Annotated in this window: 213 protein-coding genes, 8 tRNA genes, 3 pseudogenes and 1 riboswitch (2 of these 225 cut by a window edge); of the genes and pseudogenes, 127 read left to right on the forward strand and 97 right to left on the reverse strand. The window is 66.4% G+C overall.

The features are described 5' to 3' along the window. The 4 genes in view from ACW18B_RS09355 to ACW18B_RS09370 are tightly spaced (at most 54 nt apart) and all read right to left on the reverse strand, a layout consistent with a single transcriptional unit that may run on beyond the window. Positions 1-640, reverse strand: partial view of a Uma2 family endonuclease gene (locus tag ACW18B_RS09355; protein WP_492051314.1) — the 5' portion only. It extends 50 nt beyond the left edge of the window; the window shows 640 of its 690 coding nt (coding positions 1-640); the start codon lies at positions 638-640; its stop codon lies beyond the left edge, outside the window. A gap of 54 nt (positions 641-694) precedes the next feature. Further along, entirely contained in the window at positions 695-1270 is a 576-nt protein-coding gene (locus ACW18B_RS09360; RefSeq protein ID WP_492051315.1) for a Uma2 family endonuclease, read from the reverse strand. A gap of 31 nt (positions 1271-1301) precedes the next feature. Beyond that, the gene (gene scpA / locus ACW18B_RS09365) at positions 1302-3455 is read right to left on the reverse strand and encodes a methylmalonyl-CoA mutase (RefSeq protein ID WP_492051317.1); all 2154 of its coding nucleotides are present in this window, start codon (positions 3453-3455) and stop codon (positions 1302-1304) included. A gap of 3 nt (positions 3456-3458) precedes the next feature. Then, positions 3459-4910 carry a methylmalonyl-CoA mutase subunit beta gene (locus tag ACW18B_RS09370; RefSeq protein WP_492051664.1) on the reverse strand — a complete coding sequence of 484 codons (1452 nt, stop codon included), beginning with the start codon at positions 4908-4910 and terminating at the stop codon, positions 3459-3461. Between the two features lie 169 nt (positions 4911-5079). Between ACW18B_RS09370 and ACW18B_RS09375 the strand changes: the two genes are divergently transcribed. The 5 genes from ACW18B_RS09375 to ACW18B_RS09395 all read left to right on the forward strand — a co-directional run bounded on the left by ACW18B_RS09375 (position 5080) and on the right by ACW18B_RS09395 (position 12102). Further along, positions 5080-6087, forward strand: coding sequence for an NAD(P)H-dependent flavin oxidoreductase (locus tag ACW18B_RS09375; RefSeq protein ID WP_492051319.1), 1008 nt, complete (start codon positions 5080-5082; stop codon positions 6085-6087). Positions 6088-6190: 103 nt separating this feature from the next. Further along, entirely contained in the window at positions 6191-6928 is a 738-nt protein-coding gene (locus ACW18B_RS09380; RefSeq protein WP_492051321.1) for a DUF2793 domain-containing protein, read from the forward strand. Between the two features lie 163 nt (positions 6929-7091). Then, positions 7092-7201, forward strand: a riboswitch (yybP-ykoY riboswitch). Positions 7202-7290: 89 nt separating this feature from the next. Continuing rightward, positions 7291-7866: a TMEM165/GDT1 family protein gene (locus tag ACW18B_RS09385; protein ID WP_492051322.1), complete on the forward strand. Its 576-nt coding sequence runs from the start codon at positions 7291-7293 to the stop codon at positions 7864-7866. A 166-nt stretch (positions 7867-8032) separates the two neighbouring features. After that, the gene (locus ACW18B_RS09390; protein ID WP_492051324.1) at positions 8033-11632 is read left to right on the forward strand and encodes a hydantoinase B/oxoprolinase family protein; all 3600 of its coding nucleotides are present in this window, start codon (positions 8033-8035) and stop codon (positions 11630-11632) included. Further along, positions 11629-12102, forward strand: a complete 474-nt coding sequence (locus ACW18B_RS09395; RefSeq protein WP_492051325.1) for a low molecular weight protein-tyrosine-phosphatase — start codon at positions 11629-11631, stop codon at positions 12100-12102. The genes ACW18B_RS09390 and ACW18B_RS09395 overlap by 4 nt, the downstream gene beginning before the upstream one ends. Before the next feature lie 269 nt (positions 12103-12371). Here ACW18B_RS09395 and modB read toward each other — a convergent pair whose 3' ends face one another. Beyond that, positions 12372-13034, reverse strand: coding sequence for a molybdate ABC transporter permease subunit (gene modB, locus ACW18B_RS09400; RefSeq protein WP_492051666.1), 663 nt, complete (start codon positions 13032-13034; stop codon positions 12372-12374). Between the two features lie 2 nt (positions 13035-13036). After that, positions 13037-13786 carry a molybdate ABC transporter substrate-binding protein gene (modA, locus tag ACW18B_RS09405; RefSeq protein WP_492051327.1) on the reverse strand — a complete coding sequence of 250 codons (750 nt, stop codon included), beginning with the start codon at positions 13784-13786 and terminating at the stop codon, positions 13037-13039. An 86-nt stretch (positions 13787-13872) separates the two neighbouring features. On the opposite strand from modA, the gene ACW18B_RS09410 reads away from it, so the two are divergent. After that, positions 13873-14667 carry a TOBE domain-containing protein gene (locus tag ACW18B_RS09410; RefSeq protein ID WP_492051328.1) on the forward strand — a complete coding sequence of 265 codons (795 nt, stop codon included), beginning with the start codon at positions 13873-13875 and terminating at the stop codon, positions 14665-14667. A 144-nt stretch (positions 14668-14811) separates the two neighbouring features. Here the strand turns inward: ACW18B_RS09410 and ACW18B_RS09415 are convergent, their stop codons facing one another. Beyond that, entirely contained in the window at positions 14812-16518 is a 1707-nt protein-coding gene (locus ACW18B_RS09415; protein WP_492051329.1) for a methyltransferase domain-containing protein, read from the reverse strand. 478 nt (positions 16519-16996) lie between these two features. Here ACW18B_RS09415 and ACW18B_RS09420 point away from each other — a divergent pair, with 478 nt between their 5' ends. Both ACW18B_RS09420 and ACW18B_RS09425 read left to right on the forward strand, forming a co-directional pair. Then, a complete protein-coding gene (locus tag ACW18B_RS09420; protein ID WP_492051331.1) occupies positions 16997-17665 on the forward strand; it encodes an integrase arm-type DNA-binding domain-containing protein in 669 nt (222 codons plus the stop codon). 103 nt (positions 17666-17768) lie between these two features. Beyond that, positions 17769-18338: a sigma-70 family RNA polymerase sigma factor gene (locus ACW18B_RS09425; RefSeq protein ID WP_492051332.1), complete on the forward strand. Its 570-nt coding sequence runs from the start codon at positions 17769-17771 to the stop codon at positions 18336-18338. A gap of 249 nt (positions 18339-18587) precedes the next feature. Here the strand turns inward: ACW18B_RS09425 and ACW18B_RS09430 are convergent, their stop codons facing one another. From ACW18B_RS09430 to ACW18B_RS09440, 3 genes are all read right to left on the reverse strand, one after another. Continuing rightward, positions 18588-19040 carry a GNAT family N-acetyltransferase gene (locus ACW18B_RS09430; RefSeq protein ID WP_492051333.1) on the reverse strand — a complete coding sequence of 151 codons (453 nt, stop codon included), beginning with the start codon at positions 19038-19040 and terminating at the stop codon, positions 18588-18590. Between the two features lie 159 nt (positions 19041-19199). Beyond that, on the reverse strand, positions 19200-20291 hold the full coding sequence (locus ACW18B_RS09435) for an ATP-binding protein (RefSeq protein ID WP_492051334.1): 1092 nt from the start codon (positions 20289-20291) through the stop codon (positions 19200-19202). Further along, entirely contained in the window at positions 20288-20977 is a 690-nt protein-coding gene (locus ACW18B_RS09440) for a response regulator transcription factor (RefSeq protein WP_492051335.1), read from the reverse strand. The genes ACW18B_RS09435 and ACW18B_RS09440 overlap by 4 nt, the downstream gene beginning before the upstream one ends. Positions 20978-21168: 191 nt before the next feature. Between ACW18B_RS09440 and ACW18B_RS09445 the strand changes: the two genes are divergently transcribed. The 3 genes from ACW18B_RS09445 to ACW18B_RS09455 are packed head-to-tail and all read left to right on the forward strand — an operon-like array spanning position 21169 to position 26834. Further along, the gene (locus tag ACW18B_RS09445) at positions 21169-22281 is read left to right on the forward strand and encodes an efflux RND transporter periplasmic adaptor subunit (RefSeq protein ID WP_492051336.1); all 1113 of its coding nucleotides are present in this window, start codon (positions 21169-21171) and stop codon (positions 22279-22281) included. Positions 22282-22296: 15 nt separating this feature from the next. Then, positions 22297-25434 carry a multidrug efflux RND transporter permease subunit gene (locus tag ACW18B_RS09450; protein ID WP_492051338.1) on the forward strand — a complete coding sequence of 1046 codons (3138 nt, stop codon included), beginning with the start codon at positions 22297-22299 and terminating at the stop codon, positions 25432-25434. Positions 25435-25436: 2 nt separating this feature from the next. Next, complete coding sequence (locus ACW18B_RS09455; protein WP_492051340.1) at positions 25437-26834, forward strand: efflux transporter outer membrane subunit; 1398 nt, start codon at positions 25437-25439, stop codon at positions 26832-26834. Positions 26835-27129: 295 nt separating this feature from the next. Here ACW18B_RS09455 and ACW18B_RS09460 read toward each other — a convergent pair. Further along, positions 27130-27204 (reverse strand) — tRNA-Thr (locus tag ACW18B_RS09460). 47 nt (positions 27205-27251) lie between these two features. Between ACW18B_RS09460 and ACW18B_RS09465 the strand changes: the two genes are divergently transcribed. From ACW18B_RS09465 to ACW18B_RS09475, 3 genes are all read left to right on the forward strand, one after another. Then, complete coding sequence (locus ACW18B_RS09465) at positions 27252-27743, forward strand: hypothetical protein (protein ID WP_492051341.1); 492 nt, start codon at positions 27252-27254, stop codon at positions 27741-27743. Positions 27744-27843: 100 nt separating this feature from the next. Next, entirely contained in the window at positions 27844-29133 is a 1290-nt protein-coding gene (gene murA / locus ACW18B_RS09470) for a UDP-N-acetylglucosamine 1-carboxyvinyltransferase (RefSeq protein ID WP_492051343.1), read from the forward strand. A gap of 1 nt (position 29134) precedes the next feature. After that, a complete protein-coding gene (locus ACW18B_RS09475; protein ID WP_492051345.1) occupies positions 29135-29572 on the forward strand; it encodes a DUF2948 family protein in 438 nt (145 codons plus the stop codon). A 173-nt stretch (positions 29573-29745) separates the two neighbouring features. Here ACW18B_RS09475 and ACW18B_RS09480 read toward each other — a convergent pair whose 3' ends face one another. Next, on the reverse strand, positions 29746-31068 hold the full coding sequence (locus tag ACW18B_RS09480; RefSeq protein WP_492051347.1) for a dicarboxylate/amino acid:cation symporter: 1323 nt from the start codon (positions 31066-31068) through the stop codon (positions 29746-29748). Between the two features lie 379 nt (positions 31069-31447). On the opposite strand from ACW18B_RS09480, the gene ACW18B_RS09485 reads away from it, so the two are divergent. The 14 genes from ACW18B_RS09485 to ACW18B_RS09550 all read left to right on the forward strand — a co-directional run bounded on the left by ACW18B_RS09485 (position 31448) and on the right by ACW18B_RS09550 (position 40840). Further along, complete coding sequence (locus ACW18B_RS09485; RefSeq protein ID WP_492051349.1) at positions 31448-31639, forward strand: hypothetical protein; 192 nt, start codon at positions 31448-31450, stop codon at positions 31637-31639. Positions 31640-31838: 199 nt separating this feature from the next. After that, positions 31839-33311 carry an NCS1 family nucleobase:cation symporter-1 gene (locus ACW18B_RS09490; protein WP_492051351.1) on the forward strand — a complete coding sequence of 491 codons (1473 nt, stop codon included), beginning with the start codon at positions 31839-31841 and terminating at the stop codon, positions 33309-33311. Positions 33312-33393: 82 nt separating this feature from the next. After that, the gene (hisD, locus tag ACW18B_RS09495) at positions 33394-34680 is read left to right on the forward strand and encodes a histidinol dehydrogenase (protein WP_492051668.1); all 1287 of its coding nucleotides are present in this window, start codon (positions 33394-33396) and stop codon (positions 34678-34680) included. Between the two features lie 21 nt (positions 34681-34701). Further along, positions 34702-35193, forward strand: coding sequence for a UPF0262 family protein (locus ACW18B_RS09500; protein WP_492051353.1), 492 nt, complete (start codon positions 34702-34704; stop codon positions 35191-35193). Between the two features lie 5 nt (positions 35194-35198). Beyond that, positions 35199-35654 (forward strand): arsenate-mycothiol transferase ArsC, encoded by a 456-nt coding sequence (locus ACW18B_RS09505; protein WP_492051354.1) that lies wholly within the window; start codon positions 35199-35201, stop codon positions 35652-35654. Between the two features lie 97 nt (positions 35655-35751). After that, positions 35752-35970: a translation initiation factor IF-1 gene (gene infA, locus ACW18B_RS09510; protein WP_008261544.1), complete on the forward strand. Its 219-nt coding sequence runs from the start codon at positions 35752-35754 to the stop codon at positions 35968-35970. Positions 35971-35975: 5 nt separating this feature from the next. Further along, positions 35976-36572 carry a Maf family nucleotide pyrophosphatase gene (locus ACW18B_RS09515; RefSeq protein ID WP_492051355.1) on the forward strand — a complete coding sequence of 199 codons (597 nt, stop codon included), beginning with the start codon at positions 35976-35978 and terminating at the stop codon, positions 36570-36572. After that, a complete protein-coding gene (locus ACW18B_RS09520) occupies positions 36569-37612 on the forward strand; it encodes a ribonuclease E/G (protein WP_492051356.1) in 1044 nt (347 codons plus the stop codon). The genes ACW18B_RS09515 and ACW18B_RS09520 overlap by 4 nt, the downstream gene beginning before the upstream one ends. Further along, positions 37609-37788: a DNA gyrase inhibitor YacG gene (locus tag ACW18B_RS09525; protein ID WP_492051358.1), complete on the forward strand. Its 180-nt coding sequence runs from the start codon at positions 37609-37611 to the stop codon at positions 37786-37788. The genes ACW18B_RS09520 and ACW18B_RS09525 overlap by 4 nt, the downstream gene beginning before the upstream one ends. Positions 37789-37879: 91 nt before the next feature. Then, positions 37880-37955 (forward strand) — tRNA-Phe (locus ACW18B_RS09530). A 601-nt stretch (positions 37956-38556) separates the two neighbouring features. Further along, entirely contained in the window at positions 38557-39453 is an 897-nt protein-coding gene (locus ACW18B_RS09535) for a MotA/TolQ/ExbB proton channel family protein (protein WP_492051359.1), read from the forward strand. Positions 39454-39458: 5 nt separating this feature from the next. Continuing rightward, positions 39459-39893: a biopolymer transporter ExbD gene (locus ACW18B_RS09540; protein WP_492051361.1), complete on the forward strand. Its 435-nt coding sequence runs from the start codon at positions 39459-39461 to the stop codon at positions 39891-39893. A gap of 9 nt (positions 39894-39902) precedes the next feature. After that, positions 39903-40634, forward strand: coding sequence for an energy transducer TonB (locus ACW18B_RS09545; RefSeq protein ID WP_492051363.1), 732 nt, complete (start codon positions 39903-39905; stop codon positions 40632-40634). Positions 40635-40763: 129 nt separating this feature from the next. After that, positions 40764-40840, forward strand: a tRNA-His gene (locus ACW18B_RS09550). 73 nt (positions 40841-40913) lie between these two features. On the opposite strand, the gene ACW18B_RS09555 is transcribed toward ACW18B_RS09550, so the two are convergent. The 3 genes from ACW18B_RS09555 to ACW18B_RS09565 form a co-directional block, all read right to left on the reverse strand. After that, positions 40914-42152: an acetyl-CoA C-acetyltransferase gene (locus ACW18B_RS09555; protein ID WP_492051365.1), complete on the reverse strand. Its 1239-nt coding sequence runs from the start codon at positions 42150-42152 to the stop codon at positions 40914-40916. A 168-nt stretch (positions 42153-42320) separates the two neighbouring features. Further along, a complete protein-coding gene (locus tag ACW18B_RS09560) occupies positions 42321-44492 on the reverse strand; it encodes an amylo-alpha-1,6-glucosidase (protein WP_492051366.1) in 2172 nt (723 codons plus the stop codon). 8 nt (positions 44493-44500) lie between these two features. Next, complete coding sequence (locus ACW18B_RS09565) at positions 44501-45562, reverse strand: glycosyltransferase family 4 protein (protein WP_492051368.1); 1062 nt, start codon at positions 45560-45562, stop codon at positions 44501-44503. A 184-nt stretch (positions 45563-45746) separates the two neighbouring features. Between ACW18B_RS09565 and ACW18B_RS09570 the strand changes: the two genes are divergently transcribed. After that, complete coding sequence (locus ACW18B_RS09570; RefSeq protein ID WP_492051369.1) at positions 45747-47762, forward strand: TonB-dependent receptor; 2016 nt, start codon at positions 45747-45749, stop codon at positions 47760-47762. Between the two features lie 29 nt (positions 47763-47791). Here ACW18B_RS09570 and ACW18B_RS09575 read toward each other — a convergent pair whose 3' ends face one another. Continuing rightward, entirely contained in the window at positions 47792-48199 is a 408-nt protein-coding gene (locus ACW18B_RS09575; protein ID WP_492051370.1) for a helix-turn-helix domain-containing protein, read from the reverse strand. Positions 48200-48405: 206 nt separating this feature from the next. Between ACW18B_RS09575 and ACW18B_RS09580 the strand changes: the two genes are divergently transcribed. Next, positions 48406-49440 (forward strand): NAD(P)/FAD-dependent oxidoreductase, encoded by a 1035-nt coding sequence (locus ACW18B_RS09580; RefSeq protein ID WP_492051372.1) that lies wholly within the window; start codon positions 48406-48408, stop codon positions 49438-49440. Between the two features lie 19 nt (positions 49441-49459). Further along, positions 49460-50623 carry an acyl-CoA dehydrogenase family protein gene (locus ACW18B_RS09585; protein WP_492051373.1) on the forward strand — a complete coding sequence of 388 codons (1164 nt, stop codon included), beginning with the start codon at positions 49460-49462 and terminating at the stop codon, positions 50621-50623. A 68-nt stretch (positions 50624-50691) separates the two neighbouring features. Here the strand turns inward: ACW18B_RS09585 and ACW18B_RS09590 are convergent, their stop codons facing one another. Next, entirely contained in the window at positions 50692-51402 is a 711-nt protein-coding gene (locus tag ACW18B_RS09590; protein ID WP_492051375.1) for an energy transducer TonB family protein, read from the reverse strand. 204 nt (positions 51403-51606) lie between these two features. Between ACW18B_RS09590 and ACW18B_RS09595 the strand changes: the two genes are divergently transcribed. After that, positions 51607-52467: a transglycosylase SLT domain-containing protein gene (locus tag ACW18B_RS09595; protein WP_492051377.1), complete on the forward strand. Its 861-nt coding sequence runs from the start codon at positions 51607-51609 to the stop codon at positions 52465-52467. A gap of 84 nt (positions 52468-52551) precedes the next feature. Here ACW18B_RS09595 and ACW18B_RS09600 read toward each other — a convergent pair whose 3' ends face one another. Beyond that, entirely contained in the window at positions 52552-53745 is a 1194-nt protein-coding gene (locus tag ACW18B_RS09600; RefSeq protein ID WP_492051379.1) for a CaiB/BaiF CoA transferase family protein, read from the reverse strand. A gap of 92 nt (positions 53746-53837) precedes the next feature. After that, positions 53838-55637, reverse strand: a complete 1800-nt coding sequence (locus ACW18B_RS09605) for an ATP-binding protein (RefSeq protein WP_492051381.1) — start codon at positions 55635-55637, stop codon at positions 53838-53840. 160 nt (positions 55638-55797) lie between these two features. Here ACW18B_RS09605 and spbR point away from each other — a divergent pair, with 160 nt between their 5' ends. Together spbR and ACW18B_RS09615 are read left to right on the forward strand one after the other, a co-directional pair. Next, a complete protein-coding gene (gene spbR / locus ACW18B_RS09610) occupies positions 55798-56931 on the forward strand; it encodes a pole-localized protein SpbR (protein ID WP_492051382.1) in 1134 nt (377 codons plus the stop codon). 75 nt (positions 56932-57006) lie between these two features. Then, complete coding sequence (locus ACW18B_RS09615) at positions 57007-57771, forward strand: NUDIX hydrolase (RefSeq protein ID WP_492051384.1); 765 nt, start codon at positions 57007-57009, stop codon at positions 57769-57771. Positions 57772-57797: 26 nt separating this feature from the next. Here the strand turns inward: ACW18B_RS09615 and ACW18B_RS09620 are convergent, their stop codons facing one another. The 4 genes from ACW18B_RS09620 to ACW18B_RS09635 form a co-directional block, all read right to left on the reverse strand. Further along, entirely contained in the window at positions 57798-58364 is a 567-nt protein-coding gene (locus ACW18B_RS09620; RefSeq protein ID WP_492051386.1) for an ABC-type transport auxiliary lipoprotein family protein, read from the reverse strand. A gap of 65 nt (positions 58365-58429) precedes the next feature. Then, entirely contained in the window at positions 58430-59368 is a 939-nt protein-coding gene (locus tag ACW18B_RS09625) for an MlaD family protein (RefSeq protein WP_492051387.1), read from the reverse strand. After that, a complete protein-coding gene (locus ACW18B_RS09630) occupies positions 59368-60225 on the reverse strand; it encodes an ABC transporter ATP-binding protein (RefSeq protein WP_492051389.1) in 858 nt (285 codons plus the stop codon). The genes ACW18B_RS09625 and ACW18B_RS09630 overlap by 1 nt, the downstream gene beginning before the upstream one ends. After that, positions 60222-61337 (reverse strand): ABC transporter permease, encoded by a 1116-nt coding sequence (locus tag ACW18B_RS09635; protein WP_492051390.1) that lies wholly within the window; start codon positions 61335-61337, stop codon positions 60222-60224. The genes ACW18B_RS09630 and ACW18B_RS09635 overlap by 4 nt, the downstream gene beginning before the upstream one ends. A 272-nt stretch (positions 61338-61609) precedes the next feature. Between ACW18B_RS09635 and ACW18B_RS09640 the strand changes: the two genes are divergently transcribed. Beyond that, entirely contained in the window at positions 61610-63148 is a 1539-nt protein-coding gene (locus ACW18B_RS09640) for a methyl-accepting chemotaxis protein (protein WP_492051391.1), read from the forward strand. Between the two features lies 1 nt (position 63149). Here the strand turns inward: ACW18B_RS09640 and ACW18B_RS09645 are convergent, their stop codons facing one another. Then, positions 63150-64208 carry a LacI family DNA-binding transcriptional regulator gene (locus tag ACW18B_RS09645; RefSeq protein WP_492051393.1) on the reverse strand — a complete coding sequence of 353 codons (1059 nt, stop codon included), beginning with the start codon at positions 64206-64208 and terminating at the stop codon, positions 63150-63152. Positions 64209-64410: 202 nt separating this feature from the next. Here ACW18B_RS09645 and ACW18B_RS09650 point away from each other — a divergent pair, with 202 nt between their 5' ends. From ACW18B_RS09650 to ACW18B_RS09660, 3 genes are all read left to right on the forward strand, one after another. Further along, positions 64411-65667 (forward strand): MFS transporter, encoded by a 1257-nt coding sequence (locus ACW18B_RS09650; protein ID WP_492051395.1) that lies wholly within the window; start codon positions 64411-64413, stop codon positions 65665-65667. A 22-nt stretch (positions 65668-65689) separates the two neighbouring features. Next, positions 65690-66496 carry a TrmH family RNA methyltransferase gene (locus tag ACW18B_RS09655; RefSeq protein ID WP_492051396.1) on the forward strand — a complete coding sequence of 269 codons (807 nt, stop codon included), beginning with the start codon at positions 65690-65692 and terminating at the stop codon, positions 66494-66496. Between the two features lie 79 nt (positions 66497-66575). Then, positions 66576-67547: an alpha/beta hydrolase gene (locus ACW18B_RS09660; RefSeq protein WP_492051398.1), complete on the forward strand. Its 972-nt coding sequence runs from the start codon at positions 66576-66578 to the stop codon at positions 67545-67547. Here ACW18B_RS09660 and ACW18B_RS09665 read toward each other — a convergent pair. Further along, positions 67535-68245: a helix-turn-helix transcriptional regulator gene (locus ACW18B_RS09665; protein WP_492051399.1), complete on the reverse strand. Its 711-nt coding sequence runs from the start codon at positions 68243-68245 to the stop codon at positions 67535-67537. The genes ACW18B_RS09660 and ACW18B_RS09665 overlap by 13 nt on opposite strands. Positions 68246-68337: 92 nt before the next feature. Here ACW18B_RS09665 and ACW18B_RS09670 point away from each other — a divergent pair, with 92 nt between their 5' ends. Then, the gene (locus tag ACW18B_RS09670; protein ID WP_492051401.1) at positions 68338-69063 is read left to right on the forward strand and encodes a glutathione S-transferase family protein; all 726 of its coding nucleotides are present in this window, start codon (positions 68338-68340) and stop codon (positions 69061-69063) included. Between the two features lie 98 nt (positions 69064-69161). On the opposite strand, the gene ACW18B_RS09675 is transcribed toward ACW18B_RS09670, so the two are convergent. From ACW18B_RS09675 to ACW18B_RS09695, 5 genes are all read right to left on the reverse strand, one after another. Further along, entirely contained in the window at positions 69162-70103 is a 942-nt protein-coding gene (locus ACW18B_RS09675) for a formylglycine-generating enzyme family protein (protein ID WP_492051402.1), read from the reverse strand. Between the two features lie 96 nt (positions 70104-70199). Further along, positions 70200-71108, reverse strand: coding sequence for a polysaccharide deacetylase family protein (locus ACW18B_RS09680; RefSeq protein WP_492051404.1), 909 nt, complete (start codon positions 71106-71108; stop codon positions 70200-70202). Beyond that, positions 71105-72349: an SGNH/GDSL hydrolase family protein gene (locus tag ACW18B_RS09685; protein ID WP_492051406.1), complete on the reverse strand. Its 1245-nt coding sequence runs from the start codon at positions 72347-72349 to the stop codon at positions 71105-71107. The genes ACW18B_RS09680 and ACW18B_RS09685 overlap by 4 nt, the downstream gene beginning before the upstream one ends. Next, a complete protein-coding gene (locus ACW18B_RS09690; protein ID WP_492051408.1) occupies positions 72346-73986 on the reverse strand; it encodes a glycoside hydrolase family 43 protein in 1641 nt (546 codons plus the stop codon). The genes ACW18B_RS09685 and ACW18B_RS09690 overlap by 4 nt, the downstream gene beginning before the upstream one ends. A gap of 5 nt (positions 73987-73991) precedes the next feature. Beyond that, positions 73992-75275 carry an MFS transporter gene (locus tag ACW18B_RS09695; RefSeq protein ID WP_492051410.1) on the reverse strand — a complete coding sequence of 428 codons (1284 nt, stop codon included), beginning with the start codon at positions 75273-75275 and terminating at the stop codon, positions 73992-73994. A gap of 213 nt (positions 75276-75488) precedes the next feature. On the opposite strand from ACW18B_RS09695, the gene ACW18B_RS09700 reads away from it, so the two are divergent. Both ACW18B_RS09700 and ACW18B_RS09705 read left to right on the forward strand, forming a co-directional pair. Beyond that, complete coding sequence (locus ACW18B_RS09700; protein ID WP_492051412.1) at positions 75489-75683, forward strand: DUF3008 family protein; 195 nt, start codon at positions 75489-75491, stop codon at positions 75681-75683. A gap of 125 nt (positions 75684-75808) precedes the next feature. After that, positions 75809-76297, forward strand: a complete 489-nt coding sequence (locus ACW18B_RS09705; RefSeq protein WP_492051414.1) for a pyridoxamine 5'-phosphate oxidase family protein — start codon at positions 75809-75811, stop codon at positions 76295-76297. 41 nt (positions 76298-76338) lie between these two features. On the opposite strand, the gene ACW18B_RS09710 is transcribed toward ACW18B_RS09705, so the two are convergent. From ACW18B_RS09710 to ACW18B_RS09720, 3 genes are all read right to left on the reverse strand, one after another. Then, positions 76339-77202, reverse strand: coding sequence for a dienelactone hydrolase family protein (locus ACW18B_RS09710; protein ID WP_492051416.1), 864 nt, complete (start codon positions 77200-77202; stop codon positions 76339-76341). Positions 77203-77334: 132 nt separating this feature from the next. Further along, positions 77335-77409, reverse strand: a tRNA-Val gene (locus ACW18B_RS09715). Positions 77410-77458: 49 nt separating this feature from the next. Then, complete coding sequence (locus ACW18B_RS09720; RefSeq protein WP_492051418.1) at positions 77459-78172, reverse strand: HAD-IA family hydrolase; 714 nt, start codon at positions 78170-78172, stop codon at positions 77459-77461. 68 nt (positions 78173-78240) lie between these two features. Here ACW18B_RS09720 and glmU point away from each other — a divergent pair, with 68 nt between their 5' ends. From glmU to ACW18B_RS09770, 10 genes are all read left to right on the forward strand, one after another. Beyond that, positions 78241-79608, forward strand: coding sequence for a bifunctional UDP-N-acetylglucosamine diphosphorylase/glucosamine-1-phosphate N-acetyltransferase GlmU (gene glmU, locus ACW18B_RS09725; RefSeq protein ID WP_492051419.1), 1368 nt, complete (start codon positions 78241-78243; stop codon positions 79606-79608). Beyond that, complete coding sequence (gene rpiA, locus ACW18B_RS09730; protein ID WP_492051420.1) at positions 79605-80285, forward strand: ribose-5-phosphate isomerase RpiA; 681 nt, start codon at positions 79605-79607, stop codon at positions 80283-80285. The genes glmU and rpiA overlap by 4 nt, the downstream gene beginning before the upstream one ends. A gap of 47 nt (positions 80286-80332) precedes the next feature. Next, positions 80333-81730, forward strand: coding sequence for a glutathione-disulfide reductase (gene gor, locus ACW18B_RS09735; RefSeq protein WP_492051422.1), 1398 nt, complete (start codon positions 80333-80335; stop codon positions 81728-81730). After that, positions 81727-82926 carry an O-antigen ligase family protein gene (locus ACW18B_RS09740; RefSeq protein WP_492051423.1) on the forward strand — a complete coding sequence of 400 codons (1200 nt, stop codon included), beginning with the start codon at positions 81727-81729 and terminating at the stop codon, positions 82924-82926. The genes gor and ACW18B_RS09740 overlap by 4 nt, the downstream gene beginning before the upstream one ends. Before the next feature lie 129 nt (positions 82927-83055). Next, positions 83056-84435: a class II 3-deoxy-7-phosphoheptulonate synthase gene (locus ACW18B_RS09745; RefSeq protein WP_492051424.1), complete on the forward strand. Its 1380-nt coding sequence runs from the start codon at positions 83056-83058 to the stop codon at positions 84433-84435. 67 nt (positions 84436-84502) lie between these two features. Then, positions 84503-85423, forward strand: coding sequence for an aspartyl protease family protein (locus tag ACW18B_RS09750; RefSeq protein ID WP_492051425.1), 921 nt, complete (start codon positions 84503-84505; stop codon positions 85421-85423). 360 nt (positions 85424-85783) lie between these two features. Further along, entirely contained in the window at positions 85784-86596 is an 813-nt protein-coding gene (locus ACW18B_RS09755; protein ID WP_492051427.1) for an aspartyl protease family protein, read from the forward strand. A gap of 72 nt (positions 86597-86668) precedes the next feature. Further along, positions 86669-88459, forward strand: a complete 1791-nt coding sequence (locus tag ACW18B_RS09760) for a long-chain-acyl-CoA synthetase (protein ID WP_492051429.1) — start codon at positions 86669-86671, stop codon at positions 88457-88459. A gap of 65 nt (positions 88460-88524) precedes the next feature. Next, a complete protein-coding gene (locus tag ACW18B_RS09765; protein WP_492051431.1) occupies positions 88525-89148 on the forward strand; it encodes a hypothetical protein in 624 nt (207 codons plus the stop codon). Positions 89149-89158: 10 nt separating this feature from the next. Beyond that, positions 89159-89458 carry a winged helix-turn-helix domain-containing protein gene (locus ACW18B_RS09770; protein WP_492051432.1) on the forward strand — a complete coding sequence of 100 codons (300 nt, stop codon included), beginning with the start codon at positions 89159-89161 and terminating at the stop codon, positions 89456-89458. Between the two features lie 27 nt (positions 89459-89485). On the opposite strand, the gene ACW18B_RS09775 is transcribed toward ACW18B_RS09770, so the two are convergent. Then, on the reverse strand, positions 89486-90391 hold the full coding sequence (locus ACW18B_RS09775; protein ID WP_492051434.1) for a M23 family metallopeptidase: 906 nt from the start codon (positions 90389-90391) through the stop codon (positions 89486-89488). 4 nt (positions 90392-90395) lie between these two features. Beyond that, on the reverse strand, positions 90396-91067 hold the full coding sequence (locus ACW18B_RS09780) for a hypothetical protein (protein WP_492051436.1): 672 nt from the start codon (positions 91065-91067) through the stop codon (positions 90396-90398). A gap of 183 nt (positions 91068-91250) precedes the next feature. On the opposite strand from ACW18B_RS09780, the gene panD reads away from it, so the two are divergent. Both panD and ACW18B_RS09790 read left to right on the forward strand, forming a co-directional pair. After that, positions 91251-91607 (forward strand): aspartate 1-decarboxylase, encoded by a 357-nt coding sequence (gene panD, locus ACW18B_RS09785; protein WP_492051438.1) that lies wholly within the window; start codon positions 91251-91253, stop codon positions 91605-91607. Then, entirely contained in the window at positions 91608-92072 is a 465-nt protein-coding gene (locus ACW18B_RS09790) for a hypothetical protein (RefSeq protein ID WP_492051440.1), read from the forward strand. 60 nt (positions 92073-92132) lie between these two features. Here the strand turns inward: ACW18B_RS09790 and ACW18B_RS09795 are convergent, their stop codons facing one another. After that, positions 92133-92879: an SIMPL domain-containing protein gene (locus ACW18B_RS09795; protein WP_492051442.1), complete on the reverse strand. Its 747-nt coding sequence runs from the start codon at positions 92877-92879 to the stop codon at positions 92133-92135. A 145-nt stretch (positions 92880-93024) separates the two neighbouring features. Here ACW18B_RS09795 and ACW18B_RS09800 point away from each other — a divergent pair. Continuing rightward, positions 93025-93100 (forward strand) — tRNA-Ile (locus ACW18B_RS09800). Positions 93101-93540: 440 nt separating this feature from the next. Here ACW18B_RS09800 and ACW18B_RS09805 read toward each other — a convergent pair. From ACW18B_RS09805 to ACW18B_RS09820, 4 genes are all read right to left on the reverse strand, one after another. After that, on the reverse strand, positions 93541-93909 hold the full coding sequence (locus ACW18B_RS09805; protein ID WP_492051444.1) for a MazG-like family protein: 369 nt from the start codon (positions 93907-93909) through the stop codon (positions 93541-93543). Position 93910: 1 nt separating this feature from the next. Continuing rightward, positions 93911-94522: a TetR/AcrR family transcriptional regulator gene (locus ACW18B_RS09810; protein ID WP_492051446.1), complete on the reverse strand. Its 612-nt coding sequence runs from the start codon at positions 94520-94522 to the stop codon at positions 93911-93913. Between the two features lie 63 nt (positions 94523-94585). After that, the gene (locus ACW18B_RS09815; protein ID WP_492051448.1) at positions 94586-95608 is read right to left on the reverse strand and encodes a glutathione S-transferase N-terminal domain-containing protein; all 1023 of its coding nucleotides are present in this window, start codon (positions 95606-95608) and stop codon (positions 94586-94588) included. A gap of 18 nt (positions 95609-95626) precedes the next feature. Beyond that, complete coding sequence (locus ACW18B_RS09820; protein WP_492051450.1) at positions 95627-96721, reverse strand: ribonuclease Z; 1095 nt, start codon at positions 96719-96721, stop codon at positions 95627-95629. Positions 96722-96828: 107 nt separating this feature from the next. Here ACW18B_RS09820 and ACW18B_RS09825 point away from each other — a divergent pair, with 107 nt between their 5' ends. From ACW18B_RS09825 to ACW18B_RS09835, 3 genes and pseudogenes are all read left to right on the forward strand, one after another. Continuing rightward, positions 96829-97734, forward strand: coding sequence for a haloalkane dehalogenase (locus ACW18B_RS09825; protein ID WP_492051452.1), 906 nt, complete (start codon positions 96829-96831; stop codon positions 97732-97734). Between the two features lie 11 nt (positions 97735-97745). Continuing rightward, on the forward strand, positions 97746-98156 hold the full coding sequence (locus tag ACW18B_RS09830) for a DUF1330 domain-containing protein (protein WP_492051454.1): 411 nt from the start codon (positions 97746-97748) through the stop codon (positions 98154-98156). Positions 98157-98848: 692 nt separating this feature from the next. After that, a pseudogene (locus ACW18B_RS09835) lies at positions 98849-98959 on the forward strand (hypothetical protein); the annotation flags it as partial. A 19-nt stretch (positions 98960-98978) separates the two neighbouring features. On the opposite strand, the gene ACW18B_RS09840 reads toward ACW18B_RS09835, so the two are convergent. Together ACW18B_RS09840 and ACW18B_RS09845 are read right to left on the reverse strand one after the other, a co-directional pair. Further along, a complete protein-coding gene (locus ACW18B_RS09840; protein WP_492051455.1) occupies positions 98979-100637 on the reverse strand; it encodes a sulfatase-like hydrolase/transferase in 1659 nt (552 codons plus the stop codon). A gap of 93 nt (positions 100638-100730) precedes the next feature. Beyond that, positions 100731-101387 carry a 2-hydroxychromene-2-carboxylate isomerase gene (locus ACW18B_RS09845; protein ID WP_492051457.1) on the reverse strand — a complete coding sequence of 219 codons (657 nt, stop codon included), beginning with the start codon at positions 101385-101387 and terminating at the stop codon, positions 100731-100733. Between the two features lie 307 nt (positions 101388-101694). Here ACW18B_RS09845 and ACW18B_RS09850 point away from each other — a divergent pair, with 307 nt between their 5' ends. Both ACW18B_RS09850 and ACW18B_RS09855 read left to right on the forward strand, forming a co-directional pair. Further along, positions 101695-102024 (forward strand): hypothetical protein, encoded by a 330-nt coding sequence (locus ACW18B_RS09850; RefSeq protein ID WP_492051459.1) that lies wholly within the window; start codon positions 101695-101697, stop codon positions 102022-102024. Positions 102025-102074: 50 nt separating this feature from the next. Beyond that, positions 102075-104459, forward strand: coding sequence for an arylsulfatase (locus ACW18B_RS09855; protein ID WP_492051461.1), 2385 nt, complete (start codon positions 102075-102077; stop codon positions 104457-104459). On the opposite strand, the gene ACW18B_RS09860 is transcribed toward ACW18B_RS09855, so the two are convergent. Further along, the gene (locus ACW18B_RS09860) at positions 104449-105579 is read right to left on the reverse strand and encodes a hypothetical protein (protein WP_492051463.1); all 1131 of its coding nucleotides are present in this window, start codon (positions 105577-105579) and stop codon (positions 104449-104451) included. The genes ACW18B_RS09855 and ACW18B_RS09860 overlap by 11 nt on opposite strands. 183 nt (positions 105580-105762) lie before the next feature. Between ACW18B_RS09860 and ACW18B_RS09865 the strand changes: the two genes are divergently transcribed. The 9 genes from ACW18B_RS09865 (at position 105763) to ACW18B_RS09905 (ending at position 116327) form a co-directional block, all read left to right on the forward strand. Further along, entirely contained in the window at positions 105763-108096 is a 2334-nt protein-coding gene (locus tag ACW18B_RS09865; RefSeq protein ID WP_492051465.1) for a methyl-accepting chemotaxis protein, read from the forward strand. A gap of 187 nt (positions 108097-108283) precedes the next feature. Further along, complete coding sequence (locus tag ACW18B_RS09870; RefSeq protein WP_492051466.1) at positions 108284-108574, forward strand: hypothetical protein; 291 nt, start codon at positions 108284-108286, stop codon at positions 108572-108574. Between the two features lie 1029 nt (positions 108575-109603). Beyond that, positions 109604-110113: a GAF domain-containing protein gene (locus ACW18B_RS09875; protein ID WP_492051468.1), complete on the forward strand. Its 510-nt coding sequence runs from the start codon at positions 109604-109606 to the stop codon at positions 110111-110113. Positions 110114-110205: 92 nt separating this feature from the next. Further along, positions 110206-111351, forward strand: coding sequence for a GNAT family N-acetyltransferase (locus ACW18B_RS09880; protein WP_492051470.1), 1146 nt, complete (start codon positions 110206-110208; stop codon positions 111349-111351). Beyond that, a complete protein-coding gene (locus ACW18B_RS09885; RefSeq protein WP_492051471.1) occupies positions 111351-112271 on the forward strand; it encodes a glycosyltransferase in 921 nt (306 codons plus the stop codon). The genes ACW18B_RS09880 and ACW18B_RS09885 overlap by 1 nt, the downstream gene beginning before the upstream one ends. Further along, positions 112268-113191: a hypothetical protein gene (locus ACW18B_RS09890; protein WP_492051473.1), complete on the forward strand. Its 924-nt coding sequence runs from the start codon at positions 112268-112270 to the stop codon at positions 113189-113191. Before ACW18B_RS09885 ends, ACW18B_RS09890 begins: the two co-directional genes overlap by 4 nt. Before the next feature lie 38 nt (positions 113192-113229). Next, complete coding sequence (locus ACW18B_RS09895) at positions 113230-113754, forward strand: flavin reductase family protein (RefSeq protein ID WP_492051475.1); 525 nt, start codon at positions 113230-113232, stop codon at positions 113752-113754. Positions 113755-113828: 74 nt separating this feature from the next. Beyond that, positions 113829-115325, forward strand: a complete 1497-nt coding sequence (locus ACW18B_RS09900) for a CoA-acylating methylmalonate-semialdehyde dehydrogenase (protein WP_492051477.1) — start codon at positions 113829-113831, stop codon at positions 115323-115325. A 24-nt stretch (positions 115326-115349) separates the two neighbouring features. Next, positions 115350-116327 (forward strand): M15 family metallopeptidase, encoded by a 978-nt coding sequence (locus tag ACW18B_RS09905; RefSeq protein ID WP_492051479.1) that lies wholly within the window; start codon positions 115350-115352, stop codon positions 116325-116327. Here ACW18B_RS09905 and ACW18B_RS09910 read toward each other — a convergent pair whose 3' ends face one another. Then, on the reverse strand, positions 116328-117056 hold the full coding sequence (locus ACW18B_RS09910) for an endonuclease III domain-containing protein (protein ID WP_492051481.1): 729 nt from the start codon (positions 117054-117056) through the stop codon (positions 116328-116330). A gap of 66 nt (positions 117057-117122) precedes the next feature. Continuing rightward, positions 117123-117695, reverse strand: a complete 573-nt coding sequence (locus ACW18B_RS09915; RefSeq protein WP_492051483.1) for an NUDIX hydrolase — start codon at positions 117693-117695, stop codon at positions 117123-117125. Between the two features lie 329 nt (positions 117696-118024). Here ACW18B_RS09915 and ACW18B_RS09920 point away from each other — a divergent pair, with 329 nt between their 5' ends. The 3 genes from ACW18B_RS09920 (at position 118025) to upp (ending at position 121458) form a co-directional block, all read left to right on the forward strand. Beyond that, positions 118025-118489, forward strand: coding sequence for a (2Fe-2S)-binding protein (locus tag ACW18B_RS09920; protein ID WP_492051484.1), 465 nt, complete (start codon positions 118025-118027; stop codon positions 118487-118489). A 2-nt stretch (positions 118490-118491) separates the two neighbouring features. Further along, a complete protein-coding gene (locus tag ACW18B_RS09925; RefSeq protein WP_492051486.1) occupies positions 118492-120666 on the forward strand; it encodes a xanthine dehydrogenase family protein molybdopterin-binding subunit in 2175 nt (724 codons plus the stop codon). Positions 120667-120828: 162 nt separating this feature from the next. Next, on the forward strand, positions 120829-121458 hold the full coding sequence (upp, locus tag ACW18B_RS09930) for a uracil phosphoribosyltransferase (protein ID WP_492051488.1): 630 nt from the start codon (positions 120829-120831) through the stop codon (positions 121456-121458). A 29-nt stretch (positions 121459-121487) separates the two neighbouring features. Here the strand turns inward: upp and ACW18B_RS09935 are convergent, their stop codons facing one another. The 5 genes from ACW18B_RS09935 to ACW18B_RS09955 all read right to left on the reverse strand — a co-directional run bounded on the left by ACW18B_RS09935 (position 121488) and on the right by ACW18B_RS09955 (position 125743). Beyond that, the gene (locus tag ACW18B_RS09935; protein ID WP_492051490.1) at positions 121488-122126 is read right to left on the reverse strand and encodes a hypothetical protein; all 639 of its coding nucleotides are present in this window, start codon (positions 122124-122126) and stop codon (positions 121488-121490) included. Positions 122127-122255: 129 nt separating this feature from the next. Beyond that, positions 122256-122723 (reverse strand): GNAT family N-acetyltransferase, encoded by a 468-nt coding sequence (locus tag ACW18B_RS09940; RefSeq protein ID WP_492051491.1) that lies wholly within the window; start codon positions 122721-122723, stop codon positions 122256-122258. 238 nt (positions 122724-122961) lie between these two features. Beyond that, the gene (locus tag ACW18B_RS09945; RefSeq protein ID WP_492051493.1) at positions 122962-124458 is read right to left on the reverse strand and encodes a phosphomannomutase/phosphoglucomutase; all 1497 of its coding nucleotides are present in this window, start codon (positions 124456-124458) and stop codon (positions 122962-122964) included. A gap of 98 nt (positions 124459-124556) precedes the next feature. Next, positions 124557-125513 carry a KpsF/GutQ family sugar-phosphate isomerase gene (locus tag ACW18B_RS09950; protein ID WP_492051495.1) on the reverse strand — a complete coding sequence of 319 codons (957 nt, stop codon included), beginning with the start codon at positions 125511-125513 and terminating at the stop codon, positions 124557-124559. Further along, positions 125510-125743 carry a hypothetical protein gene (locus ACW18B_RS09955; RefSeq protein WP_492051496.1) on the reverse strand — a complete coding sequence of 78 codons (234 nt, stop codon included), beginning with the start codon at positions 125741-125743 and terminating at the stop codon, positions 125510-125512. Before ACW18B_RS09955 ends, ACW18B_RS09950 begins: the two co-directional genes overlap by 4 nt. A gap of 98 nt (positions 125744-125841) precedes the next feature. Between ACW18B_RS09955 and gpmA the strand changes: the two genes are divergently transcribed. Further along, positions 125842-126555 (forward strand): 2,3-diphosphoglycerate-dependent phosphoglycerate mutase, encoded by a 714-nt coding sequence (gene gpmA, locus ACW18B_RS09960; protein ID WP_492051498.1) that lies wholly within the window; start codon positions 125842-125844, stop codon positions 126553-126555. A gap of 82 nt (positions 126556-126637) precedes the next feature. Further along, positions 126638-127897, forward strand: coding sequence for a pentapeptide repeat-containing protein (locus ACW18B_RS09965; protein ID WP_492051500.1), 1260 nt, complete (start codon positions 126638-126640; stop codon positions 127895-127897). Positions 127898-128019: 122 nt separating this feature from the next. On the opposite strand, the gene ACW18B_RS09970 is transcribed toward ACW18B_RS09965, so the two are convergent. Beyond that, the gene (locus ACW18B_RS09970; protein ID WP_492051502.1) at positions 128020-128475 is read right to left on the reverse strand and encodes an Hsp20 family protein; all 456 of its coding nucleotides are present in this window, start codon (positions 128473-128475) and stop codon (positions 128020-128022) included. Positions 128476-128706: 231 nt separating this feature from the next. Between ACW18B_RS09970 and ACW18B_RS09975 the strand changes: the two genes are divergently transcribed. The 5 genes from ACW18B_RS09975 to ACW18B_RS09995 all read left to right on the forward strand — a co-directional run bounded on the left by ACW18B_RS09975 (position 128707) and on the right by ACW18B_RS09995 (position 132528). Further along, the gene (locus ACW18B_RS09975; RefSeq protein ID WP_492051504.1) at positions 128707-129546 is read left to right on the forward strand and encodes a class I SAM-dependent methyltransferase; all 840 of its coding nucleotides are present in this window, start codon (positions 128707-128709) and stop codon (positions 129544-129546) included. Between the two features lie 54 nt (positions 129547-129600). Next, positions 129601-130488: a class I SAM-dependent methyltransferase gene (locus ACW18B_RS09980; RefSeq protein WP_492051506.1), complete on the forward strand. Its 888-nt coding sequence runs from the start codon at positions 129601-129603 to the stop codon at positions 130486-130488. Continuing rightward, a complete protein-coding gene (locus tag ACW18B_RS09985) occupies positions 130485-131141 on the forward strand; it encodes a hypothetical protein (RefSeq protein WP_492051508.1) in 657 nt (218 codons plus the stop codon). Before ACW18B_RS09980 ends, ACW18B_RS09985 begins: the two co-directional genes overlap by 4 nt. 92 nt (positions 131142-131233) lie before the next feature. Further along, positions 131234-131542, forward strand: a complete 309-nt coding sequence (locus ACW18B_RS09990; protein WP_492051510.1) for an SCP2 sterol-binding domain-containing protein — start codon at positions 131234-131236, stop codon at positions 131540-131542. Between the two features lie 5 nt (positions 131543-131547). Further along, on the forward strand, positions 131548-132528 hold the full coding sequence (locus tag ACW18B_RS09995) for an alpha/beta fold hydrolase (RefSeq protein WP_492051512.1): 981 nt from the start codon (positions 131548-131550) through the stop codon (positions 132526-132528). Here ACW18B_RS09995 and hisN read toward each other — a convergent pair. Both hisN and ACW18B_RS10005 read right to left on the reverse strand, forming a co-directional pair. Further along, complete coding sequence (gene hisN, locus ACW18B_RS10000; RefSeq protein WP_492051514.1) at positions 132503-133339, reverse strand: histidinol-phosphatase; 837 nt, start codon at positions 133337-133339, stop codon at positions 132503-132505. The two genes, ACW18B_RS09995 and hisN, sit on opposite strands and share 26 nt — an antisense overlap. A 66-nt stretch (positions 133340-133405) precedes the next feature. Beyond that, entirely contained in the window at positions 133406-133798 is a 393-nt protein-coding gene (locus ACW18B_RS10005; RefSeq protein ID WP_492051516.1) for a helix-turn-helix domain-containing protein, read from the reverse strand. Between the two features lie 117 nt (positions 133799-133915). Between ACW18B_RS10005 and ACW18B_RS10010 the strand changes: the two genes are divergently transcribed. Continuing rightward, on the forward strand, positions 133916-134848 hold the full coding sequence (locus tag ACW18B_RS10010; protein WP_492051518.1) for a lysophospholipid acyltransferase family protein: 933 nt from the start codon (positions 133916-133918) through the stop codon (positions 134846-134848). On the opposite strand, the gene ACW18B_RS10015 is transcribed toward ACW18B_RS10010, so the two are convergent. The 5 genes from ACW18B_RS10015 to gcrA all read right to left on the reverse strand — a co-directional run bounded on the left by ACW18B_RS10015 (position 134845) and on the right by gcrA (position 138724). Next, positions 134845-135360 (reverse strand): response regulator, encoded by a 516-nt coding sequence (locus tag ACW18B_RS10015; protein ID WP_492051520.1) that lies wholly within the window; start codon positions 135358-135360, stop codon positions 134845-134847. The genes ACW18B_RS10010 and ACW18B_RS10015 overlap by 4 nt on opposite strands. A 94-nt stretch (positions 135361-135454) precedes the next feature. Then, entirely contained in the window at positions 135455-136246 is a 792-nt protein-coding gene (locus ACW18B_RS10020) for a M23 family metallopeptidase (protein WP_492051521.1), read from the reverse strand. Positions 136247-136293: 47 nt separating this feature from the next. Then, positions 136294-136515 carry a DUF2093 domain-containing protein gene (locus tag ACW18B_RS10025; protein ID WP_492051522.1) on the reverse strand — a complete coding sequence of 74 codons (222 nt, stop codon included), beginning with the start codon at positions 136513-136515 and terminating at the stop codon, positions 136294-136296. Positions 136516-136542: 27 nt separating this feature from the next. Further along, on the reverse strand, positions 136543-138060 hold the full coding sequence (gene xseA / locus ACW18B_RS10030) for an exodeoxyribonuclease VII large subunit (protein ID WP_492051524.1): 1518 nt from the start codon (positions 138058-138060) through the stop codon (positions 136543-136545). 127 nt (positions 138061-138187) lie between these two features. After that, positions 138188-138724, reverse strand: coding sequence for a cell cycle sigma 70 cofactor GcrA (gcrA, locus tag ACW18B_RS10035; protein WP_492051526.1), 537 nt, complete (start codon positions 138722-138724; stop codon positions 138188-138190). A 237-nt stretch (positions 138725-138961) separates the two neighbouring features. On the opposite strand from gcrA, the gene ACW18B_RS10040 reads away from it, so the two are divergent. The 5 genes from ACW18B_RS10040 to ACW18B_RS10060 all read left to right on the forward strand — a co-directional run bounded on the left by ACW18B_RS10040 (position 138962) and on the right by ACW18B_RS10060 (position 143776). Further along, entirely contained in the window at positions 138962-139783 is an 822-nt protein-coding gene (locus tag ACW18B_RS10040; RefSeq protein ID WP_492051528.1) for an ABC transporter permease, read from the forward strand. A 137-nt stretch (positions 139784-139920) separates the two neighbouring features. Further along, positions 139921-141141 carry an aspartate aminotransferase family protein gene (locus ACW18B_RS10045; protein WP_492051529.1) on the forward strand — a complete coding sequence of 407 codons (1221 nt, stop codon included), beginning with the start codon at positions 139921-139923 and terminating at the stop codon, positions 141139-141141. 119 nt (positions 141142-141260) lie between these two features. Next, positions 141261-142196 (forward strand): ornithine carbamoyltransferase, encoded by a 936-nt coding sequence (argF, locus tag ACW18B_RS10050; RefSeq protein ID WP_492051530.1) that lies wholly within the window; start codon positions 141261-141263, stop codon positions 142194-142196. Positions 142197-142201: 5 nt separating this feature from the next. Beyond that, positions 142202-142441 carry a DUF2164 domain-containing protein gene (locus ACW18B_RS10055; RefSeq protein ID WP_492051532.1) on the forward strand — a complete coding sequence of 80 codons (240 nt, stop codon included), beginning with the start codon at positions 142202-142204 and terminating at the stop codon, positions 142439-142441. A gap of 426 nt (positions 142442-142867) precedes the next feature. After that, on the forward strand, positions 142868-143776 hold the full coding sequence (locus ACW18B_RS10060) for an Hsp33 family molecular chaperone (RefSeq protein WP_492051534.1): 909 nt from the start codon (positions 142868-142870) through the stop codon (positions 143774-143776). 41 nt (positions 143777-143817) lie between these two features. On the opposite strand, the gene ACW18B_RS10065 is transcribed toward ACW18B_RS10060, so the two are convergent. The 3 genes from ACW18B_RS10065 to metZ all read right to left on the reverse strand — a co-directional run bounded on the left by ACW18B_RS10065 (position 143818) and on the right by metZ (position 146066). Continuing rightward, a complete protein-coding gene (locus ACW18B_RS10065) occupies positions 143818-144312 on the reverse strand; it encodes a hypothetical protein (protein WP_492051535.1) in 495 nt (164 codons plus the stop codon). 124 nt (positions 144313-144436) lie between these two features. Next, positions 144437-144901: a Co2+/Mg2+ efflux protein ApaG gene (gene apaG / locus ACW18B_RS10070; RefSeq protein ID WP_492051536.1), complete on the reverse strand. Its 465-nt coding sequence runs from the start codon at positions 144899-144901 to the stop codon at positions 144437-144439. Further along, positions 144882-146066, reverse strand: a complete 1185-nt coding sequence (gene metZ, locus ACW18B_RS10075; protein ID WP_492051669.1) for an O-succinylhomoserine sulfhydrylase — start codon at positions 146064-146066, stop codon at positions 144882-144884. Before metZ ends, apaG begins: the two co-directional genes overlap by 20 nt. 159 nt (positions 146067-146225) lie before the next feature. Here metZ and ACW18B_RS10080 point away from each other — a divergent pair, with 159 nt between their 5' ends. The 6 genes from ACW18B_RS10080 (at position 146226) to ACW18B_RS10105 (ending at position 150667) form a co-directional block, all read left to right on the forward strand. Further along, positions 146226-147254: a 2'-deoxycytidine 5'-triphosphate deaminase gene (locus ACW18B_RS10080; protein ID WP_492051538.1), complete on the forward strand. Its 1029-nt coding sequence runs from the start codon at positions 146226-146228 to the stop codon at positions 147252-147254. Between the two features lie 204 nt (positions 147255-147458). Next, complete coding sequence (locus tag ACW18B_RS10085; RefSeq protein ID WP_492051540.1) at positions 147459-147758, forward strand: hypothetical protein; 300 nt, start codon at positions 147459-147461, stop codon at positions 147756-147758. A 96-nt stretch (positions 147759-147854) separates the two neighbouring features. Then, positions 147855-148439, forward strand: coding sequence for a hypothetical protein (locus ACW18B_RS10090; RefSeq protein ID WP_492051541.1), 585 nt, complete (start codon positions 147855-147857; stop codon positions 148437-148439). Further along, positions 148436-148630 carry a helix-turn-helix transcriptional regulator gene (locus tag ACW18B_RS10095; protein ID WP_062147181.1) on the forward strand — a complete coding sequence of 65 codons (195 nt, stop codon included), beginning with the start codon at positions 148436-148438 and terminating at the stop codon, positions 148628-148630. The genes ACW18B_RS10090 and ACW18B_RS10095 overlap by 4 nt, the downstream gene beginning before the upstream one ends. A gap of 65 nt (positions 148631-148695) precedes the next feature. Further along, positions 148696-149601: an alpha/beta fold hydrolase gene (locus tag ACW18B_RS10100; RefSeq protein WP_492051543.1), complete on the forward strand. Its 906-nt coding sequence runs from the start codon at positions 148696-148698 to the stop codon at positions 149599-149601. Between the two features lie 175 nt (positions 149602-149776). After that, on the forward strand, positions 149777-150667 hold the full coding sequence (locus ACW18B_RS10105) for a TraB/GumN family protein (RefSeq protein ID WP_492051545.1): 891 nt from the start codon (positions 149777-149779) through the stop codon (positions 150665-150667). 19 nt (positions 150668-150686) lie between these two features. On the opposite strand, the gene ACW18B_RS10110 is transcribed toward ACW18B_RS10105, so the two are convergent. Next, positions 150687-151292: an HD domain-containing protein gene (locus ACW18B_RS10110; RefSeq protein WP_492051547.1), complete on the reverse strand. Its 606-nt coding sequence runs from the start codon at positions 151290-151292 to the stop codon at positions 150687-150689. A gap of 138 nt (positions 151293-151430) precedes the next feature. On the opposite strand from ACW18B_RS10110, the gene ACW18B_RS10115 reads away from it, so the two are divergent. The 4 genes and pseudogenes from ACW18B_RS10115 (at position 151431) to ACW18B_RS10130 (ending at position 154472) form a co-directional block, all read left to right on the forward strand. After that, positions 151431-152417 (forward strand): UDP-glucuronic acid decarboxylase family protein, encoded by a 987-nt coding sequence (locus tag ACW18B_RS10115; protein WP_492051549.1) that lies wholly within the window; start codon positions 151431-151433, stop codon positions 152415-152417. A gap of 72 nt (positions 152418-152489) precedes the next feature. Then, positions 152490-152564, forward strand: a tRNA-Gly gene (locus tag ACW18B_RS10120). Positions 152565-152586: 22 nt separating this feature from the next. Further along, complete coding sequence (locus ACW18B_RS10125) at positions 152587-153645, forward strand: tetratricopeptide repeat protein (protein WP_492051550.1); 1059 nt, start codon at positions 152587-152589, stop codon at positions 153643-153645. A 72-nt stretch (positions 153646-153717) separates the two neighbouring features. Next, positions 153718-154472, forward strand: a pseudogene (locus ACW18B_RS10130) (IS5 family transposase). A 9-nt stretch (positions 154473-154481) separates the two neighbouring features. Here the strand turns inward: ACW18B_RS10130 and ACW18B_RS10135 are convergent. From ACW18B_RS10135 to pcaF, 4 genes are all read right to left on the reverse strand, one after another. Then, positions 154482-155858 (reverse strand): FAD-containing oxidoreductase, encoded by a 1377-nt coding sequence (locus ACW18B_RS10135; protein ID WP_492051552.1) that lies wholly within the window; start codon positions 155856-155858, stop codon positions 154482-154484. A 169-nt stretch (positions 155859-156027) separates the two neighbouring features. Next, positions 156028-157815 carry an ATP-binding protein gene (locus ACW18B_RS10140; protein ID WP_492051554.1) on the reverse strand — a complete coding sequence of 596 codons (1788 nt, stop codon included), beginning with the start codon at positions 157813-157815 and terminating at the stop codon, positions 156028-156030. Positions 157816-158017: 202 nt separating this feature from the next. Further along, positions 158018-159889, reverse strand: coding sequence for a glycoside hydrolase family 9 protein (locus tag ACW18B_RS10145; RefSeq protein ID WP_492051556.1), 1872 nt, complete (start codon positions 159887-159889; stop codon positions 158018-158020). A 97-nt stretch (positions 159890-159986) separates the two neighbouring features. Next, positions 159987-161189 (reverse strand): 3-oxoadipyl-CoA thiolase, encoded by a 1203-nt coding sequence (pcaF, locus tag ACW18B_RS10150; RefSeq protein ID WP_492051557.1) that lies wholly within the window; start codon positions 161187-161189, stop codon positions 159987-159989. 133 nt (positions 161190-161322) lie between these two features. On the opposite strand from pcaF, the gene ACW18B_RS10155 reads away from it, so the two are divergent. Further along, positions 161323-162882 (forward strand): DUF885 domain-containing protein, encoded by a 1560-nt coding sequence (locus tag ACW18B_RS10155; RefSeq protein ID WP_492051559.1) that lies wholly within the window; start codon positions 161323-161325, stop codon positions 162880-162882. Between the two features lie 262 nt (positions 162883-163144). Here ACW18B_RS10155 and ACW18B_RS10160 read toward each other — a convergent pair whose 3' ends face one another. The 5 genes from ACW18B_RS10160 to ACW18B_RS10180 all read right to left on the reverse strand — a co-directional run bounded on the left by ACW18B_RS10160 (position 163145) and on the right by ACW18B_RS10180 (position 168331). Further along, the gene (locus tag ACW18B_RS10160) at positions 163145-163411 is read right to left on the reverse strand and encodes an EF-hand domain-containing protein (RefSeq protein WP_492051561.1); all 267 of its coding nucleotides are present in this window, start codon (positions 163409-163411) and stop codon (positions 163145-163147) included. Positions 163412-164163: 752 nt separating this feature from the next. Then, on the reverse strand, positions 164164-165102 hold the full coding sequence (locus ACW18B_RS10165) for a prephenate/arogenate dehydrogenase family protein (RefSeq protein ID WP_492051563.1): 939 nt from the start codon (positions 165100-165102) through the stop codon (positions 164164-164166). Positions 165103-165252: 150 nt separating this feature from the next. After that, positions 165253-166371, reverse strand: coding sequence for a histidinol-phosphate transaminase (gene hisC / locus ACW18B_RS10170; protein WP_492051565.1), 1119 nt, complete (start codon positions 166369-166371; stop codon positions 165253-165255). Between the two features lie 30 nt (positions 166372-166401). Continuing rightward, positions 166402-167202 carry a chorismate mutase gene (locus ACW18B_RS10175; protein WP_492051567.1) on the reverse strand — a complete coding sequence of 267 codons (801 nt, stop codon included), beginning with the start codon at positions 167200-167202 and terminating at the stop codon, positions 166402-166404. 115 nt (positions 167203-167317) lie between these two features. After that, entirely contained in the window at positions 167318-168331 is a 1014-nt protein-coding gene (locus ACW18B_RS10180; RefSeq protein WP_492051569.1) for a DUF2125 domain-containing protein, read from the reverse strand. A gap of 28 nt (positions 168332-168359) precedes the next feature. On the opposite strand from ACW18B_RS10180, the gene ACW18B_RS10185 reads away from it, so the two are divergent. Next, on the forward strand, positions 168360-168908 hold the full coding sequence (locus ACW18B_RS10185) for a gamma-glutamylcyclotransferase (RefSeq protein ID WP_492051571.1): 549 nt from the start codon (positions 168360-168362) through the stop codon (positions 168906-168908). 125 nt (positions 168909-169033) lie between these two features. On the opposite strand, the gene ACW18B_RS10190 is transcribed toward ACW18B_RS10185, so the two are convergent. The 5 genes from ACW18B_RS10190 to ftsE form a co-directional block, all read right to left on the reverse strand. Continuing rightward, positions 169034-169456, reverse strand: coding sequence for a hypothetical protein (locus ACW18B_RS10190; RefSeq protein WP_492051572.1), 423 nt, complete (start codon positions 169454-169456; stop codon positions 169034-169036). Positions 169457-169584: 128 nt separating this feature from the next. Further along, positions 169585-170295 (reverse strand): lysophospholipid acyltransferase family protein, encoded by a 711-nt coding sequence (locus tag ACW18B_RS10195; RefSeq protein WP_492051574.1) that lies wholly within the window; start codon positions 170293-170295, stop codon positions 169585-169587. Beyond that, a complete protein-coding gene (locus ACW18B_RS10200; RefSeq protein ID WP_492051576.1) occupies positions 170292-170912 on the reverse strand; it encodes a YdcF family protein in 621 nt (206 codons plus the stop codon). Before ACW18B_RS10200 ends, ACW18B_RS10195 begins: the two co-directional genes overlap by 4 nt. Further along, on the reverse strand, positions 170909-171802 hold the full coding sequence (locus ACW18B_RS10205; RefSeq protein WP_492051577.1) for a cell division protein FtsX: 894 nt from the start codon (positions 171800-171802) through the stop codon (positions 170909-170911). Before ACW18B_RS10205 ends, ACW18B_RS10200 begins: the two co-directional genes overlap by 4 nt. Continuing rightward, positions 171799-172506, reverse strand: coding sequence for a cell division ATP-binding protein FtsE (gene ftsE, locus ACW18B_RS10210; protein ID WP_492051671.1), 708 nt, complete (start codon positions 172504-172506; stop codon positions 171799-171801). The genes ACW18B_RS10205 and ftsE overlap by 4 nt, the downstream gene beginning before the upstream one ends. Before the next feature lie 83 nt (positions 172507-172589). On the opposite strand from ftsE, the gene ACW18B_RS10215 reads away from it, so the two are divergent. After that, the gene (locus ACW18B_RS10215; protein WP_492051578.1) at positions 172590-173528 is read left to right on the forward strand and encodes an MJ0042-type zinc finger domain-containing protein; all 939 of its coding nucleotides are present in this window, start codon (positions 172590-172592) and stop codon (positions 173526-173528) included. After that, positions 173476-174051, forward strand: a complete 576-nt coding sequence (locus tag ACW18B_RS10220) for a phosphoribosyltransferase (RefSeq protein WP_492051580.1) — start codon at positions 173476-173478, stop codon at positions 174049-174051. Before ACW18B_RS10215 ends, ACW18B_RS10220 begins: the two co-directional genes overlap by 53 nt. 8 nt (positions 174052-174059) lie before the next feature. On the opposite strand, the gene ACW18B_RS10225 is transcribed toward ACW18B_RS10220, so the two are convergent. The 4 genes from ACW18B_RS10225 to argH form a co-directional block, all read right to left on the reverse strand. Next, the gene (locus ACW18B_RS10225; protein ID WP_492051581.1) at positions 174060-175664 is read right to left on the reverse strand and encodes a methyl-accepting chemotaxis protein; all 1605 of its coding nucleotides are present in this window, start codon (positions 175662-175664) and stop codon (positions 174060-174062) included. Positions 175665-175796: 132 nt separating this feature from the next. Beyond that, positions 175797-177065, reverse strand: a complete 1269-nt coding sequence (lysA, locus tag ACW18B_RS10230) for a diaminopimelate decarboxylase (protein ID WP_492051583.1) — start codon at positions 177063-177065, stop codon at positions 175797-175799. A gap of 8 nt (positions 177066-177073) precedes the next feature. Beyond that, the gene (locus ACW18B_RS10235; protein ID WP_492051585.1) at positions 177074-177391 is read right to left on the reverse strand and encodes a hypothetical protein; all 318 of its coding nucleotides are present in this window, start codon (positions 177389-177391) and stop codon (positions 177074-177076) included. Beyond that, positions 177388-178812 carry an argininosuccinate lyase gene (gene argH / locus ACW18B_RS10240; protein WP_492051586.1) on the reverse strand — a complete coding sequence of 475 codons (1425 nt, stop codon included), beginning with the start codon at positions 178810-178812 and terminating at the stop codon, positions 177388-177390. The genes ACW18B_RS10235 and argH overlap by 4 nt, the downstream gene beginning before the upstream one ends. Between argH and ACW18B_RS10245 the strand changes: the two genes are divergently transcribed. After that, positions 178813-179445, forward strand: coding sequence for a TlpA family protein disulfide reductase (locus ACW18B_RS10245; protein ID WP_492051588.1), 633 nt, complete (start codon positions 178813-178815; stop codon positions 179443-179445). Positions 179446-179448: 3 nt separating this feature from the next. Further along, positions 179449-180186: a GNAT family N-acetyltransferase gene (locus ACW18B_RS10250; RefSeq protein WP_492051590.1), complete on the forward strand. Its 738-nt coding sequence runs from the start codon at positions 179449-179451 to the stop codon at positions 180184-180186. Between the two features lie 98 nt (positions 180187-180284). Here the strand turns inward: ACW18B_RS10250 and gluQRS are convergent, their stop codons facing one another. Further along, positions 180285-181127, reverse strand: coding sequence for a tRNA glutamyl-Q(34) synthetase GluQRS (gene gluQRS, locus ACW18B_RS10255; protein WP_492051592.1), 843 nt, complete (start codon positions 181125-181127; stop codon positions 180285-180287). 3 nt (positions 181128-181130) lie between these two features. After that, a complete protein-coding gene (locus tag ACW18B_RS10260; RefSeq protein ID WP_492051594.1) occupies positions 181131-181751 on the reverse strand; it encodes a TetR/AcrR family transcriptional regulator in 621 nt (206 codons plus the stop codon). A 481-nt stretch (positions 181752-182232) separates the two neighbouring features. On the opposite strand from ACW18B_RS10260, the gene greA reads away from it, so the two are divergent. The 3 genes from greA to ACW18B_RS10275 all read left to right on the forward strand — a co-directional run bounded on the left by greA (position 182233) and on the right by ACW18B_RS10275 (position 184134). After that, a complete protein-coding gene (gene greA / locus ACW18B_RS10265) occupies positions 182233-182712 on the forward strand; it encodes a transcription elongation factor GreA (protein WP_492046945.1) in 480 nt (159 codons plus the stop codon). 47 nt (positions 182713-182759) lie between these two features. Beyond that, on the forward strand, positions 182760-183407 hold the full coding sequence (locus tag ACW18B_RS10270) for a DNA-3-methyladenine glycosylase family protein (RefSeq protein WP_492046946.1): 648 nt from the start codon (positions 182760-182762) through the stop codon (positions 183405-183407). Positions 183408-183570: 163 nt separating this feature from the next. Further along, positions 183571-184134: an HNH endonuclease gene (locus ACW18B_RS10275; protein WP_492051673.1), complete on the forward strand. Its 564-nt coding sequence runs from the start codon at positions 183571-183573 to the stop codon at positions 184132-184134. Positions 184135-184155: 21 nt separating this feature from the next. Here the strand turns inward: ACW18B_RS10275 and ACW18B_RS10280 are convergent, their stop codons facing one another. Then, on the reverse strand, positions 184156-184464 hold the full coding sequence (locus ACW18B_RS10280; RefSeq protein WP_492046947.1) for a hypothetical protein: 309 nt from the start codon (positions 184462-184464) through the stop codon (positions 184156-184158). 101 nt (positions 184465-184565) lie between these two features. On the opposite strand from ACW18B_RS10280, the gene ACW18B_RS10285 reads away from it, so the two are divergent. Both ACW18B_RS10285 and ACW18B_RS10290 read left to right on the forward strand, forming a co-directional pair. Further along, positions 184566-184793 carry a hypothetical protein gene (locus ACW18B_RS10285; RefSeq protein ID WP_492046948.1) on the forward strand — a complete coding sequence of 76 codons (228 nt, stop codon included), beginning with the start codon at positions 184566-184568 and terminating at the stop codon, positions 184791-184793. Continuing rightward, positions 184794-184991, forward strand: a complete 198-nt coding sequence (locus ACW18B_RS10290; RefSeq protein ID WP_492046949.1) for a hypothetical protein — start codon at positions 184794-184796, stop codon at positions 184989-184991. It begins immediately after the preceding gene. 185 nt (positions 184992-185176) lie between these two features. Here the strand turns inward: ACW18B_RS10290 and ACW18B_RS10295 are convergent, their stop codons facing one another. From ACW18B_RS10295 to ACW18B_RS10315, 5 genes are all read right to left on the reverse strand, one after another. Beyond that, positions 185177-185695 carry a VanZ family protein gene (locus ACW18B_RS10295; RefSeq protein ID WP_492046950.1) on the reverse strand — a complete coding sequence of 173 codons (519 nt, stop codon included), beginning with the start codon at positions 185693-185695 and terminating at the stop codon, positions 185177-185179. Positions 185696-185807: 112 nt separating this feature from the next. Continuing rightward, positions 185808-187571: a M1 family metallopeptidase gene (locus ACW18B_RS10300; protein WP_492051674.1), complete on the reverse strand. Its 1764-nt coding sequence runs from the start codon at positions 187569-187571 to the stop codon at positions 185808-185810. 103 nt (positions 187572-187674) lie between these two features. Beyond that, entirely contained in the window at positions 187675-188235 is a 561-nt protein-coding gene (locus ACW18B_RS10305) for a demethoxyubiquinone hydroxylase family protein (protein WP_492046951.1), read from the reverse strand. After that, positions 188232-188861 carry a disulfide bond formation protein B gene (locus tag ACW18B_RS10310; protein WP_492046952.1) on the reverse strand — a complete coding sequence of 210 codons (630 nt, stop codon included), beginning with the start codon at positions 188859-188861 and terminating at the stop codon, positions 188232-188234. Before ACW18B_RS10310 ends, ACW18B_RS10305 begins: the two co-directional genes overlap by 4 nt. Beyond that, entirely contained in the window at positions 188858-189463 is a 606-nt protein-coding gene (locus ACW18B_RS10315) for a YqaA family protein (RefSeq protein WP_492046953.1), read from the reverse strand. The genes ACW18B_RS10310 and ACW18B_RS10315 overlap by 4 nt, the downstream gene beginning before the upstream one ends. A gap of 198 nt (positions 189464-189661) precedes the next feature. Between ACW18B_RS10315 and ACW18B_RS10320 the strand changes: the two genes are divergently transcribed. Both ACW18B_RS10320 and ACW18B_RS10325 read left to right on the forward strand, forming a co-directional pair. Then, positions 189662-189916, forward strand: a complete 255-nt coding sequence (locus ACW18B_RS10320; protein WP_492046954.1) for a DUF3297 family protein — start codon at positions 189662-189664, stop codon at positions 189914-189916. 5 nt (positions 189917-189921) lie between these two features. Then, positions 189922-190350, forward strand: coding sequence for a hypothetical protein (locus ACW18B_RS10325; protein WP_492046955.1), 429 nt, complete (start codon positions 189922-189924; stop codon positions 190348-190350). On the opposite strand, the gene ACW18B_RS10330 is transcribed toward ACW18B_RS10325, so the two are convergent. Continuing rightward, entirely contained in the window at positions 190347-190529 is a 183-nt protein-coding gene (locus ACW18B_RS10330) for a DUF3606 domain-containing protein (protein ID WP_419255069.1), read from the reverse strand. The genes ACW18B_RS10325 and ACW18B_RS10330 overlap by 4 nt on opposite strands. Positions 190530-190673: 144 nt before the next feature. Between ACW18B_RS10330 and ACW18B_RS10335 the strand changes: the two genes are divergently transcribed. The 3 genes from ACW18B_RS10335 (at position 190674) to ACW18B_RS10345 (ending at position 192556) form a co-directional block, all read left to right on the forward strand. Next, complete coding sequence (locus tag ACW18B_RS10335) at positions 190674-190916, forward strand: hypothetical protein (RefSeq protein ID WP_492051676.1); 243 nt, start codon at positions 190674-190676, stop codon at positions 190914-190916. Positions 190917-191001: 85 nt separating this feature from the next. Then, complete coding sequence (locus tag ACW18B_RS10340; RefSeq protein WP_492046956.1) at positions 191002-191811, forward strand: hypothetical protein; 810 nt, start codon at positions 191002-191004, stop codon at positions 191809-191811. A gap of 238 nt (positions 191812-192049) precedes the next feature. Next, entirely contained in the window at positions 192050-192556 is a 507-nt protein-coding gene (locus tag ACW18B_RS10345; RefSeq protein ID WP_492046957.1) for a MarR family winged helix-turn-helix transcriptional regulator, read from the forward strand. Here ACW18B_RS10345 and ACW18B_RS10350 read toward each other — a convergent pair. Then, positions 192543-193547 carry a P1 family peptidase gene (locus tag ACW18B_RS10350; protein WP_492046958.1) on the reverse strand — a complete coding sequence of 335 codons (1005 nt, stop codon included), beginning with the start codon at positions 193545-193547 and terminating at the stop codon, positions 192543-192545. The two genes, ACW18B_RS10345 and ACW18B_RS10350, sit on opposite strands and share 14 nt — an antisense overlap. A gap of 103 nt (positions 193548-193650) precedes the next feature. Here ACW18B_RS10350 and ACW18B_RS10355 point away from each other — a divergent pair. After that, positions 193651-193735, forward strand: a tRNA-Leu gene (locus ACW18B_RS10355). A 33-nt stretch (positions 193736-193768) separates the two neighbouring features. Here ACW18B_RS10355 and msrB read toward each other — a convergent pair. Beyond that, a complete protein-coding gene (gene msrB, locus ACW18B_RS10360; protein WP_492046959.1) occupies positions 193769-194251 on the reverse strand; it encodes a peptide-methionine (R)-S-oxide reductase MsrB in 483 nt (160 codons plus the stop codon). Positions 194252-194341: 90 nt separating this feature from the next. On the opposite strand from msrB, the gene ACW18B_RS10365 reads away from it, so the two are divergent. Next, positions 194342-194929 carry a type 1 glutamine amidotransferase family protein gene (locus tag ACW18B_RS10365; protein WP_492046960.1) on the forward strand — a complete coding sequence of 196 codons (588 nt, stop codon included), beginning with the start codon at positions 194342-194344 and terminating at the stop codon, positions 194927-194929. A 93-nt stretch (positions 194930-195022) separates the two neighbouring features. Then, the gene (locus ACW18B_RS10370) at positions 195023-196042 is read left to right on the forward strand and encodes an N-acetylmuramoyl-L-alanine amidase (RefSeq protein WP_492046961.1); all 1020 of its coding nucleotides are present in this window, start codon (positions 195023-195025) and stop codon (positions 196040-196042) included. Here the strand turns inward: ACW18B_RS10370 and ACW18B_RS10375 are convergent. Continuing rightward, positions 196035-196532: a GlcG/HbpS family heme-binding protein gene (locus ACW18B_RS10375; protein ID WP_492046962.1), complete on the reverse strand. Its 498-nt coding sequence runs from the start codon at positions 196530-196532 to the stop codon at positions 196035-196037. The genes ACW18B_RS10370 and ACW18B_RS10375 overlap by 8 nt on opposite strands. Positions 196533-196555: 23 nt before the next feature. After that, positions 196556-200407 carry a LamG-like jellyroll fold domain-containing protein gene (locus tag ACW18B_RS10380; RefSeq protein WP_492046963.1) on the reverse strand — a complete coding sequence of 1284 codons (3852 nt, stop codon included), beginning with the start codon at positions 200405-200407 and terminating at the stop codon, positions 196556-196558. A gap of 99 nt (positions 200408-200506) precedes the next feature. On the opposite strand from ACW18B_RS10380, the gene ACW18B_RS10385 reads away from it, so the two are divergent. Together ACW18B_RS10385 and ACW18B_RS10390 are read left to right on the forward strand one after the other, a co-directional pair. Further along, complete coding sequence (locus ACW18B_RS10385; RefSeq protein WP_492046964.1) at positions 200507-202501, forward strand: acetyl-CoA carboxylase biotin carboxylase subunit; 1995 nt, start codon at positions 200507-200509, stop codon at positions 202499-202501. Positions 202502-202601: 100 nt separating this feature from the next. Further along, positions 202602-203006, forward strand: coding sequence for a DUF805 domain-containing protein (locus tag ACW18B_RS10390; protein ID WP_492046965.1), 405 nt, complete (start codon positions 202602-202604; stop codon positions 203004-203006). Positions 203007-203036: 30 nt separating this feature from the next. Here the strand turns inward: ACW18B_RS10390 and lipB are convergent, their stop codons facing one another. Beyond that, positions 203037-203762, reverse strand: a complete 726-nt coding sequence (gene lipB / locus ACW18B_RS10395; protein ID WP_492046966.1) for a lipoyl(octanoyl) transferase LipB — start codon at positions 203760-203762, stop codon at positions 203037-203039. 70 nt (positions 203763-203832) lie between these two features. Here lipB and ACW18B_RS10400 point away from each other — a divergent pair, with 70 nt between their 5' ends. From ACW18B_RS10400 to ACW18B_RS10425, 6 genes are all read left to right on the forward strand, one after another. Continuing rightward, positions 203833-204084 (forward strand): FliM/FliN family flagellar motor switch protein, encoded by a 252-nt coding sequence (locus ACW18B_RS10400; RefSeq protein ID WP_492046967.1) that lies wholly within the window; start codon positions 203833-203835, stop codon positions 204082-204084. Between the two features lie 40 nt (positions 204085-204124). Further along, positions 204125-204520 carry a hypothetical protein gene (locus ACW18B_RS10405; protein WP_492046968.1) on the forward strand — a complete coding sequence of 132 codons (396 nt, stop codon included), beginning with the start codon at positions 204125-204127 and terminating at the stop codon, positions 204518-204520. 90 nt (positions 204521-204610) lie between these two features. Continuing rightward, a tRNA-Leu gene (locus ACW18B_RS10410) sits at positions 204611-204697 on the forward strand. Positions 204698-204854: 157 nt separating this feature from the next. Continuing rightward, positions 204855-206309 (forward strand): magnesium transporter, encoded by a 1455-nt coding sequence (gene mgtE / locus ACW18B_RS10415; protein ID WP_492046969.1) that lies wholly within the window; start codon positions 204855-204857, stop codon positions 206307-206309. Between the two features lie 102 nt (positions 206310-206411). Beyond that, entirely contained in the window at positions 206412-207692 is a 1281-nt protein-coding gene (gene spmX / locus ACW18B_RS10420; RefSeq protein WP_492046970.1) for a lysozyme-family localization factor SpmX, read from the forward strand. Between the two features lie 79 nt (positions 207693-207771). Then, the gene (locus ACW18B_RS10425; protein ID WP_492046972.1) at positions 207772-208926 is read left to right on the forward strand and encodes an isovaleryl-CoA dehydrogenase; all 1155 of its coding nucleotides are present in this window, start codon (positions 207772-207774) and stop codon (positions 208924-208926) included. A gap of 115 nt (positions 208927-209041) precedes the next feature. On the opposite strand, the pseudogene ACW18B_RS10430 reads toward ACW18B_RS10425, so the two are convergent. Beyond that, a pseudogene (locus ACW18B_RS10430) lies at positions 209042-209127 on the reverse strand (hypothetical protein). 402 nt (positions 209128-209529) lie between these two features. Between ACW18B_RS10430 and ACW18B_RS10435 the strand changes: the two are divergent. After that, positions 209530-210306 carry a methyltransferase domain-containing protein gene (locus tag ACW18B_RS10435; RefSeq protein WP_492046973.1) on the forward strand — a complete coding sequence of 259 codons (777 nt, stop codon included), beginning with the start codon at positions 209530-209532 and terminating at the stop codon, positions 210304-210306. On the opposite strand, the gene ACW18B_RS10440 is transcribed toward ACW18B_RS10435, so the two are convergent. Then, a complete protein-coding gene (locus ACW18B_RS10440) occupies positions 210272-212062 on the reverse strand; it encodes a patatin-like phospholipase family protein (RefSeq protein WP_492046974.1) in 1791 nt (596 codons plus the stop codon). The two genes, ACW18B_RS10435 and ACW18B_RS10440, sit on opposite strands and share 35 nt — an antisense overlap. Positions 212063-212233: 171 nt before the next feature. Here ACW18B_RS10440 and ACW18B_RS10445 point away from each other — a divergent pair, with 171 nt between their 5' ends. The 5 genes from ACW18B_RS10445 to ACW18B_RS10465 are packed head-to-tail and all read left to right on the forward strand — an operon-like array spanning position 212234 to position 218517. Continuing rightward, a complete protein-coding gene (locus tag ACW18B_RS10445; RefSeq protein WP_492046975.1) occupies positions 212234-213826 on the forward strand; it encodes a carboxyl transferase domain-containing protein in 1593 nt (530 codons plus the stop codon). A gap of 2 nt (positions 213827-213828) precedes the next feature. Further along, a complete protein-coding gene (locus ACW18B_RS10450; RefSeq protein WP_492046976.1) occupies positions 213829-214371 on the forward strand; it encodes a GNAT family N-acetyltransferase in 543 nt (180 codons plus the stop codon). After that, complete coding sequence (locus ACW18B_RS10455; protein WP_492046978.1) at positions 214368-215207, forward strand: enoyl-CoA hydratase-related protein; 840 nt, start codon at positions 214368-214370, stop codon at positions 215205-215207. The genes ACW18B_RS10450 and ACW18B_RS10455 overlap by 4 nt, the downstream gene beginning before the upstream one ends. A 37-nt stretch (positions 215208-215244) precedes the next feature. Continuing rightward, complete coding sequence (locus ACW18B_RS10460) at positions 215245-216546, forward strand: DUF3667 domain-containing protein (protein ID WP_492046979.1); 1302 nt, start codon at positions 215245-215247, stop codon at positions 216544-216546. Positions 216547-216555: 9 nt separating this feature from the next. Next, positions 216556-218517, forward strand: a complete 1962-nt coding sequence (locus tag ACW18B_RS10465; protein ID WP_492046981.1) for an acetyl/propionyl/methylcrotonyl-CoA carboxylase subunit alpha — start codon at positions 216556-216558, stop codon at positions 218515-218517. 19 nt (positions 218518-218536) lie between these two features. Here ACW18B_RS10465 and ACW18B_RS10470 read toward each other — a convergent pair whose 3' ends face one another. Next, a protein-coding gene (locus ACW18B_RS10470; RefSeq protein ID WP_492046982.1) for a cation:proton antiporter crosses the window boundary here: on the reverse strand, positions 218537-219522 show its 3' portion. It continues 214 nt past the right edge of the window; only the last 986 of its 1200 coding nucleotides appear in the window; its start codon lies beyond the right edge, outside the window — the gene reads right to left on this strand; the stop codon is at positions 218537-218539.

Here is a 219522-nt window from a genome sequence, read left to right on the forward strand (position 1 = left end):
CCAGCGGCCTGAATTCGCCGTCCCGATTGACTTGCCGGATCTCGCCGTAGCCCTCCGGCCCCGGTTTGCGATGGACAAGGATCCGCCGGCCAGAGGCGTCGACCACCCAATAGTCGCTCACGCCATAACGCGCATAGAGGGACGCCTTGAGCCCGAGGTCGTAAAGCAGCGAGCTGTCGGCCACCTCGATCAGCAGCAGGACATCGGGGCCCCGCACCGCGTCCACGCGCGTGTCCGTTGAATGGATGAAGATGTCCGGTATGGGGCTAGCGCCTTTTGCGAGCGACAGCGTTCCTTCAACGTGGATGGCGATGTCGTCGGACAGATGGCGGTGCAGAAGCCTTATGAGGATGCGCTTGGCTTCCATGTGCGGAGCGTTTTGCGGCGACATGTCGAGCAGCGCTCCGTCGATCAGCTCCACACGCTCATCGGGATGGAGCGCGCCAAGCTCAACCATAAGGAAGACGTCTTCAAGCGTGAAACGGACCGGTTCGTCAGTGGTCCGATCGACGAAACGGCCATCGATCAGCCCCAGGTCATCATCGGGCGGCAGCAGACCGCCCGCCTGCAGGATGAGGATCTCATCCGGCGTGAAGCGGTGATGGGGCGTCGGCTGCTGGAAGCGGACGGGCGCGTTCATGAGCTGAGGATAGCATAATCACGCGCAACCGCATCGGGGCGCGACGCCCCCTGGCTAACGGATCTTCGGCAGTTCGCCCAGACACAGCGTCAGATGCGGAAAGACCAGCGGGGTGACGGTCTCACGCGCCGCGTGGTGGGTGACGTCGCGATAGACGCCGCTGGCCAGGCTGCGATGGACGATGAGCGTGTCGGCATTGACGTCCACCACCCAATAGTCGCGCACCCCGTGCTGGGCGTAGAGTTCCGCCTTGAAGACCAGGTCGTAGCGAACGGTGGATTGCGCGACCTCGATCACCAGGCCGACATTGGTCCCGGTCACGGAGGCGATCGGCAGGCCGGCATCGTAGAGATAGAGATCAGGATCAGGCGCGTAGGTGGGCGAAAGCCGCAGCGTCGAGTCGATGATCACCTGCACAGCGTCGCCAGCCGTCACCATGAAGTGCTTGGCGATCTGCATCTTCGCCCAGGTATGCGGCGCGCCTTCGGAAGCCATCTCGACCAGGGCTCCATCCACCAGTTCGACGCGGGCGCTCTCATCGAGAATGCCGGCGTCCTGCATGCGCAAAACATCGTCCAGCGTGAAGCGATGCTGCTGCACGGTCTCCAGCGCTCGGGCCAGGGCGTTCATGCGCCCAAGATAGCACGGATTGGCGAGGGGGCTAAGCCGCCGCCCCTTGGGTGTAGCCCAGCTGGACGTTCAGTTTTTCCAGCACCTCGATGGCCGCCTCGGCGATCACCGTGCCGGGCGGGAAGATGCTGGCGGCGCCGGCGTCGAGCAGGGCCTGGAAGTCCTGAGGCGGGATCACCCCGCCGACGACCATGATGATGTCCTCGCCGCCCTGCTTGGCCAGTTCGGCCTTCAGTTCCGGCGCCAGGGTCAGGTGACCGGCCGCCAGGGACGAGGCGCCCACCACGTGCACCCCGGCCTTGATCGCCGCCTCGGCGGCTTCGGCCGGCGTCTGGAACAGCGGGCCGATCTCGACCTTGAAGCCCAGGTCGCTGAAGGCGCTGGAGATCACCTTCTGGCCGCGATCATGGCCGTCCTGGCCCATCTTGGCGACCATGATGCGCGGCGGTCCGCCATGGGCCTCCTTGAACGCGGCGACCATGGCGCGGGCGCGGGCGGCCTTGGGGTCGGCCCCGGATTCCTTGCCATAGACGCCTTCGATGGTCTGGATCACCGCGCGGTGGCGACCAAAGACGTTCTCCATCGCCAGGCTGATCTCGCCGACCGTGGCCTTGGCCCGGGCGGCGTCGACGGCCAGGGCCAGCAGGTTGCCGTCGCCGCGCGCGCCGTCTTCCAGCGCCTGCAGCGCCGCCGCCGTGGCGGCCGGATCGCGCTCGGCCTTCAGGCGGGCCAATTTCTCCAGCTGCTGGGTGCGGACCGAACTGTTGTCGACCTTCAGCATTGGAATGACGTCCTCGACGTCGGGCTTGTAGCGATTGACGCCCACCACGCTCTGGCGATTGGCGTCGATGCGGGCCTGGGTCTTGGCGGCGGCCTCTTCGATGCGCAGCTTGGGGATGCCGCGCTCGATGGCCTTGGCCATGCCGCCGGCGGCCTCAACCTCTTCGATATGGGCCAGGGCCTTCTGGGCCAGATCATAGGTCAGGCGCTCGACATAGTAGCTTCCGCCCCAGGGGTCGGCGACGCGGGTCGTGCCGCTCTCCATCTGCAGGAAGAGCTGGGTGTTGCGGGCGATACGGGCCGAGAAGTCGGTCGGCAGGGCCAGGGCTTCATCCAGGGCGTTGGTGTGCAGGCTCTGGGTCTGGCCGTTCACGGCCGCCATGGCTTCGACGCAGGTGCGCGAGACGTTGTTGAACACGTCCTGCGCCGCCAGCGACCAGCCAGAGGTCTGGCTGTGGGTGCGCAGGGAGAGCGAGCGATCGTCCTTGGGCTCGAACTCCCGCTTCATCAGCCGCGCCCAGAGCAGGCGGGCGGCGCGCATTTTCGCGACTTCCATGAAGTAGTTCATGCCGATCGCCCAGAAGAACGACAGGCGCGGCGCGAAGACATCGATGCTCATGCCCGCCGCGACGCCGGCCCGGGCATATTCGATGCCGTCGGCCAGGGTATAGGCCAGCTCCAGGTCGGCCGTCGCCCCGGCCTCCTGCATGTGATAGCCGCTGATCGAGATCGAGTTGAACTTCGGCATGTTGGTCGAAGTGTATGAAAAGATGTCGGAAATGATCCGCATCGAGGGCGCGGGCGGATAGATGTAGGTGTTGCGCACCATGAATTCTTTGAGGATGTCGTTCTGGATCGTGCCCGACAGCTTGTCGGGGGAAACGCCCTGTTCCTCGGCGGCGACAATATAGAGCGCCAGGATCGGCAGCACCGCGCCGTTCATGGTCATCGACACGCTCATCTTGTCCAGCGGGATACCCGAGAAGAGGGTGCGCATGTCCAGGATCGAGTCGATGGCGACGCCCGCCATGCCGACATCGCCCTTCACCCGCTCGTGGTCGCTGTCATAGCCCCGGTGGGTGGCCAGGTCGAAGGCCACCGACAGGCCCATCTGGCCGGCCGCCAGGTTTCGCCGGTAGAAGGCGTTGGAGTCCTCGGCGGTGGAGAAGCCGGCATACTGCCGCACGGTCCAAGGATTGGTGACGTACATGGTCGGGTAGGGGCCGCGCACATAGGGCGCGACGCCCGGATAGCCGCCGGTGAAGTCCAGGCCCTCGACATCGTCGGCGGTGAAGGCCGGAGCGACATCGACGCCTTCGGGCGTGTGCCAGGCCTCGCCATCCGGCGCGGCGGCTGTGGCGACTTCGGTGAAGTCGAGGGTGGTGAAGTCCGGGAACTTGGTCATGGCTCAGGCTCCCTCAAAGGCGGCGGCGAAACGGATGGCGGGCAGGGACGGGCAATGGCTGTCGGGTCCCGGCAGGCGCGGGTCTGGGCCCTCCACAGCGAAGGCCGACGGATCGACTCGCTCGACCTCGGCGGCTTTGTCGTCGGCGTTGGGGAAGACGGTCACGCCCAGGATCTTGCGGCTTTTGTCGGCGAAGGCGGCCTCTTGCGCAGCGCGGCTGATGGCCACCGCGCCGGCGATCTGGCTCAACTCCAACGCCTTGATCACGCCCCCAGCGGCCTCAATGGCCTGGAAGGCCTTCCAGGCCGCGTGAGCGATCTGGTCGGTCAGGCTATCCAGATACCAGGACCCGCCGGCCGGATCGGCGACGCGGCCCAGATGGCTCTCTTCCATCAGCACCAGCTGGGTGTTGCGGGCCTGGCGGCGGGCGAAGGTGGTCGGCAGGCCGATGGCGTCGGTAAAGGCGCCCAGCACCACGACGTCCGCGCTGCCGACGGCCCCGGCGAACCCGGCCGAGGTCAGGCGCAGCAGATTGGTCCAGGCGTCCTTTGTGGTCAGCATCCGGCCCGAGGAGCGGGCCTCGATGCTGGCCGCAACGCTGACCCCGCAGGCCTGGGTCAGTCGCGCCCACAGGGCCCGCGCGGCGCGGACCTTGGCGACGCCGGTGAAATATTCGCCGTCCAGGCTGACGCCCAGCACGATGCGCCCGAACGCCTCGTCCATCGACAGGCCCGAGCGCACCAGGGCCTTGGCATAGGCCAGGGCGCTGGCCGTCATCAGCGCCAGTTCGTCGACATTCGAACCGCCGGCCTCGTGCGCGGCGCGGCCGGTGGCCAAAAACAGGCTGGCTTTGGCGTAAGTGGTCGCCAGGCGGGCGCCCACCGTGGCAGCGTTGAAGACGTGGCTCTCGATCGGGCCCGGGCTGACGCCGGTCTGGGCGAAGACGGTCAGGGGATCCATGTGAAAGGCCATCGGCGCATTGGGCGCGGCCTTGGCCAGGGCGCCCAGCCAGTCGGCGGCCTTGGGCCCCAGATAGCCGGCGTCCAGGGCGACCGGGGCCAGGTCGATCAGCACCTTGTCCAGCGCCCTGGCCATATCATCGGCCGAGCCGATCGCCACGCCCGTCACGCCCGCCGGATCGACCGCCAGCAGCACCGAGGCCGCGCCGTTCTCCAGGTCGACCAGAATATCGCTCGCCGCGCGGCTCGGATCAGGATGGGCGGCGCGCATGCGCAGGTCCCAGGGGCGGTCGGCGTCGCGCGGGCGCAGGTCGCGGGCGACGGCGACGCCGTCCGCGGCGGTGTAGAGCGGCTGGATCGTCAGGCCGTCGGGCGTCGTGACGGTCAGCGCCTCGTCGAAGCTCTGGCCTTTCAGGGTCTTCTCGACCAGCGCCGACCAACGGGCCCGAACCGTCGCATCGTCCTGGACCGGAAAATCATCGGCCAAAGGCGTCAGGGCCTGGGTCAAGGCGTCTCTCTCCTGCGGTGCAGCATTTTTGGTTTTCGACGGTGATGCGCCCCTGCCGTTAGGGCCGTCAAGCCTTGCGCCGGATGCGAACGCGCGTTTAAGCTAACGCCGTTTACATGCGCGGCGCTGAACGCCGCCCTGAGGGAGCCGTCTTTCCATGGCCTTGCCGCCGATCCTGCGTGACCGTCTTCGCCTGCCGGTCATCGCTTCTCCGCTCTTCATCATCAGCAATCCCGACCTGGTGATCGCCCAGTGCAAGGCGGGTATTGTCGGCTCGTTCCCGTCGCTGAACGCCCGCCCCATCTCGCAACTGGACGAGTGGCTGCACCGCATCACCGAGGAACTGGCCGCCTACGACCGCGCAAACCCCGACGCGCCGTCGGCCCCGTTCGCCGTCAACCAGATCGTCCACCGGACCAACAACCGGCTCGAGGAAGACGTCGAGCTGTGCGTGAAACACAAGGCGCCGATCGTAATCACCTCGCTGGGTGCGCGCGAAGACCTCAACGCCGCGATCCATTCCTATGGCGGCATCACGATGCATGACGTCATCAACGACAAGCACGCCCACAAGGCGATCGAGAAGGGGGCCGACGGCCTGATCCCGGTCGCGGCCGGCGCGGGCGGCCATGCCGGCACGCTGTCGCCCTTCGCCCTGATCCAGGAAATCCGCCAGTGGTTCGACGGGCCGGTGGCCCTGTCGGGTTCGATCGCCTCGGGCCGCTCGATCCTGGCCGCCCAGGCCATGGGCGCCGATCTGGCCTATATCGGCTCGGCCTTTATCGCCACGACCGAAGCCAATGCGGCCCAGGCCTACAAGGAGATGATCGTCGACAGCCATGCCGACGACATCCTCTATTCCAACCTGTTCACCGGCGTGCACGGCAACTATCTGCGGCCCTCGGTGGTCAAGGCCGGCATGGACCCCGAGAACCTGCCGGTCAGCGACCCGTCGGCGATGAATTTCGGGTCGGGCGGCAACCAGGAAGCCAAGGCCTGGCGCGACATCTGGGGCTGCGGCCAGGGCATCGGCGCCATCGATGCGGTGCTCAGCGCCGGCGAACTCGTCGCCAAGCTCTCGCAAGAGTACGAGCAAGCCAAGGCCGAACTGGCCGCCAAGACGGCGCTGACTTCGGGCCACCATCTGGCCTTCGCGGCCGAGTAGCGACACGCTGGAGCGGGGACGGGACGGGGATCGACCACGGTCGGTCCCCGGCTCTGACAGCCGGGCGATCCTAGGACGAGTTCAACGTCCTTGAGGTTCCCCGATGTTCGACGAAACCACCCCGCGCCTGGGCTTGCCCTATGTGGTCGCCGCCCAGGCCCAGAAGCACATCCCCATCAATGAAAGCCTCGCCCGGCTGGACGGTCTGGTCCAACTGGCGGTCGAGAGCCGTGCGGTGGCCGCACAGCCCGCTAGTCCGGTCGCCGGCGGCGTCTGGATCCTGCCCGCCGGCGCGACCGGCGCGGTCTGGGCCGGGCAGGCGGCCGGAACCCTGATGCGGTTCGAGGCTGGCGTCTGGGAGGCCCTGGTCCCGGCCGAGGGCGTCCTGGCCTGGGTCAAGGACGAGAACCAGATGGTCGCCCATGACGGCCTCGTCTGGACGCTCCTGTCGACCACCTTCAAGAGCCTCACCGCCGCCGCCTCGCCGGGCTTGGCCAATACCCGGCTCGAGATCCGCGAGGAGGAAACCACGCTGGCGGGCGCGACCACCTCGACGGCGATCGTCATCCCGGCGCGGTCCATCGTGCTGGCGGTCTCGACCCGGACGACTGTCGCGGTGACGGGGGCCACGTCCTACAATTGCGGTGTGGCGGGCGACGCCAGCAAGTTCGGCGGTTCGCTGGGCGCGGCTAGGAACAGCAGCAACATCGGGGTGATCGGACCGACGGCTTACTACGCCGATACGCCGGTGCTGCTGACCTCGGCGGGTGGCAGCTTCACCGGCGGCAAGGTCCGGGTGGCGATCCACCTGCTGCGGTTTGATGCGCCGGCGGGGGTTTAGCTTTTTCCTCCCCCGTGAAACGGGGGAGGGGGACCACGAAGTGGTGGAGGGGGCGTTCCGGAGCCGCGAGGCCCCCTCCGTCACGTCGCGTATCCGCGCCGCGACACCTCCCCCGTTTCACGGGGGAGGAGGAATTGACCCAGACATCCCAAGCCGCTAAACGCACCCCACCTTTGGGGAGTAGCCGCCCGCACCGATCAGCGGGCCCCGCCGTCAACACACTTGGATCTCCGGATCCATGGCGCGGGGAGGGAAGCTATCATACGCTTCCATGGCGAGACCAATGGCGCCGATATCCTCCCGGGCTGGGTGGGACGTCGACGCTATTGGCATGCGCCCGGCCCGGAAGGTTATCAGCACTGATGGAAGCTCTCCTCGTTTCGGCCCTGGTCGTCGCCATCGCCGAGATCGGCGACAAGACCCAGCTTTTGGCCATTATCCTGGCCACGCGGTTCAAGAAGCCCGTGCCGATCATCCTGGGCATTCTGGTCGCCACTCTGGCCAATCACGCCCTGGCGGCGACGGCCGGCTACTGGGTGTCTGATTTCTTGAGCGGCAAGTGGTTCCAGTGGGCCATCGCCCTCTCGTTCATCGCCATGGCCGCCTGGGCGCTGATCCCCGACAAGGCCGATGACGAGGAGGGTTCGGGCGCAGGCCGTTATGGCGTGTTCCTGACCACCACCATCGCTTTCTTCCTGGTGGAGATGGGCGACAAGACCCAGATCGCCACGGTGGCCCTGGGCGCCAAGTTCCACAGCATCTTCTGGGTCGCCGCCGGCACCACCCTGGGCATGATGCTGGCCAACATCCCGGCGGTCTATCTGGGCGAGGCGGCGACCAAGGTCGTGCCGCTGAAATATGTCCGTATCGGCGCTGCGGTGATATTCTTGGGGCTGGGCGTCTGGGCGGCGGTCGAGGCGTCCGGCCTGTTGAAATAGTCGTCAAAAACCTTGTCATCCCGGCCGCAGCGAAGCCGAGAGCCGGGACCCAGGGGGCATCGCTTTGCGCCGGCCCCTGGGTCCCGGAGAGCCTCTGCGAGGCTTCCGGGATGACAAGGTTTTTCGAGGCGCTATGACAGGAACACGCAAGGAGCCGCGCCCTTTCATGACTTCCGACGATCCGAACCTGCGCGGCTGGGAATTCTGGATCGATCGCGGCGGCACCTTCACAGATATCGTCGCGCGGCGTCCCGATGGCGCACTGCTGACCCACAAGCTGCTGTCGGAAAATCCCGAGCACTATGCCGATGCCGCCGTGGCCGGCTTACGCGCCCTGCTGCCGGCAGGCGCGAGCATCGACGCGGTCAAGATGGGCACCACGGTGGCCACCAACGCCCTGCTGGAGCGCAAGGGCGAGCCGACCGTGCTGGCGATCACCGCCGGTCATGCCGACGCCTTGCGCATCGGCTATCAGGCCCGGCCCAGGCTGTTCGACCGCCATATCGTCAAGCCCGAAGCCCTCTATGACCGCGTTGTCGAGATCGACGAGCGGGTCAGTGTCGAGGGGCAGGTGCTGCGTCCTCTGGATGAAGTCGCCGCGCGGGCGGGGCTGCAGGCCGCCTTCGACGCCGGCTTCCGGGCCGTGGCGATCGTGCTGCTGCACGGCTTTCGCTTTACCGATCACGAGGCCCGCGTCGCCGCCATCGCCCGCGAGATCGGCTTCTCCCAGGTCTCGGTCAGCCACGAGGTCAGCCCGCTGATGAAGCTGGTCGGACGCGGCGACACCACGGTGGTCGACGCCTATCTGTCGCCGATCCTGCGCCGCTATGTCGACCGGGTGGCCGGCGAGTTGGGCGACGATACTCGGCTGCTGTTCATGCAGTCCAATGGCGGCCTGACCGATGCGCGGGCCTTCCGGGGCAAGGACGCCATCCTCTCCGGGCCGGCCGGGGGCGTCGTGGGCATGGCGCGGACGGCGGCCCAGGCCGGGTTCGAGCGCGTGATCGGCTTCGACATGGGCGGCACCTCCACCGATGTCTGCCACTATGCCGGCGAGTACGAGCGGGCCTTCGAGACCGTGGTGGCGGGCGTGCGGATGCGCGCGCCGATGATGAACATCCACACCGTCGCCGCTGGCGGCGGCTCGATCTGCAGCTTCGACGGCGCGCGCCTGCGGGTGGGACCGGCCTCGGCCGGCGCTGTGCCCGGGCCCGCCGCCTATCGGCGGGGCGGCCCGCTGACGGTCACCGACTGCAATGTCATGCTGGGCAAGTTGAGGCCGGAATTCTTCCCCGCGGTGTTTGGCCCTGGCGCGGACCTGCCCCTCGATACCGAGGCGGTGGTTCACGGCTTCGACACCCTGGCCGCCGAAATCCTGGCGGCGACCGGCGAGGCCATGAGCTCCGAAGCGATCGCCGAGGGCTTCCTCACCATCGCCGTCGAGAACATGGCCAAGGCCGTGCGGCAGATCTCAATCCAGCGCGGCTATGACGTCACCCGCTATGTGCTGGCCTGTTTCGGCGGCGCGGGCGGACAGCACGCCTGCCTGGTGGCCGACGCTTTGGGCATGACCAAGGTGATGATCCACCCCTTCGCCGGGGTGCTCAGCGCCTACGGCATGGGTCTGGCGGATCTGCGGCTGATCCGTGAGGCGACGGTCGAGCGGCCGCTGACGGAGGCGGCCGCGGATCTCGTCCACCAGGCCACGGCCCTGTCCGTCGAAGCTGAGCGCGCCCTCCGCGCTCAGGCCGTGCCGGTCGCCTCGGTCGAGACCGTGGCGACCCTGCGCGTGAAATATGCCGGGACGGATACGCCGCTGGTCGTGCCCCTGGCCGACGAGGGCGGCGTGCGCGCGACGTTCGAGGCGATGCACCAGCGGCGCTTTGGCTTCACCTCACCCAGCACGGCCCTGGTGGTCGAGACGCTGTCGGTGGAGGCCATCGGCCATGCGGACGCCGGCGCGGCGCCGGATCTGGGCGCCGGTGCGTCGGGCGAGCCGGAGGCGCTGAGCACGGTCGAGGTTCGCATGGCCGGGCAGGCCAGAGCGACGCTGGTGTTTGACCGCGAGGCCCTGGCTGTCGGCGCCGAAGTCAAAGGTCCCGCTATCATTCGCGAGGCCACGGGGACAACGGTGGTCGAGCCCGGTTGGCGCGCCGCCGTCGATCCTCACCTGAACCTGATCCTCGACCGCATCGAGGCCCTGCCGGCCCGCCGCGCCATCGGCACAAAGGCCGATCCGGTGATGCTGGAGGTGTTCAATAACCTGTTCATGGCCGTGGCCGAGGAGATGGGCTTCGCGCTGCAGAACACCGCCTATTCGGTCAACATCAAGGAGCGGCTGGACTTCTCCTGCGCCCTGTTCGATCGCGACGGAAACCTGATCGCCAACGCCCCGCACATGCCGGTGCATCTGGGCTCGATGGGCGACAGCGTGCGGGCGATCCGCGAGGCGCGGCAGAGCGATGGACGCGGCATGAAGCCGGGCGACGTCTATATGCTCAACGCGCCCTACAAGGGCGGCACCCACCTGCCGGACGTCACCGTGGTCATGCCGGTGTTCGACGCGGCGGGAGCCCTGCTCTTCTACGTCGCCGCGCGCGGGCACCAGGGCGACATCGGCGGGATCACGCCCGGCTCGATGCCGCCCAATAGCCGCACGGTCGAGGAGGAGGGGGTTCTGATCGAGAATTTCCTGCTCGTTGAGGGCGGGCGGTTCCTGGAGGCCGAGACCCGCACCCTGCTGGCCTCGGGTAAATGGCCGGCCCGCAATCCCGACCAGAACATCGGCGACCTCAAGGCCCAGATCGCCGCCTGCGCGCGCGGGACCGAAAGCCTGACAGGTTTGGTCGCCGAGTTCGGCCAGGACGTGGTCGAGGCCTATATGGCCCATGTGCAGGACAATGCCGAAGAGGCCGTCCGCCGCGTGCTGGCGACGCTGAGCGACGGCGCCTTCGCCTATGAACTGGACGACGGCAGCGTGGTGAAGGTGGCGATCACCGTTGATCGTGAGGCCCGCACCGCCCGCGTCGACTTCACGGGCTCCAGCGATCAGGTCCCGACCAATTTCAACGCTCCGGCCTCGATCTGCCGGGCGGCGGCGCTGTATGTGTTCCGCACCCTGGTCGACGACGAGATCCCGATGAATGACGGTTGCCTGCGACCCGTGCAGTTGGTCATTCCCGAGGGCTCGATGCTGCGGCCGCGCTATCCGGCGGCGGTGGTGGCGGGCAATGTCGAGACCAGCCAGGTCGTGGTCGACGCCCTTTACGGCGCGCTCGGCGTCATGGCCGGCGCGCAGGGTACGATGAACAACTTCACCTTCGGGGACGAGCGGCGGCAATATTACGAGACCATCTGCGGCGGCTCGGGCGCGGGCCCCGATTTTGACGGAACCGACGCCGTCCAGACCCACATGACCAACAGTCGCCTGACCGATCCAGAGGTGCTGGAGACTCGCTATCCGGTGCTGGTTGAGGCCTTCTCGATCCGGCGCGGTTCGGGCGGTGCAGGCCTGCATCACGGCGGCGACGGCGTGGTGCGCAAGATCCGCTTCCGCGAACCCATGACGGCCACCCTGCTGTCCAATCGCCGCCGTGTGCCGCCGTTTGGGCTTGAGGGCGGCATGACGGGCGCTCTGGGCAAGGCGCGGGTGGAGCGGGCGGACGGGACGGTCCAGCGCCTGGCGGCCACCGATCTGGTCGAGGTCGGGGCCGGCGACGCCATCATCATCGAAACGCCCGGCGGCGGGGGTTGGGGCCAAGCGTGAGTCGGTTTTCAGTTCTGTTCGTCTGCCTGGGCAACATCTGTCGCTCGCCCCTGGCCGAGGCCGCCTTTCGCGCAGAGGCGCAGCGCATAGGGCTGGAGGTCGAGATCGACTCCGCCGGCACCGGCGGCTGGCACAAGGGCCATCCGCCCGACCGCCGCGCCATCGCCGTGGCGCGCCAGCACGGCGTCGATATCAGCGGCCTGCGGGCCCGGAAGGTCACGGCCGAGGACTTCCGCCGCTTCACCCACATCCTGGCCCTGGACCACGACAATCTGAAGAGCCTGCGCGGCCTGCGGCCCGTGAACGGCGCGGCCGAACTGGGTCTGTTGCTCGACCATGCCGAGGGTCTGGAAGGTCAGGCCGTCGCCGATCCGTACTATGGCAATGCGGCGGGCTTTGAGGTGACCTGGCGCCAGGTCGAGGCGGCGGCCCGGGGGCTGGCGGTAAGCTTGGCGGCGCTCTCGAAATAGGCAAAGGCTAGCCATCTCCGCGCTGACGCGCGCCTGCCCACAGGGAGCAGGATGTATCGCCAATGGGTTTGCTTCCAGAAGATTTGTCATCCCGGACAAGCCTGGCGAAGCCGGGCGCCGATCCGGGACCGACCCGGAACGCGGCGCTCAGGCGTCGGTCCCGGATCTTCGCGCTGCGCGCTCGTCAGGGATGACAGCCGTTTTGATCCTATACGATAGCCTCTGCCCCGGGGGAAAGACGATCGCGCAGCGATCCGTAGGAGGCGTGACTAGGATCCCCTGGTCGCCCGCTTCTCCAACAACAGCAGCGTCAGCGCCACCAGGAACCCGAAGACCAGCAGCAGGGCGGACAGGCGGTGCGCTTCGTTCCAGCGCAGTTGCTCGACCAACTGGAAGATCTCGACCGACAGCACCTGGGTCTGGCCCGGAATGCCGCCGCCCAGCATCATCACCACGCCAAATTCACCGACCGTATGGGCGAAGGCCAGGATGGCGGCGACGGCGTAGCCTGGCAGGGCCAGGGGCAGCGCTACGCGCAGAAAGCTTTCCCACCGCGAAGCGCCCAGGGTGGCGGCGGCCTCCAGCGGTTCGTCGCCCAGGGCGATGAAGGCGTTGCGCAGAGGCTGAACGGCGAAGGGCAGGGAATAGATCAGAGAGCCGATCACCAGGCCCTGGAAGGTGAAGGCCAGGGTGCGGACGCCGAACGCCTGTAGCGGCGCCATCAGCACGCTGTGGGGGCCAAGGGCGATCAGCAGATAGAAGCCCAGCACCGTCGGCGGCAGCACGATCGGCAGGGCCACGATCGCCCCCACCACCGGCTTCCAGCGCGAGGGACTGCGGGCCAGCCACCAGGCCAGGGGGGTGGCGAGCAGCAGCAGCAGGATCGTGGTGATCCCGGCCAGCTTAAGGGTCAGCCACAGCACCGACAGCATGGTCAAGGCGCCGCGTAGCCGTAGTCCCGGATGACGGCCTTGGCCTCCGGGCTTTTCAGGAAGGTCATAAAGGCCCTGGCGGCGGGGTTTGCGGCGCCGGACTTCAGCAGCACGGCCTGCTGGTCGATCGGGGTGTGATCCGTGGCGGGAACCACCCAGCGCGAGCCGCCGGGTTCGTGGATCACCTGCGACAGGGCCACGAAGCCCAGCTCGGCCGCACCAGTCTGCACATACTGATAGGCCTGGGTGATCGACGCGCCGGTGACGATCCTGGCCTTGAGGCCGTCATAGAGGTTTCGCTTGCTCAACGTCTCAACGGCGGCCTGGCCATAGGGCGCGGAGCGGGGATCGGCGATCGCCAGCTTCTCAAACCCGCCCTTGGCCAAAACCGCGCCCTTGGCGTCGACCAGGCCGGGCGTCCTGCTCCACAGCACAAGCCGGCCCGTGGCGTAGGTGAAGCGCGCGCCCGCCACCGCCAAACCTTCGGCCTCCGCCTTTTCAGGGCGCTCGGCGTCGGCCGACAGGAACACCTCGAACGGCGCGCCGTTGGCGATCTGGGTGTAGAACTGGCCCGAGGCGCCGAAGCTGAGGATCGCCTTGTGGCCGGTCCGGGCCTCGAAGCGTGCGGCGATCACCTTGGCCGGTTCGGTGAAGTTGGCGGCGACCGCCACCCGGGTCTCGCCCGCCAGGGCCGGGCCGACTCCGAGCCACCACAAAGCGATGGCGGTGATCAGGGCGCGGCGAGCGAACATGCGAGACCTTCCGACTTGGAGTCGATGATGAACCAGCGTTATGTAGCAAGACTACATAACGCTGTCCCGTCTGATCCGGAGCGCCCATGTCCCTAGACGGCGAACTCAGCGCCTCTCTCGTTCTGCGCCGGGGCGCCCTGGCCCGGGTCGGGCTGGAGCGCATCGCCCTTCTGGAAGCGGTGGGCGAGCAGGGCTCGATCACCGCCGCCGCCAAGGCCCTGGGGCTCAGCTACAAGGGCGCTTGGGACGCTGTTCAGGCGCTGAACAATCTGTTCGACGGGCCGCTGATCGCCGCCAGCGCCGGCGGCAAGGCGGGCGGCGTCGCAACGGTCACCCCCCGCGGTCATGCGGTGATCAAGGCTTTCAGGGCGGTCGAGCGCGAGATCGGCGCCGCCCTTTCGCGGCTCGAGGCGGGACTGGCTCTGGCTCCGGAACAGGGGCTGGGCGATCTCTTCTGGAGTCTGGGCCTGCGGACCAGCGCTCGCAACGCCCTGCGCGGCACGGTGGCGCGGATCGGGGAGGGGGCTGTGACAGTCGAGATCGCGCTATCCTTGGGCGACGGCGTCGAGATTGTCTCGATCATCACCCGACATAGCGCCGAGGCGCTGAACCTGACGGTGGGCAAGCCGGCCATCGCCCTGATCAAGTCCAGCTTCGTCAGCCTGGCGGGCGATTTCGCCTCTACGCCAAATCGGCTGCGCGCTGTCGTCGCCGAGCGCGAGGATGGCGAGGCGACCAGCGAGATCGGCCTCACCCTGAGCGCCGGCAAGACCCTGGTCGCCACCTTGACCCGGAAGGAGGCCGACGCCCTGAGGCTATCAATCGGTCAGAGCATCACCGCGGTCATCGAACCGTCCGACGTCATCCTGGCTGTCGAATAGCGGCCCTCGGGATGCAGGGCGACCTGGCTCCAGAGCCTAACGCTAAAGCATCGTGCGGAAAAGTGGGCGCCGGTTTTCCGCAAGAACGATGCGAAAACAAAAATCTAGAGCAAGGCGCGTGAGTCCGATTTCACGCGCCTTGCCTTAGGCCGGCGCCAGCGCCGCGATGCGAGCCTTGCGCTGCGCTTCCAGCTCCGGACGTTGCGCCATCAGGTCTCGGTAATAGGCCTGGCGCAAAGGGATCTGATGCGCGTGCATGCGGCTGGACTTTACATAGTCGAGACCGCGCTCGCGGCGGGCTCGCACCTGGTCGTGATCCCCGGCCAGATCGAGCAGGGCCTTTTTCCATTCGTCGGGGGTGTTGGCGAACACCCCGATGTCGAGATGTTCGGGCGCGTCGGCATAGACGACGGGGGAACAGATCGGCACGACGCCGGCCGCGCAGCACTCGATGAACTTGAGATCCGATTTCAGCCGGTTGAAGGGCGTATCGGCCAAGGGCAGCAAGGCCACATCACAACCGGCCAGGGCCTCCATATAGGCCGCGTGGGGCAGCGTCGGATGGAACACCTTCTTCACGTGCCCGGGCAGGGCCTTGTAGAAGGCTTCGTCGTGAACCACCACGAACTCGATGGTCTTGGCCAGCGACTTGGCGGCCGAGATGATCGCCTCTGACAGCCCGGCCCAGTCCTTGCCGCGATTGAGCGCGCCGAAAAACACCTTGAGACGCTTACCGGACTTCGGCGTGGCCGGTTCGATCCAAGGCAGTTCGGCGATGGCGTTGGGAAAGACCGCCACATTGGGGTTCCACTGACGGATCATGGCCGCCAGAGGCTCGGTGCTGACCGTCACCGCATGTACGCCACGATAGGCATTGAAGTTGGACTTGACGAACTGCGGCCAGTGATGCGGATCATCATCAATGTCCGAGGTGATCGTCCATCCGCGGTCGATCAGGCTGTCGACCAGGGTATTCATCGGCCCGCCATTGAGGAACTGGCGATGCAACATGAAGACGCCGGGCGGCCAGGCGCGGGGCATCGAGACGGATCCCTCGCCCCAGGAGACGCGGGCGCCTGGCATGCTGGCGAGCGCGGTCAGCGGGTGATCGACCCGCGCCTCGGTGACGCCGGCGATCTTCTTCATGCCCAAGCCGACCACCGTGGTGGCCTCAGGCGCCGGGCCGTTGATCGCCTTGATGATCCACTGGAACGCCGACAGGTCGCGCCGCAGATTTTCGGGGGATACGCCCAGGGTTTCGGCGATGGGCCCAAAGGCCTTGATGGCGGCGTCTGTCTTGTCGGGCCACAGGACACGCGGCGTTGCGTCCAGGACGGTCCAGCCGGCCTTTTGGAACATGTCGATGGCCGACGCGCGTGTGAAGAATCGCAGGTGGGTCCGGTCCAGCAAGCCCTGGTCGGCATAGGTCCACTGCCCCTGCACCTGCTGCACGAGCAAGGACCAGTGCGAGACATTGGGAATACAGGTCACGCAAACCCCGCCGGGGCTGGTGCGCGCGCGCAGATCCGACAGTACGGTCCAAGGCTCGCGCAGATGTTCCAGGACGTCGCCGAAGATCAGGGCGTCGAAGGTCTCATCGGCCCTGGCGGCATCCAGCGCGGCCCTGACCGTGTCCTGCTCGATATCCCCGACGATGACCTGGTCCATGACCTTGGCTGCGTCGCGCGCCGCGTCCTCGAACAATTCCAGGCCGAAATAGCGGGCGTCCGGATTGCGGGCCAGATAGGCCTCGGCGAACCGGCCCGTTCCACAACCGGCCTCCAGCACCCGCTTACGATCCAGCGGAATGGCCCTGAGAAGCTCGGGATTGACGTTGCTGTAGTAGGCCATGGTTCCGGTCGATCGTGTTGGGGTCTCTGAAACCAGGCGAAAATACCGGCGGCGCTGAAAGAAGCTAGGGCCGGCGTCGAAATCCCCCAAGCTCTAGCAAACTCAGCCGGTCGCGACACTGATAAGGGCGACGGGCGCGTCCGAGATCGAGACCTCAAGGCGGCCAGTCGTCTTACTAAAATCGATGGGATGGGCGTAGGTCGGTCCCAAACCCCTTTAAGGGTTTGGGACCGATGGTGCCACGACAGGGACTCGAACCCTGGATCTCAGCCTTAACAATAAGCCATTTATACTTTGACAATTTTGTACTATGTTTCATATTCATTGATTTTATTGAAAAATTAGATTTGGAATTCTTCCCATACGTTCCTGCATGTTTCCATAAATTCTTTGTCGTCGCTTATTCCGCGCTTACGCGTCGCGACCCAGCCTTCTCTGGTAGGCTTCTCCGCGGCGGGCCTTTTTCTCAGGAAAGGGCATGAAAATGCGTGATCGTACGAAATTGACCCTTCGCTTTGTCAAGGGGCTTGTGCCGCAAAAGAAGGACCATTTCGCCTGGGACAGCGAGGTCGTCGGCTTCGGCATCAAGGTCAGCGTGGGCGGCCATAAGAGCTACGTCCTGCAGTATCGGCACGAAGGGCGCAGTCGCCGATACACGATCGGCCCGCACGGATCGCCGTGGACGCCTGACACCGCCAGGACCGAAGCCAAAAAGCTTCTCGGCGCGGTAGCGAGTAGTGTTGATGTACAGAGCGAGAAGACCGAGCGTCGATCCGGTCTGACCGTCGCGGAGTTGTGCGACCTGTACGTTTCCGTGGGTTTGGCGACGAAGAAGCCGACCTCCGTCGAAGCGGCGCGCTCCGCCTTCGACAATCACGTCAAGCCGCTCCTGGGTAATCGGAAGGCGGAAGGCATTACCCGGGCGGACATCGAGAAACTGCTGATTGATGTGTCCAAGGGCATGACGGCCAAACGCGCGAACGGACGAAGAAAGCGGGGCCTGTCGCGCGTTCGGGGCGGTCAAGGCGTGGCCAACAGTGTCGTTCGCAAACTTGGATCCGCGTTTGACGTCCGAGAAAGCTGCGCTGTGATCCCACGTGACGATGGAGGTCGCCCGGCGGCATCCAAGCTCATGGCCTGGCCTTGACGACACGCCCTCTCAGCGACGTGGCGCGTTACGGCAAGCTCGACGGCAACCAAAAGCCTCCAGCGTTGTTCTAAGCTTGAGTGTTTTTCCCAGGGGGGACGTCATGGACGATCACGACAAGAAGACCTTCGAACGCGACCTGATCGCCCTGATCCCGCACTTGCGCGCCTTCGCCCGCTCGCTGTGCGGCGACGCGACCGCCGCCGACGACCTGGCGCAGGACGCCGTAGCCAAGGCCTGGGCCAGCCGCGGCAGCTTCACGATGGGCACCAACATGAAGGCCTGGACCTTTATGATCCTGCGAAACCAGTTCTATTCCGAGAAGCGCCGCAGCTGGCGCGCGGTAGGTCTGGACCAGGAGACCGCCGAGCGGACCCTGGTGGCCAACACCAATTTCGACAGCAGCATTGCCCTGGACGACCTGCGCCAGGCGATGATGATGCTCCCCGAAAACCAGCGGGAAGCGCTGATCTTGATCGGAGCCGGAGGCTTCAGCTACGAAGAGGCGGCGGAGGTGATCGGCGTCGCCGTCGGCACGGTCAAGAGCCGCGTCAGCCGCGCCCGCTCCGACCTCGTCCGCATCTTCGAGACCGGCGACTACGACCGCGACGGACTGCCGGTGCACGAGGCCATGGGGTCGATGCTGAAGGCCCTAGAGCGCCTGGCGGCTTAAAGGGGCAATCACGCGCATCCCCACCGCCACTCGGACAAAGAAAGCCGACAGCACGGTCCGACACCTTGGCATTGAGGCCGATGGCGCGCTGGCGATGTGTGAACAGATCGACCTTTAGCCTATCAGCCCAACAGCTGTTGAGGCGGCCCGATAGTGGGGCGCGCCTTCGGCCGAAGGTCGCGTTCCTGGAGTCGCGCCAAGGTCAGCTCCTGGCGCTTCCACGCCACCACATTGGCTCCTCGTGCCGATTCACATCACTTTTTCGAGCCGGAACATTCCCGCGTCTTCGGCGTCGGGTTCGTCATGAGGGTCATGCGGATCGGGATGCCGCATGTTGTAAAACTCGACAATCTTGAAGCCGCACCGGTTCACGTAGAAGTGGATATTCCGCCGTTCGAAGTATGGCGTGCGGGTCTCCCATAGGCGCGTCTTGGGGTAGCGCCGCTCGATGGCTTGCCAGGCCTGTTGCCCTATCCCGCGCGAGTGCTCGCGCGCGAGGACGAACAGGAAATCGAGGCTGTTGCGACCTGTCACCTCATCAATGGCCACGATCGCTCCGCCAACCAACCTTCCATCGGCGAGAATATCCAGGGCCACCGCGCCAGGCGCGTCGAGAGACCGCGCGATGTCGTCGTCAGACGGAATAGGATCGCCAATTTCGCCGAACGCGTCGACAGCGGCCGATGAGAAGGTCGCCTGCAAATCCGCCTTGAAGCGCCCCCGTTCGGCGCCGGTGAGGGCGTGAAGCGTGACGCAGGCCTTGGGCTGTTCGTCGATGCGGACCTCTTCATCAGGATGGTGACCAGCGTCAGTGCGATCAGGTTGTTGGCGGGGGGCCGAGGCAAAGGGGGCGTGGCTTTTCTACATCGCGTCGCCGGATGAACCCTGGGACGTGAGCGAGAGCGGAACCAGCAAGGGCAGGGCGATCTCGAAGATGGAGCCGATATTTGGCGCAGGCCTGCAACGCGCTTCGCCGCCATGGGCTTCGGCGATCGCCTTGACCACGGCCAAGCCCAGCCCCGAACCGAGCGTGTTGGTCGAAGCGCGTCGGAATCGGTCGAAGATCTTGGTGGCCAACTCGGGATCCACACCAGGCCCGACGTCCGTGACACGCAGCACCGCCACGTCGCCGTCGGTCGCGGCTTGGCAGACGAGCGGCCCGCGCGAGGCGTGTCGCCGGGCGTTGTCCAGGAGGGCCAGCAGCGCCTGGTGCAGCCGGGCCGGATCGGCCCGGACCATGGTGCTGGAAGTCGTCCATTCGGGCGCAAAGCCGGCGTCGCGGAGCGGCGCGTCCATGCTCAGGCGCACGGTATCGACCACCTGAGCCAGATCGAGGGGCGCATGCTCGATCATCAGGTGGCCGCTCTCGGCCAGGCTGACAACACGCAGGTCCTCGATTAGCTTGGCCAGGGCATCGACCTGAGTCATGAGGGCCGACAGCAGGCGGTCGTCCAGGCTGAAGACGCCGTCCATGGCCCCCTGAAGGCGGCCGCGCAGGACGGTGACCGGGGTTCGCAGCTCGTGGGCGATGGCCGCGTTCCAGAACCGCTCGTCGTCGGCCGCCAGTTGAAGCCGTTCGGCCATGGCGTTGAAATCGTCGGCCAGACTGACCAGCTCGGTTGGGGTATTGGCTTCGACGTTGGCGCGGGCGGACTGTTCGCCTGCGGAGATGCGACGCGCGGCGGCGGACACGGCGGTGATCGGCGCGACCAGGCGACGGCTGAGGCTGCGCGCCGCGCCGGCCGCCAGCACGACGCTGCAGGCGCCGAACACGACCATCGCCGCGTAATCGATCGGCAGGAAGGCGCCGTCTTGCTGCTGTTTCTGCGCGTCGGCGGTGACGAACAGGGCATAGACCACCACCCAGCCAATCACCGAGATGGCTAGGCCACCCAGTCCGACCAGGCTCATATAGAGCATGACCTTGCGCTGGAGACCCGTGGGCTTGCTCATCGGCTGGTCATCAGCTTGTAGCCGACGCCGCGCACGCCCTGCACAAGGCCGTCCGCACCTGCGTCCGCCAACTTCTTGCGCAGTTTGCTCAGGTGGCTGTCGATGGTCCGCTCCAGCACGTTGTCGCCGGTCAGGCAGGCGTCCAGCAGGTCAGCGCGCGTAAATACCCGCGAGGGCTGGCGGGCCATGAACGACAGTAGCCGGAACTCCGTCAGCGTCACGTCGAGCGGTCGCCTGAGGCCCGCGGCCGTTATCGTCACCGTGTAGTCCTGGGGATCGATCTCCAGCGGACCGACCCGCAGGATCTTGTCGTCGCCGCGACCGGCCGTACGCCGCAGGACCGCGTGGGTCCGCGCCACCACCTCGACCGGATTGAACGGCTTGATGACATAGTCGTCGGCGCCGGAGCGCAGGGCCTGGATCTTGTCGAGGTCCTGGTCTAGCGCCGTCACCATGATCACCGGCGTCGCGCCGCGCGAGCGCAGCTCCCGCAGCACCGACCAGCCGTCGAGGCGAGGCATGGTGACGTCAAGGATCACGACGTCGGGCTTGAGCGCCGCGTGCAGTTCCAGGGCCGTCACGCCGTCGGCGGCCCAGACCGTGCGGAAGGCCTCGCGTTTGAAATAGCCGTCGAGGATCTCGGCGATGTCGCGATCATCCTCGGCGATGAGAACCAGTTCGTTCATGTCGGCGAGCTTAGGCGGTTTTGGCCACGAGCCAACCGCCCGCCGCCGGCCTGAACGGCGCCTACACACAACCTCCATCGTGGCTCCATTTCCACACGCCGCCTCCACGCTATCGCGATCCCGCGTCCGCAGGAGCGTGTGAAGAGCCGCTGCTTCGCGTCTGGACCGGCGCGCGTGCAGTGGAGAGTCGAATGTCGTCGTCCCTACGGATCCTTGTTGCAGCTGGCGTCGCGGCCACGCTGTCGGCGTGCGGCGGTAAGGTCGGGGAGGCCGATCAGGTCGGATCACGACCCGAGGTCGCCGTCGCGCCGGTGGTCATGGGACCGGTGAGTCTGACCGACGACCTGCCGGGCCGGGTACTGGCGGTGCGCACCGCCGAGATCCGTCCGCAGGTGGGCGGCATCGTCCTGCGCCGTCTTTTCACCGAGGGCGGGGAGGTGAGGGCTGGCCAGCCGCTATTCCAGATCAACCCGGCGCCGTTCCGCGCCGACGCCGACAGCGCCCGGGCCGTCATGCAACGCGCCGAGGCGACCCGCGATCAGGCCCGGGTCCAGGCCGAGCGTCTGAAGCCACTGATCGATGTCGACGCCGTCAGCCGTCAGACCTACGACAACGCCGTGGCAGGGCTTCGCCAGGCCGAGGCCGATGTCGCCGCCGCCCGCGCGGCGCTTGCTCGCCGACGCCTTGACCTGGACTTCGCCACCATCCGCGCGCCGATCGCCGGCCGTATCGGGGCGGCGGCGATCACCGAGGGCGCGCTGGTCAGCGCCGGTGACGCCACGGCCCTGGCGGTCGTCCAACAGTTGGATCAGGTGCATGTCGATGTCCGACTGCCTGTTGAGCGCCAGCAAGCCCTGCAGGCGGCCGGCCCGGCGCGGGTCGAAATCCTGAACAGCGACGGCGCGCCGATGGGCTTGAGCGGACGCGTGCTGTTCTCTGAACTGCTGGTCGACTCCGGCACCGGCGATGTCCGGGTCCGGGTGCTGGTCGACAATCCCGCCAAGAGGCTGCTGCCGGGGCTGTTCGTGCGCGTGCGCCTGCCGCGGGGGCCCGAACGGATCATGGCGCGCGTCCCGCAACAGGCGGTCGCCTTCGCGGACGGGCGGGCGCAGGTCTTGGTGATCGACCCCAGCGGCGCCGCCGCGCTCCGCCCGGTCACCGTCGGTCCCGTTATCGATGGCCATTACGTGGTCACCAGCGGCCTCGCCCGAGGTCAGTCGGTCGTCGTCGAAGGTCGTGACCGCGTCATGCCCGGCCAGGCCGTGAAGGCCACGGCTTGGGCGCGCCCCGCCGCCGCGCGCTGATCAAGAGGATCTTCGATGCCCCAGTTCTTCATCCAGCGCCCGGTCTTTGCCTGGGTCCTGGCGCTCTTCATCATCCTGGCCGGCCTCTTGGCCCTGCCACGCCTGCCGATCGCCCGCTTTCCGTCTGTCGGGCCGCCCAGCGTCTCGATCATGGCCAGCTATCCGGGCGCGACCACCCAGACCCTGACCGACAGCGTCATCGCGCCGATCGAGCGCGAGCTCTCCAGCGTCAAGAACCTGCTCTATTTCGAGAGCTCGGCCGACACCTCCGGATCGGCGAGCATCACCGCCACCTTCCGCTCGGGGACGCGCACCGACATGGCGCAGGTGGACGTGCAGAACCGCCTAAAGGCGATCGAGCCGCGACTGCCTCAGGCCGTTCGCCAGGCGGGCGTGGACGTCGAGTCCTCTTCGGCCGGCTTCCTGCAGATCGTCGGCCTGGTGTCGGATAGCGGCGGGCACGACGAGGCCGAGCTGGGCGACGTCATGGCCCGCAACCTCGTCGAGGAGCTCAAGCGCGCGCCGGGCGTCGGCCGCGTGCAGAACTTCTCGGCCGAGCGCGCCATGCGCGTCTGGATCGATCCCCAGAAGCTGAGCGCCTTCAATGTCAGCATGGCCGAGGTCGCTGCGGCCATCGCCGTCCAGAACACGCCGATTGCGCCGGGCCGCCTGGGCGATCAGCCCGCGATCAAGGGCCAGATGGTCACCGTGCCCCTGACCGCCTCGGGCCAGCTCCAGAGCGCCGAGGAATTCGCCGCCGTCACACTGCGCGCCAATGCCGACGGATCGCGCCTGACGCTGGGCGATGTCGCCCGCGTCGAATTGGGTCAGCAGAGCTATTCGTCCAAGTCGCTGTTCAACGGCAAACCCGCCGCGCTGGCGGCGATCCAGCTGGCGCCCGGCGCCAACGCCGTGGCCACCGCCGACGGCGTGCGCAAGCGCCTGGCCGAGTTGCAGGCGAGCCTGCCGTCTGGCGTGAAGCCGATCGTCGCCTACGACACCGCGCCGTTCGTGAAGGTGTCGATTGAAAAGGTGCTGCACACCCTGGTCGAGGCCATGGTGCTGGTGTTCCTGGTGATGTTCGTCTTCCTACAGAACGTTCGCTACACGCTGATCCCGGCCATCGTCGCGCCGATCGCGCTTCTGGGCACGCTGGCGGTCATGCTGGTCGCCGGCTTCTCGATCAACGTCCTGACCATGTTCGGCATGGTGCTGGCGATCGGCATCATCGTCGACGACGCCATCGTCGTGGTCGAGAACGTCGAGCGGATCATGGCGACCGAGGGGCTCTCGCCCAAGGCCGCGACCCAGAAGGCGATGAAGGAGATCACCGGCGCGGTGATCGCCATAACCCTGGTGCTGGCGGCGGTGTTCATTCCGATGGCGTTCGCGACGGGCGTGGTCGGCGGCATCTATCGCCAGTTCAGCCTGGCCATGGCGGTGTCGATCCTGTTCTCGGCCCTGCTGGCCCTGTCGCTGACGCCGGCCCTGTGCGCGACCCTGCTCAAACCCGTCGACCCGGGGCGCCATCAGAAGGGCGGCGTCTTCGGCTGGTTCAATCGCCGCTTCGAGCGCTTCACCGAGGGCTATGCCGGCTGGGTCGGAAAGCTGGTGCGGCGCACGGGACGGACGATGGCGGTTTTCGCCGTCGTGCTCGCCCTGCTGGCGGTGCTGTTCGTGCGCCTGCCAAGCGCGTTCCTGCCCGACGAGGACCAGGGTAGCTTCATGACCATGGTCACCTTGCCGGCCGACGCGACGGTCGAGCGGACCCAGGCCGTGCTGGATGGCTTCGAGGCGCACTTGAAATCGCGCCCGGGCATCCTGGACAATACCTCGATCATCGGCTTCGGCTTCAGCGGTTCCGGCCAGAACGCGGCCATGGCCTTCACCAACCTGGTCGACTGGAAAGAACGAAAGGGCGCGACCGTCCAGCAGGAGCTGGAGGCCGCTAACGGCGCGATGGCCAAGGTCAAGGACGGGACCGTCATGGCCCTGAATCCGCCGGCCATGGAGGACCTGGACTCGACCTCGGGCTTCGCCATGCGCCTGCAAGACATCCGCAACCAAGGACCCGCCGCCCTGGCGGCCGCGCAGGCCAAGCTGCTGAAGCTGGCGGCCGCCAGCACCAAGGTGGTTGGCGTCTATGCCGACGGCCTGCCCGACGGCGCCAGCATCGATCTGAAGATCGATCGCCAGAAGGCCGAAGCGATGGGCGTCTCGTTCGAGGAGATCAACAACACCCTGAGCGCCGCCATGGGCTCGTCCTACGTCAACGACTTCCCCAACGAGGGGCGCCTGCAGCAGGTGATCGTCCAGGCCGACCCCAAGGCGCGGATGCAGATCGACGACGTGCTGGGGCTCTATGTCCGCGGCCGGGCGGGCGATATGGTCCGGCTGTCGACCTTCGTCACGCCGCAATGGGCCCAGGTCTCGCTGCAGATGGTCCGCTACAATGGCTATCCGGCGGTGCGGATCGCGGGCTCGGCCGCCCCGGGCGTGTCCAGCGGCGTGGCCATGGCCGAGATGGAGCGGCTGGCCGCTCAACTGCCGCCGGGGTTCTCGGTGGTCTGGACCGGCCAGTCGATGGAAGAACGCCAGAGCGGCGCCCAGGCGCCGATGCTGCTGGCGTTGTCGATGCTGGTCGTCTTCCTGGTCCTGGCCGCCCTCTATGAGAGTTGGTCGATCCCGCTGTCGGTCATGCTGGCCGTGCCCCTTGGCGTGATCGGCGCGGTGGCGGCGACCCTGCTGCGCGGCCTGCCCAACGACGTGTTCTTCAATGTGGGACTGATCACCATCATCGGCCTGTCGGCCAAGAACGCTATCCTGATCGTGGAGTTCGCCAAGATGCTGCGCGAACAGGGGCAGGGGCTGCTGGAGGCGACGGTCATGGCCGCGCGCCTTCGCCTGCGCCCGATCATCATGACGTCGCTGGCCTTCACCCTGGGCGTCGTGCCGCTGGTTGTCGCCCGGGGCGCCAGCGCGGCCACCCAGCACTCGATCGGCACGGGCGTCTTCGGAGGCATGATCGCCGCGACCTTCCTGGCGATCTTCTTCGTTCCGGTCTTCTTCGTCTTCGTCCTGACGGGCGTGGAGAAGCTGGTCGATCGCATCCGTCGCCCGCGCGGCGCCACGGCGTCGAGCCAGGAGGCTTGAGCATGACCCGACCCCCTCTGATCATCGCCCTGGCCCTGGGACTGACGGTTTCCGCCTGCGCTTCGTCGCCGACCTACGAGCCCGACTGGACCATCGTTCCCGAGCGCCACGATCACGCCCGGGCGACCGACCGCGCCAACGGCGCCGACCTGGCCTGGAAGACCGTGCTGCGCGATCCTCGCCTTCAGGCCTTGGTCGAGCAGGCGCTGGTCCAGAGCCGCGACCTGCGCTCGGCCCTGCTGGACGCCCAGGCCGCCCGTGCTCAGCTAGGCATGCAGAACGCCGATCGCTTCCCCCAGGTCCAGGCCGGCGTCGAGAACGCCCGCTCCCGGACGGCCGCAGCGGGGACCGTCGACCAGGCCGCCGGCGGCCTGTCCCTGACCGCGTTTGAGCTGGACCTGTTCGGACGTCTGCGCGCCCAGTCCAAGAGCGCCATGGACAGCTACCTGGCGGCGAAGGAGGGGGCGCGGGCGGCCCGCATCACCCTGATCGCCACCGTCGCCGAGGCCTATCTGGCCGAGCGCGCCGCCGCCGAACGCCTGGCGCTGGTCCAGACGACCCTGGCCGACTGGAATGCCCAGCTGCACCTGACCCGGCGGCTGAAGTTCGCGGGGCAGGCCAGCGCCCTGGATATCGCCCAGGCCGAGGCCCAGGTCCAAGGCGCTCAGGCCGACCTGGCGGCGGCCGAACGCGCCCTCGCCCTGGGGGTCAATGCGCTGACCCTGGCGGTGGGCGGGCCGCCGGCAGCGAACCTGCCCGCGCCGATGGCCCTGGCCGACGGACCGGTCGTGACGGCGCTGCCGGCGGGTCTGCCTTCGGATCTTCTGCAGCGCCGGCCCGATCTGCTTCAGGCCGAAAGGCGGCTGATGGCGGCTCAGGCCGACGTCCAGGCCGCGCGGGCCGCGTTTTTCCCGCGTCTCAGCCTGACGGGCGCCTTGGGTCTGGCCTCGCCCGATCTAGGCCAGCTGTTCAAGGGCGGGACCAGCATCTGGTCGTTCACGCCCCAGATCACCCAGCCCATCTTCCAGGGCGGACGCCTGAAGGGGCAATACGACCTGGCCAAGGTGCGAGGGGAGAGCGCCGTGGCGGCCTACGAGAAGGCCGTCCAGACGGCGTTTCGCGAGGTGAATGACGGCCTGGCGGGGCGTGAGACCTTCGGCCGCCAGGTCCAGGCCCAGGAAGCCGTCGTGGCGACGGCGCGGACGCGGGCAAGACTGTCGTCGCTACGCTTCAAAAGCGGCTTGGACAGCCGTCTGGAGCTGCTCGATGCACAACGAAGCCTCTATGCCGCCGACCAGGCATTGATCCTGCTTCGCCAGGAGCAGGCCGTCGAAGCAGCGAAGCTCTATCGCGCGCTGGGTGGCGGGATCGACATCCCGCCCGCAGCGGAATTGCATTAGCTGGACATGTGCGCATCTCCAGCGTGTGACTTTCTGTTCTGCAGCCACTCCAGCGCTGAATGTCCAGTTTCTGGAGGTGACCTTGCGGCAGCTTGTGGCGCTAAGCGGTCGTATCCACTTCCCAACTAATGGCGCGGGCGGGGTGAAAGTTACCTTGGCTATAAGGGCGTAGGCCCAAAGCGCGACGATACGGAAGAACGTCTCAAACGGACGTTTGCTTACTACGCTGCGATTATGTTCGCGACTTCGATGGGAATGGTCGGGACCCAAAGCGTTGAATTGCTTTGGGTCCCGATGGTGCCACGACTGGGACTCGAACCCAGGACCTCAGCCTTACCAAGGATGCGCTCTACCACTGAGCTACCGCGGCGAAGAGGAGGGGCGTATAGCGAGCCAAATCGCGAATGCAAAGCCTAAATGCGACTTGACCCACAGACTTCGTCGCCGCACCCCTCGTTCATGACCATCCGCGACGACCAATCCCTTCGTGAAGCCCGGCTCGCAGAGGCTCTGCGGACCAACCTGCGCAGGCGAAAGGCGGCGGCGCGGCCGTCCAGCGACGACAGCGGGCGGGCGATCGAGGCGGCGCGCGCCGCGCCGTGTCCCTACAGCCTCGTGCGCCGGCTTGAGGGCGTGGCCCATCGCGATGGGGCGCGAGTCGCTCTGGTCCTGGAAATCTCCGCGCCCTATGCGGCGCCGGACTCCGACGACGTCTGCTGCGCCGTGCGTCTGATCGGCGATGGCGGCCAGTTCGACACCGCGTACGGCAAGGCGGTTTTTGGCGTCGACGGGCTGCAGGCGATGAAGCGCGCCCTGGATCTGGCCCAGGTGGCGCTCGATCTGGCCGTCGCCACCCACGACCTGCGTTGGCCAGACGGGCGTTCCTACGACCTTTCGGCCGCCATTTGACCCGCAGCCCTTGCAAGCCCCCTTGCAACCGATAGAACCCGCCCCTCACATGTGAGCCGCGCGGCGACCAAGTCTCCGCTGCGCGATCGAGGGACGTGATTTGGATCGTATCGCCATCATCGGCGGCGCGCAGCTGAACGGAACCATTCCGATCAGCGGCGCCAAGAACTCGGCCATCAAGCTGATGGCGGCCAGCCTGCTCACCGAAGAGCCGCTGCGCCTGACCAATATGCCGCGCCTGGCCGACACCCGGTTTCTGGGCAAGCTGTTGTCGCGCCTGGGCGTCAGCGTCACCGAAAGCGACGGCCCCGACGGCCAGCAGACGATCCTGCATGCGACCGAGATCACCAGCGGCTTTGCGCCCTATGATCTGGTTCGCCAGATGCGCGCCTCGTTCAACGTTCTGGGCCCGCTGATCGCCCGCACCGGCCAGGCCAAGGTCTCGCTGCCCGGCGGCTGCACCATCGGCGCGCGGCCCGTGGACCTGCACCTGCAGGCCCTGGAGGCTCTGGGCGCCAAGATCGATCTGCATGAGGGCTATGTGTACGCCCAGGCCCCGCGCGGCCTGAAGGGTGCGGAGATCACCTTCCCGTTCGTGTCGGTGGGCGCGACCGAGCACGCCATGCTGGCCGCGGTCCTGGCTCACGGCGTCACGGTTCTGCACAACGCGGCCTGTGAGCCTGAACTGGTCGATCTGCAGGAATGCCTCAACGCCATGGGCGCCAAGGTCGAGGGGGCGGGGACGCCGACCGTGACCATCACCGGCGTCGCGCGTCTGCACGGCGCGACCCATGCGGTGATCCCCGACCGGATCGAGATGGGCACCTATGCCGTCGCCGCGGCCATGGCCGGCGGCGAGGTTCGCCTGACCAACACGCGTCCGCACCTGATCGATAGCCTGCTCGACAAGCTGGAAGAGGCGGGTTGCGGCGTCGAGCGCACCAGCGACGGCGTCATCATCCGGCGCCATGGCGCGCGGCTGAAGGCTGTCGATCTGGAGACCGCGCCCTATCCGGGTTTCGCCACCGACCTGCAGGCCCAGTTCATGGCCCTGATGACCGTGGCCGACGGCGAGAGCCACATCCGCGAGACCATCTTCGAGAACCGTTTCATGCACGCCCCGGAGCTGATGCGTCTGGGCGCCGACATTTCGGTGTCGGGCGGCGAGGCGCGTGTGCGGGGCGTGGCGCAGCTGGAAGGCGCCGAGGTGATGGCCACCGATCTGCGAGCGTCGGTCAGCCTGGTGATCGCCGGCCTTGTCGCGCGCGGCGAGACGATTGTGTCGCGCATCTACCATCTGGATCGCGGCTTCGAGCGTTTGGAAGAAAAGCTCACCGCCTGTGGGGCGCAGGTGCGCCGCATCAAGGACGAGGGCGAGGCGGAACTCTGACATGACCGGCGCCCCATCCGCCCTTCGCCTTCTGGCCCAGGACGCTGACGACCTGGCGGTGATCTCCGCCGCCCTGCAGGACGCCGTGGCCAAGATCGGCGACATCCATTGGGACGCCCATGGGCGGACCCTCACCCTGTCCTGCAATCGCTTCCGCTGGGAAGTGGCCGGCAAGAAAACCGGCGAGCGGGTGCGGTCGGCCCTGCAACTAGGTGACGTCACCGGCGTCCAGGCCCGCAATCTGCGGCGCGACGCCAAGGCCGCAATCGTCGAATTGCTGGCGATCAGCTTCGAGCCCGGCGAGGCGCCGGCCGGTACCGTGATGCTGACCTTCGCCGGCGGCGGCGATCTGCGGGTGAGCGTCGATTGCCTGGACGTGGTGCTGGCCGATGTCTCCGAGCCCTGGAGCACGCCCCGACGTCCGGGGCACCGGGATTAGGCGCTCGCCAGATTTTTGGCATGGCGCAAGGTGCTCATAGGCCGCGCAGGCGCGGTGATGACGATTCGTCCCACGCGCCAGGGTTCATTCGCCTCGCCGCCCCATCATCTGGCTGCGCTAAATGTCGACAGGACCTTGCAGGTCTTTGAAGGCAGACCTGCCTGCGGCGAGGCTTAGACCACAGCCTCGCTGCGGAACACCACCTCATCCAGCTCGCCCTCGCTCTTGGCCACCACCACGGCGACGGTGATGTCCCCCGTTACATTGGTCAGCGTCCGCATCATGTCCATGAGGCGGTCGAAGGGGAGCAGGAACCCGACCATCAGGGCGATCTGTTCTCCGGTGGCGCCGATGGCGCCCAGCACCGTGGCCAGCAGGAACAGCGACGCCGAGGGGATGCCGGCCGTCCCGATCGAGGCCAAAACCGCGGTGGCCGCGATCACCAGATAGTCGCCGCCGGACAGGGGGATGCCGAACGCCTGCGCCGCGAAGAGCGCGAGGACCCCAAGATAGAGCGAGGTGCCGTCCATGTTGATGGTCGCGCCCAGGGGGATGACCGAGGAGGCGACAGCCTTGCTGACCCCCAGATTGAAACGCGTGCACGACAGCGTGACCGGCATCGTCGCCGAGGAGGAGGAGGTGGAATAGGCCACCGCCTGGGCGTCCAGAACCCCGCGCCAGAACCGCGGCAGCGGTAGCCTCAGGATTCCGCCGATAGCGCCGAAATAGACCAGTACGATCTGCAGGAAGCAGCCGAGATAGACGCACAGCGCCAGCAGCGCCACGGAGGTGAAGGTCGAAAGCCCCTTCTCGCCGGTGACGGTGGCGATCAGGAAGAAGACGCCGAAAGGAGCCAGCTCCATGACCCATTGGGTGATCTTCGTCGTCACCTCGGCGCCCGCCTCGAGCACCGCGCCGATCGGCCTGGCCTTTTCCCCCATGACCAGCACGGCCGCCCCCAGCAGGATGGCGAAGAAGATCACCGCCAGGATGTCGCCTGAGGCCAGGGCCTGGAAGGGGTTGGAGGGTATGATCGCGATCAGGCGCTGCGCGATGGATGGCGCCTCGCTCTGCAGTTCACCAGGTGTCACCCCGGCGAAATCCACGTCCGCGCCGGGCTGCAGGACATAGCCAAGGACCATGCCGATGCTGACGGCGAACAGGGTGGTGAGCATATAGAGCGCCACCGACTTCAAGCCGACCGAGCCCAGCTTGGCCGGATCGCCCATCGCCATCACGCCCGACGCCAGACTGGTGAAGATCAACGGAACCACCAACATCCGGATGAGCTGGACGAAGGCTTCTCCCAGCGGGCTCAGCCAGGCCCCGGTGAAGGCGCCGGCCGCCTCGCCGCCGAGGCCATAGTGCAGGCCTAGCCCCACGACAGAACCGAGCAACAGGCCCAGCATCACCCGCTTCCACAGGGTTATGGCGTTCCACCGCGACCATACCCCCGGCTTGCCGCCGGTTTCGGGAAGTTCCTTGTCGTCGGTCATGTCCAACCCTTGTCTTCAAAGCCCGGACGTCGCGGCCGAAAGGCTAGGTCCACCGGGGCGGCCTTGACAAGCTAACCTGCGTCACAGCGTTCCGCGAGGCCCGGAGCGGTTCCGGGGCGAGAACGTGTTTGTTCACGTCGCCCTTGATCTGGCCGAGGTTTCCGAGCCGTGGGCCACGCCGCGCCGGCCCGAGCGCGTTGATTAGGCGCCCTGTTTCATTTTTGAGCATGTCGCAAAAGTGCTCAAAGGCCGGGCAGGCGTGGCGCCGAGGATTCGTCCCACGCGCTAGTGATCGCTGGCGAAGTCGCCTGAGGCGGGAATGGTGTTAGGTTAACGCCACGCGCCCGTCAGAGGCGCGAGCATCGTCAGGGAGGCCGTCATGGCCAGGAAATCCTATGCGGCTGGGGAAACCCAGTCGGCTTTTTTCAGTAAGTGCGACATCAACAAGCCTGATCCTGCCGTCTTGCGGCATGGCGGGCCCTGCCTTGACTGGGGACGCCTGACTTTGGTGGGGCTGTTCCTGGTGCTCGGCGCGGGCATGGCGACCTTGGCCTATGCGGGCCTGAGCTGATCCGAGACCCGATTGGGCGCCGTGCGGTGCTCGCCGCACGGCGCCCCGTGTCGGCTTGCGGACCTTCCGCAGTCTTCGCCTGTCGAACAGGCGCTAAAGAATTGTCACGATCGCTTCGACGTCCTTAAGGTTGGCCTTTCGCGCCGCAAGCGGGGGCAGGGCGCGCGCTGCGTTTTTCGCGCCCTCAGGACAGTACGGCATGGGCGCGCCCGCCAGCGATCTGTGGAACGAAGATCTCGCTCCGACGAGCACCGCGCAACGAACCTGGCGATGGTGGCATTTCGCGGCCTTATGGCTGGGCATGGTCATCGCCGTACCCGCCTACATGCTGGCGGGCGGTCTTATCGATCAGGGCCTGTCGGCGACGCAGGCGGTCTGGGCCGTCTTGCTGGGCAATCTCATTATTCTGGGGCCTATGCTGCTGATCGGGCACGCCGGCGCGCGCTATGGCGTGCCGTTCGCTGTGCTGGTCCGGGCTTCGTTTGGATGGAAAGGGGCGCGCTTGCCCGCCCTGGCCCGGGCCCTGGTGGCCTGTGGCTGGTACGGCATCCAGACCTGGATCGGCGGCGGCGCGCTCCTGACCCTGCTGGGCGTGCTGTTCGGCAGGAGCCTGGTCGGACCGCCCGTGCCCTTGCTGGGCATCGGGCTGGGGCAACTTCTGGCCTTCGCGGCCTTCTGGCTGATGCAGCTGCTGTTTGTCACCAAGGGGCTGGAGGCGGTGCGCAAGCTGGAAACCTGGACCGCGCCGGTCAAGGTTCTGGTGTGCGTGGCGCTGGTCTGGTGGGCGCTGTCCAAGGCCGGCGGACTGGGTCCGCTGATGCACGAACCGTCGGCCTATGATCCGGGCGGGGCCCGCGCAGGGCGGTTCTGGCTGGAGTTTGGGCCCATCGTCACCGCCATGACCGGCTATTGGGGCACCCTGGCCCTGAACATTCCCGACTTCACCCGGTTCGCTCGCACCCAGAAGGATCAGATCCTGGGCCAGGTCTTGGGTCTGCCTGGGCCCATGGCGCTGATGGCGACCATGAGCGTGATCACCACTTCGGCCACGGTGCTGATCTTTGGCAAGGCGATCTGGGATCCGGTGGCCCTGGCCGGCGACATCGGCGGGATCGCCGTTCTGGTCGGTCTGCTGGTGATCAGCCTCGACACCGTCTCGTGCAACATCGCCGCCAATCTGGTCGGGCCGGCCTATGATTTCGCCGCCCTGTGGCCCGAGAAGATCACCTATCGCACCGGCGGCTACATCACCGCCGGGATCGGCGCGCTGATCATGCCGTGGAAGCTGATGGAGAGCACCCAGGGCTATATCTTCGTCTGGCTCACCGGCTACGGCGCCCTGCTGGGGCCGATCGCGGGGATCATGATCAGCGACTACTGGCTGGTGCGACGCGCGCATCTGGCGGTCGATGATCTTTATCGCAAGGACGGCGTCTACACCTATGCCGGGGGCTGGAACCTGGCGGCGGTCGGCGCCCTGGCCTGTGGCGTCGCACCCAACCTGCCGGGCTTCCTGGCGGCCGCCGCGCCCCACCTGTTCGCGGGGATCGGCGAGCCGTGGCGCGGGATCTATGCCTATGCCTGGTTCGTCGGGACCGTGATCGCGGCGCTCAGCTATCTGGCGCTGACCGCTTTGGCCGACAGACGTCGCAAAGTGGCTTTGGCCAGCTAGATCTGTGCTGGCCGCGCGGGCGAAGAGGCGCGCGCGGCCAAAGCCTCTTGTGTCGTCGGCAAAAAACCGCATCTACACGCCCATGCGCCGCTTCGATTTTTCCGCCCCCGATTTCGCCGCCGCTTTCAAGGCGTTCCTCGATGAGCGTCGCGGCTCGCCCGACGATGTCGACGCCTCGGCGCGCGATGTGCTCGAGGCGGTCAGGACCGGCGGCCTGCAGGCCGTGCTGGACCTGACCCGCAAGTTCGACCGGGTCGACCTGACCGAACAGACCGTTCGGGTCACCGCCGAGGAGATTGAGGCCGGCGCGGCCGATACGCCCGCCGACGTGCGCGCCGCCATCGCCTTCGCCGCGAGGCGCATCCGCGCCTATCACGCCCGCCAGCGGCCGGCCGACCAGGCCTGGACCGACGAGGCCGGGGTTCAGCTGGGCTGGCGCTGGACGCCGATCGAGGCCGTGGGTGTCTATGTGCCCGGCGGCCGCGCGGCCTATCCCTCGACCGTGCTGATGAACGCCGTGCCCGCCCAGGTGGCCGGCGTCGACCGCATCGCCATGGTCACCCCGCCCGGCAAGCTGCAGCCCGCCGTGCTGGCCGCCGCCAAGGAGGCCGGCGTCACCGAGATCTGGCGCATCGGCGGGGCCCAGGCCGTCGCCGCCCTGGCCTATGGCGCCGGACCGATCCTGCCGGTCGACAAGATCGTCGGCCCGGGCAACGCCTATGTCACCGCCGCCAAGCGCCGCCTGTATGGCGTGGTCGGCATCGACGCCCTGGCCGGTCCCTCCGAGATCGTGGTGGTCGCCGACAACCAGAACAATCCTGACTGGATCGCCGCCGACCTGCTGAGCCAGGCCGAGCACGACCCGGCCGCCCAGTCGATCCTGATCACCGACGATCCGGCCTTCGCCGCCCTGGTCGAGGCCGCCGTCGTCGAACGCCTGAAGACCCTGGCCACCGGCGAGGACGCCGCCGCCTCATGGCGCGACCACGGCGCGGTGATCATCGCCCCGCTGGACGAAAGCCCGGCCCTGGTCGACGCCATCGCCCCCGAGCACGTCGAGTTCGCCCTGGACGAGCCCGAGCGTCTGTCGGATCGCGTGCGCCACGCCGGGGCGATCTTCCTGGGCCGTCTGACCCCGGAAGCGATCGGCGACTATGTGGCCGGCTCCAACCACGTGCTGCCTACCAGCCGCGCGGCGCGCTTCCAGTCGGGCCTGTCGATCTATGACTTCCTCAAGCGCACCTCGATCGTGAAGTGCGACGCGGCCGCGTTCGGGATCCTGGGTCCGCACACCGCCGCCCTGGCCACCGCCGAGGGCCTGCCGGCCCACGCCCTTTCGGCGTCGATTCGGTTGCCTTCCGCCGACTGACGCGCAACTCTCCGGCGACACATGACCGACGCCCTCGCCACCCAGCACCTGAAGTCGATCGTCATCGACGACGACAGCCTCGCCGCCGCCTCGCGCGACCAGGAGCAGGAGCGGCAGGTCGCCATCTTCGATCTGCTGGACAGCAACTATTTCGAGCCAGCGGACTCCACGGGCGGTCCGTATGATCTGAAGCTGTCGCTGATCGAGAACCGGCTGGCGTTTGATATCGCCGGGCCGGGCCCCGAAGATCAGAGATGGGAGCGCCGGCACCTGCTGTCCCTGTCGCCCTTCCGGGGGGTGATCAAGGACTACTTCATGATCTGCGACAGCTACTACTCGGCGATCCGCAATTCGACGCCGCAGCAGATCGAAGCCTTGGACATGGGCCGGCGCGGTCTGCACAACGAGGGCTCGTCCCTGCTGCGCGAGCGGCTTGAGGGCAAGGTCAAGACCGACCTGGACACCGCACGGCGGCTTTTCACCCTGATCTGCGCCCTGCACTGGCGAGGCTAGGGCGCGTGCCTGAGTTGCCGGACGCCGTCTTGTTCGCCTGCAACTATAACCGGGTGCGTTCGCCCATGGCCGAGGCGCTGTTCAAGCGCTTCTACGGCACCCGGGCCTTTACTGATTCGTGCGGGCTGCGCGGCGACCCGGACGGGGAGGGGATAGACCCCTTCGTGGTGGCGGTGATGGACGAGATCGGGGTGGACGTCTCGGGCCACAAACCCAAGAGCTTCGCCCAGCTGGAGGACGAGAGTTTCGACGTCGTCATCTCCCTGACACCCGAGGCCCAGCACCGCGCCGTCGAGCTGGCGCGGGACCGGGCGGTGGATATCGAGTACTGGCCGACCCACGACCCCACCCTTCAGGACGGCTCGCGCGAGGCCCGGGTGGAGGCCTATCGCGAGGTCCGGGACGCGCTCACTGAGGCCATCAAGAGACGTTTCGGCGCGCCATCGACGTTTGGGGGGTGAATGCGCTATAGAGGCGCCTCGCTGCGGCGGACCGCGTCTCGACCCACAGGTCGGGCGTGTCCGCGCGGCTATCTGTTTGCTCTAATTGAGAGGCCTGATGGCTAAGGAAGAACTTCTCGAGTTTCCCGGTACGGTCAGCGAACTGCTGCCCAACGCGACCTTTCGCGTGACGCTGGAAAACGATCACGAGATCATCGCCCACACCGCCGGCAAGATGCGCAAGAACCGCATCCGCGTGCTGGCCGGCGACAAGGTGCTGGTCGAGATGACGCCCTACGATCTGACCAAGGGCCGTATCACTTACCGGTTCAAGTAGGGCTGATGGCCTCTCCGATGGCCGTCCAGCCGTCGCTGGTTCTGGCCAGCGCGAGCCCCCGGCGCCTCGACCTGCTGGCGCAGGTCGGCGTCAAGCCCGACCGGATCGATCCCGCCGACATCGATGAAACCCCGCTGCGCGACGAGACCCCGCGTCGCCACGCCCTTCGCTTGGCCTCGGCCAAGGCGGCGGTCGTGGCCCAGAGGGCGCGCGGCGACTTCGTGCTGGCCGCCGATACGGTGGTCGCGGTCGGGCGTCGCATCCTTCCCAAGGCCGAGACCGAGGATCAGGCGATCAAGTGCCTGGCCCTGCTGTCGGGCCGCAATCACAAGGTTCTGACCGCGGTCGCCGTCGTGGCCCCCGACGGCCGGACGGCCTCGCGGCTGGTCGAGACCCGCGTCCAGGTCAAGGTTCTGTCCGACGCCGAGCGCGCGGCCTATCTGGCCGGTGGCGAATGGCGCGGCAAGGCGGGCGGCTACGCCGTCCAGGGCGTGGCGGGCGGTTTCATCATCGACCTGCATGGCTCCTATACCGGCGTCGTCGGCTTGCCGCTGTACGAGACGCTGAATCTGCTGCGCGGCCTGGGCTGGACCGGCCAATGAGTGAGCGCAGGGCCTATCTCTACAAGGGCGTGGGTGAGACCGTCGGCGTCGTCACCCTGGATGGCCATCCCGAACGGATCATCGCGACCTGGGATGGCGATGATCCGCTGGACGTCGAGGGCGTCCGCGGCGTCGCCCGCATCCGCAAGATCGAAAAGGCCTTCGCTTCGGCCTTTGTGCAACTGCCGGGCGGTCAGGACGTGCTGCTGCCCCTGCGCCCCGACATGCCCAAGCTGGTCGAGGGCGGTCTGGTCGAGATCGAGATCCGCACCCCGTCGCGCCGCGACAAGGCGGCCGTGGCCCGCTTCATCGGGGAAGGGGAGGGCGAGCCGCGCGTGCTCGAGCCCGCCTTCACTGTCGAACAACAGCTGCGCCTGCTGGTGAAGTCGGGATCACCGACCATGGGCGAGGCGGCGCTTGCCGCCGTCGAGGCCGCCGAGGCCGAGGCGCTCGAAACGGTCTTCGCCCTCCCGGGCGGCGGCGACATCAGCGTCGAGCCCACCCGGGCCCTGGTGGCGATCGATGTTGATCTGGGCGCGCGCGAAGGCCTCGACGCCAAACGCGCCGCCCGTCAGGCCAATATGGCCGCCCTGAGCCTCGCGGCGCGGGTCCTGCGTCTGAAGGGGCTGGGCGGCATCGTCGTCTTCGACCTGGTCGGGCGCGGTCATGACGGCCAGGCCATGGTCACCGCGGCGCGCAACGCCTTCGCGGCGGACAATCCGGCTGTGGCCATCGGCGCGATCAGCCGTTTCGGCACGCTGGAGATGACTATTCCTCGACGCGGTCGATCCATTCTGGATCGGCTGCTGGATGATGAGGGCCGGGCCCGGCCCGCCGCCGTCGCCCGCCGTCTGGCCCGCGCGCTGGAGCGCGAAGGCCGCGCCGACCCCGGCGGGCGGTTGCTGGCCCGCTGCGCGCCGGCCGTGGCCGAGGCCTTCGCCGTGCTCGACGCCGGCGTGGCCGATCGTCTGGGTCGTCGATTCTCTGTTGAGGGTATTCCGGATTGGGCGGTCGATCGCCTGGAGGTGTCCGTATCATGAGCAGCAAGTGCCCCATGTGCGGCAAGCCGGTAGATCCTGTCGCCCGACCCTTCTGTTCCAAGCGGTGCGCCGATCTGGATCTGCAGCGCTGGCTGTCAGGTCGATACGTCGTCGCGGCAACCGACGAGGACGACGAAAATCCCCTGTTGGAAGAGATCAACAGGAATGACGATTAGGGCGCTGGACATCCAAATCGGCCTCGCCTATAGACGCGGCTCCCCGCTGCAAGGCGGGCGCTGAAGCGGTTTTCGGACCGTTTAGCCAAAGGCCTGGATAGCTCAGCTGGTAGAGCAGCGGATTGAAAATCCGCGTGTCGGTGGTTCGAATCCGCCTCCAGGCACCACTTTTTCCTGTTCTTCAGGTCTTTTCATCCGATCAGCGTGACGTCTCGTCCTTCGGCTAGGCCGAGGTTTGGATAGGTCTCCGACGCGCGTTCACGGTGACGCTTATGTGTCGGTTTTGGTCGCCTTTAATGACTATCCTTGATCGCTCCGGCGCCTCCTGCTCACCAACCGATGTTTTGTTTTTATGCTGCAGTGCAGCATGATTGTTCCCGTTGATAGGGAAAAACGGCCCCTAATTCCTTATTTTCCTTTTGTGCGTTGCGGCAGCGAGGGCGATGTCGACTTTGTGACAGTGGTTTTATGCCCAGAAGAACCCCTTGACGGTACGAAAAGGGGTTGCCAAAGGACCCCTGCCGCAATTCTAACATTGCGGTAAGATCAAAGCGTCTTCGGAGGCTTTGGTCATACGCGCTTCGAAACGATCCTTCTGGAGGGCTTGGTCCTCGTGAGGGGCGTAACGGGTCGAGCGCAGCGAAGCGGGTCCGCCGGGTGGGAAGAGAAATCGACCTCCTTGGGGGACTATTCAGAGTTAGGGTAGACACGCTCTCGCGCGACGACCCTCGGTCCAAACGTGCTAGACCAATCAGGAACTGGCGACAGATGCTCGACATTAAACGGAAGACCCCCCTCATCGCTCTCGTTGGCGCCATGGCGCTGATGGTAAGCGCTCCCGCTTTCGCTCAGGACGCCGCGGCTCCCGCCCCGGCTGCTGCTGAAAGCGCTGCTGCTCCGGCTGACGCCGCTGCCGCCCCGGCCCCGGCTGCTGAGCCCGTGGACGCCGGTGTTGAAGCCACCGAAAAGATGAAGTCCCACTCGCTGACCCCGGTCGGCATGTTCCTCGCCGCCGGCGCGGTCGTTAAGGTCGTGATGATCGGCCTGATCCTCTCGTCCGTGTTCTCGTGGGTTCTGCTGCTCACCAAGCTGTTTGAGTTTGGCGCGCTGAACAAGCAATCGGACAAGTTCCTGGAAGCCTTCCGGGGCGCTCGCTCGATCGCTGACATCCTGCGCATCAGCTCGTCGGAAGAGTTCGAAGGCAACCCGCTGGCCGATATGGCCGCCGCGGCGTCGCAAGAAGTCGAGCTGTCGCGTCAAGCTGGTCTGGCCGTCACCGGCGAGCACCGTGACTCGACCATCAGCCGGGCGACCTACGCGATCAACGCGGTGCAAGCCTCGCTGGCCAAGCGTTTGGCCGGCGGCATGGTGTTCCTGGCCTCGGTCGGTTCGGCCGGTCCGTTTATCGGTCTGTTCGGCACCGTTTACGGGATCATGACCTCGTTCATCAACATCGCGAACACCAACACGACCAACCTGGCCGTCGTCGCTCCCGGTATCGCCGAAGCGCTGCTCGCCACCGGTATCGGTCTGTTCGCCGCTATCCCGGCCGTTATCTTCTACAACTACTTCCAGACCCGCATCTCCGGCTACGGCACGCGTTCGGAAGGCTTCGTTGCTGAACTGTTGAACGCCATCTCGCGTCAGCTCGACAAAGGGGCGTAAGATCAATGGCCGCCAAACTCTCAGGCGGTGGGGGCGACAGGTTTAACGTCGAACAGAACAGCGAGATCAATGTAACGCCCTTCGTGGACGTCATGCTGGTTCTCCTGATCATCTTCATGGTGGCGGCTCCGCTCGCCTCTGTGTCGGTCGAAGTGAACCTGCCGCCGGCGGTCGCGATTCCATCGACCAGCCCGCCAAAGCCGGTGTACATTTCGATTAAGGCTTCTGGTCAGGTCTTCATTGGCGACAACCCGACAACGGTTGACGAAATGGGACAGGATATCACGAGGTCGATTGGCAGACGCGATCCAACCAAGGAGCGCATCTACATCCGAGCCGATGAGAAGACACGATACGGAGCTTTCATGGAGGTTATGAACACCCTCCAGGATAACGGCTTCTACAGTGTTGCTCTGATTGGCAAGGACGCGAATAGCTAGGGGTGGTGCATGGCTGAACAACAAACGCCTGAGCATCGCCACTACGATCCGCTCACCTCCGATGGACCGCGGCGCAAGAAGGGTGTTGGTACTTTTGGTATCGCCCTGATCGTCGTGGCTGGTTTTCACGGACTTCTGTTTGCGTATCTGGCGAAGCAGAAATTCGAGTCGGTGCTGAGGGAGTATTCGGACGACGCAGTGGACGTGGAGCTTCCGCCCCCGCCGCCGCCGCCGCCGCCGCCTCCTCCGCCGCCGCCTCCGACCAATGAGCCTCCGCCTCCGCCGGCAGTGGTCCAGCCGCGTCCGCCTATCGCGCCGCCGCCGGACATCGCGCCGCCGCCGCCGCTGCCGATCCCGCCCGTTGAAAAGCGGATTGAATCGACGGCGCCGCCGGTGATCTCCCCCGTACCGCCGGTTCCTACGAACCCGCCGGCCCGGGCCTCGGTGATCACCCGTCCTGACTGGGCCCGCAAGCCCAATGGGGACGACATGGCCCGGTACTACCCGGACCGTGCGCAACGGATGGAAGTCAACGGCAGGGCGACGATCTCCTGCTCGGTGACGGCCAAAGGGACGCTGGAAGGCTGCTCTGTGGTCTCCGAGAACCCTGCCGACTACGGTTTTGGCGATGCGGCTCTGAAGCTGTCGCGCCTCTTCCGGATGAAGCCGAAAACCCTCGATGGCGCGCCCATCGATGGCGGCGCCATCACGATCCCGATCGTCTTCCAGGTTCCGCGTTAGGACCTGGATCGACCGGAAAAGTCAGGAACGCCCTGGAGTTTACGCTCCGGGGCGTTTTCCTGTGCAAAGGGCGTGTTTCGATGCTTGATCCGGCTCGCGCGTCCGACTAAAGACACTCCCTCGCGATGCGCCGCCTTAGCTCAGTTGGTTAGAGCGCCGGTTTGTGGAACCGGAGGTCCTCAGTTCAAGCCTGAGAGGCGGTACCATCGTTAGAGACTAAAAAGGGCCCGGCGAAAGCCGGGCCCTTTTCGTTGCGCCGCTGTCGCGATCCTGTCGAGATCAGAGCCGTTCAATGATGATCGCCGGCGCCATGCCGCCGGCCGCGCACATGGTCACCAACCCACGCCTCAGGTCGCGGCGTTCCAGTTCGTCGAGCAGGGTGCCGATCAGGATGGAGCCCGTCGCGCCGATGGGGTGGCCCAGGGCCATGGCGCCGCCGTTCACATTGACCTTGTCGCGGTCCAGTTTGAGGTCGCGGATGAACTTCTCGGCCACGACCGCGAAGGCCTCATTGATCTCCCAAAGGTCGATGTCGTCGACCGTCAGTCCGGCCTTGGCCAGCACCTTGCGCGCCGCCGGAACCGGTGCGTTGAGCATCAGGGTCGGGCTGTCGCCCATATTGGCCATGGCCACCACCCGCGCCCGCGGCTTCAGGCCATGGGCCGCCGCATAGGCGGGGGAGGCCAGCAGCACCGCCGCAGCGCCATCGACGACGCCAGAGGAGTTGCCGGCATGGTGCACGTGATTGATCTTCAGATCCGGATAGACCTGGTTGATCAGGCCACCCAGGGTCATGCCGCTGTCGTCGATCGGCACGCCGGCCATCATCTCGAACGAGGCCTTCAGTTGCGACAGGCTCTCCAGCGTCGTCTGGGGACGGGGGAACTCTTCGCGGTCCAGCGCCACCGACCCGTCGTCACGGAGCACCGGCACCAGAGCGCGGTCGAACCGGCCCTCGCGGATAGCCTGGTCGGCCCGCTGCTGGCTGACCACGGCCAGTTCGTCGAGGGCCTGGCGCGAGATGCCTTCCAGGGTGGCGATCGCGTCGGCGCAGACGCCCTGGTGGGTCTGGGGGTGACGCGCTCGAAGTCGTTCATTGCCGGAATCGAGCAGGCCAATCGACGTGCGATCGGCGGTGGCGGCGGTGTAGGACATCATCTCGGTCCCGCCCGCGATCACCAGGTCTTCCATGCCCGACATGATCGAGGCGGCGGCGAGGCTCACGGTGGTGATCCCCGAGCCACAGAAGCGGTCCAGGGTCATGCCGCTGGCCTTGACGTCATAGCCCGCGTCCAGGGCCGCCATGCGGCCCAGATCGCCGCCCTGCTTGCCGCGCTGGGTGCTGGTGCCCCAGATGATGTCGTCGACCTGGGCGGTATTGATCCCGTTGCGATCGGCCAGGGCGCGCAGCACCGTGGCGGCCAGATGCTGGGGATGGAAATCGGCAAGCGCGCCCTTGCCGACCTTGCCTATGCCGCGCGGCGTGCGGCAGGCGTCGATGATGAGAGCTTCGGGCATTGAGCGTCCTCCAGACGTGTTCAACCAAGCGCGTCGAGGCGACTGGCGAACGGATCAGACGTCCGGCGACGTTGGGTCAGTCCAGAACCATTTTTACCGCGCTTGATCGCGTCTCATTGCCGCGCCTGCCCTTAACCCGCGAGACGTTTTTCGCGCTGGGCCCCGGCTCTAGAGCGGCGCACGGGAGCGGCCGCCACGCGGCGCGGCGTTGGTGTCGATTCGGGCGCGGGTCTTCAAGCCTGAACGGGTCAGTCGGATGTCGATGATCTTGTCGCCTAGCACGATGCTGTCGATGTCCAGACGGTCAACGCCGATCGGCAGGCGCGGATCGGCAAGCTGGATGCGACCCTTCCAGCCATTGATCGTGACGCCCAGGCACGCCTGCAGCATCATGAACACGGAACCGGCGGCCCAGGCCTGAGGCAGGCATGCCACCGGATAGGCCACCGGCGGCTCGCCGACGGCCCGCGAAAAGCCGCAAAACAGTTCGGGCAGGCGCATCTGGAAATGGGTCGCCGTTTCGAACAGTCCCGCCAGCATCCGGACGACGCCGTGCCGTTCGCCATAGCGCGCCATGCCCAGGACGCAGAGGCCCGTGTCATGCGGCCAGATCGAGCCGTTGTGGTAGGACATCGGATTGAAGCGCGGCTCGCCGACGGCCAAGGTTCTGAGACCCCAGCCTGCGTTGAAGGAGGAGCCCAGCAGGGTCTCGGTGACGCGCTGGGCGCGCTCCGGGCTGGGCAGGCCTGAAAAGAGCAGGTGGCCGGGATTGCTGCCCTTGACGCGACAAGGCTTGCCCGCGCCGTCGATGGCCATGGCGTAGAAACCTTGATCCTCCATCCAGAAGCGATCCTCGACAGTCTGGCGCAAGGTCCTGGCGCGCTTGCGCCAGCGCAAGGCGCTGGCGGCGTCGCCGCGACGCTTGGCCAGGTCGGCCATGCCCTTGAACGCGGCATAGGCGTAACCCTGCACCTCAACGACGGCGATCGGCCCGGTCGGAAACTTGCCATCGGCATGAAAGACGCTGTCTTCGCTGTCCTTCCAGTTCTGGTTCGACAGACCGCTCGCCGCGCCCCGCGCATAGTCGATCAGCCCGTCCCCGTCGCTGTCGCCGAACTGCTCGATCCAGTCGATCGCCTTGGTCAGGTTGGGCCAGAGGGCGTCGACAAAGGCCATATCGCCCGTGCGTTCGGCATAGGCGCAAGCCAAGCCGACAAACAGCGGTGTGGTGTCGACGCCGCCGTAGTAGCGGCCAAATGGAAGTTCACCCAGGGCGGTCATCTCGCCGCGGCGGGTTTCGTGCATGATCTTGCCCGGCTCGCTGTCCTGGAAGGCCGAGACTTCGAAAGCCTGATACTTGGCCAGATAGGCCAAAACCCCGCGCGCCAGATCAGGCTGGATCCACAACACCTGCCAGGCGGTGATGATGGCGTCGCGGCCAAACGGCGTCGAAAACCACGGGATACCGGCATAGGGGTAGGGGCCGGTATCGAGCTCGGTGGTCAGCAGGGCGAGGTCGGCGCGGGACTTCTGCAGCCATTCATTGAACAGCCGGCCAGAGCTGTGCAGCCGCGCGCCGCGCCGTATGCGCTGGCGCATGCTGAGCTTGGCCCGCGCCGCCGCGCTTCGCCAGCGCTCGCGGGTGGGCGGATGGGCCAGGGTCGGGCCGATCTCGATATACAGCTCGAAACAATCGTCTGCGGCCAGCATGAACAGGAAATCAGCCCGCGACGGCGACAGGCGTCCAGGCGGTTCGGAGAAGCTGATGACGCCGCTGCGCTCGACTTCGTCCAGGCCGGTATAGCTGAAGACAACCGAGCGCCCTTCCGCCACGGGGGTCTTGCGCACGCCGCGGGCGCCGCGCTTGCTGCCTCGCACCTCGAACATGTCGTTGAAGTCGGCCTCGAACTCCAGACTGACCGGCAGGATAACCAGGTCGCGACTGTAGTTCTTGAAGGTCATGCGCTCGTAGCAGCGCTGGTCCCAAAGGAAACGTTTGCGCTCCAGATGGATGGTTCCGTGCGGTGCGGCGGCGGCCCCCAAAAGCGGAAGGTTCTGGTTGGTGGCGTGGCAATTGAAGAAGACGTTGTCCTGCGACACCGACGAGCTCAGATGCGACGGCGCCTCGCCGCCCAGGGTCAACCTGAAGCGCGAGAGAACCCGGGTGTCGTCGCGGAAGAAACCGTCGCCGACGCCGCCGATATCGCCAAAGGCGTCGGCGACAAGAAAGGTGTCGTAGTCCTTCAGCGCGTAGAGCGGAGAGGGCGGGCGAGGTTCACCCGGCTTCTCAGGATCCGCCAGAGCGGCAGGAACAGGCGCGGCGTTGTCCATCATTTGCATTGCAGGGATCAGGCGCTCCGCGCGAGGTCTAGATCTGCAGGGTTCGTCTCGATCATCTGCTGGTAGATGCTCAGATAGCGTTGGGCCATGGCGGTGGCGGAGAACTTCAGATCGAACCTGTCGCGGATTGCGCGGCGGTTGAGGCTGGGCAGGCGGCCGATGGCCTCTGCGGCTTCGTCCTCGCTATTGACGATGAAGCCCGTCAGACCGTCTTCGATGACCTCCCGCACCGAGCCGCGATCATAGGCGATGACAGGCGCGCCGGCCGCCATGGCCTCGATCATCACCAGGCCGAAGGGTTCGGGCCAATCGATCGGGAACAGCAGGGCGTCTGCCCCTCCCAGGAACCGGGCCTTGTCCTGGTCGCCGATCTCTCCCACGAACTCGACCAGAGGATCCGACAACAGGGGTTCGACCACCTCGTGGAAGTAGGCGATGTCGGCCTGGTCGACCTTGGCGGCGATTTTCAGGCGGCGGCCGACCTTGCGCGCGATGGCGATGGCCCGCTCGGGACCTTTTTCCGGCGAGATGCGACCCAGGAAGGCCAGATAACCTTCGCCTTCGGGACGATGCACCCGGCTGTCGGCGTGGATGCCATGCAGCACTGTGCCGACCCAGTTGGCGTAGGGCAGGGGGCGGCGCTGGGAATCCGAGATCGAGATCAGGCCAAACTCCGGATAGCGGCGATAAAGGCCGGCCAGGTCCTTCAGGTCCAACCGGCCGTGCAGGGTGGTCAGGGTCTTGTCGGCCATGTCGGAGAACAGGCCGAAATGCAGCATGTCGGTGTGGAAATGGAGGATGTCGAAATCGTCAGCCCGATCCCGCACTTCCAGCAGCAGGGTCATGTGCGCCGCCAGGTCGGACTTCAAAGGGGCGGGGTCCAGCCGAATGGCCTGGTCCCTGACCGCAACCAGCTTGGCCTTGGTCTGGGCTTCGGCGCTGGCGAAAAGGGTGACGTCATGGCCCAGTTCAACGAGGGCGTCAGTCAGATGAGCGACAACGCGTTCTGTGCCGCCATAGAGCTTGGGGGGGACAGCCTCATAGAGGGGTGAGACCTGAGCGATACGCATGACCGGTTTGTCCCAAATCGGGCCCGGAAATCGGGCCCCGGACTCAAACCGCGCTCACGGGGTCCCGGTTCCGCGTTCTGGGAGGCTTTAAGTCGCGCATCAGGTCGTAGGCTCCGCCGAACCTCTCTAGGGTCAGCGACGTTGCGACTCTTGAACCTGTAAATCGCCGCGAGACCTTGCCGTAATGCCGCCTGACGTTCCCCCCGCGCCCCCTGTTGCCGTCGCTCCGATCTTGGTGACGGCGGCCCGCCTTCCGCCTTTGCGGGGAGAGGCCGCCTTCTCGATCGTACGGCTGACCCAGGCCGATCTGGCCGGCGCAACGCGGGTCGACGAGGTGCTGAGCCGGACGCCGGGCGTCTCGCTGTTTCGCCGCACCTCCAGCCTGTCAGCCAATCCGACGACCCAGGGAATCAGCCTGCGGGCCATTGCGCCCTCGGGCGCCGGCCGGACCCTGGTTCTACTGGATGGCGCGCCGTTGAATGACCCCTTCGGCGGCTGGGTGATCTGGTCGCAGTTGGCGCCCGAAGCCCTGGACGGCGCGGACATCGTGCGCGGCGCGGGCGCGGGCCCCTATGGCGCGGGCGCGCTGACGGGGGTCATCGCCCTGCGAGAACGCGATGAGGGCGCCGCCGCTGACCTCTCGATCGGGACGTTCGCCACGACGCGCGCCTCGGCCGCAGGGGGAACCCAGATCGGTCGCGCGCGGCTTTTCGCCAGCGGGGTCTATGAGCGCGGCGATGGCTACACCCCGGTGCGCGGCGCGGCGCGAGGCGCGGCGGATCAGCCGATCGATCTGGATACGCGCGCGGCCAGCCTGCGTCTCGACGCGCCCCTCGGCGACGCTGATCTGTCCCTGCGCGTGGGCGGCTATCGCGACGCGCGGGGGTCTGGCCTGGAGGGGGCCCGGTCCCAGGCGACGGGATCCTCGATCAGCGCCACCCTGGCCCGCTCCCCGACGGAGACGGGCCTGGGCTGGCGGCTGCAGGCCTGGCGGCGCGAGAGCGATCTCTCCAACACGTCCGCCGCCGTCGCTGCTGATCGCCAGACGACGACCCCGGCCAATGAACAGTACGCTACGCCCGCAACCGGCAAGGGGGTCAATGCGGCCCTGCGCTGGGCCTCGCCGAGGTTTGAGGGCGAGGTCGGTGTCGACGCCCGTTTCGCTGACGGCGAGGTGCGCGAGCATTTCCGCTACATGGCCAACGCCTTCACCCGCGATCGTCGCGCCGGCGGGGAAACCTCTGTGGCGGGCGCCTATGTTGAAGGCGCCTGGACGTCTGACCCGTGGTTGCTGACCGGGGGCTTGAGGCTGGATCGCTGGACGTCGAGCGGCGGGTTGCGGCTGGAGCGCGATCTCGCTTCGGGGGCGGTGCTGCTGGAGGATCGGCCGGTCGATCGCGATGGCCAGGTGGTGACCGGCCGGTTTGGCGCGCGCCGCGATCTTGGCGCCGGCCGCGCCCTGAGACTGGCGACCTATAGCGGCTTTCGGCCGCCCACGCTGAACGAGCTGCATCGACCCTTTCGCGTGGGCAATGACATCACCGAGGCCAACGCCGCCCTGCGGCCCGAGCGGCTCTTCGGAATCGAGACGGGCCTGTCCAGCCAGGGCGCAGCCCATCTCGTCGAGGCCACGATCTTCTGGAACCGCATCGAGGATCCGATCGCCAATGTCACGATCGGCGTTGGACCGGGGACTTTTCCGCGCGCCGGCTTCGTGCCGGCCGGGGGCGTATTGCGCGAACGGCGCAATACCGGAAGGATCAACGCCCGTGGTCTGGAGGCGCGCGCGACCCGCAAGCTGGGATCGACGGTCGACCTGCAACTGGCGGTGTCGGGCACGGACGCCCGCGTCGACGGCGGGACGTCGGCGCCCCAACTGACGGGGAAGCGCCCTGCGCAGGCGCCGATCTGGAGCGCGACCGCCGGCGCGCGATGGCGGGTCTCCGATCGCCTGAGTCTCGACGCCAATCTGACCTGGGAGAGCAAGCGGTTCGAGGATGACCTCAACAGCCGGGTGCTGGAGGCGGGCGTGACGGTTGCAACCCGCGTCGATTGGCGTCTGAGACGGGGGCTGACCGCCTATCTCGCCGCCGATAACCTGTTCAACGCGGAGGTCGCCGTCTCAAGCACAGCCACCGGCGTGGTGGGTTTCGCCAGCCCTCGAACGGCGCGACTCGGGCTGCGCATGGCGTTCGACTAAGGCGCCAGGACCGGCGCGGCAGGATCGGGTCAGCTCGGCTCGTCGTCGACCATGGCCCGAACAAGGTCGACAACCCGCCGGCGGACGCGTCGGTCATCAATCCGGGGAAACAGAGCGGCCAGTTCCAGGCCTTCGGGGGTCGAGACAAATTCGGTCATGCGCTGGGCGAAACCATCTTCGTTGCCGCCATCGGTCTCATCGAGGCCTTCGAAGAAATAGGAGACCGGCGCCTGCAGAAGGCGCGCGGCGTCGTACAGCTTCGACGCGCTGATTCTGTTCGCGCCGCGCTCGTACTTCTGAATTTGCTGGAACGTGATGCCCAAGGCGTCGGCCACTTGCGTCTGGCTCAGCCCCATGACTTTCCGCCGAATTCTCAGGCGAGCGCCGACGTACAAATCAACAGGGTGAGTCGGGTCGATGGCGGGCTTGTCATTCATGCCTAATCATTCCTTCCGGCAACGCGGACCATGCCTCCTTAAGGGAGAGCGGCGAAGCTGGACAAGCCAAGATAGCCCAAACATGACGTTATAGTCACCTTCGCGACGCCATGCTGCGTTAATGGGCGGCATACTGAAAAGCCCTCGCCCGACTTCCGTTCCTTAAGGGGCTTGACCTTTGGGGGCTCGGGAGGTGTTTGCGCCGCATGGGAACTTTGTCAGGCGTGCGCATCGCGGTGGCCGGCGCCGGCGCCTTCGGCTCGGCGACCGCTCTGGCTCTGGCGCGCGCCGGCTTGTCGGTGACGGTCTTCGACCCCGCAGCGCCCGGGGACAACGCCTCTGGCGTTGCGGCCGGCATGCTGGCCCCGGCCAGTGAAGCCCTTTTCGACCCGATTTCAGCGCCCCATCTGCCCCTGCTGCGACGAGCGCGCGATCTCTGGCCGGCCTTTGTCGAGGGGCTGGCTATCGAGATCCTGAAGGATGGCGTTCGCATTGAGGGGGACGGGGGCTGGCTGGCCGAGATCGAGGCGCGGTGGCGCGCCCTGGGGCAGTCCGGGGGGCGCGATCCGGATGGGGCCATCGTCCTGGGCGAGGACTGGCGCCTGGACGCCCGCGACAGCCTGGCGCGACTGCGCAAGGCGGCGGTCGGACTGGGCGTGCGCTTCGAAACGGTCTCGGTCGAGGACTTCCGCCCTGGCGCCCTGACCCTGTCTGACGGCCGGAGCGAGCCATTCGACGATCTGGTGGTCGCCACGGGAGCTGGGGCGCGGGAAGGCGCGCTGGCGCCGGAAACGGCCGCCCTGACGCCGATCAAGGGCCAGATCCTGCGTCTGGATCGCGGCGAGGTCGCCGGACCCGTGGTGCGCGGCGCCGGCGTCTATCTCTGCCCGGGCGCCTCGCCGGCAGTGGGGGCGACGATGGAACCGGGCCGGGACGACCTGCGCCCGGAACCCGACAAGACGGCGCCCCTGTTGAAGGCGGCGACGGCCTTGCGGCCTGAACTGGCTGCGGCGGCGTCCAGGATCGAGGTCGGCGTGCGCGCCTCGACGGCCGATGGGCTGCCGCTGGTCGGCTGGAGCGCCCGGCCCGGCGTGATGCTGGCGGTCGGCGCGCGACGTAACGGCTGGCTATTGGCTCCGCTTGTGGCGGATATGGTTGCGGCTTATCTGACGGACAAGGACCCGGGCCCGGACGCGGCGCGCCTCGACGCGCGCCGCTTCGATCGAGAGCCCGAGGCATAACAGGCGCAGGGGAACACAGATGTCGGGATTTTGGCTGACCGAGGAACAGGAAGCGATCCGCGAGGGCGTGACCAAGCTTTGCGCGGGCTTCGACGATGACTACTGGCGCCGCACCGATGAGACGGGGATCTTCCCCGAAGAGTTTGTCGCCGCCATCGCCGAGGGCGGCTGGCTGGGTGTGGCCATGCCGGAGTCGGTCGGCGGCGCGGGCCTGGGTCTTACCGAAGCGGCTGTGATGATGCAGGCCGTGGCGCAGTCGGGCGCGGGCTTTTCCGGCGCCTCGGCCATCCACCTGAACATCTTTGGCCCGATGCCGATCGTGAAATTCGGCACCGACGCGCAGCGCGCCAGGCACCTGCCGCGCCTGATCTCGGGCGAGGACAAGATGTGTTTCGCGGTGACCGAGCCCAATTCGGGCCTGGACACCTCCAGCCTCGAGACCCGGGCCGAGAAGGTCGATGGCGGCTATCGGCTGAATGGCCGCAAGATCTGGACGACCGGCGCCCAGCGCGCCAACAAGATCCTGATCATCGCCCGGACCACGCCCAAGGATCAGTGCGCCAAGCCGACCCAGGGTCTGAGCCTGTTCTATACCGATCGCGAAAAGATCGAGGCCAAGCCGATCCCGAAGATGGGCCGCAAGGCCGTCGAATGTAACATGCTCTTCATCGAGGACCTGTTCGTGCCGGCCGACGATCTGGTCGGCGAGGAGGGCAAGGGCTTTGCCTATCTGCTGCACGGCCTGAACCCCGAACGGGTGCTGTTCGCTGTCGAGGCCATCGGTCTGGGCCGCGCGGCCCTGGCCAAGGCCACGACCTACGCCAAGGAACGCGTGGTGTTCGGCCGGCCGATCGGTCAGAACCAGGGCGTGGCCCACCCCCTGGCGCGGTCTTGGGCCGAGCTGGAGGCCGCCAACCTCCTGGCCTTCAAGGCGGCGGCCCTCTACGACCTGGGCCAGGATTGCGGGGCTGAAGCCAACGCCTCGAAATATCTGGGCGCCGAAGCTGGCTTTACTGCCTGCGAAAATGCGGTGCTGGCCCATGGCGGCATGGGCTACGCCAAGGAATACGACGTCGAGCGCTATTTCCGCGAGGCGATGATCGCCCGCATCGCGCCGATCAGCCGCGAGATGATCCTCAACTTCATCGCCGAACGCGTTCTGGGTCTGCCCAAGAGTTACTGAAGAAGGGCCGGGTCCCGTGGCGGGGCCCGGCCAGCGCTTCAAGTCCAGCCTGAGCGAAGGAGAGCCGACTACAGGCTAAAGCGGATCGGAATGCGCACCGTCGCGCCATCTATGGCCTGACCGTTTTCGGTTTGCGGACTCATGCGGAAGAAGCGCGACAGCTTCAGGGCGGCGTCGCCAAAGCCTTCGCCCAGCGGCGCCTCATCCACGATCATGCAGTTGCGCACCGAGCCATTGACCGCCACCGCGCAGCTTATCGTGGCGCTGCCGCTGATCCCCCGGCGCACCGCGCCATCGGGATAGTAGCGCGCCATGTCATCGCCCGAGGGTTTGCGCAGCCAGTTGGCGTGGGTGATCACCTTGGCTGTGGGCCGGGCCGGGGGACCGAAGAACGGCGGATCGGCGGTGAGGGTCTGGGCGGTGGGCAGCCCCGTCTGCGCGGGTGTTTCAGGCGGCGCGATCGGCAGGATCTCGGGGGGCGTGAAGGGTGTCGACACCGGCGGATGCAGCGGGATGGGGTTGGAGGGCGGCCGTTCCGACGCTTGTGGCGGCGGCGGCGGCGGAGGCGGCTCCACCCACGGGTTTTCGAGAGTGATTACAGGCTCATCGTGTGCGACGGCCAAGGGGGTGACGTAGGTCGTGTAGGCCAGATAGGCGATCAGCGCGACATGGATGGCCGCCGAGGCGCCGAGCGCCCCGGCAAGGACCCGCGAGAGTTTGCGGGGCGCGGCTTTCAGCCCTGGAAGGCCCAGGTTTTGGGGATTGAGCGCGATGGCCATGATGATCTCCCTTCTCACAATTACGTTTGTAAGTTCAGAGCATCACGAGCATTGCCGCTTGTAAATTGACAATCGTAATCTATCGACGATAATTTGTACGCCTGTAATTTCATCTGTGGGGGCGGGTGCGACATGTTGAGCCTGGGCAGCCCCGCGCGAGTGCGATTAAGACCTGGTTAACCATGATCGTTCAGGCATGTGGGCATGGCCGTTCAATCCATCCGCAGCGTCGTCGAGTCGGCGATCCAGCGCGCGTCCAACGCGACGGGGGTCGATTTCACGTTTCTGATGGGCACGGCCAAGCGTGAGAGCGGCTATAATCCGTCGGCCCAGGCGAGAACCTCTTCGGCCTCGGGCCTGTTCCAGTTCGTCGACCAGACGTGGCTGGGGACGCTGAAGAAGCACGGCGCCAAGTACGGCTACGCCCGCTATGCCGATCTGATCTCTCAAGGGGCTGACGGTCGCTTTCACGTCCAGGGCGATGAAGCGCGCAAGGCGGTTCTGGCCCTGAAGATGGATCCTCACGCGTCATCCCTGATGGCCGGCGAGCTGGCCTCCGATCATGCCTCCTATCTGCGGGGCAGGGTGGGGAGGGCCCCAACCTCAGGCGAACTCTACGCCGCCCACTTTCTGGGTCCGCAGGGCTCGGCGCGCCTGATCGAGGCCGCCAATAAAACGCCGGGCGCCAGCGCCGCCGCGATGTTTCCCGACGCCGCCCAGGCTAATCGCTCGATCTTCTATCGTGGCGGCCGTGCGGCCACCGTCGGTGAGGTCTATGCCAATCTCACCAAGACCGGCGGCGCCAGCCGGGCGATGGAGCCGTCCCGGGGCGCGGACGTTGATCAAGGCTTCATTCAGTACGCCAGCGGCCGTCGCCTGGAGCGCCTGCACCAACAGGAAGCCGTGGTCGAACTGATCCTGCGCGGCTCGCAGGACGCCGACAGCACGTTCGGTTCAAGGGGGGGCTCAGGCGCGGGTTCGGGTCAGCGCCTGGCCAGTTCCATGTTCTCCAGCGAAATGCTGCGCGTCCTGGCCGAGGCCAAGGACGGCAAGATCAACCGCTAAAGCACCGTGCCGGAAAGTGGACGCGGGTTTTCCGCAAAAACGATGCGAAAACAAAAACCTAGAGCAACGCGCGTAGGTCCGATTTCACCCGCCTTGCTCTGGGGCCGTCAGGGTCGCAATGCGATCCTCAGACCAGCCCAACTCCCGGAACACCGCCGCCGTGTCTGCGCCAAGCCTTGGCGCAGGGCCGCGCGGGCCGTCCTGCGCGCCGGGAAACCGCGCCGGGGCTGCGGGCGCCTTGAAGGTCCCACCCTCGCCGTCGGGGGTGTCGACGAAGCAACCGGCCGCTTCGGCCTGTGGATCCCCCACAAGGTCGCGCGGGGTTTGGTAGGGCGCCCAGGTCAGGTCACCCGCGTCCAGGGCCTCGGCGACATCGTCATAGTCCATGGCGCCGAAGCCGGCGTCGAGCAGGTCGACCAGGGCGGCAGTGTGCTCGCGCCGCGACTTGGCCGAGGTGAAACGCGGATCGTCGACCAGTTCGGGCTTGCCGGCGGCGGCGGCGATGCGCGCCCAGTCGGTCGCGCCCTGTCGGGGCAACAGGCAGATCCAGCGACCGTCCCGGGTCTTGAAGAAATTGGCCAGGGGCTGGATCGCCTCGCGCCGACCACGGGTGGAGGCCAGTTTTCCAAACCGCAGCTGGATGGCCATGTCCGCGCCGATGGCATAGACGCCCGAGCGCAGCAGCGAGGTCTCGACCAGGCGTCCGACGCCGGTGGTCTGGCGCTCAAACACCGCCGCCAGGATCGCCGAGACGGTGGCCAGCGAGGTCACGTGGTCGCCCATCCCGGTGCGGATCGGGAAGGGCTCGGCCCCCTTCGGCGCGGTGATCGATCCCACGCCGGCCCGCGACCAGAAGGCGGCGACGTCCATGCCGGCCTTGTCGGCGTCGGGGCCCTGGAGGCCGTAGCCCGTGAGGCTGCAATAGATCAGGCGCGGATTGAGCGCTCTCAGCGTCTCGTGGTCCACGCCTGCGCGGGCCAGGGCGCCGGGGCGGACATTGGTCAGGAAGACATCAGCGGTGGCCGCCAGGGCCTTCAGCGCTTCGCGACCGACGTCGGAGCGGATGTCGAGGACCACGGCCCGCTTGCCCCGGTTGTCGAGCTCGAAGACCGGGTTGGCGTCCTGCTGTGAGGCGATGGTGTCGAAGAACCGCCGCATCGGATCGCCTTCGGGGGACTCCACCTTGATCACGTCGGCGCCCCAGTCGGCCATGATCCCGGCGGCGCCCGGCGCGGCGATATAGGTGGCCAGCTCAACGACCCGGAGACCTTCCAGCATCGCATCCTCCCGCATTCTTCTTGTTGCGCGGAGTGTGGGCGAAGTGGGGCGCCGTTGAAAGGCTTACCCTGGGGGAGGCTGAGGTCGAGTAGTCAGGCGGCCGCCCGGCCGGAGGCGGTCAGGCGACCCAGGGCCGACGCGTCGGCCACGGCGCGCGCGACGCCGGCTACCGACACGGGCTTGCGCAGAACGATGTCGACGCCGGCGTCCATGCATTCCCGGGCTTCTTCGGCGTCGCCGTCGATCACGGCGATGATCGGCATGTTGCGGTTATTGCCTTCCAGCGCCCGCACGGCGGCGGCCGCGCCGGGGCCATCCAGGATCGGCATGCGGCCGTCCAGCATCAGCAGGTCGAACTCGGCGATCCGGGCCAGATCCGCGGCCCGCCGGCCGTTCTGGGCGTGGACAACCTGATGGCCCAGTTGTTCCAGGATGGCGCGCAGCATGGCGGCGTTGAGGGCGTCGTCTTCGGCGATCAGAACCCGCAAGCTCCGCGGCGCGCTCGGCGGCTCGGCCCCCTGGGCGGCGTCTTCGGCGGTTTCCGGCTCGCAGGTCAGGGTTTCATCGAACGGCAGGGTGAGGGTGAAGCAACTGCCCACGCCGACCGCACTGCTGGCTTCGATCGCCCCGCCCATCAGATGGGCCAGTTGCCGTGACAGCGACAGGCCAAGGCCTGCCCCATTGACGCCCGCTCCCGTGCGCTCCACCCGGCGGAAGGGCTCAAAGGCCTGATCGAGTTCGTCGGCGGAGAGACCCGGACCGGTGTCGGCGACCTCGATGGCCACCACGTCGCCACGACGCTCCACGCGAACTTCGATACGGCCACGGACAGTGTATTTTACCGCGTTGCCCAGCAGGTTCGCGACGATCTGGCGGGTTCGCATGGCGTCCGCCAGCACCGCCCCGGCGGCGCGACCTTCCAGCATGGGGTCGACGTGAACAGTCAGTTCCAGGCCCTTGGCGATGGCGTGCGGGCGCTCCAGCAAGGCGAGGTCGCGCAACAGGCGGACGGGCTCGAACGGCAGGGTGTCGACGGCGAGACGGCCAGACTCCGCGATCTCGGAGTCCAGCGTGGCGTTCAGAACCGCGATCAGGTCGTGGGCGGCGTCGAGCGCGGCGTTCAGTTGTTCCCGGGACGGCGCAGCTCGGCCGCCCTTGCCGGCGGCGGCGGCCAGGACGTGGGTCACGCCGGTCAGGCCGTTGCGGATCTCGTGGCTGAGGGTGGCGACAATGTCGGATTTCGATCGCGCGGTGCGTTCGGCCGCGTCAAGGACGGCGAGACGTTCCTCGATCAGCTGATCATGCGCCTCCGCCAGGGCGTGCTGCCGCCGGATCATGCGATTGAGCACCAGGGCCAGGGCCAGGGCCAGGGCGACCGCGCCCCAAGCCATCACGCCGGCGTGCCGGCTCTCTTCGCGCGAGAACAGGGCGATCAGCGGCCCCGCGGCGGCGATCGGGGACGTCACCAGCAAAGCCGGAAGCGAGGTGGCGGAGAAGAAGATGCACATCACCCCGGCCGCCGTGGCCAACAACAACAGGGTTTCCCGCACCGGCCCCGCGGCGTTGGCGAAGATCGACAGTTGGATGACGGTGACCGCCCATAACAGCCCACCCAGGAGCTGAACCCGGGCGCGTCGGTTAAGGTCTTGCGCTGTTTCGCCGCGCAGCCAACTGACGGCGGCGTAGAAGGCCCCCCAGTTGATGGCGAAAACGGCCAGACTGGCGACGATCCAGAGTGCGTTGTCGGCGAACGATCCCACCCAGATAAAGATCGGCAGACTGACCGCGAAAACCCCAAGCGCGTAAGGCAACAGCGCGGTTTGGGCGTCGAGCGCCATAGCGAGGTTCGCGCCGCGGGTCAGAGACTCAGATTGACGGCGCTCAGCGAACAAGGGTCGCATTCCTCAGCTGTTGAGGGGGCAATCTAGAGCATCACGGTTTTCGCCAGGTTACGGGGTATCGTTAATCCACAGGTTTGCGGCTCAAACAATCATTAAGCCTAACAGGAGATGATAGAGGCTGACTCGACTTCCTCTGGTTCGGCGAACCTCCATGGCCACCACCCGCGCAGCCCTGACCAACAACGATATTCGGATGCTCGTGAAGGGCGCGACAGCGGACGAGCGCGCCCTGGCCGCGCACAAGCTGTGTCGGACCATTGACCGTGCTGAGCTGGCCGATGACGAACGCCAGGTCGCGCACGACATCCTCCGGGTGATGGCCACCGACGCGGCCGAACTGGTGCGTCGCGCCATGGCCGTGACGCTGAAGAACTCGCCCAGCCTGCCGCCCGATGTCGCCAACCGCCTGGCGCGTGACATCGAGAGCATCTCGCTGCCCATCATCACCTTCTCCCCGGTGTTCAGCGACAACGACCTGGCCGAGATCGTGCGTATGGGCGGCGCGGCGCGGCAGATGGCCGTCGCCAGACGTCCCAAGCTTTCCACCCGGGTCACCGCTGTTCTGGTCGAGTCGGGAACGGAAGAAGCCGTGGCGGTGGCCTGCGCCAACGACAACGCCCGGTTCTCCGACCTCGCCCTGCAAAAGGCGTTGGATCGGTTCTCGAAGTCCGAGCAGGTCCTGCAGGCCGTCGCCTATCGCTCGGCCCTGCCTTTGGCGGTGACCGAGCGCCTGATCGACATGGTCGGCGACCAGCTGCGTGACCACATTCTCAGCCATCACGCCCTGTCGCCCGAGCGGGTGCTGGAACTGGTGGTCGGCGCCAAGGAGCGGGCGACGATCGATCTGGTCGACCAGGCCGGCCGAACCGCCGATCCCAAGGCCTTCGTCGCGCACCTCAATCGTGTCGATCGGCTGACCCCATCGCTGCTGCTGCGGGCCCTGGCCCACGGCCATATGAGCTTCTTTGAGTGGGCCGTCGCCGAATTGGCGGGTGTGCCGCATCACCGCACCTGGCTGATGATCCATGACGCCGGGCCCCTGGGGCTGAAGGCGATCTGCGAGCGCGCCGGTCTGCCGACCCGACTGTATGCGGCCTATCGCGTCGGGGTCGACGCCTTCCACGCCATGGAGTTCGACGGGCGGCCGCAGGATCGCGGACGCTTTCAGGAGCACATGATCCAGCGCTTCCTGACCTCGCCCCAATCGATCTCGCGGGAGGATTCGGACTACCTTCTCGAGCGCATCGATCACCTGGCGCGCCAGAACCAGGCCGCCACGGGCTGAGCATCAGCGCCCTGAGGTGAACGCTTGTTCGAATCTTGTCTGGGCAAGGTCGCGGAACCGGGTCAATCTCACGCGATGTCAGAGTCTTCTCACGATTTGATCCGTCCGGCGGCCACCGTACTGCTGCTTCGAGACGTTCCGGCTTTCGAAGTGCTGATGGTCAAGCGGCACCATCAGATCGACTTCGCGGCCGGCGCGCTGGTGTTTCCGGGCGGCAAGAGCCATGGCGGCGATGAAGATCCGCGCTGGCGCGATCTGGCGACCGGATGGGAAGCGGTGGGGGAGGATGGCGCGGCCCTGCGCATCGCCGCCATTCGTGAAGCCTATGAGGAGGCAGGGGTCCTGCTTGCGCGGGACTCTGGCGGCGCCTTCTATCAGGGCGAGGCCGCCGTCGAGATCCGGGCCGCCGTGGCGGAGGATCGTTTGCCGTTCATCGATGTGGTGGAAGAGCTTGGCCTGAAGCTGGACCTGGCGGCTCTGACGATCTTCGCGCGCTGGATCACGCCCAAGCTGATGCCCAAGCGTTTCGACACCTGGTTCTACGCCGCCCATGCGCCGAGCGCGCAGCAGGCGATCTGCGACGGACATGAGGCGGTGGACGCCGAATGGATCGCGCCGGCGGAAGCGCTGACGATGGCCGCGGCCGGGATGCGGAAGGTGATCTTTCCGACCCGGATGAATCTGCAGTTGCTGGCTGAAAGCGCCAGTCCCGCCGAGGCGATCGCACGATCCCTGGCCCGCCCCCTGATCGCGGTGGAGCCCTGGGTTGAGGGCGTGGGGCTGAGGATTCAGCCACACGCCGGCTATGGCGACGTCATCGAACCGCTTTCGGCGCTCTAACCCCTCGGCCCATCGCCCACGCGTCCCTACTTGGCGAGGCCTTCGCCTGCCGCGCTGACCCAGGCGGTGACCTGGGCCAGGGTCTGGCTCGTCGCCTCGTCATAGGCCTCGACAATGGGGCCCACACGATTGGAAGAGGCCTTGACGCGCGCTTCGAAGATCCGGTCCCCCACCAGAGCCCGATCATGGCTGCGGTTGGTCACCGCGCGGACCTGGACAAACACTTCGGGCGCCGCCTTGGGGCCGTTGACGTAGTCGACTTCGAACGAGCGGACTTCCAGGCGAAGCATCATATCCGCCTTGGCCACTTCGCCGCGACCGATCAGGCGGGCGCGACCGGAGTCCGCTTCGAAGGCGCGGGCGACGGCTTCATCGAACAGGATGCTGGCGGGCGACACCCAACGCGCTCCGGCGATGTAGGCGGCCTCGCCGCGCGTGAAGGTGAGCATGCCATCTCCGGCCGCGGCGCGGGTGAAGATCGTTGCCGTCTTGAACACACCAAACGGTGCGCCGGGCGCTCCCTCGGCTGAGGCGGGCGGGTTGGCGCCAAAGCGATAGAGGCCGACGGGATCGGTCTTGGGGAGCAGGCTCACGCAGCCAACCAGAGCGATAGAGGCCGTCGCGACAGCGAGGAGGCGCGGAATAAGGCGGAGCGACTTCACGGCTTGACCTCCAGTTGCTTGGCGGGCGGCTTGCCGATCACGCCACGCGGGTTTTGTTCGACGTCGCTGACCAGACGATCCAGAGATTCAGCTGCGGATTGCAGGGTGACGATGGCCGCCGAAAGCTGCGGCAGGCCCGTGCTGGCGAAGTCGGTCGTCGGGCCTTCAAGCTTCGAAATCATACCGCGCGCATCCTTGGCGGCGGCCTTCATCTCCGACGCGGCGTCCGCGAGCTCACTGAGGGAGCGCTTGCCGTCGCCGTTGACGAGGTTCTCGGTCGACTTGGAAAGCTCGGCGATCGATTGGGCCGTGGCGTCGACACTCTGCAGAGCCTTTTGGGCGTCGGCGATGATCGCCTTGCGTTCACGCGCCTCGGCGGTGATCGCCTGGACGTCGCTGAGCGCGGCGCTGAAGGTCTTGACGTTGTCATCGGACAGAACGCGATTGATCCGGTCCAGGGCTTCGATGGTGCGGGTCAGCACGGTGCCACCGCCCTCCAGCAGATCAGACAATGCGCTGCGCTGGCTGCGGATCACCGGGATATTGCCGCTTTTCACGGTTTCCTTCAGCAGCGGCTTGGCGGGCGAGCCGGCGGTGATCTGGACATAGTTCACGCCGGTGATGCCCTGCGGCTCCAGCGTGGCGAAGCTATCGGTCTTGATCGGGACGTCCGAGGTGACTCTGGCTCTCGCGATGACCCGATTGGGATCACTCTTGTCGAGCGCGATCTTGGTGACCTCGCCGACCTTGATGCCGTTGAAATGGACTTCACCACCTTCAGACAGGCCACGGACGGGACCCACGAACAGGATGTCGTAGACATCATATTCCTGATTGAAGCTGAGTTTGGCCAGCCAGATCGCGAAAACCACCAGTCCCATGAACAGGGCCAAGGTGACCGCGCCGACCAGGGCGTAGTTGGCGTTTCTTTCCATCAGGTGGTCCTTGCCGCAATCGTCTGGGTCGAAGTCGTCATGCTGCTCGCCGCGCGACCGCGCGGTCCCAGGAAATATTCTTTTATCCATGGATGATCGGTCATCCACGGCTGGTCGGGACTCTCGAGTTCCCGCACCGGCGCCACAGCCACCACCTTCTTGTCGGCGATGACAGCGACGCGGTCAGTGATTGCATACAGGCTGTCGAGGTCGTGGGTGATCATGAACACCGTCAGATCCAGGCTGTCGGACAGGTCCTTGATCAGCTCGTCAAAGTCCGCCGCGCCGATGGGATCAAGACCCGCTGTGGGCTCGTCCAGGAACAGCAGTTCCGGATCGAGCGCCAGGGCGCGGGCCAGGGCGGCGCGCTTGCGCATCCCACCGGAAAGCTCGGCCGGCTTCAGGGTCGCGGCGCGGGCCGGCAGGCCGGAGAGTGCGATTTTCAGATCGGCCAGTTCCTCGACCTCCCGCTTGGGCAATCGGGTGTGCTCGAAAAGAGGCGCTGAGACGTTCTCGCGCACGGTCAGGTTCGAGAACAGCGCGCCCTGCTGGAACAGAACGCCCCAGCGGCGTTCGACCGAGGACCAGCGCCGGCGATCCGCCGTGCGCATGTCATGGCCAAACAGTTTCACGGTCCCGCCGTCGGGCGCTTTCAGGCCGATGATGGTGTTGAGCAAGACCGACTTGCCCGAGCCTGAGCCGCCGACAACCCCCAGCACCTCGCCCCGCCGGACCGTCAGGTCCAGGCCGTCATGAACCACCGTTTCGCCAAATCGCGACACCAGGCCCTTGACCTCGATCGGGTGGGCCTGGTCGTTCGGCTGGGACGCGATCTGCTCGGTCTGCGGGCGGGTCATATGTCGAGCTTCATATAGAGCAGCGCGAAGATCGCATCGATCAGGATGATCGCGAAGATGGCGTGGACTACGGCGGCGGTCACCCTGCGACCCAGAGACTCTACGTCGTTGCCGACTTCCATGCCCTGGCGGCAGCCAATGGCCGCGATCACCGCCGCCATCACCGGAGCCTTGGACATCCCAATCCAGAAATGGGTGACCCCGACATTCTCAACGATCCGCTGCAGGAAGAACCCCGGCGACAGGTCCAGCACGAACCAGACCACGACCATGCCTCCGGCCAAACCCGCCAGGGTGGCGATGAAGGTGAGCAACGGGATTGTCAGTAGCAGTGCGGCGAACCGCGGCAGGACCAGCGCTTCATAGGGATCCACGCCCATCACCTGCATGGCGTCGATTTCCTGGTTCATTTTCATCGAGCCCAGTTCCGCCGCGAAACTCGACGCCGACCGGCCGGCCAGCAGGATGGCGGTGATGAGAATGTTGAACTCGCGCAGCACCGAGATGCCGATCAGCTCGACAGAATAGACCTGGGCGCCGAAGTCTATCAGCATATTGGCGCCGAGCAGCGCCACCACGGCGCCGATAAAGAAGGTCGTGGTGATGACGATCGGTATGGCGTCGAGGCCTGCGCGTTCGGCGAGCGAGACGATCGGGGCCCAGCGGATGCGACGGGGGTCAATGATGCAGCGCCCGATGGCCGTCAGCAGATGACCCAAAAACACCAGGGTGCCGTAGCCGTCATCGGCCAGACCGAACATGCCGCGGCCGATGCGCTCGAGCAGCGCCTGGACGCCATGCGGGCGGGCCGCAACTTCCGGCTCGACCTGGATCGCATTACCCACCAGTTCGAGCAGGCGAAGGATATCCTTGCGGGCCTTGATGGCTCCGGCCGACTTGCGGCCGTCGGCGGCCTTGATGATGGCGAAGGCGCCGGCTGTATCGCAACGGTTGACCTGATCCAGGTTGAGGCTGACGCCATCGGATCCCATCAGGGCGTCCGCCAGCCGGGCGCCGGCGTCGAACAGACCGCGCGCGGTCCAGTCTCCCGACAAGGCTACGGTTTTGCGCCCGTCCGTCTCGTCGAAAGTGAAGTCGGCTGGAACGGCCATGGAATCGTATGGGTCCTTGTCAGAGCGCTCAAGCCTAGCAAAGGACCTGACCAGCCCCAAACGCGCCAAGGCGCAGCTTGTTGCGAGACTTCAGATAGGTGCGGTCATCTTCCTGCGCTAGCCACCCTCTGACCGCTTTTGTGGCCGGTCAATTTTGCGCTCTGAAAGCAGCGACAATCCGCGCGGACAGGATGTGCCGCCGTTTCAATCTTGGTTAACGAATTGCGCCCAGACGTGTCGTCGTAGGTTTTCTACGACTCGGAGTCGACGGCATGAGTGCGAACCCCAAGCTTGATAGTCGCATGTCGTTCATGCGGTTCAACGAGCGAGACCGGACCGCGCTGCGGGCCCTGAAGCCCGTCATTGACGCCGAGATTTCCGCCGCGCTGGGACATTTCTACGGTCAGGTTCGCGCCTTTCCGGAAACACGCGGGAAGTTCCGCGACGAGACCCATATCGCCGCCGCCGAGCGCGCCCAGGCCAATCATTGGCGTCGTATTTCGACGGCTGACTACGGCGCTGACTATGTTGGTGACGTCGAACGCATTGGTCGGGCCCATGCGGACGTTGGCCTTGAGCCCCGCTGGTACATCGGCGGCTACGCCGTCGTCGCCGAAGAGCTGGTCCGCGCGGTGATCGCCAAGCGCGCCAAGGGTCTGTTCTCCAGCATAAAATCCGACAACGACCTGGCTGATGGCCTCGTGGCGCTCAACAAGGCCGCGTTCCTTGATATGGAATTGGCGATCTCCAGCTATCTGAGCAAGTTGGAGGAAGAGCGTCTGGCGCTGCAAGAGGAGCGCGAGGCTGCTGAACGGCGCCAGGCCCAGGCCATGAAAGCGGTCGGCGAAGCCTTGGCCCGGCTCGCCGCCGGCGACCTGTCCACGCGCGTCGACGACACCCTGGCGCCGGAATTCCAGTCCCTGAAAGTCGATTTCGACAAGGCCGCCATCGCTCTGGGCGATGCCATGCGCGGCGTGGAACACGCCACCGGCGGCATTCGCACGGGCGTCGACGACATCGCCCGCAACGCCGATGATCTGGCCCGCCGCACGGAACAGCAGGCCGCGACTCTGGAGCAGACTGCCGCCGCCGTCGACGAGCTGACCGCGACCGTCAACAAGACCGCCCAAAGCGCTCGCGAGGTTTCCGCTCGCGTCGGCGAAGCCAGCGCCGAGGCTGAGCGTTCCGGCGCGGTGGTGAGCCGGGCTGCGGAGGCGATGACCAAGATTGAGGGATCCTCCAATCAGGTCTCCCAGATCCTGGGCGTGATCGATGAGATCGCCTTCCAGACCAATCTCCTCGCCCTGAATGCGGGCGTGGAAGCCGCGCGCGCAGGCGACGCGGGACGCGGCTTCGCGGTCGTGGCGCAGGAAGTTCGGGCCCTGGCCCAGCGCTCGGCCGACGCCGCCAAGGAGATCAAGACCCTGATCGCCGAATCCAGCCGCCAGGTGGGGGAGGGCGTCGATCTGGTCGGTCAAACCGGCGCCGCCCTTCGCGGAATTGTCGAGAAGGTCGGCGGCATCGACAGCCTGATCAACGAGATCGCCGCCTCGGCCAACCAGCAGGCTACGGCCTTGGGGCAAGTCAACACAGCGGTCAATCAGCTCGACCAGGTCACTCAGCGCAACGCGGCGATGGTGCAGCAGTCCAGCGAGTCCACCCAATCCCTTCGCGTTGAGACGGCCGACCTGGCCAATCGCATCGGCGCCTTCCGGGTCGGCGCTGCGGTCCAGATCACGGCGGAACCGTCGGAGAATCCGGTTCACGCAGCCCGGGCCCGGGTCGCGGCCTTCGCCCGGCCGGGGCGCTGATCTAGAGGGTTGGCGGCGGGGCCGTGGAGGTCCGGTGAATGAGTTCGAAGGGCAGCAGTTCGTCCACGAACTGTTCTGTTGACGCAGAGCCCTTGATCGCGCCGGAGATCAGCAGCCGCGTTGCGAGCGAAGCCATCTCCACCACCGGCTGGCGCACCGTCGTCAATTGCGGGCGGCTGAAGCGCGCGCTGGGACTGTCGTCGAAACCGGCGACGGAAAGGTCGCCAGGCACGGAGACGCCGGCTTCGGCCGCTGCGGCCAGGCAGCCCAGCGCCATGTCGTCATTGCTGGCGAAGATGGCCGTGGGCCGTTCGGGCAAGGCCAGCAGGACCTTGGCCTCTTCCAGGCCCGACTGGAACGTGAAGTCGCCCTGTCGGACCCAGTCGTCCGACACCGGCAGGTTCAGCCCCTTCATGGCGTCCAGATAGCCCGCCCGCCGCGCTTGGCTGGCGCCGTAGCGCGGTTCCCCAACGATGAAGCCGATCCTGCGATGGCCCAGGCTGGCCAGGTGTTCGGTCACCTCCCGGGCAGCGGCGAAGTCGTCCATGTGCACGCGCGGGCCAAGGCCGTCTGCGCGTTCAGGCCCCAGGCGTACAAAGGGCGTATTGGCCTTGTCGAGGAGCTCCAGAACGATCTCGTTGTCCGAGCTGGGCGGGGTGAGGATCACGCCGTCGGGCTTGAGGGCGGCGAGCAGGGCGCCGACCTCCTGACGGATCCTGGGCGCGTCGTGATCGATCAATTCGATCAGCAAGTGATAGCCGGCGTCCCGGCACTGCAGGGTGGCGCCCAGCTGGATCCGGCTGAGATAGTCGGCGCCGCGTTCGCTGCGCCAGTGGTCGATGGTCAGGGCCGCATCGACGAACACGGCGATGACGAAGGATCGCGATCCGGCCAGGCTGCGCGCGGACAGATTGGGGCTGTAGTCCAGGGCGTTGGCCGCTTCGAGCACGCGCTCGCGCATGGCCGGCCGGACATTGGGTTCATTGTTCATGACCCGGGAAACGGTTTTTATGGAGACACCGGCCCGCGCGGCGACATCATAGATCGTTACCGCAGCCATGGAACCGCCAAGCTATTTCGACTGAGACTCAATCCCATGGCGCCAACCTAGAGCATTTCTCCACGGACAAGCGACGTTTCAACAGGAAAAACCGACGGGCAACGCACGGATTGCCTTGTCGCAGGCGGGCGGGCTGGTGCAGGTTCGTCCGGAAGGTCAGTCTGGCGACGGCCGCGGCGTAGACCGCGCGGGGGGAGCGATAATGTCGCCAAGCGACGAAACCCGGCCGGCTACGCTGGTCAAGCCCGGTTTTATCGCTGCCTACACCCTGGCCCAGATCGGCGCCTTCGTCAGCTTCATGCCGCTGTTTCAGGTGTTGCTGCCCCTGAAGGCCGAAGCCATCGACCCTGCAGGCAAGGCGCTTCTGCTCAGCCAGGTCGCCTTCTCCGGGGCCTTGGTGGCCAGCATCGCCAACCTGCTGGCCGGCGCCATCAGCGACCGCACAACCTCTCGCTTTGGACGCCGCCGGCCCTGGATGGTGGTCGGCGCTCTTGGCGCGGCCGCCGCCTATCTGGTGATCATGTCCGCGCGCACGCCGCTGGCCCTGATCGGTGGGATCGCGCTCTTTCAGCTGACCTTCAATCTGATGTTCTCGGCACTTGTGGCGGTGATGCCCGATCGCGTTCCGGACAGCCAGAAGGGGCGGGTGGCCGCCTTTCTCAGTCTCGGCAATCCGATCGGCACCATGGCCGGCGCGGTTCTGATCGGCGGACTTCTGGTGACGGAGGTCACGCGCTATGGCGCCATTTCGTTGGTGTTGCTGCTGACGCTGGCGCCGTTCGCGTTGAAGCTCAAAGACCAGCCTCTGGCTCGCGACGCCCGGCCGCCGTTCAAGCTGGGTCAGTTCATCGCCGATCTGTGGGTCGATCCGCGCCAGCACCCCGATTTCGCCCTCGCCTGGCTGGGGCGGTTCATGGTGCTGGTCGCCCTGAGCCTGGTGCAGGGCTACATGCTGTACTTCCTGCAGGACGCCATCGGCTATTCGCGGCTGTTCCCGGGGCACAGGGCCGAAGAAGGGTTGGCGGTCCTGACGACGGTCTCGACCCTCTCCAATGTCACCTGCGCCTTGCTGGGGGGGATCCTCTCCGACCGGCTGCAGCGACGGAAGTTGTTCGCCGCCGGCGCAGCCCTGACCATGGGCCTGGCCATTTTGATCTTCTCGCTGACGCCCAGCTGGGCGGTCATGCTGGGCGCCTATGTCCTGCTGGGATGCGGCTCGGGATGTTTCTACGCCGTCGACATCGCCCTGGTCACCCAGGTGCTGCCGTCGCAGCGCAATGCGGGCAAGGATCTGGGCATTCTCAATCTCGCCAACACCCTGCCTCAGGCCCTGGCGCCGATGCTGGCCTTCATATCGCTTGGGCCCAGCCATACGGATTTTCGCGCCTTCTTCATCGTGGCCGCCGCTCTCGCCATGGCTGGCGCTCTGGCCATCCTGCCGATACGAGGCGTGCGGTAAGCTTTCGAGAGCGCCGCCGCCTTTGCCCCAGTTCATCACCGTCACCGATCCTGACGATCCGCGCGTGGCGCCGTATCGCGACATTCGCGAACGGGATCTGGTCGGCCGCCAGGGCCTGTTCATCGCCGAGGGCGAGACCGTCCTGCGGGCCTTGGTCCGTGACGCCCCGCAGCGGGTGATGTCGCTGCTGATCGATCCCAAACGGCGCGACAAGCTGGACGCGATGTTCGCCGGTCTTCCCGACGACACCCCGGTCTATCTCACCGAGCAGGCGGTGCTGGACGCCGTGGCGGGCTTCCACCTGCATCGCGGCGTTCTGGCCGTGGGCCGCAAGCCCGATCCCTTGCCTGCCGAGGCCCTGCTGGCGTCGTTGAGCGGCCGGGCGGTGGTGCTGGTGCTGTGCGGCATCGCCAACCACGACAATATCGGCGGCATCTTTCGCAACGCCGCCGCCTTCGGCGTCGATGGCGTGATCCTCGACAGCGACTGTTGCGATCCGCTGTATCGCAAGGCCATCCGGGTTTCGGTTGGCGCGACCCTCAGCGTGCCCACCGCCTGGCTGGCCCGCGACGAAGACCCCGCCGCCCTGCTGGAGCGGCATGGATTCGAAGCCCTGGCCCTGTCGCCGGCGGCCACCGAAATCCTGGCCAGGCTGAAGCCGCCGGAGCGCTCGGCGGTGCTCCTCGGCGCCGAAGGCCCGGGCCTGTCCGCCGCCCTGATGGCCCGCGCGCGGCCGATAGGCATTCCGATGGCGGGCGGCTTTGACTCTCTGAATGTGGCCACCACCAGCGGCGTGGTCCTGCACCACCTGCGGTTCGCGCAGTCCTAGGAAACCGGTTTCCTGAATCGCGACGTGGGCTTTAAGGTCGATGTCGACACCCGTCAGTTCGCCCATCAAGGTTTGGTCCATGCTCAGCCGTCGCGGAACCCTGGCCTCGCTAGTGACCGGTCTGTTCGCTGCCGGTCTGGCGCGCCGGGCCAGCGCTGAGTCCATGCCCATGGCAGATCCCACCGAGACGATCGACCTTTGGCCGGCCGGCGCGCCCGGCGGCGCGGCCGTCACGGCGACGGAGGCCGTCCTCGAGCGCGGCGATCCCAACGGTCTGCGGGACCGCGCCCTGGTCCATACGCGCCAGCCCAAGCTGGTGGTGTTCCGGCCCAGGACGTCCAACGGCGCGGCCGTTCTGCTGATGCCCGGCGGCGGCTATGAGCGGGTGGTGCTGGACAAGGAAGGCTATGAGACAGCCCGCTGGCTCACGGATCGCGGCTACACGGCCTTCGTGCTGTTCTATCGCCTGCCGGGCGATGGTTGGGCGGCGGGGCCTGACACACCCCTGCAAGACGCCCAGCGCGGCATCCGCCTGATCCGGTCACGGGCGAGCGCCATGGGCTTCAGCCCGGATCGGGTGGCGATCATGGGCTTTTCGGCCGGTGGACACGTCGCCGGCAGTCTGACCACGCGGTTCGCCGCCAAGGTCTATGACCGGGTCGATGCGGCGGATGATCTCCCGGCGCGTCCCGACCTTTCGGCCCTGGTCTATCCGGTGATCACCATGGACCCGGCCTTCATGCATGCCGGCTCGCGCAAGCAGCTTCTGGGGCCCAGCCCAACCGCCCAGCAGATCGCGCTCTATTCACCCGAAAAGCAGGTCGCTGGCGACCTGCCGCCGACCTTCCTGCTGCACGCGGCCGACGACAAGTCGGTGCCGGTCGAGAACACCCTGGCGATGTTCAGCGCCCTGAAGGCCAAAGCCATCCCGACCGAGATGCATGTCTTCGAGGAGGGCGGTCACGGCTTTGGCCTGCGCTTCACCAAGGACAAGCCGGTCGCGGCCTGGCCGGTGCTGTTCGAGACCTTCGCCAGGCGTCACGGCGTCTGACACCGCCAGGCGGCGCGCTCGGCGTCCAGGTGTTTTTGCCAGCGCACGCGAAGCTGGCCCGGTCGCTGCCCGTGGCGATCCTCCAGGAAGGCGGCGTCGACCACACGATCGGTGCGGAAGGTGCGGAACGCTTCGCGCAGTTCGCACCAGCCGATCAGGATGCGGACGGTCTCGCGGTAACCGACGGTGACGGGCCAGATCACCCGCTGACTGACCGCGCCCTGCTCGTCGCGATAGTCGAGGCGGATCTTGCGCCCGGCATGGATCCAGGCCCGGGTCTGGGCCATGTCGAGGCCGTCGGGCGCGGCGTTCCAGGCCGGCGGCGCGCCCGTGGCGGGTTCCAGCACATAGGGCCGCAAGCGCTCGGGCACGGCGGAGGCGATCTTGCTGACCAGATCGCGGGCGGCCTTGGCCAGCACGGGGTCGCCGCGCCCCGCCACCCACTGGGCGCCCAGCACGGCGGCTTCGATCTCGTCGGGGGTCAGCATCAGCGGCGGCATGTCGAAGCCTGCCTCCAGCACATAGCCGACGCCGGCCTCGCCGCGGATCGGCGCGCGCTGGCCGATCAGGGCGGCGATGTCGCGATAGACGCTGCGCTTGGAGGTCTCGAGTTCCACGGCGATGGCGTCGGCGGTGACCGGCGCGTGGCTGCGGCGCAGGATCTGGATGATCTGGAAAAGGCGTTCGGCGCGTCTCATGGGAACACTATGGCTCAGCTATGCTGACAGCATGCTGGCAGCAGGGTGGCGGTAGCAAGTCCCCATCGAACGCTGCTGGACGGAGACGCGAGATGATCACCCTTTACGCCCTGGGCGCAGGTTTTGGCCTGCCGGAGCTGAGCCCTTACGTCACCAAGACCGAGATCCAGCTGATGATGGCGGGTCTGGACTATCGGAAGCAACCCGGCAGCCGCGAGACCGCACCCAAGGGGCAGATGCCGTGGATCGACGACGCCGGTGAGCGGATTGGCGACTCCACCTTCATCCGCGCTCACATCGAGCGGAAATACGACATTGACCTGGACGCAGGCCTGTCGTCCCGCGACCGCGCCGAGGCCTGGGCCATCGAGCGGATGATCGAGAACCATCTCGGCTGGACGTCGGGCTATTTCCGCTTCCTCGACCCGGCCAACTTCGCCAAGGGGCCGGCCCACTGGTTTGACGGCGCGCCCGAGGAGATGCGCGACACCCTGCGCAAGGGTCTGCTCGACGCCGTATCGGCCAATATCCGGGCGGTCGGCGTGGGGCGGCACAGTCAGGACGAGATCGTCTGGCTGGGTACGCTGTCGCTGCGGGCCCTGGACGAGATCCTGGGCGAGAAGGCCTTCCTGATGGCCGACCATCCGACGGGCGTCGACGCCATCGCGTTCGGGGTGCTGGCGGGGATCCTGACCTCGTTCTTCGACTCGCCCCTGCGTCGTGAGGCCGAGCGCCACGACAACCTCGTGGCCTATGTCGAGCGGATGATGGACCGTTTCTATCCGGCCCATCCGTGGCGGCTGCGCGAGGCGGCCTAAAGCATCGTGCGGAAAAGTGGACGCCGGTTTTCCGCCAAACCGATGCGAAAACAGAAACCTGGAGCAAGGCGCGTGAGTCTGATTTCACGCGCCTTGCTCTAGACGCCTCTCACCACGCAGCGAAAGCCGATGTGGCTGGTGGTGGTGTCGATCGCCTGCGGATGCCGGGCGGCCGGTCGATAGCGGTGGCAATAGTTCTCGGCGCACAGGTGCGAGCCGCCCTTGAGCACCCGGCGGGGAATGGCCAGACCGGGCTGTGCGGGGTCATGACTGCCGCTCTGGTCGGGGCCGCGCGGGTTGCGCGGCGCGCAACAGGCCTTGGTCGGGGCGTCGGGGTGGCGGTCGGCCCACCAGTCCGACGTCCACTCCCAGACATTGCCGATCATGTCGTAGAGGCCATAGCCATTGGCCGGGTAGCTGCGCACGGGCGAGGTGCGTTCATAGCCGTCGGTCAGCAGGTTCTGGCTGGGAAAGGCGCCTTGCCAGTAATTGGCCAGCATGGCGCCGCCGGGCGCCAGATCCTCGCCCCAGGCATAGGCCGCGCCGTCCAGGCCGCCTCGGGCCGCAAACTCCCACTCCGCCTCGGTGGGCAGGGCCTTGCCGGCCCAGGCGGCATAGGCGGCGGCGTCGTCATAGCCGACATGGATCACGGGATGGTTCTCGATCCCGGCGATCGAGCTGCCCAGGCCAAAGGGTTTGCTCCAATCGGCGTCGAGGATCAGGCGCCACCAATCGCCGCCGCCCGCCCGTGGATCGACCGGGCGATCGGGACGGACGAACACCGCCGAGGCGGGGTGGGCGAAGGCGGGGTCCATGCCGGGATAGAGTTTCGGATCCGGCGCGATCTCGGCCAGGGTCACGTGGCCGGTTTCAGCGACAAACCGTGCGAACTGGGCGTTGGTGACCGGGGTCTCGTCGATCCAGAACGGATCCACCGCCACGGGATGGGCCGGGGCCTCCTCGGGATAGTGCTCGTCCGAGCCCATCCGAAACGTCCCGCCGGGCAGGGCGATCATGCCGTCAAAAGACGTCTTGCTCATGGTGACTCAAACTCGACGCGACTTGGACCGCCATGATGCCACGCAACGCGGCGGATGGAACGTCTGTCGCCATTCCGCAGACAGGAAGGTTGGCGTCTAGCGGCAAACGGCGTCCAGCGCCGCCAGGTTGAGAGGCGACTTGGGGACAGGCAGCCCCCGGGCCGTCATGGCGCTTTCCAGGGTGACCGGGGCCGGCGCCGCGGCGGCGTTGAGATCCGCCGCATAGAACGGGTCGCTCTGGGCCTCTTCCAGCGTCACCAGGGTCACGCCCAGGGACTGGTAGAGCGCCAGCAGGCGCGGCGCCATGCGGGCGTCGAAGGCGCCCAGGTGCATGAGCAGCACATAGGGGATGTCCTGGCCATACAGCGTCGCCGACAGGCCGCGAGAATAGGCCAGGCTCTGCTGGGCGGCGCTCAGATAGCCCGTTTCAAGCTCGGCGATGGCTCTCTGGTCGCCCTTGTTCAGGCAGCGGGCATAGGGCTCGTTCCAGGCATAGTCGCCGAAACTCGTGGTCACGCTGGCGATGTGATAGTCGCGCGCCTTCAGCAGGTCGCGGACGGCTGTGCGCTTGGCCGGGGTGTCGCCCTCGCTGAGAAACGGAAAACGGAACCAGCGCCAGTCGGATCCCGCCGCCAGGCGGGTCAGCAGGGGTTCATTGCGGGTCAGTTCGGCCTCGAAGCTCGCCACGTCGATGTGGGCCAGATCCAGGTGCGCCCAGCCGTGATTGCCCAGCGGATGGCCGGCGGCGCGCCACAGTGTCAGCACGTCGCTCGAGGCCGGTTCGCGCTCGGTCTGGACGCCGTTGATGAAGCCATAGACGGGCGGCGCCTTGACCGCCTTGAGGGCGGCCAGGAAATCGGCGGCGATCTGCACCCGCGTCTCGCCGGCCGGCAGGGCGCTGTGGGCCGGCAGGTCATCGACCGTGATCGCCATGCGGATCTCGGACGCTCCGGCGGCGACGGGCGTCGCGATCAGGGCGGCCAGGAGAAGGGCGCAGGTTTTCATCGTGCGAACAGCTCCAGCGGAATGGACTCGGCCATGAACCGATAGCCGGCCATCGAGGGGTGCAGGCCGTCACCGGAATCATAGGCCGGCAACATGCGGGTGGGATTGGCGGGGTCGCGCATGATCTTGTCCATGTCGACGACCGCGTCAAAGTTTCCTGGCGCGCGGATCCAGGCGTTGATGGCCTGGCGGTCCTGCTCGTTGACGGCGTCGGGATGATAATAGGCCGAGGCGCCATAGGGCATGATCGTCGCGCCGATGACCTTGATCCCTCGCGCCCGGGCCTTCTGGACCATCTGGGCGTAGGCGGTGGTGATCCCGGCCACCATCTCGGCATGGGCTTGCGGCGTGGCCGGCGCCTCGCGGGTCAGGCCGCCCAGATCGTTGACGCCTTCCAGGATCAGCATGTGGGTCACGCCGGCCTGCATCAGCACGTCGCGATTGAACCGCGCGGCGGCGTTGGGCCCCAGGCCGTCGAGCAGGATGCGATTGCCGCCGATGCCCAGGTTCAGGACCCCCAGGCCCCGCGTCTTGGGGTTGGCCTGCAGCCGCGCCGCGAAGGCGTCGGGCCAGCGCAGGTTGGTGTTGGGCTTGACGCCATAGCCGTCGGTGATCGAGTCGCCGACCAGGGCGACGGCGCCGGCCTTCTTGCCGGCCAGGACCTCGACGCCGGACAGCTGGAACCAGTGATCGACCGTCCTGGCGTCGGGCAGGTCGGCGGCCGCAACCTTGTCGCCCGCCGCGATATAGGACGTCGCCCGAGAGCCGGGGTGGCTGGTCTGAACGGCGGGGGCCTTGTCGACATGGATCGTGATGGCGAGATCCGACAGGGGCGGCGCGCTGAAGGCGACCGGGTCTGACAGATACTCCGCGCCGGCGGGCACGATGACCTCGCCCCGGCCCGAGAAGGTGACGGCGCGGTCAGTGGCGGGATCGATCGCCGCCCCGCTGTTCGACAGCGGGCGGGCGATATGGGTCGCGGTGACGCGCAGCGGCGTCGTCCCGAAGGCGTTGGAGATCCGGACCCGCAGGCGCTCGCCGCCCGCCGTCAACCGGACGATCTGGCGCAGGGTGGCGTCGTTCAAGGCGTCGGCGGGGAGAGCGTTGCGCTCCTCCGGGACCTGCTGGGCGCTGGCCCAGGAGCCGATCCAGCGGGTCTGTTCGCCGGCGTAGGCGGCGACGTTCAGGCTCAGGGCCAGGGCGGCCGCGAGGCCAAGCGTCCGACGGGTGATGGCGGTCATTTGGGCTCCGTTAGGGTCGGGTCTGGCTGGTAGTCGCGCTCGCGATAGTCGAACCAGTCGAAATCGGCCGGGCGCCGGGTTCCGGCCATGTCCTGGCAGGCCATGCCGACGAAGGCGCCGGTGAAGTTGGGCAGACCCGGCGCGGTGGCCTCGTCCGACAAGATGCTGGCGTCGAAGATCTGCGGCAGCCAGCGCCAGTTCCGGCCATCCAGGCTCCAGGCGAAGCGCAGCCGTTCGAAATCGACCTCGACCCGCAGATGGAGGGGACCGGGCGGCAACGCCACCGTATCGGTGAAGGCGTCGGCCTGGGGCGAGTCCGGCAGGGCCGACATTACCCGGAGATGACGCCCGTGGGTCTCGTCGTGGGTCACGTGCAGATAGTGGAACTTGTTCCCGCCATAGTAGCAGACCAGTCCCGCCGCCTGCTGGAAGTGCTGGGGCTCGAAATCCATCAGGGTCGAGGCGCTGTAGCAGAAGGCCTGTTGCCGTCGGGCGACCAGCGCCTGGCGAAACTGGCCGCCGATCGTCTCGCGGCCGAACAGCCGCAGCCAGCCGGGACGTTCGGCCAGGCTGAACAGCTCGTCAGGCCAGGGCGAGCGCAGCCACTGGAAGTCGATGGGCAATTGCGCTGTGTCGAAATTGGCGCGGACCGGCGTGACCGGGAACGGATGCGCGGGCAGATCCGGCGCCTCGGCGGTCAGGCTGGGCAACCCCTGGCCGTCGAGGGTGCGCAGCCAGCCGTCCTCACCCCAGACCATCGGCTGGATCGCCGTCTCACGGCCCATCACGCAGCGGCCACGGTTGGGCAGGGGACGGCCGCACAGATAGACCGCCCAGGTCTGACCGTCTGGCGTGTCCACCAGATCGGCGTGGCCGGCGCGCTGCAGCGGCGCATCGGGCCGGTCGCGGGAACTGAGGATATGGGTGTCAGGGTGCAGCGCATAGGGGCCGCCGATGTCGCGGGACCGGGCCATGGTGGCTGCATGGTTCCAGCCCGTGCCGCCCTCGGCGGTCAGCAGATAGTACCAGCCGTCGCGCTTGTAGAGATGCGGCGCCTCGGTCAGGCCCAGCGGCGTGCCTTCGAAGATCACCTTGCGCTCGCCGATCAGGGCCTGCCGGGCGGGCGAATATTCCTGCAGCACGATGCCGGCGAAGCGGCCGTGGCCCGGGCGGTGGTCCCACAGCATGTTGAGCAGATATTTGCGGCCGTCGTCGTCATGGAACAGCGAGGGGTCAAAGCCGCTGCTGTTCAGAAAGACCGGGTCGGACCAGTCGCCGTCAATGGTCTCGCTGGTGACCAGATAGTTGTGGAAGTCGCGCAGGGAGGCGCCCGACGCCCCGCCGACGGTGGTGCGGCCATAGCGTTTCACGTCGGTATAGATCAGGTGAAACAGGCCGTCGCTATAGGTCAGGCAGGGCGCCCACACCCCGCACGAGTCCGGCGCGCCCAGCATGTTCAGCTGGCTGGGGCGGTTCAGGGGGCGGGTGATCAGCCTCCAGTTCACCAGATCGCGCGAGTGGTGGATCTGCACGCCCGGAAACCACTCGAAGGTCGAGGTGGCGATGTAATAGTCCTCGCCAACCCTGACGATGGAAGGGTCCGGGTTGAAGCCCGGCAGGATCGGATTGCGGATCATCGAATCTATACCGTGATGGGTGGGGCGGCGGTCCGCGTTGAGACGTGGTGGTCGCGCACCAGGGTCCAGAGCAGCACGGCCCCCACCAGGTCGAGCACGCCCAGGGCCAGGAAGAACGGATCATAGCCGACCGTGGCGACCAGTCCGCCGATCATCAGCGAAAAGATCAGCACGCCCAGATTGCCCATGGTCCCGGCCATGCCGGCCACGGTGGCGACTTCGTTGCGGCGGAACAGGTCTGACGACAGGGTGATCACTGTCACCGACAGGGTCTGGTGGGCGAAGCCGCCCAGGCACAGCAGGGCGATGGCGGCATAGGGGCTCTCCACCCGGCCCACAAAGGCCATGCCGGTCATCATCAGCGCGCCCACCGTGAAGGCGCCGCGCCGGGCGTTGAGCAGGCTGACGCCGCGCCGTTGCAGGAACGCGGCGATCGTCGGGCCGAACAGGCACCCCAGGTCGGCGGCCACGAACGGCAGCCAGGCGAACATGGCGATCTGCTTGAGGTCAAAGCCACGCACGGTGGTCAGGTACAGCGGCACCCAGAAGGCCAGGGTTCCCCAGGTGGGGTCGGCCAGGAACCGGGGCACGGCGATGCCCCAGAAATTGCGCTGGCGCAGGATCCCCAGGATCGACGGCTTGGTCCCGTCGCTGACCAGATGGGTTTCCTGCCCGGCGGCGATATAGTCCCGCTCGGTTTCGGACAGGGCGGGATGCTTGTCGGGCGACTGGTAGAACTTCAGCCACAGGGCCACCCAGACCAGGCCCAGGGCGCCGGCCAGCACGAAGGCGGCGCGCCAGTTCCAGGCGATGATCGCCCAGGCGACCAGGGGCGGGGCCAGCATCGAGCCGAACGAGGCCCCGATATTGTAGATCCCGCCGGCATGGCCGCGCTCCTTGGCGGGAAACCACTCCGACACCGCCTTCATCCCGGCGGGGTTGGCCGAGCCCTCGGCCAGGCCCAGCAGGCCGCGCAGGCCCGCCAGCATCGGCCAGTTCGCGGCCAGGCCGTGGGCCATGGTGATTAGCGACCAGGCCGTGGCGAAGATGGCGAAGCCCGCCTTCAATCCAATGACATCCAGCACATAGCCGCACACCGGCTGCATCATCACGCCCAGCTGGAAGGCGCCGGTGATCCAGCCATATTCCCGCTCGTGGATGTTCAGATCCGCCAGAACCGTGGGCGCCGCGACGCCCAGGGTGGAGCGGGTCAGATAGTTGATCATCGCGCCCAGCATGATCAGGCCGATCATCCACCAGCGCAGCGCCTTGATCTTTGGCGTTTTCATGAGGGGCGGCCAGACTGGGCGGTGCTCATCGTTTCTCTCCCATCGGGCGTGTCATGGGGGCTTTCTCCCGCCCCGGCCTCGACGCGGCGCAAGGTGGCGCGCCAGAGCGGGCGTGTCTAGGTCAGACCAGCGGTAAAATAGGTCAGATAACTAATGCGGCGAACGCCTGGGCGGCGGGCGCGTTCTTCCTGGGTCGCCAGAGGAGATCCCGCCATGCCCGCCAAATCCGCTGCTCAACAGAAGGCCGCAGGCCTCGCTCTGTCGGCCAAACGTGGCGACACGCCGAAGGCCGATCTGAAGGGCGCCGCGCAGTCGATGATGTCGATGAGCGAGAGTGAACTGGAGAAAATGGCATCGACCCCACGCAAGGGAAAACCGGAGCACGTGGCCGAGTCCGGCAACGACTGACTGCGCGCGCGCGGACCCGGCCCGTGGCGGGCTTCGCGGAAGGTCACGCTTGTGATCGCGGCGATCCGCTTGGGAACAAGGCGGTCGGCTCCCCCGTTTCGAGACCGACAAAGGGAGACACACCGATGACCAAACAAGCCGATATTGAAGCCAAGTTCTGGAAGGCGCTCAAATCCGACCGCACCGCCATGCTGGGCCTGACGGGCGTTGACGACGGGCGCTGCCAACCCATGACCGCCCAGATCGAGGGTGACGACAACCAGGGACCGATCTGGTTTTTCACGGCCAAGGACACCGATCTGGTCAAGGCCATGGGGCGCAGCCATCGCGGCGTGATCAACTTCGCCGCCAAAGGGCATGAAGTGTTCGCGGCGGTGACGGGTCAGCTCACAGCCGACAATGACCGCGCAGCGATCGACCGCCTGTGGAATCCCTTTGTGGCGGCCTGGTACGAAGGCGGGAAGGATGATCCCAATTTGCAGCTGTTGCGCTTCGACGCCGACAGCGCCCAGATCTGGCTGAACGAGACCAGCCTGCTGGCGGGCGTGAAGATCCTGTTGGGGTCTGATCCCAAAAAAGATTACGCTGACAAGACCGTCGAGGTTTCTCTCTAAAAGCCGACAGGCCGCGCCGGTCACCGGCGCGGCCTCAAAGTCTAGGTCAGGGCGCGGGCGTATAGCGCCAGCAGTTCAGCCCAGGCCTTTTCGGCGGCGGCCTCGTCATAGACTTGGCTGCCTTTCACGGTCCAGCCGTGGGCCGAGCCGGTATAGACCTCGATCTTGCTGGGGCGATGGGCGGCGTCCAGCGCGACTTTCAATTTATCCTTCACGGTCGGGTCCTGCTTGTCATCGTTGTCGGCGATGGCGATCAGGTACTCAGAGCGGCTCTGCGGCAGGGTGAGGTGAGGGCTTGTCGGCGCGTCCGTGACCAGGCCGCCGCCGTGGAAACTGGCCACGGCGCCCACCCGGGCGGGTGAAACACCCGCCGTGCGAAAGGCCAGGGGGCCGCCCATGCAGTAGCCCTGGGTTCCGACCTTCTTCGTCTTGTCAGTCTGCGGCTGGGCGTCGAGGAAGGCGATATAGGCGAGCGCGTCGCGATCGGTCCCTTCCGGCGTCACGGTGGCCCGCAACGGCGCGATCTTGGCGCGATCGTCGGGATTGCCGAAATTGAAGCCGCTTTCGACGACCGGGGCCTTCTTGACCCGGTAATAGAGGTTGGGGACCAGCACCACATAGCCGGAAGACGCCAGGCGGCGCCCCATCTCGCGAAACGCCGGCCGCAGGCTGATCACGTCGGGCCAGACCACAACGGCCGGCCAGGCGCCCTTGCCTTCAGGATAGTAGAGCGCGGCGTCGGCGACGCCGTCCGGCGTCTTGATCTCGACGTCCTTTTCCACGACCGGCGCGCCCGCATGGGCGACGCCGCCGATCCCGGCGGCCAGCATGGTCATCAGACCAAAGGCGCGGCGCGAGACGGTGGGGTCGTGGGTCAGGCCCTGATGGATGTCGTCGTCGCACATGGCCGATCCTCGCAATGACAGGGAAGAAAGGGGAAGTGTCGCCGCGAAAGCGCAAAGAGGGAAGGCCTTAGCCGACGGCGCGAGGGCTTGGCCAGGCTGAGCTGGCGCATCCGCGGAGATGTAGGAAAGGAATGGTGGATGCGACAGGGATTGAACCTGTGACCCCCTCGGTGTGAACGAGGTGCTCTCCCGCTGAGCTACGCATCCGCCGTGTGGGACCGGGCCGTTTCGGGACCGATCCGCGAGAGGGACGGGCCTATAGCCCGGCGTTTGGCCGGGGGCAAGAGGCCAGCAGGTCGATACAGGCCTGGGGCACGTCTAAAAAGCTGTGGATGATCCGATCGCCGCCCAGGGTCTCCACCGGCTCCTCGGTGTAGCCGAAGCTGACCAGCAGGGCCGGGACCTTGGCGCGCACGGCGGCCAGGGCGTCATTGATGCTGTCGCCGACCATCACCGCGCGTTGCGGATCGCCGCCGACCGCCGCGATGGCGGCCAGGACATGGCTGGGATCGGGCTTGGCGGCCGGGGCGGAATCCGCGCCGACCACGGCGTCGAAGGCGGCGGTCAGGCTCAGGGCGTCGAGCAGGGCGACCGACAGCCGGGTCAGCTTGTTGGTGCAGACCACCAATTTTGCCCCAGCGTTGCGCAGGTCAGCCAGAACCTCGACCACCCCGGGAAAGGGCGCGCTCTCCTGGGCGATGCGCTCCAGATAGACGGCGATGAAACGCTCAACCAGCTTGGGGGCGGTTTGGGCGTCGAGCGGCGCGCCGGCGGCGGCGAAACCGCGCTCCAGCAGGGCGCGGGCGCCGCGTCCGACCATCAGCCGTACCTCGGCGAAGGGCAGGGGCGGCAGGCCCTCTTCGCCCAGGATTGTGTTGAGCGCGCCGACCAGGTCTGGCGCGGTGTCGACGAGGGTCCCGTCGAGGTCAAAGGCGATCGTGGCGCCGTTCAGGGCTTGAAGCTCATGCATTGATCTGGCCTTTCGGCTAAACGGCCGACTAATGCAACTTTGGTTCGCCCAAGAGAGTCGTCAGGACCATGACCAGCCCAGCCCCGATCCGTCCCCGCGCCGCCGTGATCCTCGCCGCCGGCCAAGGCACGCGGATGAAGTCGCCGACCCCCAAGGTGCTGCACAGGATCGCCGGGCGGGCCCTTCTGGATCACGCCATCGACGCCGCTGAAGCGCTGGGGTGCGCGCGGATCATCGTTGTGGTCGGAACCCACAGCCCCGCCGTCGGCGCCCATGCTCGCAACCGGCTGGGTGAGACATCGGTGGTCATTCAGGATCCGCCGTTGGGCACCGGTCACGCGGTGCTGGCCGCTCGTGAGGCTCTGGCCGACTTTGACGGCGATGTCGTGGTGACCTTCGCCGACTGCCCGCTTTTGACCGCGCCGGTGATCACGCCGCTGTTCGATCTGCGCGCCGCCGGCGCCGACGTGGCGGTGCTGGGCTTTGAGGCCGCCGATCCGGGAGCCTATGGCCGGTTGATTCTGGCGCCCGGCCATGTGCTGCTGCGGATCGTCGAGGCCAAGGACGCCGACGAGGCCGCCAAGCAGGTCAAGCACTGCAATTCGGGCGTGCTGGCCGCCGACCGGGCCCTGCTGTTTGATATTCTGAGCCAGGTCGGCAACGACAACGCCAATGGCGAATACTACCTGACCGACGTGGTCGGCATCGCCCATGGCCGCGAGCTGTCGACCCGCGCGACCTTCGCGGCCGAGGCCTCGGTGCAGGGGGTCAATTCCCAGGTCGAGCTGGCCGCCGCCGAGGCTGTCTGGCAAAAGCGCCGCCGCCATGCCCTGATGGTCGACGGCGTCACCCTGTCGGCCCCCGACACCGTGCACCTGGCCTGGGACACCCAGATCGCCGCCGGCGTCACGGTCGAGCCCAATGTGGTCTTCGGGCCCGGCGTCAGCGTCGCCTCAGGCGCGGTGATCAAGGCCTTCAGTCACCTGGAAGGGGCGATCGTAGGGGAGGGCGCCTTGATCGGCCCCTACGCGCGGCTTCGTCCTGGCGCCGAGATCGGCGCTGAGGCCCACATCGGCAACTTCGTCGAGGTCAAGAAGGTCAAGGTCGGGGCCGGCGCCAAGGCCAACCATCTCAGCTATCTGGGCGACGGCTCGGTGGGCGAGAAGGCCAATATCGGAGCCGGCACGATCTTCTGCAACTATGACGGCTTCGACAAGTTCGAGACCCATGTGGGCGCCGGGGCCTTTATCGGCTCCAACAGCGCCCTGGTCGCGCCCGTGCGCATCGGCGAGGGCGCCATGACCGGCTCGGGCTCGGTGATCACCCAGGACGTGGAGGCGGGCGCCCTGGCGCTGGCGCGCGCGCCGCAGCACAACAAACCGGGCTGGGCGGCCAGGTTCCGCGCCCTCAAACAGGCCAAAAAGGACAAGAAATGAGCGCAGACGATCAAAAGCGCCTGTCGGGCGAAGCCGCCGCGGAGCTGGTCGAGAACGGCATGGTCGTGGGCCTGGGCACCGGCTCGACCGCCGCCTGGTTCGTGAAAGCCCTGGCGGCGCGCAAGCTGGATATCCGCGGCGTGCCGACCTCGGACGCCACCGCCAACCTGGCGCGGGAGCTGGGCATCGCCCTGGTCGCCCTGGATGACGTCAAGGCCCTGGACCTGACGGTCGACGGCGCCGACGAGATCGGTCCGGGCCTGAGCCTGATCAAGGGCGGCGGCGCGGCCCTGCTGCGCGAGAAGCTGGTCTGGGAGGCCTCCAAGCGTTGCGTGGTCATCGCTGACGCCGCCAAGTCCGTGAAGATCCTGGGCAAGTTTCCGCTGCCGATCGAGGTCGTGCGCTTTGGCCATGTCCATACCGGACAGCGCCTGGCCGACATCGCCGCCGAGTTCGACCTGCCGCCGCCGCGCCTGCGGATGGCCGATCGCGGCGTGGTGGTCACCGACGGCGGCAACCTGATCTACGACATGGCCTCGGGCAAGATCGAGGAGCCGGCGGCGCTGGCCTCGGCCTTGAAGGCCGTGACCGGGGTGGTGGATCATGGTCTGTTTCTGGATCTGGCGGACGAGGCCTTGCTGGGAACCGACACTGGCGTGGTGCGCCTGACGCCTTGAGTTCCTAGATAGAGCGCCAACCGTTCCCCGTTTTCCTGGAGCCTTCGATGGCTGACTATGATTTCGACCTCTTCGTCATCGGCGCCGGATCCGGCGGGGTGCGCGCGGCGCGACTGGCCTCGCTCTCGGGCGCCAAGGTCGCCGTGGCCGAGGAATACCGTGTCGGCGGCGCCTGCGTGATCCGCGGCTGCGTGCCCAAGAAGTTCATGGTCTATGCCAGCGAGGTCTCGGCCCAGCTGAAGACCGCTGAAGGCTTCGGCTGGACCATCGGCGAGCGGTCCTTCGACTGGAAGGCCTTCCTGCACGACAAGGACGTCGAGATCGCTCGCCTGTCGGGCATCTATGTCACCAACCTGCAGAAGGCCGGCGCGCATCTGTTGCACGGCAAGGCGCGGGTCATTGACGCCCACACCGTCGAGGTCTTGCCCAAGGAGGGCAGCAAGGACGGCGGGCGCTACACGGCGCGCAAGATCCTGATCGCCACGGGCGGCCGACCTGTTCGCCCGGAGTTCCCCGGGGCGGAGCTTGGCATCACCTCCGACGAGGCCTTCCATCTGCCCACCCTGCCCAAGCGGGTGCTGGTGGTGGGCGGCGGCTATATCGCCGTCGAGTTCGCCGGCATCTACAATGGCCTGGGTGTCGAGACGACGCTGCTGTATCGCGGGGCCAACATCCTGCGCGGCTTTGATGACGATGTGCGCTCGCATCTGGCCGATGAGCTGGAGAAGCGCGGGATCAAGGTGGTGCTGGGCTGCTCGCACACCAGTCTTGAAAAGACTGAGCATGGCTTGCTCAGCACCCTCAACAACGACCTGACCTTTGAGACCGATGCAGTGATGTTCGCCACCGGTCGCGAGCCCTATGTCGAGGGGCTGGGCCTTGAAGCGGCTGGGGTGAAGCTGAATGACCGCGGCGCGATCGCCGTGGACAAGCACTCCAGGACCAATGTCGACAGCATCTGGGCGGTGGGCGATGTCACCGACCGGATCAACCTGACGCCGGTGGCGATCCGCGAGGGCGCGGCCTTCGCCCAGACGGAGTTCTACAACAACCCGACCAGCTTTGATCATGACCTCGTGGCGTCGGCGGTGTTCTCACAGCCCCCGGTCGGCGTCGTCGGCATGAGCGAGGCCGAGGCCCGGCACGCCTTTGGCAAGGTTGATATCTATCGCTCGATCTTCCGGCCGATGAAGGTCACGTTCTACGGCGGCCAGGACCGGTGTTTGATCAAACTGGTGGTCAAGCAGGATGACGATACGGTGGTCGGCGTCCATGTCGTGGGCCCGGACTCGCCTGAAATCATCCAGATGGCCGCCATCGCCGTGAAGATGGGCGTCACCAAGTCCCAGTGGGACTCGACCTGTGCGGTCCACCCGACCCTGGCCGAGGAACTTGTGACCCTGCGAGAGAAATATATGCCGGCGGACGTGGGCGGAGCCGGATGAGGCTCTTCGTTGGCGAGGAGATTTCCACGAAGTGGCTAGGGGCTGTCGCGGTGTTCACCATCGCACTGGTTCCGTTCGTGGGCTATCTCGCGCCGCTGGGTTTCGCACCCTTGCTGGCGCTGTGCGGGTTGTTGGCCGCGCCAGGTTTGGCGCGGGCAAGACTGGCGTCGCCGCCGGCCATGGCGCTGTTCGTGCTGGTGGTCTGGGGCTTGATCAGCCTGCACTGGAGCCCGGCCGCGCCCAAGCTCGCTGATCTCAAGGACAGCAGCGAGCTTGAAACCTTCACCGGGCTGAAGTTGCTGTTCCAACTGGCGCTGTATGGCGCGGCGATCGTGTCGCTGCGCGAACTGCCCGAACTCGCCACGCGCCGGGCCGCCACGGTGCTGGTGGTCGGCGCTCTGGCTCTGTCCATTCTTGTGGCGCTGGATGGGATCAGCGGCGCGGCCTTCTATCAATGGCTGAGGATGCTAATCCACGATCCCATTCGTCCGGACCTGGCGGTTGTGAAGGTGTCCTTGGCCACCTATGCCTTGGCGCTGCTGTTCTGGCCGACGGCGCGGATCATGAGCGGACGCGGCTGGACGCCCGCCGCCTTCGTGCTTCTGTTCTCGACGATCTTGGCGGCGGTGGCGCTCAGCGCCGACGCCACCTGGGCCGCTCTGGTCTTCGGCTTCATCGCTTTCGGCGCGGTGCGGCTGTTTGGCAAGGTCGCGGCGCGGTGGCTGGTGGCCGTGGTCGCGGCGCCCTTCGTGCTGGGTCCGGTGTTGATGCTGTGGGGTGTTCATTCGGGCTTGATCGCCGCGCTGCATCGGCACGTGCCGCGGTCCTGGGACGCCCGCCTCGACATCTGGGCCTTCACGTCCGATCGCATTCAGGATCATGCGATCCGTGGCTGGGGCCTGGACGCGAGCCGCACCTTTGGCGCGGCCATACCGCTGCACACACATAACGCCGCCATGCAGTTGTGGCTTGAGCTGGGAGCGGTGGGCGCGGCCCTGGGCGGGATCTTCTTTAGCTGGGTCGCTTACCGCATCGTGACCTTGACCGGCGAGTCCCGGGAAGAGGGCGCCATAGCGGCCGGGGCCCTGGTCACCTATCTGGTGATCGGCGGCTTGAGCTTCGGGGTCTGGCAGGAATGGTGGCTGGCCCTCGGCGCTCTGACCTTCATCGCCTGCGATATCTCACGCAAGGATTGAACTCGGCATCCTGCGGTCGTTAGGATGAACTTTCCCCGACCTTGCCGAAAGAAGGCCTTGGTCGCATGATTTTGCCTTTTCTCCGCGGCTAGGTTAAAAGCCGCTCCCTTTGAAGCTGTTGAGCCTGTCATGACCACGCGTTGGACCCCCGCCACCTGGAGAGCAAAACCCGCCAAGCACATCCCGTCCGATTATCCGGATGCGGGCGCTGTGGATCGGGTCGAGCAGACGCTTCGCCAGATGCCGCCGCTGGTTTTTGCGGGCGAGGCGCGCCGTCTCAAGAGTCTGCTGGGCGATGTGGCCGAGGGCCGCGCGTTCCTGCTGCAGGGCGGCGACTGCGCCGAGAGCTTCAAGGAGTTCCACGCCGACAACATCCGCGACACCTTCCGCCTGATCCTGCAGATGGCGGTGGTGCTGACCTTCGCCGGCGGCAAGCCGGTGGTGAAGGTGGGCCGCATCGCCGGCCAGTTCGCCAAGCCGCGCTCGGAGCCGATCGAGACGATCGATGGCGTGACGTTGCCGTCCTATCGGGGCGACAACATCAACGGCATGGAGTTCACCAATGACGAGCGCCAGCCCGATCCGGACCGTCTGCTGAAGGCCTACAGCCAATCGGCCTCGACCCTGAACCTGCTGCGCGCTTTCGCCAATGGTGGCTATGCCGACCTGCACAACATTCACCGCTGGACGCTGGGCTTCGTGGGCGACAGCCCGCAGGGCGCGCGATACCGCGAGCTGACCGAGAAGATCAGCGAAAGCCTGGCCTTCATGGCCGCGATCGGCGTGACCCCCGAGAGCCATCCCGGTTTGCACCAGGTGGAGTTCTTCACGAGCCACGAAGCCCTGCTGCTGGGTTTCGAGGAAGCCATGACCCGCGTCGATTCCACCTCGGGCGACTGGTACGACACCAGCGCCCACCTGCTGTGGATCGGCGAGCGCACCCGTCAGCTGGACGGCGCGCATATCGAGTTCATGCGCGGCGTGAAGAACCCGATCGGCCTGAAGTGCGGTCCGACCATGGAAGGCGACGACCTGTTGCGCCTGATCGACGTCCTCAATCCGCAAAACGAGCCCGGCCGCCTGACCCTGTACGGCCGTTTCGGGTCGGATAAGATCGCCGACCGTCTGCCGCGCCTGATGAAGGCGACCAAGGCCGCCGGCCGTTCGGTGGTCTGGGCGACGGATCCGATGCACGGCAACACGCTGAAGGCTTCGACCGGCTACAAGACCCGGCCGTTCGACCGGATCCTGGCGGAAGTGAAGTCGTTTGTGGAAATCGCTCACGCAGAGGGCGTGCACCCCGGTGGCGTGCATCTGGAGATGACCGGCCAGAACGTCACCGAGTGCCTGGGCGGCGCGCGGTCGGTGTCTGAAACCGATCTGGCCGATCGTTACCACACCCACTGTGATCCGCGCTTGAACGGCGAGCAGGCTCTGGAACTGGCCTTCCTGGTGGCGGAGAAGCTGAAATCCTCGCGCGAGGATCAGCGCCGCCTCGCGGCGGGATGATTTGTCACAGTAACGTCATCTAAGCTTATGGGTGTAGCCTCCTCCTTTAGTGGAGGAGGTAAGCGATATGATGGGTTCAACCATCGCTCGCAGAGGACTGCTGGGCCTGGCCATGCTTTTGGCCGCGCCCCCTCTGGCGCGCGCCTGGGCGGTCGATCCGCAGACGACGACAACGTCGGACGCGCTTCGCTATCTTGATGAATCCCGCCGTCTGACCGTTCAGGCCATGGTCAATGATCAAGGTCCTTTCCCGTTCCTGGTGGACACGGGGGCCAGCGGTTCGGCCATATCGAGCGGGTTGGCCGATCGGTTGAGCTTGAGACGACAGGGAACGGTTCGAGTGCATGGCCTCGCCGGGTCTCAGACCGTTGACACCGTCAGTATTGACACCCTGCGGGTCGGCCGGCGCATGCACAGTGACATGGTGATGTCAGTGGTCGCCGCTGACGATATTGGCGCGGCCGGTCTCCTGGGTCTGGAGTGGTTGGGCAAAAACAGCCTGACGCTCGACTACAAGGCGCGGTCCATGCATGTCGGCCTGGCGCTGGCGGCGCCCGACGCCCAGACGGTGGTGGTCAAGGCCTATACCCAGGCCGGCGGACTGACCCTGATTGACGCCACCATGCCGGGCTCGCGGCTACAGGCGTTTCTCGACAGCGGCTCGACCACCACGGTGGGCAACCTGGCGCTCCTGGCCGCCGCAAGACGCAGTCAGGCGATCGTCGGAAGCGAAGCTGACATCGACCTGTCCAGCGCGACGGGGCAGGTGCTGGAGGGCCGTCCGGTCACGCTCCGTCGCTTGACCCTGGGCGGCCTGACCTTGCGCAACGTGCCGATGGTGATCGGCGACGTGCACACCTTCAAGTACTGGGGCATGGACGACAAGCCGACCATCCTGATCGGTTCCGACATTCTGCAACAGTTCGAGACGGTGGCGCTGGATTTCAGGCGCGGCGAAGTGCGGTTCAGACTCTCCGGTCCTGTCTGAAAGGCTTGGGTTGATTGTTCCTTGTTAAAATCCAACGATGGGTTAGCGGCCTTGGCTTGTGGCGCACCTCAGTGCCTTGGCAGGGCTGATGTCTCCCGGTGAGTTCCGATTAGAGACGCCGACTGTGCTAGACTCGCGTTGGCAAGCGAGCGCGTAAACAGTTCAACCTCAGATGGGGAGCAGGCGATGGTTGATCCGATAGCCCGCAGGTCTTTGGTGGGTTTGGCGGTATTGGCGATGGCTTCGCGTAGCGCGCTGGCGTCGAGCAGGATGCCGTCGCTAGATTCGACTGTGGCATCCCCGCCGTCTTCCGATGATCTTCGCTATCTTGATCCCCTGCGTCGCCTGACGGTGGAGGTCATGATCAACGAGCAGGGGCCTTTTCGTTTCCTTGTAGACACGGGCGCTAACAGCTCTGTGGTCTCAGACGAGGTCGCAAGACGTCTTGGCCTCATGTCCAAAGGGCGCGTCGAGCTCCACGGGATCGCCGGCGTTCAGATGGTTGATAGGGTGGTTGTCGATAGCCTGCGGGTGGGGCATCGGAGCAAGCACGGCGTCGCCCTCGCGGTGCTTGATGGCGCCAATCTCGGGTCCGCAGGCATTCTAGGTCTGGACTGGCTGGGCGACAGTAGTTTGCTGCTGGACTATCAAGGTCGCAGAATGCGGGTTGGAGCAGCTCTACCGCTCGCGAACGATCGTACAGTCATCGTCAAGGCCAAAACGCGCAAAAGCGGTCTGACTCTGATCGACGCCCATATGCCCGGACAGGCGCTGCGGGCGTTCATAGACAGCGGTTCCACTACGACTATTGGCAATCCGGCTCTTTTGAACGCTGCCCTAAAGCACAAGGCTATCCGGGGTAGCGCGATGGACATCGAGCTACGCAGTGTCACCGGTCAGACCCTTCCTGGACGCCTCGCCGTTCTGAATAGCCTGACGCTTGGTAAGATGATCCTCCGCAATGTTCCGCTGGTGATAGGGACCGTCCACACGTTCGAATTCTGGGGCATCAACGATGAACCCGCGATTCTGATTGGTTCGGATATCCTGCAGCATTTCGAACATGTGGCCTTGGATGTCCGGCGGGGCGAGGTGCGGTTTCGCGTCGGTTCGCAATGGGGTGGGTTTGGCATCGGTACGCAAAGGAGCGCCGTGCCTGGCTCCGGGCTCTGAACGAAAGACTGCCGGCGGCGGCTTGACCCGTCGCGCGGCGCTCTCCAATGGTTGTTTGAATGGAGGGCGCTTATGCGGTTGCAGTCTAGGTTGAAGCGTGAGTGGAAGTTCCTCAAGGGGCTGCTGCGGACCCTCAAGCGCGTGAAGTCGATCTCGCCCGACAGCGAAAACCTGATCTGCGATGACCTGGAAGCGGCGGTTGACCGCTGGTCGAGCAGCCCAGCGATCACCTTTGAGGGCAAGACGGTCACCTATGCCGAGCTGGATGCGATCGCCAACCGCTACGCCCACTGGGCCAAGGGACAGAGCATCACGCGCGGACAGACCGTGGCGCTGTTCATGCCCAACCGTCTGGAATATCTGGCGATCTGGTACGGTCTGTCCAAGATCGGCGTCGCGACGGCGCTGATCAACAATCAACTGACCGGCCCGGCCCTGGCCCATTGCCTGAACATCTCCCAGGCCCTGCATTGTATCGTCGATTCCGAGACCTCGCCGTGTTTCGAACAGGTGAAGGACAGCCTTGGCCGTCATGTCCAGCAATGGGTCCTGGGCCCGGCGCATGGCGAACAGCGTGATCTGGTCAATGCTCTGAAGAGCTGCAGCCAGTTGCGTCCCGATCGCGACACGGCGCGCGGTGGCCTGACCGCCAAGGACACCGCACTCTACATCTTCACCAGCGGCACGACCGGCCTGCCCAAGGCCGCGCGCATCAATCACATGCGCGCTCAGCTCTATATGCGCGGCTTCGCCGGTTCCACCGACGCCCGACCGTCCGACCGCATCTATGTGACCCTGCCGCTCTATCACGCCACCGGCGGCCTCTGCGCCATGGGGGCGGGTCTGCTGACCGGCGGGTCCATCGTGCTGAAGAAGAAATTCTCGGTCAGCCAGTTCTGGGATGACGTCGTGGCCGAGCGCTGCACGATGTTCGTCTATATCGGCGAGCTTTGCCGCTATCTGGCCAACCATCCTGAAACGCCGAACGAGCATGCCCACAAGATCCGCCTGATCTTCGGCAACGGCCTGCGTCCCGACGTCTGGGACGACATGCTGGACCGCTTCAAGGTCGGCGGGGTTCTGGAGTTCTACGGCGCGACCGAAGGCAATGTCTCGATGTTCAATTTCGATGGTCGCCGCGGGGCCATCGGACGGATACCGGGCTACCTGAAGAACAAGTTCAACAGCCGCATCGTCAAGTTCGACCTCGAAGCCGAAGCGCCGGTTCGCGGTCCCGACGGATGTTGCATTGAGTGCGAGCCCGGCGATATCGGCGAATGCATCGGCCAGATCGCCAACGACGCCCGCTCCAATTTCACCGGCTACGCCGACAAGGCCGCGACGGAGAAGAAGATTCTGCGTGACGTGTTCGCCAAGGGCGACGCCTGGTTCCGGACCGGCGACCTGATGCGCACCGACAGCGACGGCTACATCTATTTCATTGACCGCATCGGCGACACCTTCCGCTGGAAGGGTGAGAACGTCGCCACCAGTGAGGTTTCCGAGCGCCTGGCCTCCGTGCCGGGGGTGCTTGAGGTCAATGTCTATGGCGTCAAGGTCGGCGACCTCGACGGCAAGGCGGGCATGGCGTCGTTGGTCGTCGAGCCCGGCTTTGACATCAAGGCGCTGGCCGAACTGGTCGATCGTGAGCTTCCGGCCTATGCCCGCCCGATCTTCGTGCGGCTGCAAGGCGCGATCGAGACGACCGGGACCTTCAAATATCGCAAGGTCGATCTGGTTGCGGAAGGTTTCGATCCGGCCCAGGTCAAGGATCCGCTGTACTTTCGCAGTTCCGCAAAGGGCTATGTGAAGATCACCAAGGCCATCCACGCCAAGATCCTCGCCGGCGGGTTCAGGCTCTAAAAAGCACTTTACATTTCAAAGTTAAGTCGCTACCTCATTCCTGTCGAATGAAGGGATCTGGCGTCGTGACGGAAGAGATGAAGGCCATTCGCGATGATATCGCGTTCATGCGGGCCTTGGCCGAAGAGGGGCGTCAGGCGCCGCTGCTGGGCGGCCCCATACTCGTCGCCGCCGGCGCCATCTACGGAACGGCAAGCCTGCTGCAGTGGGCGATCCTGGCCCAGGTCCTGCGCGCGGCGCCGGTGACGCTGATGGTCGTGTGGTCCATCGCGGTCTTGCTCCACCTCATCATGATCGTCGTGCTGAAGCGGGGCATGCGCACCAAGCCGGGCGCGCAATCCTCGGGCAATCGGGCGATGAGCAATGTGTGGATGGGCGTGGGGTGGGGGTGTTTCGTCATCTTTTTCGCGCTGGGCGTGGCCAGCTGGAAGACCCGTGACCTCAACCTGATCAACTTCTCGCCGTCGATCATTCTGGCGCTCTACGGCGCGGCCTGGTCTGTCGCCGCGGCGGTGTCTCGCGCGACCTGGCTGAAATTCGTTGCGGTGGCCTCCTTTACCGGTGCGGTCATCATGGCGGGACTGATGGGCAACCCCTGGATCTGGCTGGCCTATGCCGCCGCCCTCTATCTGCTGGCCATGGTTCCAGGCCTGATATTGATGCGCCAAGAACCCTCGGACATCGTCTAGGCATTCGCGCATGAACGCTTTCGAGATCGATCATATCGACGAGGTCATTCATGGGCGCGTGCGTCTGGGGGTCATGGCCTATCTGTCGGGCGCCGAGGTCGCGGATTTCAACGCGCTGAAGGCCAAGCTCTCGGTCACCGACGGCAACCTCTCGGTCCACCTGCGCAAGCTGGAGGACGCCGGCTATGTGGCGATCGAGAAAAGCTTTGTGGGCCGCAAACCCCTGACCCGGGTCGCCCTGACGCAAAGCGGCCGCACCGCCTTTGGTCTGTATCTCGACGCCATCGGCAAGCTGGTCGAGTCGCGCTGACGCGCAACAGCCGCGATCCTGTCGGCGCTAGCCGCAGGTCCCGCCGTTCAGCTTGCGTTGATAGGCCTCGGCCAGGCTCAGATAGGGCGGGATAAAGGTGTTCAGCGCCACCGGCTTGCCGTCGCTCGTCACCCCGGCCAGACCGGCCCGCATCTCGAAATGCAGGTGGATCGTCGTCGGCGTGCCGCCAAAGTCGTTGGAGACCTTGCCCAGCTTCTGGCCGGCCACGACACTTGCGCCTTCAGCCACCGCCAGGGTCGACATCTGCATGTGCAGATAGCGGTAGGTGTAGTGCGGCTGGGCCTGGGCCACCAGGGTCACGGTGTAGGTTCCGATATCTGTGATCGTCCCGGCTTCGGTCGCGACGGCCCAGTGCTCGTTCTTCTTGCAGGTGGCCGGGCGGATATCCTGCCCCTGGTGTCCGGTTCCGGACCCGCACAGCGGGCTGGTGCGTGACCGCGCTTCGCAGAAATTGTCCCGCCAGGGCAGGCTGTAGTTGAGGCTGTCGCACTGGCTGGGATGGCCCGCCGGACCCATGCCGCCGCCGGGGCCATAGACCTGGGAATTGGCGAAGCCGGCCTCCAGCAGCGGCCAGCACATGCTCGGCGACCACACCGTTCGGTCCAGATAGCCCGAGCCCTGTCCGGCGGGCAGCTGGCCGGGCGGATTGTGCTCGAACGTGGCCGGAGAGGGCGCAGGCGGCTCGGCGGGCTGCACCGGCTCGCCGGGGCTGGGGGGCAGGGGCTCGGACGCCTCCTGCTCGGCGCCGCCGTCAGCGGGTTCGTCCTCGGCCTTGGGCGGGCCGGGATCGGCCGAGGGCGGCTTGGGCGGCCCATCGGTGGGGGCGGGGGTCTTGGGATCGCAGGCCGTCAGGGCCAGGGCGGCGGCCATGACGGCCAGGGCCAGCGGAAACGGCGCGGTGGCGTTGCTCATCGTCTCAGCCTCCCAGGCCGGCTTCGGCGCGGGCCGCCGCGCCCAGCACCACGGTGGTGGTCTTGCCGACCAGGCCCAGAACGTAGTTGTCGTCGGCGCAGCGCGCGTCGCCGGCCCGATCGCAGCGGATCTCGACGGTGTAGAGCACGCCATACCGCACGAAGCTGGCCAGCTGGCCGTCCACGGTGCGTTGCACGGTCAGCGCCTCGGGCCCGACCGGATCGATCTTCAACGGCTTGGCGGCGGGCAGGGCGATGATCGCCGTCGTGCCGCTCAGCGATATCCCCGCCCCGGGCGCGTCGGCGGTGATCGTATAGTAGTCGCCAAAGCTGTAGAGGCGGGCCCCGGCCGTCAGCTTGGGGTCGTTGGGCAGCAGGATCGGGACGCGGGTCGCGTCGACTTGGGCCCTGTTGAGGTTCGTCGCCAGGGCGTCCGACGCGCCGCCGCTCTGACGCAGGCCGCCCACGGCGCCCTGCCAGTCCACCTTGCCGCGCGGGCGGGGCGCCACGGTCGCCGCCGGCGCCCGGGTCAGGGTCGACGGTCGTGCGGGCGCGATCGGCGCGCCGGTCGCCGGATCCACCCGTGTTTGCGCGGTGACCCGCGAGGAGATCGTCACCCCGATCCCCACTGTCGCGACGACGATAATCGCCGCCACGATCCACTGTCCGTTACGCATGGTCCCCACCGCATAACCCCGTTCTCCAAACCCTAGCGCGGATCTGGCGAAGTGTTAATCCCTTCACCGGTGGGGCGAAGATTGAACCGCTGCGGGTTCGTGTCTATATGGCCTCAACGCGAGGGACCCTGCGTGCGGCGGTTCCAATAAAGTCCATAGTTCTCAGGGGGATAAGGTCTCGTCATGCTGCTTACGATGCTCAAGGCCAAGCTCCACCGCGCCACGGTCACCCAGGCCGACCTCGACTATGAAGGCTCGATCGCCATCGACCGCGATCTGCTGGACGCCTCGGGCATCCTGCCCAATGAGCAGGTCGACGTGCTCAACATCACCAACGGCGCGCGCTTCACCACCTACGCGATCGAGGCCCCGCGCGGCTCCAGGGTGATCGGCGTCAACGGCGCCGCGGCGCGTCTGGTGCAGAAGAACGACACCGTCATCATCGTCACCTATTGCCAGCTGCCCGCCGAGGAGGCGCGCAACTATGCCCCCACCGTGGTGCTGCTGGACGAGGGCAACCTGATCAAGAAGGCCGCCTAGATGCGTCGCCTGGCCGGTCTCGCCCTCGTCGCCGGCCTGCTGGCCGGCTGCGCGCCCAAACTGCCCGCGGATGTCGATGAGAGTGGGCTGACCGAGCTGGTCGGCCGCGGCATCGGCTCGCCCTCGACCTGCGTGGTGATCGCCGACGCCTCGGGCGCGGTGGTCTGGAAGGCAGGGGGCTATATCACCTGCGCCCGCAACCTGCCCACCTGCGCCGGGGGCGACCCGGTCACGGCCGAGGCCGTGCTGAAGGCGTCGATCGGCAAGCCCGGCCGCACCGCCAGCTGTCCCAGCGTCGCCGGCGGCGCCAATACGGTCGGCTGGGCCATAGGCCCCGTCCCGACCGGTGAGGGCAAGCCGCAGCGCGATCTGACCTATGTGGCGGTGATGGAGGGGGAGCGCGCCCTGCCGGGCCGCGAGATCCAGGCCCGGGTCGAGCGCGCCTTCGCGCGCGCCGGCCTCTAAACCACAAGGCCCCCGCCGCGGCGCACGGCCGCGACGGGGGCTACAACGGGGAAAATGGATCTAGCGCGCGACCTCATAGGTCGCCGAAACCTCGATCCGCACCTTCAGCTCGCCGCTGGCCACCGGGGTGGAGTCGGCCATTTCCCGCTTGGCCATGGCGAACACCGGCATCGGCGGAGCGGGCGTATAGCCGCCGCCTTCGCCCAGATTGACCAGTCGCACGATCTTGTAGCCCGTAGCCCGGGCATAGAGGTCGGCCTTGGCCTGCAGCGCCTTGACCGCATCCAGCCGCGCCGCGTCCTCGGCGGCCTGCGGGTTTTGCAGACCAAAGCTGATGCCGCCCGTGGTGTTGGCGCCGGCGGTCACCGTGGCGTCGACGGTCTGGCCCAGCCGGTTCAGGTCGCGAACCGTGACGCTGACCTGGTTGCTGACCTGATAGCCGTTCAGCTTGGGCGGCTGGTTCTGCTCATAGATATACTGCGGATTGATGTTCAGGCCCGAGGTCTGGATGTCGCGCTCGGCGACGCCCGCCTTGCGCAGGGCGGCCATCACCTGGTTCATCCGGACGCTGTTGGCCTTCAGGGCCTCGGCGGCGGTGGGGGCGTCTGTCTGGACGCCCAGCGAGAGGGTCGCCATGTCCGGCGCGACATTGGTTTCGCCGGACGCCGCCAGGCTGAAGGTGGTGGCGCGGAAGACGGCGTCGGCGCTCTGGGCCATGGCCGGCGCGGCGCTGAGGGCCACAGCGCCGCCCAGGATCGCGGGAACGAAGAGGGCGGCGGAAGCGATACGGGCGGGTATGGACGTCATGACAGGTCTCCTGGCGGGTTGGTCTGGAAAGCTCTGCCGACCCGCTATGGTTCCCTGATGGAAGATTGAACCTGAACGGGAGCTTTAAGCGGCGTTCGGCCCATGCTAATGCGCCCTTCCTCCGAACGCCATGCGCGTTCCCTGGGGGCCTGTAGCTCAATGGTTAGAGCCGACCGCTCATAACGGTCTGGTTGGGGGTTCGAGTCCCTCCGGGCCTACCAAACTCCCTCTCAAAGGCAGGGCTATCGCATATGGATCTGGCGCTAAAAGACCCAGCCTTCCTGGGCCTTGTGCCCAGGACCCATGGCGCCGCAGATGCGGACTTGGGTCGGTGTTACGGGCCGTTCAGCCGCGAATAGCGCCCAAATCAAAGCCTGCCTCAAACATGGGTCCTGGGCACAAGGCCCAGGAAGGCAAGATTTTTGAGTTTGTTAAAGGCTTGGGTCCGTCAGCAACCCATATGCGATAGCCCTGCTCTCAAAGGGGTTGAGATCCCGAGAACATTTTAGGGGCGTCTTCAGGCTGCTGCACCGATGCGGGATACGCATCGGGTGAAGGGCGCTGTGTCAGGCTATGGCCGTCTGGCGCGTCGAAGGCCAGCCGATGGCTCGCGGGTGTGTCATCGGACGGGGCGAGATTCACCCCGCGCATCCATCTTCCCTTAGGCGAAAGTGCAGTCTTGGCTCGTCCCCGGCTCCGCCATCCGCGTCGCCAGCCCGACCTTTTCCGAGGTCTTGTTGAACTTCTCGGCCACCGCGCGGTCAAGATCGATGCCCAGCTGCATGGCGATCAGGTCGGCGCAGATGATGACGTCGGCCAGTTCCTCGGCCAGGTCGGCCAGGCTGGCGCGCGAGCCCCGGATGCCCATGCGCTCGCGTTCCAGCTTCTTGATCAGGTTGCAGGCCTCGCCCACCTCGCCGGCCAGTTCGTTGCCGCGATAGGACAGGGTGATCTGGCCGTCGGTGTCCCACTCGGCCTGACGGGCCAGGTTGGCGGCGCGCAGGGTGGCGTGGGGCGGGGTGTCGGTCATCTCAGCGGTCGTCCTCGAGCAGGCGGCGGACGGCGGCGCGCAGGACCCCGGCGGCGGTCTCGATCGACAGGCCCTGTTCGCGGCGCAACCGCGACCAGGCCTCGAAGCTCAGAAGGAGGTCCAGGGCCTCGACCTTCAGCGGCGCTTCCAGCAGGGCGGGCGGAAGTTGGCGTTCCAGGATCTTGCGCAGGGCCGAGACCAGCTTGCCGCTGTCTTCGCTCAGGAAACGCGAGCGGTGGCGATAGGCTTCGGAGGCGTGCTTGAACGGCGCGATCTTCTCGAAGGCGTAGGCCCGGCGGTCGACCAGTTCGAGCACGCGGTCCTTCCAGTCGGTCGACTTGAACGGGGTGCCGACCACGGCGCGCAGCTCGTCCTCGATGACCACGGACATTTCGCTGTAGAGGCTGTCCATGTCCTTGAAGTGCCGGAACACCGTGCGCAGACCCACATCGGCGCGGGCGGCCACCTGTTCGGCGCTGGGCGACATGTCGCCGGTGCGGATGATCTCCAGCATCGCGGTCACGATCCGGGCGCGATTGTTCTGCCCGCGGCGACGGCGGCCATCGGCCTCTTCCACCGGTTCACTCATCGCCTTGCTTGCTTCTTGCGCCACGCAATCCCGCCTGACCGATTCCCTGCGGTTCCCATAGGGCGCGGCGGGGCGGGACGCCAGTCATCAAGCGAATAGCGGGGCGCAGCCGGTCGATTCCAGCAGGTCATCCACCAGAACCCGCTCTGGTTCGGGCAGATCGTCCCGCGCGTCTCGCAGCCAGCCCAGGCACTTGGCCTGATAGGGGAAAGGCGGCTGTGTCCAGGGCAGGCCATCGACCACCGCCTCCACCGCCGCCGCGCCGGTCATCACCGCCTGGGCGTTGGCCAGCATGACGGGCGGATAGACCCGGCCGATCTGGGCCAGCAGCGCCAGCAGGGTCGGGGGCGGGGCGTCCAGCATGATCCAGTCGTCGTCGCGCGGCTCCAGGCCCGACAGGTCCTCCATCTGGCTGACCCAGGCGAAGACGCGGGGGGCGATCTCCAGGGTCAGGGCCATCGGGGTGGGGTCGAACTGGGCCAGCTGGGTCAGCTGGCCGTGAACGGCGAAGTCGCAGGCGGCGGGTCGTGCGCCCAGCAGGAACGGCTGGACGGTCAGATGGGCCTCGAAGGCCTGCAGGAACCGCCGATAGCTGGCCTCGATCACCGGGGCGGTCGTGGGGTTGGAGCCCACCACATAGAGGCGGTCGATCTGCCTCTGGCTGAACTGCGCGCCGCGCTCGGCCAGTTCGGCGTCGGGGATGGCGGCCCCTCGCCAGCAGGGCAGGATGGCGGCGGCGCGGGCGATGTCGGCCGGATAGCTCCAGCGATAGTGGAACATCGCCTTGGTCAGCCACTCGTCGGCATAGTCCTCGATCAACTGGTCGATGAAGGCCAGGGCCGGGTCGGGCGGGATCACCGACCGGCCTGTGTGCTCCGCCTCCAGCCGGCGGATGATCGGCGATGAGTCGACAACCGCCTCCAGCGCGCCGTCCGGACCCGGCAGATAGAAGGTCGGCAGCAGTTGCACCTTGGGCCGGGGCAGACCCTCCAGCGCCGGCCCGGAACTGGGCAGGAAGCGGTAGGCGATGCGGCGATAGCGCAGCAGGGCCAGCATCTTGCGGGTATAGGGCGAGCCGGGCGCGCCGCTGAGGGCGATGGGATCGGTCATGAGGGGCTCCCGCGACGCCTAGCGGATCATCTTCAGGCGGTCGCTGACCTCGACCGCGTCGGAACCGGCCGGCAGGCTGATGAAGTCGCCGTCGCGGCCCACCTTGATGGGCCCGGTGAAGATCTTTTTCGACGACCCCAGGAAAGGCCCCTCCAGCGCGCCCAGCGGCAGGGCCGGGGTGATGTGGGTCAGCAGCAGGAAACGCACATTGTCGCGCTGGGCGATCTCGGCCGCCTGTTCCGGGCTGGTGTGATAGCCAGGGATGTCGCCGAAGATCTTGGCGACCCGGTCGCGGCCGGCGCTCTTGGCGGCGCGGGCCTGGACGGCCACCAGATTGGGGGCCAGCGCCTCGTGCACCAGCAGGTCGGCGCCCTTGGCGGCGGCCTCGACCCGGGCGGACGGGGCGGTGTCGCCGCTGATCACCACCCGCCGACCCTTATAGGTGAAGGCGTAACCGACGGCCGGACTGACGGGATCATGTCGCACCGGGAAGGCGGTGACCTTCAGGTCGGGCTCATCGATCAGCAGCAGGTCGGGCTGGTCGGCGGCGGCGGTGAAGGTCAGGGCCTGGCCGCCGAAGCCCGCGGGCGGCACGACGCCCGCGCCGTGGTGGGCGGTGCGATAGCCCTGGTCCATCCGATAGGCCGACATGAAGCCCGCGACGACCTGTTCCACCCCGACAGGGCCGTGAACGGGGACGGGCTTGGCCGATCCGCTGCCGGCCCAGCGTTGCAGCATCAGTTCGCCCAGACCGTCGATATGGTCGGAATGATAGTGGGTCAGGAACACGGCCTCGACCCGGGCCGGCGGCAGGTTCATCAGGGCCAGATTGCGGCTGGTCCCCGCGCCGGCGTCGATGATGAACAGCCGTTTGCCGGCCAGAACCGCCGTGCAGGGTCCCGCGCGCTTGGGATCGGGCAGGGGGCCGCCCGCGCCGCACAGGCCCACATGCAGGCCGTCGGGGAGGCCCTGATCGGGCGCCTGGCCCAAGGCCTTCACATACAGCTTTTCCATGACCGGCACGGCGATCCTGCCGCGCGCCAGCCAGCCGCCCAGTCCCACCAGGACCGCGACGCCCAGCGCTGCCAATCCCACCGCTGTCCTGATCCGCATGTTCAATCCTCCCGCCCGGACGGGCTTGACCCCGCCTCAATGTAGTGACACGCATATTGTCAATATATGTCGCGCAATGCGGCGATGTGTCAACGGGAGGCGTGGGAATGCAGGTTCTGAGAACACCGGACGAGCGGTTCGCGGGGTTGGCCGATTGGCCGTTCGCGCCACACTATTTGACGATCACCGACGCCGACGGAACCGCGCTGCGCCTGCACTATGTGGACGAGGGGCCGCGCGATGCGCCGACGGTTCTGCTGATGCACGGCGAGCCGTCCTGGGCCTATCTGTACCGCAAGATGATCGCCGGCCTGGTGGCGCGGGGCTATCGCGTGGTCGCGCCCGACCTGATCGGCTTTGGCCGTTCCGACAAGCCGGCGGCGCGGACAGACTACACCTATGAGCGCCATGTCGCCTGGATGAGCGCCTGGCTTACCCGGCTGGATCTGAAGGATGTCACCCTGTTCTGCCAGGACTGGGGCGGGCTGATCGGTCTGCGGTTGGTGGCGGCCTTCCCCGAACGGTTCGCCGCCGTCGCCGCGGGCAATACCGGCCTGCCGATCGGCACGGGCCTGACCGAAGGCTTCAAGGCCTGGCTGGAGTTCAGCCAGAACACGCCGATCATGCCCATTGGCCTGATCGTCAATATGGGCACGGGCCGCGAACTGAGCGAAGCCGAGATCGCCGCTTATGACGCGCCGTTCCCGGACGAGACCTTCAAGGAAGGCGCGCGGCAGTTCCCGGTGCTGGTGCCTGTGACGCCCGAGCATGGCTCGGTCGCGGAGAACAAGGCGGCGTGGGCGGTTCTGTCGGCCTTCGACAAGCCGTTCCTCACCACCTTCAGCGACGGCGATGCGGTGACCAAGGGCGGCGAGGCGATCTTCCAGGACCGGGTGCCCGGCGCGGCCGGACAGCCTCACGTCATCGTCCCGGGCGGCCACTTCCTGCAGGAAGACTGCCCCGACGCACTCACCGATCTGATCGACGGCCTGGTCCGTCGCGCCCACGCCTGAAGGAGCAAGCCATGCAGGTCAAGAACGCGGTCTATCCCCCCGGTGAGCAGGCCATGGCCTTCTTCGGCGCCGAGGAGGACGGGCCTTTCGTGATGGTCAATCTGCTGAAGTTCAAGCCCAAGGCGGAATATCCGGATGGTTCGGCTTCAGATCTGACGGGCCAGCAGGCCTACCTGCTCTATGGGGCGGGTGTCAGCAAACTGGTCGAGGGTTTGGGCGGGCGCATGCGCTTCAGCGCCCCGGTGACCGGCCTGCTGATCGGCGAGGTCGAGGACCTGTGGGACATGGTGGCCCTGGTCGAATATCCGTCTCTGGCGTCTTTCAAGGCCATGACCCAGTCGCCGGAAATGCACGCCATCGAGCATCACCGTATCGCAGGCCTCGCCGGGCAACTGAACATCCGCACCAAGGAAGGGTTCTAGGGCGGGGGGCGATAGAGTCCCTCTCCCAAAGGGAGAGGGAGGGGCCCGCCGCGAAGCGGTGGGAGGGTGAGGGGGTAAGACGCCAACCGATTTTCGCCCGCCGTTCGGCTCCGATCGCCATGTCCGCCCGGGGCGCGTCTGGTTTCCGCATCAGGGTGAAAAAAGGGGGTAGCACTGTGAGCGTCGGCTCCAAAGGCTCACCCAGCCTTGTGCTAAATGGCTTGGAAGGCGCTTTTCCACACGGCCTGGGTGGCGAGCAGACGTCAGCGCACCATCGCAGACAGTATAATGCTGGCGGCTAATCCCAGCATGGTCAAACGCGCTATCCATGCATAGCGGGTCAACCGTCGATCTCGGTAATCGCGATGTTCACCGGTCCATACGACTAACAATCCGAACATGATCGACGACCGTGATGATGAGAACGGGTACTCATCCGGCGGCGATCGGGGCCGCATTAGCGGATATTCGGGCTGGGTCGCCTGAGGCCGCCTAAAGTTGGCTAACCGATGCCGAAAGGCTTCAGTAGACGCGGCGATGGCGAGCACGTCGATTAGAACCGCAACTAGGATCACCATTTCCATAAGGTGACCCTAAGATGGGCCAGTTCGATCTGACAAGCAGACCTTATCAACGTCCGAGATGGGGGGCGTCCCCCCGTGCCCCCTCTCCTTAGGGAGAGGGCTGGATAGAGGAGTTACAGTGTCAGACGGAGTGCCGGAAAGCCGTCCAGCCTCGTAACCCCTCACCCTCCCACCGCTTCGCGGCGGGCCCCTCCCTCTCCCTTTGGAAGAGGGACTCTAGAAAATCTGGCGCTAAGCCCTAGTTATTCCACAGAATGTACTCGTCGGTCTCTTTGTCGGGCACGCTCAGCGGATGGTCGATGGCGATGGCGCCTCGCAGCAGAGACGGCCATTTGGGCTTGAGGTTGCGCGTGTCCTGCTGGGCCAGCAGGGCCCGCAGTTCGGCGACCTTGGCCGGGTTGGCGGCGGCCAGGTTGTTGCGCTCGGTCGGGTCGGCGGCCAGGTCGAACAGCCAGACCTTGTCGGGGTTTTCCAGCACCTGCAGCTTCCAGTCACCGGCCCGCACCATGCGATAGTCGCCGGAGCGCCAGAACAGCACCTCATGGGGTCGCCCCTTGGCCTGGCCGGTCATGAAGGGCGTCAGGTTCACCCCGTCGATGGGTCGATCCTTCGGAACCTCGGCCCCCGCAGCGCCGGCCGCCGTGGCGAACATGTCGATATGGCTGACTGCATTGGCGTAGCGGGCGCCCGCCGGCAGCACCGCCGGCCAGCGCATGTAGAAGGGCACATGGACGCCGCCCTCGAAGAAGGTGGCCTTCCAGCCGCGATAGGGACGGTTGATCTCGGGCAGGCCGATATAGTGGGCGCCGCCGTTGTCGCTGGTGAAGATCACCAGGGTGTTGTCGTCCAGACCCTGGTCCTTCAGCGTCTGCATCACCCGGCCGATATTGCGGTCCAGGTTGCGCACCATGGCGCCATACACCCGCTGGCGATGATCCTTGATCTGGGGCAGGGCGTCATAGTCGGCCTGGGTGGCCTGCAGCGGCGTGTGCGGCGCATTATAGGCCAGGTACATGAAAAACGGCTGGTTCCTGTTGGCCTTGATCGAAGCGATGGCCTGATCCGACAGATAGTCGGTCATATAGGCGTTCGGCTTGAAGGCCGGCTGGCCATTGTACTGCACGCTGTAGGGCAGGTTGGCCCACAGGAACTTGTCGATCGGGTCGAAGTCCTGCCTGGAATTGACGACGCCGGGATCCTTGGCCGGCAGGAACATCGAGGCGCCGGAAATGAAGCCCAGGCTTTCGTCGAACCCCTGATCCTCGGGGCGTGATCCCTTGGTGCCGCCCAGATGCCACTTGCCCAGATGAACGGTGTGATAGCCGCGCGTCTTCAGGACCTCGGCGATGGTGACTTCGGAGGCCGGGACGTTCAGTTCGTCCATCGGCGGCACATCCTTGGCCAGTTCACGCGAGAAGTGCGGCGGGTGCAGCGCGCCCGGCGACCGGAAGGTGCCGACCAGACGCGAGAAGGCCACCGGAGTCGGCGTGAACTCGAAGCCGAAGCGGGTGGGGTAGCGGCCGGTCATCAGGGCCGCGCGCGACGGGGCGCAGGTGGCGTTGCCGGCATAGCCGTTGGTCAGGTCGACGCCGCCCTGGGCGATGGCGTCGATATTGGGGGTCTGGACCACGCCACCGGCGATGCCGCCGCCATTGAGGCTGACGTCGTTATAGCCCAGGTCGTCGGCCAGGATGAAGATGATGTTGGGCGGGCGCTGGCCCGGGGGCAGGGCGCCGGCCGGAGGGCCGGCCTGCCACGGCACGGGCCGGTTGGCCGCCACCTTGGGCGCCATCCAGGCGCCGATGTGCAGGATGATGAACTCGCGGCTGAACCAGGCGCCGGTCAGCGCCGCCGCCAGGACCGCCAGAACGATGCCCGTCCACTTCAAAACTCGCATGCGTGTCTCCCCGCCAGATCGGCGGACTTTTCGCCCGTCGTTGAGGGCGAGGTTACATAATGGCACTCAGAGTGTCGATAGTGTGCGGCGCGCTCATCCGGTTAGGCGTGTCAGCCCCTGCTGGTCCAGTCGCCATTTGAACTGATCAAACCGGTCCTGGCCAAAGAAGGCCTCGCCGTTGAAGGCGATCATCGGCACGCCGTAGTGGCCCGCGGCGCGTTGGGCCGTCTGGCTTTCCTCGACCACGGCGGCCAGACTCTCGGTCTGGGTGCCGACGATCTTGGTCAATTCAGCCCAATCCAGACCGGCGCGCTCGGTGGCGCGGGCCAGGTGGTCGCCTTCGTGCCAGTCATCGACCTCGCCGCTCCAGATCACCTTGCTGACTTCCGTGATGAAGGGCAGGCCGCGCCCAAGCTCGGCCGCCGCCACGCCCATATGGGTCAGACGATGGATGTGTGGCTGCTCCTTGGGATAGGTGCGGGTGGCGAAATCCATCTTCACCGGATCGGGGATCGGCCAGCGGAACGGCAGGCCCAGAAACGCCGCCTCGCGATAGATGTCCTGCATGAAATAGCTGAACCACAGCGGATCGCGGGTTTCGAAGAACTCCGGCGTCCGCACCGCCAGCGGGTAGACCGGACGGATGTTTCCCACGACGTCGAAGTCGCGCTCCAACGCCGTCAGGCGATGGGTGATCATGTAGGAATAGGGCGAGCGGAACGACCAGTAGAGGTCATAGGCCAGGGTCATCGCGGTCTCTCCCACTAGAGCATTTTCCGATAAGTGTGAAACGGTTATCGGATCGAAAAATGCTCTAAACTTTTGATTTAGAGCCCTTTTCGCCCGACCCTGATGAAGCCGTCAGGTCGGAAAGGGCTCTAGGCGTTCTGATTATATAGTGACACTCTGAGTGCGACTATATCGCGTAAATCGACGCCGTCCATCTTGCCTTCCGACAGAAGTGGCAGTTAAGATGCCACAATAATGGAATTTGGGTGGGAACATGCAGAGACTAGCGCGAGTCCTCGTGGGGGCAGCGGGCCTTCTGGCGCTGCTGATGGCGGTTGGCTTCTGGATCCGGCCGACAGAGCTGGGCGACAAGCTGGGCCTTCAGCCGATCGGCGATCTGGGGCTTGCGTCGCTTAGAGCCGATCTGGGCGGCTTCTTCGGCGCGGCCGGCGCTCTGGCCCTGCTGGCGGCCGTGCGCAATCGCGGCGACCTCTTGTTGGCGCCCCTGATGCTGATCGGCGTCGCCCTGACCGGTCGCGTGGTGTCCCTGGCCATCACCGGTCCATCGCCCGCCCTGATCCAGCCGATGGTCGTCGAGGCCGTCCTGCTGGCGATCCTGATCCTGGGCCGCCGCACCCTGGCCCGCGCCCCCGCCTGAACAGGCCCACCGTCGCCCGCCTACTGCGCGTCCGCTTTCGGAGATGATCCATGACCGACGACAACAAGCCCAAAATCGACAGGCGCTCGCTGCTGCTGGGCGCAGGCGTGGGCCTGGGCGGCGCGGCGGCGGTCGCGGCCGGCGGTGTGGCGATCAAGTCCGCCACCAGTTCGATCGCCACACCCAAGGCCGTGGGCAAGGGCAAGCCCGCCAAGATCGCGACCTCGTTCAAGGACTCCCGACCGGCCCAGGCCGAGGAGATCAAGGCTCCCGCCGGCGCGCCCAATGTGGTGGTCATCGTTCTCGACGATGTCGGGTTCGCCGATCTGGGCTGCTATGGCGGCGAATTGATTACGCCGTCGCTGGACGCCCTGGCCGGGGCGGGGCTGCGCTACACCAACTTCCGCACTACGGCGATGTGCTCGTGCACCCGCGCCGCCCTGCTGACCGGGCTGAACCATCACTCGGCCGGCATGGGCTGGCTGGCGGACATCGATTCCGGCTATCCGGGCTATCGCGGCGACCTGACCCGCCAGAACGCCACCCTGGCCGAGGTGCTGGTCGAGGCCGGCTGGTCGACCTTCCTGCTGGGCAAGTGGCACGTCAACAACGCCGAGCATGGCGGCCCGACCGGCCCCTACCACAACTGGCCGACCCATCGCGGCTTCGAGCGCGCCTACTGGTATCAGGGCCATTCCAGCGACCACTTCCACCCGGGCGCCTTGTACGAAGGCACGGCGCGGGTCGAGACCAGCGGCGACGACTATTACCTCTCCGACGATCTGGCCGAGCGCGCCGTCGCCTATCTGCACACCCAGAAGGCCATGGCGCCCGACAAGCCGTTCTTCATGCAACTGGCCTTCGGGGCCGCGCACTCGCCGCTGCAGGCCAAGGCGGCCGATCGCGATCTTTATAAGGGCAAGTTCGAAGCCGGCTGGGACGAGATCCGCAAGCAAAGGCTGGAGCGTCAGAAGAGCCTGGGCGTGATGCCGGCCGAAACCCCGCTGCCGCCCCTGTCGCCGGGCGCCAAGCCCTGGGCTGAGCTGACGGCCGATCAGAAGCGCCTCTATGCCCGCTATATGGAGGTCTTCGGCGGTATGGTCACCGGGGCTGACCGGGCCATCGGCCGGGTCATGGCCGAGCTGGAGACCATGGGTCTGCGCGACAACACCCTGGTCGTCGTGTTCTCGGACAACGGCGCCTCGGCCGAGGGCACCGAGACCGGTACGCCCAACGTCTTTGGACCGGCCTTTGGCCGCCCGGCCTCGGAAGCCGAAGCCCTGGCCCTGTATGACAAGATGGGCGAGGACGGCACGTTTCCGCACTATCCGATCGGCTGGACCAACGCCTCCAACACGCCATACCGGCTCTACAAGCAGTACACCGCGCTGGGCGGCGTCGCTGATCCGCTGATCGTGTCCTGGCCCAAGGGCGTGGCGGACAAGGGCGGCGTGCGAAAGCAGTTCGTCCATGTGGTGGATCTGTATCCCACCGTGCTGGAAGCCTGCGGGGTGCAGCGTCCCGACCTCTATCGCGGCGAACCGCAGAAGCCGCTGGAAGGCGCCAGCGTCGCCAAGACCTTCGCCTCGTCCAAGGCGCAGACCCGCACCGAGCAGTATTACGAGTTGGGCGGCTTTCGGGCCTTCGAGGAGGGAACCTGGCGCCTGGTCGCCCAGCATCAGCGGGGCAAGTCGTTTGAGGACGATCACTGGGGGCTCTACGACACCGCCCGTGATCCCAATGAACTGCGCGACGTGTCGGCCGACCACCCGGATGTCGCCGCGCGGCTGCGCGACAAATGGGACAAGGCCGCTGTGGCCTATGACGTGCTGCCGCTGGACGACCGACCCCTGCTGCTGAAGCTGGTGCAGCAGCGCGGCGGCAAGCTGCGCAAGCGCTGGGACATCCGGCCGCCCGTTGACGAGATCTCGACCGATGTCGCGCCGATCGTCTGCGGGCTGTCGCATTCGATCGAGGTGGAGCTGTCGCGCCCCCGGGGCGATGAGGACGGGGTGCTGGTCGCGCATGGCTCGCAACCGGCGGGCTACGTCCTGTATGTCGACAAGGGGCGGCTGATCTATGAGAGCAGTCTTGTGCCCTGGAGCGAGGTCATCACCTCGCCCGACCGCCTGCCGCGCGGCCCCGTCAAGGTGAAGTACGAGCAGACCATGACCTCACGCCCGTTCGAGGGGCGTGGAGCGCTCTACGTGAACGGTCGCAAGGTCGCCGAGCACAGGTTCGAACGGGTGCTGTTCGCGCCGGGCTATGACGGATTCTGCGTCGGGTCTGACCAGGGCGCCCGGGTCTCGCGCGCCTACGAAGGCCCCAACCCGTTCCAGGGCAAGATTTCCCGGGTGCTGATCGATGTCGACACCGCCGCCATGTCGCCGCTGGAGATCATGCGGTTTATGAAGGCGATGCAGATCAAGGTGTGACCTTGGCGGTGCGGGACGGATAGACCTGCTGGATCTTGCTTTCGTTATAGCGTGCGCCCGGGCAGTCCACCGCATAGGATGAACCCGTCTGCCGCAGATAGGGACCTCTGCCGCTGTCGCCGTTCAGGGCCGAGCAGGAGACGGCGGTCTTGTAAATGACCGATCCGTCCGTGCTGAGTTCGGCCATGAACTGGTCAAAGGCCAGATCCAGCAGGCCGCGGGTGGCCGCCAGACGACGGGCGCGGCCCGCAAAGGCGGTGGTCACTTCACCGCTGGCCGAGATCGGCCGTGCGGCCGCAACAGGGCCTGCCGCGGCGCCGGCTGCGGTGATCACGCCTCCGGCCAGCATGGCTTCAAGATCGGTGAAGCGGCCGCTGGCCCCGCCGACCGCGACCGCCGTGGCGAAGGCGGACGCAAAGCCCGCCGGCGCGCGGTTGGGACCCCCGATCTTCCCGGCTTCATTCGCGCCGACCAGGCCGGCATAGGGAGCGTCGGCGATCGAAACCACCAGGTTCTGGTTCACATAATAGCCCAGGGCCACACCCAGCAGCGCGCCGCCGGTCGGGGCCAGGACGGCGTCCTTCGACGCGCCGATCGGTCCGGCCAGGGCGGCGCGGGTCATTTCGGGGGTGAAGCCGGTCCACGCCGCGCGATAGCTGGTCTCGATGGTGGATTGCTTGACCAGTTCACCGGTGCGCCAGCGCACGAGGCTGAAGGTGACGCGGGCCGAGGCCAGCTTGTCGGTTCCCAGCCAGACATTGGGGCCGCGAAGCTCATCGAACTTCACGTAAAGCATATATTCGCCGTCCAGCCGGCTGCGGGCCAGCATGTCGGCGCGGTCCAGATGCCGGGTCAGGGTCTCGACCACCTGTACCCGGGTGGGCCGCGTGGTGATGATCGCGCCGCCGTCGAACCAGCGAAATTCCGGCGCGCCCTCGACTTCCTGGACCGAGACATTCTGAAAGAAAGGCTTGTGCAGTGAAGCCTTTGCGACGGCCACCGGCGGCATGGCCGGTTGCCGAAGCGCCCGAACGTCGTCGGCGCTGGCGCAGGCGCTCAGCACGACCGCAGCGGCCGTCATCACAAGCAGCGCCTTCAAGGGCTTGGGCGTCATAACCATCGGGGCTCTCCAAAGTCGCGCAGGAGCATCCCGCAACAACCTTAATGGGGCATTTCCCTCAAGCGCTTCTTCAGAGCGAAGCGGCGGGTCAAAAGCGCCGCGCTCCAACGTGGTTAATGCGGGGTTTACGAATCTGGGTCGATGACTGGCAGGTCTGACCGCTTCCCGGAGTCGCCTGTTCTCATGTCCGCCTTCCGTCGCTTGACGATCGCCTGGAAACTGATCCTGGTCGCCGGTCTGGCCATCGGGCTGCTCCTGATCGCGGCGGCCTTTGCTGTGTCGTCCCACACCAGCGCCATCGTTTCGGGTCTGACCAATCAATATGCGGGCGCGGTGGCCGACGAGGCGATCGAGCAGGTTCGGGCGGACGTCAATTCAGCCGCCGCCGCGACCGGCGCGATGCGCGGCGCGCTGGCTTCGTCGCATGAGGCCGGACTGGTCGATCGCGACAAATTCATGGCCATCGTCAAGCCGAACGCCCTGGCCACCAGCAGCGTCATGGGCGCCTGGTTCATGGCTCAGCCCAATGCGCTGGACGGCAAGGACGCCGAGTTCGTCGACAACGCCGCCATGGCCTCCAACAAGGACGGTCGCTTCTCGGTCTATTGGGTCAACAGGAACGGCGCGCCAATGCTGGAGGCCCAGTCGGATGGCTCGGACTTTGCTGAAAGCTATTACACAGACGCCATTCGCTCCGGAAAGCCGGCCCTGACCGAACCCTATTTCGACGCCGTGGGCGGCGCCCAGGTCGCCATGACGTCGGTCGCCATGCCGGTGTATTCGGGGAGTGCGCTGATCGGCGTCGCCGGCCTGGACCTGTCGCTGGACAATCTCTCCAGGGCCCTGGGCGCGTTGCATCCGCTTGAGGGCGGTCGTGTGATGCTGGTGTCGGCAGGGGGAAAGTGGCTGGCGCATCCCGACCCGGCCTTGCGCATGCAGACCTATGCCGATGAGGGCGCCGAGAAGGTCCGGGGGGTGCTCGGCGGCGGTGAAGCCGTGGAAATTCAGGGCGTCACGGCGGGCGATGTTCCCATGCTGCGGATCGTCCGCCCCATCGCCATGCCCGCGCTGAATACGACGTGGGCTCTGGTCATGGACGTGCCGGTCGCGGCGATTACCGGTCCGGCTGACGATCTGGCCCATGTTCTGCTGATCGGCGGGATCGTGATCACCCTGGCGGTTCTGGTCGCTCTGTTCCTGGCCAGCGCCGCCATGGTTCGCGCGCCCTTGGCGGGGCTGACCCGCTCGCTCGAGGCGCTGAGCGCCGGCCGGTATGACCAGCCGGTTTCGGGCGTCACCGGTGGCGACGAGATCGGCGTGATCGCCCGCGCTCTCGACGGGTTTCGTCACGACCTCGCCGACGGTGAGCGCCGTCGGACGGAGCAGGACGCCGAGCGCGCGCTGGCCGAGCTCGAACGCCAGCGCCACGAAAAGGAAGCTGAAGCCTTCGCGCAAGCTCAAGCCAACGCTGTCGCGGCCCTGGGCGAGGGGATGGAAAAGCTGGCCGACGGCGACCTGATCTGGCGCATGCGCGAGGATCAGTTCGCCGCCGAAGCCCGCAACATGCCGCGCGACTTCAACACCGCCGTTGAAAGCCTGCAGGCGACCATGGCCGGCATCCTGACCGCCGCGCGCAGCATTCGTTCGGGCTGCGCCGAGATCAGCAACGCCTCCGATGACCTTTCGCAGCGCACCGAGCGGCAGGCCGCGAGTCTGGAGCAGACGGCAGCCGCTCTGGGGCAGATCACCTCGACCGTGAGGCGTAGCTCGGAGGGCGCCGAGCGGGCCCGCCAGGTGACCCTGAGCGCCAAGGCCAATGCCGAACGCAGCGGCGCGGTGGTCAAGGAGGCCGTCGCGGCCATGGGTGGGATCGAGCGGTCGTCGCACGAGATCACCAATATCATCGGCGTGATCGACGAGATCGCTTTCCAGACCAATCTTCTGGCCCTGAACGCCGGGGTCGAGGCGGCCCGGGCCGGCGACGCGGGTCGCGGCTTCGCCGTGGTGGCCCAGGAAGTCCGGGCTCTGGCCCAACGTTCGGCCGACGCCGCCAAGCAGATCAAGACCCTGATCCGCACCTCCACCGACCAGGTCGGCAAGGGGGTGCGGCTGGTGGGCGAGACCGGCGAAACCCTCGACCAGATCCTGGTGCAGGTCGCCGAGATCAATGATCTGGTCGGCGAGATCGCCGCCTCGTCCAAGGAGCAGGCCACGGGGCTGGCCGAGGTCAATCAGGCGGTTCACCAGATGGATCAGGTGACGCAGCAGAACGCCGCCATGGTCGAACAATCCACCGCCGCCAGCCACGCCCTGGCCGGCGAAGCCGAAGAGCTGGAGCGGCTGGTGGCGCGCTTCCAGGTCGGCGCCGAGATCCATGAACTGCGGCCCCACGCGCCGACGCGTCCCGCGCCGCGCCCGACCGCCGCCCCGTCCCGCGAAAGCTTCCGCCAGCGCTATGTGCAGGGCGCCAACGCCCTCAAGGTCGCACCGGCGGCCCGGCCGGGGGCGTGGGAGTAGGTTAGGGCTGGGCGGAGAGGAGAGGAGAGGGCGGCGGGCGCCGGAAGGGGACGTTCCCATCGTCTGTTCGGGGTGGACTGCCGAAACGTGCATCGTTGAGAAGCGCTTCGGATGTTGACATCGGTGGGGGGCTCCTCGAGAAATGGCATAAGCGCAACAGTTCGCCCTTAGCTGGTGGAGAAACCTTTTGCTCAGCTTTATCGTGGCCGTCGCGTTGGCCGGTACGCCCGCCGCGTCGCCAGTCGAAGATCGGCTGATCTCGGCCGCCCAGGCCTGTCGGGTTCCCGCTGCGTGGCTGGCAATCGGGGACAACAATCGAGTGAAGCTTGAGCCTTCCTCCGAGCACTCCTACGAGCAAGTCACTTGCCTTCTGAGCCAATTGCAGGCGCGCGGCCTTTACCGCGTGGATTTTGTCCTGCCGACCGCAGTTCAGGATCAGCCGGTCCAGCGGTCCGTGCTGGCTTCTTCCAATCCGTAGACCCGTGCGCCGATAGCGGACGTTGCGAACGTGCGACTAGGGTCGAAAGCACGCCTTGGCTTCCGTCCCGAAAGCCGACGCCTCGCGTCGCGCCAAGCCTTACATCTCTTGGAGGCTGTAGCGTGCCGGTCTGGACAGGTTGGTCAAGGACGGCCCTGCGGGCCGCCGCTCTGCGGCGACGCGAGAGCGTCGTCCTTGAGCAACCTGTCCAGACCGGCGATCGTCTCGCCGTGAGATGTAAGGATGGCTCCCTTCGGCGGCGCGGAGGGAGGCGCTTACCCGGCCAGCGCCGCTGGCCCCCTCCTGACCTGCTGCGCAGGTCGTCCTCCCCCTGAAAGGGGGAAGATGAGATCCGCGCCCTTCATCTTCCCCCGCCGGGGGAAGACGGCTGCCCCCGGGTCGCGTGAAGCGCGCCCGAGGACAAGCTCCGCAGCCCGTAGGGGGCAAGTATGGGGATTGGGCGCAGTTTATCCCCGTCGAAGTCCGTGAAAACCTCAACCCATTCAACGCTCTGAAAATAAAACGAGCGCGCCAATGCTCCGCGTTCAAACCGCCCGCATAATCAATCTCACCTGACAGCACGGGAAGGGCGCACGTACGGCGACCGTTGCGGCTGGCAGGGGGGGTCGAGCGGGGAGCGCCCGCCTTGGTCTTCAATGACAGCCCTCGTGTCGGACTGGACGGGTTCCCTGAAACATCGGGACGAAAACCCAGCGGCGAGGGATCGGCAGACGCAACAGGCATGGGCTGAAATCGCCCATGCGGTCCAGGGTGCGCCAACACCCTGCCCGTCGGGGGCCTAGCTACCGGAGCGGGTTAAAACCCCGCCAATCCCGGCGATGCTCCCGAATAACGGCTGCGCGGAGCGTCTGTCTTCGTCGAAACGGTACTTAAACACTCAATCCTCCGGGCGAGGCCCGGACGCTCCGCGACCCTTCCCATCCCCCTCGGCGGCTTCCGCGCGAGGCGGCGAAGCCGTGTCCGCGACGTCCCCTCGCAATCGCCTCCGAAAGCGCTATATCCCCCGCCATGGCTGAAGCTTTCAACGACAAGACCCTCGCCCCCGGTTTCCTGAACCAGGACAAGGCCACCCGTTACGCCGAAGTCGCCGACGAGATCGCCTCGGTGCTTGACGGCGAGCCTAATCTGACGGCGCGCATGGCGACCGTGGCTTCGATGTTGGCCAGCAGTTTCGACCACTATTTCTGGACCGGCTTCTATGTCGTCGATCCCGACAAGCCGCGAGAGCTGGTGGTGGGGCCCTATCAGGGCACCCTCGGCTGTCTGCGGATCGCCTTTGGTCGCGGCGTGTGCGGCGCGGCGGCGGAAACGGGTCAGACCCAGTTGGTGGCTGACGTCCATGCCTTTCCCGGTCACATCGCCTGCGACAGCCGCTCGCAGAGCGAGATTGTCGTCCCTGTATTCGACGCGAGTGGGATGCTGCTGGGCGTGTTCGACGTCGATTCCGATCGCCCGGCCGCCTTCGATGAAATTGACCAGGCGGGCCTTGAACGGGTTCTGAAGTCCACATTTGGCTGATCGGACGGCTGATCCGGCGGCCAGACCGGCCTGCGGGTTGCACCCAGGCTCTCCATTCTTCCCTAACCGCTTCGGTATAGGACGGATGGATCATGCTGGACGTCGAAACCCTCCACCCGAGCCGACTGGCCCCCGCCGACATCGCATTGTGGCGGGGCATGGCCGCGTCCGAGCCCGCCTTTTCGAGCCCGTTGCTGACCCCCGACTTCACCCAGGCTGTCGGTCGCGTGCGCGAGGATGCGCGCGTGGCGATCATCCGGCGGGCGGGGGAGACCTTGGGGTTTTTGCCGCATCATCGCCGCCTCGGTGGAATGGCGCGCGCCATCGGGTCTCCGCTGTCAGACTATCATGCGATCATTTCGCGCCGCGATCCGGGGTTCAGGGCTGAGGACGTTCTGCGGGCCGCTGATCTGAGCGTGTTCCGCTATACCGGCCTGATCGATCCATTCGGCGTGTTCGGCGACGTCGGCGAGGCTCAGTCGGCGTTCGTGATCGCGCCGCAAGGGTCGGCGGACGACTATCTGGAGGCCGTGCGGGTCGCCAGTCCCAAGAAGATCAAGAATTATCGCCGGCTGGACCACAAGCTGGGGCGTGAAATGGGCGAGGTGCGGCTGGTCGGGCCTGACAGCTCGCGCGAGGCGTTCGACCTGCTGATCGCCTGGAAGCGCGAACAGCTGCAGCGGACGGGTCTGCACGACTTCCTGCGTCCGGCCTGGACCAACGGCCTGCTGGTCGACCTGTTCGAGCGCCGCAGCGGCGATTTCCAGGGCCTGATGATCGGGCTCTATGCCGGTGATGAACTGGTCGCCGGCCATTTTGGCGTGCGGTCGGGCAGCGTCTACCATCCGTGGATCGCCTCGACCAATCCGGCCTACGGCGCCTGGTCGCCGGGGCAGCTGTTCTTCCCCCGCGCCATCGCGGCCATGCCTGAGCTGGGATTGACCCGTTATGATCTTGGCCCTGCGCACGATCACTACAAGCGCACCTATGCCCTGACCCAGGTCGCGGCCCTGGACGGCGCCGTCACGGCGTCGAGCGTCGCGGGCAGGGTGGCCAGTTCGGTCGAAGGGGCCTGGACGCTGGCGGGGGCGCGCGGGCCCGGTGTGGTCGGCAAGCTGCGGCGGCGCATGGACGCCATCGCCAGTGTCGAGCTGACCGTCGGCGGCCGCGTGCGCGGCCTGGTCGACGCGGTGGCCGGCCAGTCGCGTCGCCGCAACGGCGCCCACGAGGGCGGCTGATGGCGTACGTGACGGTGATGATCCCGACCCAGAGACGGCTCGGCGGTCTGACCGTCGCGGTTCGCTCGGTCCTGGCCCAGCAAGGTGTGGATTTCGCTGGGCTGGAGATCGTCGTCGTCGACAATGATCAGACCCCTTCGGCTCAGGCGACCATTGAGGCCCTGGCTGGCGGCGCTGTCTGCCCGGTTCACTACGTGCACGAGCCGCGTGCGGGCGTGGCCAATGCCCGCAACGCTGGCATGGCCCGGGCGTCGGGTCAGTTCGTCGCCTTTCTGGATGATGACGAGGAAGCGCCCGAGGGCTGGCTGGCGGCTTTGCTGTCAGCCCAGGTCCGCTATGACGCCGACGTCGTGTTCGGGCCGGTCAGGGCGCGCGCGCCCGAACGGATCGCCGAGCATCGCGCCTATCTGGAACGTTTTTTCTCGCGCCTCGGCCCGGTCGAGCCGGGCGTCATCGACCACTATTACGGCTGCGGCGACAGTCTTCTGCGCCGCGCCGCCTTGCCCGATCCTGTTTCGCCCTTCGCCGCCGAGCGCAACCAGATCGGCGGCGAGGACGACATGCTGTTTGGCCAGATGCAGGCGGCCGGCGCGATCTTCGCCTGGGAGCCGGCGGCCTGGGTCTGGGAAGACCCCGTGCCCGATCGCCTGACCTTGAATTACACGATCGCCCGCGCTTTCGCCTACGGCCAGGGCCCTTCGGCGCATTGCGCGGCGGCCAGTCCGCCCGACCGGATCGGGGTGGCCCGATGGATGGTGATCGGCGTCGCCCAGGCCGTCGTGTTCGGCGCCGTGGCGGGGCTCAAGTGGCTGACCCGGTCCAGCGACCGGGCCGACTGGCTCGACAAGGCCGCGCGCGGCCTGGGCAAGACCTTGTGGTGGGGCCCTTTCAAGATCCAATTCTACGGACGGACCGCATGAGCATCATCCGCGACTGGACGCCGGAAAAGGCCAGGGCCTTTGGCCACGAGAACCTGGCCTTCCAGCACGGGCTGCACGAGCGGCCGATGTTCGATGACGAGGGGCTGGCCCGTTTGCTGGATCTCTATCCGCGCGAACAGCTGGGTGTCTTCACCATGGGCGAGGACCCCAAGGCCTGGACCACCTGGCGCCGGGGCGCGGCGGGCCGTCTGACCGGGGACCAGTTGCTGGACGCCGCCAAGAGCGGCCGCATCTGGCTGAACCTGCGTCACACCAACGACCACGTGCCCGAATATGCCGCCCTGGGCGACGAGATCTTCGCCGAGAAGGAAGCCCAGGTTCCCGGCCTGCGCACCTTCAAGCGCGACCTGGGCATGCTGATCAGCTCGGCCAACGCCCAGGTCTTTTATCACCTGGACGTGCCGCTGGTGTCGCTGTGGCAACTGCGGGGCCAGAAGAAGGTCTGGGTTTATCCGGTGGCCGATCCCTATGTCAGCGAACGCGATCTGGAAAAGATCGTGCTGCGCGAGACCGCCGAGCAGTTCGCCTTCGATCCGGCCTGGGACGCCGGCGCCAGCGCCTATGACCTGACCCCGGGGACGATGGTCACCTGGAAGCAGAACGCCCCGCACCGGATCGAGAACGGTCCGATGCTGAACGTGTCCCTGTCGATCGAGTTCATGACCCCGCCGGCCCTGATGCGGGCCAATGTCATCTACGCCAACGGCGTGCTGCGTCGCCGGCTGGGCGCCCGGCCGCGGATCCAGAGCGGGTTTGGGCCCGCGGCTCTGGGCAAGCTGGCCGTCGCGCGCGGCGCCAAGGCGCTGAATCTGCAGACGCCGCATGTGCGTCACTTGCCGGTCACCTTCGGTCTTGATGCGGGCAGGCCGGGCGTTCTGGTCGAGCAAGCCAACGCCTAAAGCTTGCCGCCGCGCCCGCTTCATCGCAGAACACGATGATGAGTCAGGCCGTCACGATTGAATTGGGCGAGGGCGCCGAACACGACGCTCGCGCATTGCGCGACGCCTTCGGGTGTTTCACGACAGGGGTGACGGTGGTGACCACCGTCTGCGCGGACGGGCGCAAGGTGGGGCTGACGGCCAACTCCTTCACCTCGGTGTCGCTGGATCCGCCCCTGGCGCTGATCTGCGTCGACCTGAAATCCAGCAGCCTGCCGTGGCTGGACGCCGCCGGCGTGTTCGCTGTCAATGTCCTGCCCGCCGAGCAGCAGGCCCTGGCCAGCAACTTCGTGCGCAAGGACGTCGACCGGTTCGCGGGCCTTGAGACCGAGACCTGGCGCACCGGGGTTCCGATCCTGCCGGACTGCATGGCCAATTTCGAGTGCGAGACCCATCAGGTGTTCGACGCGGGCGATCATCGCATCTATGTCGGACGTGTGGTGAAGCTGCGCTACGATCCCGATCACGAGCCGCTGGTCTATCTGCAGGGCCGGTTTCGGCGGGTTCACGTCGACGCGGAGTAGCTGGCGGGTTTTTCGCGATACGGCGTGAACCTTGGAATGCTACTGACGCGCAAAACAAGATCAGGGAGCGCTTCATGCGAGACATCGCCCATTTCGTGAACGGTCAGACCTTCGTGGGCGCCTCCGGGCGGTTCGGCGACGTCTTCAATCCCAACACCGGCGAGGTGCAGGCGCGCGTGCAACTGGCGACGGCCGATGAGCTGGACGCCGCCGTCCAGGCCGCCGCCAAGGCCCAGATCGGCTGGGCCGCCACCAATCCCCAGCGCCGCGCCCGGGTGATGTTCGAGTTCAAGCGCCTGCTCGAGCGCGACATGAACAGCCTGGCCGAGATCCTGTCGTCCGAGCACGGCAAGGTCATCGCCGACTCCAAGGGCGACCTCCAGCGCGGCCTTGAGGTGATCGAGTTTGCCTGCGGCATCCCGCATATCCTCAAGGGCGAATACACCGAGGGCGCGGGCCCCGGCATCGATGTCTATTCGATGCGTCAGCCGCTGGGTGTCTGCGCGGGGATCACGCCGTTCAACTTCCCGGCCATGATCCCGATGTGGATGTTCGGCATCGCGATCGCGGTGGGCAACAGCTTTATCCTCAAGCCGTCGGAGAAGGATCCGACCGTGCCGGTGAAGCTGGCCGAACTGATGATGGAGGCCGGCGCGCCCGCCGGGGTGCTGAACGTCGTGCACGGCGACAAGGTCACCGTCGACGCCATCCTGACCCATCCTTTGATCCGCGCGGTCAGCTTTGTCGGCAGCTCGGACATCGCCCACTATGTCTATCAGACCGGCGCGGCCCACGGGAAACGCGTCCAGGCCATGGGCGGGGCCAAGAACCACGGCATCGTCCTGCCCGACGCGGACCTGGATCAGGTGGTCAAGGATCTGTCGGGCGCCGCGTTCGGCTCGGCCGGCGAGCGCTGCATGGCCTTGCCGGTGGTGGTGCCGGTCGGCAAGAAGACGGCCGATGACCTGCGCGAGCGGATGGTGGCCGAGATCGAGACCCTGCAGGTCGGCGTCTCCTCCGACCCGGCGGCGCACTATGGCCCCGTGGTCAGCGCCGCCCATCGCGCCAAGATCGCCGACTATATCCGCATCGGCGTCGACGAAGGCGCCGAGCTGGTCGTCGATGGTCGCGACTTTGCCCTGCAGGGCTTCGAGAAGGGTTTCTTCATCGGCCCCTCGCTGTTTGACGGGGTCAAGAAGGGCATGAAGACCTATCAGGAAGAGATCTTCGGTCCGGTCCTGCAGATCGTCCGCGCCGAAAGCTTCGAGGAGGCCCTCAGCCTGCCGTCCGAGCATCCGTACGGCAACGGCGTCGCGATCTTCACCCGCAACGGCCGGGCGGCGCGCGAGTTCGCGGCCCGAGTCAATGTCGGCATGGTCGGCATCAATGTGCCGATCCCGGTGCCGGTGGCCTATCACACCTTCGGGGGCTGGAAGCGGTCGGCCTTCGGCGACACCAATCAGCACGGCGTTGAAGGCGTGAAGTTCTACACCAAGGTCAAGACCATCACGGCCCGCTGGCCCGAGGGCGAGACCGAGGACAGCGCCTTCGTTATCCCGACCATGCAATAGGCGCGGGGGCAGGGGAGAAGCACGATGATTAGCAGAGCCTCCCCTGTCATTGTCGTGATCGGCATGGGCCTGGCGGCGTCCACCGCCGTCCTGGCCGCGCCCCGATCGGCCGACCTGACCCTGGTGGGGCAGTATGGCGAGGCGAGCGCGCCGCTGACCCTGTTCGAACGCGACGGCGCGCTGTTTCTCGACGGGGCGGGGCGGTCGGCCGCGCGCCTGACGCCGGAAGGCGAGGGGCGCTATGGCATTGAGGGCGGTGGTGATCTGAAGGCCGTCAGACGCGGGGTTCGGCTGGACGGCGCGCTGCTGCGCCGGCGCGATTTCGGGGCCGAGGTCCAGGCCGGCATCCGCAAGGCGGTGCGGGCCGATCCCGCCACCCTGCGAGCCCGCGCCCTGGCCGCGACCCCGCCGGTGGAGACGGCCGGTCTCCGGCCCGCCGACCTCGTCAATCTGGCGACGATCGATCCGGCGATCCGCTTCGACATCCGCTATGCGACGCGCAACAACTTCATGGGCCTCAAGCTCTATGAGCGCCCGGCGGCCTATCTTCAGCGCCCGGCGGCCCAGGCCCTGGGGCGGGTCAGCCGGACGCTGGAAGCGAAGGGCTATGGCCTGCTGATCCACGACGCCTACCGGCCCTGGTTCGTCACCTGGATGTTCTGGGAAGCGACCCCGCCGTCGGAGCATGCGTTTGTCGCCAATCCCGCCAACGGCTCGCGACACAATCGCGGCTGCGCGGTGGACCTGACGCTATATGACCTGAAGACCGGTCAGCCCGTCGACATGCCCAGCCGCTATGACGAGTTCTCCCTGCGCGCCCATGCCGACTTCGTCGGCGGAACCACGGCCCAGCGCGCGGCGCGTCAGGTCCTGCGCGACGCGATGGTCGCCGAAGGCTTCGAGGTCTATCCCGAGGAGTGGTGGCACTTCGATTACAGGGACTGGCGCCGCTACGGCATAGGAACCCAGACCTTCACGCAGCTGGCCGCCGCCGGCCGATAGTCACGCGGCGCGCGGTCGCCAGGGCAGAACGTCGGCGGTGTGGCCTACGCCGAGCTTGGCGCAATCGTGCTTCAGAGGGCAGGCCCCGCACTTGGGGGCGTCGTGCGGACACAGCATCTGGCCCAGGCCTCGCTTCATCAGCCAGTGAAGCTCGAACAGATCGTCGGCGGTCCAGGCGTTCGGCGCCAGGGTCATCAGCGCATGATAGGTGTGGGTCGTATCCCCCGGACCGACCAGGCCGATGCGTTTTGCGACGCGGTCGACATGGGTGTCGACCACCATGGAGCGCATGGCCAGGTCGCTGAAGTTCAGCACACTGGCCGCCACCTTGACCCCGACACCCGGCAGGCTCTGAAGCTCGTGGCGGGCCGCGTCGACGGAGAGGGTTTTCAGGTGGCTCAGTGACAGCCAGCCGATCCGGTCCTGGATCATCCGCAGCGCCATCGGCAAACGGCGCGCTTTGTCCTGCGGATGGGTGACGTCGTGGATGACCTCCAGAAGATGGGCCTCGGTGGTCTGGGCCAGATCCTCCCAGCACTTGAACGCGGCCCGCAGACGCAGGAAGGCCGCCCATGAGACCGCGTCGGGCGTGCGGCCGCTGATCGACGACTTCACCAATTGCGAAATGGGGTCCATCCGCGCCACCGGCCGTTGCGGGCCAAACTCGCACAGCAGGGCGTCGCGCAGGCTTTCAAGAGGTGACCGGGAGAGGCCGAGGGACAGTTGCATGGGATAGCGCTCCGGAACATAATGAGAACATTATGCGGGGCGCTTCGGTTTGTCCACAGGCTGTGACTAGTGCGGCGTGCGGCTCCACAGCGCGGTCACGCGTCGCCGCAGGCGCTGAAGGGCAACACGGACCGGGGTCGGCGCCTGGGCGGGAGCGGGGCGTTCCTCTTGCGGAAGTTCGACACCGGCGAAGTCGCTGATCAGCGCGCGCAACTGCGGTTCCTGGACGGCGAGGGCGGCCTCGACGGGACTCATCCACTGCAAGGTGCGTTGGCCCTTTTCGGGCCAGGTGGGATGTTCGCCGGTCACCTTGAGCGGATAGACGTCCACCTTGACCTGACGCGCCGCGCCGCTGCGCATGCGCTTGAGATATTCGTACTCGCCGATGGCGTGCTCGAGGATGACCCCGTCCAGTCCAGCCTCTTCATAGGCTTCCTGGGCGGCGGCGCGACAGTCGGATTTGCCCTTCATCGGCCAGCCCTTGGGGATCACCCAACGGCGGGTCTCCCGGGAAGAGACGAGCAGGATCTGCAGATCCGGGCCCTGGCCACGCCAAGGCAGGGCCGCGACCTGACGTCGCTTGCCGCCGGTCTTGCCCTTGCCCTGGCCGCCGCTCTGCTTGACTGCCGTATCCGTCACGTCATCCAAAACCCAAGACCCTGACCCGTCGTCGACGGCGCGGTTCAGTGGTGATCATATTCTTGCTCACGCCTTGAAGCGCCGAGGCCCGCCGATGCTGAAACTAGCGCACATTGTCGCGTGAGTCGGCGCGAGCGGAGCGGTAATATCGGCGTCAAAACGTAGCATGCTCGCGAGGAAAAAAAATCCGTAAGCGGATAAAATTCCCACTGCCGGCGGAGGCTGAGAGCACAATCGGTCGCTCTGATCATGATGGTCGATCCAGCCCCTCGTCGGCGAAGCCGGTTTGAGGCAGTATCTGTCTGGAAACTTGGGGTCTGGAGTTGGTCATGGCGTTCACGCTCACCATCAATGGGGAAACCCGCTCGGTCGATGTTGAGGGCGACACGCCTTTGCTCTGGGTGCTGCGCGATACGCTCGGCCTGGTCGGAACCAAGTTCGGTTGCGGCGCGGCCCAGTGCGGGGCCTGCACGGTGCACCTGGATGGCGTTCCCATTCGCGCCTGCGTCACCCCGGTGCGCAGAGTCGGCGACAAGGCGATCGTCACCATCGAGGGCGTCGGCCAGAGCCCGATCGGGGCCAGGGTTCAGGACGCCTGGAAGGCCATCGACGTGCCGCAGTGCGGCTACTGCCAAGCCGGCCAGATCATGTCGGCGACCGCGTTGCTGACCGCCAATCCCAAGCCTGACGACGCCGCGATCGACGCGGCGATGAACGGCAATCTGTGCCGTTGCGCGACCTATATCCGTATCAAGAAGGCCATCAGGACGGCCTCCGGCCAGGTGGAGGCGTGAGCATGGACGGCGAGATTCTCCGCGATCCGACCCGCCGCCTGGTTCTGCAGACCGGCGCCGCCTTGGGTGGCGGCCTGCTGCTGTCGTTCAGCCTGTCGGGCGTCGGCCAGGCGGCCGGCGATGGCCAGTTGAACGCCTATGTCCGCATCGCCCCCGATGGGGCGGTGACGATCATGTCCAAGGTTCCGGAGGTGGGGCAGGGCATCAAGACCTCGCTGCCGATGCTGATCGCCGAGGAGCTGGACGTCGACTGGTCGGCGGTCACCGTCGAGCAGGCCATTGCCGACACCAAGGTCTTTGGCCGTCAGGTGGCCGGCGGCAGCATGGCCACCACGATCGAATATGACGGCCTGCGCTGCGTTGGCGCAACGGGACGGGCCCTGCTGATCGCCGTCGCCGCCGCACGCTGGGGCGTGAGCGCCGACAGTTGCGCCACAGAGCCGGGCTTTGTCGTTCACGCCGGCAGCCAGCGTCGACTGGCCTATGGAGACCTTGCGGCGGCCGCAGCCTTGCTGACCCCGCCCGATCCCAAGAGCCTGACGCTGAAAGATCCCGGAGCCTTCCGCATCGTCGGCAAGCCTCATGCGGGCCAGGATCTGGACAGGATCACCACGGGCCGGCCGCTGTTCGGCATCGACATGCGCCTGCCGGGCATGCTGTACGCCACCTTCGCCAAGGCCCCGACCTTCGGGGCCAGGGTGGCCAGCGTCGATCTGGCGCCGGCCAAGGCCGTCAAGGGCGTCAGGGACGTCTTCGTGATCGAGGGCGGGACCAATCTTCAGAGCCTTCAGCCCGGCGTTGCGGTGGTGGCCGACAGCTGGTGGCAGGCGCGCAAGGGCCGCAATGCGCTGGACATCAAGTGGGCGGAGCATCCCACGGCGTCTCAGAGCACAGCCGGCTTCGCCCTCAAGGCGGCCGAACTGGCCAAGGCCCCGCCGCATCGTACGGCGCGGTCCGACGGGGATGTCGATGCGGCCCTGAAGGGGGCGGCCAAGGTCGTCACCGCCGCCTATGCCTATCCGTTCCTGGCCCACGCCAATCTGGAGCCGCAGAACTGCACGGCCAGCTTCAAGGACGGCAAGGTCGAGATCTGGGCCCCGAGCCAGAACCCTGAGCCAGGCCGCAAGCTGGTGGCCGCGGCCCTGGGGATCGCCGAGGCCGACATCACCATCCACATGATGCGGATCGGCGGCGGTTTTGGCCGGCGTCTGATGAACGACTACATGGTCGAGGCGGCGGTCATTTCCAAGATGGCCGGCGCGCCGGTGAAGCTGCTCTGGTCTCGCGAGGACGACATCCAGCACGACTTCTATCGTCCCGGCGCCTGGCACAATTTCACGGCCGGGCTGAACGACCAGGGCGATCTGGTCGCCTGGCGCGACCACTTCATCACCTTTGGCGAGGGCGACCAGTTCGCGACCTCCTCGGGTATGAACGCGACCCAGTTCCCCTGCCGGGCCGTGGACAACTACAGGCTCGACATCTCGGTCATGCCGCTGGGCGTTCCCACCGGCTATCTGCGGGCGCCGGGCAACAACGCCTTTGGCTTTGTCTTGCAGAGCTTTACCGACGAACTGGCCGTGGCGTCCAACCGGGATCCGCTGGCGTTCCGCCGCAAGTTGCTGGGTGCGCCGCGTCTGCTGGGCGAGGCGGGGCAGAATGACGCCTTCGACACCGGCCGCATGCGCGGCGTGCTGGATCTGGCGGCCGAAAAGTCCGGCTGGGGCCGCAAGGTTCCCAAGGGAACCGGCCTGGGCCTCGCCTGTCACTACAGCCACCTGGGCTATGTGGCGGTGGTGATGGAGGTCTCGGTCGCGAAGGGCGAGCTGAAGATCCACAAGGTCTGGGCCGCCGTCGATGTGGGCTCGCAGATCGTCAATCCCAGCGGGGCCGAGCAACAGGTTCAGGGCTCGATCCTCGACGCCATCGGCGCCACCCTGCACCAGGAAGTCACCTTCGAGAACGGGGCGACCACCCAAACCAACTTTGGCGACTTCCCGCTGCTGCGGATGGCCGAAGCGCCGCCCGTTGAGGTCTATTTCAAGCTCAGTGACAACCGGCCCACGGGCCTGGGCGAGCCGGCCTATCCGCCCGCTCCGCCGGCTCTGTGCAACGCCATCTTCGCGGCGACGGGCAGGCGGATCCGGTCCCTGCCGATCGGTGATCAACTGGCTTGATGCGTGTCCGCCTGCTAGAGCCTTTTAGCCTCACATGGAATCATGTGAGGCGTCTAAAAAGGCTCTAAATCAAACATTTAGAGCGTGATGGCCGCCGAAACCGCGTACACTTTCGGCTATCACGCTCTAGGAGCGGAAGGCCGCTCCCAGCAAGGTCTTGTCATGTCCCAGGTCACCGTCGTCAGCCACCCGCTGGTCCAGCACAAGCTGACCAAGATGCGGGACAAGACCACCTCGACGAAAACCTTTCGCGCCCTGATGCGCGAGACGGCGACCCTGATCTGCTACGAGGTCACCCGCGACCTGCCGATGGACGAGGTGCAGATCGAGACGCCGGTCGCTCCGACCACGGCCCATGAGATCGCCGGCAAGAAGCTGGTCTTCGCGCCCATCCTGCGGGCCGGCCTGGGCATGGCAGATGGCATGCTGGACTTGGTGCCTTCGGCTCGTGTCGCCCATGTCGGCCTCTATCGCGATCCGGAATCGCTGGAGGCGGTCGAGTATTACTTCAAGGCGCCGCAGGACATCGCCGGCCGTCTGGTGATCGTGGTCGATCCGATGCTGGCCACCGGCCATTCGGCCATCGCGGCGGTCTCGCGCCTGAAGGCGGCGGGGGTCACCGACCTGCGCTTTGTCTGCCTGCTGGCCGCCCAGGTCGGCATCGACAACCTGCGCGCCGCCCATCCCGACGTGCCGATCTGGACCGCCGCCATCGACGCCGAGCTGAACGATCATGGTTATATCGTCCCGGGCCTTGGCGACGCGGGCGACCGGACGTTCGGCACGCGCTGATTGCGTTCTCGACGAACGTGGTCGTTCGTTTAGCCCAGTAGGCCTTTGACCCAGGACAGGAAGTTTTCCCAAAGGGCGAAGAGGCGTTCGATAGGAGTTTCGGCTACGGCCGCGCGCGGCGGCGGTGGAGGCGGCGCCGGCTCGAACCAGCTGGGCGCGGCCGGCGGGGCGCAGTTCATGCCCATGCCCACGCCCTTCAGATAGCCGCGTCGGACGCCGCCCGAGCGAATGGCCTCCTGAACGGCCCGGTCGTGTTTGGCCGCGCCGGTCAGGCGACGGATCCAGCCGCGAAAGGGCAGGGTGTGCTGGGTCTGGTCACGCACCTCGGCGACGCCGGCTGTCCAGGCGCCGTCGGCGACCTTCTTGCCGCGCGAGCGCGTGTCGGGTGGCGGCGCCTCATCAAGATCTGGCCCCAGCGCTGCATCGAGCCGGCCGATTTCGGCCGCAATGGGCTCACAGCGCGTCAGACCCGTGACGTCATAGGGATCGGCGACCGCGCGGATAAGCACCGGCGGAATGTCCTTCTGCCTGAGGTTCAGGTCCTCCAGCGGCGCGGTGACCGCGTCGCGCAGGGTGTCGCCGCGCTGGGTCGTGCCCGGATCGGCGGCCAGGGCCGGTCCGGCGAGCCCGAGGGCTGAAATCAAGGCGATGGACGTCATCTGGCGCATTGCGTCGAGATCGCCCGGGTTTGGGCCGTCATGCAAGCGGAATGCTCCGAGGCGGTGATGGACACCGCCATGCTCCACTGCGGTTGGCGGGCGCGAAGATGTGCCTCCGCGCCCGCTCCGAGACGATCCCTAGCGGGTTGAGCGCCTCCAGCAGATCAGCGGGCCATCTTCCTCATCGATCCGCTCTCTGGTCTGGATGAACGCATTGCGTTGCAGAACGGCCTGGGACGCCGGGTTGGTGGTCGCGGTTTCAGCGGTGATCGCCAAGACGTGGGGCTGGGCGCTGGCCCAGGTCACGATGTCGGCGACTGCGCGGCATGCGAAGCCCAGGCCCTGGCGGCTGGGCGCGACGCCATAGCCGAGCTCCAGAGCGCCGTTCTCAGGCGGGCGATTGATGGAGCATAGCCCCACGACCTCGCCATCCTCCACGATCAGCCAGGAGGCCGGCGAGAAGGTCTCGCTCACCTGCTTGGCGACTCCCAAAAGCATCTCCAGGACTTCAGGCGGTGCGATCGGCGTGTCGGCCAGGCGCAGATCGCGCGGGGCTTGCCCCCGGATCAGGCGTGCATAGTCGTCTTCGTTTGTTTCCAGGATCATGATGGCTCTCGAATGAAATGACGTGACGTCAAAGACGTCGGTTCATCGCTTCGCGAGCGGTCAGCGCAGGATCACGCGCACGCGCAACAACGCCGGCCGCTGGAGCGGTCCAAGGCAGAGGCGGTGAGCAAAGGCATTCTCCTGGAGTCGAGCGCGCCGATCATCTCGGCGAGCGTATCGCCAGCCTAGGGGTTTGGTGCGCGCCGAGCAACCCGGACCTGGCGCGGTCCCGACGCGCCTAGATTTCCTGATTGTACTTCCCGACCCGGTCGCCCAGGCGCGGCTTCACTTCCTGGCGGAAGAGGGCGCGCATGTCGTCTTCGGAGCTGGTGCTCTCGACCACCACCACGATCTCGGGCTTGTTGGATGAGGCGCGGACCAGCACCCACGAGCCGTCGTCCAAGTGGACGCGCACGCCGTTGACGGTGATGACCTCGGTGATCTTGCGGCCCAGGATCGAGCCGCCGGCGGCGAACAGGTCCTGGTATTCCTTCACCACGTCGGCCACGACGCCGTACTTCACCTCGTCGCCGCAGTGCGGGCTCATGGTCAGGGAGGTAAAGGCGACGGGCAGGGACTTGCGCATGTCCGACAGCTTCTGGCCAGGATTGCGGTCGAGCATGGCCAGGACGGCGGCGGCGGCGGTCAGGCCGCAGTCATAGCCGTAGCCCAGATCGCCGTTCATGAAGAAGTGGCCGCTCTTCTCGAAGCCGGCCAGGGCCCCCACCTCGGCGCTCTTGCGCTTGATATAGCTGTGGCCGGTCTTCCAGTAGATCACCTTGCAGCCGTGGGCGGCCAGGATCGGGTCGGTGGCGTAGAGGCCCGTCGACTTCACATCGACCACGAAGGTCGCGCCGGGGTTCAGCGGGGCCAGATCCCGGGCCAGCATCAGGCCGATCTTGTCGGCGAAGATCTCCTCGCCCTCGTCATCGACCACGCCGCAGCGGTCGCCGTCGCCGTCAAAGCCGAAGGCCAGGTCCGCGCCATGCTCCCGCACGGCGGCGGCCATCGAGTGCAGCATCTCGACGTCTTCGGGGTTGGGATTGTATTTGGGGAAGGTGTAGTCGAGCTCGACATCCATGCCGATGACATCGCTGACGCCCATGCGCTGCAGGGCGTCGACGGCGAAGGCGCCGGCCGTGCCGTTGCCGCAGGCGGCGATCACCTTCAGGGGACGGGTGATGCTGGCGCGCTTGGCGACGTCGGCGATGAAGCGCTCGGCCTCGCCCTCGACGCGGATCAGTTTGCCGCCGTCGCGCTCGACGAAGCCTCCGCCCAGCACGATGTCGCGCAGGCGGCCCATCTCGTCGGGACCGAAGGTGAGGGGACGTTGGGCGCCCATCTTCACGCCGGTCCAGCCGTTTTCGTTATGGCTGGCGGTGACCATGGCCACGCAGGGAATGTCCAGATCGAACTGGGCGAAATAGGCGGTGGGCGACAGGGCCAGGCCGATGTCGTGGACCTCGCAGCCGGCGCTGATCAGGCCCAGGATCAGCGCGTTCTTGATCGAGCTGGAATAGGAGCGGAAGTCGTGGCCGACCACGATCTTCGACAGGCCCAGTTCCTGGATATAGGTGCCTAGCCCAAGGCCCAGAGCCTGGATGCCCAGCAGGTTGATGTCGGGCCCAAACAGCCAGCGCGCGTCATATTCCCGAAAGCCCGTGGCCTTGACCAGCGGCTCGTTCTCATAGGCGGCGGTGTTGGGAACGAGGTCAGAGCGGGGAACAGAGAACATCGGGGCTCGCTTCAAAGGCTGTGAGGGGGCTTTAGCCGCCCCGCCAGGCCGCCGCTAGCGTTGTCGTATGACAGAGATCGCCGAAAGGTGGTTTTCGCCTAGATCACGCCCGCCCGTAGCAGGTCGTGAACATGCAGTATGCCAACCGGACGATCACCCTCGACCACGAACAGCACGGTGATGCGGCGCTCGTTCATGATCTTCAGCGCCTCGCCGGCCAGGGCCTGGGGGGCGATGGTCAGGGGCGCGCGGGTCATCACCTCGTCGGCGCGATGGTCCAGCAGGCCGTCCATGTGACGACGCAGATCGCCGTCGGTGATCAGGCCGATCAATCGACCCGTCGCATCCAGCACACCGGCTGCGCCGAACCGCTTCTCGCTCATCACCAGCAGGGCGTCGGGCATGGCGGCGTCGGCGGCGACCAGGGGCAGTTCCTGATCGCCATGCATCAGGTCGCCGACGGTGCGCAGCATCGATCCCAGCTTGCCGCCGGGATGGAAGACCCGGAAATCGCTGGCCGTGAAGCCGCGCCGCTCCAGCAAGGCCACGGCCAGGGCGTCGCCCAGGGCCATCTGCAGGGTCGTGGAGGTGGTCGGCGCATTGACCTCCGCCGTGGCTTCCGGCGCATCGGGCAACAACAGAAGGATATCGGCGGCGCGGCCCAGCTGGCTGTCGGCCACGGCGGTGATGGCGATCAGCGGAATCGAGAAGCGCTTGGCATAGGCCAGGGTGTCGGAGAGCTCGCGCGCCTCGCCCGACTTGGACAAGGCCAGCACGACGTCGTCCTGGCCGATCATGCCCAGATCGCCATGGCTGGCTTCGGCTGCGTGCACGAACATCGCCGGGGCGCCGGTCGAGGCCATGGTCGCGGCGATCTTGCGCGCAACGTGCCCAGACTTGCCGATACCGGTGCAGACCACCCGCCCCTTGGCGTCGAACAGGGTTTCGACGGCGCGGGCAAAGCTCGCCGACAGGGTGTCCGACAGCGTGCGCAGCGCTTCGGCCTCGCCCAGTATGACCCGTTGACCGACGGTGACGGCGTCGAAAGCGCTCACTTCTCGGTCCCGCCGGCGGCCTTGACGGCGCGAACCGCTTCTTCGGCGCGGCGGCGTGCGCCGTCTTTCTCGCGGTCGATCTTGGCGCGCATTTCCGGCGTCTGCTGGATCGGCGTAGAGCCGAAGGGGTCCGGAGAGCGCGCGCCATAGCCCTGCGGCCAGACCATGGCCAGAGCAATCAGGGCCAGGGCGATCAGCGCCATGAGCGGCATGAAGAAGCGATCAGACATGCAGCAGCCTATAGCATGCCGCGTGACGACGGGGAGGGGGCGCTTGACGGGAAGCGCGTCGGGGCCTAGCCCGCCGGTGACATTCTCAAGGAGGCCCCATGCCCGTCCTCGTTCTGCTCCGCCACGGCCAAAGCCAGTGGAATCTCGAGAACCGTTTCACCGGCTGGGTGGATGTTGATCTGACCGCCGAAGGCGAGGCCCAGGCGCGCAAGGGCGGCGAACTGATCAAGGCCGCGGGCCTGGAGATCGATGACGCTTTCACCTCGGTCCAGACCCGGGCGATTCGCACCTGCAACCTGGCGCTCGACTCGGCCGGGCAGAGCTTTGTGCCGGTGACCAAGGACTGGCGTCTGAACGAGCGCCACTATGGCGGCCTGACCGGGCTCAACAAGGCCGAGACCGCCGAGAAGCACGGCGAAGCCCAGGTCAATATCTGGCGCCGGTCCTATGACATTCCGCCGCCGGAACTGGCGCCGGGCGGCGAATACGACTTCAGCAAGGACCGCCGCTACGCCGGTAAGGAGCTGCCGACCACCGAAAGCTTGGCCACCACCCTGGTCCGGGTGCTGCCCTACTGGGAAGCCGAGATCGCGCCGAAGCTGTCGGCCGGCGAGACGATCCTGGTCGCGGCGCATGGAAATTCGCTGCGGGCGATCGTCAAACACCTTTTCAATGTGCCGGATGACAAAATCGTCCATGTGGAAATTCCCACCGGCAACCCGCTGGTGATCGATTTGGACGCGGGCCTCAAGCCGGTTTCCGCACGCTATCTGGACGAAAGCCGCGCGCAGCCGCTACCTGCGGTCGGTTGACGCACTTGGTCATTGGGAACAAGGCGTTAAGGCCCGGCCCGCATGATCCCGGGTTCTACTGTACAGGATTGATGCGAGCATTATGACCGCCCCCGTAGCGTCAAGCCAGGAGTACCGTCGGCTGACGCAATATGACGTGGATGTCATCTGCGCCAAGCATGACCGGCTGTGGTCGGCGCGGCTGGGCGGCGCGCGCGCGGTCTTTGCCTTCTGCGACCTGTCGGGCCTGTCGGTGACAGGCCGCAATCTGTGCGACGCCGATTTCACCGGCGCCGTGCTTGCCGGTTGCGACCTTCGCAAGGCCAAGCTGGACAACGCCAACATGTACGGCGCGGACTTGCAGGGCGCCAATCTGACCGACGCGTCCATGCGCCGTGTCGATCTGCGCGGGTCCAGCCTCCGCGGCGCCAACCTGACCGGGGCCGACCTGTTCGAGGCGGATCTTCGCGAAGGTGCGATCGCCTCGGCTGATCGCAAGGAAGGCTACAAGATGCTCGAGCCGACGCATCGGGAGGCCTATGCGACCGGGGCCATTCTGGCCGGCGCCAATCTCGAGCGTTCACGTCTGTCGGGCATCATGGCCTCCAAGGCCGACTTCAGTGACGCCATCCTCAAGGACGCCAAGCTGATCCGGGCCAATCTCAAACAGGCCAATTTCAACGGCGCCAATCTGGCGGGGGCTGACCTGTCAGGGGCCAATCTGGCGGGCGCGGACTTGCGCAACACCGTGCTGGTCGGCGCCAAGACCCAGTCGTGGAACGTCAACGACACCAATATGGAAGGCGCTCTGACCGACAAGCCGTCGGGCACCAGCGTCAGTGACCTGCCTTATGAGCAGATGATCGCCGACCATGCGCGCTGGTGCGAGACCGGCGGCGCCGAGGGCAAGCCGTCAGCCTTCGACAAGGCCGATCTTCGCAATCTGAAGTCCGTTCGGGGGTTCAACCTGACCGCCCTTTCGGCCAAGGGCGCGGTGTTCTATGGCCTCGACATGGAGGGCGTGCAGCTTCAGGGCGCCCAGCTTGAGGGCGCGGACCTGCGCGCCTGCAATCTTCGCAACGCAGACCTGCGCGGGGCGCGCCTGAAAGGCGCCAAACTCTCGGGCTCCGATCTTCGCGACGCTCAACTGGGGCCGCTGCTGATCGGGCGCGACCGACTATTGCCCAGCGATCTGACAGGGGCGCTGCTGACCAATGCGGATCTGGCCCGGGCCGACCTGAGGCAGGCCTGCCTCAGCGGTGCGGACCTCTCGCGGGCCAACTTCACCAACGCCCTTCTCAAGGAAGTCGACCTCACGGGCGCCATTCGCCAGGGCACGAGAGGCCTTGACGACGCCATATAGCCGCTTCTGATCTGGGCGGCGGCGATGGCGCCGATGTCTGCATGGCCCCAAACGAAAATGGCGGCGCATTGCTGCGCCGCCAAGGTCGGGGGGGGTCTCAAACGCAGGCCGAACGCCGTGGCTTAGGCGGCCTTTTCGCCTTCGATAAGGGGCGCGGGGCCCGACTTGATGTCGATCGTGCGCGGCTTCAGCGCTTCAGGCAGCTCGCGCTTGAGGGCGATGGAGAGCAGGCCATCGGCCAGGGCCGCGTCGGTCACGACCACATAGTCGGCCAGCTGGAAGCGGCGGTCGAAATTACGCTCGGCCAGACCGCGATGCAGGTAACGCTTGGCCTCGTCATTGGCGGCCTTGCGGCCGGTGACGGTGAGCAGGTTTTCCTTCACCTCGATCGACAGCTCTTCGGACTTGAAGCCGGCGACGGCGATCTCGATCCGATAGGCGTTCTCGTCGGTGCGTTCGATATTGTAGGGGGGATAGCCCGAGGCGGCCTCATTGGTCGCGGCGGCGTCCATCATGGCGGCCAGCCGGTCAAAGCCGACAACGGAGCGATACAGGGGGGAAAGGTCGATCGTACGCATGGTCACATCCTTCTTATCAAGCAAGGTCGTGTTGATTTTCGTACCGTTGGCGACCCGAAACCGGCATCGCCTGTGGTCCGGAAGGCCCGGATAACCAGCGCCTTCGAATAGACAGGTGGGAAAGCGGGATTTCGACTTCAAGGGGTTGAATTGCACGCCGGTCGCTAATCGCTTGATCGCCCGCCGACCGTGGTTAAGGTCGCCCGCACCTGACGCGGAAGAGACCTGAAAATGACCCACCGTCGCCATGTATTGATCCTAGTGGCCGCTCTGACCCTGACAGCGCCCGCCGCCTTCGCCGCCGATGCGGCGCTCAAGGCCGCCGTCGCCGCTCCGCACCGGCCCGCCGCCGATGTGGCGCGCGACGGCGCCCGCCATCCTTACGAAAGCCTGACGTTCTGGGGCTTGAAACCGGACCTGACCGTGATCGAGGTTTCGCCTGGCAACGGCTACTGGACCGAAATCCTCGCGCCTTACGCCAAAGCCACCGGCGGGACCTACATCGCCGGCGTCGCCGATCTGACCAATCCCGGGTTGTCGGAGGGCGCGCGTAAAGGGCGTGCGGCGTTCGAAGCCCGTTTTGCGGACCAGACCCGCTACGGCAAGGTCTCTTACGCGAATTTCGGGGCCTCGTCGGGGCCGTTGGGCGAGGCGGGTTCGGCTGATCTGGTGCTCACCGCGCGCAACGTCCACAATTGGACCGTCCAGCCCGGTGTCGCCGACAAGATCTTCGCCGATTTCTATGCGGTGCTGAAGCCGGGTGGCATCCTGGCCGTCGAGGACCACCGGGCCGATCCGAAGCCTGAAAACAGCGCCGGCGCCGATGGCTATCTGTCCACGGCGACGGTTGTGGCCCTGGCCGAGAAGGCGGGCTTCAAGCTGGACGCCACGTCGGAGATCAACGCCAATCCCAAGGACACCAAGGACCATCCCTTCGGGGTCTGGACCCTGCCGCCGGTCAAGCGCACCGCGCCAGGGGGGCAGCCTGCGGACCCGACCTTCGATCGCGCCAAGTATGACGCGATCGGCGAGAGCGACCGGATGACCCTGCGCTTTCGCAAGCCGTCGTGATCCGGCGCTTTTTTGCCAAGGTCGCGAACTAGTCTGACGGCTTCCTAAGGGGGAATGATGCTTCCGGATATCCACTGGTCCAGGCGCGGACTGATCGCCGGCATGACGGCGACGGGCCTTGTCGCCTGCGAACAGAAGAAGGCGGTCCAGGCTCCCAAGGCGCCAACCAAGGGCGGCGCCAACACGATTGAGGGCGCTGTGGCGGGCGGTGGGCGCTCATCTGCCGATCGCGCCCGCGACATCTGGCGTCATCCGGTCGAGACCCTGAAGTTCTGGGACCTCAAGCCGGGGCAGACTGTTGTGGAGTTCTGGCCGGGGGCAGGCTGGTACACGGATATTCTGGCGCCGTTCCTGGGCGCCACGGGCGGCAAACTCTATGCGGCTACCTTGCAGGTCGACCCAAACGATCCGTCGGCCTCGGCGATCGTTGAAGAGTATCGGCGCAAGGTTTCCGAGACTCCCAAGCTTTACGGCAAGATGGAGATCACGGCGTTTGGCCCCACCAGTGGGCCGGTCGCACCGGCCGGTTCGGCCGATCTGGTGCTGTTCTTGCGCAACGTCCACAACTGGATGGCGGGGGGCATCGCCGAGAAGGCTTTCAAGGACGCGCTGGCGGCGCTGAAGCCTGGCGGTATCCTGGGGGTCGAGGAGCATCGCGGCGAAGTCGGGCGCATTCAGGACGTGCTGGCGGCCGATGGCTATGTCCAGGAAGCCTATGTGGTGCAACTGGCCAAGGAGGCGGGCTTCATTCTGGTGGACTCCAGTGAAATCAATGCCAATCCCAAGGACACCAAGGATCATCCGTTCGGCGTCTGGACCTTGCCGCCCACCCGCCTTTCAGCGCCGCGGGGCGAGCCCGCAGAGCCGGATTTTGACCATGCCAAGTACGACGCCATCGGCGAGAGCGACCGCATGACCCTCAAGTTCATGAAGCCCAAATGAGCGCCCTCAAGACCGGCTTGGTCGCCGTGGCCCTGATCGCCGCGATCGCCACGCCCGCCCTGGCGGAAAAGGTTGGCCCTGCCGCCAAGGCCTTTCCCTATCTTGAGCGCTTCCTGAAACTGCCCGCGGCCGAACGCGCCCGGGTGCGCCTGGGCTATACGCTGAGCCGGGACAACAAGCCGCTGGCGAACCTCAAGGCGACCCTGGTCGAGGCGAGCGGCGCGCGGACGCCTCTGCCGGTGAATGGCGCGGGGGGCTTTGAGCGCCTGCCAACCCTGGCCCAGCTTGAGGGCGGGGCCCTGCTGTCGCTCGATCTGCCAGAGGATGCGAAGGTCGGCACGAGCCTGAACTTTGCGACGCAACTGAACCCGGCGACCGAGTATGAGGCGCGGGATCTCGAGGCCACCGTGGTCCAAGCCAATACGGTGATCGGCAAGGTGGCGGGACCACTGAGCCTGATGGCCCCGAAAATGACCGGCATCGCCTTTGTCCAGGCTGGAAGCGGCGTCGCCGTCTTCGCCGATGGCCGCACGCAACCTCTGCCCCTGATCAAGGAAACCCCGTATTTTCGTCCGGAGGACTTCAAGGGCGCCGCAAGGGTAAAGTTGACAAAAAGCCCGACTAAGGTCGGGTTCTACGATCGAAAGAAATAGGCCAGAGCGGTTCTGAACGGTGTTTACATACCGTCGTCGCCCGGTCTAGCTATCGTCAACCACTACGCGAAACACTGAGGGAGAAAGCACTCATGGCCACGTTGCAAGAAATCACCGATCGTATCAAAGGCGCCGTAGGCGACGACAGCGGCCTGGGCAAGAGCCTGAAGTTCGACCTGAAGGACGCCGGCGTCGTGCACATCGACGGCGGTTCCGTCACCAATGAAGACAAGCCCGCCGATCTGGTCATGACCCTGAGCATGGACGATCTGCTGGCCATCGGCGCCGGCTCGCTGGATCCCACCATGGCGGTGATGACCGGCAAGCTGAAACTGTCGGACATGGGCGTGGCGATGGCGCTGCAGGCCAAGATGGCGGCCCTCTTCGGCAAGATGCGTTAAATACCGTGTCGGGCGGCGCGCCTCTGGTTTCGATCCCTGAGGCGCCGGTTCCCGACCACGGAACGGCGGAATGGTTTGTCGGCGCGGATGGGGTGACCCTCCGCGCCGCTTGCTTTTTCCCCGAGGGCAAGCCGCGCGGCTCGGTGATCGTCAGTCCCGGCCGGACCGAGCCCATCGAGAAATATTACGAGGTCGTTCAGGACCTTCTGGCGCGGGGCTTTGCCGTGCTGGCCCATGACTGGCGAGGGCAGGGACTGTCAGCCCGCGCCTTGCCCGACCGCCTGAAAGGGCACGCCACCGGCTTCAAGCCGTTCCTCGCGGACTACGCCGCGCTGCTGGATGCGTTCGAAGACCGTTTTCCCAAACCCTGGATCGCTCTGGGACACTCCATGGGCGGTTGCCTGACCACCCTGGCTCTGGCGCGGGGCGAGGGACGTTTCGCGGCCTGTGTGCTGTCGGCCCCGATGCTGGGTGTCGACACTGGTCGACGGCCGCCCCGCGCGTCGCGCGCCCTGGCCTGGATCATGGCCCGCGCCGGGTTCGCCGGCGACTATACCCTTGGAGAGGTCAGCGACCCGTTCGCCGACAGCTTCGCCACCGACGCCCTGACCCATGACCGGGCGCGCTACGAGCGTTACCGCGCCCAGATTCTGGCCTGCCGCGATCTGGCCCTGGGCGGTGTCACCTGGGGCTGGGTGGATTTCGCCTTCTCGGCCTGCGCCTGGCTGCGCCGCAGCCCGCGCGTCGAGGGTATCACGATCCCGGTGACCATCGTCGCGGCCGGCCTCGACACCCGCGTGCTGAACGCCGACCTCAAGTCGATCGCCAGCCGTATCCCCCAGGGGCGGTATCTGGAGGTCGAAGGCGCGTTCCACGAGATCCTGATCGAGCGGGATGACCTGCGGGCGCAGTTCTGGACGGCGTTTGATCAGACGGTGAACCCAGTCGCGCCGCGTCTGACTACTTCGCCGACCGTCGCAGGCTAACCAGCGCCTCGTCCAGCGGTCGACGGTCGCCCGAGATCACCATCTGGCCGCCATGCTGGCCGATCGGCTCGCCGCGCCAGTTGGTGACGAGGCCGCCGGCTCCCTCGACCACGGGGATGGCCGCCTCGATGTCCCAGGACTGCAGGCCGGCCTCGATCACCATGTCCATCTTGCCCATGGCCACCATGGCGTAGGCATAGGCGTCGCAGCCCAGACGGGCCAGTTTGGCGGCGGCGCGCACTTGCAGCCAGGCGGCGCGCTCGGCGCCGTCGAAACAGGCGTCGGGATCGGTGGTGGAGATGACGGCGTCGGTCAGGTCGGCGCATTCGCGGACCTTGATCGGCTGGCTGTGGCCGCGCGAGACCAGGCGCGAGCCGCCGGCATGTCCGATGAAGATCTCGCCCATATAGGGCTGGCCGATGGAGCCCAGAACGGGACGTCCCTGATGGCGCAGACCGATCAGGGTGGTCCACAGGGGCAGGCCGGTGATGAAGGCGCGCGTACCATCGATGGGATCGAGCACCCAGACGAACTCGGCGTCGGGGCGGTCTTCGCCGTATTCCTCGCCGATCACGCCGTGCTCGGGATAGCGCTCGGTGATCCGTCGCCGAATCGCCGCCTCGGCGCCGCGGTCGGCTTCCGTGACCGGATCAAAGCCGGCGTGGGTCGTGCGCGGCAGGTTTTTGCCGGCGCCCTTGTCCTCTAGCCCGTGATCCGCCCGAAACAGGGGCAGGATCACGTCGGACGAAATCCGGTTCAGGTCGATGACAAAGGCGTCGAGCGCCGCGAATTGGTCAGCGGAAAGCGTCATGGGCGGGGTGTAACGCCCCCGCCGCACGTACGCTACCTTAGACTACGCGCCAAACTCAGCGGTGGACTAAGCGTCGGCGTGTTCGCCGCCGTTCAGAGACTTGGCCAGGTCCAGCAGGCGGCGACGCGGACGCTCACCCAGCAGGTAGTACGCGCGGATCAGATCCAGCGTCTCCTTGCGTGCGAACATCTCACCGCCTTCGGCCTCACCCGCCGCTTCGCGACGAACCTGGTCGGAAAGGCCGTCATAGAAATAGCCAACCGGCACTTCCAGCGCCTCGGACAGCTGCCAGAGGCGCGCGGCCGAGATGCGATTGGCGCCGCATTCATACTTTTGGATCTGCTGGAATCGCACGCCCACCGCGCCGGCCAGTTGCTGCTGGGTCAGACCCAGAAGCCGGCGGCGACGGCGAAGACGCTTGCCCAGATGCACGTCGATGTCGTTCCCCATGGAAGCCAAGCCTCCCCCGCTAGTATCGAGCGTCCCGAAACGGAACGGTCCGATCTGACAGCCGCAAGTCGCGTGCCGGGCGAAGCGGCGTTGCGCGCGGCGTGTAAGCCAGCCTACTAAAGAGGCATGTCGGATAAACGTCGGCCTTGGGCCCAGGATCTCTTTTGGCGCCTAGAAGCGCTGGGCTTTGACCTTTTCATCGGCCTGTTTCGCCTTTTGGGCGTGGACGCGGCGTCGAACCTAGGCGGTTGGCTGGGCCGAACCTTCGGTCCGCTGAGCGGGGCGCACAAGGTCGCCGAGCGCAATCTGAAGCTGGCGTTCCCGGAAAAGGACGCCGCCTGGCGCGCCCAGGCCCTGGTTGAGCAATGGGACGGCCTGGGCCGGTCATTCGCCGAATTCCCGCTGATGGACAAGATCCTTCCCTCCACCGGCCGGGTCGAGGTGGTCAACAAGGAGAGATTGGCCGAGATCGCCGAGAAGCGGATCCCGGTGGTGTTTGTTTCGGGTCACCTGTCGAACTGGGAGGTCATGCCCGCCGCCATCGTCGATTCCGGCGTCAGCTGCGAGATGACCTATCGCGCCGCCAACAATCCCTATGTCGACAAGCGCATCAAGGACAGCCGCTTCCGCTACGGCGTGCGCCTCTTCGCGCCCAAGGGGGGCGACGGCTCGCGTGAGCTCCTGAAAGGGATGAAGGAGGGGCGGTCAGTCGCCCTGATGAACGACCAGAAATTCAATAGCGGCGTGGCGGCCCCGTTCTTCGGCCACGACGCGCGCACTGCGCCGGGACCGACGCGATTGGCCATTCGCTTTGGCACGGTGCTGCAGCCCATGTCGGTGCAGCGGATCAAGGGCGCCCGGTTCCGGGCTGTGGTCCACGACCCGATCGTGCCGCCAAACACGGGTGACCGCTCGGCGGATATCGAGACCGGCGTTCGGATGATCAACGCCTTTATGGAAGAGCGCATCCGCGAGCGACCGGCCGAGTGGTTCTGGGTGCATCGTCGATGGCCCAACGAGGTCTATGCCGCCCTGGCCGCTCAGGAAGACGAAGTCTAGATTTCGAGGGCGTCGTGGTGCTGGGGGTCGCTGGCCCGTCGGAACGGTCCGGCGTATCTGACTTCGTCGCGGCGTCGGCGGCACGGGCCGAAATAGTCGCCTGAACGAATGAACGGCCGCGGCTTGAAGATCACCGTGTTGATCCGATCCAGCAGGGAGCGCGCGACTATGGGCTTGGCCACGATCTCCGTGACGCCGGCGTCGCGCGCCTCGAAGACGCGGTGCCGTTCGGCGAAACCGGTGAGCATGATGATGGGCAGGAATGGATCGGTGCTGTCTGGCGAGTTGCGGACCAGCTTGGTGAACTGCACGCCATCAAGGGGCGACATTCTGAAATCGACAATGGCGATGTCGATGGGCGTCGCGCGCAAGGCGGCAAACGCCTCGGCGCCGTCGACGGCCTCGCGCATATGCCTGACGCCCAGGCCGTGAAGGATAGCGCCGACAATGGCGCGCATGTGGTGGTTATCGTCCACCAGCAGAAAGCGCAGGTTGGCTAGCTCCGCAGACATACGGTGGAAGTCTCCTCATCACGCTTACTAACGCCGGCGAATAAGCACGCGATCCCGACGTTGGATAGTCCGATCGATGCGCTCGCAGCTCGAACTAGGGCCGCAGGCGAGGGGCTTCTGCGCCGACCATGAGCGATGGATCGAGGTTGCGGCCATGCCACTTCATCCGCCAGCAGAGATGAGGACCTGTGGCCCGCCCCTCCTTGCCGACAGCGCCGATCACTTGACCTTGAGCTACAGAATCTCCAGCCTTTACAAGGGCTTTTGATAGATGCAGGTAGGCCGTGATCAGGCCCTGGCCGTGATCGATGAGGATCAGGCCGCCTTCGAAATGTAGCCCCGTCTCCGAGAAGGCCACCACGCCGGCGGCCGGCGCTCGCACGGGCGTCCCGACGGGCGCCGCCAGATCGACCCCATAATGGGGACGACGAGGCTCGCCATTGAGGATGCGCTGGCCACCAAAGCGGGCCGAGCGCCGGGCCCCCTCGACCGGAAGAATGAAGCCGCTGCGAAAAGCGTCCAGATCGGCGAGGCTGGCGAAGCCGGCCGACTTGCGCTCGCTTTCAGCGGCGATGCGGGCCAGCAGGACGGGATCGGCCGGCGCGACCTGATTGGCGGGCAAGCCATTGATCCGCTGGATATCAAAGTCGCCTGGGGCGATCTGCGCCTCGTGGGTGGCCGAGCCGTCGGGTGTCGTGATGTTAATATGTACAACGGGCGGCGCGTCGCGATCGAAGCCGACCACGAACCAGCCCTGGGCCGAAGCCGGACCGATCACCTCGCCATCGAGGTCAATCACAGCGCGCGGGGCGGTGCGACCGATGGCGTAGCCGCCTTGGACGAAGCGACCTGTCAGGTTGAGGCCCGGCGCGGCGGCGCTCGCCATGCTGGTCAGGCCGCTGGCGGCGAGGCCCGCGAGGAGGGCGCGACGGTTCAGGCGATCTTCTCTTGCCAGCGCTTGAGGGCGTCGGCCGGGGTGGCGTAGGCTTCCTGCAGCTCAGGGCTCCAGTAGCGCAGGGCCTCCAGCGCGATCTTGGCGCCGGTGACGCCGCAAAGCACATAACGGCCCGGGGACATCACGGCGAATTCGCCGTCGCCATAGTGCAGCATGGCCAAGCCGTCGGGTTTTCCAAGGTCGCGATCGTAAGCGTTCATGACCCCCTTCTACGCCAGAGTAGGCCTCTAGAACAGGTCGCCCTGATCAGGTTTTGGTGTAGTCGGCTTCGGGCGCGCTGGTTTTGGCGGTGGAGGCGCAGCCAAAACAGGCGCTTCGCCGCCGTCGATGACCGCGTTGCGGTCGCCATCCCCGAACTGCAAGCTCACCCAGTCGCCCGGCCCAAGGCTGGCGGCGGAGCGGACGATCGAGCGATCCGCCTTGCGCACCAGGGCAAAGCCCATGTCCAGCGGGCGCCGGGGATTGAGCGACTGGCGCAGCTTTTCCAGGCTTGTCAGGCGGTCTTCGTCGCGTCGCAGCCGTCGCTCGCCGGCGGCGTTCAGGCGGGTCCAGAGGGCGGGGAGGCGGGCGTGCTCGGCCGCCCGTTCCGGGGCGCGGCGCGCGGCCAGGTCCAGGCGGCGGCTCAGGTCGCCAAGTCGGTCGGCCTTGGCCTGGCGCTGACGACCCAGGGCCTCGGGCGACAGACGGGCCGTTACCCGAAGCAGGGCCTGGGCGTGGACGGCGGTGTTGCGGCCCAGGGCCGCGTCCAGCCGGCCGGCGGCGATGTCGAACCGCTGCTGGGCCAGGGCCAGCAGGTCGGCCGGACGGGGTAGGGCGCGGGCGGCGCTGATCAGGCGCGTGCGGCGATCCTCGATCAGCCGGGCGCCGCTGCGGTTCAGGCGGCGGTCATAGTCCGACACCAGGGCCCGCAGCTCGCCCAGTACCGGCGTGGCGATCTCGGCGGCGGCGGTCGGGGTGGGCGCGCGGCGGTCGGAGACGAAGTCGATCAGCGTGGTGTCGGTCTCGTGGCCGACGGCCGAGATCAGTGGGATGTCGCTGGTCGCCACGGTGCGGGCCAGGGTCTCGTCATTGAAGGCCCACAGATCCTCCACCGACCCACCGCCGCGGGCGACGATCAGGATGTCGGGTCGGGGGATCGGCCCGCCCGAAGCGATGGCGTTGAAGCCGCGAATGGCGCCGGCCACCTGCACGGCGGCCTGGTCACCCTGCACCACCACCGGCCAGACCAGCACATGGCAGGGCCAGCGCTCGCGGATGCGGTGAAGAATGTCACGGATCACCGCGCCGGTCGGGCTGGTGATGACGCCAACCACCGCCGGCATGGTCGGAAGCGCGCGTTTTCGGCTGGCCTCGAACAGGCCCTCGCCGGCCAGCTTGGCCTTCAGCCGCTCAAGCTGGGCCAGAAGGGCGCCGACCCCCGCAGCCTCCATGCTGTCGATGACGATCTGGTAGCGCGAGCCGGCCGGATAGGTGGTGATCTTGCCGGTGACGATAACTTCCAGGCCGTGCTCGGGCCGCACGCCCAGGCCGCGCACAGAGCCCTTCCACACGACACCGTCGATGGCCGCCTTGTCGTCCTTGATGGTCAGATAGACATGGCCATTGCCGTGGTGGGTGACCTTGGACAGTTCCCCGCGCAGCCGCACGAAGCCGTAGCGGTCTTCCAGGGTGCGTTTCAGCGCGAAGGCCAGTTCCGAAACGGAATAGGCGGGCGCGTTGGAATCAGGGGCGGCGACGTCGGTCATCCGCACAGCATAAGGCCCTCCCCGACGAACGGGGAGGGCCGCATGAGAGACTTGTTCTTATGGGTCGGTCTTAGTGGTCGCGTGACGGGCGCCGAAACCGGTGTCCACTTTCGGCTGTCACGCTCCGCTAGATGTAGCGGCGCAGCGAGCGGGCCAGCTCGGTCGGGCCGGCCTTCTTCTTGGATTGCTGGGGCTGATAGGCCACCCGAGCATGCTCGTTGCAGTAGGGGCCATCCGACGAGCGGCGGCCGCAGAAGGTGAAGCCGTCCGACGAGGGATCGCCGATCGGCCACTTGCACATGTGCGCGCCCAGGGTCAGGACAGTGGCCGAACCGGGTTGCTCATCGCGGAACACCGGCAGGGTCGGCGGCGCGACGCCGGCCGAGACCGACGTGGTCGCGGCGGCTACCGGGGTCTGCTCGGTGACCACCCGGCGCGGCGCGGACGGCATGGTCTGGGCGGCGGGACGCGCGGGGCGCGGGGCCTTGAAGGCCGGACGGGCCGGTTGCGAGGGCGCGGCGCGGCCCGAAAGGCCCAGGCGGTGCACCTTGCCGATCACGGCGTTCCGTGTGACGCCGCCCAATTGCTTGGCGATCTGACTGGCGGAAAGCCCGTCGAGCCAGAGTTTCTTCAAGGTCGTGACCCGATCGTCGGTCCAGCTCATACCCGTCTCCCGCCACTAACAGGAACCGAAGCTTCCCCAAGCTTCAGGCCCTATATCTGGTGTTTCGACCGCCCCGCCGGCGGTCGTCCTACAACATATCGTAAAGAAAACGTTAAAACACACAATGGGCGCCCGGTGGTCTGTCCACAGAAACTAGATATTGATTCGGGAGGCGGCGGACTTGCGTCCGGAGGCCTCAAAGCGCACATGGCCAAGGTGTTGAAGGGATCCGAGCTGATGAGAGACAGGACAGACAGCGTCGTTCCGCCGCAGCCGCGCGACTATCACGGCTGGAACTGGAGCGGCTTTTTCACCCTCTATCAGCGCGAGATCCGCCGGTTCTGGAAGGTCGGCACCCAGACCGTGGCGGCGCCGGTGGTGACCACGCTGCTCTATATGCTGGTGTTCGTGGTCGCGGTCGGACCTGCCCGCCAGGCCGTGGACGGGGTGAGCTTCGGCCATTTCGTGGCTCCCGGCCTGATCATGATGGCCATCCTCAACAACGCCTTCGCCAATGCGTCCTCGTCGCTGATCCAGGCCAAGATGATGGGCCTGACGCCCGACTTTCTAACCCCGCCGCTGTCGCCCCTGGAGCAGGTGCTGGCCTTCGCCCTGGGCGCGGCGACCCGCGGCGTGGTGGTCGGCGCCGTCACGGCCATCGTGATCGGTGTCCTGCCGGGCGCGGGGCTCAGCGTCGCCCACCTGTGGTCGGTACTGTATTTCGGCGTCGGCGCGTCGCTGATCCTGGGCTTCGCCGGTATTCTGGCGGGGCTGTGGGCCGAGAAGTTTGACCAGCTGGCCGCGGTGACCAACTTCCTGATCATGCCGATGACCTTCCTGTCGGGCACCTTCTATCTGGTCGACAAGCTGCCCGAGCCCTTCCGCTCGGCCAGCCACTACAACCCGTTCTTCTATCTGATCGACGGCTTCCGCTACGGCTTCATCGACCACGCCGACAGCTCGATCCTGGTTGGCGTCCTGACCACGGCGGGCTTGACGCTGGGGCTTTTCCTGTGGTGCTGGCATCTGTTCCGCACCGGCTATCGCCTCAAGACCTGACGGGGTGACCGCTGCGCCACAAGCCAGCAATTTCACGGCCGTTTCATTGACAGAGCGGCGTTCCAAGGCGACAACCTGCGGCCTTCCGGTCCCCGTGCGAATAGCGCGGGGGCCTCTTGCCTTTTAGGGAGGCTGTCTTGAGCAATCCGACGTCGTCGACCCCCTCGCAACACCACATCATGGGCGTCTATAACCGCGCTCCGCTGGCGTTCGATCACGGCCGAGGCGCGCGACTGTTCTCGACCGATGGCGATGAGTATCTGGACTGCGTGGCCGGAATCGCCACCGACGGTCTGGGCCACGCCCACCCCGTTCTGGTCGAGGCGCTGAAGACCCAGGGCGAGAAGCTCTGGCATGTCTCCAACATCTACCGGATCCCTGAACAGGAAGAGCTGGCCGACCGGCTGTGCGCCCACAGCTTCGCCGACGTGGTGTTCTTCACCAATTCGGGCACCGAGGCGATCGAGTGCGCCCTGAAGACGGCTCGCAAGTACCACACGGCCAATGGTCAGCCGGAGCGCACCGAGATTTTCGGCTTCGACGGCTCGTTCCACGGCCGCTCCTATGCCGCCGTCAACGCCTCGGGCAATCCCAGCTATGTCGAGGGCTTCGGCCCCCGCCTGCCGGGCTACAGCCAGCTGAAATTTGGCGATCACGACGCCCTGAAGGCCGCGATCGCCCTGCCGACCACGGCGGCGATCATCGTCGAGCCGGTGCAGGGCGAGGGCGGCGCCCGCTCGATCCCCGAGCACTGCCTGGTCAGCCTGCGCTCGCTGTGCGACGAGCACGGCGTCCTGCTGATCTATGACGAAGTGCAGTGCGGCATGGGCCGGACCGGCAAGCTGTTCGCCTACGAATGGGCTCCCGGCGGCGAACCGCACATCATGGCCGTGGCCAAGGCCCTGGGCGGCGGCTTCCCGGTCGGCGCGTGCCTGGCCACCACTGAGGCGGCCAAGGGCATGACCGTGGGCGTCCACGGCTCGACCTTCGGCGGCAACCCCCTGGCCATGGCCGTGGGCAAGGCGGCGTTCGACACCATCAACACCGACGAGATCCTCGACAACGTCAAACAGGTGGCCGGCTACTTCGTCCAGCAGTTGAACGGCCTGAAGGATCGCTTCCCGGACGTCATCGTCGACATCCGCGGCAAGGGCTTCCTGATCGGCATCAAGCTGATCCCCAATAACCGCGAGTTCATGGTTCTGGCGCGCGACGAGAAGCTGCTGGTGGCCGGCGGCGGCGACAATTGCGTGCGCCTGCTGCCGCCCCTGAACCTGACCATCGAAGAGGCCAGCGAGGCGATCTCCAAGCTGGAGAAGGCCTGCGAGGCTGCGCGCTCGAAGATGGCGGCCGCTTAGATCCGATCAACCGTTTCCTCGCCCTTCGACAAGCTCAGGGTGAGGAAATTTGGACTGTCATTCGCCCTCATCCTGAGCCCGTCGAAGGACGAGGGCGGCATTTCGAAACGTGGCCCCAGATGACCACCCCCAGGCACTTCATCGATCTCTGGAAGCTGGACGGCGCAACGCTGCGCCTGATGCTGGAGGACGCCAAGGTCCGCAAGACGGCCCGCGCCGGCTGGCCCAAGGGCAAGGTCGACGCCGACGCGCCGGCCAACGGCCGCGTTCTGGCGATGATCTTCCAGAAGAACTCGACCCGCACCCGCTTCTCGTTCGATGCGGCGATCCGCCAACTGGGCGGTTCGGGGATCATCTCGACCTCCAACGACATGCAGCTGGGCCGCGGCGAGACCATCGAGGACACCGCCAGGGTGCTGTCGCGCATGGTCGACGCGGTGATGATCCGCGCCAACAGCCACGCCGACGTGGAGCGCTTCGCCCAGGTCTCGACCGTGCCGGTGATCAACGGCCTGACCGACAAGAGCCACCCGTGCCAGATCATGGCCGACCTGCTGACCATCGAAGAGCATCGCGGCGATGTCGGCGGCAAGACCATCGCCTGGGTCGGCGACGGCAACAATGTCTGCTCCAGCTTCATCCACGCCGCCCCGCTGCTGGGCTTCAAGCTGAAGATCGCCTGTCCGGCCATCTATCACCCCGACCTGGTCGATCTGGCCCGCGCCCAGGACCTGCAGGGTCAGGTGACCATGACCGACGACCCCAAGGAGGCCGTGCGCGGCGCCGATGTCGTTGTGGCCGACACCTGGGTGTCGATGGGCGACACCGACCATGACCAGCGCCTGGCTGCCCTTGAGCCCTATCAGGTCGACGACGCCCTGATGGACATGACCAAGTCCGACGGCGTGTTCCTGCACTGCCTGCCGGCCCACCGCGGCGAGGAGGTCACCGACGCCGTGCTGGACGGTCCGCGCTCCCTGGCCTGGGACGAGGCCGAGAACCGCATCCACGCCCAGAAGTCGGTCCTGGCCTGGGCCTTCGGCGCGATCGGCTAGGGCCGATGTCGAAGATCGAGTTCAACAAGACCAAGCGCGACGCGCTGCTGTCCAAGCTGACCCGCTATCTGGACCGGGAACTCGACTGCGAGGCCAGCCCGCTGCAGGCTGGCTTCTTGCTCGACTTCATCTCCGAGGAGATGGGGCCGTACTATTATAATCAGGGGGTCTCGGACGCCCAGACCCTGTTCCGCGCCAAGCTTGAAGACGCGGTCTATGAGATTGAGAAGCCGTTCAAGGACTGACGGGGTCTGGATGCTCCCCCTCTGGGGGAGCTGTCGCGGAGCGCCTGAGGGGGCCTTCGCGGCGAATGCCGAGCTAGCCCCCTCCGGCCCTCTGGGCCACCTCCCCCAATGGGGGAGGGCTATCGCATATGGGTGGCTGACGGACCCAAGCCTTTAACAAACTCAAAAATCTTGCCTTCCTGGGCCTTGTGCCCAGGACCCATGTTTGAGGCAGGCTTTGATTTGGGCGCTACTCGCGGCTGAACGGCCCGTAACACCGACCCAAGTCCGCATCCGCGGCGCCATGGGTCCTGGGCACAAGGCCCAGGAAGGCTGGGTCTTTTAGCGCCAGATCCATATGCGATAGCCCTGCCCCAATAGGGGAGGATCTGGTCGGTGCGCGCGCCCCCTCGCATTTCCCGCCGTCACCCCCTATCTAACCGCCCCATGACCGACACCACCGCCATCCCCGCCCTCGACGACGTCGTTTCCGCCTTCCAGATCGAGGGCCTGCCCGTGCGCGGCCGCATCGTGCGCCTGGGCGCCGCCGTCGACGAGGTGCTGACCCGCCACGACTATCCCGAGCCCGTCGCCAACCTGCTGGGCGAGGCCTGCGCCCTGGCCGCCCTGGTCGGGGCGAGTCTGAAGTTCGAGGGGCGGCTGATCATCCAGGCCCAGGGCGACGGCCCGGTGCGCTATGTCGTGGTCGACTACGACACCAGCGGCGGCCTGCGCGGCTATTGCCGGTTCGACCCCGAGGAAGTGGCCCAGGTCTCGGACGGGTTCGTGCGGCCGGGCGCCAAGACCCTGCTGGGCGGTGGCGTGTTCATCATGACCCTGGACCAGGGCGCGGACATGGATCGCTATCAGGGCGTCACGCCGATCGAGGGCGAGACCCTGGCCCTGTGCGCCGAGCAGTATTTCCAGCAGTCGGAACAGACCCCCACCCGCGTGCGCCTGGCCGTCGGCCAGGCCGACACCGGCGAGGGGCTCAAGTGGCGGGCCGGCGGCATCCTGATCCAGTCGATCGCCGGCGACGAGACGCGCGGCGAAACCAAGGAAGCCTGGAACCACGCCCAGGCCTTCTTCGAGACCACGGGTGAGGATGAGCTGATCGATCCGACGATCGACTCGCCGACCCTGCTGTGGCGGCTGTTCAACGAGGACGGCGTGCGCCTGATCGAGGAAAAGCCCCTGCGCGCCTTCTGTCGCTGTTCGGACGATCGCATCGCTGTGGTCATCCAGTCGTTCACCGACGCCGAAAAGGCCGAGATGGTCGAGCCCGACGGCAAGATCCATGTCACCTGCGAATATTGCTCGCGGGTCTATGCGCTGGATCCGGAAGCGGTGGGCTGAAGCGGAGAGGGGCCTGGACGAACGCGGTCAGCGGTCAGTGATCAGCGGTCAGTGATCGGGAGCGCGTCGTCGGGTGTCTGGATGAGGGTCGCATCGGCTTGCGGTTTGCCGTCGACGCCAATGGTGTTCGCCTCATTCCGCGCTTTCGAGAAGTTCAGGATCAGATCGCCCTCGCGCAAGGGGGCGGTGCGGTAGAGCTCCATCTCGGGCAGCGTCTTGCCGGACCGGTCGGCTGGGGCGTCAAAACCGGGGATAAGGGTCAGGTTCGGCGAGCTGTTGTCGCCGGTCGGGCCGAACACGATGTTGGTCATCGGGGTAGGCGCGCTGGAGAATAGACGGTCCTGGTCCGGGCCTGTGTCGCTCCACGCCATGAAGGCCGGCAGGCGGGTCTCGGCGCCGGGCTGATACGCGGCCCAGGCGGTGGCGAAGACGCCAAGCGAGCCCTGGTTGAAACTGGACGCAGGCGCAGCCTGGAAGACGAGGTGGTCGCCTTGAGCCGGTGTCCTGTTCTCGATCCTGATCGTATAGGTCGCCATCGCATCCTCCCCCAGCGCGCCTGACATTGTGACAGGGCGACTATCTGGAGGACTGCAATCTAAGATTGTCAAGCGATGTCGGCGCGAACAGGCGGGTCCGCGCCGATTCTGAGGGCGCGGCGTCTCAGTTAAACCGCCGCGCGGCGCCCGGCAGGTGCAGCGAGAACTCAGGGATCTCGGCGTCGAACACTTCGCCGCCCTCGGTCATCATCTGATAGCTGCCGCGCATGGCCCCAGAAGGGGTCGGCAGCGGGCAGTTGGAGACATAGCGGAAGGCTTCGCGCGACTTCAGCTCGGGCTGCTCGCCGACCACGCCGGAGCCCTCGACCTCGTTGCAGCGATTGAGGCCGTCGGTGATTGCCCAGCGACGGGCGACCAGGTGCACGGTCTCGGCGCCGTGGTTCTCGATCTCGACGGTGTAGGACCACAGATAAAGACCGTCGTCCGGCGAGGACTCCTCGGGCAGATACGCCGGGGCCACGCGCACCAGGATGTCGCGCGTGCGGGCTTCATAGATGCCCGTGTCGGCGCCGCGGCGCCGACGGATCCGCTGTAGCGGCAGGGTGTTTTCACGCCTGGTCGAGCGCACGGGTCACATCTCGCGTCAGATCAGCAAGGCTTTCGAGACCGACCGACAGGCGCACGCCGCCTTCGGTGACGCCCAGCAGAGGGCGTTCGGCTTCGGGCACCGAGCGGTGGGTGGTGGTCGGCGGGTGGGTGGCCATCGACTTGGCGTCGCCCAGATTGTTGGAGATATCGACAATCTCCAGCGCATTCAGGAACTTGAACGCCGCTTCTCGAGATCCGAGATCCAGCGCCACCACCGTGCCGCCGCCGCTCATCTGCGACTTGGCGACATTGTGGCCCGGATGGTCGTGGCGGAAGGGGTAGAGCACCGACTGCACCTTCTTGTGCTCGCCGATGACATTGGCCAGGGCCAAGGCGCTGTCGGCCTGACGCCGCACGCGCAGGTCCAGGGTTTCCAGGCCCTTGACCAGGACCCAGGCGTTGAACGGCGACAGCGACGGGCCGGTGTGGCGCAGCATGTCGCGATAGCATTCCTCGGCGATGGCCTCGCTGGTCAGGATAGCCCCGCCCAGCACCCGGCCCTGGCCGTCGATGTGCTTGGTGGCCGAATAGACCACGATGTCGGCGCCCAGCTTCAGCGGCTGCTGGAAGATCGGCGTGGCGAAGACGTTGTCGACGATAACCTTGGCCCCCACCGCATGGGCCATTTCGGAGACGGCGCGGATGTCGGTGATCTCGAGCACCGGGTTGGAGGGCGTCTCGATCAGCACGGCCTTGGTGTTGGGCCGCATGGCCGCTTCCCAGGCCTTGGGGTCGGTGGCGTCGACAAAGGTGGTCTCGACCCCGAAGCGCGGCAGCCATTCGGCGATCAGCCAGCGGCACGAGCCGAACAGGGCGCGGCCGGCCACGACGTGATCGCCGGCGCGAACCAGGCCCATCAGCGAGGCGTTGATCGAGGCCATGCCCGTGGCCTGGGCGCGGCAGACTTCTGCGCCTTCCAGCAGAGCCAGGCGGTCCTCGAACATCTTCACGGTCGGGTTGTTGAACCGCGTATAGACAAAGCCTGGGTCCTCGCCGGAGAAGCGGCGATCGGCGCCCTCGGCGCTGTCATAGGTGAAGCCCTGGGTCAGATAGAGCGCCTCGGCGGTCTCCATATGATGCGAACGCGAAAGCCCCCCACGGATGAGCTTGGTCGCGATGTCCCAGTCCTTCGGGTCCTCGGCCACGGGGCGTTCCTTCTTCGGCGCGGAAAAGGCCGGCATAAGGGGTTCAGAGGGGTTCAGGGTCAAGGCGATGCGGCCTGATTTCAACATCAGAATTGCTTGAGGCGAGCCAGCGTCGCTCCAGCCTTGCCTTCCAGGCGAGCTTTAGCGACTGTCGCGCCAATGACCGACGCCCACGCCGCAGGGATTCTGCCCTGCCAGACCATCGAAGACCTCATCGCCCAGGAGGCGATCACCTCACAGACGCCGTTCGACGTCGATCAGGTGCAGCCCGCCAGCCTGGATCTGCGGCTGGGCGCGCGCGCCTGGCGGGTCCGCGCCTCGTTCCTGCCGGGGCTGGGCCGTCGCGTCAGCCAGCGTCTCAAGGACGTGGCCATGCACGAGCTGGACCTGACCAGGGGCGCGGTGCTGGAGAAGGGCTGCGTCTATATCGCCGAGCTGCAGGAAAGTCTGGCCCTGCCGGGCAATATCTCGGCGCGGGGCAATCCCAAGAGCTCGACGGGCCGGGTCGACGTGTTCGTGCGTCTTCTGACCGATCACAGCCGCGCCTTCGATGACGTCGCCGCCGGCTATGAAGGTCCGCTCTATATGGAGATCGCGCCCCAGACCTTCTCGGTGCTGGTGCGCACCGGCACGCGCCTGAACCAACTGCGCCTGAAGCGCGGCGAGCCCGCCAAGCTCTCCATCCGCAGCGTCGGGGTGGATCTGTCGCCCGGCATGGGCGGGATTGTCGGCTTCCGCGGTCGTCGCCACGCCGGAGTGATCGATCTGGACCACGAGGACGGCCACGATCCGCGCGACTTCTGGGAGCCGCTGGAAACCCGCCATGGCGAGCTGTTGCTGGATCCGGGCGAATTCTACATCCTGGCCTCCAAGGACGATATCGAGATCCCGGTCATGGAAGCGGCCGAGATGATGCCGATCGATCCGTCGGTGGGCGAGTTCCGGGTCCACTATGCCGGCTTCTTCGATCCCGGCTTTGGCACCGAGGAGGCCCTGGCTGTCGGTTCCAAGGGCGTGCTGGAAGTGCGCAGCCACGAAACGCCGTTCCTTCTGGAAGACGGCCAGACCGTCGCGCGCCTGGTCTATGAACCCCTGACCGACCGGCCGGTGCGCCTGTACGGAGAGGGCGGTTCGCACTACCAGCGCCAGGGACTGAAACTCTCCAAACATTTCAAGGCGTGGCGCTGATACGGCTCCCGGCGGTGCGGGATTCCGCGCGGCTGTAAAGATGTTTTGAGGACGCATCGGTGTCGCATCCGATGCCGCGCGGCACGGCGTCACACTACATCTGGTGTCTCTTTTCTAGCCAAGCTCAAGTGGTAGTTATGAGGGGCGGCGGGCTGGAGGCTCACCTTGAGCGCCGAGTTGGCCCGTTCCGCTGGAGTACCCGTCTTGGCCCGATCGCATCCTGATCCCTTCGCCGTCCTCTCCAAGCGCGTCCAGGCTTGGGAATCCTGCCCCCGCATTCCGGGTTGCGACAAGGCCATCTGGCGCCAGGATTTCTCTGGCCGCGTGATGCGCTGGTCCGATTTCGGCGACCGCTTCTCGCACTACGGCTGGGAAATGCGGGCTCGCCCAAGCACGGGCCTGCTGGGCCGAACCTTTCATCGCCAGACGGTCGAGGCGATCCACTGGCGCGGTGTCCTGGGCGGCGAGGCGCGCAATCCCTTTCTGCAGCGCGAGGCGGCTTAGGTTCGTCGCACCCTGTCGGGCTGATGACAAGTTTCCTTGACATAGCATCGCTTTCATTAGACAAGCTTCCTTGTCATATTGGAAAGGGTGCTCGTCATGGACTTTTTGCGATCTCTGCCCTGGAGAACGCGGCTGACGCTGTTTGGCGTCGCGCTCGCCCTGTCGCTGGCCGCCTTGTGGCCGGTGCGCCAGCTTCATGGCGTGGCGGCCGTCATCGGGGTGGGGGCGTGGTTCTTCGCCTTTGTCGGCATTGCTTTTGTCGGCAGCGCCGCCCTGGCGACCGAGACCCTGCGGTCAGCCCAGCAACGCTATCGCCGTCGCCTGCTGATGGCGATGTCGACCTATGGCGTGGTGCTGCTGGGGTCGATCGTCTGGCTACGCGGGGACCATGAGCCCTCAGGGCCGATGTTGTGGCTGGTCGCCGGGGCGCCCGCCGCACCCGTCATCTGGGTCATCGCGGTGATGGGCCTCTATCTGCGCGAGGAGCCCGACGAACTGGAGCGCGCGATCCATGTCGAGGCGACGCTTTGGGGAACCGGGGCCGTGCTGGCGGTCTCCACGGCCTGGGCTTTCCTGGCCAATGCCGGAGCTGCTCCGCCGCCGCCACTCTTCCTGGCTTTTCCGCTGTTCTGCGCCGCGCTGGGCCTGGCTCAGCCCTTCATTCGGCGGAGATACCGTTGAAGAACCGGCTCAAGGTGCTGCGGGCCGAACGCGACTGGAGCCAGGCCGACCTCGCCGAACGCCTGGAGGTCTCGCGCCAGACCATCAACGCCCTGGAGACGGGCAAGTACGATCCCAGCCTGCCGCTGGCCTTCAAGATCGCCCGTCTCTTCGGCCAATCCATCGAAACCATTTTCCAGGACGAGGCCTGAGGGCTCTTCCAGCCAGCGCGGTCGAGACCCGGTCGCCACCCACCTGCATTTCCGAGGATTTCATGATGTTTGAAAGCCCACTCAAGGCTCGCGCCTTCGCCTGCCTAGTCGCCATCCTCGCCGCCATCGGCGTGTTCGGCGGCCACCATGCCCACTCGGCCCCGCTGGCCGGCTCGGACCGTATCGCTGTCACGGTAACAGGGCAGGGCCCCGACGTGGTGCTGATCCCCGGCCTGGCCGCGTCCGGCGCGGTCTGGGACGACACCGTCAAGCAACTGTCCGGTCGCTATCGCGTCCATGTGGTCCAGGTGGCCGGGTTCGCCGGCGCGGCCGAAGCCGGCAACGCCCAGGGGCCGGTCCTGGACCCGGTGGTCGAGGCGGTTGACGCCTATATCAAGTCCGCCAGGCTGAAATCGCCGGCCGTGATCGGCCACTCGATGGGCGGCCTGACCGGCCTGATCCTGGCGCGTCGTCACCCTGAGGATCTCAGCCGCCTGATGATCGTCGACAGCCTGCCGTTCTATCCGGTCGTGTTCTCGCCGGCGGCGACGGTGGACACCATCAAGCCTCAGGCGACCGCTATGCGCGACGGCATGATCGCCATGTCCGCCGAAACCTACGCCGCCCAGCAGGCCATGACCCTGCCGCGCCTGGTCAAGTCGCCCGAGGGTCTGAAGGCCGTGCTGGAGTGGTCCATAACGTCGTCACAATCGGTGGTGGCCCGCGCCCTGTACGACCTGCTGACCACCGACATGCGCGGCGAACTGGCCGCCGTGACCACCCCGACCACGCTGCTCTATCCCTATGATCCGGTCATGGGCGCGCCCTCGGCTACGATCGACCAGACCTATGCCGGCGCCTATGCGGCCCTGCCCAAGGTCAGGCTGCAGCGCGTCGACGGCGCCTATCACTTCATCATGCTCGACCAGCCGGCCGCTTTCGTCGCCGCGGTGGAGCAGTTCCTCAACTAGAGCAAGGCGCGAGAAATCGGACTCACGCGCCTTGCTCCGGGTTTTTGTTTTCGCATCGTTTTTGCGGAAAACCGGCGTCCACTTTTCCGCACGATGCTCTAGCCGCCTTGGCCGGGCGTCCTTGCGCCCGACGCTGCGACAGTCTCAACTTGTACGGTCAAAACAGGGAAACCCTATGTTCCGCATCGCCTTGCCATCCGTTCGCCGCGCCCTGGTGGGCCTGGTTTCCACCCTCGTCCTGGGCCTGGCCGCGCCGGCCTCGGCGGAGCCGACGCTTTGGGCGATCCGGGACAAGGATTCGACCATCTATCTGTTCGGCACCATCCACGTGCTCAAGCCCCAGACCGCGTGGCGCTCGCCCCGGATCGACAAAGCCCTGAAGGCCAGCGGCGATCTGACGGTCGAAGTGCTGGGCGCCGACGATCCGGCCCTGATGCAGCCCCTGGTGCTGAAATACGGCCTGGATCGTACGACGCCGCTGTCGAGCAAGCTGTCACCCGAGGTTCTCAAGCGCGCCCAGACCCTGGCCCAGGCGGCCGGCGTTCCGCCCCAGACCCTGGAACTGATGCGGCCCTGGTTGGCCTCGCTGTCCCTGGCCATGCTGCCGGTGATCAAGGCGGGCTATGATCCCAAGAGCGGCGTGGATCAGGTCCTGCTGGCGCAGATGAAGGCCGAGGGAAAGCCGGCCGCGTCGCTGGAAACCGCCGAGCAGCAGGTCCGCTTCTTCGCCGACATGTCGACGCCGGTCGAGGTCGAGATGCTGCAATCCACCCTTGATGAGGCCGAAGACGGTCCCGCCAAGATCGACACCATGGTGACGGCCTGGGCGTCCGGCGATCTGAAGACGCTTGAGGACCAGTTCGTCACCGCGATGAAGACCGACTATCCCGACGTCTACGGCGTGCTGCTGGCTGACCGCAACCAGGACTGGGCGCGGCAGTTGAAGACCAAGCTCGATGGTTCGGGCGTCAGCTTCGTCGCCGTCGGGGCGGGGCACCTGGTCGGGCCCGACAGCCTGCAGGTCCAGCTGGCCAAGCTGGGCGTCAAGGCGGAAATCGTCAGATAGGCCCAAGCGTCGAGGCGGTCTATTCGGCCGCCTCGATCTCTGGCTTGCGCAGATAGATCGAGCGCTTGGGCGTGCTCATCACCCGGTGCAGCATCGGCACGAAGGCCTCCAGCGGCATCGAGACGAAGTTCGGGTCGAAGGCCTCCTGATCGTACAGGTGGCCGAACTGCGCCGTATATTCGAAATCAGGATGGCCCCGGAACTGCTCGCGCATGTCGCGGTCCAGGCCCAGATGGTGGAAGAAGTAATAGCCCTGGAAGATGGCGTGGTTGGCCACCATCCAGTGGTTCCGCTCCGACACGAAGGGCTGGACGATCGCGGCGGCGATGTCGGCGTGATTGCGCGGGCCCAGAATGTCGCCGATGTCGTGCAGCAGGGCGCAGACGACATATTCCTCGTCCCGGCCGTCCTGATGGGCCTTGGTGGCGGTCTGCAGGCTGTGTTCCAGCCGGTCGATGGCGAAGCCGCCGCAGTCGCCGCGCAATAGCATCAGGTGATCGACCAGCCGCTTGGGCAGGTCGCGGCCAAACTCCATGGAGGCGTTGGCGATGATGCCCCAGTCTTCGGCGGTGCCGTCGACCATGGCGTGGAACTGGGCGCGTGGATGATCTTCCCCGTCTGCCATGGCGTCTCTCCCGAACGTCCGTTTGAACAAGGGTGCGCCGGTCGGTCGCATCCGTCAACACGAGGGACGGTTGAGCCGGGGCGCGAGACCCGTTAGGCAAATCAGGCCACGGTGAAGTCCGCGCCGCAGGGATCGTCGATGTCCGCTCAAGTCTCCGCCAAAAAACACACCGCGCTTCGCATCCTCGTCACGGGCGGGGCGGGCTTTGTCGGCTCGCACCTCTGCGACCGACTGATCGCCCGCGGCGACCAGGTCATCTGCGTCGACAACCTGTTCACCGGCAGCAAGGACAATATCGCCCATCTGCTGGGGCACCCGAACTTCGAGTTCGTGCACCACGATGTGAACCACCCGATCTTCATTCCGGTGGACCAGATCTACAACCTGGCCTGTCCGGCCTCGCCGATCCATTACCAGTACGATCCGGTCATGACGGTCCGCACCAATGTGATGGGTGCGATCAACATGCTGGACCTGGCCAAGCGCACCGGGGCCCGCGTGCTGCAGGCCTCGACCAGTGAGGTTTATGGCGATCCCGAGATCCACCCTCAGGTCGAGACCTATTGGGGCAGGGTCAATCCGATCGGCCCGCGCGCCTGCTATGACGAGGGCAAGCGCTGCGCCGAGACCCTGTTCTTCGACAGCTTCCGGCAGGACAATATCGACATCAAGGTCGTGCGGATCTTCAACACCTACGGCCCGCGCATGGCGATCAATGACGGCCGGGTGGTCAGCAATTTCGTGGTCCAGGCCCTGACCAACCAGCCGATCACCATCTATGGCGAAGGCCAGCAGACCCGCAGCTTCTGCTATGTCGACGATCTGGTCGAAGGTCTGATCCGGATGATGGCCACGCCCGCCGGCTTCACCGGTCCGGTCAATATCGGCAATCCCAATGAGTTCACGATCCTGGAGCTGGCCCAGCAGACCATCGCCCAGATCGGCTCCAGCTCGGTGATCGAACGCAAGCCTCTGCCCCAGGACGATCCCCGCCAGCGCCAGCCCGACATCACCCTGGCCAAGTCGGCTCTGGACTGGGCGCCGAAGACCCAGCTGAAGGAGGGCCTGGCCAAGACCATCGCCCACTTCGCCGCCCTGCTGGGCAAGGGCCTGGTCGAGGCCTGAGGGGGAGGGGCGCTTTCTGGCGCCCGACCCTTGAGAACCCCCGCGAGACTCGCTAGACGAACGGCACGCCTCGCGGGCGTAGCTCAGAGGTAGAGCGTCTGCTTCCCAAGCAGAATGTCGTGGGTTCGATTCCCATCGCCCGCTCCAAGCCCCTTGGGAGGAGCGCAGCGTGCGAAAGCTCTTTGACAAGGCGCAGCGCGCCGAGTCTGCGCTTGATTTCGAGGAAGCGGAGCGCCTATTCAGATCGGCGGCGCGTCTGAACCCTCGCCATATGGCGACATGGCACAATCTGGGCGGCGTGCTGTCGAAGCTCAATCGATTGCCTGAGGCCGAGAAGGCCTATCGGCGTGCGCTGGCGATCGATCCAAGTTCAGCGCCCACTCACTATGCGCTGAGCCAGGTCATCATGATGCAGGGTCGATACAGCGAGGCGCTTCCGTATTTTCGCCAGCGTCACGCTGTCCCGGAATGCAAGACCAACAAGCCCGACTTTTTTCAGTGTCCGGAATGGAACGGCGAAGATCTCGCCGGCCGCTCGCTGTTGATCTGGCCTGAGCAGGGGTACGGCGACGAACTTCAGTATGCCAGGTTTGCGCCGATCCTGGCGGCGCGCGGCGTGACCGTCAGGCTGGTCTGCCGCCCACAGGCGGCGAGCTTGTTTCGCAGGTCGCTGCCGGGGGTGGAAATCTACGCAGCCAGTGGCCGAGTGGAGATTCCAGATACGGATTTCTATGTCATGGGTCCCGATCTCGTGGGCCTGATGGACTATACGCTGCAGACCGTCCCAGGCGCGCCCTACCTGAACGCCGCTGAAAAGGTCGCGTCTTCCGCGCGCATCGGTCTGGTCACGGCGGGTAGCGCCGCCCACGGTAATGACGCGTTTCGATCGCTCGGTGAGGCCGAGGGTCTGAAGCTCAGCGCGGCCCTCGGCGCGACGATCGGCCTGGATTATGCCGCCACGGGCGGGAAGGACTTCGCCGATACTGCGGACATCATCGAAGGTCTCGATCTCGTCGTCACCGTCGACACGGCCATTGCCCATCTGGCGGGAGGGATGGGCAAGATGGTCTGGTTGCTGCTCACCCGGATTGACACCGACTGGCGGTGGGGTCGCGGGGAGGAAAGATCGACCTGGTATCCCTCAGCGGAGTTCTTCTTCAGCGACTCCATGGGCCGCTGGACCGAAACAATTGAGCGGCTGGGCGAACGCGCCAAGGCTTTGGTCTAGGGTCGAAACCCGATCAAACACTTGAATGATATATTCTTGTTGTGCTTCAATCTCCGAAACGGAGGTTGAATCATGGCTGGAGAGTTCTGGTTGTCGGATCGGCAGTGGGCGGTGATCGATCCGTTGCTGCCGAAAAACCAGTCGGGCGCGCATCGGGTCGATGACCGGCGCGTCATCAGCGGTATCATCCATGTGCTGAAGGTGGGTTGCCGGTGGCAAGACTGTCCCGCAGTCTATGGCCCGCCAACGACCATCTACAACCGGTTCCGGCGCTGGACGATCAAGGGTGTCTGGCGGCGGCTGTTCGCGGCCCTGGTGGCGTTCAGCCCCGACGACGTGCACATGATCGACTCCACCAGCGCCAAGGCCCACCGCTCGGCGGGTGGCGGAAAAGGGGGGCCGAAATCCAGGCGATCGGCCGTTCGCGCGGCGGCCGCACGACCAAGATCCACGCCGTCGTCGACGGCAAAGGCCGCCTCATCGCCTTTGAAATAGCCGCCGGGCAGCGCGGCGACGCCCCCTTCGCCCGGTCATTGCTTGAGCCGCTTCCCAGTGCGCGCCTCTGCCTGGCCGACACCGCCTATGACGCCGACAAGTTGCGCAATTTCCTGATCGAACGGGGAACTACCCCGGTCATCCCCAACAACCCGACCCGAAAACGCATGCAGCCCTTCGATCCGGAGGCCTACAAGCAGCGCAATCTGGTCGAGCGGATGTTCTGCAGGCTCAAGGACTGGCGGCGTGTCGCCACCCGATACGACAAGCTCGCCGCCATCTTTGCCAGCGCCGTCTTCATCGCCGCCATCATCATATGGTGGGCCCAATGAGTCTGGAGCCTAGAGCGGCTTGAGTTCCCCCAACATCGTCGGGATCAGTTCCGACACCGTAGGATGGATATGCACGGCCCGCTGCACGGTGGTGTAAGGTGCCCTGGCGTACATGATGTCGAGGAGGCCATGGATGGCCTCGTCGCCGGCGACGCCCAGGATCGCCGCGCCGAGGATCATCTGGGTCTCGGCGTCGACCATCACCTGCATCAAGCCCTGGGTCTCGCCCTTTTCGACCGCACGACCGACGCGGCTCATCGGTCGTTTGCCCACCAGCGCCGGTCGACCTGTGGCGCGGACCTCGGCCTCGGTCATCCCCACGCGGCCCAGCGGCGGGTCGATATAGAGGGCATAGGCGCTGATCCGGTCGCTCACCCGGCGCGGGTCATGGTCCAGCAGGTTGGCGGCGACGATCTCGAAGTCGTTATAGGCTGTGTGGGTGAAGGCGCCCTTGCCGTTGCAGTCGCCCAGGGCCCAGACGCCCGGAACAGTGGTGCGGAGCTGGTCATCGACCGTGATGTAGCCGCGCTTGTCGACCGCGATCCCGGCCATCTCAAGCCCCAGGTCGTCGGTGTTGGGTTTGCGACCGACGGCCAGCAGCACGTGCGAGCCCGTGACTTGCGGCGCCCCGGCCTCGCAAGTGACATGGACGCAGACGCCCGCCTCACAGGGGGTGAAGCTGATGCACTCGGCGTTCAGGCGCACGTGGATCCCCTCGGCCTCGAGAATCTCCTGAACCGCCTGCGAGACCTCCGGATCCTCACGCCCAATCAGCCGGGGTCCCATCTCCACCACCGTCACCTCTGCGCCGAAGCGGCGATACATCTGGGCGAATTCCAGACCGATATAGCTGCCGCCGATGATCACCAGATGTCGGGGCAGGGTGTCGATCTGCATCATGTCGGTGTTGGTCAGGTAAGCCACCTGATCCAGCCCGGGCATGTCGGGAATGTTGGCGCGGCCGCCGACATTGATGAAGATCTGCGAGGCGCTCAGCAGATCATCGCCGACCCGCACGGTGTCGGCGGATTCGAAGCGGGCGTGGCCCTCGAATGTGGTGCAGCCCTCCATGCCCTTCAACCAGGTCTCGACGCCGTTGCGGGCGTTGTGAACCACCGTCTGCTGGCGGTCCTTGACGCGTTTCATGTCGACGCCGACGGGGCCGTCGAAGGTGACGCCGTATTCAGCGGCGCGCCGGGCCAGGTGGGCGGCATAGGCGCTGGCCACCAGGGTCTTGGTCGGCATGCAGCCGGTGTTGACGCAGGTGCCTCCGAACAGCTTGCGCTCGATCAGGGCCACGGTCCGCCCCGCCGCCGTCAGCCGGCCGGCCAGGGGAGGGCCGGCCTGGCCCGCGCCGATGATGATGGCGTCGAAGGCGCGGCTCATCCAAGCCCCACGACGATTAGAGTCGCCCCGCCGACCGCTACGGCGTCGTCCTGGAGGGCGGCAAGGCAAACGGTCATTTCTGACTCCGGCGGTTTTCAGTGCGAGCCGGATTTGAGGCGCGGTTTGATCAAACTACAACCCTGCCAGACCCTCTTGGACGTTTGGCTCGTCAAGGCGCGGGGGTGAGCTCGGCGTGTTCATGGGCCGCGGCGGCGCAGCGCGACAGCATGGCGGCCAGGGCTGTGGCCTCGATGGGCTTGGGCAGGATGTCGTCCATGCCGGCCTCGCGATAGCTCTGGACTTCGTGATTGAGCACGCTGGCGGTCACGGCGATGATCGGCGTGCGGGCCAGGCCCTGGGCGCTTTCCTGCGCCCGGATGGCGCGGGTGGCTTCGACCCCGTCCATTTCGGGCATGTGCACATCCATGAAGATCGCGTCCCAGGACTGGCTTCGCCAGGCCTCGACGGCTTCCTTGCCCGTGGTCGCAAAGCCGCAGGCGACTCCGAACGGCTCGACCAGGGCGGCCAGGATGCGGCGATTGACCGGATTGTCGTCCACCACCAGAAGCGAGCCGGGCGCGCCACCCGTGGCCTCGACCGCAAGCTCTTCGGCCGGCGCTTCCGAGGCCACGACCGCGGGCAGGGGGGCGGTGAAGTCGAACCGCGCGCCGATGCCTCGCGCGGACGTCACGGTCAGCGTGCCGCCCATCTGCTCGGTGACTTCGCGGCTGATGGCCAGGCCCAGGCCGACCCCGCCGACCTTACGGGTCGAGGAACTGTCGACCTGCACGAAGCGCTGGAAGATGGCCTCCTGATCCTTCGCATCGATGCCCACGCCGGTATCGATCACCGAGATCTGCAGCCGTTCATCATCGCCGCTGATCTTGACGGTGACGCCGCCGACCAGGGTGAACTTCAGGGCGTTGGACACCAGATTGCCGACCACCTGCCGCAGTCGATCCTCATCCCCCCGGCGATACATCGCCAGGCTGGGCGGCAGGGCGATGGCCAGGGTCAGACCATGGTCGCGGGCCAGGGGCTGATAAAGCTCGCGGATTTCCCGCACCAGGGTCTCAAGCGAGAAGACCTCCAGGCGCAGTTGCACGCCGCCGGCCTCGATCTGCGAAATGTCGAGAACATCGTCGATCAATTGCCGCATGACGCGGGACGCCGTGGTGATCACGCCCAGGCGCTCCTGCTGCGGGGGCGTCAGCGACTCGCGGGCCAGCAACTGTCCTTCGCCCAGAATGGCGTTGAGGGGCGTGCGCAGCTCGTGGCTGACCGTGGCCAGGAACTGCGACTTGGCGCGGTTGGCGACCTGGGCCTGTTCGGAAACGCATTCAAGCTCCCGGGTCCGGGCCCGAACCCGGTCTTCCAGCTCGTGGTTCAGGCGGAGCACATCCTGGCTGTGCTGCTCGAGGTTCTCGAGCAGGTCGCGGTTCTCGTCGCGCAGCCGCAGGGATTCCACCAGCAGCGTGTGATTATTGCGGTGTCCCACCAGCATCACGATCCAGAAGATCACGCCCAGAAAGCCAACGATCGCGTCGGCGGCGCCGTCGGCGATCAGGGTCAGGGAGGCCGGCAGAAGGATCAGGGTCACATAGATCCGACCCGTCCATTTCAGCGGCGACAGGACGCCGACCGCCCCGCCGGCCAGGGCCGACAACACGATGATCAGCGCGTAGCGGGTGGCCGGGTCGTCCGCTGGAATGCGCACAACGGCGAGCAGGGCCCAAAGTCCCGCGCTCAGGATCAGGCCCAGATTGTGGGCTTGCGAAAGCTGCTTGAGGCGGTCGGCCATGAACCGGCCCTTGAGCGCCGCGCCCAGCAGACGATCCCCGGCCAGGCGGGCCGCCAGCAGGGTCAAGACCACAACCAGCCAGCCCAGATAGAAGGGCCGCTCGAGGGGCTGGGCGATAAGGCAGACGCCGGTCGCGGCGCAGGCCTGAACCATCATGGTCGCCGGGCTGTTGCGGTGGGCGTGTCCGAGAAGGGCGCGCTGGATGGCGGCCTCTGTCGATACCTCCGCGGCTGCTCCTAAACGCATTGTTCCCGTGCCCGACATACAATCCGCGTACTCTTAGAGCCGTTAGGATGAATGAGACGACTTTCGGGTCAGCGGCAAATTGCCGCGTAGCTTGGCCCGCGCGCGGTGATCATCAGGTCGCGGGTTCGTCCAGCCAGGTCGCCACCCAGAACAGCGGGGCGTTCCAGTTGATGGCCACCTCGTTCTGGGTGAAAGCGCGGTAGTCGTCTGTCCAGCAGGTCTGGGGCGCGCAATGGCCCTTCATCGACCTGGCGACCGGGTCGCCCATGCTGGTCGAGTTGGGCCCGCCCGAGATCACGCCGGGCGGCGGGTAGGGATAGCGGGCGTCGGCCTGATGCGCCCAGAAGCGGTGGTGCGGGTTACGCATCGGCCGCGCGCCGTGGCCGGTCACATACGAGCGATCCAGCGGGTTGCGACCCAGGATGTAATCCATCGCGTCGACCGCGCCGTCGCGATAGGCGGACTTGCCGGTGAAGTCGGCGGCCAGGCCCAGCACGATGGCGCGGTTCAGAACCGCGGAATTGGAGCCCCAGGGATAGCCGGGAGCGGCATAGGGCAGGCCGTAGCCTTGACGGGCGTCGTCGGCCAGGGCGCGGTCGGCGCTGGCGACCAGATTGGCGCGGGCCTTGGCGATCTCGGCGGGCTTGAGGCCGTTGGGGACCAGGGCCAGGGTGATCGTGCCGGCCGCGCCGGTGGACGGCCAGCCGAGGTCGCCGGTCGGCCTGGTCCCCGCCGACGGTCCTGACAGGAACAGCGGCGAGGCGCGCAGGACGGTCTCGTACGGAGCGGCGCCGGTGGTGACATAGAGCTCGGCGGCGGCCCAGTAGAGCTCATCCTCCAGATGCTCGTCGCCATAGCCGCCGCTGCCGGTAAAGGCGCCCAGGGCGTAGATCTCGGGATTGCGACGCGCGGCGGCGAAGGCGCGCTCCGCGACCTCCAGGCAGTGCGCCGCGAAGGCCGGGTCGAGGGTCTTCCACAGCCGCGCGGCCTGGGCGGCCGTCGCCGCCAGGTTCAGCGTCGCGGCGGTGGTCGGGTGATAGAGGTAGCGGGTCTCCTTGTCGTCGGCCGGCGCCGTGGGCAGGGGCGTCCAGTGTTCGTCGGCCAGACGCTGATGGGCCATGCCCGAGGCGTCGACCGGGGTCAGGACCAGCCGCCCGTTCGGACCAGGGCGCTGCGGGCCGACCGGCAGGGCCATGGTCGTTCCGGCCGGGACCTGCATGGCCAGCAGGAAGTCCATCTCCCAGCGGGCTTCGTCCAGCAGGTCGGAGACCCCATTGGCGTCTTCGGGGATCCTGCCGGTTCCGTCGGCGAAGGCGGCCAGGGTCGAGGCCTTGCCCAGCACGACGGCGCGCTCATAGGCGTTCTGCAGCGTCCACACCGCGATCCCGCCATTGACCACATACTTGCCCTGGTCGCCGGCGTCGTACCAGCCGCGGCTGGCGTCCAGGGTGTAGGCGCAGCCCGTCCAGACCTGGCCGCGCTGATCGGCCTTGTCAAAGCAGGTCGCCCTGTCGGGGGCGTGGCCGGCGGGGCGGGCCAGGTCAGGGCGCTGCACGAAGCGGGCCTCGATCGGGATGGAGGCGCGGTTCTGATAGAAGAAGCCCAGGGCGTCGGCCTTCAGCGCGCCGTAGAGCGGGGCGTCGCTGATCCGGAAGGGGCGGCTTTCGCGGGCGCCGGCCTTCAGGCGATAGCCGTCGCCGGCCCCCTGGAAGCGGGTGAAGTCGATCTGGTGCACATGCTCGCCCGAGGCGGCGTCGTCGCCGAACACCCGGGTCTGGCCCCGGGCCACGACCGCGCCCGCAGCGTCGCTCAGGGTCCAGGTCAGGGGTGTGGTCGAGGGATCGGCCAGCATGGCGCGCTTGGGCCCGGCGGCCTCGACGCCCAGCTGATTCAGATGGATCGGCCGCGCGGGCTCCTCGGCGGCGACAGGTCCGCAGAGGATCAGGACAAGGGCCATCGCCGTCATCGGCAAGCTGAGTTTCATATGCGCGTCCCGCAACCCGGCGCATCGATCGCGCGCCTTGGGCGGCAGGTTAGCGGCAAGCTGACAGCGTTGTCGTCGGTAAAAGAGTCGCGCGGTCCTAGACCCGCTCGACCACCATCGAGATCCCCTGGCCCACGCCGATGCACATGGTCGCCAGGCCATAGCGGGTCTTGCGGCGCTGCAGTTCCTCGACCGCCGTCAGGGCCAGACGGGCGCCGCTCATGCCCAGCGGGTGGCCCAGGGCGATGGCCCCGCCATTGGGGTTCACATGCTCGCCGTCGTCGGGCAGGCCCAGGGCGCGCAGCACCGCTAGCCCTTGGGCGGCGAAGGCCTCGTTCAGCTCGATCACGTCCATCTGGCCGATGGTCATTCCCAGCCGCGCCAGCAGCTTCTGGGTTGAGGGCGCCGGACCAAAGCCCATGACGCGGGGCGCCACCCCGGCGGCGGCGGAGCCGACGATCCGCGCGCGGGGTGTCAGGCCGTGGCGCTTGATGGCCTCTTCCGAGGCGATGATCAGCGCCGCTGCGCCGTCATTGACGCCCGAGGCGTTGCCGGCGGTGATCGTACCGTCTGGGCGGACGATCGGCTTCAGGGCCGATAGCGCCTCGATCGTCGTGGCGCGGGGATGTTCGTCCCGAGAGACCACCACCGGGTCGCCCTTGCGCTGCGGGAGGGTCACCGGAACGATCTCGGCGTCGAAGCGGCCGCTGACCTGGGCGGCGGCGGCGCGGGCCTGGCTGCGCAGGGCGAAGGCGTCCTGATCAGCGCGGCTGATCCCGTGCTCGTCGGCGACGTTCTCGGCGGTCTCGGGCATGGAGTCGACGCCGTACGCCTTGCGCATGGCCGGATTGACGAACCGCCAGCCGATGGTGGTGTCGAAGATCTCGGCGTTGCGGGAAAAGGCGCTTTCGGCCTTGCCCATCACGAACGGCGCGCGGCTCATGCTCTCGACGCCGCCGGCGATCATCAGCTGGGCCTCGCCGGACTTGATCGCGCGGGCGGCGACGCCCACGGCGTCCAGACCCGAGCCGCACAGGCGGTTGATCGTCGAGCCCGAAGCCTCGGTGGGCAGGCCCGCCAGCAGGGCGGCCATACGGGCCACATTGCGGTTGTCCTCGCCGGCCTGGTTGGCGCAGCCCAGCACCACATCGTCCACCAAACTCCAGTCGAGGCCGGGATTGCGGGCGGCCAGGGCTCTGAGCGGGATCGCCGCCAGATCGTCGGCCCGCACCGACGACAGCGCCCCGGCATAGCGGCCGATCGGGGTGCGAACGGCGTCGCAGATGAAGGCTTCGGCCATGGGGTCTCCAGAGATCAAACAAGCGTTCGGCTCCACCCTAGAGGCCGCTGGCGAACGATCAAGCGCGGCTCTGCTTGGACACCGGTGTCATTTCCACCTAAGACGGAGGCAAGAAACGTCAGGGAGAAACGCGATGATCAGCCGACGGGAGGTGATGGGCGGTGTCCTGACCGGCGCGGCGCTGCTGACCGCCGGCGGGGCGATGGCGCAGGCCTCGAACGACGCCGCCCTGAAGGCCGTGCTGGACCAGATCGCCAGGGGCGGCCCGGCCGACCCGCGTCTGGACCTGCTGCGCGGCTTTGCGCCCGTCGACCTGTCGCCCGCCTCGCAACTCGACTACGCCGCCGTGCTGCAGTCGATCGAGACCGAAGCCGAGATCGTCCGCCGCTTTCCCTTCGGAACCGGGGCCGGCGCGCCCTATGTCGTCACCACCCGGTCCGGCGCCTGGCTGAAGGCGGCGGAGGCGGCAAAGGCGGGTGGCGACCGCGCTACCGCGCTCGTCAGGCGTCTCGACGCCGAGACCGCCCAGATCGCCGCCGATGCGGGGCAGGGGGTCATTCCGCCGGCCTTCGTGATCGATAAGGTCCTGGCCGGCCAGAGCGCCCTCGACCTCACGGCCGCGCCCGAGATCGCCGCCGCCCTGGGGCGCCAGCATGACGCCCTGATCCGCGTTCGCGCCAAGGCCGGCAAGGCCGCCGGTGTCTGCCGGTTCAAGGACGGCGAGGCCTATTACGGCCTGCTGCTGCAGCTGAACCTGGGCATGGCGATTACGCCCAAAGAGGCCCACGCCCGAGCCGTGGACACCGCCCGGGCCCTGACCGCCCGCGCCGACGTCCTGCTGAAGACGCAGGGCCTGACGAAGGGCTCGGTCGGCGCGCGGCTGAGCGCCCTCAGCCGCGACGAACGCTGGCTCTACAGTGATGACGGCGCCGGCCGCGACCGCGCCGTGGCCGACATGAACCTGTGGCTCGACAGGGCCGTCACCCGCCTGCCGACCGCCTTCGCCACCCTGGCGCCGGGCTCGCGCAAGGTCCGCATCAGCCGCATGTCGCCGGCCGACGAGGCCGCCGGCCGTCAGGGCTATCGCGAGGCCCCGGCCTTCGACGGCTCAATGCCGGGCGTCTATTATGTGGACCTCAAGGCCATCCGCGCGCGGCCCAGCTGGACCCTCCCGAGCGTCGTCCACCATGAGACCGACCCGGGCCACATGGTGCAGATCCCGCTGGAGGCGGCGTCGGGCGCCCATCCGCTGCGGACCCGTCTGGCCTGTCCCGGCTTCGTCGAGGGCTGGGCCATCTATGCCGAACAACTGGCCGACGAGCAGGGCGCCTTCGCCGGCGATCCGCTCGCCGAGCTGGGTTACGTGCAATGGATGCTGTTCCGCGTCGGCCGCCTGCTGATCGACACGGGAATGCACAGCCAGGGCTGGACCCACCAGAAGGCCGAAGCGGTGTTCGCCGACCTGCAGGGCCCGCCGCCGGTGTTCGCTCCCATCGCCCAGGACGTCGAACGCGCCGCCCTCAGCCCCGGCGGCGTGGCGGGGCAGGGACTGGCCTGGCTGGAGCTGGTTCGCCTGCGCGCCGCCGCCCGTGCGTCGCAGGGCGCGCGCTTTAACCTCAAGACCTTCCACGACGCGGCCCTGGTCCAGGGCGCCACGCCGCTGGCGATGCTGCGGACGCGGGTGCTGGGGTAGGGGTGAACGCCTATGGTTTAGGCGCAAAAAGACTCCGCCTTCCTGGGCCTTGTGCCCAGGATCCATGGCGACGCAGATGCGAGTTTGGGTCTTGGTTCAGGGTCGTTCAGCCGAAAAATAGGCGCGCAATCAGAGCCTGCCTCAAACATGGGTCCTGGGCACAAGGCCCAGGAAGGCGAATTTTTGAGCCCCTTCCAGGCTTGAAGTCGCCAATCTCCAAGATGCGATCGCCTTTAGACTTTGGGGGAGGGCGGCGCCGACCCTAGTGCTCCGCCTGCGCGGCCTTGCGCTTGGCCATGCCGGCTTTCAGTTCCTCGACGGTGATCTTGCCGTCGCTGTCGGTATCGGCCAGGGCGAAGCGGGCTTCGGGGCGGCCGGCCGCGATCCATTCGGCCTTGTCGACCACGCCGTCGGCGTTCTTGTCCCAGGCCTTGATGATCCGTTCAGGCGACGGCATCTGGGCCATGGCCGCACCGCCGGCCAGGGCGACGATCGAGGCGAGGGCGGCGGCGATGAGGGGGCGGCGCATGGAGCGGTTCCTTTTCCGGAGGGTTTGCCGGTGAAGGCGTGATTTGTCGTGATCATTACAGCGATATTGCGGCGAGCGGCGGGCTGCGACAATGGGGATAGACGCCGCTCCATCCCCGGCGTTGGCAAGGCAGAGATCCGCTATTTCAACGCCTTACAACTTTCTCGCGCGAACTTATCCCCGGCGTTGAAACCACCCGCATAATCAATCTCACCTGACAGCACGGGAAGGGCGTCCGGCCGGCGACCAGCGACGGCTGTCAGGGGTGATCGAGCGGGGTCTGTGGGAGTCGCGAGAGCGGGGCCGGCAGGCTTAATCAGAGGGCGGGGGACGTAAATCCGCCTATCGGGGGAAGGCCAAGGCCCCCGCCCGTCCGAAGGTGAGTTCCGGGTCCTCCGGAATCGGCGTGGCTTGCAGCTTCAGGGCTGGGTCCGTCGCGAGGAGGGAGAAGCCCGGATGGGGGTGAAGGGTTGAACAAGACCCGCGCGCCCCGGCCAGAGGGATAACGATCACGCGGAGCGTTCGTCTTCGTCGAAACGGTACTTAAAAACACTCACATCCGGGCGAGGCCCGGACGCTCCGCAGCCCTTCCCATCCCTTCAGCGGTGATCCGCGTGAGGTTGATGACACTTGCCGCCTACGGATCGCTTCGCGATCGTCTTCCCCCGGAGGGGGAAGATGCAACGCGGCGAACTCATCTTCCCCCTCCAGGGGAGGAGCGCCGAAGGCGCGGAGGGGCAAGTCCTCCGCCCCTAGTGCTTGCCGCGGTCACGTCCGAAGTTGGGTTCGGCGCTTTCCTGGCCGGCGGCGACGATGCCGCGGCGGATGGCGCGGGTGCGGGTGAAGTGGCTGTGCAGGGTGTCGGCGTCGCCCCAGCGGATGGCGCGGCTCATGGCCTGCAGGTCCTCGGTGAAGCGGCCCAGCATTTCCAGCACCGCCTCCTTGTTGGCCACGAAGATGTCGCGCCACATGGTCGGGTCGCTGGCGGCGATGCGGGTGAAGTCGCGGAAGCCGGAAGCCGAGAACTTGATCACCTCGCTTTCGGTGACGTTCTCCAGATCGGCGGCGCTGCCGACGATGGTGTAGGCGATCAGGTGGGGCAGATGGCTGACCACGGCCAGAACGAGGTCATGGTGCTTCTCGTCCATCAGCTCGACCTGGGCCCCGAAGGACCTCCAGAAGGCGCTGAGCTTGGCGACGGCGGCGGCATAGGCCTCGTCGTCGCTCTCGGCCGGGGTCAGGATGGTCCAGCGGTTCTCGAACAGCTCGGCGAAGCCGGCGTCGGGCCCCGACTGCTCGGTGCCGGCGATCGGGTGGCCGGGGATGACGAACACATGGTCCAGGGGCTGGGCGCGGAAGGCCTCGCCGACATTGCCCTTGGTCGAGCCGACATCGGTCAAGGTGGCGCCGGCCTTCAGGGTCGGAGCGATCAGGGCGGCGACGTCGCCGATCGACAGCACCGGCGTGGCGATCACCACCAGGTCGGCGTCCTTCACCGCCTCGGCGATATCGCCCGTGACATGGTCGGCGATGCCCAGCTCGACCACGCGGGCCCGGTTGGCCTCGCTGGCGTCGGCCACGGTGATTTCGCTGACCACGCCCTGGGCGCGGGCCGCGCGGATCACCGACCCGCCGATCAGGCCGCAGCCGATCACGGTCATCTTGGGATAGAGCACGCCGGGATTACGCATGGGGGCTGATCTTCATTGAGCACATGCCCCAACCCCGATCATCCCCGCGAAAGCGGGGACCCAAGCAGGATGGGCCGGTGGGATGAGGCGCGAAATCCCAAGCTCGGCTTGGGTCCCCGCTTTCGCGGGGATAGACGGAGAGAGGGGGCATCAGCGGAGAAACTCGGCCAGCAGGTCCACGATCGCCCGGTTGTCCGCTTCCTTGCCGATGGTGATGCGGATGGCGTCGGGCAGGCCGTAGTTGGCGACGGCGCGAACCAGATAGCCCTTGCTGGCCAGGAAGGCCTCGGCCTCGATCGCGGTCTTGCCCGGGACATTCGGGAAGTTGACCAAGACAAAGTTGGCCGCCGAGGGGGTGACCTCGAGGCCCAGCCCGCCCAGCTGCTGGGTCAGGAACGGCCGCCATTGCTCGACCAGCGCCACCGACCGGGCCTGGAACTCGACATCGGCCAGGGCGGCGATGGCGGCGTCCTGACCGGGGATCGAGGTGTTGAACGGCGGCCGGATGCGCTCGATCGGCGCGATGATCCCGGCGGGGCCATAGCCCCAGCCGACCCGCAGGGCGGCCAGGCCGTGGATCTTGGAAAAGGTGCGAGTGACGATGACGTTTTCGGCGGTGCGGGCCAGGTCCAGCCCGTCCTCGAAGCGCGGATCGGTGGCGAACTCGGCATAGGCGCCGTCCAGCACCAGGATCACCGACGGCGGCAGGGCGGCGTGCAGGGCGCGGATCTCCTCGCCGGTCAGCCAGGTGCCGGTGGGATTGGCGGGGTTGGCGATGAACACCAGCCGGGTCCGCTCGTCGACGCACTTGAGCACCTCGTCGGCGTCGATGCGCTGTTTGGGCTCGCGGGCCATCCGCACCTCGCCCTGACAGGCGCGGGCCCCGATAGCGTAGGCGGCGAAGCCGTGCTCGCCCTGGACGATATTGTCGCCGGGCTCCAGATAGACTTGGCACAGCAGGGCGAAGATCTCGTCGCTGCCATCGCCGAAGGTCAGGCGCTCGGGCTCCAGACCATAGTGGGCGGCGACCGCCTCACGCAGGCCATTGGCCTTGCCGTCGGGATAGAGGTGCAGGCGATCGACGGCGTCGCGATAGGCGGCCTTGGCCGCCTCGCTGCAGCCCAGAACGTTCTCATTGCTCGACAGCTTCACCGGATGGGCGACGCCCTCGATCTTCGACTTGCCGCCGACATAGGCGTGGATGTCCATCAGGCCCGGCTTGGGCATGGGGCGCGGCGCGGCGAAGCGATCGGAGGCGGGAGCGGTCATCGGAATACTCTGGTCGAACAGGCGGTCGTCTTACACGTCAAAGGGGGTCGGCGCAGCCCCGATGACGCCGGTCAACTGGCCTGGCGCGCGGGCCAGACGTTCGTCGCCGGGCATGAAGAAGCCCGACAGCGAAAACAGCTTCAGGCCGTTGGCCTGGGCCAGCAGCTCGGCGGCGACGCCGTCCAGGCTCAGGGCCTCGACGATGGCGGCGGCGCTTTTGGCGCTGTCGGTGACCCAGAAGGTCTGGTCATCGCCGGTGGGCTCGACCTCGACCTCGGCGATGGCCAGGGTGGCCTGCTCGCCCCAGGCGCTGAGACAGGGCAGGGCGGCGAAGACCTTCAGTTTCGGCTCGGCCAGCAGGCGGCCCCACCAGGCATTGTCGGGCGTCAGGCCCAGAACCCCGACGCCCCAGGGCGTCTTGGCGGCGGCCAGCACGTCCTTGGCCTCCGCCAGAACCTGCAGACGGGGCGCGGTTCCAAACCGCAGGCGGGTCAGTTCGACCGAGCGGGCGACGTCCTTCCCGCCCCAGACGGCCAGATGATAGGGACCCTGGCGCGCCAGGCTGTCGCTCATCACCTCGCGCCAGATGCGGATGACCAGGGCGTCGCTGGCGGCCTGGCGCGGGGCGGCCAGCTGCTTGCGGATGATCTGGGCCTCGCGGCCGGGACGCAGGCCAAAGCCCTCATCGCCCGCCGCGCGTTTGGCCGCCGCGACGGAACGGGCCAGGGCGGCGCGCTCGTCCAGCAGCTTGAGAAGTTCACCGTCTATGGCGTCCAGTCGCCATCGGACCTCGTCCAGAGACGGAGGCGCGTCAGCCGCGTCGCTACCCATGTTTATCCCCAAAATTGGAGGCCGGACCATAGTCCTTGCCGCCGTGGGCGCAATAGCTGGCGTTCGCGGCAAGAAACGTGCGCGCCCCCTCGCCGGAGGCGCGCGGGGCCGAGGCTCAGTAGACGCGCGGCGACGGGCCCGTGTCGATGGTTCCCAGGCGGGTGCGGCCGTTTTCGAACACCAGGCCGGCCTGGATGACCGGCTCGCGGCCCAGGGCCTGGCTGGCGGCGGCGAGGGCCTGCTCGGGCGTCGTGATGGCGGCCTTCGGATCGATCCGCTCGGTGAGCGCGACCTCCAGCTCACCCTGCAGGCGGCCGTTGGCGTCGACGGTCAAGGCGCCGGACTTGGCCGTGCCTTCCGCTTCGCCGGCGGTGATGCGGGCGTCGTGCATGGTGATGGCGCCGCCGGCGACGCTCCAGAGCCGCACCGCATCGGCCCAGTTGCGGCCGCGCAGGGCCGAGACCCGGCTCAGGCGGGCGTCCAGGATCATGTCGGCGGTATTGGCCTGGGCGATGCGGCCCAGCAGGCCGGTGAAATTGACGCGGGCCCCGTCGGCCTTGAACAGGATCGCCGCCTGGTCGTCGGGACCGGGGCGCAGATGCAGCTGCATGGTGTCGGCCGATCTCAGGGCGAAGGGCTGGGCTTCGGGCGCGGTGGAGAACAGCAGCTTGGCGCCCTCGATCGAGATCCTGGGCGGATAGCCGTTCAGCCCCGCCAGGCTGGCGCGCAGGGCCTCGCCGGCGATGGCGACATCGCCTTCGCCATTGGGGCGGGTCAGAACCACGCCGCGTGGCGCGGTCGCCACCCAATGGTCGAGGCCGTAGATCATCGCCTCGGTCTTCAGTTCGGGAATGTGCAGCGCCCAGCCCGAGGGCTCGGCGAGCCGGGCGTCGGCCAGGGTGATGTCGAGGCGGAACGGAAAACCGGAGAAGGTGCGGGCGCTCCAGGACAGGTCATAGCCGCGTGATTTCAGCGAGGCTGCCGTCGCATCCATGTTCTGCTCGGCCTGACCGCGCAGCCAGAACCAGCCGACGCACCAGGCGGAGGCAAAGGCCAGGGCGATGATGAAAGGCGTCACCAGGCCGCGACGGCGGGCTTTCCGGGGCGGGGCGGCGTCGGTATGGGTCATGGAAGGGCGCGTCCAGTCGGGAAAAGTGATGAGCAGCGAGAGCGGCGAGCGTTGGGTGTTCGGATATGGATCGCTCATGTGGCGTCCCGGGTTCCCTTTTGTAGAGCGAAGACGCGCTACGCTCCATGGCCGCCGACGCGCCTTCTGCATCTATTCGGTCCATCACCGCGGCACCTACGAGCGGCCGGGACTGGTTCTGGGCCTGGCGCCGGGCGGTTCAGTGCGGGGCGCCGGCTATCGCGTGGCGGCGGCCGACTGGGAGAGCGTCTATGCCTATCTGCGTGAACGCGAACAGCCGACCGAGACCTATTTCGAGGCCTGGGCCGATGTGAAGCTGGCCGGCGAGCTCGGTAAGGCGCCGGCGCTGGTCTTCCTGTCGGACGTCAAGCATCCTCAGTGGGCCGGCGCCTTGAGCCTGGAGCGTCAGGCCGAACTGATCGTCGGGGCGAGCGGACTGTCGGGGCGCAACATCGACTATCTCAGCGATCTGGTCGGCCATCTGCGCGAGGACGGCGTGCGCGACCATGCGATGGAGAAACTGCTGAAACTGGTCGAGGCGCGGGAGGGGGCGGCTTAGATTCCCTCTCTCTAAGAGAGAGGGAGGGGCCCGCCGCCGCAGGCGGTGGGAGGGTGAGAGGTTTCACCGTTGGCGGGAGAATCTCGATTCCTGCTGATCGGCCGGAATGGGTGAGTGTCGGACCTCTATTTCGCCTTTAGGCCCGGCGTCGTTGTACGATTGAAGTCGTCCCAACGGAGGAGATAGCGTCGAGCTTCACCACCCAGATGCGGGTTCACCGTTGAGAAATCAAAACCACTATGGTGCGTCGCTCGCCAGATTTCCTCCAACAGGTCAGTCGCCAGCGCATTTGAAACATGCTCATCGGGGGAGCGGAGAAGCCGCTCGATCTCTGCGAACAGGCGCTTCAAATCCTTGTCGGCGATTGGACTTCGCTTCGAAGCAATCGCCCGTCCGATCTGCCGAAATGCTGCATTGGCCCAGAGGCTAGGCTCAACGCTATCTGGATCCCACTCGGTCATCCGAGCCTGGGTTTGCGGGGACAACTTTGCAAGTTGGCCTGCGGCTACGAGGCCGCGCGCTGCACTTTCCAGATCCATGACGGCCATGAAGACTCATTCCCTGAAAGTCGGCAACTGCTCGAAAGCTGACAGCGCTTCATCCTGCTAGTCCGAAACCTCTCACCCTCCCACCGCTTCGCGGCGGGCCCCTCCCTCTCTCTAAGAGAGAGGGATCGTTAAACCCCCTCGTCCTCCAGCGCCCTGGTCGCGGTGTCGATGCGGGTCTGCAGTTCGCGCATGAACTCGCCGCGCTTCAGGCCGGCCGGGATCGGCGGCAGATAGTGGAAGACGATCACGCCCGGCTTGCACAGGAAGCCCTTGCCCCAGTGGGCGCCGCAGTTGAGGGCCAGGGGCGTCACCGGCAGGTCGAGCTCGCGATAGAGGGCAGCGATGCCGGGCTTGTAGTCGCCGGGAACCCCGACCGCGCCGCGGGTGCCTTCGGGGAAGATCACCACCTGGCGGACCTCCTTCATCTTCTCCAGCGTGTCGCGCACCAGCTTCTTCAGGGCCGCCGAGTGGCCCGCCCGATCCACCACGACCATGCCGGCCTTCAGGCCGTGCCAGCCGAACAGCGGAACGTTCAGCAGCTCCTTCTTCATCACGAAACAGGCGTCGGGCAGCAGGCCAAACTGGCTGAACACGTCGAACATCGACTGGTGCTTGGCGGCGACCAGGGCCGGGCCGGTGGGCAGATATTCCCGGCCGCGCACCTCAACCTTGATGTCGGCGATCCAGCGCAGGCCAAAGAAAATGCCATGGGCCCAGAAGTTCAGGGCCAGGGTGTTGAGCCGGCGGGGCAAGGGCAGAAGCAGCACCATCCAGATCGCGGTGAAGGCCGACCAGATCCAGAAATACAGCTGGAACAGAAACGAACGCAGATAGATCAAGAGGCCTTCTCCACCGGCGCATCGGCCTTGTCTTTCGGGCCCAGGCTGAGGAACGCCTCACGGCCCAGGATCGCCAGGTACTTGCAGTATTCGATGATCATCCGACGGGCGCTGGAGCTCTTGTTCCACCAGCGATGGGCGTTCAGACTCTCGGTCTCCACCGGATAGGCATAGAGCTTGGTGCTTGGCAGGGCGGCGCGCAGTTCCAGCATGGCGCGCGGCATATGATAGTCGGCGGTCACCACGATCAGGCTCTTATAGCCCTTGGCCTTGGCCCATTCCTCGGTTTCCCGGGCGTTGCCGACGGTGTTGGCGGCCGCGAAACCCAGGTCCACGCAGCAGTCATAGATCGGCTTCACGGCCTTGGTGACGCCCTGCACATCGTCGCGGGTGGCCTCGCGATTGACGCCGGAGATCAGCAGGCGCTGGCCCTTGCCGGCTTCGAGCAGCTTGGTGGCCGCTTCCAGACGGATGTTGGAGGCGCCGGTCAGCACCACCACGCCGTCGGCGACGGGCGGCTCCTGGGCGGGGGTGGACAGTTCGACCCGACTGGAAAAGGCCAGAAGACCGACGGCCCAGACTATCAGCGCGATCAACAGGGCGGCGAGGCTCTTCACGGCATGCTCCTTAGAAGTCGCAGGGCGGCGAAACGCGCGGTGAAGCCCGCGACCAGGGCGGCGATCAGCGGGCAGGGCAAGGGCGCCAGCAGATCAATCCAGGCCAGAGGCAGGATCGGCGCCAGACCCGACCCGCCGCCCAGGGTCCGGATCGCCGCGCCGATGATGGCCGCGCCCGAGCCGCCCAGCAAGCCCGCGATCGCGGCCATGACCGCGAACCGTGTCTGGAACAGACCCGCGATGAAGCCCGCCTCCGCCCCGGACAGGTGCAGCACCTCGATCACGTCGGACCTCGCCGCCAGGCCGGCCCGGGTGGCGAAAGCGATGACCGATGTCGCCGCAGCGGCGATCAGGGCGAAGACGCCCAGCGCGGCCCAGCGGGCCAGGGCCGCGCCACGCTCGATATCGGCGATCCAGCGGCTGTGGTCATCGACGATGGCGTCCAGACCGGCGGTCTTCAGCGCCTTTTCGAGGGCGGCGGCGGTGGCGGGCGCTTTTGGGTCGAGGTCCAGGGTCACCAGCCGCGGGGTGGGCAAATCCTCGATCAGGGCGTCCTTGCCGATCCAGGGCTCCAGAAGCGCCTCGGCCTTGTCCCGGGCCAGGGCGCGGGCTTCGAGCACGCCGCGAACACCGGACAGGGCTTCGGCGGCGCGGGCGGCGGCGGAGTCGGGTGTTTCGCCGGAGCGGGCGCGAACCACCACCGTGGCCGAACCGGTCAACTGGCTGCTCCACCCCCCGGCGGCGCGATTGGCGGCCAGGGCGGCCAGGGCTGTGAGGCAAGCCAGGAAACAAAGCACCGCGACCACGAAGACCAGGGACCCGTCCCGGACATCGCGCGGCGGCAGAAGCGGTCCGGGCCGCCAGCGATTGACCTGGAAGATCTCGCTCATGGGCCATCCCCTCCATCATAGAGGCGACCGTGTTCCAGATGCAGGGTCGGACGACCGGCCCGGGCGACGAGGTCCTCGTCGTGCGTGGCGATCAACACCGTGGTGCCCAGGCGGTTGAGCTCGACGAACAGTCGCAGCAGCCGCAGCGACATGGCGGGATCGACATTGCCCGTCGGCTCGTCGGCCAGCAGCACATCGGGGCGATCAACCACGGCTCGGGCGATGGCCAGGCGCTGCTTTTCGCCGCCCGACAGGGTGGCGGGCAGGGCGTGCATGCGCTCGCCAAGTCCCACCCAGGTCAGCAGTTCGGCGACGTCATCGCGGTAGGTCGCCGGCTTGCGCTTCAGGATGCGCAGCGGCAGGGCGGCGTTGTCGAACACCGACAGGTGCTCCAGCAGCCGGAATTCCTGGAAAACCACCCCGATCCGGCGGCGCAGGAAGGGGAGGTCGCCGGCCGGCAGCAGGCTCACATCGCGGCCGAACAACTCTACGCGACCCCGTGACGCACGATGGGCCAGATAGATCAATTTGAGCAGGGAACTCTTGCCGGCCCCCGAGGCGCCGGTCAGGAAATGAAAGGACCCGGGCATCAGGGAAAAGCCAATATCCCTCAGCGTTTCCGGCGCGCGGCCATACCGCATCGAGACGCCCTCGAAACGAACCACCGGAAGGGCGTCGTCGCCTTGGTCTGCGTCAATCCTCAAGAAGGTGCCGCCGGGCTTTCTGGACATCAGGGTCAAAATCGGCGACCCCATTTATTAATGCGGGGAGCGTACGATTCGCGGCCATGATACTGACCTGTCCGGAGTGCGCCAGCCGCTATTTCGTCGACGACGCCAAGGTCGGTGCGGCTGGTCGTGTCGTGCGTTGCGCCTCGTGCGGCCATCGCTGGACCGCGCGTAACGAAGACGCCAACGATCTTTTCGACGAGCCCGCCGAGGCCGCTGAGCGAAGCGAAGCGGAGCAGGAGGCGCTCAACGCGGCAGCGGCTGCGAGCGCGGCGGCTGGCGAGTCCACGGGAGCAGAACCTGAGCCGCCGGTCAGCGCCTTGCCGGGCGAAGAACTGCCCAAGGTCTTCCGGGCTCGGGCTGACGCCGAGCGCCGCCTCCGCGAGGCGACCACCACCGGCGTAGTCTGGGCTGGCATGGCCGCCGCCATGGCGGTGACGATCGTTGCAGCGCTGATTTTCCGTATCGACGTGGTGCGCCTGTGGCCCACCTCGGCCGGCGCATACGCCAGTGTCGGACTGCCGGTGAACACCGTCGGGCTGGTGATCGAGAACATCAAGGCCGAGCCCTCGCTGGAAGACGGCCACGCCGCCGTGATCATCACCGGGGTGATGCGCAACATCACCGATCATGAAGTGGTCTCGCCGCCTTTGCGGGTCGAGCTGCGCAACGCCAAGGACAAGCGGGTGGCCGGCCGCATCGCCGCCGCCGCCGATCCGAAGATCCCGCCCAGTGAAGTCCGTCACTTCGCGATCACCATTCTCGATCCGCCCCGCACGGCCAAGGATCTGGTCATCGACTTCGCGGTCGAACCCGGCGCGGCCAAGGCCGTGAAGGCGGCTCTGAAAACCCCCGCCAAGCCGGAGGCCGAACCTGAACTGGCCCTGCGCGGCGCCCAGGATGTGGCGTCCGAGGGAGAAGCGGCTGGACACGAACCCTCGGGACATGAGACCGGAGGGCCTCCCTCAGACTCTCACGAACCCGCGCATCATGAATAAGACCGACCAACCCGAAGTCCTGATTTCGGAAGCCGAGATCGCCACACGCGTTCAGGCCCTCGCTGACGCCATCGCTCCCCGCATCGACGATGACACCGTCGCCGTCTGCTTGCTGACCGGCGGCCTGTGGTTCGCCGCCGATTTGACCCGGGCGCTCTGGAAGGCGGGCCGCAACGTCCGTTTCGACGCCCTGTGGCTGGCCTCCTACCATGATGAGCGCAAGAGCTCGGGCCGTTGCGAGGTTCGCGCCGATCTGCAGCGTCCTCTGGTCGGCCGCCGCGCCCTGGTAGTGGATGACGTGTTCGACTCCGGTCTGTCGCTCAGCGAAGCCTCGCGTCTGGTCAAGGACGCCGGCGCCAGCGAAGTGCTGACTGCCGTCTTCGCGCGCAAGCCCTGGCCGACCAAGCGCGGCATGGAGCCCGACTTCGTCGCCTGGGAAGCCCCGTCGCGGTATCTGGTCGGCTATGGCCTGGACGATGAGGGCAAGTCGCGCGGCCTGCCCTATATCGGCGCCATGGACTAAATCCCGGCTCAGGCGGCCTGCTTGGTCCTGTCGGCGAACGGCGCCTTCCGACCGATGTCGAAGAGATCGACCCGCGAGGTCAGTTCTTCGGATTCAGACTTGAGCGCATGAGCGGCGGCCGTGGTCTCCTCGACCATGGCCGCGTTCTGCTGCACGACCCTGTCCATCTCGCCCATCGTGGTGTTGACCTCGCCCAGGCCCTGGGCCTGTTCGCGGGCCGACGCCGCGATGGCGGTGACCCTGGAGTCGATCTCGGCCACGCGGGCGACGATGCGCTGCAGCGCCTCCCGCGTCCGGCCGACGCGTTCGACTCCCGCCCCGACCTGCTGGCCGGAAATGTTGATCAGATCCTTGATCTCGCGCGCGGCGTCGGCGGATCGCTGCGCCAGCGCCCGGACCTCCTGGGCCACCACGGCGAAGCCGCGACCGGCATCGCCGGCGCGCGCCGCCTCGACCCCGGCGTTGAGGGCCAGCAGGTTGGTCTGGAAGGCGATTTCGTCGATGACGCCGATGATCTTGCCGATCTGGCCTGAGGAGGTCTCGATCAGGGTCATCGCCTCGACCGCCTCGGAGACGACGGGGTCGGAGCGTTCGGCTTCCTGCCGCGCGCCGGCGGCGGCGGCGTTGGCCTGGCGGGCGCTCTCGGCGGTCTGGTTGACGGCGGCGGTGATCTGATCGAGCGCCGTGGCGGTTTCGACCAGGGCGGCGGCCTGATGCTCGGTCCGGCGCGCCAGTTCGTCGGAGGCGCGGCTCATGTCCGCGACGCCCGCAGACATGCTGGAGGCGTTGCCTGAAATCTCGCGCATCGCCGCTTGCAGACGGCTCATGGCGTCGTTGAAGTCGGCGCGCAGGGTTTCATAGCGGTGGGCGAAGGGGTTGTTCAGCCGCCAGGTCAGGTCCCCGCCCGAAAGCCGGGTGAGGGCGTCGGCGAGTTGATGCACGACGTGGGTCTGCTCGGCTTCCAGCGCCGCCTTCTGTTCGGTCTGGGCGGCGGTTTCCGCATCATGGGCGGCGCGTTCCGCCGCGGTCGCCGCGTTGGCGGCGTCGGCCCGGGCGGCGGCCTCAAGCGCCTTGTCTGTGCGGGCCGTTACGGTGACGAAAAGCCGGGAGACACCGGCCGTAAGCCAGATTAGCGACCAGGCCGCCGTCAGGATCACGCCGGCGTTGAACGCGATCCGAAGGGGCGAAACCTCGCCGGGCAGCAGCAGATGCGGCGCCAGGACACTGGCCCCGACATCGGCGGCGACGACGCTGATCGCGCCCACCGCGACCACGCGCCAGTCGCCATAGGCGACCAGCAGGGCCAGGGCGGCCAGATAGGCCATGCGGGCGTCGCCCTGCCAGGGGTGACCGGAAAAGGCGGCGATGAACAGGCTGACCTGACCGACCAGGGTCACAGCCGTCGAAATCCGCTGCGCGGCGCTGTCTCGCCAGATCGCGTATCCGCCCCAGGCCAGGCCGGCGAAAAGCGCCGCGCCAAGGGTCAGGGTCATGAAGGGGCGGCCGGTGAAGAGACAGGCGGCAGGCACAATCGCCGCCATCGCCGCCACACAAAGCCGGACCAGTTGCCCACCGATGCGCCGCTGGGCCTCAATGCTGTCAAACTCGATCATTGTACGCTCTGGCTCTCACCTGAGCGCATGCCTGATCGACTGCGCTCTCGTCAGACGCAGATTTCATTGCGGCGGTTAATGGGCGGTGAGCAAGCTCATTTTGGTGACCCTGGGAGGCCTCCGTATGAATACCTAAACCCAGTCGGGGATGAGGTCGCGAGCCAGCATTTCCTCGTAGGAAGGCCTTGCGCGGATCACGGCGTAGCGATCGCCGTCGACCAGAACCTCGGGCACAAGTGGCCGTGTGTTGTATTCGCTGGCCATGGCCGCGCCATAGGCGCCCGCCGACATGAAGGTCAACAGATCGCCGGCCGCCAGCGGCGGCAAGGGGCGGTCGCGGGTGAAGGTGTCGCCGGTCTCGCAGATCGGGCCCACCACATCATAGGGCGTAGCCTCACCCTCTCGCTTCATCACCGGGCGGATATCGTGAAAGGCGTCATACATCGCCGGGCGCAGCAGATCGTTCATGGCCGCGTCGATGACCAGGAACTTGCGACCCTCGGGGCGCTCGTGGACATGGATGACCTCGCTGACCAGCACGCCGGCATTGGCGGCGATGACGCGGCCGGGCTCGAAGGCCAGCTTGACGGGCAGACCCTTCATCACCTCGCCGACCATCGCCGCGAAGTCGGCGGGCGAGGGCGGTTCGGGCATGTTGAAATAGGGCACGCCCAGGCCGCCGCCCAGGTCCAGACGCTCGACCGACAGGCCTTCGCCCAGCAGCTGTTCGACGAGACCGCGCATCTTGGCGAACGCTTCGCGCATCGGGGCCAGGTCGGTGATCTGGCTGCCGATGTGGCACGCCACGCCGATGGGCTCCAGCGCGGCGTTGTTGCTGGCGTTGGCGTAGAGGCGCGCGGCTTCGGCGAACGAGACGCCGAACTTGTTCTCGGCCTTGCCGGTGGCGATCTTGGCGTGCCCGCCGGCGGCGACGTCCGGATTGACGCGGAAGGCGATCTTGGCCCGCACGCCCAGACTGGCGGCCACGGAAGCCACAAGGTTCATCTCGGGCTCGGACTCGACATTGATCTCGGCCACGCCGACCTGCAGGGCGAACGTGATTTCGCGCCGGGTCTTGCCGACGCCGGAGAAGACGATGCGGTCGCCGGGAATGCCGGCGGCCAGCGCGCGGCGGACCTCGCCTTCGGATACCGTGTCGGCGCCGGCCCCCAGATCGCCCAGCACCTTCAGCACCGCGACATTGGAGTTGGCCTTGACCGCATAGGCGATCAGCGGATCAGCGACGCCCGCCAGTTCCAGCGCGTCGCGAAACACCGTGAAGTGGCGCTCCAGCGTGGCCCGGGAATAGACATAGACCGGTGTGCCGACCTGCGCCGCGATGCGCGCCAGAGGGACGCCCTCGCAGGCCAGGCCCTCGGGGCCGTACTCGAAGTGGTTCACGTCAAAGCCTAATTGGGGGTCGCGCCGGGGAAGCCCGCAGCGGAGGGGCCGCCGAACGGATTGGGCGCCGTACCGGCCAGCGGCGCTGAGCGGACCGTTCGGTTGCTGGACGCCGGATCCATGATTTCCTGTGTGCCGCCGACGCGGGCCGGCTGATTGGCATGGCTGGACGCCGCGCGACGCTCAGCCTCCCATGCTGCCTTTTTAGCTGGATCCCACATCGGGGCCGGGCGTTCGAGTTCGGCCTGTTTGCCGCAGGCGGACAGGCCGGCGCTGGACAGGGCGAGGGCCGCCACGGTCAGAAGCGCGATGGGACGCAGGGTCATCCGAGCAGTTCCTTCCAACGCGCGATCTGGGCGCGGACCTGGGCGGGAGCGGTCCCGCCATAGCTGATGCGACTGGCCGCCGAAGCGGCTGGGGTGAGGACAGCATAGACCTCGACATTGATCTGCGGCTCGATCGCCTGGAATTGTTCCAGGGACAGATCCGCGAGGTCCACGCCCAAACCTTCGGCCAGCTTCACCGCGGAACCTGTCACGTGGTGGGCGTCGCGGAAAGGCATGTTCAGCGTTCGCACCAGCCAATCGGCCAGATCGGTGGCGGTCGAGAAGCCCGCGCCGGCAGCGGCGGCCATCTTGTCGGTGTTGGGCGTCAGGTCGGCGATCATGCCGGCCATGGCCAGGAGGGAGAGTTCCAGGGCGTCGAAGGCTTCGAAGGTCGGGACCTTGTCTTCCTGCATGTCCTTGGAATAGGCCAGCGGCAGGCCCTTCATGACCACGGTCAGGGTGGTTAGCGAGCCGAGAATCCGGCCCACCTTGGCGCGGATCAGCTCGGCGGCGTCCGGATTCTTCTTCTGCGGCATGATCGAACTGCCGGTCGTGAAGGCGTCCGTCAGCTTGATGAAGCCGAACATCGGCGTCGTCCAAAGAACGATTTCTTCGGCCAGGCGCGACAGGTGTGTCGCGGTGATCGAGGCGGCCGACAGGGCTTCCAGCGCGAAGTCGCGGGCCGAGACACTGTCCAGGGAGTTTGCGGTGGGGCGGTCGAAGCCCAGGGCCGCTGCCGTGGCGTTCCGATCGATCGGGAAGGGCGATCCCGCCAGGGCGGCGGCGCCCAGCGGGCACTCGTTCATCCGGGCGCGGGCGTCGCGGAAGCGGCCGGCGTCGCGGCCGAACATCTCGACATAGGCCATCAGGTGGTGGCCGAAGGTCACCGGCTGGGCGGGCTGCAGATGGGTGAAGCCGGGCATCAGGGCGTCGGCATAGGTTTCGGCCTGGGCCAGCAGGGCGCGCTGCAGGGCATCGAGCTGGGCGGCCGAGCGGTCGCAGGCCTCGCGAACCCAGAGGCGGAAGTCCAGCGCCACCTGATCGTTGCGCGACCGCGCGGTGTGCAGGCGACCGGCCACCGGGCCGATCAGCTCGCGCAGCCGCGCCTCGATATTCATGTGGATGTCTTCGTACTCGTCGCGGAACGGGAACGTCCCGGTCAGCAGTTCATCTTCGACGCGGGCGAGGCCTTCGAGGATTTCTTCGCCGTCGCTGCTTGCAATGACGCCTTGGCTGATCAACATCCTGGCGTGGGCGCGGGAGCCCGCCAGATCCTGCGCCCAAAGGCGCTTGTCGAAGCTGATGCTGACATTGATCGCCTGCATCAGTTCCGCCGGTTTGGCCGAGAACCTGCCGCCCCACATGGCTTGACCCTCTCCGCCTTTTGCGGCGTCGGGTTTCTTGGAGGCGTTGTCGGTCATATGAGCGAAATCCAGTCGGGCGATAACGGATCGGGCGCCAGCAAGCGCAATCCGCTGAAATGGGCGATCGGCGCCGCGATGATCGTCGGCGTCGCGGCGGTTCTATATGTCATCGTCGCCTCATCCATCAAACCCTCTGGACCGGCCAATCTCGACGAATTCAAGCGCGCCTCGCTGGCCAAGCTCGATCTGCCCGCTACGCCGCGCGCCGCGCCGGGCACAACCTTCTTCGACGAGGCCGGAAAGCCGATGACCCTTGCCGATTTCAAGGGGCAGGTCGTGGTGATGAACCTGTGGGCCACATGGTGCGCGCCCTGCAAGAAAGAGATGCCCACCCTGGCCAAGCTGCAGGCGCTTTATGCGACCCAGCCCCTGAAGGTGCTGCCGATCAGCGTCGATCGGGATTCGGACCTCAACCTCGTCCAGGCCGAAATGGCGGCCAATGCGCCGCTGAAGGTCTATCGCGATCCGTCCTACAAGCTGTCGTTCGACCTGGAACCGCGCGCCGCCGGTTATCCGACCACAGTGATCTATGACCGTCAGGGCCGCGAGCGGGCCCGGCTGGCGGGCGACGCCGACTGGTCCAGTCCCGAGGCGCGCGGCCTGGTCGAGAAGCTGCTCGCCGAACGCTGAGCCATGGAGGTTGATCCCTCGGTTCTGGAGCCGATCGCCGATCGGGCCTGGCCGGCGCGGGAGCGCGGGGCCCTGGGCGGCTGGCGGCTGAACGCCGCCGACGGCTGGTCGATGCGCTCGAACGCCTGCTGGCCGCTGACCACGCCCGATCGCGAGGTCGGTGCGGCGATCGATGCGGCGGAGGCTTGGCTTGCGGCGCGGGGCCTGCCGCCGCGCTTCAAGCTGACCGATGGCGCTACCGCACCGGATGACTTGGCCGAGCGCTTGGCCGGGCGTGGCTATGCAGGCGTCAAGAAGACGCTGGTGATGGTCGGAGCCGCGTCGGCGAAAGCCGATCCGGACATCACACTCTTGGCCGCGCCAGACGCCGCCTTCGGAGCCGTGTTCACGGCGTCGGCCGGCGGCAATGTCGCGGATGCCCGCGAGCGGCTGGAGACCTTGGCTCGCATTCCGCCGCCCGCGCGTTTTGCCCGGCTTGATATCGAGGGTGACCCTGCGGCGATCGGCGCGTCCGCCGTCGAGGGGGCGTGGGTCGGGATTTTCGGCATGCGAACGTCGCCCGAACATCGTCGAAAAGGTCTGGCGGGTCGCATCCTCCAGACGCTGTTGGCCGAGGCTGGCGGGCTGGGCGCCTCGCGCGCCTATCTGCAGGTCGAGGCCGACAACGCGCCGGCCATCGCACTTTATGAACGCGAAGGCTTCAGAGCGGCCTACACCTATCGTTACTGGGAAAAAGTCTAGAGCAAGGCGCGTGAAATCGGACTCACGCGCCTTGCTCTAGGTTTTTGTTTTCGCATCGTTTTTGCGGAAAACCGGCGTCCACTTTTCCGCACGATGCTTTAGGCGAAGCCCAGCTCGGCGCGCAGGGCTTCCAGCGTCAGACCTTCGGCGCGGAGGTCACGCAGGGTCTGGGCCTTGTCGCGCTTGGCGTAGCGTCGGCCGTCCGGTCCGGTCAGCAGGCGATGGTGACGATAGGTCGGCGTCGGCAGGCCCAGCAGGGCTTGTAGCAGGCGCTGGACGTGGGCCGCCTCGAATAGGTCTTCGCCCCGGATGACGTGGGTGACGCCTTGCAGGGCGTCGTCGAGCACGACGGCCAGGTGGTAGGCCACGCCGACGTCCTTGCGCGCCAGCACGATATCGCCGGCCGTTTCGGGGCGGGCGGTGATCCGGCCCGTCTCGCCGCCGGGACCCGAGCCTTCTTCCAGGAAGGTCAAATCGGCTTTATCGCCGAGGGCGTTCCTCGCCGCCGCCAGCGACAGACGCCAGGCGAAAGCCTCGCCGCGCGCCTGGCGTTCGGCTTCCTTGTCGGGTGACAGGGGGCCGCCCACGAAAGGCGTCTGTGGTTCATGCGGCGCGCGGCCGATGTCGAGCTCTTTCCGCGTCCTGAAGCACCGATAGACCAGACCTTGTCGCCGCAGGACCTCGATCGCCGCGTGATAGTCGGCCAGATGCTCCGACTGGCGCCGCACCGGCTGTTCCCAGTCCAGGCCCAGCCAGGCCAGATCCTCAAGGATCGCTGCTTCATACTCGGGGCGGCTGCGGGTGGCGTCGATGTCCTCGATCCGCAGGATGAAGCGCCCTCCCGCGGCGCGGGCGGCCTGAAACGCCGTCAGGGCGGAGAAGGCGTGGCCGCGGTGCAGAAGGCCTGTCGGCGACGGTGCGAACCGGGTGGCGAAGGCCAAGGCCTAGCCCCGGTCGTACTTCGAGAACATGCCCAGATGCTCGAAGACGGCGCGCAGAAAAGCGTCTTCGCCGCCCAGCAATTCCTTCAGGGGCTGGAACTGCTTGAAGCTGATCATCTCAGCCAGACCGTGGCCTGCGCACCAGGCGGCGATGGTGGCCAGTTCCAGATCAATATCGGTGACGCCGCCGCTCGTCTGTTCGGAGATGGTGTTGCGCACCTGGCAATAGGCGCCTTCCTCCTTCATTCGTTCAGGGAGGGAGTCCTTGTCGCGCGAGCGGTCGTACATCACGCGATAGAGGGCCGGGTTGTCGCGGGCGAACTGGACATAGGCCACACCCAAGCCCGTCATGCGATCGCGAGCGTCGGCGGCCGAGGATCGCGCGGTCAGTAAGGCGGCGTCCAGCGCCACCCAGCCTTCGTGTGCGACGGCTTCGAGCAGTTCGTTCTTGTCCTTGAAGTGGTGATAGGGCGCGGCGGGGCTAACGCCGGCTTCGCGCGCTACGGCGCGCAGCGACAGCGCCGCAGGGCCTTCGCGCTCCAGAATACGCCGCGCGGCGTCGACGAGCGCCCGGCTGAGATCGCCATGGTGATACGGACGGGTTTCGGGCGCTGCGCTGGTCATTCGCCATACTGTAACCCCTCCTTTAAAAAAATCCATCCAAGCGCTGTAAAGATTATCTTGACGGCGTTCAGATTGGTGATATCTAAGCATCGTCCAGATGGGGCAGCTACTTGGCCGGGTCATCCGGCGAGGTCGACGATAGAAGAGGGATTTCCACCATGTTCCGTTCGCTTTCTGCTTTTGAAGCCGCCTTTGACCGTATGGCCGGCGTCTATTTCCTTGTGTTGGCCCTCGCTCTGGCGGGCGCTGTCGCCGGGATCGCTCTGTAAGATTGATTTGTCCGCGAACGGTGGGAAGGGCGCTATGAGCGCACTCTCGCCGTCGCGTTCGGGCCTCCGCCGGATCCGCCGCCCTTGAAACGTTAGGCGTCGGGGGCTAGCACGGAACGCAGACGCTCCTGGGAACCGAGACCCGCGCCGGGAACGTCCCGTCGCCTTCCGGATTTCCAGTCCATGACCTTTTCAGCTCCGCCCGCCCGACGATGAGCGTCGCCTTCACCAAGGAAGGCGACAGCGAAGCGTTCGCCGCCGACCTACTCGATCGGCCGATTTCCACCAATCCCAACCTCGTCACGGCCAGCGGTCTTGCCCGGCTTGAGGCTGCGCTGAACGAGGCGCGGGCCGCCTATAGCGCCGCCCAGGCTACGGGGGGCGTGGCCGAGGACCGCACCGCCATGGCGCGCGCCACGCGCGATCTTCGCTACTATGCGGCGCGGCGGGCCAGCGCCCAACTGACCGAACCGGCAGGGCCCGCCGATGTGGTTCATTTCGGGCAGACCGTCACCTTTGATCGCGAGGATGGTCGCCGCCAGACCTACCGCATCGTCGGCGAGGACGAGGCCGATCCCGCCAGCGGTTCGGTGTCTTACGTTTCGCCCCTGGCGCGGGCCCTGCTGGGCAAGACGCTCGGCGACACCGCTATGGTCGCCGGCGGCGAGGTCGAGATCGTCGGCATCGACTGAGCAAGGATCAGGTTGCCCCGTTTGCGCGGCGATGGTCAGGTTGCGCCGTGACCTCAGACCGCTCGCCCACCGCCGACCAGATCCGCGCCGCCCGCGCTCATCTTGCCGCCACAGATCCCGCCCTGGCGGTGATCGAGGCGATAACGCCTGTATTCCAATGGCGGGCCGCCGAGCCCGGTTTTGCCGGCCTTCTGAAGCTGATCGTCTATCAGCAGGTATCCCTGGCCTCGGCCACGGCCATCTGGAGCCGGGTCGAAGCGGGTCTGGGCGACGTCACACCAGAGGCCGTCCTTGGGCTCGAAAACATCGCGCTGCAGGGGCTGGGTCTGTCTCGCCCCAAGGTTCGCTATGCCCGCGCCATCGCCGAAGCACAGGTGTCTGGCCTCTGCGATCTGAACGCCCTGCGTCAGATGAGCGATAATGAAGCCTCCGCGGCCCTTATGGCGGTCAAGGGCATTGGCCGGTGGACAGCCGAAACCTACCTGATGTTCTGCGAAGGGCGGCTGGATGTGTTTCCCGGTGGCGATGTGGCGCTCCAGGAAGCCGTGCGCTGGGTCGATCGCGCTGAGAGCCGGCCGACCGAGAAGCAAGTCTATGTTCGCGCTGAAGTCTGGAAGCCCTATCGAGGGGTCGCAGCCCATCTGCTCTGGTGCTGCTACGGTGGGGTCAAGCGAGGCGAAATTCCGCCATTCTGATTTCAAGGCGCGAGATGTCTTGGTTCCGTCGCGGAGTTGGCTCATCCTTCCGAGGCGTTCGGGGATGAATGGCGATTCCCATTGAATGCGTAGGAAGGAGGCCCGTCTTCAGTCCGATCGCGTATCCGCTTCATAGGGTCCCGTCTGGGCCCAAAGGGAGATCCTGATGCAGGTTCTCTCCCGACCGCCGTCCGGCATGCCGGCTCTGGTGCTGAACGCCGACTATCGGCCTCTCAGCTACTATCCGCTGTCCCTCTGGCCTTGGCAGGAGGTGATCAAGGCGGTGTTCCTTGACCGCGTCGAGGTCGTCTCGACCTATGATCACGTGGTCCATTCACCGTCTTTTGAGATGAAGCTGCCCAGCGTCGTGTCGCTCAAGCAGTATGTGCCTCAGGACCGCCCGCCCGCCTTCACGCGCTTCAATCTGTTTCTGCGTGACTCGTTCACCTGCCAGTATTGTTCCTCGCCCGATGAGCTGACCTTCGACCATGTGATCCCTCGCTCTCGCGGCGGGCGGACAACCTGGGAGAACATCATCACCGCCTGCGCGCCCTGTAATCTGAGGAAGGGCGGTCGCACGCCGCGCGAGGCGGGCATGCACCCGTTTCACACGGCGCGCCGACCCAGCATGCACGAGCTGCAGGATCGGGGGCGCCGCTTCCCGCCGGGACATCTCCACGCCAGCTGGCTCGACTACCTCTATTGGGACATCGAGCTGGAGGCGTAGGCGGCGAGAAGCGGCCTGGTGTCAGGTAATGTGCTTGGCGCTGGGCGGATCGCTGGCCGGGAAGCTCTCTTCCAGGCTTTCATCGATCAGCGCCTCTTGCCGGTCTTCAGCCTCGTCGAGGCGGCCCGAGAGTTGATCGTGTTTTTCGCCTTCGGCGACAGGGGCGGCCGGGCGCGTGGCTGGGGTGTCTTCCGTTTGGAAGGCTTCCTTGACGTCGGCCTCGGTGACCCGGTTTTCGGGATGACCCGGTTGGCCCAGGTCCTGGGCTTGGGACTCGTCGCCCAGCACGCCTGGGCTTGAGCCGTCATGCTTTGCGGTAATGTCCGTCATAGTCACATCCTCTTGGTGAGCATGATCAACGTTTGCCCGTGACGCTTGTTCCGGCCGAACAACGCCTCGCTGTTGGGCGCGGTCTCCTGTACAATCGCCGCATGAGCAATCGACCGACGACCCTCGAGCGCGCCTTCCAACTTGCGCGTTCCGGCGAATACCCGACGATCTCCGACATCCGACGCCAGCTGAAGCAGGAGGGGTTCTCGGATGCACCCAGCCAGATCAGCGGCCCCTCGATGCTGAAACAGCTGCGCAAGCTCTGCGAGGCCGCGCGTCCCGACCCAGGCAGCGTGGAAACCGCTGAGCCTGCTTTGGACGCGCAGTAGATGGCGCTGTCCGACGGTCAGCTTCTGGCGCTCAAAAACCTTGCCCGCAAACAGGCCGGCGATGACGTCGACTGGATCAATATCAGCGACGCACGCGCGCTCACGGATTTAGGTTTCGCGCAACGCGATCGGGTCGGTTGGAAGATCACACCCGAGGGCGTGGCCGAGCTCGCGGCGATTGGCGGGGGGGCGTCCTAGAGCATTTTCCGACGAAGTGGATACCGGTTCGTCGTCAGAAAATGCGTTAAAACAAAAGTCTAGGGCATCGTGCGGAAAAGTGGACGCCGGTTTTCCGCAAAAACGATGCGAAAACAAAAGCCTAGAGCAAGGCGCGTGAATCCGATTTCACGCGCCTTGCTCTAGAAATAGGTCCGCGTCTCGCGTCAGGCGGTGCGACGTGGAAACCGCCGCGAGGCCCGGTCGGCGAAACGCCCGGCCGCCCCGTTGTTTTGCTCCGAAGATGATGTCGGGATGACTATGTTCGTCCTTCTCCGCCGCCGGCGGTTCATGGCCATGACTTTGGAGAGCGGGAGGTCACCGTGGTCCCGCGCCATCTTGCGGGCGCTCTCAATGAGGCTTGAACCGTAGACTGCGCCGATGCCGACAGCGTCGGCGGCCCAGTCCATGATGCTGGCGCTGCGGCCGCCAAACAGTTGAGCGACTTCCATGCCTCCGCCCAAGATGAGGGCGGCGCGGGCGAGATCTGCTCGCCGCATGCGCGGAAAGGCGGCGAAGGACACCGCCGTCAGCGCCCCGAAGGCGATGGCGTGGGCGCTCTTGTCCGTGAGGCCAAAAATATGCTCAGCGCCCTGGAACGGGCCCAAGGTCAGGATCGCTACGGTCAGGGCTCCCAGCAGAAGCACGGCGCGCGCGGCGACTACGACATGGTTGGGCGTCAGCATGGGAAAGCTCTCGAATGAGCTTTTCCCATAACCAACACCCAGCCGCCATTCCGTGAAAGAACACGGTCAACCAAGCATGAATTCTCGACCCGGCGTCGGCTCGTTCAAGCCTCTAGCGTTTCGCGGCCTTCTTCCTGGGTTTGGCCTTGGCGGCGTCCCCGGCCTTCTTTTTGGCGTCCGCCTCAGCCTTGGCGGCGTCATCCTTGGCCTTTTTCCAGGCCTGGTAAGCCTCGACATAGGGCTGGCGACGCAGGATTTTTGAGGCGGGATCGACAATGACAGGCGCCGTTGAGCCAACCCTTACGCGACCGGATCCTTCAGTCATCGACAGGGTGACCAGCCGGTCGCCGACCTTCACCTCAACCGGCATCGGGAACGGCTTGTTCTTGGCTGTCTTCCACTGAAGCACCAGATCGTCGCCCTCGCGGCTTTCCAGCAGTTCGGGCAGGGCGGCCTCGTAGAAGTAGACGTCGAAGAACCAGCCATAATCCTTGCCGGTCAGGTCGTTGACGGCCCGGATGAAGTCCTTGGTGTCGGCATAGCGGGGCGCGAAATTTCCCGGCTTGGGATCGACGCGACCATAGACGATCAGCCGGATCGCCTTGAAGAACGCCTCGTCGCCGATCAGAGTCCGCAGCGTGTGCAGGGCGTTGGAGCCCTTGTAGTAGATGTCGTTGCCGGGGCCGACCTTGGAGTCATAGACAAGATCCTCTGACATCACGTGGCCGGTGACGATCGGGAACTTGTTTTGCAGGGTCGTGCGCTGGGTGTTGAGGCGCGCCATATATTCCATGTCGCCATGCAGCCACTGGGAATAGAGCGGCTGCATGTAGGTGCCCAGGCCTTCGTGCAGCCACATGTCGTCCCAGTCGACATTGGTCACCTGGTTGCCGAACCATTCGTGCGCCAGTTCGTGTTGCAGCAGCCAGTCATAGCCATAGACGTCCTTGGCGTATCCATTGCCGTAGGCGTTGATGGTCTGGTGTTCCATGCCCAGGTGCGGGGTCTCGACCACGCCCATCTTCTCATCACGGAAAGGGTAGGGGCCGATCATCGCCTCGTAGAAATCGAGCATCGGCGCGAATTCGGCGAACAGCGCCTTGGCCTCGGTCTCGCGTCCTTTCAGGTGCCAGAACTTGATCGGGAAGCTGTCGCCGTATCGGCTCTTATAGGTGTCGCTTAGCTCGACATAGGGGCCGACATCCAGGGCGATGGCGTAGGTATTGGGATGCTTGGCGCGCCAGTTGTAGGTCCGCCAGCCGTCCTTCTCCTCCATGCTGACAAACACGCCATTGGCCGGGGCGACCAGGGGGGCGGGAACGACGATGTGCAGGTCGACCAGCTTGGGCTCTCCCATCGGCTGGTCGATGCACGGCCAGAACAGATCGCAGCCATCGCCCTGAACGGCGGTGGCGATCCAGGGCTCGCCGGTCTTGGTTTTGCTCCACACGAAGCCGCCATCCCAAGGGGCGCGCTTGGCCTGATGCGGCACGCCGGAATAGACGATGCGAACGGCGACCTGTTGGCCCTGCGCCAGCGGCTTGGGCAAACTGATCGACAGTCGCCCTTCCGGATTGCTCCACGCCGTCGCCGCCAGCGGTGCGCCGTCGATGGTCAGGGTGCTGACCGGCAGATTGCGATCCAGGTCCAGCACCAGTTTCGACAGGGGGGCCAGGGCCTGAATGGTCAGGGTGGCGTCGCCTTCAATGGCCTTGCGGGCCGGGATGACCTTGATCCGCAGATCAACGTGCTCGAGTGACATGAGGCGCTGTTCGGCCGGCACAACGCCGCCCGTGCTGAGCGTCAGGGCGGTGGTCTCAGCCGGTTTGGCGTCAGCCAGGGCCTGACCGCCACCAAGGGCCAGCAGCGCGGCCATGCAGGCGGAGACGACGAGATTGGACGAACGGGGCAAGCTGGACTCTCGAGGACGCGGTTGGGATCGCCTTTCGTAGGCCCCCAGGGCGCGATCGCCAAGAACCTCAGATCTTCTCGCTGATCTTGATCGCGGCCCGGCAACCGGCCTGAATGACCGCCGTCAGCAGCGGATAGGCGACGGCCTCGTGCGCGCCTTCCTCGATCGCAAGGTCGCGATGCCCCAGTTCGTCTTCTCGGAACTGGGTGAGCTCTGCGGCAAGATCGGGATCGCGGTCGTGCAGTTCCGTGATCTGGCCAGCATAGTGTTTCTCGATGACGCTCTCGACCGCCTCGGTACAGGCGTGCGCGGCCTTGTCGCCCAGCAGAGCTGTGCCGGCCCCCAGGGCGAAGGCTGCGGCGCGCCACAGCGGCGACATCAGGGTCGGACGCACCCCATGTTCCGTTAGCAGTTCATCGAAGCGCGACAGGTGGACCTGCTCGTGGCCTTCCATGTCCTTGAGCTGCGCGGCCAGGCGTTCGCGACCGGGGCTGGCCCCCATGACCGCCGCCTGGCCGCGATAGATGTGCACGGCGGCCAGTTCGCCAGCCTGATCGACGCGCAGAATCTCGGCCAACCGCGCCCGGGCGGAGCCGGCTCCGGGGCGGCGAGGTGCGGCGCTGGTCATTGAGTGGACTCGGGTTTGCGCAAGCCAGCCATCAGGGACACAGAGGCGAGGCCGAGCGAAGCCAGGGCGTTCCAGCCCGCCATGGAAAGGCCCAGGAAGACCCACGCGGCCTTGTCGCACTGCGGAGGCGAGACCTTGCCACCCTTGAGCATGGCGACCAGATCGCCGCTCGCGACGGATCCGCCGCCGGTGCAGGTGGTCGGGCCGGGCCACCACTTCCATTCGACGCCGGCATGGAAGGCCGCGAGACCCGCGCCATAGAGGAAGATCGCGGCCAGGAGCAGGTTGAAGGGCTGACGAGCCCGCGCCGCCCAGGGCGTGCGAGCGGTTAGGATGGCGATCAGGGCGAGGGTCCCGGCGACCCAATAGACCTCACGCTGTTTCAGGCACAGATGGCAGGGCGCCAGATGGCCGAAGGTCTCGAAGGCGTGCGCTGTCGCCAGCATGGCGGCGCTGGCCAGCAAGGCGAAGAGCGGCCAATTTTCCAGAACAAAGGGAATGATCGCCGCTTTTGCGGGGGCCGCAGCGTCAGAGACGGCAGGGCCCCGCACTGGCGCGGCGGCAGTCGTTTCGCCGAGCGCCGGACCGGCATTGACTGCTTGAGGGTCGTTGATGTCGCGGGTCATACGACGCAGGCGCCTCCGCTGCTTCCCCCCAAGAAATGGCTCGCCGTGAGTCCAATGACAAGAAGCAGGATCAAACCGCCGGCGAACAGCGCCAGACGACGCTCGATCACCGGCAGCAGAGCCGGGCCGAAACGTTTGACCACATAAGCGACCAGGAAGAAGCGCGCCGAGCGGGTGATGACCGAAGCGATGATGAAGACCGGGAAGCTGAAAGCGGCCAGGCCGGAGGCGATGGTCACCAGCTTGTAAGGGATGGGCGTCACGCCCTTGGCCAGGATCACCCAGGCGCCATACTTGCCATACCAGCACTGGAATTCAGCTAGCCCGCCAGCGTGGCCGGTAACCGTCATCATCCAGATGCCGAAGTCTTGCAGGAAATAGCCGATCGCATAGCCGAGGGCGCCGCCCAGGACCGAGGCAAGGGTGCACAGTGTGGCGTAGCGCCAGGCGCGATCGGGTCGCGCCAGCACCATCGGCGCCAGCATGACGTCAGGCGGTATCGGGAAGAACGAGCTCTCGGCGAACGAGATGGCGAACAGGCTGGTCGAAGCATGGCGCGATGCGGCCAATCCCATGACCCAGTCGTACAGTCGACGCAGCATGCGAGCTCCAAGCATTTGACGCCTGCTTGCTATCAGGGGACGCGCGCCTTGTCCTCCTAGATGATCAAGGCTGGGTTTCTATTGTCTCAAGAGCCGCCAAGGCGGCGTTGTGACGTCGCGGCGCTTGGATTTCAGGCGGCGGGTGGCTATCACCCCGTCTCAAAGGCCCAGGCCTGCCGAACTTCGAAAGCCGATCCCATGAGCGATACTCCTCCCGACCGCCTCGCCACCCACCCCGACAGCCCCTATTACAACGCCGAACTTCTCGAGCGCGGCGTGGGCATCCGCTTCAAGGGCGTCGAGAAAACCAATGTCGACGAATATTGCGTCAGCGAAGGCTGGGTGCGCGTGACCGCCGGCAAGACGATGGACCGCAAGGGCAATCCCATGACCATCAAGCTGCAGGGCGAGGTCGTGCCCTATTTCCGCGACACCGCCGAAACCGAAGCCTGATCGATATGGCCGCGCCGCTTCGTCGCCTGATCGATCTGCCCGGCTTTGCCGATCTGGAGCACCGGGCGCTGCTGAAGCCGGCCTTCGCCGATCCTGAAGCGCGCCTGGAGTTTCCGGAGATCGACCAGCTGGCGCGCGACACCTTCGGTCTCACGGCTGACGAGGCTGCGGCGATTCCCGATCCGGAAGGCTGGGACGGGATCGATATCAGGTCGCCGCGCGACCAGGCTGATCAGTTCGAGCGGGAAGGCTGGGACGTTACCGACGACAAGCGCCGGCCTTTGCGGATCCTGGGCCATTTCAGTCATCCGTTATGGCTGGCCCTGCGCGGCGTGGCCGGAACCCTGCCGTTCTTCCCGGAACCTGAAGAGACCGATCCCGCGCTGTCGGCGCTGGGCGCTGAGGCCAAGGCGTTCCAACGCGACAAGCGTTAGCGCTTCTTTCCGAGCTCGGCGCCGATGTCCTTGATCGAATTGCCAACCTTGCGGTGGGCGGCGATCATCTGGTCCTTGGTCACGCCCCAGCGTTTCATCCAGTATTCGAGCTGGTGACGCTCGCGCGGGTCCAGCCGGTCTTCGTCGCGAAAGTCTCGCTTGCCCTTGGGAATGCCCATCATCGTCTCCTGCGCACCAGCGGCCTATATTGCGCCTTGCGGGTTGTCGAGGCGAGCGGTCGGGGCAAACAAATGGAGTCGCACCATGAACGCCACGAGCCTGATCCCCGGAGCGCGCCGATGAACGATCCGGATCTGGAAGCCATGGCCCAGGACGAGCTGTCGCGCGGCATGACCCTGACCTGGCGCGATCTGTCCAAGGTGATTCCCTGGGGCGACACCTTCGAGGGCGTCTCGCCGGCGGGCCGCGATGTTGAGGTCGAGCGCAACTATCTCTGGGCGACGGATCCTGGCGGCGACATTCTGTGCGAGGTGGCGGTCTATGGTGGTGCGTCGCGATACGATCAGGGCGCCCGCGTGCGCGGCGTGATTTCCCGCAAGGGATGACAACCTTCGCCGTGCAAGTGGTCTTGTGTTGCGTTAACCATATGTCGCGCCATCATCCTGACGGCGCAGTGTCGGGGAGGGGTCGGTGTACCAGTCAGAGTTTCCGGTCGATCAGCCCGTTCCCATCCTGGATCCGACCCTGTTGATTGGTCTGGCTCTGGCGATTCTGGTGATCGCGGCGATCGCCTTTGCCGCAGGTCGCCAATGGGGCCGCAAGGACAAGAGCGAGCTCTTCAAAGAGACGCCGAAGATCATTCACGAAGCGATCCGGGCCAAATGCGTCGCGGCGACCAGCGCCACGTCCGGGGAGCTGGAGAAAAAGGCTCACGAACTGGTCGAGGAGGTCATGGGTCGCATCGGTCCCATCCTGGGGTTCGGCGGCCCCTGCGCCAAGGCGCTCAAAGGACTATCCGAGGCTTTGAAAGGCGAACCGCCGGCCGAGGAGCCCGGAAAGGACCACGGCAAGGGCCATGGCAAGGATCATGGAAAGGACCATGGCAAAGGTCACCCTCCTGGCGCTGGAGGGCATGGCGCCCCCGTATTGGCGGCCGGTCATGAGGCCAACTGCCGGTGCGAGCGCTGCGTCGCCCTGGTCGTGGAGGCGGCCGCGCCGGGTTTTGCGATTCTGGGTCCCAGAATTGGCGATCAGACGGTGGTGATCGCCAATCCCGCAAAGGCTGTGGATCCTCACCACGACGCGCATGATCCCCATGATGCACACGAAGAGCCCAAGGTCTTGGGCCACAAGGATTTTTCCATGCAGGTTCGCATGGCGGTCGTCGCCTTCTCGGACTTCTGGAACCGTGGCGACTGCCTTAAGGAGCTTGAGCTTTGTCAGGCTGCGCTGACCGAAACCAAGAAGCTGGAAAAGCCGAAAGGGCATAGTGAGCACTGATACAGGACAGGCGCCTTCCTACGGGCGCGGACTGCATGGCCTGCACAACCCATGAGCGAAAATCGATTTTTCGCGGCGTTGCGGAGCGGGATGGTTGAGACCGTCATTGGCCCAGCGCCACATGAGCAGGCGCATGGCATGGCCGGCCAGGGCCGGTATGCCTTGACGACCTAGAGGATCGGCGAAAGATCGTCTCCCAAATGGCGATCGCGCCCCGGGAGGACGGAAGGAACGGGCTATGACCGCAACGGTCTCTCCCCTTACGACGGCGTTGCCGGAGGGGCCCCAGGACGCACTCAGTCTGGCCGACTATGTGCCGTACCGTTTGTCGACGGCCGCCAATGCGGTCAGCCGGTTGATCGCGCGCGCCTATGAGGACCGCTTTGGCCTGACCATCCCTCAATGGCGGCTGATGTCCGTCCTGGCCGAGGGAGGGCTGACCCCGCATGCGGCTGTGACCCGCACCGCCATGGACAAGGTCCGTGTCAGTCGTGCGGCTCAGGATCTGGTCGAGCGCCGCCTGGTCAACCGCACGACCGTGCGCGCCGATCGTCGGTCTCACCGTCTGGAGTTGACCGCCGCGGGGCGTCGCCTGTTCGCGGAGATCGCGCCCTTGGCCCTGGCCTATGAGGCGGCCCTGCTGTCGGGGCTCGCCCCCAGCGAGGTGGTGACCCTCAAGCGTTTGCTGGGCCGGCTCGAAGCCACCGCTACGCAACTGGCCGGCGGCGAGACTATAACCCCCTGAAACCCCGCGCCTCGTAGACCGCTCGGGCGATAGCCCGGGCCAGGCAGTCGGCCGCCGCCGCGCCGAGGCGGGAGATGTCGACGGGCCTCGTTGGAGCTGCGCCCAGCGCGACCTCGCCTGACGCCAGGGTGAACACCACGTCTCCGTCGAAGGTGGTGTGGGCGGGGCGCACCGCGCGTCCCATGCCGTCATGGGCCATCATCGCCACGCGCTTGGCCTCGGCCGTCGAGAGATCCGCAGTGACCGCGATCACGGCCAGGGTGGTGTTGGCGCCTGCCCGCAGGCGACCGGCCGCGCCGAGCTTGGACTCTTCGGGCAGGGGGTCCGTCGCCGAGACCGGTCCGGAGGGAACACGGCCGCCATATTCGCCGTCGATCTCAAACGGCCAGGCCCAGAAGGTTTCGCCGTCCGGCATGAACACTGAGCCCACAGGATTGGCTGCGACGAGGGCGCCCACGATCAGGCCGCCGCCCAGGTCTATCGAGGCCGAGCCCAGGCCGCCCTTGATCAGGCCCGCCATCGCGCCGCGACCGGCGCCGACCGCGCCCAGGGCGAAATCCTCGTCCGCCGCCGCGACGGCGGCCATGCCCAGGGCGCGGTAGGGCGGGTCAAGACCCCAGGCCTTGTCGCCGCCATTGCCCAGATCGTGCAGCACCGCGCCCGGTACGATGGGAATCGCTGGTGAACCGGCGGCCAGACGCAGGCCAACATCGCTTGCGGACAAGGCGCAGACGACACCGTCGGCTGCGGCGAGGCCGAACACTGACCCGCCGGACAGGCAGAGGGCGTGGGCGCGGCTAAAGCTGTTCTCCGGCGACAGGGTCTCGGTCTCGCGCACGCCCGGTCCGCCGCCGCGGACGTCGACCGCCGCGCTCCAGCCCTCGGGACACAGAATGACCGTCACACCGGTCCGAACCCCCTCGTCCTGGGCGTTGCCCACGGTCAGGCCGGGAACATCGGTGATCAGATTGCGAGGACCTGGATGCGGCATGCGAGAATCTCCTGTGCGCGAAGACCCTAAACCCACCGTCTCTCCACTGGAATTCGCTGCAGACCCCTGCTAGAGAAGCGGCCCTTCGCGACGAGCGAAGTCTGCGGGCGTGGTGGAATTGGTAGACGCGCTGGACTCAAAATCCAGTTCCGAAAGGAGTGCCGGTTCGACCCCGGCCGCCCGCACCATCTGGTCTTGGCTTTTCAGCCGACCATCCTGGATCAATCCACGGTCGGATCGCCGCGATGCAGCGGATCGGGCAGGGGATCGCCAGCCTTCACAAACTGCAGCGACACCGAATTGATGCAGTAGCGCAGCCGCGTCGGCGGCGGACCATCGGGGAAGACATGGCCCTGATGACTGTCGCAGCGCGCGCACCGGGTCTCGATCCGCGTCATGCCATACGAGCTGTCCGTGATCGCCCGAACATGATCCTCGGCGAACGGTGCGTAGAAGCTGGGCCAGCCGGTGCCGCTTTCGAACTTGGTCTGATGCCGAAACAGCGGCAGGCCGCAGAGCCGGCAGGCATAGACGCCCGGGCTTTTCTCGCCCAGCAGGCCGCCGCAGAACGGCGCCTCGGTGCCGTGCTGCAAAAGGACCCGGGCCTCCTCTGTGGTGATGTCGGCTTCCAGGTGCTCGCGCTCGGCCTCATTGGGAGGGGTCAGGTCGAAGCCGGCGGTTGATCGGGTGGCGGTGTCTGTCATGACGACCAATGTAGGGTGGGCGGAGGCAATCGGGTAGACGTCTTGCCAAGATCGCCGTGACCGCCGCGAATCCGTCCCAGGAGAAGACCCATGACCGTCGCCGCCGTCTTTCTGCAACCCGGTTGGGCCGACTGGGAGGCTGGCCCGGTTCTGGCCCTGCTGCGGCGGGACTTTGGCGTTCAGATCGAGGTGGTGACGCCGGACGGCGAGCCCCAGACCTCGATCGGCGGCCTGCTGGTCGCGGCCGACTATCGCTTTGATGATCCTGTTCTGTCGGACGCCGATGTCTATCTGCTGATCGGCTCTGACGCCTGGAGCGACTATCGCGATGAAGCGGTGTTCGGCTTGCTCCGTCAGGCCGTGGCCGACGGCAAGATCGTCGGCGCGATCTGCGGCGCCACGGTCGCTTTGGCGCGGGCGCGGCTTCTTGAGGGGCGTCCCCACACCTCCAACAGCCTGGCCTGGCTGGAGGGTGAGGTTCCAGGCTATGCGGGCGCCGACGGCTATGTCGATCAGCCTCGCGCCGTAACCTCTGGCAAGATCGTCACGGCCTCGGGCTTGGCCCCCGTGAGCTTCGCAGCCGCTTTGGCGCGGCTGATCGCGCCGGAGGCTCAAGCCAGCATCACGGCCTATGAGGGGTTGTTCGCTCAGGAATTTCCCACGCCTGGCGCGATCTGAATTCAAAGTTCCCGTCTGAATTGAATTCAGACGGCTCCGTGTTATCGTCCTCAAAAGATTACGCCGCCCGGCGCGATCAGGTTGGGGGAAGTGATGGCGGATCCGTTTCCTGTTGGGCCCGGTACGGTCGAGGCCGCTGGTCGCCTGAACATTCGCGCGGGGAAGCCGCGAACTTCGGCGGCCAAGGCGGGCATGATCGAGGCAGGGGTCCGTTTCGCCGTGAAGGGCTCGCTGACCGGTGAGATCGTCTCGGGCGTCGGACAGTGGTTCGAAATCGACGGCGGTCGCTTCGTCTGGGCCGGCGGCTGTCGGGATTTCAAGCGTCCTGTGGTCGACAGCGACGGCGATCGTCCTAACCGCCAGCAGCATGGTGACTATGCGCCGCCGGTCTTTCAGACCGTGACAGGCGTCCGCCATGTCGCTCAGGGCAAACGCCTCGGCGGCCTTGAGGGGCTGATCGTCCACTTCGACGCCTATCGCACCAAGGCCGCGGGCAACGGGGCTGAGGATTCAGACCGCCGGTCCCTGGACATGATGCGGTCAGGCCAGGCCAACGGCTATCACTACGGAGAGATCAGTCGAACCGGGAAGATCTTCCTGCCCGAGGGCTTTGAATGGGGCGAATGGGGGTCGCACGCCGGGGTCAGCAAATGCCCGGTGACCGGTCGAACCGGCGTTTCGCGTTACTATGTCGGCTTCGAGATGAACAATCCGGGACAACTCTACGAGGCCCAGGAAGACGGGGTCTTCTGTCCTTGGTTCAACTCTGTACGCAACGCAGCGGGCGCGGTGGTGCTGGACGCGCGCGGTCGTTGCACCCGAAAGTCAGCCAGCGAAGAATGGTATCCCGCCTCGGCGGTGCGCAGAGTCGCGGCCAGCGACAACATCAAGGCCGGCATCTATCTGCCCTACAGCTTTGATCAGTTCGAGGCCCTGACCAATCTGTGCCTCTATCTGGCCAAGACCTTTCCGGCCACCTTCAGTCTGGATCGGGTGTTTGGTCATGACGAGGTCGCGCCGACCCGCAAGAATGATCCCGGCGGGGCTCTGGCGGACCCCGCCCGTCTGATGACCATGCCGGACTTCAGGGCCTATCTGAAATCGCTCATCTAGCCAGGGCGGCGACGGCTGCGCGCGCGACCTGGCCATCTTGCGGAGGGGATCCGCCCGACGCACCGATCGCGCCGACGATACGGCCGTCGATGATCAGAGGTTCTCCGCCTTCAATCGCCAGGGCGCCGGTGGAAATCGCGTTGAGGTTTCCGCCCTTCACCGAGTCCTGAAAATATAGGGTGGGCCGGCGGAAATGGGCGGCGGTCTCGGCTTTGCGGCGCGCGACGTCGGTGGATCCGTACTGCGTACCATCCATCTTTTCACTCAAGACTAGGGCGCCGTTCGGCTCGACGACGGTGAGGACCATGGACCAACCGTTCTTGCGGGCCTCGGCTTCAGCAGCGGCCACGGCGGTCTTGGCTTCGTCCAAGGTGATGGAACGTCCATAGGCAAGGGCTTTGGGCACAGTCGCCGGAGCGGTTTGAGCGGAGGCCGGGGCGCTTACGCCCAGGGCCAGCAGGAAAAGGATCGCGGCGGAGGTCTTATTCATCGCGACGGCCTCCTTGAAGCGGATCATGGCAGCACGACCTCGTCATTGAGTGCGGTGTTTTGCGGCTGGTCGGACACCAGACGCACGCGCAGGCCGAGCGTCTTGACGCCCGCCGGGATCTTCAGCCTCACGCTGGCGATCTTGGGCAGCAGATCGGTCGGAGCCTTCAGGGCGGGGACCGGCGCTGAGGCCAGCACCTTGTCGGTCGCGTCAACCAGTTCGAGCTTGGCCGGCTTGGTGTCCTGAGCGCCCAGGCTGTGGACCTTGGCGGTGAGGGTCGAACCCTTAACCGTGACGTCGCCGCGACCGACGCCCAGATCCGCGCGCTTGGCCGGATCATCGCCAGGCGTTGTCAGGGCCATGTCGACGACGGTGGTCTGGCGCGGGGCCAGGGTCAGGGTCACCGACTTGGTGCGCTCGAACGCGACCGACCGGCTTTCGCCGGGGGCGTCAATGGCGTCGTCGCCATTGGCGTCGAGACCTTGCGTCAGGCTCCACTCGCCCGGCGCGACGCCCCAGCCGGTCATGCTGGCGACCACCGGCTTGTCGGTCAGGTTATAGGCGATGACCTTGAAGGCCGTGGGATCGGAGCCCTTGACCAGGATCGCCACGTCCTCGCCCTTGGCGTCGCCCTCAAACCGCCAGCTGACCGTGTGCCCGGGCGTCATCTGGGCCCGCTTGTTGGCGATGCCGCCGAGCCGCGAGCGTTGCAGAATGTCGCTGGGGATCTCCACCCGGTCGGACCACCAGTGGCCTTCGGTATGCATGTACATATGCTGCGCCGCCCACTGGATCTCGTCGGCATAGAGGTCTTCGAGATAGGCCTTGTCGCCGGTCAGCGTCCAGGCGGCGTAGCGCTCCAGGGAGCCGCCCTTGGCGGCCAGCTTGAGGATGGCGTCCTTGTTGGCGGTGTCCAGCTTCAGCGCGGCCAGGGCGTTCTCATTGATGTCCTGCAGCGACTTGAGGCCGTTCTTGGAGACCCGCCATTGGATCGGCTTCAGATACTTGTCGTCGCCCGTCAGCTTCCAGGCCGACCAGAACACCTGGAAGGGACCGCCTGAGCCCGAGCCCTGGAGCACGGTGCCGCCGCGCTCGGCGTCGGTGCGCCAGTTGATCTCGTTGGGATAGGAGCCGTCCTTGGCGACATGGGCCATGTAGCCGTCGGCCAGGCCGGTCACCAGGCTCCGCGCGGTCGGATCATTGTTGTAGTCGCCAATCAGGATCGCCGGGTGGGTGACGCCGAACGAATAGGGCTTTTGCCACTCCCAGGGACCCTCACGATACGAGATCGCGCCGCTGTACCAGTTGGTGTTGAAGTGGACATGGCCGGCCGGGTTCTTGTCGATGATCCGGGGCAGAGCCTTGACGGTGGTGAACAGCCGCTCGACCGCCAGCGGGTCGCCATAGTCGAGATACATCGCTTCGCTGTTGGAATTGATGCCCTCTTCGTAGGCGTGCAGTTCGTCGGTCACGATGGTCGACAGGCCGTCGGTGAACATGCCGTTCTTGTAGGCGGCGTCGGCCAGGCTGTTGAGCGAGGCTTTGATCTTGTCGGGTTCGACGCCCATCAGGGCCACGCCGGGCCATTGCTGGGTGAGATCGCTGTCGTCGGAGATGCCGCCGCCGAAGTCGCCATACTCGACCTGCCGCTCGTCGATCCACCAGTTGATGAACTTGGAGACCAGCTTCAGGTCTTCGACCTGGCGGAAGGCCCAGAGCGGGGTGTCGTCCGTTGGCTTGGGCTGGTCGAAGGCCGGCCAGCCCTGGCTGCCAAAGGTGATGTCGCCCCAGTATTCGCGGCCGATCTGGTTGTCGGGGTCCACCCGCAGCAGGTCGGAAATGTCGGCATAGAGGCGACGATAGAGGCCCTGACGCTTGGAAGTGGTGTGTTCCTCGACCAGGAAGGCCCAGTTGTCCTTCACCTGGTTGAGGCGATCGGCGATGTGTTCGGCCTTGGCGGCCTCGCGGTCCTTGAAGACGAGACGGATCTTGGCGCCGTCCAGCGCCTTGGGGCCGAAAGTCGTGCTGTCGGCGGCGATCGTCAGATAGAGGCTGTCGGGCGTCAGGATGCGGTCGCGCAGGTCCAGCCAGACGGTGCGGGCCTCGCCCGGCTTCACCGAGACGCTGACGTCGATCATGTTGCGCCCGGGCCAGATCGGATCCTTGACCTGGATATTCAGCGGGATCAGCGCGCCGTCCGCCAATGTGGAAAAGGTGGGGGCGGGCAGGGCGGGGATGTCGATGGCGATGCCGTCCAGGCCGTCGCGGGCATTCTCCCAGCCATAGGCCCAGTTGCGAGCCAGGGGTTGGGCGGGCGGTGCGTCGCCGAAGCCCGAGGGGATCAGCACATGGACGATCGGCAGGCCCTTGGCGTCCAGAGCGTCGGCGGGCCGTTTGCGCATCGGCGCGCTGTCGGGCAGCGCCACGACGGTGGCCCTTTCGCCCGCGGGATGACGTCCGGCGATATAGGCGTTCAGATCTGAGAGGTTCAGATAGTCCGGCGCAGCCTCGGCGCGGACCGTGTAGCTCATCTTGAACGCGTCTTTCGGCTCGGCGCCGGCGGTGACGTTATAGGCCCAGAGTTCCTGGATCGGGGTTTCCTGGTCGGTGTTGGTGAAGGTCAGGACGCCGCCCTTCAGCGGCTGGGCCAGGGTGGTGAAGGTGCGGGCCTGGTCCTTGGCGCGTGATCCGACCTTGGTCGCGGCGCCGTCGGCGGGGGCCCAGGTCAGCTCGCCATAGGCAGGACCCTGGATCTCCAGGCGGTTGATCGGTTCGTTGGGCAGGGACAGCTTCAGCGCCTTGCCGCCTTCGGCATAGACGTTCCAGTCGGGCAGCTGGAAATAGTCGTTGCGGCCCTCGAGCCGCGAGCGGTTGTAGACGCCGGGCCAGGTGGTCTCCTGGATGCCGTCATTGGCCCGCCACATCCATTGTTTCAGATCCTTGGCGTCGGTGAACTCGACCTTGCGGATCGTGGTCGCGGGCGCGGACAGATAGGGCGGGGCGTCGTTCTTGCGGTTCCAGCCATAGCGCAGGCGCCAGGCGGCATGGCCCGCAGGGTCGTCCAGCGTGACGACGGTGGGCTCAAGTTGCGCCGGTTCGTTCCGGGCGAGCCTGGCGACGGCGGCGGGGTCCAGCGCGCGATCATAGACCTTCACCTCGTCCAGTTCGCCGCCGCGCGTGAAGTTGTAGCGGCTCTGCACCTGGTGGGGCGCGATGACCCGGCCGGCGATGCCGAACTGGTCGAGCCCGGCGTCATAGACGGCCTTGGTCTGGTTCTTCTTGGCCAGCTTGCCGTCGACGAACAGCTGAACGCCCTGGGTTTCGTCCCAGGTGAAGGCCAGATGGGTCCAGGCGTCGGCGGCCGGCGGCTTGTCCAGCTTGAACGAGACGCGGGTGCGGGCCAGGCCGTTGTCAGTGACGAAGGCGTCGAAGCCGTGGCCGTTCCAGTCGATGCGCAGGAACGCCATGTCCCAGCTGGAATGGTCGGCATAGCCGACGCGGAAGATCACGAACGGGGCGACGCCGACCGGATAGCCCGAGCGCCAGAAGAAGGCCAGCGAGCCGCGCTGGGCCTGGATATTGCCGGGCGCGTTCCAGGAGACGACGCCGGTGTCCTCGGCGTGCACACCCTTGCCGAACGCGCCCTCGGCGATCGGAGTCACCTTGTCGGCGAAGTTAGGGATGGGATCGCCTTTGGCGACGTCCGCGACTAGGCCCTTGTCGCCCGAAAGATGGAACAGGAGTCCCGGCTCTTCGGCGGCGTTCGCCGCCCCCGCCAGAATCGACAGACAGGCGGAGCCTAGAAACAATGCCTTGGTCATGAACGCTTCTCCCTTGAACATGTCTTGGGCATTGTTTTTGGTAACCGGTGTCATGCCCTAAACCCGGTTTAGCGCCCTAGGGGCAAGGTTGCAAACAGGCGCGGGCCTGCTAACCGATGTCCAACAAGACAATAAGCCTGCAGGGAAGTTCGCATGTTCAGCAAGATCCTGATCGCCAACCGTGGCGAGATCGCGGTTCGGGTCATCAAAACCTGTCGTCGAATGGGGATCGCGACGGTGGTGGTCTATTCCGACGCCGATGCGGGCAGCCTGGCTGTCGAGATGGCCGACGAGACGGTGCATATCGGCCCGTCGCCGGCCAACCAGAGCTATCTCGTCGCTGACAAGATCATTGCGGCCTGCAAGCAGACCGGCGCCCAGGCCGTGCATCCGGGCTTCGGCTTCCTGTCCGAGAACGCCTCCTTCGCCCAGCGCTGCGCCGACGAGGGCATCGCCTTCATCGGGCCCAACCCCGGCGCCATCTCGGCCATGGGCGACAAGATCGAAAGCAAGAAGTTCGCCCAGGCCGCCGGCGTCTCCTGCGTGCCCGGCCATATCGGCGAGATCGACGACACCGCCCACGCCATCAAGATCTCCGAGGAGATCGGCTATCCGGTGATGATCAAGGCGTCGGCCGGCGGCGGCGGCAAGGGCATCCGCGTCGCCTGGACCCAGCAGGACGTCGAGGAAGGCTTCCCGGCCGTCCGCGCCGAGGCCAAGGCCAGTTTCGGCGACGACCGCATCTTCATTGAGAAGTTCATCGTCTCGCCGCGCCATATCGAGATCCAGGTGCTGGGCGACAAGCACGGCCACGTGGTCCATCTGTTCGAGCGCGAATGCTCGATCCAGCGTCGCAACCAGAAGGTCATCGAGGAGGCCCCGAGCCCGCTGCTCGATGAGGCCACCCGCGCCGCGATGGGGGCTCAGGCCGTAGCCCTGTCCAAGGCCGTGAACTACGACTCAGCCGGCACGGTCGAGTTCGTGGCCGGCCAGGACAAGAGCTTTTACTTCCTCGAGATGAACACCCGCCTGCAGGTCGAACACCCGGTCACCGAGTTGATCACCGGTCTGGACCTGGTCGAGCAGATGATCCGCAGCGCCGCCGGCGAGGCCCTGACGTTTGAGCAGAAGGACCTGAAGATCAACGGCTGGGCCATCGAGAGCCGGATCTATGCCGAGGACCCTTATCGCAAGTTCCTGCCCAGCATCGGCCGCCTGGTTCGTTACGACCCGCCGCAAGAGGGACAGCATGACGGTTATACCGTCCGCAACGACGCCGGGGTCCGCGAGGGCGACGAGATCTCGATGTTCTATGACCCGATGATCTCCAAGCTGTGCACCTGGGCCCCGACCCGCATCGCGGCCGTCGACGGCATGGGCCGAGCGCTGGAGGACTTCCACATCGAAGGCCTGGGCCACAACATCCCGTTCCTGAACGCGGTGATGGACCAGGAGCGGTTTCGCTCAGGCCAGCTGTCGACCAACTACATCAAGGACGAGTTCCCCGAGGGCTTCGCCGGGACCGAGCCCTCGGGCCTGCAGATCGACATCCTCACGGTGACGGCCGCCGCCATGCAGCGGGTCTACGCCGCCCGCGCCCGTGGTAACGCTGCGATCTCCAATGGTCCGGTGCGTGACGAGTGGGTGGTGGCCGTGGGTCATGCCAAGCACCGCGTGAAGCTCTCGGGTGAGCGCTCGCTGTCGGTCGACCTGCTCGACGAGAACCGCACCCTGACCCTGACCGCTATCGACTGGCGCCCGGGTCAGCCGACCTTCCGGGGCGAACTCGACGGCGTGGCCTTTACCGTCCAGGTCGCGCCCGCCGCCGAGGGCTTCACCATCCGCCACCGCGCCGCCAAGGCCCGGGTGCTGGTGCTGACGCCGCGCTCGGCCGAGCTGCACGACCGGCTGCCAGAGCGCAAGCCGGCCGACACCTCCAAGCTGGTGCTCTCGCCGATGCCGGGCCTGGTGGTCAGCATGGACGTCGCCGCCGGCCAGCAGGTGCGTGAAGGCGAGGTGGTCTGCGTGCTTGAGGCGATGAAGATGCAGAACATCATCCGCGCCGAGCGCGACGGCCTGGTCAAGGCCGTGAACGCCAAGGGCGGCGATCCGGTGGCGGCCGACGAGGTGCTGGTGGAGTTCGCGTAGCACGTAGGGCGAATTCGCCCAGGCTGTTGCGGCTTGGCGACTTTCACTTGGCGTGCTTGAGGCTTAGGTTCGGCCGCGAGAGTCGCTGGAGCCCCTACGCATGAACGGTCAGACGGAATGGGCGGAGCTGTTTCTGTCGTCGAACGGACGGCTGTCGCGGACGCCGTTCCTGATCGCCAGCGCGGTGCTTATCGGCTTCGCCACCTTCTATGAGGCCTTGGCCAACTTCACGCTCCACTGGCTGACGGGTTGGTTCGTCTATCCGATCCTGCTGTTCTCCGGCGCCTGCCTGCTGTCCAAGCGCCTGCACGACCGCGGCCGCTCGGGCTGGTTCGCCGCCCTGATCCTGATCGCCGTCGTGGCTGTGTGGCCGCAGCCGGAGCACTTCCTCGACTTCGTGTTTTCGATCGTCATCCTTTGGGCGATCGTGGAACTGGGCGTGATGGGCGGCGAGCAGGGCGCCAATCGTTATGGCCCCAACCCGTTGAAGACGATCTCGATCTGATCTTTCTGCTCCCCCTGGGGGAGGAGGACGCTAAACCGGCGTCGGCGCATCCACGACCGGCCCGAACACCCGCTGGAAGCTCGCTCGCAACGCCGCGTCAGCCTCGTCCATCGTCACAGGCAGTCCCAAGTCGACCAGGCTGGTGACGCCATGCTCGGTCTGGCCACAGGGCACGATGCCCGAGAAGTGGCCCAGGTCGGGCTCCACGTTCAGGCTGATGCCGTGGAAGCTGACCCATTTACGCAGCTTGACGCCGATGGCGGCGATCTTGTCCTCACGCGACCAACCGGCGCCCTTGCGCTCGACCCAGACGCCGACCCGGCCTTCACGCATTTCGCCGACGACGTTGAAGGCCGCCAGGGCGTCGATGATCCAGGCTTCGAGCGCCTCCACGAACGCTCGCACGTCGCGACCGCGCTGTGTCAGGTCCAGCATCACATAGGCCACCCGCTGGCCGGGGCCATGATAGGTGTACTGGCCGCCGCGGCCGCTCTCGAAGACCGGGAACCGATCGGGCTCGATCAGGTCCGCCCCCTTGGCCGAAACCCCGGCGGTATAGAGTGGCGGATGCTCCAGCAGCCAGACAAGCTCTCCCGCCGTTCCTTCGGCGATGGCGGCGGCGCGGGCCTCCATGGCGGCAACGGCTGCCGGGTAGGGGACGTAACCGGTCGAAACCGCCCACTGAACAGGCGTGTCGTCGCCGCGCCCCAGAAGCGGGTTCTGTTTATTTTCAAGGCTTAACGGGCGATCAAGCATACGGCCCTATTCTTGCAAACTCGATGGCGCGACCAAGAATGGTCGAGTGTCGATTCAGGGGCCTTAGTTCGTGAGCCAGGTCAACGCCGTCAATGTCGAGATCTCTGTTCTTTTGGGGCGCTCGATTCTACCCATGCAGCAATTGCTGCGCATGGGACGCGGCGCGGTGATCCCGCTGGACGCCAAGACCAATGACGAGGTCTGGATCCTGGCCAACAATCACCCCATCGCCCGCGGCGAGATCCAGATCACCGACGACCGCATCGCCATCCAGGTGACTCGCGCCGCCGATGTCTATGACTACATGGCCGGCGGCGTTTAGACCTAGTCGCTCGCAGCCGCGTTGTGGCTAAATCTGAGCTATGATCAGGCTGTTTTTCCTCGCCATCCTTCTTGGGTTAGCGCCATCCGCGTCGTTTTCGGCAAAGTTGGATCGGTCCGGCTTTTACGACAATCTTCGCTACATTGAGGAAGCCGACGATTATATCGGTGTTCGCCTGGACGTCCGCGACGGCTCGAGCCCGACCGTCGATTTCGAATTGTGCGAAGGCTGGTGCAACGGTTCCGAGGTTTTCTCAGCCACGATCGAGGGTGACACCCTTCGCTTCACCTACATTTCTCGTTGGTTCTCACAGAGTGGCGTGGCCGGAGCTGAGCCAATTTCCGTCACCGGGCGATTTGTGAGACGGGGCGTGATGCTCAAAATCGGCGACGCGCCGCCCGAACTGCTTCGCCTGCGACGCGCCAAGGCCCGATGAGTCCGGGCGCGTCGTCGCATTAAAGGCTGAGTTCAAACTCTGCTCTTCCCAAACCAGATTCAGTTTGCTACCTGCCGCGCCTCACCACGTGCGGTCGTGGCGGAATTGGTAGACGCGCAGCGTTGAGGTCGCTGTGCCCGAAAGGGCGTGGAAGTTCGAGTCTTCTCGACCGCACCAGGTGAGACCTAGGACTAGAGCGCGTTTGGCGAAATCGGTTTCCGACTCGCTGGACGCGCTCTAATCGTTTCAGGCCTTGTTTTCCTTCTGGAGAGCAAGCCCGCCGCCGATCGGACGAACGCCGCGACGACACGCTCTCGAAGCTCAGGAGGCCCCCATGACCCGGGACATCGCCGAACTGACCGATGAAGCGCTGGACGACGTTTCGATCCCTATGCCGACCATTCCCGAGGATCTCGAAGACCTCGCCCTGGGCGACGACTACGCGCTCAATCCTGAATATGTCGAGATGGTCATCGACGCCGCCGACAGCGGCAAGACCGAGCGCCTGCGCGAGCTGGTCGGGGCGCTTGATCCCGCCGACGTCGCCGACCTGATGGGCTTTCTGTCCTCGGCCTATCGCGAGGAGGTGATCCCGCTTCTCGACCCCGAGGCCCTGGGCGAAATTCTCGCCGAGCTTGACGAGAATCTCCGCGAAGAGGTGCTGGAGGCCACGCCGTCGGTCGCTCTGGCGCGGGCTCTGGAAGAGCTCGACACCGACGACGCCGCCGACGTCATCGACGACCTCGACGACGCCAAGCGCTATCAGGTGCTGGCGGCCATGGGCGAGATCGACCGCGCGGCCATCGAGACCACCCTTTCTTACGAAGACGAAACCGCCGGCCGCCTGATGCAGCGTGAGTTCCTGGCGGCGCCGGAATTCTGGAGCGTCGGCCACACCATCGACCACGTGCGCGAGGCCGGCGACTCCCTGCCCGAGCTGTTTTTCGACGTCTATGTGGTGGATCCCACCTACAAGCCCGTCGGCGCCATCCCGGTCAGCCTGTTGCTGCGCAGCCGTCGTGAGACGCCGCTGAGCGACCTGATGGAAGCCGTCACCGAAATCCCGGTCGAGATGGGGCAGGGCGAGGTCGCCTACATCTTCGACAAATATCACCTGATCAGCGCCCCCGTCGTCGAGTCCGGCGGCCGGTTGGTGGGCCAGATCACGGTGGATGACATCGTTGAGGTCATTCGTGACGAGGCGGAGGCCGACATCCTGGCCCTCGCCGGCGTGTCGGACGCGGGGCGTGACGCCAGCGTGGTGGACATCGTCAAGGCGCGTCTGCCGTGGCTGCTGCTCAACCTTGTCACCGCCACGGTCGCGGTCAGCGGCGTGGCGGTGTTCCAGGCCGAGATCGCCAAGCTGGTGGCCCTGGCCATCCTGATGCCGATCGTCTCGTCGCTGGGCGGCAATGCCGGCACCCAGACCCTGGCCGTGGCCGTGCGCGCCCTGGCCAGCAAGGAGCTGACCACGGCCAATGCCCGCCGCATCATTTTGCGCGAACTGTCAGTGGGCCTGGTCAATGGCCTGACGCTTGCGTTGGTGATGGGCGGGGCCACCTACTTGATCTTCGGTCCCGAGGATCATCATGGCAAACTCGCGATCATTGTGAGCTTGGCCCTGGTCACCAACATCGTCACGGCGGCCGTCGGGGGCATACTGGCCCCGCTGGCCCTGGAAAAGATGGGACGTGATCCTGCAGTCTCGTCCTCGATCTTTGTCACCTTCCTGACGGATTTTACGGGGTTTTTCGCGGTCCTGCTGATCGCGGCCCTGCTGCTCCAGTAGAAAAACGGTTCTCCCGTCACGGGAACAACCAAAGCGGCCCCTATCTTGCGGAGAGGTAGAGCAACGCATCCGCGTCTGTCTCAAACTGGGTCATTGTAGGCGATGAAACCGCGTCATCAGGTCTCCCGCGCCGCCGTCGATCTCATCAAGAGATTCGAAGGCTACCGAATGAAGGCTGCTCAGCTGCCCGATGGTCGCTGGACAATCGGCTACGGCCATACGCTCACCGCCCGCGGGGGGGCGACTGTCTCGGAAAAGGACGCCGAGGCGCTTCTGCTCTACGATCTCATCTCGGTGGCCCATGCGGTCAACGAGCAGACCTACGCGCCGCTGAATCAAAATCAGTTCGATGCGCTGGTCTGTTTCGCCTTCAATATCGGCCTGGAGAACTTCTCGCGTTCTGGCGTTCTGCGCCGGATCAATGAAGGCTCGCTGTTGCAGGCCGCCTGCGCGATGGAGATGTGGCGCAAGGCCGACTTCGAAGGCGAGCGGATCGTCATCGACGCCCTGGTTCGCCGTCGCTCCGCCGAGAAGGCCTTGTTCCTGACCCCGGCCGACGGCGTGTGGATCGCCTCACCCAGCCCGATCCTGCGTCCCAAGGTCGACTACGACGCCAGTTGCGCCGTGCCCAAGCAAACGCCCGCCGCCGTCACCGCAAGGTTCGAGGGCGATCGGGCGGTGGTGGAACGCGAAGACGCCGCGCCCCTGGCCGTGGTGGTTCCCGACGAAGAGGAACCGACCGCCAGCGAACAGGCCGCCGCCGCTGTCGGTGCGCGTCTGGAAGCCATATTGCCTGACGCCCCGGCCGCGCCGATGGCGACGCCGGAGCCCAGGGCTCAGCCCGTCAGCCGCGACGATCTTGGGCTTCCTGAGCCGCCGGTCCCCGCCGCCGCACCGCCTGCTGCGGTCCTCTATGAGGAGCCCGAAGCGCCGGCGGCGCCGACGCCGTTCAAGCTGACCCCGGAAGCCGATTTCTCGATCGCGCCGCCGCCGGTGACCGAGGTCGAGGCGTTTGCGCCGCCGGCTGCCGCCGCCGAGCCTACCCTGTTTGAGACCACCACGCGCACGTCGCCCTCGGTGTTCAACCTGGATGGCTTCTCGACCAGCGAAGATGTGGCGCTCAGCGCCATGGACGTGCCGTTCGCTGAGCCTGAAGCGCCGCGTTTCGGCAATCTCAGCCTTCTGGTCAGCCTGGGCGTGCTGGGTCTGGCGATGTTCGGGGGTGGCGTTCTTTGGATCCTCACCGTGGCCTCGGGCCCGGGCTTCTCGCAGATCAAGATGTTCGGCTACGGCGCCAGCATGGTTGGGGCGATCTGTTTCGTGGTTTCGGCCTATCTCCTGCTGCGCAAGCTGGCCGGCCCGGACGTCGACGACGAAGACTAATCTCCGCCCACGAAGCGGTAAGAGCATGAACGCCCGCAGGTCTCGTTGACCCGCGGGCGTTTGTGCTATGCGGATGGGCATGATGACAAATTCCGCACCCTCGATGGACTTCGCGTTGGGCGAAACAGCCGACGCGATCCGCGACACCACAGCCCGCTTTGCGGCGGACAAGATCGCGCCGATCGCGGCGCACATCGATGAAACCAATACCTTCCCTCGCGAGCTCTGGATCCCGATGGGCGACCTTGGCCTGCATGGCATTACCGTGGAGGAAGAGTTCGGCGGGCTGGGTCTGGGCTATCTGGAACACGTCATCGCGATGGAGGAGATCTCCCGGGCCTCCGCCTCCGTGGGGTTGTCGTACGGCGCGCACTCCAATCTCTGCGTCAACCAGATCCGGCGCTGGGGCAGCCCGGAGCAGAAGCAGCGCTATCTGCCCAAGCTGATCAGCGGCGAGCATGTCGGCTCGCTGGCCATGAGCGAGGCCGGTTCGGGCTCGGACGTGGTTTCGATGAAGCTCCGGGCCGAGTTGAAGGGCGACCGCTATGTGCTGAACGGCACGAAGTTCTGGATCACCAACGCCCCCCATGCCGACACCCTGGTGGTCTATGCCAAGACCAGTGATCGGGGCATCACCGCCTTCCTGATCGAGAAGGGCATGAAGGGCTTCAGCGTCAGCAAGAAGCTGGACAAGATGGGCATGCGCGGGTCCGACACCGCCGAGCTGGTCTTCGAGGACTGCGAGGTTCCCGAAGAGAACGTCATGGGCCCCGTCGGCGGCGGGGTCGGGGTGCTGATGAGCGGGCTGGACTATGAGCGCGCGGTGCTCAGCGCCGGTCCGCTGGGTCTGATGCAGGCCTGCCTGGACGTGGTCTTGCCCTATGTTCGCGAGCGCAAGCAGTTCGGCCAAGCCATTGGCTCGTTCCAGTTGATGCAGGGCAAGGTGGCCGACATGTACGTGGCCCTCAACTCGGCTCGGGCCTATGTCTACGCGGTGGCGCGGGCCTGCGACGCGGGCAAGACCACGCGGTTCGATGCGGCGGGCGCGATCCTGCTGGCTTCCGAGAACGCGGTGAACACCTGCCTTGAGGCCATCCAGGCCCTGGGCGGCGCGGGCTACACCAAGGAGTGGCCGGTCGAGCGCTTCCTGCGCGACGCCAAGCTCTATGACATCGGCGCCGGCACCAACGAAATCCGCCGCTTTCTGATCGGCCGCGAACTGGTCGGCGGCTAGATCTTCACGCCGAGTCTTCAGGCATGAAAAAGGGCCGTTCCGGTTTCCCGGAACGGCCCTCCATCGTCGTAGCCGCGGTGCGCGGGTGACTAGAACCTCAAGCGATTCAACGCCTCTAGGCGGATACCTCGATCTTCAGGCTCCAGGTCACGATGCGCGACCTCGGTTGGAGACAATGAGACACTGGTCACCTCCTTTCAGATGTTGAACAACACAAGGAGAGTATGAGCGCGAATTTGGCGATCAGGGAAGCGCTATTCGCGCGACGGCTTGTCGCAGCGTGTTTGCCTGTTTTCAGGACGCCAGAAGCCGGATTCCCGTCAGAACGACCGCCCAGATCAGCATTGTCGCCGCGATCATCATCGGGCGAGGCAGGTCGAGTCTGTAGGAGGGGGGCGGCAACATATCGGCCGCATCGTCGTGTCGATCAACGACCACCGTAAACTTGGCGGGCCGAGCCATGGGCAAGCGTCCTTCCCTAAAGGCCTCTCTGACGGAAACCTGACTTAACTGTAGGGTGAATCGCAGTTTAATAAAGAGCGTTGTTTCAACGGGCTTCGGCCCGTCAAACGCCAAGTGTGGCGCCGGGGTCGAGGTGAAGTCATGCCGGTTTGGGATCCCGACCTTTATGCGCTGTATCGCACCTACAGAGAGCGGCCTGCGCTCGATCTCCTGACCGCGCTACCGCGGGATTTGGCGCCGCGCGAAATCTGGGATCTGGGCTGCGGGCTGGGCGAACAGGCGGCGCTGCTGGCGGCGCGTCATCCGCAGGCGAAGGTGCACGGCCTTGATTCCAGTCCGGAGATGCTTGAGCGCGCCAGGGGACTGGGCGCGCCCGTGGACTGGATTTTGGGGGAGATCGCCAGCTTCTCGCCGGATCGACCCGTTGATCTGCTGTACACAAACGCCGCTCTGCAATGGGTCGATGATCACCCGGCCCTGTTTCCGGGTCTGGTCGAAGCCCTGGCGCCGCGCGGCGTTCTGGCCTGTCAAATGCCGGTCGTCGCCGACGCGGCCTGGCGCAGGAGTTTGAGCGAAATCGTTGCGACGGGGCCCTGGGCCCGACGACTCGCTGCGGTTGAAGGCGTTCGACCGACCCATGATGCGCGCGACTATTACGACTGGCTGGCGCCGCTCTGTCCCGAGATCGATATCTGGACGACCACCTATCTGCACGCGCTCTACGGCCAGGATCCGATCGTCGACTGGACCATGGGAACCACCCTGCGGCCATTTCTGGAGGCCCTGGAGGATGCGTCGGAGCGGACGGCGTTTCTTGAGGCCTGGCGCGAGCGACTGGCGCGGGACTATCCGCGACGGTCCGACGGCGTGACGCTGTTTCCGTTCAGCCGGATGTTCTTGATCGCGCGGCGGGGCTGAGAGCAGCGCGGGCGCGTTCGGCCAGGCTGGGGCGGCGGCGCAGGTCGGTCACCGGCCGGTCCAGACCATCCAGGGCGATGGCGGCGGCGATCTTGCCGGCGTGAACGGCCGGCGTGAAAGCCCGCCAGTCGCGGATATCGATCTTGTCCAGCTTCGGCGTGATCAGGACGTCGGTCGCCTCGCGGCTTGCGGTCAGATCGCGTCCTGTCGACACCGTGGCGGCCCGCATGAGCAAGGCGACGATCGGCGGCCCCTTGCGCCATTCGCCAGACCAGAACCATCGCCAGAGTGACGGCGGCGGAACGACATCCTCGTCGGTGATGCTGCGGCCGCGCGTGACATCCACCCCGACGATCGGGCCCAGCTGGAAGGCGCGCATGACGTCGGCCGGAAAGTTCTTCATCACGGCCCCGTCCACCAGAACCGCGCCGTCCAGACAAACCGGCGGCAGCACGCCGGGCAGAGAGATCGAAGCGCGCAGGGCGTCATGCAGGGCGCCGCCGCGATGCAGGTGATAGGCGCCGGATGTCAGGTTCGAGGACACGCAGAAGAACGGCAGCCAAAGGTCGTTGATCTGGATGTCGCCAAAATGCTCCTGTAGCCGCGCCTTGACCTTGTCGCCGCGGGTCATGGCCACCATCGGAAAGGCGATGTCGTCCAGCGGGCTGGAGTCGACAAAGGCCTTGCGAATACGGACCTCCATTTCACCGTCGTCCCAGCCCATGGCCAGGCCGGCGGCGACCACGGCGCCCATCGAGGCGCCGCCGACGAAGTCGATCGGAATGCCGCGTTCCCGCATCGCCTCGATCGCGCCGACGTGGGCATAGGCCCGGGCGCCGCCGCCGGACAGGACCAGGCCCACCGATTGGCCGGTCAGCACCCGCGCCAGGCGTTCGATGTCGGCCATGCCGTTCTCGCGCAGATGGAACAGTCGCGCCGCGCGGGTGGCGGTCATCCAGGCGTCAGAACCCTGGGGTTGTTTCAGGTTGGCCGACTGCAGCAGGATCAGGTCCACAAGTCGCTGGGCCTGCAAGGGTCCCGAAGCATAGGAGGGAATAACCGCCGGCGGCGTGCGCTCGCCCCGGCCCATCCGGAACAGGCGATCGACCTGACGCCCTACCACATGCTTCCAACTCGTCTCGTCGGCTTCGGCGACATACAGGATGAAGTCATGGGCGCGTTCAACGTTGGTGAACCACTCCGTGGGCGCCAGCAGGGATTCGCCGCCTTCGACCGTGACCGAGTAGCCCAGGGTCTCCATGCAATGGGCTAGGCGTTCGACGACTGGGCGGATCGCCGGACCCGGTTCCACGGCGATGAATCCGAAGACTGAGGGATCTCCCAGCGCCGCATGGGTCTGGGCCTGGCGTGCGCGCCGGATCATCAACCGCGACAGTTCCAGCATGACCGTCGGATCGCGTTCGGCGGCGGCCAGAAATTGGGCGCGGGGCAGGGAGAGCAACTCGCTGTCGCGCAGGGCGACGACGTTGGCCGAGTGGGGCGTGCCACCGATCATAGCCATCTCACCAGCGGGCTCGCCCGGCCGGATTACGCCCAGAAACTGCGGCTCTTGGCCTTCATCGCGGCGGAAGGCGCCCAGGCGACCGGTATGTAGAAAATACAGATGCTCTGCGTCCTCGCCGGGCGCATAGAGCGTGGCGCCGCCAGGCAGCGAGAACCAGGCGGCCGTTCCATCACGGCGCTCTTGGGCGAAAAGGCGCGCCAGGGCCGAGTCGTCGAAGGGGTGTTGAGTCATTCCCACAGTGGGACGCTAGCGTGAATGCCAAGGCTTGACCACCAGCCCCGGATCGGTCCGATTACCCCTTGCTGGAAGCTGGGTTTGTGGCGGTTTTTCGCAAGTTTTTGCTAGGATGCGGGCGGAAATACCCGTCTTTCAGGTTTGAATGGAAAAGGTTATGCCTCGCCAATGCCGAAGCTGAAATCCGTTATTGATCCCTCCAGCGAGACCTTCGTCCGCAACGCCGTCCGCAATCGCGCCCTCGTCGAGGAATTGCGCGAGAAGGTCGCTCAGGCCGCGCTCGGCGGTTCGGAATCCACCCGTCAGCGCCATGTGGCGCGCGGCAAGCTGTTGCCGCGCGAACGGGTCGAGCGGCTGCTGGATCCGGGTTCGCCGTTCCTGGAGATCGGCCAGTTGGCCGCCTGCGATCTCTATAGTGGCGAAGCGCCGGGCGCGGGCGTGATCACCGGCATTGGCCGGGTTTCAGGTCGCGAGGTGATGATCGTCGCCAATGACGCCACCGTGAAAGGCGGCGCCTATTTCCCGATGACGGTAAAGAAGCACCTGCGAGCCCAGGAAATCGCGGCCCAGAACCGCCTGCCGTGCGTCTATCTGGTCGATAGCGGCGGCGCGAACCTGCCGCATCAGGCCGAGGTCTTCCCAGACCGCGATCACTTTGGCCGCATCTTCTTCAACCAGGCCCGGATGAGCGCGGCGGGCATCGCCCAGATCGCCTGCGTCATGGGCTCGTGCACCGCCGGCGGCGCCTATGTGCCGGCGATGAGTGACGAGACCGTCATCGTTCGCGATCAGGGCACCATTTTTCTGGCCGGTCCGCCGCTGGTGAAGGCCGCCACGGGCGAGATCATCTCCGCCGAGGAACTGGGCGGCGCCGACACCCATGGTCGCCGATCAGGCGTGGTCGATCACGTGGCCAATGACGACGAGCACGCGCTGGAGATCGTCCGGTCGATCGTCGCCAACCTCAACACCACCAAACCCGCCGAACTTGTGGTCACCGACTCCAAGCCCCCGCTGTTCGACGCCGAAGAGCTGTACGGTATCGTGCCGAGCGATGTGCGCGCACCCTATGACGTGCGCGAGGTCATCGCCCGCATCGTCGACGACAGCGCGTTCGATGAGTTCAAGGCGCTGTACGGCACGACCCTGGTCTGTGGCTTCGCCCGCATCTGGGGCATGCCGGTGGCGATCCTGGCCAATAACGGCGTGCTGTTTTCCGAGAGCGCCGTGAAGGGCGCGCACTTCATAGAACTGGCCTGCAAGCGCAAGATTCCCTTGATCTTTTTGCAGAATATCTCGGGCTTCATGGTCGGCGGAAAATACGAGGCCGGCGGCATCGCCAAGGACGGCGCCAAGCTGGTCACGGCGGTCGCCTCGGCCGAGGTGCCCAAGTTCACCGTGCTGATCGGCGGCAGCTTCGGGGCCGGCAACTACGGCATGTGCGGCCGCGCCTACAGCCCGCGCTTTCTGTTCACCTGGCCCAACAGCCGCATCTCGGTGATGGGCGGCGAGCAGGCGGCCAGCGTGCTGGCGACGGTCCACCGCGACGCCGCCTCCTGGAGCGAAGCGGAGGCCGAGGCCTTCAAGGCGCCGATCCGCCAGAAGTACGAGGACGAGGGCAACCCCTACCACGCCACCGCGCGACTGTGGGATGACGGGGTCATTGATCCGGCGCAAACCCGGGATGTCCTGGGTCTGGCCATATCAGCCAGCCTGAACGCCCCGATTCCGGAGACGACGTTCGGCGTCTTCCGGATGTAACCATGCTGACGCCGCCGCATCCTCGTCTGTTGCCCTGGACCGAGGCGCTTTTCCCGGCCTGGGAGGCGCTGAACCAGGATCCGCTGGTCGTCCATTGGCTGGGCGGCGCGATGAGCCGCGCGCAAAGTCGGGAAACTTTCGATCGCGTGGCTTCGGGGCTGACAGACAACGGCTGGGGCGTTTGGGCGGTGTTGGATGAGGTCGGAGAGCCCGTGGGCGCGGCGGGGCTGCATGCCCTGGACGGCGCCCTGGGTTTCGAAGGCGTCGAGGCGATGTGGCGGCTGCGTTCGGACGCCGTGGGGCGGGGGCTAGTGTCCGGCGTCATGCCCTCAATCCTCACGGACGGCTTTGCGCGCTTGCCGATCGGCGAGATATTGGCCTTTACGGCGCGCTCGAACGTTCGATCCCAGGCGGTGATGCGGCGTCTGGATTTTACCCGCGACGAGAACCGAGATTTCGATCATCCGGGCTTGGCTGACGACCATCCGCTACGACCGCATGTGATGTACTGTTGCTCCAGAGTTCAAGAAGGCCAACCCCAATGACCAATCCGATCGCCGACCCGCTCGTCGAAGTTCCCGACACCGAGACCATGAGCCCGCTGGTTCATATGGACAGCACGCCCGAGGGCGCGGTGACCGTGTGGATCAACCGTCCGGAAAAGAAGAACGCCTTCGACGCCGAGACCATCGCCGCCCTGCGTCAGGCTTTCGAAACCCTCCACGGCGCCGAGGGCGTGCGCGTGGTGTTCCTGCGCGGCGTGGGCGGAGGGTTCAGCGCCGGCGCCGACCTGGAATGGATGGCCAGCGCGGTGGACGCCGGTGAGGATGATAATCGGGCGGACGCCCTGGAGCTGGCCCACATGCTCAAGGCCCTGCACGACGTGCCGGCCCTGACCGTGGCCCTGGTCGAGGGCGGCGCGTTCGGCGGCGGCGCCGGTCTGGTCGCCGCCTGCGATCACGCCCTGGCGACGGCCGACGCGACGTTCAGCTTCTCCGAGGTCAAGCTGGGTCTCACCCCGGCGACGATCAGCCCCTATGTCATCGCGGCCCTGGGTCCGCGCACGGCCAAGCTGCTGTTCGCCACCGGCCGGGTGTTCGACGCCGACGCCGCCTGGAGCTACGGCCTGGTCGACGAGGTGTTCGATGATGTCGCCGGTCTTGAAGTGGCTCGGGACGCGCTGATCGAGGAAATGGTCGCCTGCGCGCCTGGCGCGATCGGCGACGCCAAGGCCCTGGTCAACGACTTCGCCAGCGAGAAAATCGATCGCGGCCTGATCGAAGAGACCGCAAAGCGTATCGCGCGCCGCCGTGTGTCCGCTGAAGGCCAAGAAGGCGTGCGCGCTTTCCTCGCGCGTCGTAAACCCGCCTGGTCGATCTAAAGCGATTCACGACACGAATTCAGGGGCCGGGGGCGGTATGACGGGTGAACTCGAAGCGGCGGCGGCGGACTCCATCACGGGAGTCTTCCGGCCCAGAAGGAAGAAGCCTTTCGACAAGCCGGGCCAGCCCTGCGCCAACTGCGGCACGCCGCTGGAGGGCTGGTACTGCCATTCGTGCGGTCAGAACGCCGACACGCATCACCGCTCGATCCTGCACCTGATCTGGGAAGCCATCGAGGGGATGTTCCACCTCGATGGCCGCTTGGCCAAGACCCTGCCCCTTCTGCTGTTCAAGCCCGGTGTGCTGGCCAAGGACTATATGGAAGGCCGGATCGCGCGGCACGTGCCGCCGTTTCGCACCTTCCTGGTGGCCCTGCTGCTGTTCATCTTCGCTGCCGAGCACGCGATCCATAAGATCAAGCACCACCAGGAGATCGAGGCCGAGCACCGCGCCGCCGAGTTGGCCACGCCTGAGGGCCGCGCCAAGGAAGCCGGTATACGGCGCGCCGAGGCGGTCGAAGTGCGCGACGAGTCCTTGAAGGAGGCCGCGAGCGAGCGTGACGAAGCGCTGAAGGATCCCGATCAAGACAAGGCCGAGGTGGCCGCGAGCTATGCCGAGGATGTCCAGAAGATCCGTGACCGCTATGCGGCGAAGCTCGCCAGGGCCGACGCTATCGAAAAGGATCCCAAGGTCGCGCAGGAACTCGGGCACAAGCTGACGGGCAAGGCGGCCGCCGACAAGATCCGCAGCTTGTCATTTGAGGACGGGCCCGACGCCTTGGGAGCCCAGGCCCAGGCCATGGCCGAAGACAGTCCGCACGGCAGACCAGTAACCAAGCCCTCCGTGACCTATTCCGAAACCAAGGCGCACTCCAACACCACCGTCAATTTCCAGAGCTCGGTGGTCAGCGGCAACTGGTTCAAGGAGCGCACGGCCAAGGCCATCGAGAATCCGGACTACTATCTGCTGGTGATGTTCGGCTGGGCCCACCGCCTGGCGGTGCTGCTGCTGCCGATCATCGGCCTGAGCCTGGCGTTTGTTTATCTGAACAAGCGCCAGTACTTCATCTATGACCACCTGCTGGTGGCCACCAACCTGCTGTCGTTCTCGTTCCTGGCAAACGCCTTGGGCCTGATTCTGCCACACGCCGTGCAGGCGGGCTATTTCGGCATCGTGTCGCTGTGGGTGCCGATCAATCTCTTCCAGACCCTGCGCGGCGGTTACGGCTCCAGCATTTTTGGCGCGCTGCTCAAGACCCTCATCGTCTGGATCATGAGCGCCATGGCCTTCGGGATGCTGGTGGTCGGCTTGATGGTTTTCACTCTTTCCCAAATGTAGGCCCAGCCCTTGATCTCCTCCGTTCTCATCGCCAACCGGGGTGAAATCGCCCGCAGGATCATCCGCACCGCCAAGGCGTTGGGCGTGCGGACCATCGCGGTCTATTCCGAGGCCGACGCCGATGCGCCGTTCGTGATGGAAGCCGACGCCGCCATCCTGATCGGCGCGGCCCCGGCCCGGGAGAGCTATCTGGTTCCGGAGAAGATCCTGGCGGCCGCCAGGCAGATGGGAGCGGCCGCCATCCACCCCGGTTACGGCTTCCTGTCGGAAAACGCTGACTTCGCCCAGGCAGTGCTGGACGCAGGTCTGGTCTGGATCGGCCCGCCGCCCTCGGCGATCCGCGCCATGGGTCTGAAGGACGCGGCCAAAAAGCTGATGATCGCGGCCGGCGTACCGACCACCCCGGGCTATCTGGGCGAGGACCAGTCGGTCGAACGCCTGACCCAGGAAGCGGCCGCCATAGGCTACCCCGTGCTGATCAAGGCCGTGGCGGGCGGCGGCGGCAAGGGCATGCGCAGGGTCGACAAGGCGGCGGACTTCGCCGAGGCCATGGCCTCGTGCCGGCGCGAGGCTTCGGCCAGCTTCGGCAATGATTTGGTCTTGCTGGAAAAGTACGTCACCCGTCCGCGCCACATCGAAGTTCAGGTGTTCGGCGACAGCTTGGGCAATGTAGTTCACCTGTTCGAGCGCGACTGTTCGCTGCAGCGTCGCCATCAAAAGGTGATCGAGGAGGCGCCCGCCCCCGGCATGGACGAGGCCACACGTCAGGCCGTCTGCGCCGCCGCCGTCAAGGCGGCCAAGGCCGTGAACTATGTCGGGGCCGGCACGGTGGAGTTCATCGCCGACGCCAGCGAGGGCCTGCGCGCCGATCGCATCTGGTTCATGGAGATGAACACCCGGCTGCAGGTCGAACATCCCGTCACCGAGATGGTCACCGGCCAGGATCTGGTCGAGTGGCAGCTGCGGGTGGCTTCGGGCGAACCCCTGCCGCTGGAGCAGGACGAGATCGAACTGGACGGCTGGGCCATGGAGGCGCGCCTCTATGCCGAGAACCCGGTCACCGGCTTCCTGCCCAGCACCGGCAAGCTGAAGCACTTCCGCCTGCCCGAGGGCGATGTGCGCGTCGACAGCGCGGTGGAGGAGGGCGGCGAGGTCACGGCCTTCTACGACCCGATGATCGCCAAGCTGATCGCCCACGGCGCTGACCGCGAAGACGCCGCCGCCCGTCTGGCCGAGGCCTGCGGCCTGGTCGAGGTGTGGCCGGTCAAAACCAACGCCGCTTTCCTGGCCAAATGCGCCAGCCATCCGGACTTCGTCGAAGGCCGGATCGACACCGGCTTCATCGAAGCGCGGCTGGATGAGCTGGTCGAGCGCACCTTTTCAGACGCCCCGACCCTGGCCGCCATCGGCCAGCGCCTGGAGGCCTTCATGGAGGCCGACCAGCCCAAGGCCGATCCGTTCGCGAGCGCGCCGTCACGGCTGTTGGGCTTCCGCCTGAACGCCCCGCGCGCGGTCATGGACTTGCCGATGCGGGTCGACGGCCAGAAGGTCCCGCTTCGGGTCGCCCTGGTCGGCGCCGGGGCCGAGGACTGGTCGTGGGATATCACGGTCGAGGACGGCCGGGCGCTGGACGATGTCGATGTGCTGCCCGGCGTGCATGGCGAGGAGCCGCTGCGGGTCTTCGAGGGCGGCGACGTGCAGGTCTTCGATTTTATCTACCAGGCCGGCGGCGCCCACACTGCGACGTCGGACGGCGCGATCCTGTCGCCGATGCCGGGCAAGATCGTCTCGGTGGCGGTGGAGGCCGGCCAGGCGGTGGTCAGGGGCCAGACCCTGTTGACCCTCGAGGCCATGAAGATGGAGCACGCCCTGGCCGCGCCGTTCGACGGCGTGGTGTCTGAACTTTCGGCCGTGGCCGGCGGTCAGGTCAGCGAGGGCGTGGTGCTGGCGCGGCTGGAGCCGGCGGCCTGAACCGCCGGCTCCCCGAACGCTAGCGGGCCTTGGACGTCAGGCTCGCAAGTCTCTTCAGCTTGGGTGTGACCAGGGGAATGGTCAACATCGTGCTGCCGACCGCCATCAACAGCAGAACTGTGAAGGTTTCTTGGGTGATGATCTGCTTATCCAGCAGGATATTGGCGAAGATGATCATGATCAGGGCCTTGGTCTGCAACAGCCAGCCGATGATCGAGGCCTCGCCCTTGTTCCATTTGAGAATCTTGCCGGCCAGGTGGACCCCGCCCAGCTTGCCGGCGACCGAGGCCGCCAGCAGCAGGGCCGCGGCGCCAAACACCGCCAGTCCGCCCACGTCCCATTGCGTGCGCAGGCCGGTGCTGAGGAAGAACACCGGCATGATCGCCAGCAGGATGTGATTGCGGAACAGGTCCATCTGCTTGCGGTCAAACCAGCACGAGTCGAGCACCGCGCCCGACAGGAACGCGCCGACCATGAAGTGCAACCCGGCCCAGTCAGCCGCGAAGCCGCAGGCCGCCAGCCAGATCAGCCCGACGTACCAGCGGTCCCTTTCGGGAATGCGGGCCATCAGCTTGCGCAGCAGGAAACTGGCCAGCGCGAAGGCGACCAGGAACCCGGCTTGCCGACCCACCCGGTTCCAGTCCAGCAGGATCAGGGCCAGGACGCCCCAGATGGCCACGTCGTCGAGGCTGGCATAGCGCAGGATCCGCTGGCCCAGCGGCTGGCGCAGGATCTCCAGCTTTTCCATGAACAGCACCAGGATGGGCAGGGCGGTGACCGCGCAGGCCATGCCGATGCCCAGCACCACCTGCCACGGCGCGCCGTCAGGGCCGATCCAGCCCTTGAACTGCAGCATCACCAAGGCCGCGAGGCTGCCGAGGGTCAGGGGAACCAGCAGGGCCAGGCCGGCCGTGACGCCGGTCTCCCGGCGAAACTGCCAGGCCTGTTTCAGGTCAAGCTCGATACCCGCCACCCAGACGAACAGCATCACCGCCCACCAGGCGA

Source organism: Caulobacter sp. FV2ps19 (genome assembly GCF_058681035.1).

What these genes read in the sequence shown, in the direction of transcription:
- ACW18B_RS10440 (WP_492046974.1), bottom strand. Translation starts at nt 212,062, where the DNA reads ATGACTCAACACCCCTTCGACGACTCGGCCCTGGCGCGCCTTTTCGCC.
- ACW18B_RS09520 (WP_492051356.1), top strand. Translation starts at nt 36,569, where the DNA reads ATGAGTGAGCGCAGGGCCTATCTCTACAAGGGCGTGGGTGAGACCGTC.
- ACW18B_RS10405 (WP_492046968.1), top strand. Translation starts at nt 204,125, where the DNA reads ATGATCAGGCTGTTTTTCCTCGCCATCCTTCTTGGGTTAGCGCCATCC.
- ACW18B_RS10435 (WP_492046973.1), top strand. Translation starts at nt 209,530, where the DNA reads ATGCCGGTTTGGGATCCCGACCTTTATGCGCTGTATCGCACCTACAGA.
- ACW18B_RS09970 (WP_492051502.1), bottom strand. Translation starts at nt 128,475, where the DNA reads ATGCGTACGATCGACCTTTCCCCCCTGTATCGCTCCGTTGTCGGCTTT.
- ACW18B_RS09880 (WP_492051470.1), top strand. Translation starts at nt 110,206, where the DNA reads ATGCTGGACGTCGAAACCCTCCACCCGAGCCGACTGGCCCCCGCCGAC.
- ACW18B_RS09825 (WP_492051452.1), top strand. Translation starts at nt 96,829, where the DNA reads ATGCAGGTTCTGAGAACACCGGACGAGCGGTTCGCGGGGTTGGCCGAT.
- ACW18B_RS09435 (WP_492051334.1), bottom strand. Translation starts at nt 20,291, where the DNA reads ATGAGCAAGCCCACGGGTCTCCAGCGCAAGGTCATGCTCTATATGAGC.
- ACW18B_RS09965 (WP_492051500.1), top strand. Translation starts at nt 126,638, where the DNA reads ATGACCGCCCCCGTAGCGTCAAGCCAGGAGTACCGTCGGCTGACGCAA.
- ACW18B_RS09670 (WP_492051401.1), top strand. Translation starts at nt 68,338, where the DNA reads ATGATCACCCTTTACGCCCTGGGCGCAGGTTTTGGCCTGCCGGAGCTG.
- ACW18B_RS09580 (WP_492051372.1), top strand. Translation starts at nt 48,406, where the DNA reads ATGGGAACTTTGTCAGGCGTGCGCATCGCGGTGGCCGGCGCCGGCGCC.
- ACW18B_RS10305 (WP_492046951.1), bottom strand. Translation starts at nt 188,235, where the DNA reads ATGACCAGCGCCGCACCTCGCCGCCCCGGAGCCGGCTCCGCCCGGGCG.
- ACW18B_RS10290 (WP_492046949.1), top strand. Translation starts at nt 184,794, where the DNA reads ATGGCGCTGTCCGACGGTCAGCTTCTGGCGCTCAAAAACCTTGCCCGC.
- ACW18B_RS09830 (WP_492051454.1), top strand. Translation starts at nt 97,746, where the DNA reads ATGCAGGTCAAGAACGCGGTCTATCCCCCCGGTGAGCAGGCCATGGCC.
- gor (WP_492051422.1), top strand. Translation starts at nt 80,333, where the DNA reads ATGGCTGACTATGATTTCGACCTCTTCGTCATCGGCGCCGGATCCGGC.
- ACW18B_RS09840 (WP_492051455.1), bottom strand. Translation starts at nt 100,637, where the DNA reads ATGCGAGTTTTGAAGTGGACGGGCATCGTTCTGGCGGTCCTGGCGGCG.
- ACW18B_RS09650 (WP_492051395.1), top strand. Translation starts at nt 64,411, where the DNA reads ATGTCGCCAAGCGACGAAACCCGGCCGGCTACGCTGGTCAAGCCCGGT.
- ACW18B_RS09905 (WP_492051479.1), top strand. Translation starts at nt 115,350, where the DNA reads ATGATTAGCAGAGCCTCCCCTGTCATTGTCGTGATCGGCATGGGCCTG.
- ACW18B_RS09805 (WP_492051444.1), bottom strand. Translation starts at nt 93,909, where the DNA reads ATGACCGACACCCCGCCCCACGCCACCCTGCGCGCCGCCAACCTGGCC.
- ACW18B_RS10310 (WP_492046952.1), bottom strand. Translation starts at nt 188,861, where the DNA reads ATGACCCGCGACATCAACGACCCTCAAGCAGTCAATGCCGGTCCGGCG.
- ACW18B_RS10260 (WP_492051594.1), bottom strand. Translation starts at nt 181,751, where the DNA reads ATGACCAGCGCAGCGCCCGAAACCCGTCCGTATCACCATGGCGATCTC.
- ACW18B_RS09860 (WP_492051463.1), bottom strand. Translation starts at nt 105,579, where the DNA reads ATGGTTATGACGCCCAAGCCCTTGAAGGCGCTGCTTGTGATGACGGCC.
- ACW18B_RS09660 (WP_492051398.1), top strand. Translation starts at nt 66,576, where the DNA reads ATGCTCAGCCGTCGCGGAACCCTGGCCTCGCTAGTGACCGGTCTGTTC.
- ACW18B_RS09570 (WP_492051369.1), top strand. Translation starts at nt 45,747, where the DNA reads ATGCCGCCTGACGTTCCCCCCGCGCCCCCTGTTGCCGTCGCTCCGATC.
- ACW18B_RS10090 (WP_492051541.1), top strand. Translation starts at nt 147,855, where the DNA reads ATGGACTTTTTGCGATCTCTGCCCTGGAGAACGCGGCTGACGCTGTTT.
- ACW18B_RS09790 (WP_492051440.1), top strand. Translation starts at nt 91,608, where the DNA reads ATGCGTCGCCTGGCCGGTCTCGCCCTCGTCGCCGGCCTGCTGGCCGGC.
- ACW18B_RS10055 (WP_492051532.1), top strand. Translation starts at nt 142,202, where the DNA reads ATGTCGAAGATCGAGTTCAACAAGACCAAGCGCGACGCGCTGCTGTCC.
- glmU (WP_492051419.1), top strand. Translation starts at nt 78,241, where the DNA reads ATGACCAGCCCAGCCCCGATCCGTCCCCGCGCCGCCGTGATCCTCGCC.
- ACW18B_RS10325 (WP_492046955.1), top strand. Translation starts at nt 189,922, where the DNA reads ATGGCCGCGCCGCTTCGTCGCCTGATCGATCTGCCCGGCTTTGCCGAT.
- ACW18B_RS09565 (WP_492051368.1), bottom strand. Translation starts at nt 45,562, where the DNA reads ATGCGTATCGCTCAGGTCTCACCCCTCTATGAGGCTGTCCCCCCCAAG.
- ACW18B_RS10220 (WP_492051580.1), top strand. Translation starts at nt 173,476, where the DNA reads ATGAGACCGGAGGGCCTCCCTCAGACTCTCACGAACCCGCGCATCATG.
- ACW18B_RS09780 (WP_492051436.1), bottom strand. Translation starts at nt 91,067, where the DNA reads ATGCGTAACGGACAGTGGATCGTGGCGGCGATTATCGTCGTCGCGACA.
- mgtE (WP_492046969.1), top strand. Translation starts at nt 204,855, where the DNA reads ATGACCCGGGACATCGCCGAACTGACCGATGAAGCGCTGGACGACGTT.
- ACW18B_RS09500 (WP_492051353.1), top strand. Translation starts at nt 34,702, where the DNA reads ATGACCGACGCCCTCGCCACCCAGCACCTGAAGTCGATCGTCATCGAC.
- ACW18B_RS10445 (WP_492046975.1), top strand. Translation starts at nt 212,234, where the DNA reads ATGCCGAAGCTGAAATCCGTTATTGATCCCTCCAGCGAGACCTTCGTC.
- ACW18B_RS10110 (WP_492051547.1), bottom strand. Translation starts at nt 151,292, where the DNA reads ATGGCAGACGGGGAAGATCATCCACGCGCCCAGTTCCACGCCATGGTC.
- ACW18B_RS09975 (WP_492051504.1), top strand. Translation starts at nt 128,707, where the DNA reads ATGACCCACCGTCGCCATGTATTGATCCTAGTGGCCGCTCTGACCCTG.
- ACW18B_RS10060 (WP_492051534.1), top strand. Translation starts at nt 142,868, where the DNA reads ATGACCGACACCACCGCCATCCCCGCCCTCGACGACGTCGTTTCCGCC.
- ACW18B_RS09935 (WP_492051490.1), bottom strand. Translation starts at nt 122,126, where the DNA reads ATGCGCCAGATGACGTCCATCGCCTTGATTTCAGCCCTCGGGCTCGCC.
- hisN (WP_492051514.1), bottom strand. Translation starts at nt 133,339, where the DNA reads ATGACGCTTTCCGCTGACCAATTCGCGGCGCTCGACGCCTTTGTCATC.
- ACW18B_RS09760 (WP_492051429.1), top strand. Translation starts at nt 86,669, where the DNA reads ATGCGGTTGCAGTCTAGGTTGAAGCGTGAGTGGAAGTTCCTCAAGGGG.
- pcaF (WP_492051557.1), bottom strand. Translation starts at nt 161,189, where the DNA reads ATGGCCGAAGCCTTCATCTGCGACGCCGTTCGCACCCCGATCGGCCGC.
- ACW18B_RS10245 (WP_492051588.1), top strand. Translation starts at nt 178,813, where the DNA reads ATGAGCGAAATCCAGTCGGGCGATAACGGATCGGGCGCCAGCAAGCGC.
- spbR (WP_492051382.1), top strand. Translation starts at nt 55,798, where the DNA reads ATGGCCACCACCCGCGCAGCCCTGACCAACAACGATATTCGGATGCTC.
- ACW18B_RS09445 (WP_492051336.1), top strand. Translation starts at nt 21,169, where the DNA reads ATGTCGTCGTCCCTACGGATCCTTGTTGCAGCTGGCGTCGCGGCCACG.
- ACW18B_RS10330 (WP_419255069.1), bottom strand. Translation starts at nt 190,529, where the DNA reads ATGGGCATTCCCAAGGGCAAGCGAGACTTTCGCGACGAAGACCGGCTG.
- ACW18B_RS09450 (WP_492051338.1), top strand. Translation starts at nt 22,297, where the DNA reads ATGCCCCAGTTCTTCATCCAGCGCCCGGTCTTTGCCTGGGTCCTGGCG.
- ACW18B_RS09625 (WP_492051387.1), bottom strand. Translation starts at nt 59,368, where the DNA reads ATGGAAAGAAACGCCAACTACGCCCTGGTCGGCGCGGTCACCTTGGCC.
- ACW18B_RS10155 (WP_492051559.1), top strand. Translation starts at nt 161,323, where the DNA reads ATGATCAGCCGACGGGAGGTGATGGGCGGTGTCCTGACCGGCGCGGCG.
- ACW18B_RS09420 (WP_492051331.1), top strand. Translation starts at nt 16,997, where the DNA reads ATGAAAATGCGTGATCGTACGAAATTGACCCTTCGCTTTGTCAAGGGG.
- ACW18B_RS10010 (WP_492051518.1), top strand. Translation starts at nt 133,916, where the DNA reads ATGTCGGATAAACGTCGGCCTTGGGCCCAGGATCTCTTTTGGCGCCTA.
- ACW18B_RS10455 (WP_492046978.1), top strand. Translation starts at nt 214,368, where the DNA reads ATGACCAATCCGATCGCCGACCCGCTCGTCGAAGTTCCCGACACCGAG.
- ACW18B_RS09945 (WP_492051493.1), bottom strand. Translation starts at nt 124,458, where the DNA reads ATGTTCTCTGTTCCCCGCTCTGACCTCGTTCCCAACACCGCCGCCTAT.
- argH (WP_492051586.1), bottom strand. Translation starts at nt 178,812, where the DNA reads ATGACCGACAACGCCTCCAAGAAACCCGACGCCGCAAAAGGCGGAGAG.
- ACW18B_RS09595 (WP_492051377.1), top strand. Translation starts at nt 51,607, where the DNA reads ATGGCCGTTCAATCCATCCGCAGCGTCGTCGAGTCGGCGATCCAGCGC.
- xseA (WP_492051524.1), bottom strand. Translation starts at nt 138,060, where the DNA reads ATGACCGACGTCGCCGCCCCTGATTCCAACGCGCCCGCCTATTCCGTT.
- ACW18B_RS09615 (WP_492051384.1), top strand. Translation starts at nt 57,007, where the DNA reads ATGTCAGAGTCTTCTCACGATTTGATCCGTCCGGCGGCCACCGTACTG.
- ACW18B_RS09515 (WP_492051355.1), top strand. Translation starts at nt 35,976, where the DNA reads ATGGCCTCTCCGATGGCCGTCCAGCCGTCGCTGGTTCTGGCCAGCGCG.
- ACW18B_RS10335 (WP_492051676.1), top strand. Translation starts at nt 190,674, where the DNA reads ATGGCCCAGGACGAGCTGTCGCGCGGCATGACCCTGACCTGGCGCGAT.
- ACW18B_RS09455 (WP_492051340.1), top strand. Translation starts at nt 25,437, where the DNA reads ATGACCCGACCCCCTCTGATCATCGCCCTGGCCCTGGGACTGACGGTT.
- ACW18B_RS09600 (WP_492051379.1), bottom strand. Translation starts at nt 53,745, where the DNA reads ATGCTGGAAGGTCTCCGGGTCGTTGAGCTGGCCACCTATATCGCCGCG.
- ACW18B_RS10460 (WP_492046979.1), top strand. Translation starts at nt 215,245, where the DNA reads ATGACGGGTGAACTCGAAGCGGCGGCGGCGGACTCCATCACGGGAGTC.
- ACW18B_RS09410 (WP_492051328.1), top strand. Translation starts at nt 13,873, where the DNA reads ATGTCCCTAGACGGCGAACTCAGCGCCTCTCTCGTTCTGCGCCGGGGC.
- ACW18B_RS10250 (WP_492051590.1), top strand. Translation starts at nt 179,449, where the DNA reads ATGGAGGTTGATCCCTCGGTTCTGGAGCCGATCGCCGATCGGGCCTGG.
- ACW18B_RS10080 (WP_492051538.1), top strand. Translation starts at nt 146,226, where the DNA reads ATGACCGACGCCCACGCCGCAGGGATTCTGCCCTGCCAGACCATCGAA.
- ACW18B_RS09820 (WP_492051450.1), bottom strand. Translation starts at nt 96,721, where the DNA reads ATGCGGATCAGGACAGCGGTGGGATTGGCAGCGCTGGGCGTCGCGGTC.
- ACW18B_RS10025 (WP_492051522.1), bottom strand. Translation starts at nt 136,515, where the DNA reads ATGAACGCTTACGATCGCGACCTTGGAAAACCCGACGGCTTGGCCATG.
- ACW18B_RS10385 (WP_492046964.1), top strand. Translation starts at nt 200,507, where the DNA reads ATGTTCAGCAAGATCCTGATCGCCAACCGTGGCGAGATCGCGGTTCGG.
- ACW18B_RS10015 (WP_492051520.1), bottom strand. Translation starts at nt 135,360, where the DNA reads ATGTCTGCGGAGCTAGCCAACCTGCGCTTTCTGCTGGTGGACGATAAC.
- ACW18B_RS10145 (WP_492051556.1), bottom strand. Translation starts at nt 159,889, where the DNA reads ATGAAACTCAGCTTGCCGATGACGGCGATGGCCCTTGTCCTGATCCTC.
- ACW18B_RS10370 (WP_492046961.1), top strand. Translation starts at nt 195,023, where the DNA reads ATGGCGGATCCGTTTCCTGTTGGGCCCGGTACGGTCGAGGCCGCTGGT.
- ACW18B_RS09990 (WP_492051510.1), top strand. Translation starts at nt 131,234, where the DNA reads ATGGCCACGTTGCAAGAAATCACCGATCGTATCAAAGGCGCCGTAGGC.
- ACW18B_RS09490 (WP_492051351.1), top strand. Translation starts at nt 31,839, where the DNA reads ATGGGCGCGCCCGCCAGCGATCTGTGGAACGAAGATCTCGCTCCGACG.
- ACW18B_RS09390 (WP_492051324.1), top strand. Translation starts at nt 8,033, where the DNA reads ATGACTTCCGACGATCCGAACCTGCGCGGCTGGGAATTCTGGATCGAT.
- ACW18B_RS09775 (WP_492051434.1), bottom strand. Translation starts at nt 90,391, where the DNA reads ATGAGCAACGCCACCGCGCCGTTTCCGCTGGCCCTGGCCGTCATGGCC.
- spmX (WP_492046970.1), top strand. Translation starts at nt 206,412, where the DNA reads ATGAAACCGCGTCATCAGGTCTCCCGCGCCGCCGTCGATCTCATCAAG.
- ACW18B_RS10135 (WP_492051552.1), bottom strand. Translation starts at nt 155,858, where the DNA reads ATGAGCCGCGCCTTCGACGCCATCATCATCGGCGCGGGCCAGGCCGGC.
- ACW18B_RS09895 (WP_492051475.1), top strand. Translation starts at nt 113,230, where the DNA reads ATGAGTCAGGCCGTCACGATTGAATTGGGCGAGGGCGCCGAACACGAC.
- ACW18B_RS10100 (WP_492051543.1), top strand. Translation starts at nt 148,696, where the DNA reads ATGTTTGAAAGCCCACTCAAGGCTCGCGCCTTCGCCTGCCTAGTCGCC.
- ACW18B_RS09525 (WP_492051358.1), top strand. Translation starts at nt 37,609, where the DNA reads ATGAGCAGCAAGTGCCCCATGTGCGGCAAGCCGGTAGATCCTGTCGCC.
- ACW18B_RS09630 (WP_492051389.1), bottom strand. Translation starts at nt 60,225, where the DNA reads ATGACCCGCCCGCAGACCGAGCAGATCGCGTCCCAGCCGAACGACCAG.
- ACW18B_RS09485 (WP_492051349.1), top strand. Translation starts at nt 31,448, where the DNA reads ATGGCCAGGAAATCCTATGCGGCTGGGGAAACCCAGTCGGCTTTTTTC.
- ACW18B_RS09560 (WP_492051366.1), bottom strand. Translation starts at nt 44,492, where the DNA reads ATGCAAATGATGGACAACGCCGCGCCTGTTCCTGCCGCTCTGGCGGAT.
- ACW18B_RS09440 (WP_492051335.1), bottom strand. Translation starts at nt 20,977, where the DNA reads ATGAACGAACTGGTTCTCATCGCCGAGGATGATCGCGACATCGCCGAG.
- ACW18B_RS09375 (WP_492051319.1), top strand. Translation starts at nt 5,080, where the DNA reads ATGGCCTTGCCGCCGATCCTGCGTGACCGTCTTCGCCTGCCGGTCATC.
- ACW18B_RS10225 (WP_492051581.1), bottom strand. Translation starts at nt 175,664, where the DNA reads ATGATCGAGTTTGACAGCATTGAGGCCCAGCGGCGCATCGGTGGGCAA.
- ACW18B_RS10065 (WP_492051535.1), bottom strand. Translation starts at nt 144,312, where the DNA reads ATGGCGACCTATACGATCAGGATCGAGAACAGGACACCGGCTCAAGGC.
- ACW18B_RS09685 (WP_492051406.1), bottom strand. Translation starts at nt 72,349, where the DNA reads ATGACCGCCATCACCCGTCGGACGCTTGGCCTCGCGGCCGCCCTGGCC.
- ACW18B_RS09465 (WP_492051341.1), top strand. Translation starts at nt 27,252, where the DNA reads ATGCGACTTGACCCACAGACTTCGTCGCCGCACCCCTCGTTCATGACC.
- ACW18B_RS10020 (WP_492051521.1), bottom strand. Translation starts at nt 136,246, where the DNA reads ATGGCGAGCGCCGCCGCGCCGGGCCTCAACCTGACAGGTCGCTTCGTC.
- ACW18B_RS09955 (WP_492051496.1), bottom strand. Translation starts at nt 125,743, where the DNA reads ATGTCTGATCGCTTCTTCATGCCGCTCATGGCGCTGATCGCCCTGGCC.
- ACW18B_RS09925 (WP_492051486.1), top strand. Translation starts at nt 118,492, where the DNA reads ATGGACGGCGAGATTCTCCGCGATCCGACCCGCCGCCTGGTTCTGCAG.
- ACW18B_RS09940 (WP_492051491.1), bottom strand. Translation starts at nt 122,723, where the DNA reads ATGATCCTGGAAACAAACGAAGACGACTATGCACGCCTGATCCGGGGG.
- ACW18B_RS09705 (WP_492051414.1), top strand. Translation starts at nt 75,809, where the DNA reads ATGACCAAACAAGCCGATATTGAAGCCAAGTTCTGGAAGGCGCTCAAA.
- ACW18B_RS09910 (WP_492051481.1), bottom strand. Translation starts at nt 117,056, where the DNA reads ATGCAACTGTCCCTCGGCCTCTCCCGGTCACCTCTTGAAAGCCTGCGC.
- lipB (WP_492046966.1), bottom strand. Translation starts at nt 203,762, where the DNA reads ATGCTTGATCGCCCGTTAAGCCTTGAAAATAAACAGAACCCGCTTCTG.
- ACW18B_RS09360 (WP_492051315.1), bottom strand. Translation starts at nt 1,270, where the DNA reads ATGAACGCCCTGGCCCGAGCGCTGGAGACCGTGCAGCAGCATCGCTTC.
- ACW18B_RS10190 (WP_492051572.1), bottom strand. Translation starts at nt 169,456, where the DNA reads ATGGCCGTCATGGATCTGGAAAGTGCAGCGCGCGGCCTCGTAGCCGCA.
- msrB (WP_492046959.1), bottom strand. Translation starts at nt 194,251, where the DNA reads ATGACAGACACCGCCACCCGATCAACCGCCGGCTTCGACCTGACCCCT.
- ACW18B_RS09585 (WP_492051373.1), top strand. Translation starts at nt 49,460, where the DNA reads ATGTCGGGATTTTGGCTGACCGAGGAACAGGAAGCGATCCGCGAGGGC.
- gpmA (WP_492051498.1), top strand. Translation starts at nt 125,842, where the DNA reads ATGCCCGTCCTCGTTCTGCTCCGCCACGGCCAAAGCCAGTGGAATCTC.
- modB (WP_492051666.1), bottom strand. Translation starts at nt 13,034, where the DNA reads ATGCTGTCGGTGCTGTGGCTGACCCTTAAGCTGGCCGGGATCACCACG.
- modA (WP_492051327.1), bottom strand. Translation starts at nt 13,786, where the DNA reads ATGTTCGCTCGCCGCGCCCTGATCACCGCCATCGCTTTGTGGTGGCTC.
- ACW18B_RS09720 (WP_492051418.1), bottom strand. Translation starts at nt 78,172, where the DNA reads ATGCATGAGCTTCAAGCCCTGAACGGCGCCACGATCGCCTTTGACCTC.
- ACW18B_RS10390 (WP_492046965.1), top strand. Translation starts at nt 202,602, where the DNA reads ATGAACGGTCAGACGGAATGGGCGGAGCTGTTTCTGTCGTCGAACGGA.
- ACW18B_RS10105 (WP_492051545.1), top strand. Translation starts at nt 149,777, where the DNA reads ATGTTCCGCATCGCCTTGCCATCCGTTCGCCGCGCCCTGGTGGGCCTG.
- ACW18B_RS10160 (WP_492051561.1), bottom strand. Translation starts at nt 163,411, where the DNA reads ATGCGCCGCCCCCTCATCGCCGCCGCCCTCGCCTCGATCGTCGCCCTG.
- ACW18B_RS09690 (WP_492051408.1), bottom strand. Translation starts at nt 73,986, where the DNA reads ATGATCCGCAATCCGATCCTGCCGGGCTTCAACCCGGACCCTTCCATC.
- ACW18B_RS10375 (WP_492046962.1), bottom strand. Translation starts at nt 196,532, where the DNA reads ATGAATAAGACCTCCGCCGCGATCCTTTTCCTGCTGGCCCTGGGCGTA.
- ACW18B_RS10285 (WP_492046948.1), top strand. Translation starts at nt 184,566, where the DNA reads ATGAGCAATCGACCGACGACCCTCGAGCGCGCCTTCCAACTTGCGCGT.
- ACW18B_RS10040 (WP_492051528.1), top strand. Translation starts at nt 138,962, where the DNA reads ATGAGAGACAGGACAGACAGCGTCGTTCCGCCGCAGCCGCGCGACTAT.
- rpiA (WP_492051420.1), top strand. Translation starts at nt 79,605, where the DNA reads ATGAGCGCAGACGATCAAAAGCGCCTGTCGGGCGAAGCCGCCGCGGAG.
- ACW18B_RS10165 (WP_492051563.1), bottom strand. Translation starts at nt 165,102, where the DNA reads ATGCGTAATCCCGGCGTGCTCTATCCCAAGATGACCGTGATCGGCTGC.
- ACW18B_RS09380 (WP_492051321.1), top strand. Translation starts at nt 6,191, where the DNA reads ATGTTCGACGAAACCACCCCGCGCCTGGGCTTGCCCTATGTGGTCGCC.
- ACW18B_RS09850 (WP_492051459.1), top strand. Translation starts at nt 101,695, where the DNA reads ATGGCGGTTGGCTTCTGGATCCGGCCGACAGAGCTGGGCGACAAGCTG.
- hisC (WP_492051565.1), bottom strand. Translation starts at nt 166,371, where the DNA reads ATGACCGCTCCCGCCTCCGATCGCTTCGCCGCGCCGCGCCCCATGCCC.
- ACW18B_RS10300 (WP_492051674.1), bottom strand. Translation starts at nt 187,571, where the DNA reads ATGGCCGCGCTGCTGGCCCTTGGTGGCGGTCAGGCCCTGGCTGACGCC.
- ACW18B_RS10320 (WP_492046954.1), top strand. Translation starts at nt 189,662, where the DNA reads ATGAGCGATACTCCTCCCGACCGCCTCGCCACCCACCCCGACAGCCCC.
- ACW18B_RS09475 (WP_492051345.1), top strand. Translation starts at nt 29,135, where the DNA reads ATGACCGGCGCCCCATCCGCCCTTCGCCTTCTGGCCCAGGACGCTGAC.
- ACW18B_RS09645 (WP_492051393.1), bottom strand. Translation starts at nt 64,208, where the DNA reads ATGGCTGCGGTAACGATCTATGATGTCGCCGCGCGGGCCGGTGTCTCC.
- ACW18B_RS09845 (WP_492051457.1), bottom strand. Translation starts at nt 101,387, where the DNA reads ATGACCCTGGCCTATGACCTCTACTGGTCGTTCCGCTCGCCCTATTCC.
- ACW18B_RS10140 (WP_492051554.1), bottom strand. Translation starts at nt 157,815, where the DNA reads ATGATGGTTCAGGCCTGCGCCGCGACCGGCGTCTGCCTTATCGCCCAG.
- ACW18B_RS09795 (WP_492051442.1), bottom strand. Translation starts at nt 92,879, where the DNA reads ATGACGTCCATACCCGCCCGTATCGCTTCCGCCGCCCTCTTCGTTCCC.
- ACW18B_RS09480 (WP_492051347.1), bottom strand. Translation starts at nt 31,068, where the DNA reads ATGACCGACGACAAGGAACTTCCCGAAACCGGCGGCAAGCCGGGGGTA.
- ACW18B_RS10280 (WP_492046947.1), bottom strand. Translation starts at nt 184,464, where the DNA reads ATGACGGACATTACCGCAAAGCATGACGGCTCAAGCCCAGGCGTGCTG.
- ACW18B_RS09425 (WP_492051332.1), top strand. Translation starts at nt 17,769, where the DNA reads ATGGACGATCACGACAAGAAGACCTTCGAACGCGACCTGATCGCCCTG.
- ACW18B_RS09745 (WP_492051424.1), top strand. Translation starts at nt 83,056, where the DNA reads ATGACCACGCGTTGGACCCCCGCCACCTGGAGAGCAAAACCCGCCAAG.
- ACW18B_RS09540 (WP_492051361.1), top strand. Translation starts at nt 39,459, where the DNA reads ATGGCCGCCAAACTCTCAGGCGGTGGGGGCGACAGGTTTAACGTCGAA.
- upp (WP_492051488.1), top strand. Translation starts at nt 120,829, where the DNA reads ATGTCCCAGGTCACCGTCGTCAGCCACCCGCTGGTCCAGCACAAGCTG.
- ACW18B_RS09855 (WP_492051461.1), top strand. Translation starts at nt 102,075, where the DNA reads ATGACCGACGACAACAAGCCCAAAATCGACAGGCGCTCGCTGCTGCTG.
- ACW18B_RS10175 (WP_492051567.1), bottom strand. Translation starts at nt 167,202, where the DNA reads ATGGGTAGCGACGCGGCTGACGCGCCTCCGTCTCTGGACGAGGTCCGA.
- ACW18B_RS10205 (WP_492051577.1), bottom strand. Translation starts at nt 171,802, where the DNA reads ATGAGCGAGATCTTCCAGGTCAATCGCTGGCGGCCCGGACCGCTTCTG.
- ACW18B_RS10365 (WP_492046960.1), top strand. Translation starts at nt 194,342, where the DNA reads ATGACCGTCGCCGCCGTCTTTCTGCAACCCGGTTGGGCCGACTGGGAG.
- ACW18B_RS09755 (WP_492051427.1), top strand. Translation starts at nt 85,784, where the DNA reads ATGATCAACGAGCAGGGGCCTTTTCGTTTCCTTGTAGACACGGGCGCT.
- ACW18B_RS09875 (WP_492051468.1), top strand. Translation starts at nt 109,604, where the DNA reads ATGGCTGAAGCTTTCAACGACAAGACCCTCGCCCCCGGTTTCCTGAAC.
- ACW18B_RS10235 (WP_492051585.1), bottom strand. Translation starts at nt 177,391, where the DNA reads ATGACCCTGCGTCCCATCGCGCTTCTGACCGTGGCGGCCCTCGCCCTG.
- ACW18B_RS09980 (WP_492051506.1), top strand. Translation starts at nt 129,601, where the DNA reads ATGATGCTTCCGGATATCCACTGGTCCAGGCGCGGACTGATCGCCGGC.
- ACW18B_RS09635 (WP_492051390.1), bottom strand. Translation starts at nt 61,337, where the DNA reads ATGGCCGTTCCAGCCGACTTCACTTTCGACGAGACGGACGGGCGCAAA.
- ACW18B_RS09985 (WP_492051508.1), top strand. Translation starts at nt 130,485, where the DNA reads ATGAGCGCCCTCAAGACCGGCTTGGTCGCCGTGGCCCTGATCGCCGCG.
- ACW18B_RS09415 (WP_492051329.1), bottom strand. Translation starts at nt 16,518, where the DNA reads ATGGCCTACTACAGCAACGTCAATCCCGAGCTTCTCAGGGCCATTCCG.
- ACW18B_RS10450 (WP_492046976.1), top strand. Translation starts at nt 213,829, where the DNA reads ATGCTGACGCCGCCGCATCCTCGTCTGTTGCCCTGGACCGAGGCGCTT.
- ACW18B_RS09710 (WP_492051416.1), bottom strand. Translation starts at nt 77,202, where the DNA reads ATGTGCGACGACGACATCCATCAGGGCCTGACCCACGACCCCACCGTC.
- ACW18B_RS10115 (WP_492051549.1), top strand. Translation starts at nt 151,431, where the DNA reads ATGTCCGCTCAAGTCTCCGCCAAAAAACACACCGCGCTTCGCATCCTC.
- ACW18B_RS09900 (WP_492051477.1), top strand. Translation starts at nt 113,829, where the DNA reads ATGCGAGACATCGCCCATTTCGTGAACGGTCAGACCTTCGTGGGCGCC.
- ACW18B_RS09890 (WP_492051473.1), top strand. Translation starts at nt 112,268, where the DNA reads ATGAGCATCATCCGCGACTGGACGCCGGAAAAGGCCAGGGCCTTTGGC.
- ACW18B_RS09385 (WP_492051322.1), top strand. Translation starts at nt 7,291, where the DNA reads ATGGAAGCTCTCCTCGTTTCGGCCCTGGTCGTCGCCATCGCCGAGATC.
- ACW18B_RS10180 (WP_492051569.1), bottom strand. Translation starts at nt 168,331, where the DNA reads ATGACCCATACCGACGCCGCCCCGCCCCGGAAAGCCCGCCGTCGCGGC.
- argF (WP_492051530.1), top strand. Translation starts at nt 141,261, where the DNA reads ATGACCACCCCCAGGCACTTCATCGATCTCTGGAAGCTGGACGGCGCA.
- ACW18B_RS09575 (WP_492051370.1), bottom strand. Translation starts at nt 48,199, where the DNA reads ATGAATGACAAGCCCGCCATCGACCCGACTCACCCTGTTGATTTGTAC.
- ACW18B_RS10185 (WP_492051571.1), top strand. Translation starts at nt 168,360, where the DNA reads ATGAGCAGCGAGAGCGGCGAGCGTTGGGTGTTCGGATATGGATCGCTC.
- gcrA (WP_492051526.1), bottom strand. Translation starts at nt 138,724, where the DNA reads ATGAGCTGGACCGACGATCGGGTCACGACCTTGAAGAAACTCTGGCTC.
- ACW18B_RS09695 (WP_492051410.1), bottom strand. Translation starts at nt 75,275, where the DNA reads ATGAAAACGCCAAAGATCAAGGCGCTGCGCTGGTGGATGATCGGCCTG.
- ACW18B_RS09545 (WP_492051363.1), top strand. Translation starts at nt 39,903, where the DNA reads ATGGCTGAACAACAAACGCCTGAGCATCGCCACTACGATCCGCTCACC.
- ACW18B_RS09885 (WP_492051471.1), top strand. Translation starts at nt 111,351, where the DNA reads ATGGCGTACGTGACGGTGATGATCCCGACCCAGAGACGGCTCGGCGGT.
- ACW18B_RS09815 (WP_492051448.1), bottom strand. Translation starts at nt 95,608, where the DNA reads ATGACCGATCCCATCGCCCTCAGCGGCGCGCCCGGCTCGCCCTATACC.
- ACW18B_RS09535 (WP_492051359.1), top strand. Translation starts at nt 38,557, where the DNA reads ATGCTCGACATTAAACGGAAGACCCCCCTCATCGCTCTCGTTGGCGCC.
- scpA (WP_492051317.1), bottom strand. Translation starts at nt 3,455, where the DNA reads ATGACCAAGTTCCCGGACTTCACCACCCTCGACTTCACCGAAGTCGCC.
- ACW18B_RS09640 (WP_492051391.1), top strand. Translation starts at nt 61,610, where the DNA reads ATGAGTGCGAACCCCAAGCTTGATAGTCGCATGTCGTTCATGCGGTTC.
- ACW18B_RS10215 (WP_492051578.1), top strand. Translation starts at nt 172,590, where the DNA reads ATGATACTGACCTGTCCGGAGTGCGCCAGCCGCTATTTCGTCGACGAC.
- ACW18B_RS09665 (WP_492051399.1), bottom strand. Translation starts at nt 68,245, where the DNA reads ATGAGACGCGCCGAACGCCTTTTCCAGATCATCCAGATCCTGCGCCGC.
- ACW18B_RS09865 (WP_492051465.1), top strand. Translation starts at nt 105,763, where the DNA reads ATGTCCGCCTTCCGTCGCTTGACGATCGCCTGGAAACTGATCCTGGTC.
- ACW18B_RS10315 (WP_492046953.1), bottom strand. Translation starts at nt 189,463, where the DNA reads ATGCTGCGTCGACTGTACGACTGGGTCATGGGATTGGCCGCATCGCGC.
- ACW18B_RS09700 (WP_492051412.1), top strand. Translation starts at nt 75,489, where the DNA reads ATGCCCGCCAAATCCGCTGCTCAACAGAAGGCCGCAGGCCTCGCTCTG.
- ACW18B_RS10345 (WP_492046957.1), top strand. Translation starts at nt 192,050, where the DNA reads ATGACCGCAACGGTCTCTCCCCTTACGACGGCGTTGCCGGAGGGGCCC.
- ACW18B_RS09555 (WP_492051365.1), bottom strand. Translation starts at nt 42,152, where the DNA reads ATGCCCGAAGCTCTCATCATCGACGCCTGCCGCACGCCGCGCGGCATA.
- ACW18B_RS09750 (WP_492051425.1), top strand. Translation starts at nt 84,503, where the DNA reads ATGATGGGTTCAACCATCGCTCGCAGAGGACTGCTGGGCCTGGCCATG.
- greA (WP_492046945.1), top strand. Translation starts at nt 182,233, where the DNA reads ATGAGCGTCGCCTTCACCAAGGAAGGCGACAGCGAAGCGTTCGCCGCC.
- panD (WP_492051438.1), top strand. Translation starts at nt 91,251, where the DNA reads ATGCTGCTTACGATGCTCAAGGCCAAGCTCCACCGCGCCACGGTCACC.
- hisD (WP_492051668.1), top strand. Translation starts at nt 33,394, where the DNA reads ATGCGCCGCTTCGATTTTTCCGCCCCCGATTTCGCCGCCGCTTTCAAG.
- ACW18B_RS09920 (WP_492051484.1), top strand. Translation starts at nt 118,025, where the DNA reads ATGGCGTTCACGCTCACCATCAATGGGGAAACCCGCTCGGTCGATGTT.
- ACW18B_RS09740 (WP_492051423.1), top strand. Translation starts at nt 81,727, where the DNA reads ATGAGGCTCTTCGTTGGCGAGGAGATTTCCACGAAGTGGCTAGGGGCT.
- ACW18B_RS09675 (WP_492051402.1), bottom strand. Translation starts at nt 70,103, where the DNA reads ATGAGCAAGACGTCTTTTGACGGCATGATCGCCCTGCCCGGCGGGACG.
- infA (WP_008261544.1), top strand. Translation starts at nt 35,752, where the DNA reads ATGGCTAAGGAAGAACTTCTCGAGTTTCCCGGTACGGTCAGCGAACTG.
- ACW18B_RS10350 (WP_492046958.1), bottom strand. Translation starts at nt 193,547, where the DNA reads ATGCCGCATCCAGGTCCTCGCAATCTGATCACCGATGTTCCCGGCCTG.
- ACW18B_RS09590 (WP_492051375.1), bottom strand. Translation starts at nt 51,402, where the DNA reads ATGGCCATCGCGCTCAATCCCCAAAACCTGGGCCTTCCAGGGCTGAAA.
- ACW18B_RS10425 (WP_492046972.1), top strand. Translation starts at nt 207,772, where the DNA reads ATGATGACAAATTCCGCACCCTCGATGGACTTCGCGTTGGGCGAAACA.
- ACW18B_RS09770 (WP_492051432.1), top strand. Translation starts at nt 89,159, where the DNA reads ATGAACGCTTTCGAGATCGATCATATCGACGAGGTCATTCATGGGCGC.
- ACW18B_RS10380 (WP_492046963.1), bottom strand. Translation starts at nt 200,407, where the DNA reads ATGACACCGGTTACCAAAAACAATGCCCAAGACATGTTCAAGGGAGAA.
- ACW18B_RS10295 (WP_492046950.1), bottom strand. Translation starts at nt 185,695, where the DNA reads ATGCTGACGCCCAACCATGTCGTAGTCGCCGCGCGCGCCGTGCTTCTG.
- ACW18B_RS09680 (WP_492051404.1), bottom strand. Translation starts at nt 71,108, where the DNA reads ATGAAAACCTGCGCCCTTCTCCTGGCCGCCCTGATCGCGACGCCCGTC.